The organism is Vibrio sp. 1249-1, from assembly GCF_033340495.1.
On sequence record NZ_JAWOWJ010000006.1, the window covers coordinates 57,672 to 265,994 of the forward strand.

Annotated in this window: 186 protein-coding genes, 2 tRNA genes and 1 riboswitch (1 of these 189 cut by a window edge); of the genes, 109 read left to right on the forward strand and 79 right to left on the reverse strand. The window is 44.7% G+C overall.

Annotation, left to right across the window (positions count from 1 at the left end):
* Positions 1–146: the 3' end of a phosphohistidine phosphatase SixA gene (gene sixA, locus R7Z50_RS12725; RefSeq protein WP_005380537.1), read on the forward strand. It extends 319 nt beyond the left edge of the window; the window shows 146 of its 465 coding nt (coding positions 320–465); its start codon lies off the left edge, out of view; its stop codon occupies positions 144–146.
* 96 nt (positions 147–242) lie between these two features.
* On the opposite strand, the gene smrB is transcribed toward sixA, so the two are convergent.
* A complete protein-coding gene (gene smrB, locus R7Z50_RS12730; protein WP_005380539.1) occupies positions 243–773 on the reverse strand; it encodes an endonuclease SmrB in 531 nt (176 codons plus the stop codon).
* Positions 774–835: 62 nt separating this feature from the next.
* Between smrB and prmB the strand changes: the two genes are divergently transcribed.
* Entirely contained in the window at positions 836–1,768 is a 933-nt protein-coding gene (gene prmB / locus R7Z50_RS12735; RefSeq protein WP_005380541.1) for a 50S ribosomal protein L3 N(5)-glutamine methyltransferase, read from the forward strand.
* A 180-nt stretch (positions 1,769–1,948) separates the two neighbouring features.
* Positions 1,949–3,034: a chorismate synthase gene (gene aroC / locus R7Z50_RS12740; RefSeq protein WP_206970957.1), complete on the forward strand. Its 1,086-nt coding sequence runs from the start codon at positions 1,949–1,951 to the stop codon at positions 3,032–3,034.
* Positions 3,035–3,257: 223 nt separating this feature from the next.
* Here aroC and R7Z50_RS12745 read toward each other — a convergent pair whose 3' ends face one another.
* Positions 3,258–3,881 carry a trimeric intracellular cation channel family protein gene (locus tag R7Z50_RS12745; RefSeq protein ID WP_005380544.1) on the reverse strand — a complete coding sequence of 208 codons (624 nt, stop codon included), beginning with the start codon at positions 3,879–3,881 and terminating at the stop codon, positions 3,258–3,260.
* A 332-nt stretch (positions 3,882–4,213) separates the two neighbouring features.
* Here R7Z50_RS12745 and R7Z50_RS12750 point away from each other — a divergent pair, with 332 nt between their 5' ends.
* From R7Z50_RS12750 to R7Z50_RS12760, 3 genes are all read left to right on the forward strand, one after another.
* A complete protein-coding gene (locus R7Z50_RS12750; RefSeq protein ID WP_005380546.1) occupies positions 4,214–4,744 on the forward strand; it encodes an elongation factor P hydroxylase in 531 nt (176 codons plus the stop codon).
* 25 nt (positions 4,745–4,769) lie between these two features.
* Positions 4,770–5,033: a YfcL family protein gene (locus R7Z50_RS12755; protein ID WP_017635933.1), complete on the forward strand. Its 264-nt coding sequence runs from the start codon at positions 4,770–4,772 to the stop codon at positions 5,031–5,033.
* A gap of 146 nt (positions 5,034–5,179) precedes the next feature.
* On the forward strand, positions 5,180–5,704 hold the full coding sequence (locus R7Z50_RS12760) for an NADPH-dependent FMN reductase (RefSeq protein WP_005380552.1): 525 nt from the start codon (positions 5,180–5,182) through the stop codon (positions 5,702–5,704).
* A gap of 83 nt (positions 5,705–5,787) precedes the next feature.
* Here R7Z50_RS12760 and mnmC read toward each other — a convergent pair whose 3' ends face one another.
* Positions 5,788–7,806, reverse strand: coding sequence for a bifunctional tRNA (5-methylaminomethyl-2-thiouridine)(34)-methyltransferase MnmD/FAD-dependent 5-carboxymethylaminomethyl-2-thiouridine(34) oxidoreductase MnmC (gene mnmC / locus R7Z50_RS12765; protein ID WP_206970956.1), 2,019 nt, complete (start codon positions 7,804–7,806; stop codon positions 5,788–5,790).
* Positions 7,807–7,934: 128 nt separating this feature from the next.
* Here mnmC and fabB point away from each other — a divergent pair, with 128 nt between their 5' ends.
* The 10 genes from fabB (at position 7,935) to purF (ending at position 21,917) form a co-directional block, all read left to right on the forward strand.
* Positions 7,935–9,146: a beta-ketoacyl-ACP synthase I gene (fabB, locus tag R7Z50_RS12770; protein WP_005380557.1), complete on the forward strand. Its 1,212-nt coding sequence runs from the start codon at positions 7,935–7,937 to the stop codon at positions 9,144–9,146.
* A gap of 340 nt (positions 9,147–9,486) precedes the next feature.
* Positions 9,487–10,620, forward strand: coding sequence for a 4-phosphoerythronate dehydrogenase (locus R7Z50_RS12775; protein ID WP_132936864.1), 1,134 nt, complete (start codon positions 9,487–9,489; stop codon positions 10,618–10,620).
* On the forward strand, positions 10,617–11,630 hold the full coding sequence (locus R7Z50_RS12780) for an aspartate-semialdehyde dehydrogenase (RefSeq protein ID WP_005380562.1): 1,014 nt from the start codon (positions 10,617–10,619) through the stop codon (positions 11,628–11,630). Before R7Z50_RS12775 ends, R7Z50_RS12780 begins: the two co-directional genes overlap by 4 nt.
* Positions 11,631–11,827: 197 nt before the next feature.
* Positions 11,828–15,835, forward strand: a complete 4,008-nt coding sequence (locus R7Z50_RS12785) for a FimV/HubP family polar landmark protein (protein WP_318149115.1) — start codon at positions 11,828–11,830, stop codon at positions 15,833–15,835.
* Positions 15,836–15,977: 142 nt separating this feature from the next.
* Positions 15,978–16,772 carry a tRNA pseudouridine(38-40) synthase TruA gene (truA, locus tag R7Z50_RS12790; protein ID WP_033907367.1) on the forward strand — a complete coding sequence of 265 codons (795 nt, stop codon included), beginning with the start codon at positions 15,978–15,980 and terminating at the stop codon, positions 16,770–16,772.
* Positions 16,773–16,969: 197 nt separating this feature from the next.
* The gene (gene accD, locus R7Z50_RS12795) at positions 16,970–17,896 is read left to right on the forward strand and encodes an acetyl-CoA carboxylase, carboxyltransferase subunit beta (protein ID WP_005380583.1); all 927 of its coding nucleotides are present in this window, start codon (positions 16,970–16,972) and stop codon (positions 17,894–17,896) included.
* A 46-nt stretch (positions 17,897–17,942) separates the two neighbouring features.
* The gene (gene folC / locus R7Z50_RS12800; RefSeq protein ID WP_258474042.1) at positions 17,943–19,205 is read left to right on the forward strand and encodes a bifunctional tetrahydrofolate synthase/dihydrofolate synthase; all 1,263 of its coding nucleotides are present in this window, start codon (positions 17,943–17,945) and stop codon (positions 19,203–19,205) included.
* Positions 19,206–19,219: 14 nt separating this feature from the next.
* Positions 19,220–19,813 carry an SPOR domain-containing protein gene (locus tag R7Z50_RS12805; protein WP_005380588.1) on the forward strand — a complete coding sequence of 198 codons (594 nt, stop codon included), beginning with the start codon at positions 19,220–19,222 and terminating at the stop codon, positions 19,811–19,813.
* Positions 19,814–19,874: 61 nt separating this feature from the next.
* Positions 19,875–20,366 carry a CvpA family protein gene (locus R7Z50_RS12810; RefSeq protein ID WP_005380590.1) on the forward strand — a complete coding sequence of 164 codons (492 nt, stop codon included), beginning with the start codon at positions 19,875–19,877 and terminating at the stop codon, positions 20,364–20,366.
* A 36-nt stretch (positions 20,367–20,402) separates the two neighbouring features.
* Positions 20,403–21,917: an amidophosphoribosyltransferase gene (purF, locus tag R7Z50_RS12815; protein WP_005380592.1), complete on the forward strand. Its 1,515-nt coding sequence runs from the start codon at positions 20,403–20,405 to the stop codon at positions 21,915–21,917.
* Positions 21,918–21,983: 66 nt separating this feature from the next.
* Here the strand turns inward: purF and R7Z50_RS12820 are convergent, their stop codons facing one another.
* The gene (locus R7Z50_RS12820) at positions 21,984–22,859 is read right to left on the reverse strand and encodes a LysR family transcriptional regulator (protein ID WP_005384959.1); all 876 of its coding nucleotides are present in this window, start codon (positions 22,857–22,859) and stop codon (positions 21,984–21,986) included.
* 289 nt (positions 22,860–23,148) lie between these two features.
* Between R7Z50_RS12820 and R7Z50_RS12825 the strand changes: the two genes are divergently transcribed.
* The 7 genes from R7Z50_RS12825 to recR all read left to right on the forward strand — a co-directional run bounded on the left by R7Z50_RS12825 (position 23,149) and on the right by recR (position 28,894).
* Entirely contained in the window at positions 23,149–24,255 is a 1,107-nt protein-coding gene (locus tag R7Z50_RS12825) for a response regulator (RefSeq protein ID WP_005380606.1), read from the forward strand.
* 223 nt (positions 24,256–24,478) lie between these two features.
* Positions 24,479–24,610 carry a hypothetical protein gene (locus R7Z50_RS12830; RefSeq protein ID WP_005380608.1) on the forward strand — a complete coding sequence of 44 codons (132 nt, stop codon included), beginning with the start codon at positions 24,479–24,481 and terminating at the stop codon, positions 24,608–24,610.
* 33 nt (positions 24,611–24,643) lie between these two features.
* Complete coding sequence (locus R7Z50_RS12835; protein WP_080276930.1) at positions 24,644–25,030, forward strand: YbaN family protein; 387 nt, start codon at positions 24,644–24,646, stop codon at positions 25,028–25,030.
* A gap of 162 nt (positions 25,031–25,192) precedes the next feature.
* Positions 25,193–25,738 (forward strand): adenine phosphoribosyltransferase, encoded by a 546-nt coding sequence (gene apt / locus R7Z50_RS12840; protein WP_005380615.1) that lies wholly within the window; start codon positions 25,193–25,195, stop codon positions 25,736–25,738.
* A gap of 8 nt (positions 25,739–25,746) precedes the next feature.
* Complete coding sequence (gene dnaX, locus R7Z50_RS12845) at positions 25,747–27,852, forward strand: DNA polymerase III subunit gamma/tau (protein ID WP_318149116.1); 2,106 nt, start codon at positions 25,747–25,749, stop codon at positions 27,850–27,852.
* Positions 27,853–27,934: 82 nt separating this feature from the next.
* The gene (locus R7Z50_RS12850) at positions 27,935–28,264 is read left to right on the forward strand and encodes a YbaB/EbfC family nucleoid-associated protein (RefSeq protein WP_005380618.1); all 330 of its coding nucleotides are present in this window, start codon (positions 27,935–27,937) and stop codon (positions 28,262–28,264) included.
* 30 nt (positions 28,265–28,294) lie between these two features.
* Positions 28,295–28,894 (forward strand): recombination mediator RecR, encoded by a 600-nt coding sequence (gene recR / locus R7Z50_RS12855; RefSeq protein WP_005380619.1) that lies wholly within the window; start codon positions 28,295–28,297, stop codon positions 28,892–28,894.
* 51 nt (positions 28,895–28,945) lie between these two features.
* Here the strand turns inward: recR and aqpZ are convergent, their stop codons facing one another.
* The 3 genes from aqpZ to R7Z50_RS12870 form a co-directional block, all read right to left on the reverse strand.
* Positions 28,946–29,644 carry an aquaporin Z gene (aqpZ, locus tag R7Z50_RS12860; RefSeq protein ID WP_130545937.1) on the reverse strand — a complete coding sequence of 233 codons (699 nt, stop codon included), beginning with the start codon at positions 29,642–29,644 and terminating at the stop codon, positions 28,946–28,948.
* Between the two features lie 229 nt (positions 29,645–29,873).
* Positions 29,874–30,122 (reverse strand): YkgJ family cysteine cluster protein, encoded by a 249-nt coding sequence (locus R7Z50_RS12865; protein WP_017820793.1) that lies wholly within the window; start codon positions 30,120–30,122, stop codon positions 29,874–29,876.
* A gap of 137 nt (positions 30,123–30,259) precedes the next feature.
* Positions 30,260–30,508, reverse strand: a complete 249-nt coding sequence (locus R7Z50_RS12870; protein WP_005380625.1) for a GlsB/YeaQ/YmgE family stress response membrane protein — start codon at positions 30,506–30,508, stop codon at positions 30,260–30,262.
* A 188-nt stretch (positions 30,509–30,696) separates the two neighbouring features.
* On the opposite strand from R7Z50_RS12870, the gene R7Z50_RS12875 reads away from it, so the two are divergent.
* Positions 30,697–31,137: a YcgN family cysteine cluster protein gene (locus R7Z50_RS12875; RefSeq protein WP_005384948.1), complete on the forward strand. Its 441-nt coding sequence runs from the start codon at positions 30,697–30,699 to the stop codon at positions 31,135–31,137.
* Positions 31,138–31,328: 191 nt separating this feature from the next.
* The gene (locus R7Z50_RS12880) at positions 31,329–33,008 is read left to right on the forward strand and encodes a mechanosensitive ion channel family protein (RefSeq protein ID WP_005380681.1); all 1,680 of its coding nucleotides are present in this window, start codon (positions 31,329–31,331) and stop codon (positions 33,006–33,008) included.
* 69 nt (positions 33,009–33,077) lie between these two features.
* Here the strand turns inward: R7Z50_RS12880 and R7Z50_RS12885 are convergent, their stop codons facing one another.
* From R7Z50_RS12885 to gap, 10 genes are all read right to left on the reverse strand, one after another.
* Positions 33,078–33,362: a putative quinol monooxygenase gene (locus R7Z50_RS12885; RefSeq protein WP_042522508.1), complete on the reverse strand. Its 285-nt coding sequence runs from the start codon at positions 33,360–33,362 to the stop codon at positions 33,078–33,080.
* A gap of 17 nt (positions 33,363–33,379) precedes the next feature.
* On the reverse strand, positions 33,380–33,775 hold the full coding sequence (locus tag R7Z50_RS12890) for a VOC family protein (protein WP_005380685.1): 396 nt from the start codon (positions 33,773–33,775) through the stop codon (positions 33,380–33,382).
* A gap of 140 nt (positions 33,776–33,915) precedes the next feature.
* On the reverse strand, positions 33,916–34,215 hold the full coding sequence (locus R7Z50_RS12895; RefSeq protein WP_005380686.1) for a ribbon-helix-helix domain-containing protein: 300 nt from the start codon (positions 34,213–34,215) through the stop codon (positions 33,916–33,918).
* A 136-nt stretch (positions 34,216–34,351) separates the two neighbouring features.
* Positions 34,352–35,929, reverse strand: a complete 1,578-nt coding sequence (locus R7Z50_RS12900; RefSeq protein WP_258494092.1) for an alkaline phosphatase — start codon at positions 35,927–35,929, stop codon at positions 34,352–34,354.
* Positions 35,930–36,327: 398 nt separating this feature from the next.
* The gene (locus R7Z50_RS12905) at positions 36,328–36,687 is read right to left on the reverse strand and encodes a hypothetical protein (RefSeq protein ID WP_005380688.1); all 360 of its coding nucleotides are present in this window, start codon (positions 36,685–36,687) and stop codon (positions 36,328–36,330) included.
* Between the two features lie 251 nt (positions 36,688–36,938).
* A complete protein-coding gene (locus tag R7Z50_RS12910) occupies positions 36,939–37,886 on the reverse strand; it encodes a ChaN family lipoprotein (protein WP_053349599.1) in 948 nt (315 codons plus the stop codon).
* Between the two features lie 98 nt (positions 37,887–37,984).
* Entirely contained in the window at positions 37,985–38,812 is an 828-nt protein-coding gene (gene rlmA, locus R7Z50_RS12915; protein ID WP_132936857.1) for a 23S rRNA (guanine(745)-N(1))-methyltransferase, read from the reverse strand.
* Positions 38,813–38,908: 96 nt separating this feature from the next.
* Complete coding sequence (locus tag R7Z50_RS12920; RefSeq protein ID WP_318149117.1) at positions 38,909–40,945, reverse strand: methyl-accepting chemotaxis protein; 2,037 nt, start codon at positions 40,943–40,945, stop codon at positions 38,909–38,911.
* Between the two features lie 197 nt (positions 40,946–41,142).
* Positions 41,143–42,027: a D-hexose-6-phosphate mutarotase gene (locus tag R7Z50_RS12925; protein ID WP_064368686.1), complete on the reverse strand. Its 885-nt coding sequence runs from the start codon at positions 42,025–42,027 to the stop codon at positions 41,143–41,145.
* A gap of 156 nt (positions 42,028–42,183) precedes the next feature.
* The gene (gene gap / locus R7Z50_RS12930; protein ID WP_005380697.1) at positions 42,184–43,179 is read right to left on the reverse strand and encodes a type I glyceraldehyde-3-phosphate dehydrogenase; all 996 of its coding nucleotides are present in this window, start codon (positions 43,177–43,179) and stop codon (positions 42,184–42,186) included.
* Positions 43,180–43,516: 337 nt separating this feature from the next.
* On the opposite strand from gap, the gene msrB reads away from it, so the two are divergent.
* Complete coding sequence (gene msrB / locus R7Z50_RS12935; RefSeq protein WP_005380698.1) at positions 43,517–43,924, forward strand: peptide-methionine (R)-S-oxide reductase MsrB; 408 nt, start codon at positions 43,517–43,519, stop codon at positions 43,922–43,924.
* A 117-nt stretch (positions 43,925–44,041) separates the two neighbouring features.
* Here the strand turns inward: msrB and R7Z50_RS12940 are convergent, their stop codons facing one another.
* A complete protein-coding gene (locus R7Z50_RS12940) occupies positions 44,042–44,863 on the reverse strand; it encodes a DUF2989 domain-containing protein (protein ID WP_017821139.1) in 822 nt (273 codons plus the stop codon).
* A gap of 101 nt (positions 44,864–44,964) precedes the next feature.
* Between R7Z50_RS12940 and R7Z50_RS12945 the strand changes: the two genes are divergently transcribed.
* Positions 44,965–45,249: a YeaC family protein gene (locus tag R7Z50_RS12945; protein WP_005380700.1), complete on the forward strand. Its 285-nt coding sequence runs from the start codon at positions 44,965–44,967 to the stop codon at positions 45,247–45,249.
* Between the two features lie 95 nt (positions 45,250–45,344).
* Here R7Z50_RS12945 and ansA read toward each other — a convergent pair whose 3' ends face one another.
* Both ansA and sppA read right to left on the reverse strand, forming a co-directional pair.
* Positions 45,345–46,358 (reverse strand): asparaginase, encoded by a 1,014-nt coding sequence (ansA, locus tag R7Z50_RS12950; protein WP_017635822.1) that lies wholly within the window; start codon positions 46,356–46,358, stop codon positions 45,345–45,347.
* Positions 46,359–46,522: 164 nt separating this feature from the next.
* Positions 46,523–48,373, reverse strand: coding sequence for a signal peptide peptidase SppA (gene sppA, locus R7Z50_RS12955; protein WP_005380705.1), 1,851 nt, complete (start codon positions 48,371–48,373; stop codon positions 46,523–46,525).
* 224 nt (positions 48,374–48,597) lie between these two features.
* On the opposite strand from sppA, the gene R7Z50_RS12960 reads away from it, so the two are divergent.
* Positions 48,598–50,610, forward strand: coding sequence for an NADPH-dependent 2,4-dienoyl-CoA reductase (locus R7Z50_RS12960; RefSeq protein WP_005380708.1), 2,013 nt, complete (start codon positions 48,598–48,600; stop codon positions 50,608–50,610).
* 59 nt (positions 50,611–50,669) lie between these two features.
* Here the strand turns inward: R7Z50_RS12960 and R7Z50_RS12965 are convergent, their stop codons facing one another.
* Entirely contained in the window at positions 50,670–51,986 is a 1,317-nt protein-coding gene (locus tag R7Z50_RS12965) for an MFS transporter (protein ID WP_318149118.1), read from the reverse strand.
* 173 nt (positions 51,987–52,159) lie between these two features.
* On the opposite strand from R7Z50_RS12965, the gene R7Z50_RS12970 reads away from it, so the two are divergent.
* Positions 52,160–52,708 carry an NAD(P)H nitroreductase gene (locus R7Z50_RS12970; RefSeq protein WP_005380711.1) on the forward strand — a complete coding sequence of 183 codons (549 nt, stop codon included), beginning with the start codon at positions 52,160–52,162 and terminating at the stop codon, positions 52,706–52,708.
* A gap of 103 nt (positions 52,709–52,811) precedes the next feature.
* Positions 52,812–54,779, forward strand: a complete 1,968-nt coding sequence (locus R7Z50_RS12975) for a DNA topoisomerase III (RefSeq protein ID WP_206970952.1) — start codon at positions 52,812–52,814, stop codon at positions 54,777–54,779.
* A gap of 44 nt (positions 54,780–54,823) precedes the next feature.
* On the opposite strand, the gene R7Z50_RS12980 is transcribed toward R7Z50_RS12975, so the two are convergent.
* Positions 54,824–55,030: a hypothetical protein gene (locus R7Z50_RS12980; RefSeq protein ID WP_005380717.1), complete on the reverse strand. Its 207-nt coding sequence runs from the start codon at positions 55,028–55,030 to the stop codon at positions 54,824–54,826.
* 183 nt (positions 55,031–55,213) lie between these two features.
* Positions 55,214–55,903 carry an SDR family oxidoreductase gene (locus R7Z50_RS12985; RefSeq protein WP_054575561.1) on the reverse strand — a complete coding sequence of 230 codons (690 nt, stop codon included), beginning with the start codon at positions 55,901–55,903 and terminating at the stop codon, positions 55,214–55,216.
* Positions 55,904–56,174: 271 nt separating this feature from the next.
* On the opposite strand from R7Z50_RS12985, the gene R7Z50_RS12990 reads away from it, so the two are divergent.
* A complete protein-coding gene (locus R7Z50_RS12990; protein WP_053304185.1) occupies positions 56,175–57,098 on the forward strand; it encodes a histone deacetylase in 924 nt (307 codons plus the stop codon).
* 194 nt (positions 57,099–57,292) lie between these two features.
* On the opposite strand, the gene R7Z50_RS12995 is transcribed toward R7Z50_RS12990, so the two are convergent.
* The 3 genes from R7Z50_RS12995 to R7Z50_RS13005 all read right to left on the reverse strand — a co-directional run bounded on the left by R7Z50_RS12995 (position 57,293) and on the right by R7Z50_RS13005 (position 59,596).
* Positions 57,293–57,383, reverse strand: a tRNA-Ser gene (locus tag R7Z50_RS12995).
* 154 nt (positions 57,384–57,537) lie between these two features.
* Complete coding sequence (locus R7Z50_RS13000; RefSeq protein WP_005380721.1) at positions 57,538–59,346, reverse strand: DUF3413 domain-containing protein; 1,809 nt, start codon at positions 59,344–59,346, stop codon at positions 57,538–57,540.
* A gap of 22 nt (positions 59,347–59,368) precedes the next feature.
* Positions 59,369–59,596, reverse strand: a complete 228-nt coding sequence (locus tag R7Z50_RS13005; protein ID WP_005380722.1) for a YejL family protein — start codon at positions 59,594–59,596, stop codon at positions 59,369–59,371.
* An 85-nt stretch (positions 59,597–59,681) separates the two neighbouring features.
* Here R7Z50_RS13005 and yejK point away from each other — a divergent pair, with 85 nt between their 5' ends.
* From yejK to R7Z50_RS13020, 3 genes are all read left to right on the forward strand, one after another.
* A complete protein-coding gene (gene yejK, locus R7Z50_RS13010; RefSeq protein ID WP_005380723.1) occupies positions 59,682–60,680 on the forward strand; it encodes a nucleoid-associated protein YejK in 999 nt (332 codons plus the stop codon).
* Between the two features lie 82 nt (positions 60,681–60,762).
* Positions 60,763–62,091, forward strand: a complete 1,329-nt coding sequence (locus tag R7Z50_RS13015; protein WP_318149119.1) for an Hpt domain-containing protein — start codon at positions 60,763–60,765, stop codon at positions 62,089–62,091.
* A gap of 104 nt (positions 62,092–62,195) precedes the next feature.
* Positions 62,196–63,359, forward strand: a complete 1,164-nt coding sequence (locus tag R7Z50_RS13020; protein WP_206970949.1) for a chemotaxis protein — start codon at positions 62,196–62,198, stop codon at positions 63,357–63,359.
* A gap of 90 nt (positions 63,360–63,449) precedes the next feature.
* Here the strand turns inward: R7Z50_RS13020 and nhaC are convergent, their stop codons facing one another.
* On the reverse strand, positions 63,450–64,883 hold the full coding sequence (gene nhaC, locus R7Z50_RS13025; RefSeq protein ID WP_206970948.1) for a Na+/H+ antiporter NhaC: 1,434 nt from the start codon (positions 64,881–64,883) through the stop codon (positions 63,450–63,452).
* Between the two features lie 431 nt (positions 64,884–65,314).
* On the opposite strand from nhaC, the gene asd reads away from it, so the two are divergent.
* Positions 65,315–66,430: an aspartate-semialdehyde dehydrogenase gene (asd, locus tag R7Z50_RS13030; protein ID WP_005380727.1), complete on the forward strand. Its 1,116-nt coding sequence runs from the start codon at positions 65,315–65,317 to the stop codon at positions 66,428–66,430.
* A 56-nt stretch (positions 66,431–66,486) separates the two neighbouring features.
* Here the strand turns inward: asd and R7Z50_RS13035 are convergent, their stop codons facing one another.
* Positions 66,487–67,350, reverse strand: coding sequence for an ion transporter (locus tag R7Z50_RS13035; RefSeq protein WP_005380728.1), 864 nt, complete (start codon positions 67,348–67,350; stop codon positions 66,487–66,489).
* Positions 67,351–67,385: 35 nt separating this feature from the next.
* Positions 67,386–68,024: a YchE family NAAT transporter gene (locus tag R7Z50_RS13040; protein WP_005380729.1), complete on the reverse strand. Its 639-nt coding sequence runs from the start codon at positions 68,022–68,024 to the stop codon at positions 67,386–67,388.
* A 650-nt stretch (positions 68,025–68,674) separates the two neighbouring features.
* Between R7Z50_RS13040 and adhE the strand changes: the two genes are divergently transcribed.
* On the forward strand, positions 68,675–71,377 hold the full coding sequence (gene adhE / locus R7Z50_RS13045; RefSeq protein ID WP_005380731.1) for a bifunctional acetaldehyde-CoA/alcohol dehydrogenase: 2,703 nt from the start codon (positions 68,675–68,677) through the stop codon (positions 71,375–71,377).
* A gap of 139 nt (positions 71,378–71,516) precedes the next feature.
* Here the strand turns inward: adhE and R7Z50_RS13050 are convergent, their stop codons facing one another.
* The 3 genes from R7Z50_RS13050 to sodB form a co-directional block, all read right to left on the reverse strand.
* A complete protein-coding gene (locus R7Z50_RS13050; protein WP_005380732.1) occupies positions 71,517–72,260 on the reverse strand; it encodes an SDR family oxidoreductase in 744 nt (247 codons plus the stop codon).
* A 134-nt stretch (positions 72,261–72,394) separates the two neighbouring features.
* Positions 72,395–72,898 (reverse strand): VC2046/SO_2500 family protein, encoded by a 504-nt coding sequence (locus R7Z50_RS13055; protein WP_005380733.1) that lies wholly within the window; start codon positions 72,896–72,898, stop codon positions 72,395–72,397.
* A 154-nt stretch (positions 72,899–73,052) separates the two neighbouring features.
* Positions 73,053–73,637, reverse strand: a complete 585-nt coding sequence (sodB, locus tag R7Z50_RS13060) for a superoxide dismutase [Fe] (RefSeq protein ID WP_005396533.1) — start codon at positions 73,635–73,637, stop codon at positions 73,053–73,055.
* A gap of 285 nt (positions 73,638–73,922) precedes the next feature.
* Here sodB and R7Z50_RS13065 point away from each other — a divergent pair, with 285 nt between their 5' ends.
* Together R7Z50_RS13065 and R7Z50_RS13070 are read left to right on the forward strand one after the other, a co-directional pair.
* Positions 73,923–74,258, forward strand: a complete 336-nt coding sequence (locus R7Z50_RS13065) for a Grx4 family monothiol glutaredoxin (RefSeq protein WP_017635833.1) — start codon at positions 73,923–73,925, stop codon at positions 74,256–74,258.
* A gap of 74 nt (positions 74,259–74,332) precedes the next feature.
* Positions 74,333–74,962: a DsbA family protein gene (locus R7Z50_RS13070; protein ID WP_171344342.1), complete on the forward strand. Its 630-nt coding sequence runs from the start codon at positions 74,333–74,335 to the stop codon at positions 74,960–74,962.
* 78 nt (positions 74,963–75,040) lie between these two features.
* On the opposite strand, the gene R7Z50_RS13075 is transcribed toward R7Z50_RS13070, so the two are convergent.
* Positions 75,041–76,366 (reverse strand): Na+/H+ antiporter family protein, encoded by a 1,326-nt coding sequence (locus R7Z50_RS13075; protein ID WP_017821192.1) that lies wholly within the window; start codon positions 76,364–76,366, stop codon positions 75,041–75,043.
* 28 nt (positions 76,367–76,394) lie between these two features.
* The gene (rnt, locus tag R7Z50_RS13080) at positions 76,395–77,039 is read right to left on the reverse strand and encodes a ribonuclease T (protein WP_005384888.1); all 645 of its coding nucleotides are present in this window, start codon (positions 77,037–77,039) and stop codon (positions 76,395–76,397) included.
* A gap of 341 nt (positions 77,040–77,380) precedes the next feature.
* Here rnt and motY point away from each other — a divergent pair, with 341 nt between their 5' ends.
* Positions 77,381–78,262 carry a flagellar protein MotY gene (gene motY / locus R7Z50_RS13085; protein ID WP_005384887.1) on the forward strand — a complete coding sequence of 294 codons (882 nt, stop codon included), beginning with the start codon at positions 77,381–77,383 and terminating at the stop codon, positions 78,260–78,262.
* A 120-nt stretch (positions 78,263–78,382) separates the two neighbouring features.
* Here the strand turns inward: motY and R7Z50_RS13090 are convergent, their stop codons facing one another.
* From R7Z50_RS13090 to R7Z50_RS13140, 11 genes are all read right to left on the reverse strand, one after another.
* The gene (locus R7Z50_RS13090; protein WP_005384886.1) at positions 78,383–78,817 is read right to left on the reverse strand and encodes a DUF2753 domain-containing protein; all 435 of its coding nucleotides are present in this window, start codon (positions 78,815–78,817) and stop codon (positions 78,383–78,385) included.
* 150 nt (positions 78,818–78,967) lie between these two features.
* Positions 78,968–79,384, reverse strand: a complete 417-nt coding sequence (gene gloA, locus R7Z50_RS13095) for a lactoylglutathione lyase (protein WP_318149120.1) — start codon at positions 79,382–79,384, stop codon at positions 78,968–78,970.
* A gap of 32 nt (positions 79,385–79,416) precedes the next feature.
* A complete protein-coding gene (nth, locus tag R7Z50_RS13100) occupies positions 79,417–80,058 on the reverse strand; it encodes an endonuclease III (protein ID WP_005380743.1) in 642 nt (213 codons plus the stop codon).
* A 64-nt stretch (positions 80,059–80,122) separates the two neighbouring features.
* Positions 80,123–80,815, reverse strand: a complete 693-nt coding sequence (locus tag R7Z50_RS13105) for an electron transport complex subunit E (RefSeq protein WP_005380745.1) — start codon at positions 80,813–80,815, stop codon at positions 80,123–80,125.
* Entirely contained in the window at positions 80,815–81,447 is a 633-nt protein-coding gene (rsxG, locus tag R7Z50_RS13110) for an electron transport complex subunit RsxG (protein WP_033907338.1), read from the reverse strand. The genes R7Z50_RS13105 and rsxG overlap by 1 nt, the downstream gene beginning before the upstream one ends.
* 7 nt (positions 81,448–81,454) lie before the next feature.
* Positions 81,455–82,501, reverse strand: a complete 1,047-nt coding sequence (rsxD, locus tag R7Z50_RS13115) for an electron transport complex subunit RsxD (protein ID WP_005390256.1) — start codon at positions 82,499–82,501, stop codon at positions 81,455–81,457.
* Entirely contained in the window at positions 82,501–85,365 is a 2,865-nt protein-coding gene (gene rsxC, locus R7Z50_RS13120; RefSeq protein ID WP_318149121.1) for an electron transport complex subunit RsxC, read from the reverse strand. The genes rsxD and rsxC overlap by 1 nt, the downstream gene beginning before the upstream one ends.
* Before the next feature lie 8 nt (positions 85,366–85,373).
* Positions 85,374–85,970 (reverse strand): electron transport complex subunit RsxB, encoded by a 597-nt coding sequence (gene rsxB / locus R7Z50_RS13125; protein WP_005380760.1) that lies wholly within the window; start codon positions 85,968–85,970, stop codon positions 85,374–85,376.
* A 3-nt stretch (positions 85,971–85,973) separates the two neighbouring features.
* Positions 85,974–86,552: an electron transport complex subunit RsxA gene (gene rsxA, locus R7Z50_RS13130; protein ID WP_005380762.1), complete on the reverse strand. Its 579-nt coding sequence runs from the start codon at positions 86,550–86,552 to the stop codon at positions 85,974–85,976.
* A gap of 306 nt (positions 86,553–86,858) precedes the next feature.
* Positions 86,859–89,156 (reverse strand): formate C-acetyltransferase, encoded by a 2,298-nt coding sequence (pflB, locus tag R7Z50_RS13135; protein WP_054576231.1) that lies wholly within the window; start codon positions 89,154–89,156, stop codon positions 86,859–86,861.
* 350 nt (positions 89,157–89,506) lie between these two features.
* Positions 89,507–89,582: transfer RNA gene (locus R7Z50_RS13140), tRNA-Asn, on the reverse strand.
* A 559-nt stretch (positions 89,583–90,141) separates the two neighbouring features.
* Here R7Z50_RS13140 and uvrB point away from each other — a divergent pair.
* The 3 genes from uvrB (at position 90,142) to luxU (ending at position 94,210) form a co-directional block, all read left to right on the forward strand.
* Positions 90,142–92,172: an excinuclease ABC subunit UvrB gene (gene uvrB / locus R7Z50_RS13145; protein WP_017636056.1), complete on the forward strand. Its 2,031-nt coding sequence runs from the start codon at positions 90,142–90,144 to the stop codon at positions 92,170–92,172.
* Positions 92,173–92,462: 290 nt separating this feature from the next.
* Positions 92,463–93,869, forward strand: coding sequence for a quorum-sensing sigma-54 dependent transcriptional regulator LuxO (gene luxO / locus R7Z50_RS13150; protein ID WP_005380768.1), 1,407 nt, complete (start codon positions 92,463–92,465; stop codon positions 93,867–93,869).
* A complete protein-coding gene (gene luxU / locus R7Z50_RS13155; protein ID WP_171344339.1) occupies positions 93,866–94,210 on the forward strand; it encodes a quorum-sensing phosphorelay protein LuxU in 345 nt (114 codons plus the stop codon). The genes luxO and luxU overlap by 4 nt, the downstream gene beginning before the upstream one ends.
* A 137-nt stretch (positions 94,211–94,347) precedes the next feature.
* Here luxU and R7Z50_RS13160 read toward each other — a convergent pair whose 3' ends face one another.
* Positions 94,348–95,244 carry a YvcK family protein gene (locus tag R7Z50_RS13160; RefSeq protein ID WP_005388931.1) on the reverse strand — a complete coding sequence of 299 codons (897 nt, stop codon included), beginning with the start codon at positions 95,242–95,244 and terminating at the stop codon, positions 94,348–94,350.
* A 175-nt stretch (positions 95,245–95,419) separates the two neighbouring features.
* Positions 95,420–95,554, forward strand: a riboswitch (molybdenum cofactor riboswitch).
* Between R7Z50_RS13160 and moaA the strand changes: the two genes are divergently transcribed.
* From moaA to R7Z50_RS13215, 11 genes are all read left to right on the forward strand, one after another.
* On the forward strand, positions 95,543–96,532 hold the full coding sequence (gene moaA / locus R7Z50_RS13165; protein ID WP_171344338.1) for a GTP 3',8-cyclase MoaA: 990 nt from the start codon (positions 95,543–95,545) through the stop codon (positions 96,530–96,532). Its footprint overlaps the riboswitch before it by 12 nt.
* Before the next feature lie 101 nt (positions 96,533–96,633).
* On the forward strand, positions 96,634–97,146 hold the full coding sequence (gene moaB, locus R7Z50_RS13170) for a molybdenum cofactor biosynthesis protein B (protein WP_005388935.1): 513 nt from the start codon (positions 96,634–96,636) through the stop codon (positions 97,144–97,146).
* A gap of 26 nt (positions 97,147–97,172) precedes the next feature.
* The gene (gene moaC, locus R7Z50_RS13175) at positions 97,173–97,652 is read left to right on the forward strand and encodes a cyclic pyranopterin monophosphate synthase MoaC (RefSeq protein ID WP_171344337.1); all 480 of its coding nucleotides are present in this window, start codon (positions 97,173–97,175) and stop codon (positions 97,650–97,652) included.
* Positions 97,649–97,906 carry a molybdopterin synthase sulfur carrier subunit gene (moaD, locus tag R7Z50_RS13180; protein WP_005380780.1) on the forward strand — a complete coding sequence of 86 codons (258 nt, stop codon included), beginning with the start codon at positions 97,649–97,651 and terminating at the stop codon, positions 97,904–97,906. The genes moaC and moaD overlap by 4 nt, the downstream gene beginning before the upstream one ends.
* A gap of 1 nt (position 97,907) precedes the next feature.
* Complete coding sequence (gene moaE, locus R7Z50_RS13185) at positions 97,908–98,363, forward strand: molybdopterin synthase catalytic subunit MoaE (RefSeq protein WP_005380781.1); 456 nt, start codon at positions 97,908–97,910, stop codon at positions 98,361–98,363.
* A gap of 531 nt (positions 98,364–98,894) precedes the next feature.
* The gene (locus R7Z50_RS13190) at positions 98,895–100,571 is read left to right on the forward strand and encodes an ABC transporter substrate-binding protein (protein WP_017633862.1); all 1,677 of its coding nucleotides are present in this window, start codon (positions 98,895–98,897) and stop codon (positions 100,569–100,571) included.
* A 128-nt stretch (positions 100,572–100,699) separates the two neighbouring features.
* Entirely contained in the window at positions 100,700–101,620 is a 921-nt protein-coding gene (gene oppB, locus R7Z50_RS13195; RefSeq protein ID WP_005380786.1) for an oligopeptide ABC transporter permease OppB, read from the forward strand.
* 15 nt (positions 101,621–101,635) lie between these two features.
* The gene (gene oppC, locus R7Z50_RS13200) at positions 101,636–102,538 is read left to right on the forward strand and encodes an oligopeptide ABC transporter permease OppC (protein ID WP_176311099.1); all 903 of its coding nucleotides are present in this window, start codon (positions 101,636–101,638) and stop codon (positions 102,536–102,538) included.
* 27 nt (positions 102,539–102,565) lie between these two features.
* Positions 102,566–103,537: an ABC transporter ATP-binding protein gene (locus tag R7Z50_RS13205; protein WP_005380792.1), complete on the forward strand. Its 972-nt coding sequence runs from the start codon at positions 102,566–102,568 to the stop codon at positions 103,535–103,537.
* Positions 103,516–104,529 (forward strand): murein tripeptide/oligopeptide ABC transporter ATP binding protein OppF, encoded by a 1,014-nt coding sequence (gene oppF, locus R7Z50_RS13210; protein WP_005387265.1) that lies wholly within the window; start codon positions 103,516–103,518, stop codon positions 104,527–104,529. Before R7Z50_RS13205 ends, oppF begins: the two co-directional genes overlap by 22 nt.
* A 167-nt stretch (positions 104,530–104,696) precedes the next feature.
* Positions 104,697–105,644: a glutathione S-transferase family protein gene (locus R7Z50_RS13215; protein WP_042523110.1), complete on the forward strand. Its 948-nt coding sequence runs from the start codon at positions 104,697–104,699 to the stop codon at positions 105,642–105,644.
* A 114-nt stretch (positions 105,645–105,758) separates the two neighbouring features.
* Here R7Z50_RS13215 and R7Z50_RS13220 read toward each other — a convergent pair whose 3' ends face one another.
* The 3 genes from R7Z50_RS13220 to R7Z50_RS13230 form a co-directional block, all read right to left on the reverse strand.
* Complete coding sequence (locus tag R7Z50_RS13220; RefSeq protein ID WP_005387269.1) at positions 105,759–106,181, reverse strand: hypothetical protein; 423 nt, start codon at positions 106,179–106,181, stop codon at positions 105,759–105,761.
* A 343-nt stretch (positions 106,182–106,524) separates the two neighbouring features.
* Positions 106,525–108,669 carry a phosphate acetyltransferase gene (pta, locus tag R7Z50_RS13225; protein WP_005380805.1) on the reverse strand — a complete coding sequence of 715 codons (2,145 nt, stop codon included), beginning with the start codon at positions 108,667–108,669 and terminating at the stop codon, positions 106,525–106,527.
* Between the two features lie 136 nt (positions 108,670–108,805).
* Positions 108,806–110,002, reverse strand: a complete 1,197-nt coding sequence (locus R7Z50_RS13230) for an acetate kinase (RefSeq protein ID WP_005380807.1) — start codon at positions 110,000–110,002, stop codon at positions 108,806–108,808.
* A 346-nt stretch (positions 110,003–110,348) separates the two neighbouring features.
* Between R7Z50_RS13230 and yfbV the strand changes: the two genes are divergently transcribed.
* From yfbV to R7Z50_RS13260, 6 genes are all read left to right on the forward strand, one after another.
* Positions 110,349–110,801 (forward strand): terminus macrodomain insulation protein YfbV, encoded by a 453-nt coding sequence (yfbV, locus tag R7Z50_RS13235; protein ID WP_005380809.1) that lies wholly within the window; start codon positions 110,349–110,351, stop codon positions 110,799–110,801.
* Positions 110,802–111,131: 330 nt separating this feature from the next.
* Positions 111,132–112,097, forward strand: a complete 966-nt coding sequence (locus R7Z50_RS13240) for an ABC transporter substrate-binding protein (protein ID WP_262645874.1) — start codon at positions 111,132–111,134, stop codon at positions 112,095–112,097.
* A 174-nt stretch (positions 112,098–112,271) separates the two neighbouring features.
* A complete protein-coding gene (locus R7Z50_RS13245) occupies positions 112,272–113,207 on the forward strand; it encodes an ABC transporter permease (RefSeq protein WP_206970745.1) in 936 nt (311 codons plus the stop codon).
* On the forward strand, positions 113,204–113,998 hold the full coding sequence (locus tag R7Z50_RS13250; RefSeq protein WP_005387275.1) for an ABC transporter ATP-binding protein: 795 nt from the start codon (positions 113,204–113,206) through the stop codon (positions 113,996–113,998). The genes R7Z50_RS13245 and R7Z50_RS13250 overlap by 4 nt, the downstream gene beginning before the upstream one ends.
* 141 nt (positions 113,999–114,139) lie before the next feature.
* Positions 114,140–115,966, forward strand: a complete 1,827-nt coding sequence (malZ, locus tag R7Z50_RS13255; protein ID WP_318149122.1) for a maltodextrin glucosidase — start codon at positions 114,140–114,142, stop codon at positions 115,964–115,966.
* A 174-nt stretch (positions 115,967–116,140) separates the two neighbouring features.
* Positions 116,141–117,601 carry a sensor domain-containing diguanylate cyclase gene (locus R7Z50_RS13260; RefSeq protein WP_005380815.1) on the forward strand — a complete coding sequence of 487 codons (1,461 nt, stop codon included), beginning with the start codon at positions 116,141–116,143 and terminating at the stop codon, positions 117,599–117,601.
* Between the two features lie 51 nt (positions 117,602–117,652).
* Here R7Z50_RS13260 and dusC read toward each other — a convergent pair whose 3' ends face one another.
* A complete protein-coding gene (gene dusC, locus R7Z50_RS13265; protein ID WP_017633856.1) occupies positions 117,653–118,612 on the reverse strand; it encodes a tRNA dihydrouridine(16) synthase DusC in 960 nt (319 codons plus the stop codon).
* 170 nt (positions 118,613–118,782) lie between these two features.
* Here dusC and R7Z50_RS13270 point away from each other — a divergent pair, with 170 nt between their 5' ends.
* Positions 118,783–119,391: a YecA family protein gene (locus R7Z50_RS13270; RefSeq protein WP_017821378.1), complete on the forward strand. Its 609-nt coding sequence runs from the start codon at positions 118,783–118,785 to the stop codon at positions 119,389–119,391.
* Between the two features lie 88 nt (positions 119,392–119,479).
* On the opposite strand, the gene dsbB is transcribed toward R7Z50_RS13270, so the two are convergent.
* Both dsbB and nhaB read right to left on the reverse strand, forming a co-directional pair.
* The gene (gene dsbB, locus R7Z50_RS13275; RefSeq protein ID WP_017821379.1) at positions 119,480–120,016 is read right to left on the reverse strand and encodes a disulfide bond formation protein DsbB; all 537 of its coding nucleotides are present in this window, start codon (positions 120,014–120,016) and stop codon (positions 119,480–119,482) included.
* An 83-nt stretch (positions 120,017–120,099) separates the two neighbouring features.
* Positions 120,100–121,686, reverse strand: coding sequence for a Na(+)/H(+) antiporter NhaB (nhaB, locus tag R7Z50_RS13280; RefSeq protein WP_005380822.1), 1,587 nt, complete (start codon positions 121,684–121,686; stop codon positions 120,100–120,102).
* A 639-nt stretch (positions 121,687–122,325) separates the two neighbouring features.
* Here nhaB and fadR point away from each other — a divergent pair.
* Entirely contained in the window at positions 122,326–123,165 is an 840-nt protein-coding gene (gene fadR / locus R7Z50_RS13285; RefSeq protein WP_005380824.1) for a fatty acid metabolism transcriptional regulator FadR, read from the forward strand.
* A 110-nt stretch (positions 123,166–123,275) separates the two neighbouring features.
* Here fadR and R7Z50_RS13290 read toward each other — a convergent pair whose 3' ends face one another.
* On the reverse strand, positions 123,276–124,085 hold the full coding sequence (locus R7Z50_RS13290; protein WP_206970743.1) for a hypothetical protein: 810 nt from the start codon (positions 124,083–124,085) through the stop codon (positions 123,276–123,278).
* Positions 124,086–124,295: 210 nt separating this feature from the next.
* A complete protein-coding gene (metG, locus tag R7Z50_RS13295) occupies positions 124,296–126,371 on the reverse strand; it encodes a methionine--tRNA ligase (protein WP_005387290.1) in 2,076 nt (691 codons plus the stop codon).
* Between the two features lie 162 nt (positions 126,372–126,533).
* Between metG and apbC the strand changes: the two genes are divergently transcribed.
* From apbC to R7Z50_RS13310, 3 genes are all read left to right on the forward strand, one after another.
* On the forward strand, positions 126,534–127,610 hold the full coding sequence (apbC, locus tag R7Z50_RS13300; RefSeq protein WP_206970742.1) for an iron-sulfur cluster carrier protein ApbC: 1,077 nt from the start codon (positions 126,534–126,536) through the stop codon (positions 127,608–127,610).
* A 180-nt stretch (positions 127,611–127,790) separates the two neighbouring features.
* A complete protein-coding gene (gene udk / locus R7Z50_RS13305) occupies positions 127,791–128,432 on the forward strand; it encodes a uridine kinase (RefSeq protein WP_005380833.1) in 642 nt (213 codons plus the stop codon).
* A gap of 188 nt (positions 128,433–128,620) precedes the next feature.
* Complete coding sequence (locus tag R7Z50_RS13310) at positions 128,621–130,708, forward strand: AsmA family protein (RefSeq protein ID WP_182039713.1); 2,088 nt, start codon at positions 128,621–128,623, stop codon at positions 130,706–130,708.
* 62 nt (positions 130,709–130,770) lie between these two features.
* Here the strand turns inward: R7Z50_RS13310 and cobO are convergent, their stop codons facing one another.
* A complete protein-coding gene (gene cobO / locus R7Z50_RS13315) occupies positions 130,771–131,376 on the reverse strand; it encodes a cob(I)yrinic acid a,c-diamide adenosyltransferase (protein ID WP_213895506.1) in 606 nt (201 codons plus the stop codon).
* A 117-nt stretch (positions 131,377–131,493) separates the two neighbouring features.
* On the opposite strand from cobO, the gene R7Z50_RS13320 reads away from it, so the two are divergent.
* A complete protein-coding gene (locus R7Z50_RS13320; RefSeq protein ID WP_318149123.1) occupies positions 131,494–131,943 on the forward strand; it encodes a low molecular weight protein-tyrosine-phosphatase in 450 nt (149 codons plus the stop codon).
* Between the two features lie 60 nt (positions 131,944–132,003).
* On the opposite strand, the gene R7Z50_RS13325 is transcribed toward R7Z50_RS13320, so the two are convergent.
* Both R7Z50_RS13325 and rne read right to left on the reverse strand, forming a co-directional pair.
* A complete protein-coding gene (locus tag R7Z50_RS13325; protein ID WP_005380840.1) occupies positions 132,004–133,563 on the reverse strand; it encodes a SulP family inorganic anion transporter in 1,560 nt (519 codons plus the stop codon).
* Between the two features lie 332 nt (positions 133,564–133,895).
* On the reverse strand, positions 133,896–136,970 hold the full coding sequence (gene rne, locus R7Z50_RS13330) for a ribonuclease E (RefSeq protein WP_258500564.1): 3,075 nt from the start codon (positions 136,968–136,970) through the stop codon (positions 133,896–133,898).
* A gap of 639 nt (positions 136,971–137,609) precedes the next feature.
* Here rne and rluC point away from each other — a divergent pair.
* A complete protein-coding gene (rluC, locus tag R7Z50_RS13335; protein WP_021033985.1) occupies positions 137,610–138,554 on the forward strand; it encodes a 23S rRNA pseudouridine(955/2504/2580) synthase RluC in 945 nt (314 codons plus the stop codon).
* Positions 138,555–138,612: 58 nt separating this feature from the next.
* Here the strand turns inward: rluC and R7Z50_RS13340 are convergent, their stop codons facing one another.
* The gene (locus tag R7Z50_RS13340) at positions 138,613–139,194 is read right to left on the reverse strand and encodes a Maf family protein (RefSeq protein WP_017821384.1); all 582 of its coding nucleotides are present in this window, start codon (positions 139,192–139,194) and stop codon (positions 138,613–138,615) included.
* Between the two features lie 149 nt (positions 139,195–139,343).
* Between R7Z50_RS13340 and yceD the strand changes: the two genes are divergently transcribed.
* The 15 genes from yceD to R7Z50_RS13415 all read left to right on the forward strand — a co-directional run bounded on the left by yceD (position 139,344) and on the right by R7Z50_RS13415 (position 152,493).
* Positions 139,344–139,868 (forward strand): 23S rRNA accumulation protein YceD, encoded by a 525-nt coding sequence (gene yceD, locus R7Z50_RS13345; RefSeq protein WP_005387307.1) that lies wholly within the window; start codon positions 139,344–139,346, stop codon positions 139,866–139,868.
* Positions 139,869–139,927: 59 nt separating this feature from the next.
* The gene (gene rpmF / locus R7Z50_RS13350; RefSeq protein ID WP_005396978.1) at positions 139,928–140,098 is read left to right on the forward strand and encodes a 50S ribosomal protein L32; all 171 of its coding nucleotides are present in this window, start codon (positions 139,928–139,930) and stop codon (positions 140,096–140,098) included.
* Positions 140,099–140,108: 10 nt separating this feature from the next.
* Positions 140,109–141,134, forward strand: a complete 1,026-nt coding sequence (gene plsX / locus R7Z50_RS13355) for a phosphate acyltransferase PlsX (RefSeq protein WP_017633846.1) — start codon at positions 140,109–140,111, stop codon at positions 141,132–141,134.
* Positions 141,135–141,139: 5 nt separating this feature from the next.
* Positions 141,140–142,090: a beta-ketoacyl-ACP synthase III gene (locus R7Z50_RS13360; RefSeq protein WP_017821385.1), complete on the forward strand. Its 951-nt coding sequence runs from the start codon at positions 141,140–141,142 to the stop codon at positions 142,088–142,090.
* A gap of 75 nt (positions 142,091–142,165) precedes the next feature.
* On the forward strand, positions 142,166–143,089 hold the full coding sequence (gene fabD / locus R7Z50_RS13365; protein WP_005387313.1) for an ACP S-malonyltransferase: 924 nt from the start codon (positions 142,166–142,168) through the stop codon (positions 143,087–143,089).
* A 45-nt stretch (positions 143,090–143,134) separates the two neighbouring features.
* On the forward strand, positions 143,135–143,869 hold the full coding sequence (gene fabG / locus R7Z50_RS13370) for a 3-oxoacyl-ACP reductase FabG (RefSeq protein ID WP_031781117.1): 735 nt from the start codon (positions 143,135–143,137) through the stop codon (positions 143,867–143,869).
* A 246-nt stretch (positions 143,870–144,115) separates the two neighbouring features.
* Positions 144,116–144,349: an acyl carrier protein gene (acpP, locus tag R7Z50_RS13375; protein WP_004406112.1), complete on the forward strand. Its 234-nt coding sequence runs from the start codon at positions 144,116–144,118 to the stop codon at positions 144,347–144,349.
* A gap of 93 nt (positions 144,350–144,442) precedes the next feature.
* Positions 144,443–145,693 (forward strand): beta-ketoacyl-ACP synthase II, encoded by a 1,251-nt coding sequence (gene fabF, locus R7Z50_RS13380; protein ID WP_005372948.1) that lies wholly within the window; start codon positions 144,443–144,445, stop codon positions 145,691–145,693.
* 107 nt (positions 145,694–145,800) lie between these two features.
* Complete coding sequence (pabC, locus tag R7Z50_RS13385; protein WP_104975488.1) at positions 145,801–146,616, forward strand: aminodeoxychorismate lyase; 816 nt, start codon at positions 145,801–145,803, stop codon at positions 146,614–146,616.
* Positions 146,613–147,629: an endolytic transglycosylase MltG gene (mltG, locus tag R7Z50_RS13390; protein ID WP_005372950.1), complete on the forward strand. Its 1,017-nt coding sequence runs from the start codon at positions 146,613–146,615 to the stop codon at positions 147,627–147,629. The genes pabC and mltG overlap by 4 nt, the downstream gene beginning before the upstream one ends.
* Positions 147,626–148,258 carry a dTMP kinase gene (gene tmk, locus R7Z50_RS13395; protein WP_206970741.1) on the forward strand — a complete coding sequence of 211 codons (633 nt, stop codon included), beginning with the start codon at positions 147,626–147,628 and terminating at the stop codon, positions 148,256–148,258. Before mltG ends, tmk begins: the two co-directional genes overlap by 4 nt.
* Before the next feature lie 24 nt (positions 148,259–148,282).
* Complete coding sequence (locus R7Z50_RS13400) at positions 148,283–149,245, forward strand: DNA polymerase III subunit delta' (protein ID WP_206970740.1); 963 nt, start codon at positions 148,283–148,285, stop codon at positions 149,243–149,245.
* The gene (locus R7Z50_RS13405) at positions 149,236–150,003 is read left to right on the forward strand and encodes a TatD family hydrolase (protein WP_005372957.1); all 768 of its coding nucleotides are present in this window, start codon (positions 149,236–149,238) and stop codon (positions 150,001–150,003) included. Before R7Z50_RS13400 ends, R7Z50_RS13405 begins: the two co-directional genes overlap by 10 nt.
* Positions 150,004–150,447: 444 nt before the next feature.
* Positions 150,448–151,878 carry a PTS glucose transporter subunit IIBC gene (ptsG, locus tag R7Z50_RS13410; protein ID WP_005372959.1) on the forward strand — a complete coding sequence of 477 codons (1,431 nt, stop codon included), beginning with the start codon at positions 150,448–150,450 and terminating at the stop codon, positions 151,876–151,878.
* Positions 151,879–152,091: 213 nt separating this feature from the next.
* A complete protein-coding gene (locus tag R7Z50_RS13415) occupies positions 152,092–152,493 on the forward strand; it encodes a hypothetical protein (RefSeq protein ID WP_053349624.1) in 402 nt (133 codons plus the stop codon).
* A gap of 68 nt (positions 152,494–152,561) precedes the next feature.
* Here R7Z50_RS13415 and R7Z50_RS13420 read toward each other — a convergent pair whose 3' ends face one another.
* From R7Z50_RS13420 to R7Z50_RS13430, 3 genes are all read right to left on the reverse strand, one after another.
* Complete coding sequence (locus tag R7Z50_RS13420; RefSeq protein ID WP_005372963.1) at positions 152,562–152,657, reverse strand: MetS family NSS transporter small subunit; 96 nt, start codon at positions 152,655–152,657, stop codon at positions 152,562–152,564.
* Entirely contained in the window at positions 152,654–154,120 is a 1,467-nt protein-coding gene (locus R7Z50_RS13425) for a sodium-dependent transporter (RefSeq protein WP_054574792.1), read from the reverse strand. Before R7Z50_RS13425 ends, R7Z50_RS13420 begins: the two co-directional genes overlap by 4 nt.
* 569 nt (positions 154,121–154,689) lie before the next feature.
* On the reverse strand, positions 154,690–155,280 hold the full coding sequence (locus tag R7Z50_RS13430; protein WP_206970738.1) for an outer membrane protein: 591 nt from the start codon (positions 155,278–155,280) through the stop codon (positions 154,690–154,692).
* 127 nt (positions 155,281–155,407) lie between these two features.
* Between R7Z50_RS13430 and R7Z50_RS13435 the strand changes: the two genes are divergently transcribed.
* Together R7Z50_RS13435 and R7Z50_RS13440 are read left to right on the forward strand one after the other, a co-directional pair.
* A complete protein-coding gene (locus tag R7Z50_RS13435) occupies positions 155,408–155,500 on the forward strand; it encodes a YnhF family membrane protein (protein WP_005372970.1) in 93 nt (30 codons plus the stop codon).
* Between the two features lie 44 nt (positions 155,501–155,544).
* On the forward strand, positions 155,545–156,696 hold the full coding sequence (locus tag R7Z50_RS13440) for a patatin family protein (RefSeq protein ID WP_005372971.1): 1,152 nt from the start codon (positions 155,545–155,547) through the stop codon (positions 156,694–156,696).
* Between the two features lie 108 nt (positions 156,697–156,804).
* Here the strand turns inward: R7Z50_RS13440 and pyk are convergent, their stop codons facing one another.
* The gene (gene pyk, locus R7Z50_RS13445) at positions 156,805–158,247 is read right to left on the reverse strand and encodes a pyruvate kinase (RefSeq protein ID WP_005372972.1); all 1,443 of its coding nucleotides are present in this window, start codon (positions 158,245–158,247) and stop codon (positions 156,805–156,807) included.
* 407 nt (positions 158,248–158,654) lie between these two features.
* Between pyk and R7Z50_RS13450 the strand changes: the two genes are divergently transcribed.
* Complete coding sequence (locus R7Z50_RS13450; RefSeq protein ID WP_005372973.1) at positions 158,655–159,872, forward strand: ROK family protein; 1,218 nt, start codon at positions 158,655–158,657, stop codon at positions 159,870–159,872.
* Positions 159,873–160,235: 363 nt separating this feature from the next.
* Positions 160,236–161,189: a chemotaxis protein CheV gene (locus R7Z50_RS13455; protein WP_005372976.1), complete on the forward strand. Its 954-nt coding sequence runs from the start codon at positions 160,236–160,238 to the stop codon at positions 161,187–161,189.
* A 72-nt stretch (positions 161,190–161,261) separates the two neighbouring features.
* Here the strand turns inward: R7Z50_RS13455 and R7Z50_RS13460 are convergent, their stop codons facing one another.
* The 4 genes from R7Z50_RS13460 to R7Z50_RS13475 form a co-directional block, all read right to left on the reverse strand.
* The gene (locus R7Z50_RS13460) at positions 161,262–164,336 is read right to left on the reverse strand and encodes an error-prone DNA polymerase (protein ID WP_206970737.1); all 3,075 of its coding nucleotides are present in this window, start codon (positions 164,334–164,336) and stop codon (positions 161,262–161,264) included.
* A 27-nt stretch (positions 164,337–164,363) separates the two neighbouring features.
* A complete protein-coding gene (locus R7Z50_RS13465) occupies positions 164,364–165,767 on the reverse strand; it encodes a Y-family DNA polymerase (RefSeq protein ID WP_206970736.1) in 1,404 nt (467 codons plus the stop codon).
* A 4-nt stretch (positions 165,768–165,771) separates the two neighbouring features.
* Positions 165,772–166,464 carry a translesion DNA synthesis-associated protein ImuA gene (gene imuA, locus R7Z50_RS13470; protein ID WP_054577653.1) on the reverse strand — a complete coding sequence of 231 codons (693 nt, stop codon included), beginning with the start codon at positions 166,462–166,464 and terminating at the stop codon, positions 165,772–165,774.
* A gap of 129 nt (positions 166,465–166,593) precedes the next feature.
* Complete coding sequence (locus R7Z50_RS13475) at positions 166,594–167,340, reverse strand: YciK family oxidoreductase (protein WP_005372980.1); 747 nt, start codon at positions 167,338–167,340, stop codon at positions 166,594–166,596.
* 254 nt (positions 167,341–167,594) lie between these two features.
* On the opposite strand from R7Z50_RS13475, the gene sohB reads away from it, so the two are divergent.
* From sohB to R7Z50_RS13515, 8 genes are all read left to right on the forward strand, one after another.
* Complete coding sequence (gene sohB, locus R7Z50_RS13480; RefSeq protein WP_005385819.1) at positions 167,595–168,656, forward strand: protease SohB; 1,062 nt, start codon at positions 167,595–167,597, stop codon at positions 168,654–168,656.
* Positions 168,657–168,864: 208 nt separating this feature from the next.
* Positions 168,865–169,545 carry a (d)CMP kinase gene (cmk, locus tag R7Z50_RS13485; protein ID WP_021033981.1) on the forward strand — a complete coding sequence of 227 codons (681 nt, stop codon included), beginning with the start codon at positions 168,865–168,867 and terminating at the stop codon, positions 169,543–169,545.
* A gap of 110 nt (positions 169,546–169,655) precedes the next feature.
* Complete coding sequence (gene rpsA, locus R7Z50_RS13490) at positions 169,656–171,326, forward strand: 30S ribosomal protein S1 (RefSeq protein WP_005385817.1); 1,671 nt, start codon at positions 169,656–169,658, stop codon at positions 171,324–171,326.
* Positions 171,327–171,539: 213 nt separating this feature from the next.
* Positions 171,540–171,821, forward strand: a complete 282-nt coding sequence (gene ihfB / locus R7Z50_RS13495; protein ID WP_005385816.1) for an integration host factor subunit beta — start codon at positions 171,540–171,542, stop codon at positions 171,819–171,821.
* A gap of 269 nt (positions 171,822–172,090) precedes the next feature.
* Positions 172,091–172,387, forward strand: a complete 297-nt coding sequence (locus tag R7Z50_RS13500; RefSeq protein ID WP_053304243.1) for a LapA family protein — start codon at positions 172,091–172,093, stop codon at positions 172,385–172,387.
* A gap of 18 nt (positions 172,388–172,405) precedes the next feature.
* Positions 172,406–173,581, forward strand: coding sequence for a lipopolysaccharide assembly protein LapB (gene lapB, locus R7Z50_RS13505; RefSeq protein WP_005376665.1), 1,176 nt, complete (start codon positions 172,406–172,408; stop codon positions 173,579–173,581).
* An 84-nt stretch (positions 173,582–173,665) separates the two neighbouring features.
* Positions 173,666–174,367, forward strand: a complete 702-nt coding sequence (pyrF, locus tag R7Z50_RS13510; protein ID WP_017821659.1) for an orotidine-5'-phosphate decarboxylase — start codon at positions 173,666–173,668, stop codon at positions 174,365–174,367.
* A gap of 499 nt (positions 174,368–174,866) precedes the next feature.
* Positions 174,867–176,705, forward strand: coding sequence for an extracellular solute-binding protein (locus tag R7Z50_RS13515; RefSeq protein WP_005376669.1), 1,839 nt, complete (start codon positions 174,867–174,869; stop codon positions 176,703–176,705).
* Positions 176,706–176,766: 61 nt separating this feature from the next.
* Here R7Z50_RS13515 and R7Z50_RS13520 read toward each other — a convergent pair whose 3' ends face one another.
* The 10 genes from R7Z50_RS13520 to dsrO all read right to left on the reverse strand — a co-directional run bounded on the left by R7Z50_RS13520 (position 176,767) and on the right by dsrO (position 188,855).
* A complete protein-coding gene (locus tag R7Z50_RS13520) occupies positions 176,767–177,006 on the reverse strand; it encodes a hypothetical protein (protein ID WP_005385812.1) in 240 nt (79 codons plus the stop codon).
* Between the two features lie 206 nt (positions 177,007–177,212).
* Complete coding sequence (locus R7Z50_RS13525) at positions 177,213–177,986, reverse strand: hypothetical protein (protein WP_031778929.1); 774 nt, start codon at positions 177,984–177,986, stop codon at positions 177,213–177,215.
* A 110-nt stretch (positions 177,987–178,096) separates the two neighbouring features.
* A complete protein-coding gene (locus tag R7Z50_RS13530) occupies positions 178,097–178,675 on the reverse strand; it encodes a membrane integrity-associated transporter subunit PqiC (RefSeq protein ID WP_042523078.1) in 579 nt (192 codons plus the stop codon).
* Positions 178,675–180,321, reverse strand: a complete 1,647-nt coding sequence (pqiB, locus tag R7Z50_RS13535; RefSeq protein ID WP_005376682.1) for an intermembrane transport protein PqiB — start codon at positions 180,319–180,321, stop codon at positions 178,675–178,677. Before pqiB ends, R7Z50_RS13530 begins: the two co-directional genes overlap by 1 nt.
* Entirely contained in the window at positions 180,314–181,645 is a 1,332-nt protein-coding gene (locus tag R7Z50_RS13540; protein ID WP_318149124.1) for a paraquat-inducible protein A, read from the reverse strand. The genes pqiB and R7Z50_RS13540 overlap by 8 nt, the downstream gene beginning before the upstream one ends.
* 303 nt (positions 181,646–181,948) lie before the next feature.
* Positions 181,949–183,001 carry a c-type cytochrome gene (locus tag R7Z50_RS13545; RefSeq protein ID WP_005376684.1) on the reverse strand — a complete coding sequence of 351 codons (1,053 nt, stop codon included), beginning with the start codon at positions 182,999–183,001 and terminating at the stop codon, positions 181,949–181,951.
* Positions 183,002–183,009: 8 nt separating this feature from the next.
* Positions 183,010–183,573, reverse strand: a complete 564-nt coding sequence (locus R7Z50_RS13550) for a c-type cytochrome (protein WP_372059261.1) — start codon at positions 183,571–183,573, stop codon at positions 183,010–183,012.
* 277 nt (positions 183,574–183,850) lie between these two features.
* Positions 183,851–186,943 carry a tetrathionate reductase subunit A gene (locus R7Z50_RS13555; RefSeq protein ID WP_318149125.1) on the reverse strand — a complete coding sequence of 1,031 codons (3,093 nt, stop codon included), beginning with the start codon at positions 186,941–186,943 and terminating at the stop codon, positions 183,851–183,853.
* Positions 186,944–186,960: 17 nt separating this feature from the next.
* Entirely contained in the window at positions 186,961–188,091 is a 1,131-nt protein-coding gene (gene nrfD, locus R7Z50_RS13560) for an NrfD/PsrC family molybdoenzyme membrane anchor subunit (RefSeq protein WP_318149126.1), read from the reverse strand.
* Complete coding sequence (gene dsrO / locus R7Z50_RS13565; protein WP_176311085.1) at positions 188,088–188,855, reverse strand: sulfate reduction electron transfer complex DsrMKJOP subunit DsrO; 768 nt, start codon at positions 188,853–188,855, stop codon at positions 188,088–188,090. The genes nrfD and dsrO overlap by 4 nt, the downstream gene beginning before the upstream one ends.
* Before the next feature lie 180 nt (positions 188,856–189,035).
* Here dsrO and R7Z50_RS13570 point away from each other — a divergent pair, with 180 nt between their 5' ends.
* The 14 genes from R7Z50_RS13570 to R7Z50_RS13635 all read left to right on the forward strand — a co-directional run bounded on the left by R7Z50_RS13570 (position 189,036) and on the right by R7Z50_RS13635 (position 203,121).
* Positions 189,036–190,871 carry a sensor histidine kinase gene (locus R7Z50_RS13570; RefSeq protein WP_170897268.1) on the forward strand — a complete coding sequence of 612 codons (1,836 nt, stop codon included), beginning with the start codon at positions 189,036–189,038 and terminating at the stop codon, positions 190,869–190,871.
* A 25-nt stretch (positions 190,872–190,896) separates the two neighbouring features.
* A complete protein-coding gene (locus R7Z50_RS13575; RefSeq protein ID WP_318149127.1) occupies positions 190,897–191,499 on the forward strand; it encodes a response regulator transcription factor in 603 nt (200 codons plus the stop codon).
* 102 nt (positions 191,500–191,601) lie between these two features.
* Complete coding sequence (locus R7Z50_RS13580; RefSeq protein WP_206970733.1) at positions 191,602–192,000, forward strand: hypothetical protein; 399 nt, start codon at positions 191,602–191,604, stop codon at positions 191,998–192,000.
* A 64-nt stretch (positions 192,001–192,064) separates the two neighbouring features.
* A complete protein-coding gene (locus R7Z50_RS13585) occupies positions 192,065–194,176 on the forward strand; it encodes a protein-disulfide reductase DsbD family protein (protein ID WP_206970732.1) in 2,112 nt (703 codons plus the stop codon).
* Positions 194,173–194,688, forward strand: coding sequence for a protein disulfide oxidoreductase (locus R7Z50_RS13590; protein WP_213892491.1), 516 nt, complete (start codon positions 194,173–194,175; stop codon positions 194,686–194,688). The genes R7Z50_RS13585 and R7Z50_RS13590 overlap by 4 nt, the downstream gene beginning before the upstream one ends.
* Positions 194,689–194,848: 160 nt before the next feature.
* Positions 194,849–195,481 (forward strand): class I SAM-dependent DNA methyltransferase, encoded by a 633-nt coding sequence (locus R7Z50_RS13595; RefSeq protein ID WP_213892489.1) that lies wholly within the window; start codon positions 194,849–194,851, stop codon positions 195,479–195,481.
* A gap of 25 nt (positions 195,482–195,506) precedes the next feature.
* Complete coding sequence (locus R7Z50_RS13600) at positions 195,507–196,262, forward strand: class I SAM-dependent methyltransferase (RefSeq protein WP_054866271.1); 756 nt, start codon at positions 195,507–195,509, stop codon at positions 196,260–196,262.
* Positions 196,263–196,281: 19 nt separating this feature from the next.
* A complete protein-coding gene (locus tag R7Z50_RS13605; protein ID WP_053349639.1) occupies positions 196,282–196,707 on the forward strand; it encodes a GNAT family N-acetyltransferase in 426 nt (141 codons plus the stop codon).
* 3 nt (positions 196,708–196,710) lie between these two features.
* Positions 196,711–197,277 carry a GNAT family N-acetyltransferase gene (locus tag R7Z50_RS13610; RefSeq protein ID WP_213892487.1) on the forward strand — a complete coding sequence of 189 codons (567 nt, stop codon included), beginning with the start codon at positions 196,711–196,713 and terminating at the stop codon, positions 197,275–197,277.
* Positions 197,278–197,499: 222 nt separating this feature from the next.
* A complete protein-coding gene (locus R7Z50_RS13615) occupies positions 197,500–198,633 on the forward strand; it encodes an efflux RND transporter periplasmic adaptor subunit (RefSeq protein ID WP_005385784.1) in 1,134 nt (377 codons plus the stop codon).
* Positions 198,626–199,897, forward strand: coding sequence for a TolC family protein (locus tag R7Z50_RS13620; RefSeq protein WP_054730519.1), 1,272 nt, complete (start codon positions 198,626–198,628; stop codon positions 199,895–199,897). The genes R7Z50_RS13615 and R7Z50_RS13620 overlap by 8 nt, the downstream gene beginning before the upstream one ends.
* Positions 199,894–201,108, forward strand: a complete 1,215-nt coding sequence (locus R7Z50_RS13625) for an ABC transporter permease (protein ID WP_222133037.1) — start codon at positions 199,894–199,896, stop codon at positions 201,106–201,108. Before R7Z50_RS13620 ends, R7Z50_RS13625 begins: the two co-directional genes overlap by 4 nt.
* Before the next feature lie 2 nt (positions 201,109–201,110).
* Positions 201,111–202,394, forward strand: coding sequence for an ABC transporter permease (locus R7Z50_RS13630; protein ID WP_222133036.1), 1,284 nt, complete (start codon positions 201,111–201,113; stop codon positions 202,392–202,394).
* A gap of 22 nt (positions 202,395–202,416) precedes the next feature.
* Complete coding sequence (locus R7Z50_RS13635; protein ID WP_170890532.1) at positions 202,417–203,121, forward strand: ABC transporter ATP-binding protein; 705 nt, start codon at positions 202,417–202,419, stop codon at positions 203,119–203,121.
* 65 nt (positions 203,122–203,186) lie between these two features.
* Here the strand turns inward: R7Z50_RS13635 and R7Z50_RS13640 are convergent, their stop codons facing one another.
* On the reverse strand, positions 203,187–203,870 hold the full coding sequence (locus R7Z50_RS13640) for a hypothetical protein (protein WP_053808877.1): 684 nt from the start codon (positions 203,868–203,870) through the stop codon (positions 203,187–203,189).
* A gap of 75 nt (positions 203,871–203,945) precedes the next feature.
* Positions 203,946–204,863, reverse strand: a complete 918-nt coding sequence (locus tag R7Z50_RS13645) for a leukocidin family pore-forming toxin (protein WP_005376731.1) — start codon at positions 204,861–204,863, stop codon at positions 203,946–203,948.
* Positions 204,864–205,962: 1,099 nt separating this feature from the next.
* On the opposite strand from R7Z50_RS13645, the gene R7Z50_RS13650 reads away from it, so the two are divergent.
* Positions 205,963–206,937, forward strand: coding sequence for a DUF1852 domain-containing protein (locus R7Z50_RS13650; protein ID WP_005376733.1), 975 nt, complete (start codon positions 205,963–205,965; stop codon positions 206,935–206,937).
* A gap of 30 nt (positions 206,938–206,967) precedes the next feature.
* Entirely contained in the window at positions 206,968–207,996 is a 1,029-nt protein-coding gene (locus R7Z50_RS13655) for a methionine synthase (RefSeq protein WP_047103352.1), read from the forward strand.
* Between the two features lie 141 nt (positions 207,997–208,137).
* On the opposite strand, the gene R7Z50_RS13660 is transcribed toward R7Z50_RS13655, so the two are convergent.
* On the reverse strand, positions 208,138–208,323 hold a 186-nt coding region (locus R7Z50_RS13660), incomplete at its 5' end, for a hypothetical protein (protein ID WP_318149128.1).

Consider the following 208,323-nt stretch of genomic DNA (forward strand, 5'->3'; position numbering starts at 1 on the left):
TATCGCATTTGCCTTTGGTCGGTTATCTGACTTCAGAGTTTGTAAAAGACATGACACCACCGATGTTTCCTACATCAGGGCTAGTGTGCATTGAATATGATTTACAAACACAAAATGGTGAAGTGCTTTGGCATATTACGCCATAAGTGTCTAAACCAAAATAAGCGTTTGCAAATTAGAGACAGAATAAGAAAGGCAGGAGATCCCTGCCTTTTCGTTTCGTCGTGTCTACAGCAAGCCTGTTACTTTTCAGGAATAGAAAGCAACACTAACAACGCACCATCACCACCAAATTCTAGTGGCGCTTGGTGAAAAGCCATAACGTCAGGATGCTGTGCTAACCAAAGTGGGGCTTTCTGTTTCAGGATGTGTTTCCCAATACCATGTTGCACACACGCACAATGAATCTCGTTTTTGATGCAATAGGCTATCATCGCACCAAGCTCGCGTTTTGCTTCTTGCTGTGTCATGCCGTGCATATCGAGGAACACGTCCGGTACATACACGCCACGACGTAGACGTTTGACTTCATAAGTGGAGACGTCGTCACGTGCATAACGAGTTGGACCTTCATCGTTTAATAGAGGGACAAACTCGTCTGAAAAGTAAAATTCAGAGTCACTCGCTTCACGGTTGGAGCGCTTGATTTCTTTTTGCTTAGTATTTTTTTTTGGTTGCTGGATTATGGTATCCTGTCGCAACTTTTTTACGCCCTGTACTGCTTCCTGAAACAAGGCGAAATCGTCATCGTTCTCGGTGTCTTTTTTGCTCATTAGGTAAACAATTTCATTAATAAACTTTATTGGCAGTATTGTAGCGCTTTTCGGAGGCAATTTTGGATAAGATTTTTGTAGAAGAAGCGGTATCGGAACTGCATACCCTTCAAGATATGATTCGTTGGACGGTAAGCCGCTTTAATGCAGCGAACCTGTTTTACGGTCATGGTACTGATAATGCGTGGGATGAAGCTGTTCAGCTTATCCTGCCAACCTTATACTTGCCGATTGATGTGCCTCCGCACGTATTGAACTCTCGCCTAACGACAAGCGAGCGTCTGCGTATTGTTGAGCGCGTAGTAAAACGCATCAACGAGCGTACGCCAACAGCATACCTAACAAACAAAGCATGGTTCTGCGGTCTTGAGTTCTTCGTTGATGAGCGTGTACTTGTGCCACGTTCTCCTATCGGCGAATTGATTCAAGCGGAATTCCAACCTTGGTTGGTGGAAGAGCCTACGCGCATCATGGACCTATGTACGGGTTCTGGTTGTATCGCGATTGCTTGTGCGCACGCTTTCCCTGAAGCAGAAGTGGATGCGATCGACATCTCTACAGATGCTCTACAAGTGGCTGAGCAAAACGTACAAGATCACGGCATGGAGCAGCAAGTGTTCCCAATTCGCTCTGATTTGTTCCGTGATCTTCCAAAAGAGAAATACAATCTAATCGTGTCCAACCCACCATATGTGGATGAAGAAGACATGAACAGCCTGCCAGATGAGTTCACGCATGAGCCTGAGCTTGGGCTAGCTGCGGGTACGGATGGTCTAAAACTAGTGCGTCGTATTCTTGCTAACGCGCCAGATTATCTAACAGATAACGGCATTCTTATTTGTGAAGTCGGAAACTCAATGATTCATATGATGGAACAGTACCCAGAGATTCCATTTACTTGGATTGAGTTCGAGAACGGCGGTCATGGCGTATTTATGCTAACGCGTGACCAGCTGGTTGAGTGTGCAGAAGAGTTTAAACTGTACAAAGACTAATAGAGTCTTGCACTAAACATCAAAACACCGAGCTTTATGCTCGGTGTTTTTTTATGCATACCTCGCCGATATTAACTCTTTACATCAAAACGTAATAAAGCCACTATGAATCCACGAAGAATTGGAAAGCAGCTATGCTCTGTTTTGAGAGAGCGTGGCGATAAAAAACTTGAGGAAGTAATGGCAGGAAACAGTATCGGACAACATTTCCGAGTGACGACATTCGGGGAAAGTCACGGTATCGCACTGGGATGTATCGTAGACGGATGTCCTCCGGGGTTGGAAATTACAGAAGCAGATCTACAAATCGATCTCGACCGCCGTCGTCCAGGCACATCACGTTACACCACACAACGTCGTGAACCGGATGAAGTTAAAATTCTTTCTGGCGTTTTTGAAGGCAAAACCACGGGCACATCGATCGGTTTGCTAATTGAAAACACCGATCAGCGCTCAAAAGACTACTCTGACATCAAAGATAAGTTCAGACCGGGTCATGCTGATTACACTTACCACCAAAAATATGGCGTCCGCGACTATCGCGGTGGCGGCCGTTCTTCAGCTCGTGAAACCGCAATGCGTGTGGCTGCTGGTGCAATCGCGAAGAAATACTTAAAAGATGAGTTTGGTGTTGAGATTCGTGCTTACTTGTCACAAATGGGTGATGTATCTATCGACAAGGTAGATTGGAACGAAATCGAGAACAATGCATTCTTCTGCCCTGATGCTGACAAAGTAGAAGCATTTGACCAACTTATCCGTGACCTGAAAAAAGAAGGCGACTCTATTGGCGCAAAAATCCAGGTTGTGGCAACTAACGTGCCTGTTGGTCTTGGGGAACCCGTATTTGACCGTTTGGATGCAGACATCGCGCACGCACTAATGAGCATAAACGCGGTGAAAGGCGTGGAAATCGGAGACGGTTTCGAGGTGGTAAACCAAAAAGGCAGTCAACACCGTGATACGCTTGCTCCTGAAGGTTTTGGTAGTAATCATGCGGGTGGCATTCTTGGCGGTATCTCGACTGGTCAAGACATTGTCGCTAACATTGCGCTTAAGCCAACATCAAGTATCACTGTGCCGGGTGAGACCATCACAAAAGAAGGTGAACCAACTCAGTTGATCACCAAAGGTCGTCATGACCCATGTGTGGGTATTCGTGCTGTGCCTATCGCAGAAGCGATGCTGGCAATTGTGGTGATGGATCATTTACTACGCCACCGTGGTCAAAACCATGGCGTACAAACCGAGACTCCAAAGATTTAAGAGCTTTGTGTCATTCCAGCGAGCTATAGCGAGACTAGGAATCTAATTTCAGCACGATGAAAAGAGAAAGAAACATCTCTGACAACAGAGTGCTCGGATAATAGATCCTGAATCATGCTCCTTCGTCGCTGTTCAGGATGACTGAATATAAAATTATGCCACTCACTGAATCGCGGGTGGCACAATTTTATCAGGCAAACTTTTTTGTTTAAGTAGTTTTTGCTTAATGAATCGAGCCTTCGGTTTCCAAATGGAAAGAAGGCAGACGCCACTTAAAGCGCACTGCAGCCATACGCAGCATGTAACCAGTAACCAGTGTAATGATCGTGGCAGTGACATCGGGAACATTGAATTCTAATAGCGCTAAGTACATTCCTGATGCGATAAGAGCGACAGAAGCGTAAAGCTCTTCATGCAGTACCAATGGTGTTTGGCGACAGATTAAGTCACGAAGTAGCCCACCGAATACACCCGTTACTAACGCTGAAACCATACAAATACCAGGGTGCAAGCCCATGCCCATCGCAATTTTTGTTCCGATGATACTAAACACGATTAAACCTAATGCATCGAGGCGAATGAACAGACCTTTCAGCTTAATCACCCATTTCGCTAAACCTGTTGTTAGCACACCTGCAACACACGTAATTGCAAGGAACTCTGGGTTTTTTACCCAACCAAGAGGGTAGTGGCCTAATAGAATGTCACGTACGGTGCCACCACCAATGGCCGTTGCGCTGGCCACCAACATAACACCAAACCAGTCCATCTTTCTTCTACCAGCACTTAACGCACCTGTCATGGCTTCAGCCGTGATACCAATGATATACAACACACTTAGCAACATAGGGAAACACTCAACGTAAAAAGTCACTACGTTCTACGAGAATCAGCGTAGGCGAAGTAACAACACTTACAAACGGTTCTATCTCTCTTAAAAAGTGATTAAAACCAGCAACATGCTTGTAATCAAACGGCTTAAAAATAGCGGTTTGAACGGCATCAAAATAAGGCGAGAGTGTAGTGGTAAATAAGTACGCTGACGAATGAGAAATTGTATGGAGAAAGCGACCTTCAGATAAATTCAACTAATAACCAAAAATGTGGGGTTGCCTTTACCTCATAGCTAAAAACAGCGACAATATGCAGCGCATGTCAAACTGAAGTACAAACTCGACGATGACCCACGAATACCAAGACTTAATCACCATTTTTAATGACACCTTTTTAGAACAATTTAATACGAAATTAGAGTTAGGTGGTGATGAGCCTATTTATCTTCCTGCTGATGATGAACACCCTCATCATCGGATTATTTTTGCTCGGGGTTTTTACGCCTCTGCTTTACACGAGATTTCGCATTGGTGTGTGGCTGGTCCAGAGCGTCGTTTGCTGGAAGATTTTGGTTATTGGTATGAACCCGATGGGCGAACAGCAGAAGTTCAAGCGGAGTTTGAGAAAGTTGAAGTGCGACCTCAAGCTTATGAATGGATTCTGGCACAAAGCGCTGGCTTCCCTTTTACGGTGAGTTGTGACAATCTACACGGCGATTTTGAACCAGATAGGCTCGGCTTTATGAAAAAAGTGCATAAAGAAGTGCTGGGTATTTTGGACGTTGGCTTGCCTTTGCGAGTGAAAATGCTTTCTGATGCCCTGCGCGCATTTTATCAAACTAAGCCACTGGAAGCGTCGGACTTTTGCGTTAAATAACCACTAATAACCTCAGAGATACACCATGATTATTGAATTTGAAGAAAAACTACTGGAACTGATTGATGCTCGAATTGAAACAGCATCTGACGATGAATTGTTTGCTGGTGGTTATTTACGTGGTCACATCTCTTTATCCGCGGCGTCTTGTGAAGAAGAAGGGATTAGCGATATTACTGAGCTGAAGTCACGCATTGAGAGCAGCTTAGAAAATGCGCGTACCGAGTTAAGCCCGGCCGATCGCGTAATTGTCAGTGATTTGTGGCAAGAGCTCCAGGCTCAGGCTTAATCCCTAAGCAGCGTTCTCCCTTCATTTAATCCTAGTCATTTACTACTTCGAAAAATTCGAACCTCTCCATAAAATTTTTGTGGTTGTAGCGAAACTGTTCAACTTTTATTCTGATCAGCATAAAACGTGAACAAAGGATTACAACCATGAAAATTGTCGCATTTGGTGCATCTACCAGCTCTACCTCAATCAACAAACTACTTGCTACATACGCAGCAAATCAAGTCGAAGGCGCTCAAGTGAATGTTCTAGACTTAAACGATTATCAAGCGCCAATGTTTAGCGAGGACAAAGAGAAAGAAATAGGTCAAGCTGAAGGGGCTGTCGCGTTTTTACGTGACTTGGCGGAGGCTGACGCTCTCGTTGTTTCCTTCGCAGAGCATAACGGTTCGTACCCAGCGGCCTATAAAAACTTGTTCGATTGGGCGACGCGCATTGAGCGTAATGTATTTCAAAACAAACCTGTCGTTTATTTAGCAACTTCCCCAGGTCCCGGTGGTGCACAAAGTGTTCTTGCGGCGGCGACAGGTTCTGCTCAATTTTTTGGCGCGGATGTAAAGGCATCGTTATCTGTGCCGAGCTTCTACGAAAATTTTGACGTGGAATCGGGTAAGGTTGTAAACCCAGAAGTGGCAGAGCAAGTGAAACAGGCAGTTGCACTGCTGAAGTAATCTCAGTACGAGCAACTTAGTGAGTTAGCGATTCCCGACACGTATCACGTATCTGTGTCGGGAATTAAAACGAGAGAATACTCTTACAGCTCGGTAATGGCTTTGCCTTTTCTTAGTTTACGAACCCACATTCGACTTGGGTGAAGTTCGGTCAATACATCAACCGGTAATGGCAGCGGGTCCCCACAGATCTGGGAGGCCAACACTTCAGCTAATAATGGTGCAGAGCTCAGTCCACGAGATCCTAAACCTAAGAAGCAGAATAGGTTAGGGTACTGATGAATGGTTTCTACCTCTTCTGCTTTTTGATTTTGTAAGTTGGCGTATTGCGTTTTGATCGTCTCAAAGTCACCCACATTCCCGACAAATGGTAAGTGATCTCGGCTAACACAACGAATACCTTGGCGAGATTGATTATCAGTGATATCTACCTCTTTTGCCCATGTTTGATTCGGTACACATTTCACTAGCTTTTCCGCATTATCTTTTTGGGCGTTTTCATCAAATTCGTAGTCAAGGTGACTGCGGTCGTAGCTTGCACCGATACACAAGTGTTGATTACTTGGGTTAACAGGTGTCATGTAACCGTCGTAACACAACACCGTTTTCAGCTGACTCAGCGTTTCGGTTGCTGGCGCATGACTGACTTGTCCTTTCACTTGTCCCATTGGTAGGGAAGCGGTTTGACTCAATGTCTGGAACTCATGGCCGTTCGCAATTACAACCGTTGAGTGCTCAAATGTTTGACCACTCGCCGTTAGTAGCCAGAGCTGACGCTTTTCATCCCAATCTAATGCCTCAACAAGATGTTCAAACTTCGTTGAGAGTAACGACGTCTTCTCCAATTGTTTAATTAACCCACGCGTTAACTCGGCAGGGCACAGCCACCCTCCCATTGGGTAGTGCACAGACGCCATATCAATAGGTAACCCGATAGTGTTCGCAGTTTCCTCGGCGGACAGCTTTTGAATGAGCTCTGGAGTGAAGTTACCCGCAAGCATTTTCTCCAGTTTGTCTGTGGATTTGTCATCCCACATCAACTGAGTTACGCCACACCAGTCATGATCAAAATCGATCTCTTGTGCTGCTTGTTCAACAAACTGACGTGCGAACAAAAATGCAGGAGCAAACACACGCGAAACGCCAGTATGGGGACCGTTCAACAATGGATACACGGCCCCTTGACGATTACCCGACGCTCCTTTGGCTGGTTGTTTGTCTTTACAGTAAAGGGTGACGTTTTGGCCACGACGAACTAACGTTTTCGCTAACGCCGCGCTGGCTATACCACCACCAATGATGGCAATCGAATCAAGATTGCTAGATGCTGTGCGATTGAACCAAGGGAGATGGTTCGACTGCTTTTCACCTTGCTCCATAGAGCCGGCGATCATTTCTCGCTTAGTGCCGAAACCTTTCACCTTTTTCATTGTAAAGCCAGCTTCGTTCAAACCACGACGTACAAAGCCTGCTGCGGTAAACGTGGCAACTGTACAATCTTGCTTGGCTAGCTTTGCCATGTTGTTGAACAGGCCTTGGTTCCACATCTCTGGGTTTTTGCTTGGCGCGAATCCATCTAAGAACCAAGCATCAATCAAACCTTGTTCGTTGTATGGGACTTGCGGCATGCAGTCTTTAATGTCACCAAACCAAAGGTCGAGTGTGATTGCGCCGTCTTCTAAAACAATGCGATGACACTCCGGCACAGCGGCAGGGTAGTGCTTTTGTAACTTTTCCGCGTATTCAGCTAGCTCAGGCCAAGCTTCATGCGCCTTCTTTAAATCGGCTTTGCTTAATGGGTATTTTTCAAAGCTAATAAAATGCAGCTCTTTCAATGTTGCGTCCGGATGCTGACGACGAAACTCACTAAACCACTGGCATACTGCTAAGAAGTTTAATCCCGTGCCAAATCCGGTTTCACCAATGACAAAACGTCTTTGGTCAAATTCCTGCCATCTTTCTGGGAGATGATTTTGTTTTAAGAAAACGTAGCGTGTCTCTTCAAGACCGTTTACGTTAGAGAAGTAAACATCATCAAATTGGTCTGAAACCGGAGTACCAGCTTCGTTCCAACCAAGTTCTGCGTTTTTTATTGAAGTCATAATGGTGCAAATTTGTGATTTGGCGCGGTAAGAATGGGGCGATTGTACGAATTTATGGGAAAGCTGACCACTTTTGTTGACTATCTTAGTTATCATCTAGCGGATTTTTGAATTATAGGAATGTCATAATGAAACGAGTCGTAATCACCGGTATGGGTATTGTTTCAAGTATCGGTAACAACGTCGAAGAAGTTCTAGCGTCTCTTAAAGCGGGCAAATCTGGCATCACTGCATCTGAGCAGTTCAAAGAACACGGTCTTCGTTCGCAAGTATGGGGTGACCTAAAAATCAACCCGGCGGAACACATCGACCGTAAGCAGATGCGCTTTATGGGTGATGCGGCTGCTTATGCATACCTATCAATGGAGCAGGCAATCGCAGACGCTGGTCTTACAGAAGAGCAGGTTTCAAACGATCGTACCGGTATCGTTGCAGGTTCTGGCGGTGCTTCTGCATACAATCAAACGGTAGCGACAGACACGATGCGCGCCAAAGGCGTAAAGCGAGTTGGTCCTTACATGGTTCCTCGTACTATGTCTTCTACTGTTTCTGCTTGTCTTGCTACGCCATTTAAGATTCGTGGCGTGAACTACTCAATGAGCTCTGCATGTGCAACATCTGCACACTGTATCGGCCATGCTATGGAGCTTATTCAACTAGGCAAACAAGATATTGTTTTTGCTGGTGGCGGCGAAGAGCTAGATTGGTCTCAAACTATGATGTTTGATGCGATGGGCGCACTGTCAACCAAATACAATGACACGCCAGACAAAGCATCTCGTACATACGATGCAGACCGTGACGGTTTTGTTATCTCGGGCGGCGGCGGCATGCTGGTTATTGAAGAACTAGAGCACGCACTGGCACGTGGTGCGAAAATCTACGGTGAAATCGTAGGTTACGGTGCGACATCAGATGGCTACGACATGGTAGCGCCATCAGGTGAAGGCGCAATTCGTTGTATGAAGATGGCGATGCAAGACGTTGATGGTGTGGATTACATCAACACGCACGGCACATCGACACCAGTTGGTGACGTGAAAGAGCTTGGTGCTATCCAACAATTGTTTGGTGAGAACAGCCCTGCAATCTCTGCAACAAAAGCAATGACTGGCCACGCACTCGGCGCAGCGGGCGTGCACGAAGCAATTTACTCAACACTTATGCTAGACAAAAACTTCATTGCTCCAAGCATCAATATTTCAAACTTGGACGAAGCAGCACAAGGTCTGGACATCGTGACAGAAGCACGTGATGCAGAGCTAACGACCGTAATGTCAAACAGCTTTGGCTTTGGCGGCACAAACGCAACTTTGGTTATTAAAAAGTACCAAGGTTAACTGAATTTGTTGGCGCCTTGCGAGAGTACTGTAAACGCCAACAATCCAGTTTCCAGAGCTTGATCAGTCACACTGATCGAACAGACGCAGACTCTATCCCATGGAGAGCGGGATAGGATCCTTTTGTTCTGGAACTTTGCCCGGCTATTTAGCCGGGCTTTTTCTTTTCTCTGTTTCTGCTTTTCTCTAGGCTTCCCGTCAATCGATTCTATAGGAGTTACCTCCTTGAGGTTTATTGGTGTTATATCTTGAGATTTTTCGGGAAAAGGGCACAATCGCTTTAGTTTCGCATCTTGCGAATAAACGAACTCTTACAAATGGATGTTAGAACGCTGGCGCTATGAAAATTATTGTTGATGAAAATATGCCGTATGCTGAAGAACTATTCAGCCAACTCGGTAACGTAATTCTAAAACCAGGTCGTACACTGACCGCCGATGATTTAGTGGATGTTGATGCCCTAATGATTCGCTCAGTCACCAAAGTGAATGCTGACCTGATCAGCAAAGCAAACAAGCTGAAGTTTGTTGGTACGGCCACGGCAGGCATGGATCATGTTGACCAAGCACTCTTAAAAGAGAAAGGCATTTTCTTCACTGCGGCGCCAGGGTGTAACAAAGTGGGTGTGGCGGAATACGCGTTCAGCGTGATGATGGTGCTCGCTCAGCAACAAGGTTTCTCGGTATTTGACAAGACGGTAGGTATTATTGGTGCAGGCCAAGTAGGTAGCTACCTAGAGAAATGTTTGAAAGGCATGGGTATTAAAGTTCTCATCAATGACCCATTCAAACAAGAGGCTGGTGATCCTCGTAGCTTTACTCCGTTGACAGAACTGATTGAAAGCTCAGACATCATTACACTACATACGCCAATCACCAAAGATGGCCCATACCCAACGCATCATTTGATTGATGAGAAGGTATTAAATGGTCTCCGCAGCGATCAAATTTTGATTAACGCGGCTCGAGGTCCCATCGTTGACAACGCTGCTTTGAAGCAACGTCTTTTGAAAAATGATGGCTTTACAGCGGCACTCGACGTATTTGAATTTGAACCAGAGGTTGATATGGAGCTTCTGCCTCTGCTAGCATTCGCAACCCCTCACGTTGCAGGCTACGGCTTGGAAGGGAAAGCTCGCGGTACAACGATGATTTTCAACAGCTACTGTGAGTTCTTAAATAACGAATTACGTGCGCATGCCAGCGATTTACTGCCAACCGCGCCTGTTCCTACTATGGTATTGGACAGAGCTTGGGACGAAGCAACACTGCATAACATCACGCAGTTAATCTATGATGTGCGTAGAGATGACGCTCTTTTCCGCCGCGAAATCAGTAAGCCAGGCTCTTTTGACCTGATGCGTAAAAACTACTGGGATCGCCGTGAATACAGCGCTGTCACGCTAGTGGGTAACAAAACATGTAACCTTGCTCCATTAGCAGAACTAGGTTTTCAGATTGAGGTAAGTCAATGAGCCAGCAATATAATGTTGCCATTTTAGGTGCGACCGGTGCGGTCGGTGAAACAATTTTGGATGTGCTTCAAGAGCGCAAATTCCCAGTAGGCGAAATCTTCCTACTCGCGAGTGAGCGCAGCGAAGGCAAGACTTATCGCTTCAATGGTAAAACGGTACGCGTTCAAAACGTAGAAGAGTTCGATTGGTCTCAAGCGCATATCGCACTGTTTTCTGCTGGTGGTGAGCTATCAGCCAAGTGGGCTCCAATTGCCGCTGATGAAGGCGTGATTGTTATCGACAATACATCACACTTCCGTTACGAGTACGACATTCCTCTTGTTGTGCCAGAAGTAAACCCAGAAGCGATTGCAGAGTTTCGTAACCGTAACATCATTGCGAACCCGAACTGTTCAACCATCCAAATGTTGGTTGCACTAAAACCAATTCACGATGCGGTGGGCATTGAGCGTATTAACGTATCAACTTACCAATCGGTATCTGGTGCAGGCAAAGCGGGTATCGATGAGCTAGCAGGTCAAACGGCGAAGCTGCTAAACGGTCTGCCTGCAGACAAGAAGCAATTCTCTCAACAGATCGCGTTTAACTGTATTCCACAAATCGATCAAATGATGGAAAACGGCTACACCAAAGAAGAAATGAAAATGGTGTGGGAAACACAGAAGATCTTTAACGATCCATCAATCACAGTCAATCCAACGTGTGTACGTGTTCCTGTATTCTACGGTCACGCAGAAGCACTTCACATTGAGACTCGTTCACCTATCGATGCACAAGAAGTCGTTAACTTGCTTGAGCAAACTGACGGTATCGAAGTGTTCCACGGTGAAGACTTCCCTACACAAGTTCGCGATGCGGGCGGTAAGGACCATGTAATGGTTGGTCGTATCCGTAACGATATCAGCCATCATAGCGGCGTAAACCTGTGGGTTGTTGCTGATAACGTGCGTAAAGGCGCGGCAACTAACGCGGTGCAAATCGCAGAAGTTCTGATCCGCGATTACTACTAAGTCGCTTACAGTTCATTTCAAAGCCTCGCACAGTGCGAGGCTTTTTTGTACGAACGAAACAAAATAGTGTGAGATTAGTACGAATATGGCGAGAGCCACACATTTTTTATTCTCAACGCTATAGTTTTGCATGCGATATCCGATATATTTAACCGATCACCATTTCAAATTGTATCTAGCACAAAACTGAGCCTTCTATGCGTCAAAATTATAAGCGTTTGTTAGCAGCCCTTGTGTTGATGAGCGCGACTCAGACATCATCAGTGGTTCAAGCCGAAGGAATTCGTCTTGTTGGACCGTCTGGTGAAGTGCAATCATCTCCGAGCTATGCTGAAGATATTGAGCGAGCATTACCTGCTCCTCCTGCGAATACTCAACCGTCACGTTTCTTTGGTCCGACTGGTGAAAATCAAACACTATGGTCGATCGCTTCAGAATTACGACCTTCACGCGGTGTTACCGTTCAACAAACGCTTCTTGCCATTTACCGAATTAACCCTCAAGCGTTTGAGAACCAAAACATTCATGAATTGATCCCAGGGAGTCGGCTACGAGTACCTTCTTTAGAGCAAGTGCAAAGCGCGACCACAGCGCAAGCTGTTGCGATTATGAAGGCGCATGAAGCTAAGTTAAAACAGCCGAAGCCGACAAATAGAGCGACGCCAGCACAACGAGTCACCGAGCAACCAAAGCCACAAATTAAAGTAGAACCCAAGTCTGCGACTAAGCCAGAGACAGTGGCAGCAACGGAGCCAAAACCAACTCCGAAAACAATACCGGTCATCCCTGCGCCACCAGTAACCACCTCTCCGCAGGGTGAAAAGCAGGTCAGTGCGCTAAAGGACAAACTTCAAGGCTCACAAAGTGAATTAGAGTCATTAGAAGAGAAGAACCATCGTCTTCGATTGATGCTGTCAGAAGTGCAAAGCGAAGTCGAAACTTTGAAAAGCGAGTTGAATGACGAAGAACGCATTCGCTCAGAAGTCGAGAAGCTGCTTGCTGAAGAGCGCCAACGCCTTGCTGAACAACAGCGCATGCAACCAAGCACCATGGACAAAATTTTGTCTAATGGTTGGCTCGTTGGTCTTGCGGCATTAATTCCTGGTGCTTTGATTGCGTTGCTAGTTGTTATGCTTCTTGGCCGACGCTCTAAAGCGAAAGAGGAAGAAGCGGCTGCGCAGGAACAGCAAAACGTTGATCCTCTTGCGGCGCCAATCGGTTTAGCGGCGGCGGATGAGCTGGATGAAGAGCTCACGCTTGATGATGAATTGTTTGCAGATGAAGATATCAACGCACAGTCTTTACAAGAAGAGAAGTCAGATTTAGAAGAAGACGTCTTTGCTAACCTCGACGATGAAGAACTTGATTTCAATCTGGAAGGGGACGATGACCCATTTGCAGATATTGGCGATGACGGTGACCTAGATGTTGGTCTGGATGAGTTTGAGTCATCGAACAATGGTATCCAAGTCAACGGCGAAGAAAAGGCGCTTGGTTTAGAAGAAATGGAGCGAGCCTTAGATGAGGTTGCTCCAGAACTAGAAGTGCTCGATGACGATGAGTCTGGCTTCGATCTTTCGGATGATGCGAATGAGAAATCAGACTCGCTTTCAGACGACGCATTTGCCGAGTTACTTGCAGCCGATGAGCCGTCAGAAGAGTTACCAAGTGACACTGTCGACCAGGATATGCTTGATGACTTGTTTGCTGAACTTGGCAACGATGACTTCGATTTAGATACTGATGAGCCTGAGTTAAAACACCCCGTTTCGGATGATGACTTTAGTGTAGTAGAGGCATCTGACGACGATATCGATAAGCTATTGGCCCAGTATGAACAACCGGCTAGTGAATCGGAAGTTCGAGAAGCTGACGCCAATGAAGGTCCTGTTCTAGATGAAAACAGTACAGAGCTACTCGATGAACTCATTGATTTTGATGAAGATGACACAGACGAGTTTGATCCACTAAACGAGCTAGAAGCAATCTCTGGTTTTGAAGGTGATGACTCGATCGAAGAGTTAGACGCAGATAGCACAGACTTACTGGACGAACTCATTGATGATGTTACCTCTGAACTTGATGAAGAGACTGAAGCTGATTTAGATCCGTTTGATGATCTGATTCGAGAGGACGAGAGCCCAGAGCAGAATAAATCGGAAGAGGAAGAGTTACTAAAATCACTTGGTTTTGGTGAGCCAGACGCCGACGAAAAGCCATCTCCCGTAGTTGGGTCAGAACAAACTCATGAAGATCAGGACATTGAGTCTGGGTTGGACATCGACGCTTTATTAAGTGAAAGCCAGCCAGACACGCAACAAGCTGTAGAAGATCAACCATTAACCGAGCCAGAGGCTGCCTCAGAGCCATTTAGCAGCGATGAATTTCTTGGTGATTTAGAGGACCTCTCACCAGAGAATGATCCTTTAATGAGCGAGCTAGACGACCTATTTGAGTCAGACAGTGAAGAACTTCTGCCAACAGAACAAGAAAAAGCGGATTTTTCTGCTGAACTTGACGCTCTATTTGATAGTGAAGACGATTTACCGCAGCAAGTTGAAAAAACACAAACGGAGATAGAGGAAGCTTCATCACTACAACAAGAGGCTACCGATACTGATTCAACACAAGAACCATCCGTGGAGTCCGATGCTGAGGTACAGCCTCACGTTGAGCAAGAGGAAGACATTCCAGCCTTCACGCCGACACCAAATACAATAGAAAATGAATTCGGTGTTCCACAAGAAGAAGATTGGCTACTGGATGAACCTGAATTGGAGCCGGAAACTGAGTCGACCAACGATTCAGAAGATGAATTCAATTTTGACGAGCTAGATCTTCCAGAATTCAGCGAAGAAGATGCTCTAGCATCTATGGCTGGCGAACCTGCGTTAGAAACGTCCGAGTCCGTTGAGTCAGAACAAGTTGAAGCAGGCTTACCAACTGAATCAGAAGAAGAATTCAATTTTGACGAGCTGGATCTTCCTGAGTTTAGTGAAGAAGACGCATTGGCGTCTATGGCGGATGAGCCGGAGTTAGAAACGTCCGAGTCCGTTGAGCCAGAACAGGTTGAAGCCGACTTGCCAGCTGAATCAGAAGATGAATTCAATTTTGATGAGCTGGATCTTCCTGAGTTTAGTGAAGAAGACGCATTGGCGTCTATGGTGGATGATCCGGAGTTAGAAACGTCCGAGTCCATTGAACTAGAACAAGTTGAAGCCGACTTGCCAACTGAGTCCGAAGAAGAGTTCAATTTTGATGAGCTCGATTTGCCAGAGTTCAGCGAAGAAGATGCCTTGGCGTCGATGGAAGAAGAGCCAGAATTACCGAGCTCTGAGACTGCAGATATAGAACCAATCTCCGGTGAGGATGATGAGTTAAGTTTTGACGACGAAGATCTTCCAGAGTTCAATGAGGAAGATGTTCTCGCGTCAATGAACGAGGGTGCGTCAGAGAGCCCTAAGGTTGAAGCAGAGACATCGAGACCAGCTATTCAAGCCGATAACGATCATGATGCTTTGTTTGAAGTATTTGCGCAGCAAAACGGCTTTGATACTGACCCAGAAGTGCAGCCAACAGCGACAGAGGGTGAGCCGCTCAGTAATTTGGATGATGAATCATCAATGGCTAACCTTCTTGCGGAAGACGCAAACTCAGAAGTATTTGAAGGTAAACTAGACAGTGACACCATCGCAAGTGCAGGTATGGATTTTGAAACCATGCTTGATGTTGGAGATGATTGGGATGGCTTTAAACCCGCTGCTGATAACGTAAGTTCTACTGAAGAAGTGCCTGAGGACCAGCGTGATGTTTGGAATTCGAGTGATGCACTAAGTCAGCCAGAGATCGCGCAAGAAAACTGGGCAGAGCAAAGCGACTTGGATGACTTCGACCCGAAGAAAAATCAATTTATGACGATTGATGAATTGATGGCTCAGGTCGACAGAGAAGGTGGTGAGTTCGAAGAAGAAGACCTTAAGCTCGATGTCGGATTGAACGAGTTTCCAGATGTTATCGGCGAGATCGGCGATATTGACGTAGATAACAATGCTGAAGCGGCTGGGAAACTGGATTTGGCTAAAATCTATCTCGAGATGAACGATTCTCAAGGGGCGATTAAACTACTAGAAGAGGCGATTGTTTACGGTGAGGATGATATTCGCCGCGAAGCAAAAAGCCTGATTGACGCTATTAATGGCCGATAAACCGAAACAAAAGGGTAGCGTTTGCTACCCTTTTTGTGTCCCGTTAGTAGGATGCTACCTTTATGTCACCCTTGGTGAAACTGGCAACTTGAGGTGACTTGAGTATATACTTCCCGCCCCATTTTAGAGTTCGAAGGTTAAGATGAGAATCGCATTAGGTATCGAGTACAACGGTACAAACTACTTTGGTTGGCAGCGCCAAAGAGAAGTGAAAAGTGTCCAAGAAGAGCTAGAGAAAGCATTGTCCGTCGTCGCTAATCACCCAGTTGAAGTTCAGTGTGCTGGTCGGACAGACGCAGGCGTGCATGGCACGGGACAAGTTGTGCACTTTGATACCAACGTTACTCGAAAAATGGTAGCTTGGACCATGGGCGCAAACGCGAACATGCCGAGCGATATAGCGGTTCGTTGGGCTCAAGAAGTTTCAGATGATTTCCATGCAAGATTCTCAGCGACAGCGCGCCGTTATCGTTACATTATTTTCAATCATGCTTTACGTCCAGGCATCTTAAACTCGGGGGTTAGTCACTATCATGGTGAGCTCGACGAGAAAAAAATGCATGAAGCAGGGCAGTTCCTACTCGGCGAAAATGATTTTACGTCGTTTCGCGCGGCGCATTGTCAGTCTCGCAGTCCATTTCGAAACTTGATGCATCTGAACGTTACGCGCCATGGGAACTATGTGGTTATTGATATTAAAGCCAATGCGTTCGTGCATCATATGGTTCGTAATATCACGGGTAGCTTGATAAAAGTTGGACGTGGCGAAGAGAGTCCTGAATGGATCAAGTGGTTATTAGACGCCAAAGATCGCAAACTAGCGGGTGCGACAGCGAAAGCGGAAGGTCTGTACCTGGTAGATGTAGACTACCCAGAAGAGTTTGGGTTACCTGAAGTGCCGATCGGTCCACTGTTTTTACCAGATAATTTGAACTAATTTTACAAACTTATTTCAAAATATCGGTAGTGTTTACATTGAATGTGAACGGAAAACATACGCTATTTACGATATCAAAAATAGGTACAACCAGTTTTTTATCTACAGTAGCTGCAAGATATGGTTTAATCCGTCGGTATTATGTCGAATTTATATCTTTCGCAATGAAGCGGAAGAGTTGAGAGAAAAGGTCTTCCATGAGTTGGCTTGAAAAGATTTTAGAGAAAAGTAATCTAGTAAGTTCACGCAAAGCTTCTATCCCAGAAGGTGTGTGGACTAAATGTACCTCTTGTGAACAGGTTTTATACCATGCTGAACTAGAGCGTAACTTAGAAGTTTGTCCAAAGTGTAACCATCACATGCGTATGAAAGCGCGTCGTCGTTTGGAAACATTTTTAGATGAAGGTAATCGAGTTGAATTAGGTTCTGAACTTGAGCCACAGGATAAACTGAAATTTAAAGATTCTAAGCGATACAAAGAGCGTATCTCTGCTGCACAAAAAAACAGCGGCGAGAAAGATGCGCTAGTTGTTATGCAGGGTGAATTGCTTGGTCTGCCGCTTGTGGCGTGTGCGTTTGAATTCTCCTTTATGGGTGGTTCAATGGGTTCAGTCGTTGGTGCTCGCTTTGTGAAAGCCGTGGATGCAGCCATTGAAAATAACTGTGCGCTTGTTTGTTTCTCAGCAAGTGGTGGTGCTCGTATGCAAGAGGCATTAATGTCTCTTATGCAAATGGCAAAAACCAGTGCTGCGCTTGAGCGTTTATCAGAAAAAGGTCTGCCGTTTATTTCGGTTCTAACTGACCCTACAATGGGTGGTGTATCAGCAAGTTTGGCTATGTTGGGTGATATCAACATCGGTGAACCTAAGGCTCTGATTGGCTTTGCTGGTCGTCGTGTAATCGAGCAAACAGTGCGTGAAGATCTTCCTGAAGGTTTCCAGCGTAGTGAGTTCCTACTTGATCACGGTGCTATTGATATGATCGTTGACCGTCGTGAAATGCGTCAGCGTGTGGGTGGTCTTATCGCTAAGATGACTAACCACAAGTCTCCTTTGGTGGTTTCGGTTAACGAATCTCCAAATGAAGAGCCATATTCTGTACCAGAAGCGGACGAAAAAGGGTAAAGTATCAACTAACATAAAAACCAAAGAATTTAATGGTTAAAGTTAGATGACCCAAAACCCAATTCCTCAAGCCACATCTTCATTAGAGATGTGGCTTGATTATTTAGCAAATATTCATTCCTCAGCAATTGATCTAGGCTTAGACCGTGTCCAAGCGGTAGCAAACAAAGCCAATCTTACCAAACCAGCTCCAACCGTAATCACCGTTGCCGGAACCAATGGCAAAGGCTCAACGTGTGCGTTAATGGAAGCCATTTTACTTGATGCTGGCTATTCAGTCGGTGTTTATAGTTCTCCGCACCTGATTCGTTACAACGAGCGTGTACGCATTAATGGCGTTGACGTTGTAGATGCCAAGCACTGTGAAGCATTCGATTATGTAGAAAAGCAGCGTGGTGATGTTAGCCTTAGCCTCTTTGAATTCGGTACGCTTGCTGCGCTACGTATTTTCCAAGTAGAGAAAGTTGACGTTGTCTTACTTGAAGTAGGACTTGGCGGCCGTCTAGACGCCACTAACGTTGTTGACCATGATGTTTCTGTTATTACGAGCTTAGCGATCGATCATGTGGATTGGCTTGGTGATGACATCAATGTTATTGGTTTTGAAAAAGCGGGCATTTACCGTTCAGGGAAGCCAGCAATTTGTGGTCAACCGACGCCACCAGCGACCGTGGCGGCTCATGCTGACGATATTGGTTCTGAGTTCTTCCAAGTAGGTATTCAGTACGATTACCAACTAACTGATAATGGTTGGAAATGGAGCAGTGGGGCATTTGAGTTAGAGGATTTACCAATCCCATCGCTACCATTACAAAATGCAGCCACTGCACTGATGGCACTAGGGGCTTCGGAATTGCAAATCACTGACATAAATATTGTCAATGGCTTGAATAATGCTCGTTTGGCGGGGCGTATGCAAGTACTGCATCACGAACCTGAAATAGTCCTTGATGTCGCTCATAACCCGCACTCTGCTGAGTATTTGGTAGAAAGAGTGAAGCAACAATATCTGGGTAAGAATATCCATATTGTGGTTGCAATGCTGCATGACAAGGACATTAAAGCAACCATTGAAGCGCTAACTCCAGTTGCAACACAATGGTATCCAGCGTCGCTTACTGGACCGAGAGCGGCGACCGCTGATGAATTGTGCCAATACTTACCTGATGGGCAAGTTCATTTTGAAAACCCTGTTGGCGCCTTCGAGAGTGCGAGAAGCCACGCAAAGGCAGGAGACGTTATTCTGGTGGTTGGCTCATTCCATACCGTCGGAGAGGTATTGGAACATTGGCAATCAAATAATAAATAAGCAAAGGTATTTTGATGGCAAGTAAATTCCAAAGTCGTTTAGTCGGCACCATCATTCTAGTCGCAGTCGGAGTCATTGTTCTTCCCGATGTGCTAGATGGTAAGAAACTGCACTACAAAGAAGAATTTGCCAGTATTCCTATCAAACCAGAACTTGATAGTGATGTGGAAAACTTCGAAATATTAGAGCCAGTGGAAGACGACATTACGTTACCGGATTCTCCGGTTGAAGCTGTAGTGCAAGAACGTGAGGATGCTCAAGTAGCCGTTTCTGAGCCCGAGCCAGTGCCAACATCTAAACCTGAGGTCATCAAACAACCAGAGCAAGTTGAGGTCGTCACTCGTCCTGTTCAAGAGAAAAATCAATATGAAGATTCAGCTTGGATCATTCAGTTGATGGCACTTAAGAATCACGAAAATGCTGTCGCGCTTGTCGCGGATTTGCAAAAGCGTGGTTATCAAGCTCACACAAAGAAAGAAAACGAGTTTACGAGAGTGATTGTTGGCCCTGATGTGTCAAAAAGTAAACTTGAACGACAAGTTCAAGAATTACAAAAAATTACAGGTTCAAAAGGTCAATTGCTTAAATTTAAGCCATTAAATCCATAAGAAAACGTTTGCGTCAGCATTTTTTCTGTTAAAATGCGCGCCAACTTAAGATGAAGAAAAGATGAATTGGATAGATTTTATCATTTTAGGTGTGATCGGATTTTCAGCTCTGATCAGTTTAGTTCGCGGTTTTGCTAAAGAAGCTTTGTCTTTGGTGATTTGGTTCGGAGCGTTTTTTATCTCCAGTAATTACTATGCCAAATTGGCGGTGTACTTCACCAACATCGAAGATGATATGTTTCGTAACGGAGCGGCGATTGCGGCGTTATTTGTCGCAACCTTGGTAGTTGGTGCAGTGGTGAATTACGTCATTGGTCAACTGGTACAAAAAACAGGGCTATCAGGTACGGACCGAATTCTCGGGATTGTATTTGGTGGTCTACGCGGAGTCTTAATTGTTTCTGCGGTGCTGTTTTTTATGGATGCGTTTACTGCATTCCCAAGCTCGGATTGGTGGAAAGATTCACAGTTGATCCCTGAGTTCAGCCGTATCATCGCCCCATTCTTCGAGCATTTACAAGCAACATCAAGTTTTCTGTCTGGCACTATCTAGTAGTGCCAGCTACTGTCGCAAATCGAGGATTAGGACATGTGTGGTATTGTTGGAATCGTGGGCACAACGCCTGTAAACCAGTCTATTTATGACGCGTTAACGGTGTTACAGCATCGTGGCCAAGATGCCGCTGGTATTTGTACCATAGAAAGCAATCGTTTTCGTCTGCGTAAGGCGAACGGTTTAGTCAAGGATGTATTTGAAGCAAGACACATGCAGCGCCTGCAAGGCGAGGTCGGAATTGGTCATGTTCGTTACCCTACAGCAGGCAGTTCAAGTGCTTCAGAAGCTCAACCTTTCTACGTAAACTCTCCTTTCGGTATTACACTTGCCCACAACGGTAACTTGACTAACGCTAACGAAGTTCGTCAGAAGCTGTTTGAAAAAGATCGCCGTCATATCAATACCACTTCAGACTCTGAAGTATTACTAAATGTACTGGCGCACGAAATTGACTCAGTAAAAGGAAATGTCACGACCGAAGACGTATTCCGCGCAGTCACCAATGTTCATCGCACAATTCGCGGTGCTTATGCTGTGACCGCCATGATCATTGGTCATGGTATGATTGCATTTCGTGACCCACACGGTATTCGCCCGCTGTGTTTAGGTAAGCGTGAAGTTAACGGCAGAGCAGAGTACATGGTTGCGTCTGAATCGGTGGCATTGGATGCGGTCGGTTTTGATTTCGTCCGTGATGTTGCACCTGGTGAAGCGATTTACGCAACGTTTGACGGTGAGCTTTACACGAAGCAGTGTGCAGATAATCCTAAGCTTAACCCTTGTATTTTCGAGTTCGTATACTTTGCTCGTCCGGATTCGTTCATCGATAAAATTTCGGTATACAGCGCTCGCGTTGAAATGGGTAAAAAGCTGGGCGAACGTATTCGTGAAGATTACGCAAACCTTGATATCGATGTTGTCATTCCTATCCCTGAAACGTCTTGCGACATTGCACTGCAAATCGCTCAAGCGATCGATATCCCTTATCGCCAAGGTTTCGTGAAAAACCGTTATGTTGGACGTACGTTTATCATGCCTGGCCAGCAACAACGTAAGAAATCAGTACGTCGCAAGTTGAATGCTATTCGTTCGGAATTCAAAGGTAAGAACGTGTTGCTGGTGGATGACTCTATTGTTCGTGGTACAACGTCAGAGCAGATTATTGAGATGGCTCGTGATTCTGGTGCCAAGAAAGTGTACATGGTCTCAGCGGCCCCTGAAGTTCGTTTCCCGAACGTATATGGCATTGATATGCCAAGTGCTACAGAGCTTATTGCCCATGGCCGTGACAACGATACAATTTGTAAGCAGATTGGTGCCGATGCGCTTATTTATCAACGTCTAGAAGATTTGGTAGAGGCAGTCGGTCTTGGAAACCAAGACATTACTCAGTTCGATACATCCGTGTTTAACGGGGAATACGTAACGGGTGATATTGACCAACAATACCTAGATTTTTTAGATGGTCTTCGTAACGATGATGCGAAAACACAACTTGAAATCCAACAGGATTTAGCAAACCTAGAGCTTCATAACGAAGGCGCATAGGGTGCGTTTTCTTAAGTCGTAAAAAAACCAGAGCTTCGGCTCTGGTTTTTTGTTTTCGCTACTTAATTAGTGAATGTTATAAGCGATCACAAAGTCAATAAAGAGGCGAACTTTCTCTGGCAGGTGGTCTTTGTGGTTGTAAAGCATATAAATGTCGCGCGGGTTTGCACTCCAATCTGGCAGTACGCGTACCAAATCGCCGCTCTCGATGTACTCTTTGATCATGACATCTGGCATTAGTGTGATGCCTAAACCTTCGGAACAAGCACTGCGCACCACATTGAGCGCGTTTGCTTGAAAACGACCACGATCAACATTCACCACAGACTCGCCTTTGCTATTAATCAAGGTCCACTTAATAAGTGGGTACCCTTTTAGCAATGAATGGTTAGAGAGCTCTTCTGCATGGTGTGGCGCAGGATTTGAGGTTAGATAGTCAGGGCTTGCAACGAGAATATCCTTCACTTCGCCAATCTTACGCGCGATGAGGCTAGAGTCGCGTTGCGGTCCCACTCGAAAAATTACATCCCATTCAGTAGGGTCAAGCTTGTCCGCATTATTCTCTGTCGTTAGCTCAATGTTGATGTCCGGGTACTGCTTCATAAAGCTGTTGAACATCGGCATCATCATTCGTTTAGTTAAGTTGTAAGGCGCGGAGATCTTAATCTTGCCGGATGCTCCTCGGCAGTCGTCAGTGATTTCCTCTGCTGCGGTTGTTAGCCTTTGTAGTAAAGGAGAGCACTCATGGTAAAAACGTTCCCCTGCTTCAGTGAGCGAAAGTTTGCGAGCATGACGGTTCAATAGTCGAAGATTGACAGAGTCTTCTAGCGCTTGAATGCGTCGGGTGATGGTCGCAACCGGGATCATGGTTTTTCGCGAAGTTGCGGTGTAGCTCCCATTTTCGACAACCAGTCGAAACAGGTTTAAGTCATCTAATTTCATATTTCCAGACACATTAAATTACCGATTACGGTTAATTTATAATTAACTTTGTGATCAAAGCTTGCTTTAAGTCAACATGTTGCATCATTTGAACACAGCAACCCTGTTTGAGTAAATACTGTTATACGCCGTAATATTTGTATTAATGCAGTTTCCGAGCTAAGTTTTATAACAAGGCAAAGCGGCCTCAGGTCTTGCTGTGACACGTTTTGCTGGAAGTAAACACAACAAAAATAATGACTTAATAATAAATCTGTTTTTTTGACTGAGCTTTGTGAGGGATAAAGGTATGTTTAAGACTCACAGTCAAACGGCAATGGTCTCGGCACAGGAAGTGATTAATCAAAAACTAATAATGTTGGTGGACGATGATCCAATATTTCGTAAAGTAACCAATGCCTATTTAGAAAGTCAGGGTTTTAAAGTAGTAGAAGCAGAAAACGGCCTAGAAGCGCTTCAACAACTCAGGGAATGCCAACCCGATCTTATCTTATGTGATTTATCGATGCCGGTCTTAGATGGTATCGAGTTCGTCGAAGAAGTTAGTCTCGAATACCCATATATGCCGCTTATCGTGGTATCAGGCACGGATGAAATGTCCGATGTCGCGAAAGCGTTGCGATTTGGTATTAAAGATTTTCTTCCTAAACCGATAGGTAATTATGAGCACCTATCTCAGGCGATAGAGAATACGCTAGAAGATACCGATAGCCACTTCTCAGAACAACGTGACTTTTCAAGTCAGTGGTTCAGGGTTGATGATGGTGGTGAAATCCCAGATGAACAAGAGCTGTATTGGCATCTGGAATATTTACAACAGAATCCGAGTGCGGCAAGAGATTTACTGCAAGCTCTATTGCCAGAAAAGGATGCTGCTCAGGGAGATTGGCGCTGCTCGTACCGTTTATTGCAATCGACGGATGTGATGCCCTTGGTTTTCGATTATCGTTGGTTAATGAATGGTCAATTTGCGTTTTATCTCGTTGATTCTGCTTCCCAAGCTAATGATGGAGTTGCGACGACATTGCTCGTTAGGGCATTGTTTGACGATTATCTCCGTAACTTGAAAAGTTTCAGTGCTGATCTCAAGGACATGGTAGGGATCATTGAAAAAGGAATTGAGTGTTCGGAGTGTGCGGGTGCAGTCAATGCTGTGTTTGGTGTCGCCGACCTCGCTTCATCCTCGGTCTCTATATTGCCTGCGGGTTTAGATAGCCATTGGTCTGACGGAAATACGAATCAACACATCGCAGCAGGTAACCGTTTAGGGGGAGGAAGTATGAAAAACTTCATCACCCGCGATTTACCGCTTAGTGTTGCAGGACAGTTGTCTATCGGGTGTTTAGGTTCTTCAAGTTTTAGTTTAAGTATTACCCGGAAATCCCGACTAGTATAATTATGACTTGCAAACCAATAAGCAGCGTCCTGACGCTGCTTATTATCTTTTTAGAACCACCAAAACAACATACGTTTAGTTCAATAACCTTACTTTTTATTGGTGTTTAGATTTGGCTGTTTAATGTATAGTCAGCGCTTAAAACAATAATGACCCATTTGTGCAACGATAATTTAACGCTGTGCCTTGGGAGAAGCAAAGTCAACTAGTGAGAAGACACATCATGGCAGACAAAGATTTTAAAGAGCCTTATAATATTTTTTACTTTTTAGGTTTTATTGCAGTTCTTTTGATCCCAACACTTCCTGCAACGCTAACCTGGCTTCGTGTAATGAATGGTTACGCAGGCTTTTAATCTAGCTATTTTGTACCGGAGTTCACCATTCGTATTAAGCGTTACTTTTTCAATACTGTTGGTGGACTCTGTATTGTGCTCGGCATAGCCGGCATAGCCCTTCCACTTTTACCCACCACACCTTTTATTTTGCTTGCTAGCGCATGTTTTATGCGTGGTAGCCCCGCATTTCATCAATGGTTACATAACCACAAAACGTTTGGACCCATTCTCGACAATTGGCATAAGCATCGGGCTGTTACTTCAAAAGTAAAAAAGCGTGGTGCGATTTTTATTGCGCTTAGTTTCATGGTTTCAATCGTTGTTGTCCCCCTCGTTTGGGTAAAAATTGGTCTTTTAGTGATGCTAATCGTTTTACTCAGCTGGTTTATGCGTCTGCCTGTGATTGAGTTAGTTGCTGACCGAGAAGAAAATCACTAAGATTGTAGAGAATAGTGTGCCCGCTCTTCGAGTGGGCGTTTGTATTTTCAGCGCCTGTGACTTTTACGAAAATAAGCACATAGTGGTGAAAACCTATTGTTCGTTGCCCTCGTGATACTGCGATTAGAGAGGGCGATGAGCCAATCTAAGTAAATCGGTATTATGACTACAGAAACAATTTCACTGATCAAATCTAGCATCAAAAGCATCCAAGACTACCCAAAGCCAGGCATTCTATTTCGTGATGTGACGAGCCTTCTTGAAGACGCGAAAGCATACCAAGCGACGATCAACTTACTTGTTGAACGTTACAAAGATATGGGCTTTACCAAGGTTGTGGGTACGGAAGCTCGTGGCTTTCTATTTGGCGCGCCTTTAGCGCTTGAGCTAGGTGTTGGTTTTGTACCAGTGCGTAAACCAGGCAAGCTACCACGCCCTACTGTTGCTCAATCTTATGAGCTTGAATACGGCGTTGATACACTAGAAATCCATACAGATGCCATCGTTGAAGGCGACAAAGTACTGGTTGTCGACGATTTATTGGCAACGGGCGGTACTATTGAAGCGACGACTAAGCTGATTCGCCAACTGGGTGGTGAAGTTGAGCACGCTGCGTTCGTTATCAACCTACCAGAAATCGGTGGCGATAAACGTTTAGAAGCACTAGGTCTAAACGTGTACAGCATCTGCGATTTTGAAGGACATTAATACATTCAATGAGTTATTTAGCTTTAGCGCGAAAATGGCGTCCTAATCAGTTTGACCAAGTTGTCGGACAAAAACATGTCCTGACGGCGTTGGAAAACGCACTGGCGCAAAACCGTTTACACCATGCTTATCTGTTCAGCGGGACTCGTGGTGTGGGTAAAACGAGTATCGGTAGGCTGTTTGCCAAAGGCTTGAACTGCGAAACCGGCATTACCGCGACACCTTGTGGTAAGTGTGATACTTGTCGTGAAATTGATGAAGGTCGCTTTGTCGATCTTCTTGAAATCGACGCAGCATCACGTACTAAAGTTGAAGACACTCGCGAACTGTTAGACAACGTTCAATACAAACCTGCTCGTGGACGTTTTAAAGTGTACCTCATTGATGAGGTGCACATGCTATCGCGTCACTCTTTCAATGCGTTGTTGAAAACCCTGGAAGAGCCGCCAGAGTATGTGAAGTTCTTACTCGCAACAACTGATCCACAAAAGCTGCCTGTCACTATATTGTCGCGTTGTCTTCAGTTTCATCTGAAACCAATCAGCGTTGATGAGATTCACCAGCAACTTGATTACATCCTAGGTCAAGAGCAAGTTTCAGCAGAGCCAAAAGCGTTGGGTATGATCTCACATGCTGCAGATGGCAGTATGCGTGATGCTCTTAGCTTGACTGATCAAGCAATTGCATTAGGTAACGGTGCGGTGCAAGCCGATATTGTCAGCCACATGTTGGGGACGATTGATACCGACCAAGCGATTCACTTACTAGAGTCAATCAGCAGCAAGAAACCTCAACAAGCCATGGATAAAATCCAACAATTAGCGGCAAATGGTGTTGAGTGGGATGGTTTGTTGCAGCAAGTCGCAACACAGTTACACAGAATTGCGATGTATCAAGCGTTGCCCGCGTCGTTAGACCGAGCACAACCAGATGCAGAGAAAATTGAGCTGTTGAGTAAAGCTCTAAGCCCGCAAGACGTTCAGCTTTACTATCAAATTGCATTGAAAGGTCGTGAAGATTTGACTCTCTCGCCAAATGGGCGAGTCGGTTTGGAAATGATTGTGCTGCGTATGATGGCGTTCCGCCCATCAAATAACAGTGGGGCAAATGTTGTTTCTAGTAACTGCGAGCCAGCGTCATCTCCGGCTCAAAGTACCAGTCAACCAAAGGCTGCGCCAGCTCAGACAGCCGCTGCTCCTCGAGCTCAGCAGCCGAGTCCAGCACAAAGCACACCACAAGTGGCGCCTCAACCTTCATCCAGTTCGCAACCTGAGTATCAAGCGAGTGGATATGAGACGGTTCCACCACAGTATGATATGGCGCCGCCGATGAGTGAAAACCCAGCGCCGCAGCATGAAACGCCACCTCAACAAATGCAAGAGAGCGCTTCAACACCAGCGCGCGGTGGTCTAAGCGGTTTACGTCACCAATTACGTTCTCAGCGTCAAGGCCTACAACAGAACACTCCTCAAAATGGTGGCTCAAAAAAGCCTAAAGCGGCATCTGCACAACCAGAATCGGTTATCGACCGAGTAGCGCAATTGCATGGCAATTCCGCGCAGGTGTCGCCAAACTCAGCTCCGAAGTCGACGGAGCCACAAGTTGAAGAAGCGTATCGCTGGCGTCCAAGCAAGCCTGTTGAGACAAAAGTAAATACAAAACTGACACCTACGCAGCTCAAGCAGGCACTTGAGCATGAGAAAACGCCTGAAATGGCACAAAAGCTCATCGATGAATCGTTAGAACATAATGAATGGGCGAAGCTAATCAGCTTAATGGAGATCCCTAAGCTAGTAGAGCAACTTGCGCTAAACTCTCATTATAGTAAGGAAGGAACAACCGTTTCGTTACTATTGAGAAGCAGCCAAGCTCATTTGAATACTGATAGAGCTCAAGCCGAATTGCTTAAAGCACTTAATACCGTGTTGGGTGAAGAGTGCCACATGAGCATCGAAATAGGGGAGAGTGGAGAAACACCACTTGAACTGAGAGATAGGCTCTACCAAGAGAAATTACAGCAAGCGCTGAACAGTTTAGAAAACGATCCAAATGTTCAATTTATTGAACGTCGTTTTGCTGCAGAGCTTGATAAAGATAGTGTGCGCCCTATCTAATAATCGAATGGAATGGGGTTGAAAACCCAAAGGTATAACCCCATTAATTGATGCAACACCTCATTAAACCAGAGAGATAAACATGTTTGGTAAAGGCGGTATGGGCAACCTAATGAAGCAAGCCCAGCAAATGCAAGATCGCATGCAAAAGCTTCAAGAAGAAATCGCGAATATGGAAGTAACTGGCGAGTCTGGTGCTGGCCTAGTTAAAGTTACTATCACTGGTAGTCACAGCGTACGTCGTGTTGACATCGATGAAAGTTTGATGGAAGACGACAAAGAAATGCTTGAAGATCTGATCGCTGCGGCGTTCAACGATGCAGCCCGTCGTGTTGAAGAAACTCAAAAAGAGAAAATGGCTTCTGTAACTGGCGGTATGCAACTACCACCAGGTATGAAAATGCCATTCTAATCTGCTGATATTTAATTAAGCGGACTTTTAATGCGTACCAGTCATATGCTGGAGCAATTGATGGAGGCCTTACGTTGTCTACCTGGGGTTGGCCCCAAGTCAGCGCAGCGTATGGCCTTTCATTTGTTACAGCGCGATAGAAAAGGCGGTTTGCAGCTTGCAGATGCGCTTAGTCAGGCAATGACAGAAATAGGTCATTGTACTGAGTGTCGAACCTTCACCGAAGAAGAAGTCTGTCACATTTGTACCAACCCAAAACGCCAAGAAAATGGTCAAATTTGTGTGGTAGAAAGCCCGGCAGACATCGCAGCCGTTGAAGCAACAGGCCAATATTCTGGTCGGTATTTTGTTCTTATGGGGCATTTGTCGCCATTAGATGGTATTGGTCCAAGTGATATTGGATTGGATGTCCTTGATTACCGCTTACGTCGCGGTGATATTACCGAAGTGATTTTGGCGACAAACCCAACAGTTGAAGGTGAAGCCACTGCCCACTACATCGCAGAGCTATGTAAAGAGCACCAAGTTGATGCCAGCCGCATCGCGCATGGTGTGCCTGTCGGTGGGGAGCTAGAGCTTGTTGATGGCACGACGTTGTCACATTCGCTATTAGGTCGACACAGAATTTAATAAAAAGCCGCTGAACTCAGCGGCTTTTTTGATCTTGGGAGTTGGGAACGATTAATCGTTCGATTCTTCACCAAGAAGGTTTTTGTAGATAACCGCACCAAGCACGCCACCCACAATAGGCGCAACCCAGAACAGCCATAGCTGAGAAACCGCCCAGTCACCCACATATACTGCGACTGCCGTGCTACGAGCAGGGTTTACTGACGTATTGGTGACAGGAATGCTGATCAGGTGAATGAGAGTCAAACACAGGCCAATTGCGATAGGTGCAAAGCCTTGTGGCGCACGTTTGTCTGTTGCACCCATAATGACAATCAGGAACATCATCGTCATGACAACTTCAGTCACAAGTGCAGCGATCATCGAGTATTGGCCTGGAGAGTGTTCACCATAACCATTGGCGGCAAAGCCAGAACCCACAACATCGAATCCTGCTTGTCCAGATGCAATAACGTAAAGCACACCACCTGCGATAAGCCCGCCGATAACCTGTGAGATGATGTAGGGAGCAACGTCTTTTGTCTCAAAACGACCGCCAGCCCAAAGGCCAACTGTCACTGCAGGGTTCAAGTGACAACCTGAAATATGACCGATAGCAAATGCCATCGTCAGAACGGTTAAACCGAATGCCAAAGAAACGCCCAACAGACCAATACCCACTTCAGGGAAACCCGCAGCCAACACCGCGCTACCACAGCCGCCTAACACTAGCCAGAACGTGCCAAAAGCCTCAGCCAAATACTTATTCATGTTCTTTCCTGATCTTTAATTAAATGACCCGCTGAACATAGTCGAGAATTGTCAATAAATTGTGAGGGAGATCGCGCGAAAACCGCAAATGGAACGCTATGTGGCAAGAGTTCTCAAGGGTGAGATAAAAAGCAGAGGGGGAAAGTGCTAAATCTTGAGTTTGCTTTGATTACTGCCTCGGAGAGAAACAACCGAGGTACTAACTTTAAACGTGTGGTCTAGAGTCGCATTACGTCAATTGTTCTAATTCAGTGATGTTGTCGAGTGCTTCTTGATTGGTGTTGCCGCATACAATCGGACACGGTTTAAAATCGTGACAGACTTTAGGGCGTTCAGGCTTACCAAATAGCTTGCACAAATTGTCGTCGTTGAGTTGCACACAACGAACACCTGCAGGTTTGCCCTTGGGCATTCCAGGTATTGGTGAAGAGATACTTGGCGCAATACAGCACGCTCCACATCCTAATCGACAATCCATAATGTAAACCTCTTAAAAATTAAGGGGGCAATTATGGTCATTTTGACGTGGATTGGAAGAGTGAAGAAAGAAAAAAATAAAAGGGCGCGCTTAACATTACGCTCCCTTTTTGGTTTTTTGCTTTTAAATCATCGTGATTATTTTAAGAAACGGTTATAAACAAACAACAGAATAAATGCGCCTAGTGTTGCGGTAATGATACTACCAATGTTGACGCCAGTGGCTCCGCCGAAACCGAGAATGCCGCCAAGGAAGCCACCTACAAATGCCCCTGCAATACCAAGTAACATTGTTGCAATCCAACCGCCCCCATCTTTTCCTGGCATGAGCCATTTAGCAAGTGCGCCGGCGATTAAGCCCAAAATAATCCAAGAAATAATACCCATGAAAACTCCTTAATGCCTTCTTGATCAATTGAGTAATGGAAACTTGTTTAAGGATAGAACAGTAAAACGAAAGTAGTTGAATATCTCCACCGTTATGTGGGAAGGATGCAAGATCTTCTCAAAACTTGAACTTTTGCGTTGAGAAGAGTATAAATCGCCCCCTAAATTCCCTTGGTGAGACCTGAAGTATGAGCACTCCATTTTGGCAAAGTAAATCGTTAGAGCAGATGACAGAAGAGGAATGGGAATCTCTCTGTGATGGTTGTGGCAAATGTTGTTTGCATAAGCTTATGGATGAAGATACCGATGAAATCTACTATACCAATGTGGCTTGTAGCTGGCTGAACAGTAAAACGTGTTCATGTAAGGATTACCCAAACCGTTTCACTTCGGGTGAAGAGTGCACCAAGCTGACCCGAGAAGACATCGACGATTTTACTTGGCTGCCACACACGTGCGCTTACCGTCTGTTGGCTGAAAAGCAGCCTTTACCAGAATGGCATCCGCTGATTACAGGCTCTAAGTCCGCAATGCATGCGGCAGGGGAAAGTGTCCGTAACAAAGTCGTTTACGAGATTGATGTGGTGGATTGGGAAGACCATATTTTAAATCATCCCAACCGTCCTTAGTCGAATACAAACAAGCCTTTCATTGATTAAATGAAAGGCTTGTTTGCTATTGGGGCTCCCAACTTTGACGTCTCGCTAACGAAATGCTGCTCAGTTTATTATTTAGTGTTGTAAACTTAGGAGTATGATTTCAACGCTTTACACTTCTATTCCTGATTGTTTTGATCAGGATTGTTTCCTATGAGGTAAACATGACGTTTCATTTCCCCCAGAAACTGCGCCTGACATCTTGGGTGACATTATTCGCACTTGCCGTCATTATGTTCTCCCCAATGGCTGTTCATGCGACTGCTACTGACGATATCCAAGAGCCTTCTGCTGCCGAAATCTCGATTGACAACTTGAACCGAGAGATTGTGGATTTATCCCAAAGCCTCTCGCAAGCGAGTGGCGACGAGCGTGATGCCCTTCAACTGCAACTATTCCAAAAGAATGAAGAATTAAGAAGCCAGTTAGCGTCAGCGATTGAACGTGAAACTATCTCTCGCGACAAGCTGATCTTGCTAGTTAAAAAACAAGAACAATACTCTGAGGACGCGACGAACTATCTATCGGAAAAAATAAAGAAAGTCGTCGAGGATTTAAATAAGGCTAAGGATGAAGAGAAGCTTGCTCTTGTTAATGATTATCGAGAGCTACAGCGTTATCTTGATGTTAGCTTCGATTCGAGCTGGCAAAATCTCGCTTGGTTGAAGGAGCTAGGGGCCCAAAACGAGCGCGCAGAAGCGGAACTAAAAGATAAAATTGATAAACGTATGCGCTTACTGTCTGCTTCAATTGAGTACTTGAGTCAGCAAAGTGAGATCATTGGCTCCCAACTTTCGTCTAGCCCAGAGTCGGAAAAAGCGTCGTTGCAACTTAGTCAGCTCATTACTAAACAAAGGCTAAATATTGCGACAGAAAGCTTACGCAACCTGATTTCAATTGGTGATAAAGTCGGTTTAGAAACGTCTGAATACAAACGCCAAATTTTTGAAGTGACGGGTAATATCACCCATGATTTACTGAATACCAAAGTTGTGTGGTCAATACTGAGTCACTGGTCCAACTCGGCACTGGATTGGTTTGCCGAGAATGCACCGCAGCATATCTTCCAGTTGTTTGTTTTTGCGCTGATTTTATTGATCGCTCGCGGACTGGCTAAGTTAACTCGCAAAGTCGTCCGTAAAGCAGTTGCATCGAAAAACTTAAAACTTTCCCACTTGATGCAGGACTTCTTTATCTCGATGTCCGGCAAATTCGTGTGGGTGATCGGTATCATGGTGGGCTTATCTCAGCTTGGTTTGAACCTAGCGCCAATCCTAACCGGTTTCGGTATTGCTGGTGTGATTATTGGTTTCGCGTTGCAAGACACGTTATCCAACTTCGCGGCGGGTATGATGCTGCTTATTTATCGCCCATTTGATGTTGGTGATTTTGTGTATGCTGGCGGTGTGGATGGCAAGGTAAGCCATATGAGTTTGGTGAACACCACAATCCGTACGTTTGATAACCAAATTATTATTGTGCCTAACAGCAAAATCTGGGGAGATGTTATTAAGAACGTCACGCATGAACGCATTCGCCGCGTGGATATGGTGTTTGGCATTGGCTATGCGGATGACCTCTTAAAAGCGGAGTCAGTATTGTCTGATATCATTACCTCTCACCCTTCGGTACTTCGCACTCCAGAGCCAATGATCAAAGTTCATACATTAAATACGTCTTCTGTAGATTTTATTGTGCGTCCTTGGGTAAAAACGGATGATTACTGGGATGTATACTGGGATGTGACAAAAGAGGTGAAACTACGCTTCGACCGAGAAGGTATTTCGATTCCTTTCCCACAACAAGATGTGCATTTGCATATGGTGGAGAAGCAAGACGCTTAATCACAGGTCCCAACTAGTGAAAGGCACTCTAGATAGAGTGCCTTTTTTGATCTTCGGTTAGCGCTATAGTTACAGTTCGTCGAAGAACACCAGTTTCGGCTCGCATTCTAACAAGTTGTCGATCTGGCTAATCAAAAGAGCAAAGTGTTCTGTTTTACCATGAAGCTCAAATGCTTGTTGGTTTTTAAATTGCTCCTGAAAAACGAAGTGGCATGTATTGTCTTTATCTTGGAACAATTGATAACGAACGCAACCTTCTTCATTGCGAGTAGGTTCAAGCGCTCGGGTAAGTACCTCTTTCAACTCTTGTTCTTTTCCCAGTTGTGCATGAAAGGTAGCCGTCAAGTGAATCATAATGTTTACTCTTTTTGTTATAGGTAACGCCCTTGGCGTTGCAGGAACTCAATTTTGTAACCATCAGGGTCGGTTACAAAAAAGAACGTTGCTAAATGCTTTTGTTGATGGTCAAAGGCTTTGATGTCACCAGTTTCAATGCCGAGAGATTTAATGCGTTTGTGGGCTTGTTCAATGTCCTCCACGCTGACGGCAAGGTGGCCGTAACCTGAGCCGTGAGTGTAGGGCTCACTTTGGTCGTGATTGTGCGTCAGTTCCAATTCAAAGCCAGTTTCTTGGTTGGCTAGATAGGTTAGAGAAAAGCCATCAAAGATGTATTGATCAGCGACTTCTAGTTCAAGTACGTCACAGTAAAATTGTAGAGAGCGGTCCAGATCACTTACTCGGATCATGGTGTGAATCATTTTTGTCATAGGTACTCCTTGATAGTCCGCACAGGTTAGCGATTTCAAAAGGAGTCTGGGTAGTACTCTAGTACGACAAATTAGAAGATGCTCAAGGGTTTATAATACGGATGCATAGCCTAGGATGGTTATTGCTCGGTTGGTTGCTATTAACTGTTAAGTTGCGCAAGTGCTTGACGAGTGGTCTCTTGAGGTTGGCGGGCGTAAGTGAGGCAAGCGCATCGAAGTAAGGAGGCAAAGTTGTTCACTTTACCATTGTATTCGAGTGCTTCTTGATAAACAGTGCTTATGAATTTAGGAACCGTCATGTTTTGAGCACTAGCGATTTCCTCAAGAATTGTCCAAAAGCTCGCTTCAAGTTTTACACTGGTCGCGTGACCATCAATACGGATAGAGCGGGTGATGAACTGATAGTTGTCTTGGGGTTGCTTAGCAAAGATTTCGCACATTTTCTTTATTCATATAATTAAAGACCCATAATTATTGTGGTGTACGATTTAAAACGTCAACTGTTTTCATGCATAAAAAAACGCTCCCTTGCGAGAGCGTTGAAACATCACGAGTTGTGAAGTAAGTGCAAGTTGATTATTTAATTTGTTGCTTCAAGTACTCGCCTAGTTGCGAGTGGTGCATGATTTTTGATACCGGAAGGATAGTTTCTGCAGGTCCCCAAGCAAATACGTTGACAGGAGTATGCGTATGAGTACCCGTCCCCCATACTGTGTTTTGCTTTGTTGCATGCTCACGCGCTAGCAAGTTGCCACGGTCGTTGTAAGGAAAGAAAGCATCAAAGTCATTGATTGTCGGAACGTTCTCTTCGCTTAAGTATTTGTGTCCAGCGAGTCGGTATGGATTTGGTTTACTTGCTAATACGCGTTCTGCTTGCTCAGGCGTAATCGAAAAATCGCTATTTGCGTTCACGACTTCCGCAAACTTCTCTGGAGTTTGCTCTTTCTTATCAAGCGCTTGGAATTCACTGATCATGCCGTAGTAACTTTTCTTTTGGTTGTATAAACCATCGAGGATCTCGAACTGACCAAAGTTGAAGTTTGGCGCGTAATCCTGATTTTTGAATGCTTCGCCGTCGCGTTTTTGTGGTTTAGGCAAGTTTGCTGATGAGTAGCTAAAGCCAAAAGAGCCGGTTTCGTGGTCAGCAGTAACAATGATCAGGGTGTCATCACGGCCTTTTGCCCACTCATAAACTGAGTTTACCGCTTCATCGAATTTAAGCATTTCATGCAGCATTGTACCTGCATCGTTACTGTGGCCAGCCCAGTCAATTTGGCCGCCTTCAACCATCAAGAAAAAACCGTCTTTGTCTTTTGAAAGAATGTCGATTGCTTTGGTGGTCATTTCTTTCAGCGATGGCTGCGTGCGTTTTGGATCGTTTTTGCTTTGACTGTAGGCAATACCATCGTTCATGCCCGAGTAAGCAAAAAGTCCAAGTAATTTGTCACCTTTAGCTTGTGTGAGCATATCGCGGCTGAAAGCCAGGTTGTAACCTTGGTCTTGCGCTTCGGCAAGCAAGTTGCGTTCGTCTTTGCGTTTCGATTTTAGGTAGACATTACCTTGAGTGAGCTTTTCAAGTTGCTCGTATGTCTCTCCCTTGTCGTTTGTCGACTTTGGAATCCAATGACGAAGTCCCCCAGACATCATCACGTCTACGCCAGTTTCGAGCATATCCGCCGCAATACTGTTTTCTAGTGAACGATGTGGTTGATGAGCGGCAAATGCTGCTGGCGTTGCGTGGGTCATGCGCGTATCAGAGACGAGCCCAGTTGCTTTACCTTTACTTTTGGCTTTTTCCAAAATAGTTTCGACATGGTTGCCTTGGCTATCAATGCCAATGACTTCAGAAGCGGTAGGGATTCCTGTCGCTAGCATCGTAGCTGAGCACGCAGAGTCGACGACAATTGCGTCTTCTGGATTGGTCAGTGATGATCCAATCACACCTTCTTGAGCGAGTTTGTATAACGCTGTGCTTTCGCCTTTGTAAACCGAGTTAGGTGCGTGTTTTGCGTAGGTCTCGAGTAAACCAACTTGTTGGGGACCCATGCCGTCGCCGATCATCAAAATGACGTTTTTGATTTCAGCTGAGAGTGCGTTGAAAGAGAGGGTAGATGCAGCCACTGCCGTAACGATTGGAGATACTAAGCGCTTCATTATATTTTCCTTGTTTATTGAAAGCGCAGGCATTAAAGCAATGATTTATGAAGGTTTTGTGTCGGTAATAAAAGTTTAACCAAATTGTCGTTTTTGTTTGGTTTTGCAGAAAAAATGAGTCGCTCTCTAACGTTCGTTAGTTTGGAAAGAAGAAAGCCCACAAACGTGGGCTTGGATTACGCTTAGGAGTTGAAAGCATGGACTAAAGTTATCCATTCAGTGCCTTCACAAGAAACCTAGTTTATGGAGCAATAAACGAGCATGTATTATCGGGCCACAAGAGCGGTCGAATTCACTTACGTTTGCATCATATCGTTCTTTGGCTTATTAAATTATGGGCTGCAGTAAGTGTTTGGTTCAAATAGGATTTGTTGTCGTGACGATTATCAGACTGGTTATCAGACTAATGCCAGTATGATGCCACCAACGGTAAGTGCCGCAGAAAGGTATTGACCCGCAGAATATGAGCCATCCTCTTCTTTCTCGATTTTATCGGGGTGATCCATGCCAAGCGCACCATGTGTGAAAGATTCGACCTTTTCACCAACAGATTTATCTTCTGCTTCTATTTTTTTGCTGTCGTGCTCGATTTGTTGCAGAGCGGCAAGTAGCGCTTTGCCTTCGGTCGAAAGCGTCACCTTATTGTGTTCGACTTTCAGCGGCGAAGCACTAGTTTCTTCTTGTGCAATACTTGCTTGTTTAGAGGCGACAGATTGTTTGGCATAGCTATTAACAGAAGTGCTTCCTACTGGATTCATCGAATACTCCTTGGAACATCGACACTCGGTCACTGAGTGCGGGTAAAAAGCAGTTATATTTTTATCGGCGGCAAAGTTTATTTCTGAAGCTATTTGGATAAAAACAGGTCTGCTTTTGCCGCTTCTAGTTTCTATTGGTGATCATTAGCAAAAAATAGACCAGCAGGAAGCAGACCGTTGTCACTCTATGAACTCGGAGCGGTGTGATGATGCAACGCAACGACAAGGTAGTAACTTAAATTGAAGACCAGCTACTTACATTGAAGATCGTTATTGCGTTTAGTTAGATGTTGATATGCCGCCATGCGGTGAGCATCTTGTACATACCGTACTGGTGGTGCGAGAACCTCTAACTGATAGTCTGTATTATCAGAAAGCACGTTATCTGTTGGGCTAATTACAACCACTTTTAAGCTCGGGTTGCGGCTTAAGATTGATGCTGCCGTACCCAACCCTTGCTCGGTGTGAAACTTGCCCGCAACATGGACAATCTGAGCGCCTGGGTTGTCGTCTAGATAGCTAACGATAGATTCCGCCATAGTTTCATCCCAAGTAACTTGAGCTGCAAACTGTTTTTCCGTCTGCTCTGGCTTACCGTGATGCATGGATGCCATGAACTTTTCTTTGTACGGACTACTACCAGTGTTGATGGCTTGTGCAATGAACATCCGCTGATCATCATCGAGCTTGTTAATGTAATCTAGCCCTTGTCGACCAATGCATCGGACAATGCTCTTTGGTGCATTTGCTGCAATGACCGGGAGATTTTTCTGCTTAGCAAACTCCACGAGAGGGCGATAGTCGCTTTCATAATTGGGCCAAGCGTTGGCTTGTTTCATTAAGTACTGTTCGCCGATCTCCCCACGTAGGTAAGCGTCAACAACAGGTTGTTTGTCGCGGGTAAATTGTTCCATAGATAACGCGAGTGAGCGGTCGTAGGACGTAAGTTGTTTGAGCATATCGGTTTGAAAGCGATGAATGCCGGCGTGTGTGTGCCATTCACCAATAAGAATGACATCTGCTTGTTGCAGCTCAATTGGCAGTTTGCTTAGAGCGATGTGCTCGCCAGAAGGGGTGTATAGTTGGTAGTCGTAAAAACTAGTGACTTCCGCTGAGGTTGCGTGAGAGTTGGTGTGCGTATATGAAGAGCAACCAGTAAGTAAGCCTGCAAAGAGCAAGCTCAAAGTAGAAAAGCGCATTGAAAAGCCTCCAAAAATGTCCGGATGATATTAATGGAGGCTGAGCAATGAATCAATATAAATGATAACTATTTGCGTTTGTTGTTTTTTTTGACTTATTAATTGAGTGTTTTTTTGCGATATACACGCAACATAAAATCAGCCTCACATTGGAAAAGTGTAGCGGATTTCAACTCTTCACGAAGAGCATCGGTTGCTTTCCATGCGAATGGCGTCATTTGCAATAAATCGATTGCGGCTCCGTTTTTCAAGTCCATAACATAGTTAAGATGCTGCTGGTGCTCTAATTCAAACCCTTCAATATGTTCTGGTTCTTCATTGTGAAGACGAACTTCTTGATAAATACGCTCACGCAGTTGGTATAAGTGGCGACTAGCAGGAGTAACCGTGACAACAACGCCGTCGTTTTTTACAACGCGCTGCAGCTCCTCAGCTTTACAAGGGGCATAAATGCGCAAAATGGCATCTAAGGATTCATTTGCGAAGGGAAGTCGGTGACTAGAAGCCACACTAAAATTGCAGTGCGTGTAACGCTTCGCCGCGTAACGAATGGCAACTTTGGAAATGTCTAAGCCATAAATCGTGGCATGGTTCGCTTGTGTTTCTATCGTCTTTTGTACTTGATCTGTGTAGTAACCTTCACCACAACCAATATCTAATAATTGATGGGTGCTCCCCTCAGTGTATGTTGCACACAGCTGCGCCACTTCTTGGCGCATTGGGTTGTAGTAATCTCCTTCAAGGAATCGACGACGAGCTTGCATCATCTCTTTGTTGTCACCAGGATCTTTAGAACGTTTGTGGTGCGCTGGCATCAAGTTAACGTAGCCTTCTTTTGCTAAGTCAAACTGATGATTGTTTTCGCACTTAAACGTTTTTTCATTTAACGCTAGAGTTTGGTGGCATAGAGGGCATTGATAGTTCATGACGATCTCGAACAGAAAGTAGGGCGGCAAATTCTATCAAAAAGCATGGTCTCAAGTGAAACAAAAAGAGCCGACTGGGTCGGCTCTTATTAAGTATTAGTGGAAGAAGTCGACTTGCTCTTTCAAGTTTCGTGCTTGTTGTTGAAGTTCAATGGCACTTTGCGAGGTTTTTGCGCTCGTGTTGCGGCTTTCTCGGTTAAGTTCACTGATAGAATGGGCATTTGCTGCAATTTCTTGTGAAACTTGAGCTTGTTCTTCTGAAGTCGCTGCAATGGCGTCGGCTTGAGAGGCTATCGACTGCACTTGTACTGCGATGGCTTCTAATGCTGTGCCCGCGTCTTGTGCTTTGTCCAAGACCTGGTTTGCACTGCGTTGGCTGTCTGTCATCATATTAACTGCATTATGAGTCGACCCTTTTAGTTTCTCGATAATTTCCACGACATCCTGAACTGAGCTTTGGGTTCGGTGCGCAAGTGTGCGCACTTCATCTGCTACAACTGCGAAGCCACGACCTTGTTCACCTGCTCGTGCTGCTTCAATGGCGGCATTCAAGGCAAGTAAATTGGTTTGCTCAGCAATTTCATCAATCATTTTAGTGACGGTTTGAATACTCTCGCTATCGCGATTTACTGGCTCGATAGCCGTTGCTGATTGATCCAATTGATCGTTAAGTTGAGCAACGTCGATACATACGCCTTCAACAATCGCGAGACCAGACTGGCTATCGGTATTTGCTGAGCGTACGTTTTCCGCAATGCTTTCGACTTGTTGTGCGACAGATTGAGCGGAAGAGGCCATTTCTTCAATCGCTGTCACAACTTGCTCGACTTCTTGTTGTTGTCGGTCGGCTTGGGTCAAATTGCTATGTGCATCGTTGGCAACGCTGGTGGAGTTGCTCTCCACTAAGTCGCTTGTTGAACGGATCTTACCGACAAGTTCATTGAGCTGACTTGCCATACTGGCGACACCCGAGCTCAGGTTCGTAATTTCATTCTTTGATGCTTTACGAGACGCTGGGATGCTCAAGCTGACTTCGCCGCCGGCTAAGCGAGTCATGTATGAGTTTAGAGTCGTGAGAGGTTGTAAGCTGCGATTCAAGAAAAGTGTCAGTACAACAAAAGTAATGATTGCCGCTACCGAAGAAATGATGGCAATGAGTGTGAGAAGCGTGTCGCTACCTTTTGTAACTTCTTTGATAAACGTACCGCCTAGCAGTTTCCAGTTCCAACCTGGAACCTCTGTGTAGACAAGATACTTTTCGCCTACGTTACCTTGGTACTCGAAAGGGTAGCGAATTAATCCACTAGATTGTTCGAAAATCTGGCCAAAAGGCTTGTGACCATTGTAGTCGGCGACTTCTAGTATTGACGAATCTGAGCCGCTTTTTGCTGGATGAAGTAGGTATTTACCAAGATTGTTTTCGTCGTTATCAACGATAATGGTGTAACCAGTGTCGCCCCATTTTATCTCTTCGAGTGCATCGAATAAGGTTTGTGTCGCTTGGTCTACTGGTAAGCCAATAAACGATAGGCCTGCTACCTTTCCTGTCGCATCTTTGATTGGGGCATAGTAGGTAATGTAGCGCTCGCCATACAATTTAATTTGAGCGTAATACGGTTGTCCTGCTTTAAGTTGCTGATAACCAGGATGGTTGATGCCTAGCGTGGTTCCGACCGCTCGCTGACCTTGTGGATCTTTTAGGGAGGTGGACACCCGAATAAAGTCGTCACCCAATGGTGCGAATAGCGTTGCTATAGCGCCGGTATCACGTGTGAAACTGTCGACCAACTTGGTGTCATTAATTAAGCTTTCACTGTATTGAGTGATGTTTGGTACTTCATGTCCCATGAAGTCAACCGTGTAATTTTCGACATAGACACCGGCAAGGTAGCCATTGCGAAAAGTAGATTCGAGGACTTTAGCGGTGTGCAGGTAAGCATCGAATTGGCCAGCAATGGTTTTTGCCATTGATTCTACTTTAGATTGGTGTTCTTTCAGTGTGCTTTCCAATAGAACATCGGAAGCGTTGCGGTAAACAAGCGCTGCAATACTGCTGAAAGCAATGAATAGACACAAAGTGATCACCAGTTTCAACTGGAATCCGACACTTTGATTTCGGTATCTCTCTAACATAGACTAATTCCTGATATTTTTATTATTTATGAGTTTTGTATCGGTATGCTATCGGTTTATATGATCAATTTTTTTGATATTTATTAATGAAACCGTCAAAAGTGACCAGTAACCAATAAGTTAGTAAAGATAGGACCATCTAAGCAGAGCTTTTATTACAAAAAAAGCCGGGTATCCCGGCCTTTATATGGTGATTCTTACTGCGCTGAAATGACAGTGACAAGTTCATGTGTCTCACCTGGTTGGAGGGTTTGACCTTGCTCAATACTTGGTGCATGAACAGTAGACTCCACACACAACATGGTTTGATAACCATCGTCAGCCATGTCACCCATGCTTTGCGCACCTTCTGCCCAAGGGTTCCATAATACTGCTGAGTTGTGGCCTTGGTTGTGTACGCTTAGCGTACGATCCAATACCGGGTCTTTTACCAAAATTTTCGCTTCTGGTTGCGTGTAAACGCGATCAATGGTGTCAGTTAGTTGTAGAACATTACCACCTTGGCATACCGCATCAGCTTTCAAGCTATCAATGTACTCGGCACCCATGCCTGTCGTTTGTGCTTGCTTAATGTCTCCAACGTTTAGGTAAGTATGTAATGCGCCAGAGAAGGTCCAAGCCTCGTCATCAATGTTCATGACTTTGAGCGTCACTTTTAGCTCATCGCCCACTTCAATCACCAAACGAGCGTCAAACATATGGGGCCAAATATCGTGGATTTCTTCTGTCGGAAACAGAGCAAGTTCAACAATCACACCGTTATGGTTCTCACGATGTTCAACCAACTCCCATTCTGCGGTGCGGGCAAAGCCGTGAGCTGGAGCAGCAATACGCCCAAACCAAGGCCAACAAACCGGAATACCACCGCGAAGAGCAGCTTTACCATCGAAGACAGCTTTTTCGCTCATCCAGATCAGATCTTCTTGACCTTCAGGCGTGAACGACACGACATGACCACCGTGTAGCGAGATGCCTGCCGTTGCTTTGTCATGAATCACGCGGACGATTTTTATCTGATCAACTTCAACGATAGTGACGTTATCAGATAGCACCGTTAGGGCTGGGAGAGTTTTTAAATCCATGTGTAGTTTCCTATCGCTGGGGGAGAGCTTTTAGACGCGCTTCGCACATTAAATGCAACATCGAGCCTGCATTCTCTCAAATTCCAGATACAAAAAAGGCGACTCTAGAGCCGCCTTTTCTTTAACGAAGTTATTCGCTAATTGCTAATTTTCTAATTACTTAGAGATGTGAGCGATTAGGTCTAGAACTTTGTTTGAGTAACCGATTTCGTTGTCGTACCAAGATACAACTTTAACGAATTTGTCAGTTAGCGCGATACCAGCTTTAGCATCGAATACTGAAGTGCAAACTTCGCCGATGAAGTCTTGAGATACAACTGCATCTTCAGTGTAGCCTAGAACGCCTTTTAGTTCGCCTTCAGAAGCTTCTTTCATCGCTTTACAGATGTCTTCGTAAGAAGCACCGTTAACTAGGTTAACAGTTAGGTCAACTACAGAAACGTTAGCAGTTGGTACGCGGAAAGCCATACCAGTTAGTTTGCCGTTTACTTCTGGAAGTACAACGCCTACAGCTTTAGCAGCACCAGTTGAAGATGGGATGATGTTTTGAGAAGCACCACGACCACCGCGCCAGTCTTTAGCAGAAGGACCATCTACAGTTTTTTGAGTTGCTGTAGTTGCGTGAACTGTAGTCATAAGACCAGATTCGATACCGAACTTGTCGTTAAGAACTTTAGCGATAGGCGCTAGACAGTTAGTAGTACAAGAAGCGTTAGAAACGATGTCTTGACCAGCGTAAGTGTCGAAGTTTACGCCGTTAACGAACATTGGAGTAGCGTCTTTAGAAGGACCAGTTAGTACAACTTTTTTCGCGCCAGCAGTGATGTGCTTACGTGCAGTCTCGTCAGTTAGGAAAAGACCAGTTGCTTCAGCTACAACGTCAACACCGATTTCGTCCCATTTTAGGTCTTCAGGGTTGCGCTCTGCAGTAACACGTACAGTTTTACCGTTAACGATTAGGTTACCGCCTTCAACTTCAACAGTACCGTTGAAACGGCCGTGAGTTGAGTCATACTTAAGCATGTATGCCATGTAATCTACATCGATAAGGTCGTTAATACCTACTACTTCGATGTCGTTGCGCTCTTGCGCTGCACGGAATACGAAACGACCGATACGGCCAAAACCGTTAATACCTACTTTGATAGTCATTATAGTTGCTCCACAACTTAATTTCTGATTAAAGATAACTGGTAGTAAAATTACAGAATCCAGTAAACATCTGCAAGTGATAATCGGACTTAACTTGTTTAAAGTCAAAAAAAAGCGACGCTTTTTTTAACAATTCTTTGCAAATGTACGTTTTTTAAACTTTTAACTGATTCTTCTGTAGCCCAGTTGGCGTAATATAACTGGTGAGATAAGTGCTCTTATCAAATTAATTACGCATGGTGTCCTGGTGAGAAAGTATGTGCTACAACTGTTAAGAGAAGCAAGTTTTTTGCTAAAAAAGTCAATACCAAGAACAGTAAATAAGGAGCCGAAAGTCGTGGAACAAAGCGGGAAAAAAGTGACGAAGTCAGATGAACAGTGGCGTGAGCAACTGTCTGATGAAGAGTTCCGTGTTTGCCGAGAGCAAGGTACAGAGCCTCCTTTCAGCGGTAAGCTACTGCATAATAAGGAAACTGGTGTTTATGCTTGTACTTGTTGTAATGCCCCTCTCTTTGTCTCTGATAACAAGTATGACTCTGGCTGCGGATGGCCAAGTTTTGATGCGCCTATCAACGATCAAGCGGTGCGTTATTTAGAAGATCTAAGTCACGGAATGGTACGTACAGAGATTCGTTGTGCAACGTGTGATAGCCATCTAGGGCACGTTTTTGAAGATGGCCCACAGACCACAGGAGAGCGTTTTTGTGTTAATTCTGTGTCGTTAATTTTCAACAAATCAGAATAATAACGACAAAATTGTGCTCGAGATTGTTTTATCCTTTCAGGATGATTCATGCTCAACAGTGATCTGAGTGTCGCTCGACTTAAATAAAAACTCCCGCTCATTGCGGGAGTTTTTCGTTTATATCTCACTGGGTATCATTGCTGGGGAATAGATACCTTTCTCTATGGCTTTCGCCACCGATTCGGCTAATTCATCCAACTGCTTATATCGCTCTGGATGACTGAAATTGAACATACGTTGGAGCTGCTTTTCATCAGCAAGCGGTACGTCGAATCTCTTCGCGACCATTGCCCATAGATACGCTTGCTCTTTGTCTCCAAGCCCCTGATGAATACTTGCCATTGACTTGAGAATGACCGGATTGATGTTGTCTTCATCAGATAAAGACAACGCGTTATTAAGAAGCTCCAGGGTTTTCTTGGTATCTCGGTTGGTATAAAAAGTGGCTAATGCATATTGCATCTCAGCATTATTTAATTGGGGAGACCCTTCCATTTGTAAAAATGCGCGCCGAGCTTGAGTATCTCCCGTTTGAGACCATAAGAAATACAAAGTAGCCGGGTCTTCTGAGCCTTTTAACTCGTTTACGATGCGCTCTAGCTCATCAATACTGTGTACCAATGCATTAAAGCGTTGTCTTTTGAGAGCACTTTGATCAATAGGGGTGATCTGGGAGGCGAGTTCTAAGCATTTCCTATATTCAGCGACCAGACCGTATTCGATGATTTGGTTGGCCTCTGATGGGTTTTTCAATTGCTCAAACCGATGCCAAACCAAATTTGTTCTTGGAATTCGACATTGGCCGTCATCCATATTGAGCTGCTCGCAACGCAGCTCTGGTGTTTTTTGGCACAACTCTTCGGTTGTCACGTTACCTTCAAAACAGCCCGATAGCGCAAAACATGCGAGGCTGAGAAGTAACCAGTTTGTTCTTTTCATGGCTTTGCTTGTGATCCGTTACACCAATTCATTTTCGTATTCTTGACTCAGTTTCTTAACCCGTTATGTTCTGTAAATAGAATGTAATAAGAAGGTACACTATGGACGCAGAACAACTATTACAAGCGATGACTCCAGAAGTTTATGATCGCTTAGTCTATGCAGTAGAAACGGGAAGATGGCCTGAGGGTACAACACTTTCTAAAGAGCAGCGAGATTCGTGTATGCAAGCTGTGATGTTGTATCAATCAAAACATAATACTGATGCGCAGCATATGACGGTTGCAGCCGGTGGTGAAATCAGTTTTAAATCAAAACAAGAGCTTAAAAAACAATTCAGCGGAGAAGAGAGCGATATTGTTCGTGTGAATCCGAACATTGATTAATCCTTACGCCTTATTTCTCAAAATTTTATTATTTTGATTTTGAAAGAAAAAAGCCCAAATTGTATTGGGCTTTTTAGATCGTAGAAAGCTTGAACTTACAGGCTCATTTCACCACGCAGTACTTGTTGCATTCTCTCTTTTACTTCTTCGTAAGAAAGGTTTTGGCTTAGAAGGTAGTGTAGTTTTGCCAGCGCCGCTTCGGGCGTCATGTCAAAGCCACTGATAACACCAGAGTCTGCGAGCGCACAACCTGTGGCATATCCGCCCATATTCACTTTACCTGCCAAACACTGAGTTAGGTTTACGACAATAACGCCGCGCTCAGAGGCTTCTTTCAGGTGACCAAGCAGCTCAGGGTTTTGAGGAGCATTACCGACACCAAAAGTCAGAAGAATCATCGCATTCACGGGCTGACGAAGCGTGTTGCGGATAACTTCGTGTGAAATACCAGGGTACATGGTGATCACACCGATTGGTTGTGGCGTGATGTTGTGAACCTTAAACTCACCTTCTGGTTGTGCACCAACGGTTACGCTGTTGCTAACTTGAATATTGATCCCAGCTTCCAATAGTGGAGGAAGGTTTGGTGAAGTAAAGGCATTAAAACCGTCTGCATGAGATTTTGTGCTGCGGTTACCACGCATCAATTGATTATTGAAGAACAAAGTTACTTCGTTGATCGGGTAGTTTGCCGCAATATGTAGCGCGTTTAATAGGTTTGCTTGGCCGTCAGAACGCAGCTCTGCGAGAGGGATTTGTGAACCCGTTACAATCACTGGCTTACCAAGGTTTTCAAGCATGAAAGACAATGCGGACGCAGTGTACGCCATGGTGTCAGTACCATGTAGGATAACGAAACCATCGTATTTGTCATAGTTGTCACGAATATCATTCGCAATCTGCTGCCAGTCAGCAGGTGTCATATCTGATGAGTCAATCAGAGGGTCGTATTCGTGGATGGTGTAATCCGGCATTTCAGGACGATGGAATTCGGGCATGCTTGCTAATTGCTTTTCCATAAAGCCAGCAACAGGCACATAGCCGTGGTCGGATTTTTGCATTCCGATGGTACCACCGGTGTAAGCGATGTAGATGTGTTTTCTAGTCATCGTTTTTTCTTTCGTGTAGGGGAACAGAGGCGGGGATTATATACCTAAATAACCTTGAGATGCGAGGCTATACGCACAGCATCAGAAAGTCATCTGAGGAGATGCAAAGCCTAATAAAAAGGGCACTTCAAGTAGAAGTGCCCTTTGTAATATTGATGGAAAAACTACTGCACTTGGCAGTTCAAACAAAATGCGTATTGACCTTTAGGATCGTTGAAGCTTTGGAGCAAGCTTGCGTCTTGTTCGAATTGTTGAGCTACGGGTTGAAGACTTTTTGGTAGCAAGCTTGTTGCATCAATACCTAGAGAGACTTTCACCTGTTTCATAAACTCTTGCAGAAATAGTTCAGTAGGTGAAAGAGGCTCTTCTACCCAGTAAATGCCGTAATCGGTTACGTTCGCTAGTTTCGCCGCTAGCTCTACAGCATCATCAAAGTCACCCATTTGATCGACAAGACCAAAGGATAGTGCATCTTGGCCAGTCCAAACTCGACCTTGAGCAACTTTGTCAACTTCCTCTAGAGACATATCGCGATTCTCGCCAACTAGAGAAATAAAGCGCTTGTAACCGTGCTCGATACCTAATTGGAACACTTGAGACGCGCCCTCAGAAAGGCCAGTGGTAATACCGTCACCTGAGAACGGCGATGTGCCAACGCCATCAGTATTAATACCTAACTTGCTAAAGCCTTTTTCAAACGTGGTGATGACACTAAATATACCAATGGAGCCCGTCAGGGTTGTTGGCTGAGCAACGATTTTGTCTGCGCTCATTGAAATCCAATAACCACCAGAAGCGGCCAAACTCGACATGGATACAACAACCGGCTTACCTGCTTGCTTCAGAGCTTCTACTTCGTTACGAATCACTTCAGAAGCAAAGGCACTGCCTCCTGGACTATCTACTCGTAATACGACCGCTTTCACTTTTTCATCATTGCGTGCTTGACGCAGCAAGCTTGCGACTGTGTCACCACCAACAGTTCCGCGAGGTTGTTGACCGTCCATAATCGCGCCACTTGCTAGAACAACGGCGATGTCGTGCTGAGGTAGTGTGTAATCGGGACGAATCGTTGCAAGGTAGTCGTAGTAACCAATCGCGTTGTAGCTGTCTTTGCCGTCGCTACCAAACTGTTTTGCGAATAGAGTGCGAATGTCTTGGCGTGTAGCAAGTTCATCCACTAGCCCCAATTTGACTGCGAGCTGAGCAATATCGCCATTTACAGACTTCATCTCGTTAATCAGTTCATCCATGGTTGGATTAAGCACTTTCGCATCAATGTTTCGGTTTGTTGTTACGTCATCAACAAAAGCACTCCACAATTGAGTAACCCAGCGTGTTGCTGACTCTTTCGCCGCATCGGACATGTCATCACGAATAAACGGTTCGATAGCGGATTTATAAGTACCTACGCGAAAAACATGAGTAGAAACGTCAAGCTTTTCAAGTAACGTTTTGTAGTACATTGAGTAAGCGCTGTAACCTTTAATCAATACACCACCATCAGGTGCCAGATAAACTTTGTCAGCGTAACTTGCCAAGTAATATTGGCTTTGGTTGTAGAAATCACCTACGGCGTAAACGGGTTTGCCTGACGCTTTAAATTCGTTCAACGCTTTCGCGATGTAACGTAGTTTCGTGAGATTTGTTTCTGGCATGTCTCGCAGTGCTAGCACTAATCCAGACACTTTAGGATCGTCTTTCGCGTAGCGAATAGTATCAACGATATCGAAAAGGACGTTTTCTTTCGGTAGCTCATTACCCAAAAGGGAACCAGCAAAAGAGTCCATTGGGTTTACATAACGTCTTTGTTCGACAATTGGGCCTGAAAGGTTCATCACCAATGCCGATTCTTTTTCGACGACAGGTTGACCGTCTCCGGTATAAGTAAAGGCAAAGTAGAAAACGGCAATCATCAGCAAGAAAATTAGGTTTGCCAGTGCGAGTCTGATGAAAGTGATACTTTTCCATATCCCTTTAAATATCAAACCAATAAATTTGAAGAGTTTTTTCATCTTGTCTCCATAACGAGATAGTTACGCCGAGTCTAACAAAGTATGGGTTCTTATCTCTAAGATCTCAAAAGATAACATTTTTTTAGCTTATCACGACCACTCTACAATTGGCATATTTTCACACGAGATTGATCGGTGTTACAAAAATGTAAACGCTTGTTTGATTTTTTGGTTGAGCAGGCTTAATCTGGTCAGACCATGATAATAACAATGGATGTTAAGTGATGTCTGCCATGTACCCAAACCTATTAAAGCCACTGGACCTCGGTTTCACACAATTACGAAACCGAGTTCTGATGGGATCAATGCACACGGGCTTAGAAGAGCACAAAGAAGGATTACAGAAGCTCGCTGCTTTTTATGAAGAACGCGCGAAAGGCGGTGTCGGACTGATTGTAACCGGAGGTTTTTCTCCTAACTTACGTGGTCGTTTACACCCGTTGAGTGCTGAATTCAGCAAGCCAAAACATGCTAAAGCCCATAAAGTTGTGACAGAAGCGGTGCACAAGCACGGTGGTAAAATTGCGTTGCAAATTCTCCATGCTGGGCGTTATGCAATGCATCCATTCTCGCAAAGTGCATCTGGCATTAAAGCGCCGATTGCAAAGTTTGCTCCGAGTGAAATGAGCGACCGCCAGATAAAGAAAACCATCGACGCGTTTGCTAATAGTGCGGAGTTAGCACAGCTTGCTGGTTATGATGGCGTCGAGTTAATGGGCTCGGAAGGTTACTTGATAAACCAATTCTTATGTAAACGTACTAATATGCGTTACGACGAATGGGGTGGCAGCTATAAAAAACGTATGCGTTTTCCGCTAGAAATTGTTAAAGCGGTACGCAAGGCGGTGGGTGACAAGTTCATCATCATCTTCCGTCTTTCTATGCTGGATCTTGTCGAGCAGGGCAGCACTTTTGAAGACGTTATCGAATTGGCGAAAGCACTTGAAGAGGCTGGCGTCACGATTATTAATACGGGTATCGGTTGGCATGAGGCTCGAATTCCGACCATTGCGACTCAAGTACCACGTGGTGCGTTTACATGGGTTACGGAAAAAGTTAAACCTCACGTTTCGGTTCCTATTATCACTTGCAACCGTATAAATACGCCAGATGAAGCAGAACGTATTTTATCTTCAGGTCATGCCGACATGGTTTCGATGGCGCGCCCATTCTTGGCCGATCCTTACTTTGTTGCTAAAGCCGAACAGGAAAAAGCGCAGCTTATTAATACGTGTATTGGTTGTAATCAGGCGTGTCTAGATAACGTGTTTAAAGGTAAGCGCGCCAGTTGCTTAGTGAACCCTCTAGCGTGCTATGAAACCGAAATTGTTGTTGAACCAGCCTTTAAAAAGAAAAACATTGCAGTTGTTGGTGCTGGACCTGCGGGCTTGGCTTGTGCGACCACACTGGCTGAACGTGGCCATAAGGTTGATTTGTTCGAAAAGAACGACCGCATCGGTGGTCAGTTCCGTCTTGCGATGCAGATCCCTGGTAAGGAAGAGTTTCGAGAGACGATACGATATTTCGCTAACCGTATTGATGAAACAGGCGTGAATCTGCACTTATCGACGGAAGCGAACTATGACTTACTCACAGAATATGATGAGATAGTGATGGCATCGGGTGTTGAGCCACGTAAAGTCAATATTGATGGAATTGATAACCCAGAGAAAGTCGTCGACTATCAAACTCTCATTCGAGACAAAACGCCAGTCGGTGAGAAAGTGGCTATCGTTGGTGCTGGTGGCATTGGCGTAGATGTCGCGACCATGCTCACAGAGCCAGTTGGACAAACGTTAGATGACTGGTTGCATGAATGGGGAATCGACAAGGAGATGTCTCAGCCGGGTGGTTTATATCCTTACCCTGATGCGGTCAGCGATAAAGAAGTCTGGGTACTTCAGCGTCGTAAAGGTCGTGTAGGTAAAGGTCCGGGTAAAACGACAGGTTGGATCCATAAACGTACCCTTGAAAAACGGGGCGTACATTTAGTCGGCGGCGTGTCTTACGATAAAATTGATGATCAAGGTTTGCACATTCATGTAGACGGAAGCGCGCAGGTACTTAATGCAGACAAAGTGATCATTTGTGCTGGACAAGAGTCTGTACGTCCGTTTGAAGATAAATGGTCTGAACTTGGAGAGAAGATTCATATCATTGGCGGAGCTGACCATGCGGGTGAACTTGATGCTGTGCGTGCGATTCGTCAAGGTGTTAAATTGGCGGTAAAACTCTAGCCTTTTAATGTGTGTTTACCATAAAAGCTGCGCTTTGAGCGCAGCTTTTTTGTATAGAACTAGTCACGGATATCTGGCAGTTGTTTGGCCATTACCACGCCAGCAAAAGTAATAAAAGAGAACACTAACACCACAGCTGAAAGGCTCAAGAAGTTCGACATAACACCAAGAGAGCTCATTAGAAGCAGCATTATTCCAACCACTGTGTTACTCACGGCTACATAGCTCGTCCGTTTGTCACCTTCTGCGATATCAACTAAATAGGTTTTTCGTCCGACTCGTATTCCGTCGTGGGCAATACAAACACAAAAGTAAAGCAGAGGAATCACGAATAGGAAGCTTTGGCTAGCGGTGACCCATGTATCGTAAACAAATAACACAACACCAAGTAGCGCGCTCATCATTGCGCCGATGACCATCACACTGCGGCTAGAGCGATCGGACATTCTTCCCCAGAAAGGACCTGACACAAAGGAGGCTAAGCCACTCGCAAACATAAAGAGAGCTAGCACCCAGAGCTGTCCACCCAGAGATTGCTGTGCCAGCACAACGTAGTACGGTGCACTCAGCGCAGAACATAAAAATAGTGTCCGCGTGATAACGAATCGACGAAAGGTCACGTCTGTCTTAAGTAACGCGAGTTGTTTAAATGCTTCGAGGACGCCATTTCGACCACCGTCTACCTCACCGGCATACTCATTAATTCGCGCATAGACTAATGCCGCGATGAGCCATATGACGCCCGCTAAGCCTAAACTCAGACCGTAAAAGCGCTCTGTCGGCTCTACGTCCCATAACCAGGCTAGTGCCAGAAGGCTCGCGAAAAGCAGCGTAACCAGGCCAGCAGCGCTTGAAGACCAGCCGTTAACTTGACCTCGTTGGTTTTTAGGGATGGTTTTGCCCAATACATCTTTTGATGCGACGGAATTTAAACCGCGTGAGAGGCTGAAGATCATAAGACATGCAATCACACCATAACCCGCAGCTGCTCCTGTTAGAGTTAATGCGACCAATCCGATTGCAAATATGGAAAGAGCCTGCAAGATGCTGCCAATTACCCAGACCCATTTTCTTACTGGAATGCGTCGGATGTAGTGCGCGATGCTAAGTTGTGGGATAAGGGATCCTGACTCACGAATAGGAACCAGCCAACCAATTAAGTAAACCGGTGCCCCGAGACTTTGTAGTATCCACGGCAACGTGACTTTAGGGTTGATTAACGCATCGCCGACCTTCGTTAAAAACTGAGCAAGAATGATTTTAAGAAAGTTGCCGGGAACTTGATGACAAGCTGATTCAGGAATCGCCTTACAGGCACGGGCATCTTCGTCATTAACGATCTTTTCGTAAATGCTGTTTTGTTTGTCCTTGTTCATCAACCTGCCTATGTTCAACTTATTCATTTCGCGAATAAATTAACATTAAATCCAGTTTGATGTTAAGTGAAGCACGTTATCAAGCCCACAGAAAACCGGTTGTTATTCGTAGGAACAGATTGTGCTAAAGTGGCGTAAACAAAATAACAACGATATTCAATAAGGATTCTTTCATGGACGCTCTCGATCTTTTGCTCAATCGCCGATCTATCGCGAAGTTATCCGCGCCTGCACCAGAAGGTAAAGCACTTGAGAACATCATTCGTGCAGGCCTTCGTGCGCCTGACCATGCGGGATTAACCCCTTGGCGTTTCGTTATCGCACAGGGCGATGGTTTGAAAAAACTGTCAGATATCTTGGTAAAAGCGGCAGAAGCTGAAAATAGTGATGAAGCGGTGGTCGAAAAGGTAAAGAATGCCCCATTTCGCGCACCAATGGTGATCACTGTTATTGCTAAAGTAACAGAACATGAGAAAGTACCAGCACTAGAGCAACACTTATCTGCGGGATGTGCTGTACAAGCGATGCAAATGGCAGCCGTAGCGCAAGGCTTTCAAGGGTTTTGGCGCTCAGGTAAGTGGATGTTCCATCCAGAAGTTCATCAAGCATTTGGTTTAGAAGGTGACGATGAGATTGTTGGTTTCTTGTACTTAGGCACGCCTGGTTGTACACCGATGAAAGTTCCTGAGCGTGATCTTTCTCAGTTTGTTGAGTTTCTATAACTGAAAACTCAAATATACTGACTGTTTATTTATACAGTTTTTCTTGATTTATTAGGGCTACATTCGATAATGTGGCCCTAATTATATTTATTTCCAAAACGTTATGTCTCGTCTGTTTATTGCTGAAAAACCAAGTTTAGGCCGTGCGATTGCCGCTGCACTGCCAAACCCTCAAAAGAAAGATCAAGGATTCATCCGCTGTGGGAACGGGGATATCGTTACTTGGTGTATCGGCCACTTACTCGAACAGGTCGAACCCGACGCTTACGATGAGCGTTACAAAAAGTGGAATATGGCAGATTTACCAATTGTTCCGCAGCAATGGCAGCTCAGACCGAGGAAAAGCGCAAGTAAGCAATTAACAGTGATTCGTAAATTGCTCAAAGAAGCTAACGAAGTCATTCATGCAGGAGACCCAGATCGAGAGGGTCAGCTGTTAGTTGATGAAGTTCTGGACTATTGCAAGTTATCTAAAACCAAGAAGGAATCCACACAGCGTTTGCTGATTTCCGACTTGAACTTACCTGCGGTGAAACGCGCACTCAGTTCTATGCGCAGTAATCGCGAGTTTATCCCACTTTCAGTTTCTGCATTGGCCCGCTCTCGGGCTGATTGGCTGTATGGTATGAACATGTCTCGTGCTTATACCTTGCTTGGTCAAAAAGCAGGGTATCAAGGTGTTCTCTCGGTAGGGCGAGTGCAAACGCCAGTTCTTGGCTTAGTGGTGCGTCGTGATGAAGAAATCGAAAACTTTGTCCCGAAGGACTATTTTACCCTACATGCTCTGATCCCATATCAAGATGCCAATGGTACTTTTGATATTCGTGCTCGTTGGAAGCCAAGTGAGGCATGTAAGCCTTGGCAGGACGAAGAAGGTCGAGTATTAAACCGTAAGTTGGTAGAAAATGTTGCAAACCGTATTGCAAATCAACCCGCAAAAGTGACAGAGTCGGAACAAAAGCAAACCAAGCAATCAGCACCATTACCTTATTCGTTATCTGCTTTACAGATCGATGCCGCGAAGCGCTATGGTATGAGTGCGCAACAAGTACTAGATACTTGTCAGGCATTGTATGAAAAGCACAAGCTGATCACTTACCCGCGTTCAGATTGTCGCTATTTACCGATGGAACACTACTCACAAGCAGGGACGGTGACAACTGCTATTGCGAATAACGCAAAAGAGTTGCAAGTTGCCGTTCAGGGAGCAGACTTAACATTAAAGTCCAAAGCCTGGAACGATAAAAAAGTGGATGCGCACCATGCGATTATCCCTACACCGAAGCAAGCTAATGTGAATGCGCTTTCCGGTAATGAGATGAAAGTGTATCAATTGATTGCGCGCCAGTACCTCATGCAGTTCTATCCGGCGGCGGTTTACGCAGAAGCGAAATTGGTTTTCGATATCGCTGGTGGTACGTTTGTCGCGAAAGGTCGTCAGTTAGTTTCGCCGGGTTGGAAAGCGCTAATGGGCAAAACTGACAAGGAAGATGAAGGTATTGATGCCGTGCCACCGCTACCCGAAGGCACCGTGTTAACTTGTCGTGAAGGGGAAATAAAAGACCGAAAAACCGAGCCACCAAAGCATTTTACCGAAGCATCGCTGTTGCAAGCGATGACCGGGATCGCCCGTTACGTTGCGGATAAAGAACTGAAAAAAATCCTTCGTGACACTGATGGGCTAGGCACGGAAGCGACTCGCGCTGGTATTTTGGACACGCTGTTCAAACGCCAACTGCTTACGCGTCAAGGTAAGTCAATTCTCAGTTCTCCTGCGGGAAGAGGTCTCATTCATGCCTTGCCAGAAGATTCAACATACCCTGATATGACGGCTCATTGGGAGCACCAGTTACAAGGTATGGCAGAGAGAAATCAAGCATATCAGCCGTTCATGCAAGCACTGGAACAACGCGTTGATAGCTTGATGGCACAAGTAAAAGCAGGGCCTATCCCTGATTCATTACGTCATCTACCCAAGGTGGAACGTCCTGCGTTTAAACGTAAAAAGCGCAGTTATTCAAAGAATGGTGGCGCGACTAAATCTCGTGCAACCAAAGGTAAGCAGGCATAGGACAAGCGCGGCGTAATTAAACTCCGCGCATGCTTGAAAATAGATTACTCGAACAGATCACCGTGGTTTTGGATCGCGCCTCTTACTTCACCTTGAGTTAACACGCGTTTGTCCAGTACCTCTTTCACCTGGTTGCCCAAGTCAACTAATGTATCTCGATTCGCTTGAGTTTGGCGTTTACCAGCACTTCTCAAGCAGTAATTTAGTTCGTGCTCTTCGCTAAAATTAACCAAATCCCTATCTGCTGCCATCGTGCTTTCTCCTTATTTGTTCTACTTTTTCCTAAGTCTGGATTGGATGTAGATAAATTCAAGTTAGATTGCGCGAATTATGCTGGTGGATCACTGATGAACATTATGTTTGCCAACCAAGTCACGATTATGAAGCCTGGCTTTGATGGTATTTGGTTTAGTGATGGTTGTGTCTTAATGCTGCTACCAAGGTAACTCAGTACCATCGTAGTTAATAAATCGACCTGAAAGCTGCGGTGTGCTCAGTTCTATCACGTTCGCTAGGCCTAGCGCGGAGGTTTGCGTATCTATCAAAGCATTTGGCCCGCCCATCGCCGTTTTTACCCAACCAGGGTGAAGCGCTAAAACGGTAAATCCTTCAGGTGTTAAATCATTACTCAAGCTTTTCACAACCGAGTTAAGCGCCGCTTTCGATGAGCGATAAATATAGCCGCCGCCGGACGTATTTTCGGTCATACTGCCGACTTTTGATGAGATACAAGCAATCTTTTTCATCTTGCCTTGTTGTAAGCGAGGGTAACAGTACTCAACCAGTTTTAACGGAGCAATGGTGTTTACTTCGAAGACTTTACGCCATGCTTCTACGTCAGTGTTTCCAAAGCCATATCCCTTGGGGCCGTAATATCCTGCATTATTGATGAGTAAGTCGATGGCAGGGAGTTTATCGGCAAGCTTAGCGACTTGTTCGTAGTGAGTGACATCCAGTTCGTGCAAAACCAGATTGCTGAATTGTGAGGCTAGAGTTTGTAGTTCTGAACTGTTCTCTAAGGAACGGCTAGTAGCATGTACTTGGTGGCCTTGCTTCAGGTACAGCTCAGTTAAGCTAAGGCCAATGCCGCGATTTGCTCCGGTAATAAAGACGGTTTGACTCATACAAACACCTATGTTTTTTTGATTTCAGTTGAAAGTCATTGTGTTAGCTAAGCACAATAAAATCAACCAACCACCACGCACCAACAACGAGAGATGAAAATAGGGACAGAGCACAAAGAGAGCCAAACAGTGCGCCGAGAATAGCAAAGAAAGTAGAATTCATATGTATATTAAATTTAATTGATATTGAAAATCATTATCAATTAAATTGCATTTTATTCAACCCATGAAGTTGATACTATTTCGTTACCATTGTTATTAAGAATTTCTCATGCTGCCATTTATCTACCACCCGATTTATTCTCAACTTGAGTTGCCAGAGGGGCATCGTTACCCAATTATGAAATACCAGTACCTCTATGAATCGGTATTGGTGCATATAGAGAAAGATAACTGGAAAGAGCACGCGCAGTTTTTCCAGCCCGAAGCATTAACTGTTGGGGAAGTAAAACGTGTTCATGACGAGGAATACGTCGAGTTACTTGTTAGTGGAAACATGCCAGCTGCGAAGATGCGCCGAATAGGTTTTCCTTGGAGTGAGTCTCTCATTACCAGAACGCTAACTTCAGCAGCGGGCACGGCTCTGACCGCAAAAAAGGCACTTGAGTACGGTGTGGCCATTCATTTGAGTGGTGGGTATCACCACGCACACAAAGAGTTTGGCAGTGGTTTTTGTTTATTTAATGACTTAGTGATCGCGGCCAGGCAAGCGCTCGAAGTCGAGCATGTCGATAAAGTATTGATCATTGACAGTGATGTTCACCATGGGGATGGAACAGCAACTTTATGTGACGATGAGCCAGATATCATCACGCTTTCTTTCCACTGTGATAAAAACTTCCCAGCGAGGAAGCCTCAGTCTGATCTCGATGTGCCTTTGGTGCGAGGAACAGGTGATGAGGACTTTTTAATGGCGTTTAAAGAAGTGGTCGATATGGCACTTAATCTTCATCGCCCTGATTTAGTTATCTACGATGCTGGTGTCGATATACATCAAGACGATGAGCTTGGATATTTTGATGTGTCGACGCAAGGGATCTTAGAACGTGATAGATTTTTAATGCAAACAGTGAAATCTCGAGGTATCCCTGTCGCAGCTGTCGTTGGAGGTGGATATCGAACGAATCATGCTGACCTCGTCCCAATCCATTTGCAGCTTATCAATGCCGCTAAAGAAGTCTTTATTGATGAGTAGATACAACTAGACGTAAATATCAAATTGATTCAACACTGGAACGAACGAAAAGGGCATTAATTTTTTGTGGGTTCTTTCTGAGTGTGGCGGAGTGCTTAGTTGCGTTCAAGAAGTGATAAGTGATTTGTACAAATCTTTTTAAGTCTGGAGATGCGAAAAAGCCCGCTAATTTCTTAGCGGGCTTTTTCTAAATGTGGCGGAGAGATAGGGATTTGAACCCTAGATACGCTATTAACGTATGCCGGTTTTCAAGACCGGTGCTTTCAACCACTCAGCCATCTCTCCGTTGTTGAGGCGCATAATATAAGGCTTTGAAAATGTTGTAAACCCCTAGTTGAACTGATTGGATGTTTACTGCGCAAATTTGTGGTTTGTGTTGTTGAAATAAACAAAAACTCCCCAAAAAGGGGAGTTTGAATAGTATATGGATTGCTAGGTATTAATCGTTTTTAGAATAAAAACGCTGTAACTCAGTTAAACCTTGCATCAAAACTGGCAACTTCGGTGCATCATCTCGAAGTCGTTTGTAGTTTTTGTCATACAGCTTGTAGTTGCCAAACTTATCGATCACTGTGGTTTGTGAGCTAGTAATTAAGGCAAGCTCGCGAGTATCGCCCGCCAAGATCCAGCGACGACGACTTTCATCGAATAGGTTGCGACCACTACTGTAATCATATGGGTTGGAAGATACGCCGAGCATATCTTGCAACAGTGTAACTGAGAGGTCCAAGTGACTTGTGCTGTGATTAAATTCGCCAGCCAGCATTCCAGGCCAATGGATCACCATCGGAACTTGTAATTGATAACGGCTGTAGTTGCTGTTTGCTCCCCAGCTGTTCGTATTGGTTTCGTTAAATTCACTACCGTGATTAGAAGTGATGATTACGATGGTGTTTGTCAGTTGTCCCGTCGTTTCCAGTTCATCAATAATACCGGCGATAGTTCTATCCGCCGACTTCACTGCATATTCATAAGCTTTTTTGAATCGCTCACTTGCAGGCATTTCTTCGTCATTATTTGAAGGAATCGATTCAAAATTATCAACGGTGGTGACTTCGATGTAACTAAACCATGGCTGACTTGCTTTCTCTGCTAACCATGTATTCCAGTTTGCGATAGATTGTTTATCGGTATGAGCTTGCGTGCCATCTAGGTCTTCCGCTAAGTTCAAGTCGCGGAAAATAATTTCTGAGTAGAGATCATCTTCAAACCCACTGCCACTGAATAAACCAAAGTTGTAGCCCTGATCTTTCAGTACATCGAGCAATACTGGGGAAGCACCTTGCGCCTTGATGCTTGATGCATAACTGGTCGGTAAGCCATAGAACAAACCAAAGGCCCCGTATGTATCATTACTTGAGCTGTAATGATTACGGAAGTTCTGATTGTTTTCAGCAAACTCATAGAGGTTAGGCATCTCTTCTTGGTTCAGCGCATCCGCTCGTAAATTGTTTATGCTGATCATCAACACATTGAGCTTATTAACTCGGCGGTTAAACTCAAGCTTTTCAAGAGGGTAGTTGACTAACTCTACGTTGCCTTCGTTTTCTGCCAAACGTTTTAGGTATTCCTCACGGTCAAGTAGACCATGTTTTTCCATAAAACTCTTCGCCGTCATCGGGTAAGACAAAGGGAAGTTTGAACGCTGGCTAGTAATTGGGTTGTAAAAATACGCATCTGCCCAAATGTAAACCAAATGGCTGGTCATAAAGCTGAGGAAAAAGACGGCCGCGAGAGGGCGTCCTACGTGCTTATGAGATAGTTTGCGCTGTTTTCGCCATACCCATTCGGATAGTGCGAGTTGAATAAGGAAGATCAGCGGCATCACAACAAATAAATGTTGTAGGTCAGTGCTGAGCGCACTTTTGTCTTCGCTGAATAGTAACTCCCAGACAACGGGAGTTAAGTGCAAATTGATCGACTGATACGCTTGGGTATCAATTAATAATATGGTTTGCCCAACGGTTGCGAAAATCACTGCCACCAAACGGAACAACTTCCGCGATGGCAGGATAAACGTCAACGGGAATAGAACAAGCAAGTAAAGTGCGAAAACTAGAAAGCCAAAGTGACCAACCCAAGAAACCGCCAGATAAAACTGACCAAGTAACGTCTCGGGCCAAGGAGACTGAACAATGTAGCGTGTGCCTATCAACATCGACGCAACGATATTGAAGAATGCAAACCAGTGACCCCAACCAACTAGTCGAGATACACGTTCGCCGTATGAGTTTCCGCTGTCTACCATGTATGTGTTCTATTGTCCGTGATTAGTGTGTTTTTGGTGTTTCTAAAGAAGACATCAGCGCCTGAGCAAATTTTTCAGCAATCGCTTTGCGTTGTGAAGCAGCAACACGTTGATTTAAGACATTGGTTGCGATATTTCCGGCAATCATTAGCGTCAACTCAGGAGAAGCAGCGTGTTTTTCAAGAACTGTTGCTACTTCAGCAAGAATTTTTTCTACTTGCTCGTCAGTATATTTAGATGTAATCGGCATAAAGACTCTAATAATGATAGTAAAAGCGGCTTATGATAACCTACAATGCCCATCAACTAAAACCTTGTAGCAAGATAAAATCACTATGAGTCTTCATCTTTCAAACGTTATTCTGCATCAACTGTGCAAAAACGATCAGGACGAGCTGGTTGTAAACTTTCGTCCAGCATCATTAGAGAACGATGCATCTACAGAAAACTTAGTCGCTGAGCTTCACCGAGTATTCCATTCTAAAGCTGGTAAAGGTTTTGGCGCTTTCCAGTCAGACAGCGAATTTCAATTTTGGCTTCAAGAAATGCGCAAAGGAGAGCGAGATTTTTACGACTTCTCACAAATTAGTGCAAATCGCTTGAAAGAAGAGTTGATTAAGTACCCATTTGCGGATGAAGGTATCTTGGTTTTCGCTGAGTATCAGAGTTTAGCAACGGACTACTTGTTCATCGGTATCTTACCAATGAATCAGAGTTTAAAAGTGACCGAAGGTTTGGACATCAGTGCGACAGATTACTTAGATATCACCAAAATGGATATTGCCGCACGCATCGACCTGTCGAGCTACGAGACCGACAAGGAATCCAATCGTTATCTGCAATACATTAAAGGACGCGTTGGCCGTAAAGTGGCGGACTTCTTCCTAGATTTTCTGCAAGCGGATATTGGCTTAGATACTAAACAACAAAACTTAGTGTTGATGCAGGCGGTGGATGATTTTTGTGCTGACTCGAAGCTAGAAAAGCAAGAAGTGAACGAGTACAAGAAACAAGTTTACGACTACTGCAATGAGCAAATTAAATCCGGTGATGAAGTTCAAATCTCAGAACTTTCCGGAGAGCTTCCTCAAAGCCAAGATGGCACGAGCTTTATGGATTTCACCAAAGAGCAAGGGTACGAACTTGAAGAGTCTTTCCCAGGTGATCGTGCGACGGTTCGCAAACTGACTAAATTTGTTGGAGCTGGTGGTGGTTTGAATATTAGCTTCGATAGTCTCTTACTTGGCGAGCGTATTTTTTATGATCCAGAGACGGATACCTTAACGATTAAAGGGACGCCTCCAAATCTAAAAGATCAGTTAAGTCGCAATTAAAATCATATCGTTAAATAAAGAGAGCAAACGGCTCTCTTTTTTTATGTGAATAAGAAACATCCATAGTATATGCTTGTAATTAATGGAGATATGTGAGGGGCAAGTGTTGCTGAAGCTAAAAGAAGGAATACGGCGGTTTGTTTGGTTCTGGTTCGTTTTGTGGTGTGTTTTAGCACTTGGCATTTGGCTGCAAGCCAAACAAACGATTCAAACGATTTCGACTGTAAATGAGTTAGGAAGTAAAGTTGAAGAAGTCAGGCACTTTTTTAACTTCGATCTGCCTTACCGTGTTAAACACGTCGACCAGATTTCACTGAAACTTCAGTTGGCTTATGCAGTTCGCTTACAGCTTGAAAGTGAGTTTTCTGAAGGGAAAATCACACCAGACATCACTCAATTACTTTATACGACCGACCGATTTTTAGAAAGTGCTCGAGCTTTTGTAAGAAGTGACAGTGAATTGGTTTCGTTAGCAGAACAGTTACGAAGCAGCCGTGCTCGAACAGAAAACTCTGAGCAAATTCAGGCAATGTACTATCGCTTAGGTGCGCTTGTTTTTGAGTCTGTCTTTAGTGACTCTGCAACGAATAGCGATACTTACCGTGACTTAGACCGACTTTTTATTGAATCAGAGACGCTCTCTCCCGAAGAGCGAAGTGCTCTTCAGCGCCTGCTTGCTCAAACCTCAAGCGCACTATCTGCTCAGGCACAGGGCAGTTATTTATCCAATCAACTGCTTAATCCAGATTTCCCGAACCAGTTAACTTCGATAAATGATCAGTTGGAACAGAAGCTAATGACTTTTATTGTTTGGTTGTCTGTAATCAGTGGTTTGCTCCTTTTCCTCATTTCATGGGGAGCCTTCTCCCCAAAAACGATTCAACCGATACCACTACCCAGAACCGATGATAAAAAGTCAGAGCAAGTTGGCGATGATGAAAATGGAGCTAACATTGTTCCCTCAGATCAGTCAGAAAATTTTCAAAACGTCCAAATGAACGAAAAAAGTTGTAATGAGGTGAATTCATCACAAGTGGAAGTAGTGGAACGTGAGCCGTACATAGATATCAATAAAATGTTAGATTCTCTGTCTGGTGACGAGGGCGCTGTGCGGATGTTACTGGAGGTCTTTATTCAGGACCACTCTGGCGATGGCACTAAAATGTATCAGCTGTTAGAAGAGGATAAAGAGCAAGCGCAAAGAGCCGCACACAGCCTTAAAGGGGTCTCAGGGAGTTTAGGTGCAATGCCATTGCACTGTATTTCGGGTGATATTGAACTGTTGATTAAACAAGGGCAAAAAGTGCCGGAAGAGAAGTTGGCATGTTTAGATGATGTCCTAAAACAAACCATACTTTTTGCTAATAATGTTCTCAATAGTGAAAAGATAACAGAAGCGCTAACAGATTGATATTGCTCTGACTTAATGTCATAAGAGTTGAGGTAATAAAGGCTCGAACTATATGACTTAGTTCGCTTTATTCCTGTTCTATACAATTTGTTAAAGGTGTTTTCATGTCCGTTCGCCGAATGTCTTCAATGATGTTGATAGGGCTGGTTATGATGCTTTCAGGGTGCTCCCTGCTCGAAGTCAAGATCGAGAGTCAAACCGTCCCTCTTACCAAACAAGAGCTCAATATGCGTCTTTTGACTCGTGAGTATGCGCAGCAGTTTTTTGCTCAGGTTGAGCAAGCAGCAGACGCACTACACGAACAATATGAGCCTCATGATGAAGTTCATCAATCTTATATTTTACTTTGGAAGATAAATGCTGAAGAAGGCATCCAAGCTTCTGCATACCAAGTGTCCCCAATGGCTGCACTGATTGATACATGGACTTTCACGCTACAAATGGAACAGTTTTTTACTACCGCTTCTGGTAATGAGCTCTTTGCGTCCGATGAGGCCAAGTTAGTTTCCGTTTATTTAGCGAAAGAGGTAGATAAACTGGCTCAATCTTTATTGAAGAAAGAAGCATACATCAAGACACAAACGTTTGTTGCAGAGTTCGCCAAGCAGCATCCCTTCGCTGATTTAAGCATGATTAGGACTCCGGCTTACCGTAGGTGGTTAGATGCAAACCAAATTAGCGAAGAGGAAGCCGTTACAACGCTAGGCACGATGCCAGAAGCACTCGGGGATGTCTCTGATCGTCTAAGTCTGGTATCAGAACAGACACCAAAAATTATGACGTGGAAAGCGCAGTTGTTGGCCTTGAATAGCTCTGCCAGTATCGAAAAAGTCAATGCGGCGCTCAATAGTTTGCAAGTTACCGCTGATTCGGTGAGGGATTTTATCGATAACAACCCAGAGTACATGCGCTATTTGGCAGAACAAATGGCGCTGGAGTTACAACCTTTGGTTGACGATATCGATCAAAGGACGGAGGCGCGTTTATCTCAGTTGGGTGAAGAACGCCAAGCTATAGAGCTGATGGTTGCCAGAGAGCGCCAAGAAATCGCACAGATCATTACCCATGAGCGCGAGAAGTTTGCTCAAGATATGGATCGAGTGTCGCAAGAGGTTGTGAATCTCGCCATGACTAAGCTGATTGAACTTGTCAAAAGTACCATCATCTACTTTATTCTGTTCATTGCCGTTATATTCTTTGCACCGCTTGGATTGGGCTATTGGTTTGGGAAGCGTGCAGCCGTGAAAACGCCAGTCAAACAAAGCTAACGATTTGTTTTGGAAATACAAAAAGAGCGCTTTAAAGCGCTCTTTTTTAGTATTGAATTCGGAAGGGAGGTTCTTCCTATCTCTGCGAAGTTAAGCGGTTTGCTGCTTTAATTCGCCTTCAGCTTCTTCAACTGCTTCTGCTGTTGGTTCGCACTTATCAACAAACCAACCCATGTAAGAAGTGAAGATCGTTACGATGATACATACAAAACTCAGCCACATGAACGGGGCATAAGACAGTGTAGCAACACCCAAAATACTGGCCATGTAGATACCGTTGTCACTCCAAGGGACCATACCTGAGGTTAGCGTGCCGCCAAATTCTGCGTTACGAGACAAATTCTTACGTTTGTAGCCTAGACGGTCATAGTTCTTCGCACAGATTTTTGGGGTCAGGATAAGTGAAACGTACATCGCTGAACCAAATACGTTGCCCATAAAGGCCGTACCAATTGTGCTTGTTGCCAATGAACCTGCACTTTGAACGCGTTTTTCAAACAGCTTCGCGATAGTCTCTAGCACGCCTACTTTATCTAGTAGACCGCCAAAACCAAGGCCGAATACGATAACCGCTACCGACCCAAGCATTGAAGACATGCCGCCACGGTTAAGGATTGAGTCAATGAAATCTACGCCAGATGAGATTGCAAACGGAGCCCAAGCCGTGTTGAACGCGGTTAGGAAATCGACATCTTGGAGCATCACTGCCCAAATAATACCTAGCAGAGAACCAAAACTGATCACTGGGAATGAAGGCATACGCATCGCTAGAAGTGACAATACGATGATCACAGGAACAAATGAGTAAGGGGTGATGTAGAACTGCTGTTCCATCGCTTTAATGACAGAGTCTACCTGGCTCATGTCAACTTGACCTGCGTAGTGGAAGCCAAATGCAGTAAACATAATGCCTGTAATAATGTAGCTAATGAGTGCTATCGGCAACATGCCTTTAATATGTTCCATCACTTCAACGTTAGACATAGATGAAGCAAGGATTACTGAATCCGATAGAGGCGACATTTTGTCACCAAAGTAACAGCCTGAAAGTACGGCACCTGCAGTGATTGGCGCAGGAACACCAAGACCTTGACCGATACCCATCATTGCAATACCTGCCGTGCCAGCCGCACCCCAAGATGTGCCAGTCGCTAGCGCAGTCAATGAACAGATGATCATGGTCGCGAGCAAAAAGATAGAAGGGTGGATTGCTTTAAGGCCGTAGTAAATAATGGTTGGAACAATACCACCAGAGATCCAAGTACCTACAAGCGCGCCAACGGCCAAAAGGATTAAAACGGCTCCAAGTCCATTGGAAATGCCATTTAGTGCTGCTTTTTCCAGATCTTTATACTGATGGCCAAGCTTTATGCCCAATATCATGACAATGAACCAACCGATGTATAGCGCTAGCTGAATCGGTAGGTCTAGCTTGGCTGTGAACGAAAATGCCAGCAGGAGAAATAAACCGAGCGAGATAAATACCTGTATCAAGCTTGGTAGGCGTGGTGTAACTTGCTTCATATGTGCCTCTGTCAATCTTGGAGCAATAGAGGAAGGCGCTCCTTGTTGTAATCGCGCATAACATACATTAACAAAAATTATATTTCGAACATTTGGTGTTTTATCTTGATGTTCGTCGGTAAAAACGTTTGCTTGTGAAATTAACTGTTAGTTTGTTTTAACTTTTTTGGTTTTAAATGTTGTGTAATGTGAAATTATTGTGCTTCATGTGTTATTTTCTCATTGAGTGGTAAGACCAATTAGGGGACTAAAGTGCTTTCCCTACTTGAAAAATGGTTAAAACCGCAAACCAAACACTAAAAAATCTCGTGTAACCCGGTTTTTCAGAGGAAAAGGTTAAAAAACGCGCTTATTTACAAAATAGGGGTTGAGATTTTGCTGTGAAAAATTAACTATGGGGTAGGTTTTTTAATACATGGAGAGTTAATACGATGAGAGTTGGTTTAGTTGGTTGGCGCGGTATGGTTGGTTCAGTCCTTATGCAGCGTATGGTTGAAGAGAAAGACTTCGACCTAATCGAACCAGTATTCTACAGTACTTCTCAAGTTGGTATTCCTGCTCCTAACTTAGGAAAAGACGCAGGCTTACTGCAAGACGCATATGATATTGAAAGCTTAAAACAGCTTGATGCGGTAATCACCTGTCAAGGTGGTAGCTACACAGAAAAAGTTTTCCCTGCACTTCGTCAGGCTGGTTGGAAAGGCTACTGGATTGACGCGGCCTCTACGCTACGTATGGCTGAAGATTCGATCATCACACTTGATCCAGTGAACTTAAAGCAAATCCAACAAGGCATCCACGGTGGCACGAACACATTTGTCGGTGGTAACTGTACGGTTAGTTTAATGCTAATGGGGCTAGGTGGTCTATTTGAGAAAGGCCTTGTTGAGTGGACAAGCGCAATGACTTACCAAGCCGCATCTGGTGCTGGTGCGCAAAATATGCGTGAATTGATCTCGCAAATGGGCGTTATCAATGACTCTGTTAGCTCTGAACTTGCAAACCCATCAAGCTCTATCCTAGATATCGATAAGAAAGTCGCGGATACAATGCGCAGCGGCTCTTTCCCTACCGATAAATTCGGTGTGCCACTAGCTGGTTCGTTGATCCCATGGATCGATGTGAAGCGCGATAATGGTCAGAGTAAAGAAGAGTGGAAAGCGGGCGCTGAGGCGAATAAAATTTTGGGTTCTCAAAGTTCACCTGTTCCAATTGACGGTACTTGTGTGCGTATTGGCGCGATGCGTTGTCACTCTCAAGCACTTACTATCAAGCTTAAACAAAATGTACCAATGGACGAAATCGAAGAAATCATCGCCACTCATAACGATTGGGTGAAAGTGATTCCTAACGACCGTGACATCACTGCTCAAGAGCTAACACCGGCAAAAGTTACGGGCACAATGTCTGTACCAGTGGGTCGTCTACGTAAGATGGCAATGGGTGATGATTTCCTAAATGCTTTCACTGTTGGTGACCAACTGCTTTGGGGTGCTGCGGAGCCGTTGCGTCGTACTCTGCGAATTATTCTGTCTGAGAAAGCATAATCACATCATCCTTTATTTGATGACAAAATAGAAGAGCTCCTTAGGGAGCTCTTTTTTCATGCGTCGTCTTCCGTTCGAACGACTCTTTTGTCTGGATCGGCTAGTTCACTACCACAATGTTTACAGTAAATTGCGTCAGAGTCGTGCCCTGCGTGGGAGCAGTTTGGGCATTTCACCAATACTTTGTGCGATTGCATCTCTTGGTGCAGTTCGGCAGTGAAAATACCTGTAGGTACCGCCAAAATGGAATAACCCAGTAACATGGTGAGTGATGCAAGCCCTTTACCTAGGTCTGTTTGAGGGACCAAGTCACCATACCCAACCGTTGTGATGGTCACGATCGCCCAATAAATACTCTTAGGAATGCTAGTAAATCCGTTTTCAGGTCCTTCAATGATAAAAATCAACGAGCCGAAAATCGTTACCATAATGGCGACGGAACTAAAGAAGATAAAAATCTTTCTGCGCGCCATAAGCAGTGAACGTAAGAGGATATTGGACTCTTGGAGGTATCGGACTAACTTGAGTATGCGGAATATTCGCATCACTCGCAGCGCCCTGATCACACCCATAAACGAAGCGGATGGGAAGAAGAGTGCTAAATAAGTGGGCAAAATCGCAAGTAAATCGACGACACCATAAAAACTCTTTGCGTAGGCGGCAGGTTTAGGAGAGCAATAAAGCCTTAGAAGGTATTCAATCGTGAATAGGCCAGTAAATGTGTATTCAATAAACTTCAGCTCTTTTTCCCACTCGGCCCGAACGGAGGGTATCGAATCTAACACCAGTACGATTAACGAGCTGATGATCGCGATAATGAGAGCAATATCGAACGTTTTACCAGCTTTGGTATGAGTACCAAAAATGGTGACATATAGAGTATGTTTAAGAGAGTCAGTCGTCATGACAAAGCGATCCATTGTTGAATCGCTCTATCATACAATTTTATAGAAACTCAGGCTAATCCTGGAAATAAGTTGCGTAAGCCATTCGCAATAAACTCTATGCCAAGCGCGCCCAATATCAAACCCATGATACGAGTAATGACGTTGATTCCAGTTTGACCTAAAAATCGTACGATCAATGGGGCAGAGCGGAACAATAGCCATGAACAAAGGCAGAACAAACCAATCGTAATACTAATGCCCACGGTATCGAACATGCTTGGGTAGCGTGCACCATAAACAATAGTCGAACTGATTGCACCAGGACCTGCCATTAAAGGCATTGCAAGAGGGACCACACCAATCTGTTCACGACTGACGTATTCCGTTTTCTCTTGTTTGTTCTGCTTATCTTCCCCCAGTTTACCGCTCATCATCGAGAATGCGATGCTAAGTAATAGCAACCCGCCAGCGACACGAAACGAATCCAGAGAAATACTGAACATGTCTAACAGTAACTGACCAGCAAAAAGCGAAATGATCAGGATGATCGCAACAGCCACATTTGCTGTTGTTGCCGTATTGCGCTTTTCGTCTGGTGTCATATGCCCGGTTAGTGACACAAACACAGGCATGATACCAACAGGGTTTACTGCGGCGACCAAACCGAGAAAAAACTGCAAGAAGATAGCAAGTTCAAAAGTTTGCATGTTGCGTACTCATCAAAGTTCACATTAGTGAAAAGGAGAAGGGGTAATTTGGGCGTAATGTAAGGCAAAAGTTAGGTTGTAAGAAATGAAAAAAACTAACGCATTCCCTGCCATTTAAGTGAGAAAAACTAATTCTTTAATAAACTGTATCTAATCTGGAAAGGAAATGTTACGTATAAAGTTGCTGATAAATTGCACTGTTTTACATAAACGTTAACATTCGCACATTTTTGATAAAAACCAAGGTGGTTTGTAGAGAGATGTATTCGGTTCGATATACTCTCAGTAGCACAAAGAATTGGTCCTACATGTAATTTCGTTGGTCAAAAATGAAACTTTTTTACAGGTTGTTGTAGTTTCTTTTATTTATTTGTCCATTTGCTTCTTTTTTACTCAATAAAAAATGAAAGTTAATTTATTTGTTTATCAATTATTTATGTCATTTTGGTGTGATGAGGCACCACTTTGGTAGTATTTAGGTGGTGAGAACTGATCCAAGTCAATTTTTTTCACACTCTGAAATATTATACTCAGTCCTGAAAGCAATTTACTAAGACGTTTGTTTTCTAAGTGACTGATAAACAGTAAAAACGATAAGTAATAGCCTTAGTAAAAAGTTTTTAATATTTGTTAATTTTAGGAGATTCCCTATGCCTGTAACTAATATGGCTGAACTAGATGCAATGGTTGCTCGCGTTAAGAAAGCGCAAGAAGAGTTCGCTACTTACTCTCAAGAGCAAGTAGATAAAATCTTTCGTGCAGCATCGCTTGCAGCTAACCAGGCCCGTATCCCGCTAGCTCAACAAGCGGTAGAAGAATCTGGTATGGGTATTGTTGAAGATAAAGTAATCAAGAACCACTTCGCTTCTGAGTTTATCTACAACAAATACAAAGACGAACAAACGTGTGGCATCTTAGAAGAAGATGACAACCTAGGTACTATGACTATCGCTGAGCCTGTAGGCATCATCTGCGGTATCGTACCAACGACTAACCCAACTTCTACAGCGATCTTCAAATCTCTAATCTCTTTGAAGACTCGTAACGGTATCATCTTCTCACCACATCCACGTGCGAAAAACTCAACTAACGATGCAGCTAAACTCGTTCTAGATGCAGCAGTAGCAGCAGGCGCACCAAAAGACATCATCGGTTGGATCGACCAGCCTTCTGTTGAGCTTTCAAACGCTCTAATGAAACACGATGACATCGCGCTTATCCTTGCAACTGGTGGTCCAGGCATGGTTAAAGCAGCATACTCTTCTGGTAAGCCAGCAATCGGTGTAGGTGCAGGTAACGTGCCGGTTGTTATCGATGAAACAGCAGACATCAAACGTGCTGTTGCTTCTATCCTTATGTCTAAGACTTTCGACAACGGGGTAGTATGTGCTTCTGAGCAAGCTGCAATCGTAGTTGATGAAGTATACGACGAAGTGAAAGAGCGTTTTGCTTCTCACAAAGCTTATGTCCTAAGCAAAGCAGAAGCTGATAAAGTTCGTAAAGTGCTTCTTATCGATGGCGCGCTAAACGCGAAAATCGTAGGTCAGCCAGCAGCAGCAATCGCTGAAATGGCAGGCGTTAAAGTTCCAGCAGACACTAAAGTTCTTGTTGGTGAAGGTCTGGGCAAAGTATCTCACGATGACGCATTCGCTCACGAGAAACTATCTCCAACTCTAGGTCTATTCCGTGCTGACAACTTCGAAGACGCGGTTGCTCAAGCGGTAACTATGGTTGAGATTGGTGGTATCGGCCACACATCTGGTCTTTACACTAACCAAGATACTAACGCTGACCGTATCCGTTACTTCGGTGACAAGATGAAGACAGCTCGTATCCTAATCAACATCCCGACTACTCACGGCGGTATCGGTGACTTGTACAACTTCAACGTTGCGCCATCTCTAACGCTAGGTTGTGGTTCTTGGGGTGGTAACTCTATCTCTGAGAACGTAGGTCCTAAACACCTAATCAACAAGAAAACTGTAGCGAAGCGAGCTGAAAACATGTTGTGGCATAAACTACCTAAGTCAATCTACTTCCGTCGTGGTAGCCTTCCAATCGCACTGGGCGACCTAGAAGGTAAGAAACGTGCATTCCTAGTAACTGACCGTTTCCTATTCAACAACGGTTACGCAGATGACGTAGTAAGCCTACTAAAAGCTCAAGGCATGGAAGTTCAAACATTCTTCGATGTTGAAGCTGACCCAACACTGTCTGTAGTAGAAAAAGGTGCGGCTCAAATGGCTAGCTACCAACCTGACGTTATCCTAGCGCTAGGCGGTGGTTCACCAATGGATGCAGCGAAAATCATGTGGGTAATGTACGAGCACCCAGAAACTCACTTTGAAGAACTAGCAATGCGCTTTATGGACATCCGTAAACGTATCTACAAGTTCCCTAAAATGGGTAAAAAAGCTGAGCTTGTATGTATCACTACAACTTCAGGTACTGGTTCAGAAGTCACTCCATTCGCGGTTGTTACTGACGACAAGACTGGTGCTAAATACCCACTAGCTGACTACGAAATCACGCCAAACATGGCAATCGTTGATGCGAACCTAGTAATGAACATGCCAAAGTCTCTAACAGCATTTGGTGGTTACGATGCAGTAACTCACGCTCTAGAAGCTTACGTTTCTGTTCTTGCTAACGAATACTCAGATGGCCAAGCTCTTCAAGCACTTAAGATGCTAAAAGAGTACCTACCATCAAGCTATGCGAACGGTGCAAATGACCCAATCGCTCGCGAGAAAGTACACAACGCAGCTACTATCGCTGGTGTTGCATTTGCGAACGCATTCCTAGGTGTTTGTCACTCAATGGCTCACAAACTGGGTGCTGAGTTCCACTTGCCACACGGCCTAGCTAACGCACTACTTATCTCTAACGTGGTACGTTACAACGCGAACGACAATCCAACTAAACAAACTGCGTTCTCTCAATACGACCGTCCACAAGCACGTCGTCGTTACGCTGAAGTTGCTGACCACCTAGGCCTAAGCCAAGAAGGTGACCGTACTGCTCAGAAGATTGAACGTCTACTAGCATGGTTGGATGAACTAAAAGTTAACCTAGACATCCCAATGTCTATCCAAGCGGCAGGTGTTGCTGAATCAGATTTCGTAGCGAAACTGGATGAGCTAGCGGTAGAAGCGTTCGATGACCAATGTACTGGTGCGAACCCACGTTACCCTCTAATCAGCGAACTTAAAGATGTGTTGATGGCTTCTTACTACGGTAAAGCATTTGTTGAAGGCGAAACTTTCGAAGGTACAACTGTTATCAAGAAGAAAGCAGACCAAGAAGCAGCAAAAGCAGCACCTAAAGCAAAGAAAGAAAAAGCTGACGCGTAATTAAAAAATCGAGTGAGCAAGGTTTTCGCTAGCACGGAACCTTAGGAAAAGGTTAAAGCCCCAGTCAAATGACTGGGGCTTTTTTTATTTTGGTGCAGGAGTTACATCTGGCTTGGGAAAACAGAGTTGCTGTGTATGCTTACACTTCGGTCGCAACTACTCGGCCACTGAAGTATTCATTCGCGACGATGTATGCTGTGTTGCGGACTAGTTCGTCTTGGATCTCAGCCCAGTGCCTCTCGTTGAGCTCTTCTTTTGTATGATTTACCGAGGGAATAACGCCGCCCACTCGAATGTTGAATGGTGTGAGTTCTTTTGCCCAGCTGTGAGTAAAACCTGACACCAACGCCGCCATGCTTTCAACTCCCGTAAAGTCTTCATGGTTGTCATGAGAAATGACGTTAACAATGACGCCTTTCTTGTTTCTGGCTCGAAAGCGCTCTGCTCCTACTTGGCCGTAGGTATAAAGGAAGCGTGCCGCAGACGACAAGTGATCAATGTAAGTACTCATTGGTTCTGGCGCCATTAAGCCAGGCATAGGGGAGCTGGTCCAGCAATTAACAATCACATCTGGTGTCGCACGTAGCTGTGATTCTATCTGGTCAAACAATAAGTTAATGGACGTTGTGTTATCACTACACACATTCATCGCATACACTTTGTCAGTGAAAGCGCTGATTTGCTCATAGCTCGCTCTCAAAGCGCTAGAATTTTGGTCACAAAGAATCAACGTTGCTCCAAGGTGAGCAAAGTGATTTGCACAGGTTCTTCCTATAACCGAACCTGCAGACGTGACGAGAATAATTGATTCTTTGATATCCATAGCACCTTCACTGTATCCATATGTGAAAAACAATACACCAGTGGTTTGTGCTAATAGCATGGTTGAAATTCGTTGGGTTCAGTGTGAAAGGCTTCAAACTAACGCTTTCGAGTGAGGACTATTGTGCGGTAATTTGTAAGATGTCACATTTCTGACGTGTAGGTATTGCAAGCTATTGGATAAAAAGCGGATCTCTATGCTTTAGCTTGAATTTGATGCTGACGTTGAGCCGTCACTAGCTGATTATATAGCCCAGCATCTGGGATCAGTTGTTTGTTGCGTTCGCCCAATCTGCGTCGCTCATGACCAGATAGGTTGTGATAAACCTCCTCTGGTAGGTTGAATGTGTCTTCAGGCAGGTAAGTCAGCGCATCTGGTTTTAGGTAATGGCTCAGCTTTGCGGAAGGCAATCCTGCATCGTGAAACTGTTTCGCTTGTTCAGCTGCGAGTTCATAGCTGCTGCTATCAGAACGAAGAGCTTGAGGTTGCGATAAACCCAATTGTTGGCGAAGAATACTGTCACTGGTGATGACTTCCTGGACCTCTTCAACCGGGACTACATCGCGAACATCATTAGAGAACATAGACAGAATCAGCGAGAAATCCGCACGACGACCGTCGTGTACGGCATGGTTAATACCATTACCGAACTGAAGTTCGTTGATAATTGCAGCTTTGTCTAAAGTATGAATTTGCATGATGTTCCTCGCTCGATGCTCTTTTAACGGCGTGGATAAGAAGAACTTTAGTAAAAGAGGGAATTATTTAAAGGTGCTAGGGAAGGCGAAACAAAAAAGCCCGCTAAATAGCGAGCTTTTGAATAAGACTAAATTGAACTTAGGGGGAAGTATATTACTTCGCTAGGTTCTCAGCTACGAAGTCCCAGTTTACTAGAGCCCAGAAGCCGTTCATGTAATCAGGACGTACGTTACGGTAATCGATGTAGTACGCGTGTTCCCATAGGTCAACAGTTAGAAGTGGTGTTGTACCTTCTTCTGTTAGAGGAGTAGCAGCGTTAGAAGTGTTAACGATCTCTAGAGAGCCATCAGCTTTCTTAACAAGCCAAGTCCATGAAGAACCGAAGTTGTTGATTGCTGAATCAGTAAACTTCGCTTTGAATTCTTCAAAAGAACCGAATGCTGCGTTGATTGCGTCTGCAACTGCGCCAGTTGGCTCGCCGCCCGCATTTGGAGCAAGACAGTGCCAGTAGAACGTGTGGTTCCAGATTTGCGCTGCGTTGTTGAATACGCCACCAGTAGAAGTCTTGATGATCTCTTCTAGAGTTTTGCCTTCGAACTCAGTACCAGGGATAAGACCGTTAAGCTTAACAACGTAAGTGTTGTGGTGCTTACCGTGGTGGTAGTCTAGAGTCTCTGCTGAGATGTGTGGTTCTAGTGCGTCTTTCGCGTAAGGAAGAGCTGGTAGTTCAAATGCCATTACTCGATTCTCCATTGATTTGAAAGGATGACCTTTCGATTGCTTCCAGTGTTTTTTTATAGCTATGTCGCCTTTAAGGCTGACTTGCTAAGTATTTTAGCAAGTTTTTACTTTATTAAAACCCCGATATGAAAATATTTTAAGAGGTTAGCAGTGGTGAAGTGCTGCATTGCTCGCCAATGAGCAACCTAAAATTAAGCCTTATTAATTATATGGTTTTTATTCTGTCGTTATTGAGTAGAATGTGGCAAATAAATAAAGTTCAAACCCATGAATGAGGAAGCGATGGAAACTATCGACAAAATCAAACAGCAGATCTCTGAAAACTCAATCCTGCTGTACATGAAAGGATCACCGAAACTACCTAGCTGTGGTTTCTCTTCTCAAGCGTCACAGGCACTAATGGCATGTGGTGAGAAGTTCGCTTACGTAGACATTCTGCAAAACCCAGATATCCGTGCTGAGTTACCAAAGTACGCGCAATGGCCAACTTTCCCTCAACTATGGGTTGAAGGTGAGCTTATCGGCGGTTGTGACATTATTCTAGAAATGTTCCAAAAAGGTGAACTGCAGCCTCTAATCAAAGAAGCAGCAGCGCGCGCTGAAGATCAAGCTGAGTAATTCGTAAATACTCACATTTAGCGATAGAATACGAAGGAGCCGTACTGGCTCCTTTTTCTTTTTAGGTTAGTGGAATGAACATAAAGCTTTACTACGTGCATGACCCAATGTGCAGTTGGTGTTGGGGTTACAAACCAACGCTGGATAAACTAAAACAGCAACTGCCAGGTGTGATTCAGTTTGAGTATGTGGTTGGTGGTCTTGCGCCAGATACTAGTTTACCGATGCCGCCCGAGATGCAACAAAAACTCGAAGGTATTTGGAAGCAGATTGAGCGCCAGTTAGGCACTAAGTTTAACTACGATTTCTGGAAGCTTTGTACGCCAGTTAGAAGCACTTACCAATCTTGTCGTGCGGTTATTGCAGCGGGCTTTCAAGACTCTTATGAGCAGATGCTAGAAGCGATTCAGCATGCGTATTACTTACGTGCGATGCCTCCTCATGAAGAAGCCACTCACTTGCAACTAGCGAGAGAAATTGGCTTGAATGTTCAGCAATTCAAGAATGACATGGATGGCTCTTTCTTAGAAGGTGTGTTCGAAGATCAATTGAGCCTTGCAAAGAGCCTAGGTGTGAGCTCTTACCCTAGCTTGGTTCTTAAAATTAACGACGCTTATTTTCCGATTGCCATCGATTACCTGTCGACAGAACCAACCTTGAAGCTGATTCGTGAGCGTATTATTGACAATATACCAGCGCAATAACCACAGTTATGAATAACAAAAAGCCGCTCATTGAGCGGCTTTTTCGTAACTAAATGTATATCCATCCAAGCAATAGTATTAAAGCACCATTGCTGCAATCCAACCAAAGATGATTAGAGGGATATTGTAATGGATAAAGGTTGGAACGACTGTTTCCCAAATGTGCTCATGTTGACCGTCGGCATTTAGACCAGATGTAGGGCCTAATGTAGAGTCAGAAGCTGGAGAGCCTGCATCACCTAACGCAGCCGCAGTACCTACCAGTGCAATCGTTGCCATCGGCGAGAAGCCGAATGCTAGCGCAAGAGGCACATAGATAGTTGCAAGGATTGGAATCGTAGAGAACGATGAACCAATGCCCATTGTTACCAACAGACCAACGATCAGCATCAGTAGTGCAGCTAAAGGCTTATTGTCACCGATGCTGGTTGATAGCGATTGTACTAGTGTTTCAACACCGCCAGTTTGCTTCATTACTGCTGCAAAACCTGCCGCTGCAATCATGATGAAGCCAATCATTGCCATCATGTGTACACCTTTAGTGAACACGTCGTGCGTCTCTTTCCATGCAATAACGCCGCCGAAAGTAAACACCATAAAGCCAGCTAGAGCACCGATAATCATTGAACCCGTGTAAAGCTGAACACCCAATGCAGCGACAATACCAAGTGCCGCAACTAAGATGTGCTTTTTATTGATGACATGATCGGTTTCGTCAACGACAGTCAACTCAGTTTCTTTGTAGACACGCGGTTTACGATAGCTAACAAAGATAGCCAGTAATAGACCAAACAGCATGCCTGCACCTGGCAGTAACATGGCGGTTGGGACTTGGCTTGCAACCACATTCTCCAAACCGTTGTCATGTAGGTTCTTTAACAGAATGTTGTTTAAGAAAATACCGCCGAAACCAACAGGCAAGATCATGTAAGGTGTGATCAAACCGAAGGTAAGAACACACGCGACCAAACGTCGATCGAGCTTAAGTTTCGCAAATACGCCCAAAAGAGGTGGAATCAAAATCGGAATAAAGGCGATATGGACCGGAATTACGTTCTGAGATGACATAGTGACAAGAACGAGCGCGACTAACACCGCGTACTTTAACCCGGTAGTTGACGCCGAGTTTTCTTTACCATTTAAGCGCTTGATAACACTTTTGGCCAGTAGATCCGTGATGCCTGATTTCGAGATGGCAACAGCGAAAGTACCTAACATGGCGTAGCTTAGCGCAATAGTTGCACCGCCACCTAGACCACTTTCAAATGCGGCAACCGTATCCCCAAGGCTCATGCCTGCGACTAGGCCGCCTACGATGGCACTAAACGTGAGGGCAACCACCACGTTTACGCGCATCAATGCTAACACGAGCATGACGCACACTGATATAACGACAGGATTCATACTTTTCCTAATATGTTGTGTTTACTTATTATTCTTCGTCGACAAGCGGCCAACCGCCGAGGGCCTTCCATTTGTTGACAATACCGCAGAATAATTCTGCTGTTTTTTGTGTATCGTAAAGCGCAGAGTGTGCTTCACGGTTATCAAATTCCATCCCGGCTGTTTTGCATGCTTTAGCGAGAACTGTTTGGCCATAAGCAAGGCCACTTAATGTAGCCGTATCAAAAGTAGCAAAGGGATGAAAAGGGACTCTTTTTAGTTTACAGCGTTCATTTGCTGCATTTACAAAACCCAAGTCGAATGCTGCGTTATGAGCAACCATAATTGCACGTGAGCAATCTGCGGCTTTTTGTTCTTTGCGAATAAGCTTATAAATTTCCTTTAGCGCCTCTTGCTCAGAAACAGCACCTCGAAGAGGGCTGAAAGGGTCACGAATACCATTGAATTCAAGCGCTTCTTTTTCTAAGTTAGCGCCTTCAAATGGTTCCACATGAAAATGAATGGTGGAGGCCGGATGCAACACGCCATGTTCGTCCATTTTCAACGTAACGGCACAGATTTCTAAAAGTGCATCAGTTTGAGCATTGAAACCAGCGGTCTCAACGTCTACTACCACAGGGAAATAACCACGAAAGCGTTTTTTCAAGGTTAGAGCTTCATTTTCTAGTGTCATGTTGGCTTATTTTTGTGTGACGAAGGCTGCATTATTGCAGATTATACCGATGAGAAAAACCGCAATTTAAGAGAAAACCGGAATTCTATTTTGCATCCAATCAATAAGTTTGTATTGCATATTATGTAGACGTTTATTCGCCATACTTTGCATCATGTAAACCGATAAAACATGAGGAAGTAAAACGCTAAGTGGCGGTTAAGGTGATTGGAACACGGTGGCTCACATTAATGGCAGTGTGACAGATAACCCTATATTGGCGAGATTTTTGCATGCCGGTTGAAGTGGTTTTATTGATGCAAATTGACGGCAACAGACTGCCGTTTAAGAGACAGTATTAGATGAAGAAATGGCTGATTACCAGTGGTGTTGTATTTTCGTTGTTTAGCACAAGCAGCTTCGCTTTGATGGGCAAACGTTATGCTGCAACTCCACAGCAATCTCAATGGGAAATGGTGGTCAATACACCATTAGAATGTCAGCTTGTACACCCCATTCCAAGCTTTGGAGATGCGGTATTTTCATCTCGTGCGAATAAAAAAATCAATTTAGACTTTGAGTTAAAAATGCGTCGCCCGATGGGAGAAACACGTAACGTCAGTCTCATTTCTATGCCGCCACCTTGGCGACCAGGTGAACACGCCGATCGAATTACAAACCTAAAGTTTTTTAAACAGTTTGATGGTTATGTCGGAGGGCAAACAGCATGGGGCATTTTGTCTGAGCTGGAAAAAGGCCGTTATCCGACTTTTAGTTACCAAGATTGGCAGAGCCGAGATCAGAGAATTGAAGTCGCATTGTCATCAGTACTATTTCAAAACAAGTACAACGCGTTTAGCGACTGTATTTCCAACTTATTGAAATACAGTTTCGAGGACATTGCTTTTACGATTTTGCACTACGAAAGACAAGGTGATCAGTTAACCAAGGCTTCTAAAAAGCGTTTATCACAAATTGCAGATTATATCCGACATAATCAAGATATCGATCTCGTGCTGGTGGCGACGTACACAGATTCAACCGATGGTAAAAGTGCGAGTCAAAGTTTATCAGAGCGACGTGCAGAGTCACTTCGTGATTACTTTCAGTCTCTAGGGCTACCGGAAGATCGAATTCAAGTGCAAGGGTACGGCAAGCGTCGTCCTATTGCAGATAACGGTTCGCCAATAGGAAAAGACAAAAACCGCCGAGTCGTGATATCTCTAGGGCGAACCCAAGTGTGATGCATATAAAAACGCCGAAGCTGAAAGCTTCGGCGTTTTTGATTTACTGACGTTGTTAATAATATTTTAGTGGTATTTTGCCAAGCACCTTTCGGTGATTCTTGCTGTATAATTTGAATGTTAGTTTAAGCGGAATTTGGCAATGACTTCGCAATTGGTTGCGGTATCTATTTTTTCAACCTGTTTGGCAATAGCCGGATTAGGGTGACGCTTCATAAAGTCTATCAACGCCTTAGTACAGCATCCTATCGAGTCGATAAAGCTTGCACACTCTTTATTTGGGCATTGTGGGATAAGTGTTAAGACTTTCTCAGAGGCCAGTTGAAGGTATTTGAGTTCATAGTCAGTATCTCCAGCCCAACGCCAGAACTGAGCTAAGTTATGACAAGAAATCACAGAAATTAATAATCGCTCGTCCGCCTCAATTTCCACACATTCGCTGATATCTTCACTCAGGCTTAGGGCTTGCTGGTAATGAAGAATGCTGCGAACAGGGTCATCTAGTTGAAGTGCCGTATCGGCTAGAAGTGTGTGTTTTTCCCATTCACTGATCATTATCGTAATCCCGCATATCGAAGTTGCGGATAAATCTAAACGATAACTATTATCAAGTAAAGAGTTTTGTTTATAAAAGGACAGGCAGATCGCAGACCTGCCTGTAATCGGAGTTCAACTTGCAGTACAAGTGATTATTAGAAGTGCCGCTTAGCCTTCAAGACCTGCTGAAGCTTTCTTGTTTTGAATAAGCTCAATCATGTAACCATCTGGGTCTTTTACGAATGCAATGTGCGTGCTTCCGCCTTTTACTGGACCTGGCTCACGAGTCACATTACCGCCCGCCGCTTTGATAGCGTCGCAAGTTGTGTAGATATCATCAACACCAATGGCGATATGACCAAAAGCGGTACCTAAGTCATACTCAGTTTTACCCCAGTTGTAAGTCAGTTCGATCACTGCACCTTGGGATTCGTCACCATAACCAAGAAACGCTAGCGTGTATTCGTACTCTTTATTTTCGTTAGTACGAAGCAGCTGCATGCCCATAACTTCAGTGTAAAACTTGATGGATTTGTCTAGATCACCTACGCGAAGCATAGTGTGGAGAATTCGACCGTTTGACATTTTTTGCTCCTAGCTTTGATTTACAAATAGCGTTAGCTATCTGGGTATACTTTCTCTTTATATTCGCACAAATCTTCGATAATGCAGCTACCGCAGCGAGGCTTTCTTGCTACGCACGTATAACGACCATGAAGAATGAGCCAGTGGTGCACATCGAGTTTGAACTCTTTTGGCACAACTTTTAATAGCTTCTGCTCGACATCATCAACCGTTTTTCCCATCGCAAATTTAGTGCGATTCGACACGCGATAAATGTGTGTATCGACGGCAATAGTTGGCCAACCAAAAGCGGTGTTGAGCACGACGTTTGCGGTCTTGCGACCTACGCCTGGCAGCGCTTCTAACGCTGCACGATCTTCAGGAACTTCACCATTGTGTTTTTCCAACAAGATCTTACAAGTCTTGATTGTGTTTTCTGCCTTTGAGTTAAACAAACCGATGGTCTTTATGTATTCTTTTAAGCCATCGACTCCCAAATCAAGAATGCTTTGAGGTGTATTCGCTACAGGGAAAAGCTTGTCGGTGGCTTTATTGACGCTTACATCGGTTGCTTGAGCTGATAGTAATACAGCGATTAGCAGCTCAAAAGGGGAGCTCCAGTTAAGCTCAGTTTGAGGATTCGGATTGTTTTCTCGTAATCGCTCAAGAATTTCGATTCTTTTTATTTTGTTCATTGTTGACTTCCAATACCGTCTCTGCGGTTTATGAAAAAGGCTCCTATGACAGAGCCTTATCTTGTTATGCGTTAGTGACGCGAGCACGTTCTATGGTTGGTTTTTCTTCTTTTGGTTGACGTGCCTGAATTGAATTATCTATGACATTTTTGAGCGCTATCAACAGCCCAACACCAATAAATGCACCAGGTGGGAGAAGCGCTAACAGGAAGCTATTGTCAAATTGGAAAACTTGAATCCGTAGAGCTGAAGCCCAGTCTCCTAGGAGAAGGTCTGCTCCGTCGAATAGTGTGCCATTACCAATCAATTCGCGCATGGCACCTAAAACAACCAAGACGCTCGTCATACCAAGGCCCATCCACAAACCATCTAGCGCAGCGGGTGCAACATCATTTTTTGACGCGTAAGCTTCTGCTCGGCCAATAATAATGCAGTTCGTTACAATCAGAGGAATAAAGATACCTAGAGACAGGTACAAACCGTACGCATAGGCATTCATTAACAACTGAACGCAGGTAACGAGTGAGGCAATGATCATAACGAATACAGGTATACGGATCTCTTTTGGCACATAGTTACGAATAAGAGAAACTGTTACGTTGGATCCAACTAGCACGAGTAAGGTTGCAATACCAAGACCTAATGCATTGGTTATCGTGGAAGAAACCGCTAGCAGTGGACATAAGCCCAGCAGTTGTACGAGAGCGGGGTTGTTACTCCACATACCGTTTTTCATCAGTAATTTATTCTCATTCATTACTGCTCTCCTTCACAGCCCAAAGGCTGGCTAAGAATGTCTTCACGAGATTGGTTTACGTAGTTAACGGTATTTCGCACCACTTTTACGACGGCTCTAGGCGTGATCGTTGCACCAGTAAATTGATCGAAATCACCACCATCTTTACGAACTTTCCATGAGTTCCAGTTACTTTCCGTGACTTGTTTGCCCGTAAAGCTCAGGATCCAGTCGGTGACACGAAGATCGATTTTATCGCCCAGACCAGGGGTTTCTTGGTGGTTTAGGACGCGTGTCCCCAAAATATTGCCCTGATTATCAATCCCAGTAATCACTTTTATCTCACCATTGTAGCCATCTGGCGCGATAGATTCTATTGCGATTGCTGTTGGTTCACCATTCTTCGTGGCGAGGTAGGCTGGCATCGCACGTAATGTCCCCAGATCTGGAGACGTGACCATTGTACAAGCTTGCGTGAGTGCGTTGTCATGCATGTTTTCTGGAATGACTTGATTCAAAACAGAAAGTAATTGTTTTTGCTCTTGTACCTTGATTTGGTCTTTTGTTAGGTACTGAGTAAGGGCGACTAATCCGGTTGTTGCACATGCAAATATCGCGAGTGTCAGACCATTTTTTCTAATAGCGGTTAACATGTTTACCTCAGTGACCGTAAGTTCTAGGTTTGGTGTAGTAATCGATCAGTGGCACACACATATTTGCAAGCAACACTGCAAATGCAACACCATCTGGGAAACCGCCCCAACTGCGAATGATAAAGACCAAAGCACCAATAAGCGCACCGAAGATTAAACGTCCTTTGACGGTGGTAGACGCCGAAACGGGATCGGTTGCAATAAAGAATGCGCCAAGCATGGTTGCACCAGATAACAAGTGTAAAACTGGCGACGCAGTTTCCCCTGGCGTCAGCAACGTGAACACTAGGCTAAACAGAGTCAGACTCGCAAGGAAACCTGCTGGAATATACCATTGGATGATACGCTTTTTGATCATGACTATGCCGCCAAGAAGGTAAGCAAGGTTTACCCATTGCCAACCAATACCACCTAAGCCATCAAATATTGGCTGCGACATTACTTCGCTTGGAGTGGCACCTGTAAGAATGCCAGTCTTAAATGCATCAAGTGGTGTCGCCATTGTCACGCCGTCAACTCCTGAGCGAACTTGCTGAAGTGATAAGCCGTCGTAATCATAGCCCGTAAAAATTAAAGAGAGTGTATCTGCAAAATTTACATGATCAGGTATGAGTGATGTCGGTGCACTCCAACTCGTCATTTGTACTGGGAAAGAGATCAACAAGACCACATAAGCGACCATTGCAGGGTTGAATAAGTTTTGTCCAAGGCCACCATAGAGGTGTTTAGCGATTACTATCGCAAAAATAAGCCCGATCACCATAATCCACCACGGAGACCATGGTGGTATAGCAACGGCTAACAACCAAGCGGTAACTATTGCACTGTTATCACGTAGCGCTCTCATTGGTGAGCGTTTACGACAGATCATGACTAAGGCTTCAAGGGATACAGCGACTGCAATGGCAAAAATCAGTTGAATAAGCGTACCCCAGCCAAAGAAGTAGGTTTGAGCTACTAAACCTGGAAGTGCGCAAAGTGCCACCCATTTCATTAAGTCTGGCGTACTACGACGACTGTGGGTATGCGGTGAACTGGCAATAAAAAACGACACTACTCGTTCTCCTCAGTATTATTTTTATTAGCTTCTTGTTGCGCTTTGCGTGCCTTCGCGCGCGCAATTGCTGCGGCAACCGCGGCTTTCTTCGGATCCTCTTCTGGTTCTTCGGAAGCTGCTTCTTCAACAGGCTCTGTTTGCGTTTCTTGCTTCGCTTTGCGCGCTTTGGCACGTGCAATGGCAGCTGCCACGGCGGCTTTTTTCGGATCTTCGGTTTGCTCGGCAGGTGCTTCAGCTCCTTCCGCTTCAGTTGAGTCTGCTTGTTTCGCTTTACGAGCCTTCGCGCGTGCAATTGCTGCGGCAACCGCGGCTTTTTTCGGATCCACTTCTGGTTCTTCAGAAGTTGCGTCTTCAACAGGCTCAGTTTGCGTTTCTTGCTTCGCTTTGCGCGCTTTGGCTCGAGCGATGGCAGCAGCCACGGCGGCTTTCTTCGGATCGTCGGTTTGCTCAGCAGGTGCGTCAGCTTCTTCCGCTTCAGTTGAGTCTGCTTGTTTCGCTTTACGCGCTTTGGCACGTGCAATGGCAGCAGCCACTGCGGCTTTCTTCGGATCGTCGGTTTGCTCAGCAGGTGCTTTAGCTTCTTCCGCTTCAGTTGAGTCTGCTTGTTTCGCTTTACGTGCTTTGGCACGTGCAATCGCGGCAGCCACGGCGGCTTTTTTCGGATCTTCGGTTTGCTCGGCAGGTGCTTCGGCTTCTTCCGCTTCAATTGAGTCTGCTTGCTTCGCTTTTCGTGCTTTGGCACGTGCAATCGCAGCAGCCACGGCGGCTTTTTTCGGATCTTCGGTTTGCTCGGCAGGTGCGTCAGCTTCTTCCGCTTCGGTTGAGTCTGCTTGCTTAGCTTTGCGCGCTTTGGCTCGAGCAATTGCAGCGGCAACTGCGGCTTTTTTCGGATCGTCGGTTTGCTCAGCAGGTGCGTCAGCTTCTTCCGCTTCAGTTGAGTCTGCTTGCTTCGCTTTACGTGCTTTGGCACGTGCAATGGCAGCAGCAACCGCGGCTTTCTTCGGATCGCTGTCTTGCTGTGTAGACGTTTCCGATTCTACAGATTCAGTTGAATCTTCTTGTTGTGCTTTTTTCGCTTTAGCTCGGGCGATGGCGGCCGCAACTGCCGACTTTTTATCATCAGCGTTATTGTCTGGCGTTTCGCCTTGTTCTTTTTGCGCTTTCCGTTCGCGAGCAAGACGTTTGCGTTCTTCGCGCAGTTTTGCCATTTCTGAGTTATCAGGTTCACTAGAGCCTGCTTTAGCTGCTGCCGCTTGTTTCGCCTTCGCTTTGGCAATGGCTGCCGCTACGGCTGGTTTTACTGCTGGCTCTGTTTTTTCTGTGGTTTCTGTCTTTTGAGCTTTCACTCGTGCGATTGCTGCTGCTATCGCATCATCGCCGCCAGAAGACTTCATCTCTTTACGGCGCTGATCGGCAGCTTTCTTGAAGCGATTTTCACGTTCTGCTTTTTCGCGCTCCATACGCGCTTTTTTCTCTTCAAAACGCAGTTTTGCTCGCTCTGCAGCTTCCGCTTCTTGTGTTCTAGTTCTAATTTCTGCTTTCGCTTGGCGGTAGTACTGTACGAGCGGAATTTCACTTGGACATACAAACGCACAAGCGCCGCACTCGATACAATCCTTTAAGTTTAATTCTTCGAGTTTGTCATACTCTTCAGCTTTTGCATGCCATTGCAGTTGTTGAGGCAGCAGCGAAGCAGGGCACGCTTCTGCACATTGGCTACAGCGAATACATTCCATCTCATACTGGTGCGGAGAGATCTCACGACGAGTCGGAGCAAGGATACAGTTTGCTGTCTTGGTAATCGGCACTTGGGAGTGAGGAAGGGTAAAGCCCATCATTGGCCCACCCATAATTAAACGCTGTAACTTCTTATCTGCTTTATAGCCAAACTCATCCAACAGTGCTTGTACTGGTGTCCCTAACAATGCCCAAACGTTGCGTGGTTGTTTGAAGGTTTTACCAGTGAGAGTCACGATGCGCTTTATCATCGGTTCACCGTCGATGACTGCGCGTTTTATAGCGTAAAGAGAACCAACATTCTGAACCAAAATACCAATATCGGCTGGAATCGCGCCACTTGGTACTTCTTTATTGGTTAAAATTTTGATCAGCTGTTTTTCACCGCCAGAAGGGTATTTAGTCGGGATAACGCGAATAACGATATCTTTGTTTATAGCCGCAGCTTCTAGCGCTTTGATTGCTTCTGGCTTGTTGTCTTCAATGCCAATAATCGTGAGCTTTGGTGTCAGGATATGTTCGACAATTTCGATACCTTGAATAAGCTCTTCGGCATGTTCTTGCATGAGCTTGTCATCAGACGTGATGTATGGCTCGCACTCTGCTGCATTAACGATAAGAATCTCGGTACGAGCAAAACCTGATTGGATTTTTTTTGCAGTAGGGAAGCCTGCGCCACCCATACCAGAAATACCAGCGAGACGAATAATATCAATCAGTGCGTCAGGGGTTTCTTGTTGGTAATCTGCGACGGGGTTTCTTTCACACCATGCATCTTTCCCATCAGGCGTGATGACTGCGCACAACTCACTTAACCCAGAAGGGTGCGCGACAGTTCGTGGCTCAATCGCGGTGAGCGTACCTGATGTTGGAGCATGCACTGGAACCGTAAAGCCGGTCTCCGATTGCGTTAATGGCTGACCTTTTAATACGTAGTCACCTTCGGCAACCAGTAGGTTACCCGCTTTACCAATGTGCTGTTTTAGCGGCAATACAATTTCTGACGGGATAGCCGCATGAGCGAGTTCAGTTTTGTTGGACTGCTTTTTATTTTCTGCCGGATGCACACCACCTGGGAAATCCCAAAGCGCGCCTGTACGAATTTGTTCAATCAAAGACAACATGTGAAACCTTACTTAATTGAATCTTTCACGTTCGCTGCATTGTCGGCAGCATCCGTAATGTTAAGTACCGGAATGGAGTGAAGTTGCCACTTCCAGCTTTCTGTGGTCGTTGCCACAGGAATCATTTCAATACAATCAGTCGGACATGGGGCAACACACAAGTCACAGCCCGTACATTCGTCTTTGATTACGGTATGGACCGCCTTTGTTCCGCCTACAATTGCATCCACCGGACACGCCTGAATACACTTAGTGCAGCCAATACACATGTCTTCATGAATAAACGCAACGGTTGGAATTTTGCTGTCGAGATCGTGCGCAGATTCTTCTGGCTCAACACCCATTAAGTCGGCGAGCTTTTCGATTGTTGCCTGACCACCAGGGGGACATTTGTTGATGTGGTCGCCATTTGCAATTGCTTCAGCATAAGGGCGGCAACCAGGGTAGCCACATTGACCGCATTGAGTTTGCGGTAAAATGGCGTCGATTTGATCCACAATAGGGTCCGCTTCAACTTTAAAGCGAATAGAAGCAAAACCAAGTATCGCGCCGAAAATCGCAGCCAGAACCGCTAACGCGATAATCGCAATTAAAATCGTACTCATCGCTTACTTCACCAAACCTGTAAAGCCCATAAAGGCGAGTGACATTAAACCTGCTGTAATCATTGCTATTGATGCACCTTTAAAAGGTACAGGAACGTCGGCGGCGGCTATGCGCTCTCGCATGGATGCAAAAAGTATCAACACCAATGAGAAACCAACAGCGGCGCCGAAGCCGTAGATGATCGATTCAATAAAGTTATGGTTTTCATTAATGTTAAGAAGTGCCACGCCCAATACTGCGCAGTTTGTTGTGATCAGCGGTAAGAAAATGCCAAGCAAGCGATAAAGCGTCGGGCTGGTTTTGTGCACAACCATTTCGGTGAACTGCACCACAACGGCTATCACCAAAATAAAACTCATGGTTCGAAGGTACTCAATACCCAGTGGACGAAGGATGTAGCTTTCCACTAAATACGCACACACTGACGCGAGCGTTAGCACAAAAGTTGTCGCTAAGCCCATACCTATTGCTGTTTCCAGTTTTTTGGACACACCCATAAAAGGACATAGGCCCAAAAACTTCACCAGTACAAAGTTGTTCACCAGCACAGTGCCGACCAACAACAAAACATATTCGGTCATAGTTATTACGTTCTTAAAATCCGATCTTGATATTATCGTGTTTTGTGACACCAATAACAACCAGTGAACGATGTGGTTTTACATACACGATGGAAAAATAGTCGTCTAATTGATGTATTTTGATGAATCAATAAGAAATTGAATCGTTTGCTGAATGTATTGTTAGCGAAAGGATACTACCTATTAATTTTCATCTAATGTGTGATTTTAAAAAAAAGCCCGCCTCTCCCAGGTAGAAAAGAGAGGCGGGCAATGCATATTTACAAGCTAATTATTTAAACTTTCTGAGTGCTTGATGGACTGTGTTTATATCTTACTCGTGAAGGTACGAGTGATGACGTCTTGCTGTTGCTCTGTCGTTAGAGAGTTAAAACGTACCGCATAACCAGACACTCGAATCGTCAACTGAGGGTATTTCTCTGGATGTTCAACCGCATCCAATAACATCTCTCGGTCTAGAACGTTGACGTTAAGGTGTTGACCACCTTCAATCGCAATGCCCTCGTTGCTTGCTTCGTGATGGAAGTAACCATCCATTAGCGCAGCTAGGTTTTTCTTCTGACTTAATTCATCTTTACCCAGTGCGTTAGGCACAATTGAGAAGGTGTAAGAAATACCATCTTTCGCGTAAGCAAACGGCAGTTTAGATACCGATGCCAAAGACGCAACCGCCCCTTTTTCATCACGACCGTGCATTGGGTTTGCACCCGGGCCAAAAGGCATACCTGCGCGACGGCCATCTGGTGTATTACCCGTTTTTTTGCCGTAAACCACGTTAGATGTGATCGTTAGGATCGATTGAGTTGGCACTGCTTCGCGGTAGGTGTGCATCTTCTGAATTTTCTTCATGAAGCGCTCAACCAGATCACAAGCGATGTCATCAACACGGGCATCATTGTTACCAAATTTTGGATAATCACCTTCGATTTCAAAATCAACGGCGATGCCATCTTCATCACGAACAGGTTTCACGGTCGCGTATTTAATTGCTGCCAAAGAGTCTGCGACAACAGACAGACCTGCAATACCACACGCCATCGTGCGGTGCACGTCGCGATCCATCAGTGCCATCAGTGACGCTTCGTAGCTGTAACGGTCATGTGAGTAATGGATGATGTTCAACGCTGTGACGTATTGCGTTGCTAACCATTCCAACATGTTGTCGAAACGAGGCATCAAAGCGTCAAAGTCGAGAATTTCATCTTGAACTTTGTCCACTACCGGACCAACTTGCGCTTTCGATTTTTCATCGATACCACCATTGATGGTGTAAAGCAGTGCTTTTGCAAGGTTGGCACGTGCACCAAAAAATTGCATGTGCTGACCAACAATCTGCGGGCTCACACAACAGGCAATCGCGTAGTCGTCATTGTTGAAATCAGGACGCATTAGATCGTCGTTTTCGTATTGAACCGAAGAGGTATCAATCGACACTTTTGCAGCATATTGTTTGAACGCTTCAGGCAATTGCTCTGACCAAAGAATCGTCATGTTTGGCTCAGGAGCAGGGCCCATAGTATGTAGCGTATGTAAGTATCGGAATGTCGTTTTAGATACTAGCGTACGGCCATCAACACCCATACCTGCCATGGCTTCTGTTGCCCAGATTGGGTCGCCAGAGAACAATGAATCGTATTCTGGTGTGCGTAGGAAGCGAACCATCCGTAGCTTCATGATGAAGTGGTCAATCATTTCTTGCGCTTGTGATTCATCAATCAAACCGTTTGCGATATCGCGTTCTAGATAGACGTCTAGGAAAGTCGAAGTACGGCCCAGTGACATTGCTGCGCCGTTTTGCGATTTAACCGCCGCTAGGTAGCCAAAGTAGGTAAATTGGATCGCTTCTTGTGCTGTTTTTGCAGGTAGCGACATATCAATGCCGTATTTCAGACCCATTTGACGAATGTCTTCAAGTGCTTGAACTTGATCGGCTATTTCTTCGCGAAGACGAAGTGTTTTCTCAAGATCGTTGCCTTGTTCTAAGAACGTTTGTGTTGAATTGTATTGTTCTTTTTTGTCTGCTTTTAAGAAGTCGATACCGTATAGGGCGAGACGGCGATAGTCACCAATGATACGACCACGGCCATAGGCATCAGGAAGACCCGTAATGATGCCGGATTTACGACACGCTAGGATTTCTTTGGTGTAAAGGTCGAAACACGCTTTGTTGTGAGTTTTACGGTACTCAGTGAAGATTTTTTCAACCGTTGGATCCAGCTCGCGGCCATAAACTTCGCAAGAGTTTTTGACCATGCGAATCCCGCCATTGGCGATGATTGCACGTTTTAGCGGTTGATCAGTTTGTAAGCCAACGATCTTTTCCAGATCTTTGTTGATGTAGCCTGCATCGTGGGAAGTGATTGTTGAGGGCAAGTCTGTGTCAAAATCAATAGGGGCGTGTGTGCGGCTTTCTTGTTTTATGCCTTCAAGCACTTGGTTCCATAATGCTGAAGTGGATTCGCTAACTTCAGCTAAGAAAGTCTCGTCTCCCTCATAGGGTGTATAGTTTTTTTGGATGAAGTCACGAGTGTTGACAGAGTTTTGCCATTCACCAGCAGTAAATCCAGCCCATGCATCTAGCATGTCAGTTGTCGGAATAGTCATAAGTAAATCCCTAAGTTATTGATAATTAGAATGGAGGCGACGAGTAGGACGGAACCATTCTTAACCATTTTAATCGTATGGATTTATTTGTTATGAGTAAAATGAATGCTTTTCATTTTTTTAATGATTAAATTGCATTAATAATAGATTCAACTATTTACGATTGTGTTTTGCTAGAAAAGAGACAGAATTAAATGTGTGGTGCTGTGAGAACACTATCTATGACAATGTTATGAGTTCTGTAATTTGAACTTATTTCGGTGTGATTTTATGGCGCCTAGATTGGCTTAGATTTCATGGCGATTAAGATACAAAAAAGCCGTGTCTTGCGACACGGCTTTTCTATAATCTGGCTCCTCCTGCTGGGCTCGAACCAGCGACCTGCGGATTAACAGTCCGTCGCTCTACCAACTGAGCTAAGGAGGAATTGCTTTGCTTGAAAGCGGGAAGAATCTTACCGAGCACTCAAACTACTGTCAACAGTAAAAAAATACATTTTTAGCAAAAAATATTGAGTTAAGGGCTTTACTTTTCTGTATGGCTTGCCAGTAAAGGCTCGAGGTTAGTTATCCACTAAATTTGTGGATAAGTATGTTGATGAGATATGGGTAAAGAAAATTGATATGCAACTAGGTTTTTATTTAATGAATTTTTAGTCGGAATTATGCGTAAAATAAGCAAATAAAACAGAGATTTATCGATGTTAATCAAAAGGTATTCAAAGTGGATAAAAATCAATCTTTTGGGGATAAGAAAGTTTTAAGCTAATTTTTGGGGAAAAGTTGTGGAAACTATAATGTGAAGAATGTGTGTAGCTCTTCAACTAGGGCGAAGTACTATATCAGAGTCACTTTTGTATGGCTATAGCATTCTAGACAAACAAGAAAATTTATTAACAATGATGGGTAAATTCTCGATAGACGTAGATTTCATTAGCTAAGGTGTATATATATACAGCCTTAGCGCAGTAAAATTGAGGAAGGGTATGAGTAAAGTCTATGAATTGGTCTCCGATTATCAGCCGTCGGGCGATCAACCAGGAGCGATCAATCAGTTGCTTGAGGGGCTCGATGCTGGGCTAGCACATCAAACATTGTTGGGGGTCACAGGCTCAGGTAAAACCTTCACACTAGCGAATGTGATTGCTCAAGCCCAACGACCTGCAATATTACTTGCGCCAAACAAAACGCTTGCTGCTCAGTTATATGGTGAGATGAAGTCATTCTTTCCTAATAATGCGGTTGAGTATTTTGTTTCTTACTACGATTACTACCAACCTGAAGCATACGTTCCCACAACAGATACTTTCATTGAAAAGGACGCTTCGGTTAACGCCCACATTGAGCAAATGCGACTGTCTGCCACTAAAGCTTTATTGGAACGGAAAGACGCTATTATCGTTGCTTCGGTTTCAGCTATCTATGGTTTGGGTGATCCGGAATCCTACTTACAAATGATGCTTCATTTGCGACGTGGAGATGTGATTGATCAGCGTGATATGCTTCGTCGCCTAGCGGAGCTCCAATACTCGCGCAATGATGTTGCTTTTGAGCGAGGGCAGTTCCGTGTCCGTGGCGAGGTGATTGATATATTCCCTGCTGAATCAGACCAAGACGCTGTGCGCGTTGAGATGTTTGACGATGAGGTGGATTGCATCAGTGTGTTCGACCCATTGACAGGCGTGGTCAAACAACGAGACTTGCCGCGCTATACCATCTATCCCAAGACGCACTATGTGACGCCAAGAGATCGCATTCTTGAAGCGATTGAAAATATTAAAGTCGAACTAGAAGTGCGCAAAAAGCAGCTTCTAGATAACAACAAGCTACTGGAAGAGCAGCGAATTAGCCAGCGCACTCAATTCGATATCGAAATGATGAATGAGTTGGGCTTTTGCTCCGGTATCGAAAACTATTCTCGTTATCTCAGTGGACGCTCGGAAGGTGAGCCGCCACCAACCCTGTTTGACTACTTACCTCATGATGGCTTGTTGATCATCGATGAATCTCACGTGACAGTACCGCAGATAGGTGCCATGTATAAAGGCGACCGTTCGCGTAAAGAAACGCTGGTGGAGTTTGGTTTCCGGTTACCTTCAGCTTTGGATAATCGTCCACTGAAGTTTGAGGAGTTTGAAGCACTAGCGCCACAAACGATTTTCGTCTCTGCTACTCCTGGAAATTATGAACTAGAAAAATCGGCGGGTGATGTAGCGGATCAAGTCGTTCGTCCTACAGGCTTGCTTGACCCTGAGTTGGAAGTTCGCCCAGTAGCGACCCAAGTCGACGACCTATTGTCTGAGATCCGTATTCGCGCTGCTAAAGATGAACGAGTTCTAGTTACAACACTGACCAAACGAATGGCTGAAGATCTCACCGAATACCTTCACGAACATGATGTTAAGGTACGTTATTTACACTCAGACATTGATACTGTTGAGCGTGTGGAAATTATCCGTGACCTTCGTCTTGGGGAATTTGACGTGCTGGTGGGAATAAACTTATTGAGAGAGGGCCTGGATATGCCAGAGGTCTCGTTAGTTGCAATTTTGGATGCGGATAAAGAGGGCTTCTTGCGGTCTGAACGCTCACTCATTCAGACCATTGGTCGTGCTGCACGAAACATCGAAGGTAAGGCGATTTTATACGCTGACCGAATCACCAACTCAATGAAAAAGGCGATGGATGAAACTAACCGTCGTCGCGAGAAGCAGGAAGCGTACAACGAAGAAATGGGTATTTCGCCACAAGCGCTCAAACGAAATATCAAAGACATCATGGAACTTGGCGATATCACTAAGTCTAAACGCCAGCGTAACACTAAACAGGTACCATTATCGAAAGTGGCGGAGCCTTCGCAAACTTACGAGGCACTGTCCCCTCAGCAGCTAGAAAAAGAAATCAGTCGACTGGAGGCAGCGATGTATCAGCATGCGCAAGATTTAGAATTTGAGTTAGCGGCACAAAAGCGTGACGAGATTGAAAAACTACGAGCGCAGTTCATCGCAAATAGTTGAACAAACTTACCGATTTAACTATCCAAGCATTTTAGGTCGCTTGTAAAAAAAGAAGCCAATAGGCAGTCGGGTCTATTGGCTTGTTTTGTGAACATATCGTTCACTAACAACGTCAGTTGGCTAGGTGACCCGAGGGGTCACTATCGTTACAGCATGGTTTGTGCCACTTTTTAAATAATTGATATTATTTTTGAATTTTTTCCTTTGCCCATAATTTAGCTAATGTTATTTGCAAAATGCAAAGCGTAATGCGATTATTGTTTAAAACACAACAAAATAATAGCTAGGTTATGCAACAAAAACCCGAAGGCCCAAAGTCTCGTTACCTTTTAATGGTCGAGGACACCGCATCTGTTGCGGCTCTGTACCGCTCATACCTGACACCGCTTGGCATAGATATCAATATTGTCGGCACAGGTAGGGATGCCATTGAGAGCCTAAATCATCGAATTCCAGATCTTATTTTACTCGATCTCCGTCTGCCAGATATGACGGGGATGGACGTTTTACATGCCGTTAAAAAGAGTCATCCCGACGTACCTATAATTTTTATGACCGCTCACGGTTCTATCGATACCGCTGTCGAGGCCATGCGTCATGGCTCACAAGACTTTCTAATTAAACCGTGTGAAGCAGACCGTTTACGTGTCACGGTTAACAATGCAATTCGTAAAGCGACCAAGCTAAAAAATGAAGCCGATAATCCAGGCAATCAGAGCTATCAGGGGTTTATCGGCAGTAGCCAAACCATGCAGCAGGTTTACCGTACGATAGATTCAGCGGCGAGCAGTAAAGCGAGTATTTTTATCACAGGTGAAAGTGGAACTGGTAAAGAGGTATGTGCCGAGGCTATTCACGCAGCAAGTAAACGTGGTGACAAACCTTTTATTGCAATTAACTGTGCTGCAATTCCAAAAGATTTGATTGAGAGTGAACTGTTTGGTCACGTAAAAGGGGCCTTTACTGGCGCTGCGAATGATCGTCAAGGGGCAGCTGAGTTAGCGGATGGCGGCACACTTTTTCTAGATGAGCTTTGTGAGATGGACTTGGATTTACAAACCAAGTTGCTACGATTTATTCAAACGGGCACATTCCAAAAAGTGGGTTCCTCAAAAATGAAGAGCGTGGATGTGCGCTTTGTTTGTGCCACTAACCGTGATCCCTGGAAAGAGGTACAAGAAGGTCGATTCCGTGAAGATTTGTACTATCGTTTGTATGTCATTCCTTTGCATTTACCGCCTTTACGCGAACGAGGCGAAGATGTTATTGAAATTGCATACTCACTGTTAGGTTACATGTCACACGAAGAAGGAAAAAGCTTCATACGTTTTGCGCCTGATGTCATCGAGCGATTCAACAGCTATGAGTGGCCGGGTAACGTTCGTCAGTTACAAAACGTGCTACGCAATATCGTTGTTCTAAACAACGGTAAAGAGATTACGTTGGACATGTTACCGCCCCCGTTGAATCAACCGCTTGACCGTCCGTCGTCTGTGGCTAAATTAATTGAGCCGAAAGCGATGACCGCATCTGAGATTATGCCATTATGGATGACGGAAAAAATGGCAATCGAGCAAGCGATTGAAGCATGTGATGGCAATATTCCTCGAGCGGCGGGATATCTTGATGTCAGTCCGTCGACGATTTACCGCAAGTTACAGGCATGGAACGGCAAGGAAGAGCGGCAAAAAGTATGAGTGTAAATGTATTAAATCAGCAAAAAATAGATGAACTGTCGATGGAAATTGGCAGTGACAACGTACCTGTACTGTTCGATATCTTCCTAGGAGAAATGGATACCTATATCGAGAACTTATCCCAACTGCAGGGGGCAGAGCGATTAGCTTACTCAAAAGAAATCAGCCACGCGTTGAAAAGTAGTGCTGCGAGCTTTGGGGCAGATCGCCTTTGTGAACTGGCTATGTCCATAGACAAAAAAGCGAAAGTCGGTGAGTTGACTGCGGAGTCTGAGGAGTTAGAGGCTATATTCGATCTTTTGCACGAAACTCGAGATGCTTATCGCTCTTGGCGACAGTAGCTATTTATTCCTATTAACCATTTTTCTTAGTAAACATCTGTTCTTACTGGATGCCTGAACTAAAACCCTTCGATGACAGAAGGGTTTTCATTATCAATAAACAACTTAAAAGAGGGCGCTAGTCAGGAAACGTGCTCCTAGATAGAAAGTTGTAGCTGATTTTCAATCGCTAGTTTGAGCTTGTTTCTATCGTGACGCCAGTCTCGGTTAGAGGAGGCGAGTGACTCCGTCACTACATTCCATTGACTTAAGACGTCTTGCTCGGTTTTCTCTGCTAGAACCACGTCTATTTTTCTTCCTTGGCAGGCACGTTCACACCATTCTAATTTTTGAGCCATCGTCATTCGTCCTGCTGGGCCGTATTCTGGACTCAGGTTAGCAACAAAAATGACTTTTGCTTTTGTGTTTGCTGCAATCGCTTTGCCGAGTTCAGGCAGCAATAAAGGAGGCATGATACTAGTTAAAAAACTGCCAGGGCCAAGAATAATCGCGTCCGCTTCCGCCAAAGCTGTGATGGCTTCTTTGGTGGCAGGCACTTCTGGTGAAAGGTCCAAACGTCGCAGGTCTGCTTTCATTTCGTCGACATTTGTTTCTCCCGTAACCCACTTCCCATCTACGGATAACGCGGAAAGATCCGAAGGGTGTTCGGACATAGGAAGGATGTTAACGTCGACTTTTAACATATTGCGAATCAGATTAATGGCATCTAAAGGCCTGACCGATAAGTTATCGAGTGCAGTAAGCATCAAATTACCAAGATTATGACCATCAAGTTCGCCAGTGCCTTTGAAGCGATATTCAAACATCATCGAACTGATTGAAGGCTCTGTAATGAGCTGATTAATACAGTTACGTGTGTCTCCCCAAGCGATTCCTCCTTGGCAGTGACGAATTCTTCCTGTTGAACCACCATTGTCAGTCGTGGCAACAATCCCAGTTGCATTGCTGCCAAAATCTCGTAATGCGGCCAGCATTCGACCTAAGCCATGACCACCGCCAACAGCGACCACTTTTTTATCTGTGTAGATATTCATTATGTTCTTCTAATAATCTAATAAAAAACGGCTACAATTTATCTTAAGGAGTGTCTTAAAGGTACTCACTTAGCGGTAAATTGTGTCTCTAGAGAGTTTTTTATCACTCAAGTCTGGATTCCATTACAAATATTAAGTATTTTACACCGCAAAGCTATCAGAGATTTCATATCTCTGGTTGCCATAACTCCGAGCTCACTATTGCTAAGTCCTTGGATAGGCGTTTTGAGCCAGTGGCATACTGTCACAAGGGCATGATTGGAAATGGCCATGCCTCCCGTGTTTGGAAAGGTGTTCCGTGGCGCAACAATTCGAAGACAAATTTCATCGTAAGTTTTATTACTTGCGTCTGTCTGTGACCGACGTATGTAATTTCAAATGTACCTATTGCCTTCCTGATGGCTATAAGCCTTCGGGCAATAAAAACTCGTCTTTTTTATCTCTCCCTGAAATCAAACGGGTCGTAAAAGCATTCGCTGATTGTGGCACGTCAAAAGTGCGCATCACTGGTGGTGAGCCTAGCTTACGCAAAGATTTTACCGACATTATCCATTCAGTAGCGGCGACGCCTGGCATTCAAAAAGTTGCAACGACAACCAATGGCTACCGCATGGCAAAACAAGTCGCAGAATGGCGTGAAGCGGGTTTAACCCACATTAATGTCAGTGTGGATAGCCTTGACCCGCGTATGTTTCATCAAATCACAGGTGAAAATAAGTTTACTGAAGTCATGAATGGTATCGAACGTGCGTTCGAGGTCGGTTATGAGCAAGTAAAAGTTAATGTGGTGTTGATGAAAGATCTGAACCATCACGAGCTGCCAGCGTTTCTTAACTGGATAAAAGATCGTCCAATCCAACTGCGTTTCATTGAGTTGATGCAAACGGGTGAGATGGATGAGCTATTTAATAAGCACCATGTATCCGGAGTGGCAATCCGTAACCAGCTAATTGCAAATGGTTGGTTGCTGAAAGTGCGCTCGCATAATGATGGTCCTGCGCAAGTATTTGTTCATCCTGATTACAAGGGTGAAATAGGTCTTATCATGCCTTATGAAAAAGACTTTTGTGAAAGCTGCAACCGACTGCGCGTTTCTGCGATGGGTAAGCTGCACCTATGTCTGTTTGGAGACCACGGTGTAGAATTGCGTGATCTTTTGGAACGTGATGAGCAAGAGAGTGAGCTTATTGAACGTATCCAGGCGCAGTTACAAACCAAGTCGGTAAGCCATTTCTTGCATGATGGCAATACTGGTATGACGCCACACCTCGCGTCTATCGGCGGCTAACTTCATTCAATTTTTAGAGCGAGTTCACTGATAAGCTGGCTCTAACTTTTTCCGAATCGATACCAAGCGTATCAAAGCTAATTAAGAGAATAGGTGAACAAATGGGTCACGCTGAAAGCAAATTCCAACCTGCAAATATTGCCGTTCTAACGGTATCTGACACTCGTACTGAAGAAAACGATACCTCTGGTCGTTACCTAGCTGAGCATGCTCAAGAAGCGGGTCACAACGTAGTAGACAAGCAAATTGTTATTGATGACATGTACAAGATCCGCGCGATTGTTTCTCAATGGATTGCTGATGAAAGCGTACAAGCGATCATGATTACTGGCGGTACAGGTTTCACCTCACGTGATAGCACGCCAGAAGCACTTAAGCCTCTATTTGATAAAGAAGTTGAAGGTTTTGGTGAGTTGTTCCGTATGGTGTCGTACGAAGAGATCGGTACGTCTACGATTCAGTCTCGTGCGATTGCTGGTTTTGCTAACCACACCGTGATCTTCGCAATGCCTGGTTCAACTGGTGCGTGCCGCACAGGCTGGACAAAAATTATTAAACAGCAGTTGGATGCAAGTCATCGCCCTTGTAACTTCATGCCACACCTATCTGTATAACCTTTCCTAAAAGCGAAGGAAAAACAATGACCCAATTTACACATATCAATGCTTCTGGCGAAGCAAACATGGTTGACGTGTCAGCAAAAACGGAGACGGTTCGTGAAGCTCATGCTGAAGCATTTGTTCACATGGCCCCAGAAACACTTCAACTGATTGTCTCTGGCCAGCACCACAAAGGTGATGTATTTGCGACGGCTCGTATTGCTGGTATTCAAGCTGCGAAGAAAACCTGGGATTTGATTCCACTTTGTCATCCGCTACTACTCTCTAAAGTTGAAGTTCAACTGGAAGCTATCGAAGCAGAAAACAAAGTTCGCATCGAATCAGTATGTAAACTTGCGGGTAAAACTGGTGTGGAAATGGAAGCGCTCACGGCAGCTTCCGTTGCTGCTCTAACGATTTACGATATGTGTAAAGCAGTACAAAAAGACATGGTCATTGGTCAAGTTCGTCTATTAGAGAAAACGGGTGGTAAATCTGGTCACTTTAAGGTGGAATCATGATTAAAGTACTTTTCTTTGCTCAAACTCGCGAGCTGATTGGCATCGACAGTGTTGAGTTAGACGGGCCGTTTGAAACGGTTGAATCAATTCGTGCACATCTAGTGGAAGAAGGCACTGAGAAAGATGGCAAGTGGGATTTAGCACTCGAGTCAGGAAAGCTACTTGCTGCAGTGAACCAATCTATCGTCCCTCTGGATACACAAGTAAAAGCAGGTGATGAAGTTGCGTTTTTCCCGCCGGTAACTGGGGGTTAAGATGGATTCTCGTGTTTCTGTACAAATTGAAGACTTTTCGGTTGAGCAAGAATATCAACGTCTATCTGAAGGGACGGCTGCCGGCGCTGTCGTTACATTCGTTGGTAAAGTTCGAGATATGAACCTTGGGGATAATGTGATTGGTTTACATCTAGAGCACTATCCGGGGATGACAGAGAAGAGCTTGAGCGACATTTGCGATCAAGCTGAGTCTCGCTGGCCACTATTAGGTGTACGCGTGATTCATCGTGTCGGAGACATGGATAGCGGTGATCAAATTGTATTTGTGGGCGTTTCTAGTGCGCACCGCGGCGCGGCATTTGATGCGTGCGAGTTCATCATGGATTATCTGAAGACCCAAGCACCATTTTGGAAAAAAGAGCGTACGACGAATGAAGATCGTTGGATTGAGTCGCGCGACACCGATCATCAAGCTGCACAGCGTTGGGAAAAATAGAACTAACCCGCATTCTAGTGAAAAAAGCTAAGTGCTAATGGCACTTAGCTTTTTTTGTATTTATCTTCATTGTATTGCTCACTTTGTTTCAATATTTCCTATCTTTTGTCTGGTGATATTCTTCACAATAAAAGCTTTTTGCCCAATATATAAACAATTATTTGTTAGACTTGATTTGTCATAAATGTTAAATGATGTGTAAATATCTAGCATAAGATGCTAGTAAATGGTTTAAACTCAGATTAATCGAAAGTTTCGCCTGTTAAATGTCGCTTCTGGTCTTTATTTGGCTGGTGAATGCTTTGGAGTTAGAGTTTACTGCTAGATATGTGTGGTTTGGTCAGCATTATTGGTTTTTTTGCTACATTTTTATGGCAAATTACTTCAATGATTGCTAATGTGTGCCGCAGTCTTTGTAAGGTTTTAGACTTTTGTGCTCAGAAAGTGCACTAAAAAAATCTAAAACTCTGACCGTTCCAGGCCCTTACAAAGAAGTCATGGATGCTAACGAAAAAATTTGGAGTTTTACGCATGTATAAGAATAAAATCACGCGCGCTTTATTTATTGGTGCTGGTCTTTCTCTCGCTCTAGCTGGTTGTGGTGAAAAGCCTGCGGAGAAACAAGCTGCTGAGCCTGCTCCGGCTCCAGCCCCTGAAGCTAAATCTGATTCTAAAGAGCCAAAACTTGCTGCTGTTCAAGAATTGGTGCGTGGTAACGGTACAGAAGTTGCGACAATAGACCCTCATAAATCTCAAGGTGTTCCAGAATCCCACGTGATTCGCGATCTTCTTGAAGGCCTTGTAAACCAAGATGCGGACGGTAACACTATCCCTGGTGTTGCAGAATCTTGGGAAACTGAAGACAACAAAACATACACTTTCCACTTACGTGAAGACGCAAAATGGTCAAACGGTGATCCTGTCACTGCAGGTGATTTCGTTTACAGCTTCCAACGCGCAGTCGATCCAGCAACCGCCTCTCCATATGCTTGGTACATGGAATACACCAAGATGAAGAACGCAAAAGACATTGTTGCGGGTAAAAAAGATAAGAGCGAGTTAGGTGTTAAAGCGGTTGACGATCACACGTTAGTGGTTGAGTTAGATACTGCAGTACCATATTTTGTAATGATGATGGGCCACACGACAGTGAAACCTGTTCATCAAGCAACTGTTGAAAAGTTCGGCGATCAATGGACGAAGCCAGAGAACTTTGTAGGTAACGGTGCTTATGTTGTTGACAACTGGGTTGTAAACGAGCGTTTGGTTCTAAAACGTAACGAACAGTACTGGGACAACGAAAACACGACGCTTGACCAAGTTACTTTCCTACCAATCGAGAACCAAGTAGCGGAAATGAACCGCTTCCTAGCGGGTGAAATCGACTTCACGAACGAGCTGCCTACAGAGCACTTCAAGCGTCTGAAGAAAGAGCACCCACAAGAAGTGTCTGTAACCGGTAACTTATGTACTTACTACTACATCTTCAATACGAAGAAAAAGCCGTTTGATGATGTTCGTGTGCGTAAAGCGATTTCTTATGCGATTGACCGTAACATTGTGACTGATGCGATTTTAGGTCAAGGTCAAAAGCCAGCTTACTTCCTAACACCTGAAATTACGGCAGGTTTCAACCCAGAAATTCCTGCATACGGCAAAATGACGCAAGAAGAGCGTAACGCAGAAGCTGCGCGTCTATTGGAAGAAGCGGGTTACGGCGCAGACAACCCTCTTGAATTTAACCTTCTATACAATACATCAGAGAACCACAAGAAACTTGCGGTTGCACTGGGTTCAATGTGGAAGAAGACGCTTGGTCTAGACGTTACGCTAGAAAACCAAGAGTGGAAAACTTACCTATCTACCAAAGATTCTGGCAACTTTGAGGTTGCTCGTGCAGGTTGGTGTGGCGACTACAACGAAGCTTCATCTTTCCTAACGCTGATGATGAGTAATAACACTACTGGTGGTATTCACTACGACAGCAAAGAGTACGATGCGATCATGAACAAAGCATTTGCTTCAACTTCTGACGAAGAGCGCCAAGCACTTTACCTAGAAGCAGAGAAGTTGATGGCCAAAGATATGCCAATCGCACCTATCTACCAGTACGTGAAATCACGTCTACTATCACCGAAAGTTGGTGGCTTCCCAGTAAATAACGCGGAAGACAAGATTTACTCTAAAGATCTCTACATCACAGAGTAATTCGTAACTCGATAGAACTATAAAAATGAGGCCCTACATGTGAGAAATTGCATGTAGCGCCTATCTTTAGTCCAAAAGAATTGGACGACTTCTTTAATTTAACTGTCACAGACTGAAAGAGTGAGTTTATGCTTAAATTCATCGCAAAAAGGATATTTGAGGCGATCCCAACAATGTTGGTTTTGATCACCGTATCTTTCTTTCTTATGCGCTTTGCACCGGGAAACCCTTTCTCGACAGAGCGTCCATTGCCACCCGAAGTAATGGCAAATATCGAAGCTAAATATGGCTTGGATAAACCTGTATTTGAACAATACACCACGTATTTGACCAATGTTATCCAAGGTGATTTCGGACCGTCATTTAAATACCTTGATTACTCAGTAAACGAGCTGATCGCGGTTGCCTTACCTGTTTCGGCTAAAGTGGGCTTCATCGCCTTTATCTTTACTTTGATAATGGGGGTTACCGTCGGTACCATTGCTGCGCTCAAGCAAAATACTTGGATTGATTACACCATTATGTCGACTGCGATGCTTGGTGTCGTAATGCCATCCTTTGTATTAGCGCCTGCGCTTATCTACATATTCTCGCTTCATTGGAATATCTTCCCTGCGGGCGGTTGGCAAGATGGTAGCTGGCAGTATTTAGTGCTTCCTGTTATTGGTATGTCGCTACTGTATGTTGCTACCTTTGCTCGTATCACGCGTGGTTCGATGATCGAAACCCTAAACAGTAACTTTATTCGTACGGCACGTGCTAAAGGTCTAAGTTACCGTTATATCATTATCAAACACGCTCTTAAGCCGGCACTTCTCCCTGTTGTTTCTTACATGGGCCCAGCTTTCGTAGGTATCATCACCGGTTCCGTTGTTATCGAAACCATTTTTGGTCTGCCTGGTATTGGTAAACTATTCGTTAACGCTGCGTTTAACCGTGACTACTCGCTAGTAATGGGGGTAACCATTCTGATTGGTTTCCTATTCATTCTATTCAACGCGATTGTAGATATTTTACTTGCAATGATTGACCCGAAAATTCGCTACTAACAGGGACGTTTGGTTATGTTAACGAAAAAAGAAAACCTAGAAGCGATTGAGAAATTCTCCGAAAACTTGGAGATTGAAGGTCGCAGTCTTTGGCAAGATGCTCGTATCCGTTTCATGCGCAACAAAGCGGCGATGGTGAGCTTATTCCTTCTTGTTCTAATGACGTTGGCGGTTATTATCCTGCCAATGATCGCACCGTACACATTTGATGATACTGACTGGTACGCGATGCACGTTGCACCGAATGCTGACCATTGGTTTGGTACTGACAGCTTAGGCCGTGATTTATACGTGCGTACGCTAATTGGAGGTCGTATTTCGTTGATGGTAGGTGTTATGGGTGCATTTGTAGCGGTACTGATTGGTACGCTCTACGGCGCAGCATCTGGTTTCATCGGCGGTAAAGTTGACCGCGTAATGATGCGTATTCTAGAAATTTTATACGCGGTACCGTTTATGTTCCTGGTGATTGTACTGGTAACATTCTTCGGTCGTAACATCATGCTGATCTTCGTTGCGATTGGTGCTATCGCATGGCTAGATATGGCGCGTATCGTACGTGGTCAGACTCTTAGTCTACGTAGCAAGGAGTTTATCGAAGCGGCACATGTGTGTGGTGTAAGCAACTGGAAAATCATTACTCGTCATATCGTACCGAACGTACTGGGTATTGTAGCGGTATACTCTACGCTGCTTATCCCAAATATGATTCTAACGGAATCATTCCTATCATTCCTTGGTCTTGGTGTTCAGGAACCAATGACAAGTTGGGGCGCTCTTCTACAAGAAGGTGCACAGACAATGGAAGTAGCAATCTGGCAGCTGGCATTCCCAGCAGTGTTCATGGTTGTGACGCTATTCTGCTTCAACTACGTTGGTGACGGCCTGCGCGATGCGCTGGATCCAAAAGACAGATAATTAAAAGATAAGATTAAGGAAGCAATGATGAGCTTATTAGATGTCAAAGATCTGCGCGTCGAATTCACCACGCAAGATGGTATCGTAACCGCAGTAAACGATTTGAACTTCTCTCTCAACCAAGGCGAAACCTTAGGTATCGTTGGAGAGTCGGGATCAGGTAAATCTCAAACCGTATTCGCAATCATGGGCCTTTTGGCTAAGAACGGTATTATTTCTGGTAGCGCAAAGTTTGAAGGCAAAGAAATCCTAAACTTACCGGAAAAAGAACTGAACAAAGTGCGTGCGGAACAGATCGCAATGATCTTCCAAGACCCAATGACATCACTGAACCCTTACATGAAAGTGAGTGATCAGTTGATGGAAGTGCTTATGCTGCACAAAGGCATGGGCAAAGCGGAAGCATTTGAAGAATCAGTACGCATGCTGGAAGCGGTAAAAATCCCTGAAGCGCGTAAGCGTATCACGATGTACCCGCATGAGTTTTCAGGCGGTATGCGTCAGCGTGTAATGATCGCGATGGCGTTGTTATGTCGTCCTAAACTGCTTATTGCCGATGAGCCAACAACAGCACTTGATGTGACGGTACAAGCACAGATCATGGACTTGTTGAATGAGCTGAAATCTGAGTTCAACACAGCGATCATCATGATCACGCACGACCTTGGTGTGGTTGCAGGTTCGTGTGACAAGGTGCTGGTGATGTATGCAGGCCGTACTATGGAGTACGGCAACGTAAACGAAATTTTCTACAATCCAAGCCATCCTTATGCGGAGGGGCTGCTGAAGGCGATTCCTCGCCTCGATACTGAGGGTGAAATTCTGCCGACCATTCCTGGTAATCCACCAAACTTGCTTCGTCTACCGCCGGGCTGCCCTTATCAAGAGCGCTGTCACCGTGTGATGGATCGTTGTAAGCGCGAGGCGCCAATTCTGACACCATTTGGTGATGGTCGTCAGCGTGCATGTTTTTCTGAATGGGAGGCTTGGAACAAATGAACGCAGTAGACAAAAAACTAATTCTGGACATTTCTGAGCTGAAAGTTCACTTCAGCATTGCCTCAAAGTCGGCATGGCCGTGGTCAAAGCCTTCGAGCCTGAAAGCGGTAGATGGCGTGAACGTTCGACTATACGAAGGGGAAACGCTTGGTGTAGTAGGTGAGTCAGGTTGTGGTAAATCGACGTTTGCTCGTGCCATCATTGGTCTGGTTGAAGCTACTGACGGCCAAGTAGTTTGGTTGGGTCAAGACCTTACTAAAATGAAAAGCGTTCAGCGCCGTGAGACGCGTAAAGAAATTCAGATGATTTTCCAAGACCCATTGGCATCGCTGAATCCGCGTATGACTGTTGGTGATATCATTGCTGAACCTCTTGAGACATTCTATCCAGAACTGTCTAAGCAGGAAGTGAAAGATCGCGTTAAAGAGATGATGGCGAAAGTTGGCCTATTACCTAACGTGATTAACCGTTACCCACACGAGTTCTCGGGTGGTCAGTGTCAGCGTATCGGGATAGCGCGTGCGCTTATCCTTAAGCCTAAGATGATCATTTGTGACGAGCCAGTATCGGCGCTTGATGTATCTATTCAAGCTCAGGTGGTTAACCTACTTAAAGAGATTCAAAAAGAGTTAGGGCTTTCTCTGGTATTCATTGCGCATGACTTGTCTGTCGTTAAACACATTTCAGATCGCGTTTTAGTTATGTATTTAGGTAATGCCGTGGAACTTGGCGAGGCCGAGGCTCTGTTTGCTGATCCTAAGCACCCATATACGCGTGCGCTGATGTCTGCGGTTCCGATCCCGGACCCGGATATTGAGCGCAATAAGAAAATCCAAATGCTAGAGGGTGATCTTCCTTCACCTATCAACCCACCGTCGGGTTGTGTATTCCGCACTCGTTGCCCACAAGCAACCGAAGAGTGTGCGAAGACGAAGCCAACCATTTTAGGTAATGACGTTCACGCGGTATCTTGTTTACACGTTAGTGTATAAATTCAGCCTGTGACGGGCTTAAGCGCGACACCTTCATCGGGTCGCGCTTTTTTTATGTGTCTGATTTATACATTCGAATTTCTTGAACATGATGTCCTAAGTTCGATGATTCTCTGTTTGATAGGAAACGCTAATATAGACACAAACAGAACGAGAGGAGAGCAATCATGGGTAAGTTGGTTGAAGGTGTTTGGCAAGATGTCTGGTATGACACAAAATCAAATGGTGGCAAATTTGTGCGCGAAGATGCCGGATTCCGTAACTGGGTTAAAAACGACCCTGATGCGGAGTTTACGCCAGAGTCCGGTCGATACCATTTGTATGTCTCTCTTGCTTGTCCTTGGGCACATCGAACCCTCATTTTCCGCAAGCTGAAAGGTTTAGAACCACATATTGATGTCACGGTCGTTTGCCCTGATATGCTCAGCCAAGGTTGGCAAATGGGGCTTCCTGAGCCATTGTTTGGTCACACGCGCATGTATCAAATTTACACGCAGGCCAAACCCGATTACACGGGCCGCGTAACCGTGCCTGTACTTTGGGATAAAAAGACCAATACTATTGTGTCGAACGAGTCGTCAGAGATCATTCGTATGTTTAACTCGGAGTTCAATGCGTTAACAGGGAATCACGACGACTACTATCCAGAACATCTAAAACACGTTATTGATGAGTGGAACGATTTTGTTTATCCGAATGTCAACAACGGAGTGTATCGTTGTGGCTTCGCGACTACGCAAGAGGCGTATGAAGAAGCGTTTGATTCTTTGTTTAATGCGTTAGATAAAATCGATGCTCACCTAGCGACGCATCGTTACTTAGCAGGGAACACAATTACTGAGGCGGATTGGCGTTTGTTTACGACTCTTATTCGTTTTGATGCGGTGTATGTGGGGCATTTCAAGTGTAACAAGCAGCGCATCGCAGACTACGAAAATATACAAGGCTACTTAAAAGAGTTGTATCAAGTTGAAGGCGTCGAAGACACGACGGATTTCTATCACATTAAACGCCACTACTACTTCAGCCACACAGGGATTAATCCGACGCAAGTTGTACCAAAAGGGCCTGATTTAGACCTAAATACTCCTCATGGAAGAGAAAGGATTGGCTAGTTTGCTGCTTCCATCGCAAATGAAAAAGTACTTAACGGTTAGCAATGCCGTTAAGTACTTTTGTGTCATCTAAATACCGGGAGTAGGAAGTTTACTTTTTCATTCATCGTCACCTTACTTAGCGCGTACGATGTCCATCACTAGCTTTCCGTCCACTTTTACAGGACCGTCCTCTTTAGCGCCGAGCGTATACTCAAACACACCAGTCTTCATGCCACCTTTCTCTCCGTGGACCATTAACATCAGCATATCGCCTGATTCTACTGGTTCCATCAAAATTGCATTTACGTTTTCATTCTTTCCCATTTTTAACGGAGCGTAGCCGATAACAGGGCCAGGCTTCATTGATTCGTCTGTTCGGTGGACAACCATCCACCCATTGTCATCAGCATGAGCCATTTCAGCGGTCACCGTTCCTCCGGACATATCTTGATCGACGCCTTTAATACTCGAGGCGGAAAAGCTGAATGAAGAAAAACTAATCAGAAACGCAGCTAAACCAAACTTTATCAGTGATGTATTGATGAAATCCTTCATATATATTCCTTAGCAGTCAATGAGTTTGTGCATTGCAGTAGCTTTTACGTATTTCCTAGCAAAAAAGTTTAGCTAAAACGTAAATAATGCCGATAAATTGAACAGGGGCCGTGCTGCCTTGGAGCCAATGTATTTTGGGGAATGGGTCAATCGGTGTAAGAACAAGCGCGAGCATTGTCGATTAGGTGTGGTGGGGCGATAGGGAGAAAAGCTTTGCGCACCAGTAATTATAGGTTGTGCAGTGATTGGTATAAAAAACAAATAAGTGTTCTGGCCAGCAATAGAAAAAGCCCTCGATGAATCGAGGGCTTTGTATCTATATCCAACTAGATGTCAGAAGCGATTATTTAGCTTCTTGGTCTGCTTGGATAGCTGTTAGAGCGATGGTGTACACGATGTCGTCTACTAGCGCGCCACGAGACAAGTCGTTTACAGGCTTACGCATACCTTGCAGCATTGGACCGATAGATACTAGGTCAGCTGAACGTTGTACCGCTTTATAAGTTGTGTTACCCGTGTTTAGGTCTGGGAATACAAATACTGTCGCTTTACCTGCAACTGGAGAGTTTGGTGCTTTAGAAGCAGCAACGTTTTCCATAATAGCAGCGTCGTACTGTAGAGGACCGTCAATGATAAGATCAGGACGTTTCTCTTGAGCCAGTTTTGTTGCTTCACGTACTTTATCAACGTCTGCACCCTTACCAGATTCACCAGTAGAGTAAGAGATCATTGCAACGCGTGGTTCGATACCGAATGCTGCTGCAGAGTCAGCAGATTGGATAGCGATTTCAGCAAGCTGTTCAGCAGTTGGATCTGGGTTGATTGCACAGTCACCGTAAACCAGTACTTGATCAGGCAGAAGCATGAAGAATACTGAAGATACGATAGACGCATTTGGTGCCGTCTTGATGATTTGGAACGGAGGAACGATAGTGTTCGCCGTAGTGTGAACAGCACCAGAAACTAGGCCGTCAACTTCGTCGTTCTCAAGCATCATTGTGCCAAGGAATACTGAATCTTGTAGCTTCTCACGAGCCACAACTTCAGTCATGCCTTTCGCACCGCGCAACTCAACTAGGCGAGCAACGTAGTTTTCACGAACAGCATCTGCATCGATGATGGTTACACCAGTACCTAGCTCAACGCCTTGTTGAGCCGCTACGCGACGGATTTCATCTGGGTTACCTAGAAGTACACAGTCTGCAATGCCGCGTTCAGCACAGATTGCTGCTGCTTTAACTGTGCGTGGTTCGTCACCTTCTGGAAGAACGATACGCTTACCTGCTTTACGAGCAAGTTCAGTTAGCTGGTAACGGAACGCTGGTGGGCTTAGACGACGAGACTTCTGAGTGCCTTCAGTCATAGACTCGATCCAGTTACCGTCGATGTGGCCAGCAACGTGTTCGTTGATGAACTCGATACGTTCTTTATCGTCTGCAGGTACTTCGATGCTGAAGCTCTGTAGGTTTAGAGACGTTTGCCAAGTGTTACCTTGTGCTTTGAAGATAGGTAGACCAGTGTCGAATGCTGGTTTACATAGGCCTTCGATTTCGCTAGGGATATCGTAACCGCCAGTTAGCAGTACTGCACCAATATCCACACCGTTCATTGCAGCAAGAGAAGCAGCAACGATAACATCAGGACGGTCTGCAGAAGTAACAAGTAGAGAACCCGGTTTGAAGTGCTCAATCATGTTTGGCAGAGAACGTGCACAGAACGTGATGCTCTTGATGCGACGAGTGTTGATGTCACCTTCGTTGATGATATCTGCTTTCAGGTGCTTAGCCATGTCGATTGCACGAGTCGCAATCAGATCAATGCTCCATGGCACACAACCTAGTACACGAATTGGAGAAGTGTTGAAAATTTCCATCACTTTCAATTCGTTTTGTTTCGCGCTGTCTGCATCGTCAAAGATTTCAGATAGGTCAGGGCGAGTACGGCCAGCTTCGTCAACAGGAGCGTTTAGCTTGTTGATGATAACACCAGAGATGTTTTTGTTTTTAGTGCCGCCGAAGTTAGAACATGCTACTTCGATACGCTCTTTCAGTTGCGCAGGGTTATCAGTACCTGGAGTCGCAACTAGCACGATTTCTGCACCAAGTGTTGCCGCGATTTCCGCGTTTACTTGGTTTGCAAATGGGTGCTTACGAGTTGGTACAAGACCTTCGATTAGCGTAACGTCTGCGTCTTTGTTGATTTGGTTGTAACGTTCAACAACGGTTTCTAGCAGCTCGTCCATGTTGTCGTTACCGATTAGGCTTTCAGCAACAGACATCGCCATTGGTTCACCGATCTTCATATCGCTGTTACGACCAACGATAGTTGAAGTCAGATCTGGCTGATCACCACCTGAACGTGGCTGACAGATTGGCTTGTAGAAAGAAACTTTAACGCCTTTACGCTCCATAGCGCGAAGAACACCCATGCTAACGCTTGTTAGGCCAACGCCTGCGCTAGTAGGGATAAGCATAATAGTACGAGACATTCGTAGAGTACCTTTAGCTATTTGGGGGATAAAAGCTCAACTCTTATTCCATGAAGCTCGAAGAATAGGAGTTGAGCCCCTAAGAAATTCGTTTGAATGAAAATCTGGCTAGCCGAGTGGCTAGCCAGGAATTCAATTAAAGACCTGTCAGGCGAGCAGTGTCTTCAGCGATGACTAGCTCTTCGTTAGTAGAGATAACCATTGCAGGGATACGGCTGTTTTCAGTCGTGATAACGCCTTCGCCGCCGAAGCGAGCTTTAAGGTTAGCTTCGCTATCTACTTCGATACCGAAGATGCCAAGACGGTTTAGAACCATTTCACGGATAGGGCCAGAGTTCTCGCCGATACCGCCAGTGAAAGTGATTGCGTCTAGACGGCCTTCCATTGAAGCAGTGTAGCCAGCAACGTATTTAGCTAGACGGTGGCAGAACACGTCCATTGCGCGTGTTGCTTCTTCTTTTTGACCGTAGTTGTCTTCAACGAAACGACAGTCAGAAGTCACTTCGGTTAGACCTTGAAGACCAGACTCTTTAGTTAGCATCGTGTTGATTTGATCAACAGAGTAACCTAGAGCGTCGTGTAGGTGGAAGACGATAGCAGGGTCGATGTCGCCACAGCGAGTACCCATTACCAGACCTTCAAGTGGAGTAAGACCCATAGACGTGTCTACAGATTGACCGTTCTTGATCGCACATACAGATGCGCCGTTACCTAGGTGACAGTTGATGATGTTTACTTCTTCAACTGGTTTGTTTAGTAGGCCTGCAACTTCACGAGTGATGAACAAGTGAGAAGTACCGTGCATGCCGTAACGACGGATACCGTGTTCTTTGTATAGGTTGTATGGAAGAGCGTATAGGTAAGACTCTTCAGGCATAGTTTGGTGGAACGCAGTGTCAAATACAGCAACGTTTTTCAGCTCTGGGAAGTTTTTCTTAGCCGCTTCGATACCGATGATGTGAGCAGGGTTATGAAGAGGTGCAAATGTTGCAGCGTCTTGAATACCTTTTAGAACTTCATCAGTAATTAGTGCAGATTGAGTGAACTGCTCGCCGCCGTGAACGATACGGTGACCGATTGCGCCTAGGTTAGCTTTAAGCTCTGGCTTAGAAGCAAGAATAGTTTCTACCATAAACGCTAGTGCTTCTTCGTGAGCTGCACCATTGCCTAGTTGAGCTTCGTGCTTGCCATCAAGTTTCCACTTGATGCGAGCTTCAGGAAGGTGAAGACACTCAGCAAGACCTGACAAGTGCTCGTCGCCGTTCTCGGCATCAACAACGGCAAATTTAAGAGAAGAACTACCGCAGTTTAAAACTAAAACTAGCTTAGACATGTATGACTACCTGTTATTCGTCTGATAAAAAATCAGTTAAAGAATGAAAAATTAATCACAAGAATAGCCGATACCCAGAAGGCTGCGTACTAATCCTGGTCAAAAATTGTTCTAATTCCATATAAAGAAATAGTGATGAACCCTTCCATCACTATGATGCGATCCGTGCAGATAGATATCTCGGAGTTGCTTAAATTGTAAATAACAGCAACAATGAGATTGAGGGTCTGCAAAGGATAGCGATAATAAGCAATGATAACAAAAAAAATTTGAAAGAATATTAACTTTCATCAATTTTTTGTACCTTCAGTTGAAATGTTCAACTATTTTTTAGTGAGAGAGCGGTATGAGTAATAAAGTCGGATTGATCCATAGCCTGAAAGATGGCCAGAATTACATGGAGATCTGGCCGGTTCGTAAAGAGCTAAGCGCCATATTTCCGGAACAGCGTATCATTAAGGCGACTCGCTTTGGCATTAAAGTCATGCCGGCCGTTGCTGCGATCAGCGTACTCACTCAAATGGCATTCAACAATTACCACGCGTTACCTCAATCCATTGTTGTCGCCTTGTTTGCGATTAGCTTGCCACTTCAAGGCATTTGGTGGCTTGGTGCTCGATCCAACACGAAATTGCCGCCTTCTTTGGCCTCTTGGTATCGGGAGTTGCATCAAAAAATTGTGGAAACAGGTTTTGCATTAGAGCCTGTCAAAGCTCGCCCTCGTTACAAAGAGCTTGCGATAATACTGAACCGAGCGTTTCGCCAGCTCGATAAATCGTCATTAGAGCGTTGGTTCTAATTTAAATTGTTTGAAATGGAGTGTGCACTGGCCGCTCCATTTTTGATCCTGCCTCTATTACCTACTTTGACGGTCGTTGATGAAGCGAGCGAAGCTTTGTTTACCAAAGATTCTTTCCGGATGAAGAAGTCCCCCCGATCACAAATGTTGCTTTAGTGTTAAATCTTTCTTTTCTTTACTAAGACTTAGTAGTAATAATAAAAACAAGATGCGCAAGAAGTGCACAGTTATACGAACACAACAATACCGCCTTCAAACATTTGAATTCACGAGTCGATACACATATTGAAAGCTCGTGAAACAAGGACGAAGTCACATCAAGGAGTTATGATGAAAACGAAACGTTTATTAGCCACCGCCGTTCTATCTGCTACTGCTATTTTCTCTTCTACCAATGTACTGGCCGCCACTGCAACTGTCGCAGTTTCACAGATTGTCGAACACCCGGCGTTAGACGCGACGCGCCAAGGATTACTTGATGGTTTGAAAGCGAAAGGCTACGAAGAAGGCAAAAATCTAGAATTTGATTATAAGACCGCACAGGGTAATCCAGCGATTGCGGTGCAAATTGCCCGTCAGTACGTCGGCGAAAACCCTGATGTGTTAGTTGGCATCGCGACACCTTCGGCACAAGCCTTGGTGTCGGCTACTCGCTCTATTCCTGTTGTCTTTACTGCGGTAACAGATCCGGTTGGTGCGAAATTGGTTAAGTCGATGGAACAACCAGGCAAAAACGTAACTGGCCTGTCTGATCTTTCACCCGTTGCTCAGCATGTCGATCTCATCCAAGAAATTCTTCCTCAGGTGAAAAGCATCGGGGTTGTATTTAATCCCGGTGAAGCTAATGCCGTGACTTTAGTTGAATTACTAAAAGAAAGCGCAAAAGCAAAAGGCATACAAGTGGTTGAAGCGACCGCACTAAAAAGTGCTGATGTTCAGTCTGCGACTCAAGCGATTGCAGCGAAATCAGACATTCTTTACGCCCCAACAGACAATACAGTTGCAAGTGCGATTGAAGGGATGATTGTTGCAGCGAATCAAGCGAAGAAACCTGTATTTGGTGGCGCGACGTCGTATGTGGAAAAGGGTGCAATTGCAGGCTTAGGTTTTGACTACTACCAGGTTGGTGTACAAACCGCGGATTACGTGGCGGCGATTCTTGATGGTCAAGAACCAGGCAAGCTGGATGTAAAAGTCGCGACGGGCTCTGACCTTGTAATTAATGAAAGCGCAGCATCTCAGCTCGGTATCAAGCTGCCAAGTTCTGTGATTGAACGTGCGACAAGCATGCAATAAGTAACGCTTTTTGGGGTTAAGCCTGTCACGTTGGTTGATAGAGGCTTGCCCCAAAATTGATACTCGCCAGATTTCTCGTGTAAAGCATTCTGCTAGAGAAGAAGGGGAGTATACGTTAGAAGTCTTAAGTTCAGGTTGGTATTAGCCAGCCTGAGCATGCAGAAAGGAGCAGTTATGTCTGCATTTGCTTTTTTTGGTGCACTCGAAATTGGCTTGATTTATGGCCTAGTCGCTCTGGGTGTGTATCTTACGTTCCGTGTTCTCGATTTCCCCGATTTGAGTGTGGATGGCAGCTTTCCAATGGGAGCGGCGGTGGCTGCAACGGCGATTGTCGCAGGTATTAATCCTTGGCTTGCGACAATAATGGCGATGATAGCTGGTAGTATGACGGGGTGGGTAACCGCTTTTCTGGCTGTTCGGTGTGGTATTTTACACCTGTTAGCTTCCATTCTTACCATGATCGCTGCATTCTCAATTAATATTCGTATTATGGGCAAACCTAATATGGCGTTGCTTGGAGAGGATACGATTCTCACTCCGTTTGAAGCATTGGGCGATGCGATGTTTATTCGCCCTCTGGTTGTTGGGGCCTTAGTTCTTCTGTCCGCTTTCTTTGTCATTCGCCTGCTGAACAGCGACTTTGGTCTTGGTTTACGAGCCACGGGTGTGAATGCGCGTATGGTTTCTGCGCAAGGGGCGAGCACTGGCTTTTATACCTACTTTGGCTTGGCTTTATCCAACGGGTTTGTGGGATTCGCAGGCGCGTTGTTTGCACAAACGAACAGCTTTGCGGATGTGACCTCTGGCGTGGGCACCATTGTCGTTGGTTTGGCAGCTGTGATTTTGGGGCAGACCCTTGTTCCCGGGCGCAAGATTTGGGTTGCGGTATTTGCGGTCATCATCGGTTCGGTACTTTATCGTCTTGCAGTGGCTTTCGCTTTGAGCTCTGGCATGTTTGGTTTACAAGCTTCAGACCTCAACCTGGTTACCGCAGTATTGGTGGCTGTGGCGCTTATTGCTCCAAAGCTAAAACAGAGCATGAGAGCGAAACAACGCGTTACTGATGCTAAACAAGCGGCATCAAAAAATGGTTCTGGGGAGGCATTATGATCGAACTAAATAACATTCAGGTCACGTTCAACCCAGGGACGATTTTGGAAAATCGTGCATTGAAAGGCGTCTCTTTAGAGGTTCCAGAGCATCAATTTCTTACCGTGATTGGTTCTAATGGCGCAGGAAAATCGACGTTGCTTGGTGCGGTGACAGGTGAGACGCCGATGATAGGTGGTCAGGTGATCATTGATGGTAAAGACGTCACCAAGCAGACGGTAGCCCAACGTGCGACGCAATGTGCCCGAGTGTTTCAAGATCCATTGGCCGGGACTTGTGGTGAACTGACGATAGAAGAGAACATGGCTCTAGCGCACATGCGTGGTAAAAAACGCAGCTGGGGGTTGGCGCTCTCTACTAAACGTCGCAAGCTGTTCCAAGAGCGAATTAGCATCCTCGGTCTTGGTTTAGAAGACCGCTTGGGCGATAGCATTGGGTTGCTGTCTGGTGGACAACGACAAGCCGTTAGCCTTGTGATGGCGACGTTATCGGAGAGTAAGTTGTTATTGCTTGATGAACACACGGCTGCGCTTGATCCTCGTATGGCGGCGTTTGTTATCGACTTAACTAAACGTATTGTCGATGAGTTCGATTTAACCGTGATGATGGTGACGCATTCGATGAAAGACGCATTAGCATGTGGCGATAGGACCGTAATGCTTCACCAAGGTGAAATTGTGCTTGATGTGGCTGGAGAGCAGCGCGCTAACATGCAAGTACCAGACTTGTTGGATATGTTCTCCAAAGTGCGTGGTGAAGAGCTGGCAGATGACAGTCTTTTGTTGAACTAAGCGGTATCCGACAAGTCACTACGCCTACTAAGTGTGATCCTCCTTGCGAAAATTGGCTGATATGTCAACTCGCAGGGAGGATTTCTTGTCTCTAATTCTTCAATAACATAGTGGCATATCCGATGACGAGGAGTGCCCATAATGAACCTGCCATTTATTTTTCATAGTCAAACTATTGATGGTTTAGCTTTTAATGACGAGCAAGTTACAGTCAGGCTGAAAACCGAGACATTGGATTTTGATTCCGTCTATGTGCGTATTGAGCCGGACAATGAAGAATATCTGGTCGACATGGCTCAAATTGGAACAGCTGGGGAATTGTTACTATGGGAGGCATCGTTTCGACCAAATCGAGATCGAGATGTCACACATTATGTGTTTAAGATCCTCAAAGACGGACAACAATACTGGCTCGATGCACGGGGTGCGCAAAAGCGTATTCCACCCAAAGAGTTCCACTTTAAGTTGAATGTAAACCATCAACCACCAAGCTGGGTCCAAGAGCAAGTTTTCTATCAAATCTTTCCTGACCGTTTTTCTGCTAGTAAAAGTGAGTCTGATATTCGCCACGCTTATGCGCAGTATGATTCTGCATCGATCGTCAAGGCGTGGGGAGACGCGGTAGGCTCTCACCAAAATACCGGGGCGCGTGAATTCTTTGGCGGCGACCTCAAAGGTGTAGAACAAAAGTTGGACTATCTTGAACAGCTCGGCGTTACTGCGCTTTATTTCAACCCGATCTTTTCTTCACCAAGTAATCATAAATATGACACCACCGATTACTTCACTGTTGACCCTATGCTCGGGACCAACGATCAGTTTGCTGAACTGTGTGAGAAAATCCGTGGTAAGAATATGAAGATTGTCTTAGACGCGGTGTTTAACCACACGTCAGTGCATCATCCTTGGTTTGATATCCAACAAAAAGGAGAAGGAGCGTATGGCAATCCGCAGTCAAAGTTCCGTGATTACTACTTTTTCGAAGGTGAAACCAATCACTACATTGGTTGGAAAGGCATTGGTAACTTACCGGTTCTGAACTTTGAAAATGAACAGGTGCGCGACTACATCTACCAAAGTGAAGATTCTGTCATCAAGTATTGGCTGAAGCCACCGTACTTGGTTGATGGCTGGCGGTTTGATGTAATCCATATGCTTGGCGAAGGGGACGGCGCGAAAAACAATGCTCATTATGTGGCAGCGTTTCGTAATGCGACTAAGTCAGTAAACCCGAATGCTTATGTGTTAGGTGAGCACTTTTTTGAAGCAACGCAGTGGTTGCAAGGTGATCAAGAGGATGGGGCGATGAACTACTACGGTTTTGCTCATCCAGTCCGAGCTTTTATCGCACGACAAGATATTATGTACGATCCAATCAACATTGATGGTTTGGAGTTTAAAGCATGGTTGGACGAAGCCAGAGCAAAAATCCCATTTTCTAATCAGCTATCGCAGCTAAATCAACTCCATAGTCACGATACTGCTCGGTTTATCACATTGGTTGATGGTGATAAGCGTAAAATGAACATCGCGCTAGCAATGCTTATGACTTACGTTGGCACGCCTTGTATTTACTATGGGAGTGAAGTCGGTCTAGAAGGAGGGCTAGACCCGGATAATCGTCGTTGTTTTCCTTGGAATGAAATTGAAAGTTCACAATGGCTATCGCTTTACCAACAATGGATCAAGATACGTAAACAATGTAAGCCTTTACAGTCGGGCTGTATTCAATGGCTTCATTGTACTAACAACCAGTTGGCGTACGCACGTGTACTGGGTCGTGAAGCAGTCGTTGTAATGATTAATCTCAGTGGTAATGAATGTTCAATCGATTTACCTATGTGGCAACTGGGCTTGGAGGTTAGCCAAGTTATATCGTTGTTAGATGACACAGAACAGGTTGATTATAAAGGTCATATCTCTGTCAATATGTCGGCACAGAGCTGCAAATTATGGCGACTAAAGTGACACCACACTCTATATTGATTAAACTCCTTTAATATATAAACGGTCTCAAACAGCGCGCACACATTTGTTTGGTCTCTTGTTATCTGGTGCTGCATTGCATGCGTCACCAGATAACGAGTATCAATTTAATAGCAGTCATAAGAGACTATTGACCTTTCATATGCATGGTACTCAATGGTAAACCAAAGGCGATTTAGCCTCTCATTTGTCATCTTTTTTCCTCTGGCACTATTTGTAGTGGTTTTACTCGTTACAACGAAAAATTACTATGATGCGGTTAACCGCTATATCGATTCAGAGTACTCGCGTATCGAGCGTGCAATGTCTCGCGGTATCAAAGTGCTCACGGCTTTAGATTACAGCTTCACCAACTATACCAATTACGCTAACCCACTGTTTGAAGAACATAATTCTTTAGTCAAAGAAGGGCTTTGTTATCTTTGGCCTATAGATGTGTTATTACTCGAAAGTGTTTACAGTGAAGGGTTACCTGCGGTTGACCTTGATTATATGATCGTAGGGGACGAAAGCTTATGCCAGCAAGGTTCAACGATTAACCAGTTAGCTGAACAAAAGGCGGGTTTTGCGCCGTCCTTGTCATTTCTGCACGATATTGAATCGCACATTGTTGGAATCCATTACATTGACAAGCGCGGTTACGTTATCTCCTCACCCGATACCTACGCAAAAAATTTCACGAGAGAGCTTTTGTCAACGCTAAAAGCCCGACCTTTTTGGCAAAAAACCGCGCAAGATAAAGTGAACATTACCTTGGCTGGACCAGGGCCTGTGTTGGACTCGATGGAAGGTCAAGTCATTAGTATGACGGTACCCGTCTATGAGAAAGGAGAACATCAAGGTGTTTTGTCTATTGATTTCGACATCAATACGCTCATGGCTTCGTCGCTAGGTCTTGTTGGTCAGTTTCATTTGGTTTCCAATTTACAATCCATTCCTTCAAACAGTACACGAATCAAACCAGTCGAATTAGAGCGATTGAGTGCGAATCACAGCATGTACTACGAGTACAACCTTTGGGATGAAGCTAAGAACCTAGCGGTTTTTGAAAAATACAGCCTTATTGTCGCACTATTTATTTACGTGTTGAGTACCGTCGTCTTGTTCTATGTGAATATGCATAGCGAGCGACGCTACTTTAAAGAACTGGCAGCAAGAGACCCAATGACCAGCTTATTGAATCGTCGAGGTATGCAAACCGTGTGGCGTAATAAGATGACAAAAAAACAGGTTGCTTTAGCAGTGTTCGATATTGATAACTTCAAGAAGATCAACGACACCTATGGTCATGATGTCGGTGATTCTGCAATTCAGCTTGTTGCAAAATGTATACGTGAAAATATTCGCCATACCGATGTTGCCTCAAGGTTTGGTGGCGAAGAGTTCGTTTTAGCGATTTATGACGAAGATTCAGAGGGCATTAAACTCATTTTAGACAGAGTAAAAAAGGCCATAGATGAGCGCTCGACACGCGTAACGAAAGAAGGCTTTACGATCTCTGGCGGTGTGGTGTTTAGTAAAGAGAGCCGAGTAGAAAACTTTGATGAATTGTTTAAAGCGGCGGATGAAAAGTTATATCAAGCCAAAAGTACCGGCAAAAATAAGATCTGTTACTAGGATTTAGGTACAAAAAAGGACGAGATATTCGTCCTTTTTTGTGTTCGGGAGTTATGCAACCTGAGAGTTTAAGTCATCGCGGTAGCGTTGAATATGCTCAACAATTGGTGCGGCTTTGTTGAACGTTCTGATTTCTCTAAATAGGTCTTTTGCTTCAGGATAAGCCTGACGTAAGTAAGAGAACCATTGTTTTACGCGGTTTGGGTAATACAAGCCTTTATCGCCTTTCATCTCAAACTTGGAGTAATAGATGAGCAACTCAACCACCTCGGGCCATGACATTGGCTGGTGGTTATGTTTTACCATATTGCCTAAGTTAGGGATATTGAAAGCGCCTCGGCACACCATCAAAGAGTTAACGCCAGTCGTTTCAATGCAACGTTGACCGTCTTCATAATTCCAAATTTCGCCATTCGCAATCAGTGGGATATCAAAACGTTCGCGAATTTGGTTGATGTAATCCCATTTTATCTCAGAAGCTTTATAACCACCTTGTTTAGTACGTGCGTGTACGGTCAGTTCATTTGCGCCAGCAGACTGAATGGCATCGACAATTTCAAAGCAATCTTCAGGGTTCTCCCAGCCAAGACGAATTTTTGCAGTTACGGGAATGGCTTCTGGAACGGCTTCTCGACAAGCTTTAACCACACGGTGAATGAGCTCTGGATGTTGGAGTAGCGCTGCTCCACCTTTACTTTTGTTGACCATTTTGGCTGGGCAACCAAAGTTTATATCAATACCTCTGGCGCCAAGATTTGCCGCTTTAATTGCGTTCTCAGCCATCCAGTTTGGTTCTTGTCCCAACAATTGCACATGTACTGGCACACCAGATGCAGTCTGAGAACCTTGCAACAGCTCCGGGCATAAACGGTGAAATACATGATCGGGTAATAGCTGGTCGATTACGCGAACAAACTCCGTAACACACAGGTCATAGTCGTTTATCTCGGTCAGGATTTGGCGCATCAAATGATCTAAAACGCCTTCCATTGGGCCTAGTACAACTCGCATAGCTTGCCTAATACAGTTTGGTGGTAAAAAGGAGGGCGATTGTAGCGATGTAAGTTAAGTTTGTCATTAAAAGAGTCGAAGCGCCCAATGTAGTCAAACACACAACGTTAGGTTACGTGCTTTTGAGCTCTGAGGTATAATGCCGCCAAATTTATGGGAAACCAGATGTCATGCAATACACATTGATTGAAAAAGGTGAAGTTCACGTCGATGAATCTTGCCTATTTATCGAAGGCGCAGTGTTAGCTGCGAATCTGACGACAAAACCACTCGCTCCTGAAAAGTGGTTAGAGCCGCTATTAGGTGAGGGATTCAAAGCGATTCAACCAGCTGTGGAAGAGCAAATTCACAAGCAGCATAACCGAATTCAACGAAACGAATATTCCGTGCTAGAGCTAACAGGCAAAGAACCTGAACAACTTGCTGATTTTGCCGAAGGCTTTATGTCTGTTTGGCCAATGATTGAAGAACAGTGGCAAGACGTTGAGCTCAATGATGGATTACAGCGTATGCTGCAAGCATTACTGACCACTTTGATGCTGGCGATCGATGAGCCAGCAACGCAGCAACAGATGCGCGACGCAGGTATTGAAACGCCACCGGCCCTGACAGATTTAGTCGACCAGCTTGATTTAATGGTCGGTGAAGTCGCGCTGGGCGCGGATGAGTTGATGGTAGGCAATAAAGCTCAAAGCCTAAACCCATTCAAAGGTATCGGGCGCAATGATCTCTGTCCTTGTGAGAGCGGAAAAAAATTCAAGCAGTGCTGTGGTCAATAACGCGGCTAAAGCGAATCGCCGCGCTATCCACTTAACAAAAAGCCGACCAGATGGTCGGCTTTTTGTTAATTTTTACGCGTCAGTAGGATTAACGAATTGGATTAACGCGTTTTGCAGGGAAGAATTGTGCAATTACAATTAATGCCAAAGCGATTAAATTGCCTGCAAAAATTACGACTAACCATTGTGGCATTGATAAATCAAGGAACTGCCATACAACCTTAGAGCAATCACCATATGCTTCAAACATCCAAGGAACCCACTGATTGAGCGGAGCCCAGCTAGGGAATGTGACGAATAAATCGCAAGTCGCGAATGGTGATGGATTAAACTGGTAGTCAACGTGCTGCATCGCAAGTAACAAACCCTTGTAAGCACTTAATCCCCAGCCTATCAAACCTAGCCAGCGGAAAATTGGGTTCTTGGGTGCCAATATACCAACCATTGCAGCGACGCCCACTCCCATCATCGCGACTCTTTCATAAATACACATGACACATGGTGCAAGCATCATGACGTGCTGAAAATAGAGGGCACATGCTTCAAAGAAAACGACGAATAGCAGAAGCAGTAGCCACGATAAACGTCCCTTTGAAAACTGGTTAAGTGAATTTAAAATAGTCACGTTTTTGTTCCTGTCTGAAATAGAAAAAGCTCTGAATACTCAGAGCTTTTTATCGTGGATAAGTTTCCTAATCAACTCAAATTTTAGTGACCACCGGATACTACGGGAGTCAGATCACCACTATGAGGTAAAATCCAACCAGCTTCGTAGAAAGAAGCTGTTGCAGGCTCTAGGAAGAACATGATTCCCATCAGACCGACAATCGCAAGAACGACGGTGTAAGGCAGCGCCATGATAACCATTCGACCGTAAGACAGACGAATTAATGGAGCGAGAGCCGATGTGAGTAAGAATAGGAATGCCGCTTGACCGTTTGGCGTTGCAACAGAAGGCAGGTTAGTACCAGTATTGATTGCCACCGCCAGTAAGTCGAACTGATCACGAGTAATGAGGCCCTCAATGAGTGCAGTTTTTACTTCATTGATGTAAACCGTACCAACGAACACGTTATCCGACACCATAGATAATAAGCCATTCGCCACATAGAACAGAGCTAGCTGAGTACCTTTATCTTCAACGGCAAGCACCGCATCGATGACTGGTTTAAACAGCTCTTGGTCAATGATTACAGCAACGATCGAGAAAAATACTGCAAGCAGTGCAGTGAAGGGCAGGGCCTCTTCAAACGCTTTCCCCATGGAGTGCTCTTCAATGACACCAGTAAATGCGGTCGCTAAAATGATCACAGAAAGGCCAATTAAGCCGACAGCAGCTAAGTGCAAAGCGAGTGCAACGATCAACCAAACCGCAATAAGACCTTGAACCCAGAGTTTTGCGACATCTTGATTTGTTCGCGTTTTACGCTCTTCACGGTCAAAATCGACGAGGATCTGACGAACGTTATTAGGAAGCTTCGCGCCGTAGCCAAACACTTTAAGCTTTTCAACTAAAGCACAAGTGATGAGACCACAGAAAAATACAGGGAGTGTCACTGGAGACATACGGATTAGGAATTCACCAAATAACCAACCCGCTTGGTCTGCAATAATTAAGTTTTGAGGTTCACCAACCATCGTGGTTACGCCACCTAAGGCAGTACCTACACCAGCATGCATCAACAAAGAGCGCAAAAAGGCACGATAGTTTTCTAGGTCATCACGCGTTAGTTCAGTGATCGTGTCATCTTGTGTATGGTCATGGTCACCGATAGGGTTACCAGACGCCACTTTGTGATAGATAGAGTAAAAGCCGATCGCCACGCTGATAACAACGGCGATAACCGTCAAGGCATCCAAAAACGCAGACAAAAATGCCGCAGCAAAGCAGAACGCGAGTGATAGTAGGGTTTTAGAGCGAATGCCAAGTAAAATTTTGGTAAAAATGAACAGCAATAGCTGCTTCATGAAGTAGATGCCCGCAACCATAAATACCAGAAGTAGCAGTACTTCGATATTTGCTACTAATTCGTGCTTAACTTGCGCAGGGCTAGTCATGCCGATAGCAATGGCTTCAATAGCAAGTAAACCGCCAGGTTGTAATGGGTAGCATTTTAATGCCATTGCTAGCGTGAAAATAAATTCAGCGACCAACAACCATCCAGCTACAAATGGGTTTATTAGGAAGAATACAATCGGGTTAATTATTAAGAAGGCTATAATGGCAACTTTGTACCAATCAGGCGCTTTACCAAGGAAGTTCTTGATAAAAGCGTTTCCGAGCGATATCGGCATGATAATTCTCTTTATAACAAAATTATGAATAGACACTACAATAGTGCTTAAGTATCTGTTTGTTAGACTTATTAACTAGTCTTTAAAAACAATAACTTAGTAAAACAACAATCCTTTGTTTATTGTAGTCTTGCCAAGTTACTTCCCCTGAACTCAAGCACCGCTCACTTTCGACCGCAAACTCTACACTCAGGCATTTATTAGTCAATAACAAAACGTGATGCTACCGACTAAAATGACTTTTTAAATGTAATAACGCGATCAAAACAGCGTTACTATACCATGAAAGTCTTAAAAAAATCCTCTTGGATTTTAAATGACGGTCAGTGACGAGAAAAGGCAAATTAAGAAAGAATATTAACTGTGATATACAAAGTAATTTTTCATATTTTGAATATAAAAATGTGACACGGTTGTCTTTATTTCTCCGAGATTTGTGAGCTGTTTAATTAAATGAAAATTCATATTTTACTGCTTTCGCTCGCATGTTAGAGCCTCTTAAATTGACACAACATATAGAGTATTAACTCTATGTTATGTAGTCGTTTCCACTATTGATCGTAAATTTTCTCAAACCGCTAAGTAGTGGTATGATGAGTAGTATCGACCCTCAGAAATCAATATTGGATAAAAAGTAGAATGGTCATAAAGGCGAAAAGCCCTGCGGGATTCGCAGAAAAATATATTATCGAGAGCATTTGGAACGGCCGTTTTCCTCCAGGCTCAATTTTACCTGCTGAGCGCGAGCTGTCCGAACTGATTGGTGTTACTCGAACGACTTTAAGAGAGGTTCTTCAACGACTAGCCCGTGATGGATGGCTGACTATCCAGCACGGCAAACCTACGAAAGTTAACCAATTTATGGAGACCTCTGGTCTGCATATTTTGGATACTTTAATGACGCTAGACGTTGATAATGCGACAAACATTGTAGAAGATCTGCTTGCGGCACGTACCAACATCAGTCCTATCTTTATGCGCTATGCATTTAAAGCGAACAAAGAGAGCTCTGAGCGTACAATTAAGAACGTAATCGAATCTTGTGAAGCTTTAATGAATGCGGCTTCCTGGGACGAATTCATCGCTTCTTCGCCGTATGCTGAAAAAGTTCTGCAGAATGTGAAAGAAGATAACGAGAAAGATGAAGCGAAGCGTCAAGAAATCTTGATTGCTAAAACGTTCAACTTTTACGATTATATGCTTTTCCAGCGCCTAGCATTCCATTCAGGAAATCAAATTTACGGTTTGATCTTTAATGGTTTGAAGAAGCTCTACGATCGTGTCGGTAGCTACTACTTCTCAAATCCAGCTTCTCGTGAGCTAGCTCTGAAGTTTTACCATCAATTGCTCGAAACTTGTGAAAGTGGCCAGCGTGAGCAACTACCAGTAGTGATTCGTCATTATGGTATGGAAAGTGCGTTGATCTGGAACGAAATGAAAAAGCAATTACCAACGAACTTCACGGAAGACGACAGCTAAGCGCTGACAAGTTGAATAAACGAAAACCGCAGTGCCTTAGGCCTGCGGTTTTTTTGTTTTTATTTATAAGTCGGCGACGGACCTAGCACCAATAATAAGGCATGGAACGTTTATCCTGCTAGCGAGAGTCTGGGTAACGGTAGATATAATGACTCTACGACATCTGAAAGGACATGGTCGTAAGTATTGAAGATGGTCAATGACAAGTCCGATGTGACGCTATAAAGCTCTGCTTCTGTTAAGTCGACATGACTCCCTGTCACGTATTCATTTAGCGTCTGTATTGAGCGCGTGGAAGCAGGAGAGGTAATGCTAAGTGGAGCGATAACCGCTAGTTGGTTTAGCTTACGCATCATGACCGATGCATAGTTTTTGAAACGCTCATTTCCGCCTTGTTCTCCTAAATCTTGAATGCTGATTCGTAACTGAGTCAGGGTCTCCAAGCTATCCATAATGTTTTGCCAGTTCATGTGATACTCATTATGCAAGTCATCTCTTTGCTCAACCGCTAGCCATGCGATGGTTACTTCATCCATCAAAAACAAGCAATGACGAATCAACTTACCATGCTCCATCTGGTTTCTTGCAACACTATGGTCATCCCATTGTTCAAGTAGTTTCCCTACTTTAATCTGTAATACGCGATACATGGGTTTGTTTTCAAACCGTGAGGTTTCGACTAAAAGATGAAGCTTGTTAGTCAGAGCATCATTAAGAGCGTCCAATTTTTGTTGATCGTTTTGTTGGAATTGAAGCGAGTAGTGAGTAGCAGCTCGGTGGTATCTCAGAAGGTGAACAACATCTCGCAACAATGTTAACAGCTGATATTTGCGCGCATGTTGCTGCTCTCGTTTAGAAGATAAGTGATATATTCCAGCTAAAATAGCGATGGACAATAGTGTGGAAATCAAAACAAACATAACCAACTCCTTGTTAGTGTTTGGACCTAACAAGGAAGATTGCAGTTTTGATGCCACTAATTAAATTCTATTAAAACAGTAATTTAGGATTGTGATGGGAGAGGTGCTGTACAAGTTTGGTGCACAAATTCCCCAAAAGTGTGAATTCAGTCAAAAAAAGTCCCCGCTGAACTGGCGAGGACTTTTTAAATTTGATTGTAAAGCTACAACTTACATTACGCGCATGCCAGGTTGAGCGCCTTCGTGTGGCTCAAGGATCCACAGGTCGCTACCACCAGGGCCTGCCGCAAGGATCATACCTTCAGACATACCAAACTTCATCTTACGAGGTTTTAGGTTTGCTACCATTACCGTTAGCTTGCCTTCTAGCTCTTCAGGTTTGTAAGCTGACTTGATGCCAGAGAATACCTGACGAGTTTCACCACCGATGTCCAATTGGAACTTAAGCAGTTTGTTGGCTTTTGGTACTTCTTCACAAGAGATGATACGAGCGATACGCATATCTACTGCAGCAAAAGCGTCGAACTCAATCTCTTCAGCGATTGGTTCTTTGTCTAGCTCGGTTTGGCTAGCCTTGTTCTTTTCCGCTTCAGCTTTCTCTTTCGCCGCCATTTCTGCCGCCGCATCTTCTTTAGACGCTTCGATCATCGCTTCAACATTCTTCGGATCGATACGGTTGAACAGTGCTTTGAACTTAGTGATCTCGTGGCCTGTTAGTGGAGCAGCGATGTTTTCCCAAGTTAGCTCTTGGTTTAGGAACGCTTCAGTACGCGCAGCTAGCGATGGCATTACTGGTTTCAGGTAAGTCATCAGTACGCGGAACAGGTTGATACCGACAGAACAGATGTCTTGTAGTTCCTGATCTTTGCCTTCTTCTTTTGCTACAACCCACGGTGCTTTTTCATCAACGTATTGGTTAGCTTTGTCTGCCAATGCCGTGATTTCACGGATTGCACGACCAAACTCACGCGTTTCGTAAAGCTCAGCGATACGGTCAGCAGCAGCAACAAATTCGTTGTAAAGTTCAGGCTCTGCAAAGTTGTCAGACAGTTTGCCTTCAAAACGTTTCGCGATGAAACCTGCGTTACGAGATGCCAGGTTAACGATCTTGTTAACAACGTCAGCGTTTACGCGCTGAGTGAAGTCTTCAAGGTTAAGATCTAGATCGTCGATACGGCTGTTTAGCTTCGCAGCGTAGTAGTAACGTAGACACTCAGGGTCTAGGTGCTCTAGGTAAGTGCTTGCTTTTACGAACGTACCTTTAGACTTCGACATTTTCGCGCCGTTTACGGTTACGTAACCGTGTACGAATACGTTGTTAGGCTTGCGGAAGCCAGAACCTTCTAGCATTGCTGGCCAAAATAGGCTGTGGAAGTAAACGATGTCTTTACCGATGAAGTGGTACAGCTCTGCTGAGCTGTCTTTTTTCCAATACTCGTCGAAATCTAGGTCGTCGCGCTTGTCACATAGATTTTTGAAAGAGCCCATGTAGCCGATAGGCGCGTCTAGCCATACGTAGAAGAATTTGTTCTTCTCACCAGGGATCTCGAAGCCAAAGTATGGTGCATCACGTGAGATATCCCATTGCTGCAAACCAGACTCGAACCATTCTTGCATTTTGTTCGCTGTTTCAGCTTGTAGCGAGCCAGAGCGAGTCCACTCTTTTAGCATGCTTTCAAACTGAGGCAGGTCGAAGAAGAAGTGCTCTGAATCTTTCATTACTGGCGTCGCACCAGAAACCGCAGATTTAGGATTGATCAGTTCTGTTGGGCTGTAAGTCTCACCACAGTTGTCACAGTTGTCACCGTACTGGTCTTCAGACTTACATTTTGGACAGGTACCTTTTACGAAACGGTCCGGTAAGAACATCTCTTTTTCTGGATCGAACAGCTGAGAGATAGTGCGGCTAGAGATAAAGCCATTTTTCTTCAACTCAAGATAAATGTGTGACGCTAGCTCACGGTTCTCATCTGAGTGTGTGCTGTGGTAGTTATCAAAGCTGATATCAAATCCAGCGAAGTCTTTTTGGTGCTCTTCGCTAACTGCGGCAATCATTTCTTCAGGAGTAATACCCATCTGTTGCGCTTTAAGCATGATTGGCGTGCCGTGAGCATCGTCAGCACAGATGAAGTTTACAGTGTTGCCGCGTAGGCGTTGGTAACGAACCCAAATGTCCGCTTGGATATGCTCAAGCATATGACCAAGGTGGATCGAACCGTTAGCGTACGGAAGGGCACAAGTTACCAGCATTTTCCTTGACGGAAAGTTTTTTGGATCGTTTGCCATACTTAATATTCGCTTTTCTTGATAGGTATAAATAAATTTTGATGGATAATACTACCCCATGAACTGACTAACTCCAAGGTGTCAAACTGCGGAATGCCTTAGTTTTTTTGGGGTTCTGGTTGAGCCTGGACGGTGGTAGCATGACATCTAAAAGGAGGGCTTATGCATCAGTTCACTTCAAAACAAGATTTTTGTCACTGGTTTAACCAATTCCAACATCCACAGTTGGTGGAAAACTGGGCAGATATTCATGGCGCAATTTCGATTACGACACAGGGTTCTATTGATATAACGTTGCCATTCGCAAGTAATGAGCTTCAAACCGTACTGCATGACTGGATTAAACAGCAGCAAGCCTCGGGTAAAGTGGCTGAATTCCCATTTAATATTCGCCTTGGAGTTAAAGCTTTAGAAACTCAAGTGGCTAACTCGGTTAAGGGTGTTAAGAACATCGTTGCCGTCAGTTCTGCGAAAGGTGGCGTTGGTAAATCTACTACCGCAGTTAACTTAGCGTTGGCGATTGCTCAATCTGGGGCGAAAGTGGGATTGTTGGATGCAGATATCTATGGTCCGTCTGTACCTATGATGTTGGGGCAAGAAGATGCTAAACCAGAAGTTCGTGATGGCAAGTGGATGGAACCCATTTTTGCTCACGGCATCTATACTCATTCTATCGGTTATTTGGTGGATAAATCAGAAGCGGCGATATGGCGCGGTCCAATGGCTTCAAAAGCGTTGTCGCAGTTATTAACTGAAACAGATTGGCCAGATTTGGATTATTTGGTGATTGATATGCCGCCAGGTACGGGGGATATTCAATTGACTCTGTCACAACAAATTCCGGTAACAGGTAGCGTGCTAGTCACAACACCGCAAGATTTAGCCCTTGCCGATGCAAGGAAGGGAGCGGCAATGTTTAACAAAGTCCATGTCCCGGTTATTGGTGTTGTGGAAAACATGAGTTATCACATTTGTAGTCAATGTGGCGCGAAAGAGCATATTTTTGGTATGGGCGGAGCTGAAAAAATGTCGCAAGAATTTGGCTTAGCATTGTTAGGACAAGTTCCGCTTCATATCTCTATGCGAGAAGATATTGACGCTGGCGTGCCAACGGTAGCAAGACGCCCAGAAAGTGAGCATGCAGGGTATTATAAGCAACTTGCCGATCGCGTATGTAGCACGATGTTTTGGCAAGGCAAAGCAAAACCAGATGCGATTAGCTTTACAATGGTGAACTAAGTTTACTATGCCTGTTGGTTGATAATTGCACATTTTAACGTTTGCTCGGAGGTTAATCCTCTGAGCAGGCAGAAACTTATGACTAAACCCTAATTCCAACTAGTAACTATGGGGTGAACTCCCTATAATCAGGCAGTTTATCTTTTTATGTGACTAGAAATCATCATCGGGTGCAAACTAATGTCTGATAATAATCAATGCGTCATCGTAGGTATTGCTGGCGCTTCTGCTTCTGGAAAAAGTCTGATCGCGAGCACTATTTATAATGAGCTTCGCGCGAAAGTAGGCGATCATCAAATCGGTGTCATCACGGAAGATTGTTACTACAACGACCAAAGCCACCTAAGCATGGAAGAGCGAGTAAAGACGAACTACGATCACCCGAGTGCGTTGGACCACGACCTACTGTGTGAGCACCTAGAAAAATTGGTACGTGGTGAAGCAGTAGAAGTGCCTGAGTACAGCTACACTGAGCACACAAGAACAATTAACACCACCACAATGACACCTAAAAAGGTGATCATTCTAGAAGGTATCCTTCTTCTTACAGACCCTCGTCTTCGTGATTTGATGCATGCGACAGTATTTATGGACACACCGTTAGATATTTGCTTGCTTCGCCGTGTTAAGCGTGATGTGGAAGAACGAGGCCGAACTATGGAGTCTGTTCTTAAGCAATACCAACAAACAGTACGTCCGATGTTCATGCAGTTTATCGAACCTTCTAAGCAATATGCGGACATTATTGTTCCTCGCGGTGGTAAAAACCGTATCGCAATTGATGTATTAAAAGCTCACATTGCAAGACTTTTGAAAGCTTAAGCCTATAGACGGCTATATCGCTTTATTTTTAAGAGAAGAAGTGGCACCTTAAGTGCCACTTCTTTTTTTGTTTTTAAATTAGTCAGTTGCAGGTTAAAACCAGACATTTTTCACGCTTTTGTGGAACTGTCAGCGGTAAATGGAGTCTGCGCTTATAATTGTAAAAACACTCGAGCAAGGAAAAACAAATGAAGAAACTGCTCTTAATTCTAGCAATACCGATTGTGGTCATTTTGGTCGCAATTTTAGCGTTAACCATCTTCGTCAATCCGAATCAGTTTAAACCCCTTATTGTTGAGCAAGCGCAAAAGCAAACGGGATTAGAGTTGGTGATTGAAGGGGATATCAGTTGGCAATTTTTCCCATCGATTGGCTTTGAGTTGGGACATACAGAGTTGCGAAACCCACAAGGCTTTAGTAAACCCAATTTATTCAAAGTTGATACCGTTGGTGTAGACATCTCTGTTATGCCACTTTTTAGTCAACAGCTTGAAATTGGAAACGTCACGCTTGATGGTGCTGAGTTCTACATTGAAACCAAGAAAGATGGCAGCAAGAATATTGATGCATTGACGAAAGCCCAAACACAACAAGCAGAACAAGAGAACAATGCTGCGCCTACGCAAAATGGTGAAACGCAAACTTCTGGTTCTGATTGGAGTATTAATCTTGCTGGCGTTACGGTTTCTAACGGTTCATTAGAAATGCAGGATAAGCAAGCCGGTAGTTACACCAAACTTTATGATATTTCATTAAACCTTTCCGAATTCGCTTTTGACAACTGGACAACGGCTGATTTTGGCGTGAAGGGCGAAATGAACGACCAAAAGTTCACCGCGAAAGGTCAGGCAGACTTTAAGCTAGAAAAAGGTTTGGCAAACTACGCGCTAAAGAACATCAACTTTGATGCGACATACTCTGACCCTGCCAATAAAATTGAATCGGCAACGATCGGTTTAGACACGTTTGAATTCGATAAAGTAAATAACCTGACTTATGCCATTAAGGGTGACGCTGGTGGTATGAAGTTAGATATGCAGGGTGCTGGTCAACTTAGCGTGGACAAGGCTATCAGCAAAGTACAGTTGGATAAGTTAACTCTTAAATCGACTTTTGAGGGTGATGCTTTACCTCAGTCCCCGATGAAAGTCGACATGGTGTCTGATCTGTCTTTCGACCTAACGAAAAACCATCTGAGTTTTGTTCTAGAGAAGTTAACAGCGAATGCTATCGCCTTAGATGGTAAGGCTGATGTGGCACTCGGTGATATTCCTAAAGTACGCTTTGCTCTCCATAGCCCCAATATCGATCTTGATGAGTTCTTAGGGTTAGATAAGCAAGCTGCCGAAGGTAATAAGCCTGCTTCTGGTGGCGAGAGTGCTCCTGCCGGACCTGAGGTTGAGCCTGATTTGTCTGCGTTGAAAACGTTAGATGTAAAGGGTGACATTACCATCGACAAATTCAAAGCGGCAAATGCGAAGATGGAAGCGGTAAAAACGAGCTTCACTGTGAATCGTGGCGTGTTTGAGCTTACATCATTTAGTTCGAAGTTGTACCAAGGCTCAATCTCAGCGACAGCGAAGTTAGATGCACGCCAATCACCAGCGACTTACAGTGTTAAAAAGTCAATCAAAGGCGTGAAAGTTCAACCGCTACTTATAGACGTTGCTGAAAACGACAAACTTGAAGGGACAGGTAACATTGATGTGAATGTTACAGGTAAGAGTCTCACGCCTACCGGTATCAAGAAGAATCTATCTGGTACGGTTGTTATCAATTTTGCTGACGGTGCGGTGAATGGCATCAACGTTGCTCAGTTGATTCGTGAAAACTATGCGAAATTTAAAGGGCAAAAAGTTGAAGGCACCAATGAAGCTAAGAAAACAGACTTCAGTGCGATGACGGCGACATTGAAACTCAACAAAGGTGTAGTATCAACGGATAATATGCAAGCTCAGTCTCCATTGTTACGTGTTCGTGGTAAAGGTACCGCAAACTACATCAATGAAACAGTCGACTTTACTATCAGCACGTCAGTTGTAGGCAGCCTAGAAGGCCAGGGCGGTAAAGATATAGATGAGCTGAAAGACATCACGATTCCAATCAATGTGTCTGGTAAGTGGGCAGAACCTAAGTTTAAGCTCGTATTCGATGATGTTCTGAAGCAGAAAGCTCAGAAAGAAATCGATCGTGGCGTAGAGAAGCTAACTGACAAAATCAAAGACGAGAAAACCAAAGATGCGGTCGATGGTTTATTGAAGAATCTTTTCAACTAACCGTGCGTGAAAATCAAAAGGGTTGGCATTTTGCCAACCCTTTTTAAATTACTCTGCGAGTGTTACCAATCGACGCCTTTGAGGGCTTTTACGCCAGATTCAAATGCGTGCTTTACATTTTTCACTTCAGAAACGGTATCGGCCATTTCAATCAGGGTTCGATGTGCGCCACGCCCAGTAATAATAACCGACTGCATTTTAGGTCTGTTGCTCAGTGCTTCGACCACTTCGTCTAAGTCGATGTAGCCGTAGCTCACCATATAAGTTAGCTCGTCAAACAAGATGACATCGATAAAGTCGTCTTGCAGCATGCGCTTACATTCTTGCCATACGCCTTGCGCTGCTTCGGTATCAGCGGCTTTGTTTTGAGTTTCCCATGTAAAGCCGGTTGCCATTACTTGGAATTCAACGCCGAGTTTCTCAAGTAGGTTGCGCTCACCGTTGTCCCAAGTACCTTTAATAAACTGCGCGACAGCACAACTCAAACCATGACCCACTGCGCGTGCGATCGTACCGAATCCTGATGTCGATTTACCTTTACCATTTCCGGTAATGATCAGTAGCAGACCTTTTTCCTCTTGAGCAGCAGCGATTTTTGCGTCTACCTGTTCTTTGACTTTTTGTTGGCGAGCTTTATGGCGTGCTTCTTTATTTTCTTCGATAGACATAATACTTCCTCAATTCCTTTTCGTGCTGTGCCCAAGCTAATTTGGGTTCATTGATTTATCTCGCTATGATAGACCAACATATCGTGAAGAAAAACCACCGATAATTCAGGGAATAAAATGAAGAAAATACTTGTTGTTTGTATGGGAAACATTTGTCGGTCACCAACTGGAGAGGCAGTGTTAAGAGTGAAAGCTCAAAAGCTAGGCGTTGAAGTAGAGGTTGAGTCGGCAGGTACAATTGGCTACCACGCAGGAAACCGACCGGATTCAAGAGCGATGGCAGCAGGAAAGCAGCGAGGTTATTCTTTTAAAGGAATGCAAGCGCGCCAAGTCACCATTGATGACTTTGAAAAGTTTGACCTTATATTAGCCGCAGATAAAGCAAATTTGGCCGATTTATTGGATATTTGTCCGTTGAAGTATCGACACAAAGTATCGTTATTTTTAAGTCATTCTGAGTCAGGTTACGACGAAGTCCCGGACCCATATTATGGTGGGGAAGATGGCTTTGAACTGGTGCTTGATTTAATCGAAGAGGCATCAGACGCAATTTTGAAGAAGCTATAATCGCCGTGCTTGAAGACAATAGAAAAAGGGATGAGCTCAGCTCATCCCTTTTTATTCGTGTTAACCCGCTAGTATGTCGGTTGCGACTTTGTAGCTTGGGTCTTCCTTCACGTTAATTTCAACCAAGCTGCCAGCTTTGTCCAAAAGTTTACGACAATCTGGGCTTAGGTGACGAAGGTGCAGCGTTTTACCTTGAGCATTGTAACGCTCAGCCAGTGTTTCAATGGCTTCAATTGCAGAGTGATCTGTCACGCGAGAGTCTGCAAAATCGACAATCACATCTTTTGGATCTTCAGGCGCGTTAAACAACTCCAGGAAGTTAGCCGCAGAGCCAAAGAAAATAGGGCCGTGAATCTTGTACTCTTTTGAACCTTCCTCGTTTAAGCACGTGTCGGCATAGATGTGCTTAGCGTGTTGCCATGCAAACATTAATGCAGAAACGATAACACCAACCGCTACGGCAACAGCAAGGTCAGTAAGAACAGTAACAACGGTCACAAGAACAATAACGAAGAAGTCTTGCTTCGGTACGCGGCGTGCTAGCTTAAATGTTGCCCATTCGAATGTACCAATGACAACCATGAACATCACACCAACCAGAGCAGCGAGTGGGATCATTTCAATTAGCGAAGAAGCGAATAAGATAAACATCAATAGAGCGATAGCCGCAACGATACCAGATAGACGGCCGCGACCACCTGAGTTTACGTTGATCATCGACTGACCAATCATCGCACAACCACCCATTGCGCCAAACACAGAACACGTCATGTTTGCCATACCTTGACCGATACATTCGCGGTTAGATTGACCACGAGTATTCGTCATCTCATCTAAAACTGTCAGTGTTAGTAGAGATTCAATTAGACCAATGGCCGCTAGAATGATCGCGTATGGAAGAATGATTTGTAGAGTTTCTAGCGTAAATGGCACCGCCGGAATAGAGAAGGTCGGCAGTGAACCTGCGAGTGTTGCCGCTTCATCACCAGACATTGTACGCAGGAAGTCAACAACAGTACGAGTTTCCAGATCCAAACCAACCACTAAAGCAGTCACCGTTACGATTGCAACAAGTGAAGAGGGTACAGCCGTTGTGATTTTTGGTAGAAAGTGAATGATTGCCATAGTTAGCGCAACCAAACCAAGCATTAGTAGCATTTGGTCTTGTGGTAGCCAAGTAAGCATGCCGTTGATATCTGGCGCTTTAAACTGACCCAACTGAGCTAGGAAGATAACAATAGCCAGACCGTTCACAAAACCAATCATCACAGGGTGAGGCACGATACGGATGAACTTACCCAATTTAAACATACCAGCGGCAATTTGAAGTATACCAGCGAGCATGATGGCTGCGAATAAGTACTGGACACCGTGAGTCGCGACAAGCGAAACCATTACGACTGCCATGGCACCTGTTGCACCAGAGATCATGCCGGGACGACCACCGAAAATGGAAGTAATAAGACCAACGATGAATGCAGCGTAAAGACCGACCATCGGATCTACGCCTGCGACGAACGCAAATGCGACAGCTTCAGGAACCAATGCTAGCGCAACGGTTAAGCCTGATAGCACATCATTTTTTACGGAGTGCTTAGAAAATTGGGGAAATTCGAACATGTTTGTTTTTAAGTTCTCTTTGCAATGAGTTAAACCCGACACATATTCGTATTTGCACAAGCCACTGAGTGGTTGATTTCTAATCAAACATTGCAGTGTAAACCGTAGTATTAAAAGAGCAGCATCAGAATGGTGTCGAAAACTTGAGTCGGCGCATGCTACCGAAAAGTGTGATTAAGTTCAAGAATGATACGAATAATGGCGTACAAATGTGATCACGAATTGGTATTTATATGAACAATTTATTGGGCAAATATGAAGATAAAAAAGGCTACCAGATGGTAGCCTTTAATTTATTTATGCCGTTAAGCAGTTGAACGTAATGATTTAGCCTAGTTAAAGTTAGGCTTTGTCATCTCTGCTGATGCGCGGTTTTTAGCCACTTGGCTACCCGCACCTTTAGCTTGGTAACGTTCGGTTTTGAACGGTGCTGCTGCAACCGTGATTTCGCGTAGCTCTTGAGGGCCAGGTGCTTTCGTCATCGGTGCGCTAGCGTTTAGCTTAGCAGCAACTTTAATGGCTTCGACTTTAGGCTCTGGTTTATCTACTGGCGCTTCGGCTACAATCTCTTTTGCTGCTTCAACGATAGGCTCTTCAGTAGGTGCCGTTTCTACAATGGCATCAACCGGTTCAGCATGTTCAGTTACAGGAGTTTCAACGATAGGCTCTACCGATGCTGTTTCTACTACTGCCGATTCAGCTTTTTCTGCGATTACTGTTTCAACAACAGGTGCTTCTACTACTGGAGCTTCCACTTTCGCTTCAACGGTTTCTTGAACCTTGTGTTCAACAACTGGCGCATCTGTTACGACAGGTTGCTCGCGACGAATAATCACTTTACCCATTGCCATTTCTGGACACGCAAAGCCACCTTGGATTGTAGGTACTGCTGCTACAGCTTCTTCCTTAACTCGCTCTTCCTTCTTAGGTGCTGGTTTCGGAATGTAACGTGGCATTACTTTACCCATAGCCATTTCAGGAGAAGCGACACCTCCCTTACGTAGGCGGAACGGGTTAGGGCGGCGATCACGGCCACGGCGACGACGCTGGCCGCTTGCACGCAGGTGACGTGGCGAACGACGATTACGACGTTGCTTAGACTCTGCTTGCTTGTTGTCTTGCTGTGCCTCTACCGCTGCTTCTGTTGGCTTTTCAACTTTAGCTTCAACCGTTTCTTGAGTCTTAACCGTTGTTTCTTCGGCTTTCTTCTCAATAGCTTCTTGGTCCTTAACGCGTACAGACTTGTTCAATTTGCGACGTTGGCGGCGCTCTTTCACTTTTTCTGCTTTCGCATTTTGCTGCTTCGGTTTGCTCTCTTCTGGTTTTGTTTCAGTACGAGCTTCCGCTGCTAGCTGCAGACCTTTTTCCGCTACTTTTGCGTTTGCTTTCTGCTCTTGGGCTTTATCTGCCTGTTGAGCTTTAGGTTTACGCTTTTGGTTACGGTTTTGCGGTTTATTTGTTTGTTGTTGAGCTTCGTTTTGCTCATTAGCCTGCTCATCACGAGGCTTACGACGACGTCGGTTATCGCGATTGTCGCGGTTATCACGATTATCGCGCTGGTTGTTATTGCGACGACGATCGTTGCGATCACGTTTGTTACGTCGATTATCGCGATTTGGTTTTTTCTCTTCCTGAGGTTTCTGTTCTTCTTTTGTTTCTTCAGAACCACCGAATAGGAAGCTACCAAGTGCTTTAAACAGACGGCTGAACAATCCAGGTTTCTCTTCTTGTTCAACGTTTTGTTCTTTCTTCTTCGCCTCAGGAGCTGGTTTAGCTGCTGGTGCAGGTGCGGTTTGAGACGGAGCCGCAAAGCCTTTAAGAACTGGCTCTTCAATTCGTTTTGGTTTTACGTCAACTTCCGCTGGCTCTTTACCTTCTGCTTCTTTCATTGCTTCCAGTTTCTTAGGAAGTAAGTAAGAAATCAGATCGAACTCTTCGCCTTCACGAACACGGATAACTTCAAAGTGCGGTGTTTCCATATCAGAGTTAGGAACAACCGTAATTTTCACTTCTTGAATGCGTTCGATATGGTTTACTGAACGACGTTTTTCGTTCAATAAGTAAGAGGCGATTGGCACAGGTACGACTGCAAGTACTTGTGCTGTGTTGTCTTTTAGCGCTTCCTCTTCAATTAAACGAAGTACAGAAAGTGCTAGAGATTCGTTGTCGCGAACGACACCAGTTCCGCTACAGCGAGGACAGATGTGATGGCTTGCTTCTGCAAGAGAAGGGCTCAAGCGCTGGCGTGACATCTCCAACAAACCAAAGCGAGAAATACGACCGATTTGTACACGAGCGCGATCAAGACGAACGGCTTCACGTAGACGGTTTTCTACTTCTCGTTGGTGACGAACTGGGGTCATATCGATAAAGTCGATAACCACTAAGCCACCCAAGTCACGTAGACGTAATTGGCGAGCAATTTCGTCGGCTGCTTCTAGGTTCGTGTTTAGAGCTGTTTCTTCAATATCGCCGCCCTTGGTTGCACGAGCAGAGTTGATATCGATAGACGTTAGTGCTTCAGTCGGGTCAATAACAATAGAACCACCAGATGGCAGACGCACTTCACGTTGGAAAGCCGATTCAATTTGGCTTTCGATTTGGTAGTGGCTGAATAGTGGAACTTCGCCTTCATATTTCTTAACGCGGTTAAGGAAATCAGGGCGCACCAATTGAATGTGCTCTTTTGCACGTTCGTAGATGGTGTTGCTATCAATTAAGATTTCGCCAATATCACGACGCAAATAGTCACGGATTGCACGAACGATAACGTTACTTTCTTGGTGGATTAAGAATGGAGCAGGGTTAGAGTCCGCTGCACCTTTGATTGCACCCCAGTGGTTAAGTAGTACATTCAAATCCCACTCAAGCTCTTCAGCACTCTTGCCAACGCCAGCAGTACGTACGATTAGGCCCATGCCCTGAGGCAGTTCCAAAGTACTTAATGCGGCTTTTAGTTGAGTACGCTCGTCACCTTCGATTCGACGAGAAATACCGCCAGCACGAGGGTTGTTAGGCATCAGAACAAGGTAACTACCAGCAAGAGAAATGAAAGTAGTAAGAGCTGCGCCCTTGCTTCCACGTTCTTCTTTTTCCACTTGAACGATAACTTCTTGGCCTTCCGTTAGCACTTCTTTGATGCTTGGACGACCTTGGTAGGTGTAACCTTCAGGGAAATATTCGCGGGCAATTTCTTTGAGAGGGAGGAAACCGTGACGCTCGGCGCCGTAATCAACAAATGCGGCTTCTAAGCTTGGTTCGATACGTGTGATACGTCCTTTGTAGATATTCGCTTTTTTAGATTCATGACCTGGACTCTCGATATCAAGATCGAAAAGTCGCTGGCCATCAACCAGAGCGACACGCAACTCTTCTTTTTGAGTTGCGTTAATTAACATTCTTTTCATTGAAAATTCTCGTTGTCTTTTCTTTTATATCTTTCTTGTCGACTTGCCACTGTTTTTTCGCTCTTTCACGGTGCCTGATCCCATGGCTTGTATTTTGCAGCCTCCCGGCTGGAAGGGGATGCTCTCGGGCACTTCAGTCATCACAAGCCTCTTGTGGTTTCTGTTGGAAACGTAGACTTGTGACCCGCTATTTGGGCGGTAGGTACTCAACGTGAATATGCGAGGAGTAGGGTGGCAAGAGTGTTGAATTCGATGTGTCTCACGCCAATGCTGCACTCGACCTTCAACGATCTACTCACATTGCTTGAGGATAAATGATTGGTAATGAATAAAATGTAACCAAACCTTCCTTAGCAGCTGTGAACTATAGCAGTGCGCGTGGCTATCAGCAATCTGCTTTCACGCAAACGATAGAAAATTTGCCGCTAAACTCAAAATTTCTATTTTATAACTGGCTGTTTCATAAGCAATTGAGATGTGCAAACTGTTCAAGACAGAAAACAAATTGAGAACTTGATTGAGAGTTTTAATAATTTAAACAAAAGCTTGGCGAAATTTAGACCAGTATGTGCCACCGAGTGTTTCTTTTACGACAAGAATAATGTGAAGTCGCACGAAATTGAGTTTACAATACCGCCCATGAACGAAATAAGAACAAAAGTCCAGTTCGTCGACATCGACGAAGATATGGCGGGTCAGCGCATTGATAATTTTTTGCGCAACCAATTAAAAGACATTCCTAAAAGCATGATTTACCGAATTGTGCGTAAGGGCGAAGTGCGCGTAAATAAAAAGCGTATAAAAGCAGAGTACAAGTTAAAAGCAGGCGATCTCGTTCGTATTCCACCGGTGACCGTCGAGAAAAAAGATGACGATGTCGCACCAAGTACGAAACTTAACAAAGTCGCTGAGTTGGAAAATATGATTATCTTCGAAGATGACCATATGTTGATTCTAAACAAACCATCTGGCACCGCTGTGCATGGTGGCAGTGGTTTAAAGTTTGGTGCGATTGAAGCGCTTAGGGCTCTGCGTCCTCAAGCTCGCTTTCTTGAACTTGTGCATCGTATTGACCGTGATACTTCAGGGATTTTGCTGGTTGCTAAAAAGCGTTCTGCACTTCGTCACTTGCAAGCCCAGTTTCGTGAAAAGACAGTAAAGAAGTTTTACTTAGCTCTTGTCATGGGGCAATGGAAAAGCAGTTGTAAGGTTGTGAACGCGCCACTGCTCAAAAACGAAGTGAACAGTATTGTTCGTGTTAACCCTAATGGTAAGCCGTCAGAAACGCGTTTTAAGATTTTGGAAAAGTTCGAACAAGCTACATTGATTCAGGCGAGTCCGATTACTGGTCGAACTCACCAAATACGAGTTCATACGCAATACACTGGTCACCCAATCGCTTGGGATGATCGCTACGGTGATCGTCGCTTTGATGCTTACACAGGTCAAGTTGGTTTAGATCGTTTGTTCCTACACGCGGCAAACATCAAGTTCCAACACCCATCAAATGATGAGTGGATGGAAATCAACGCACCGATGGAACCGAAACTAGAAAAAGTGTTGGCGGGTTTAAGAAACGCGTAACCATGTTTTCCTCGCGGATGCAAAAGGGAGCCCGTGGCTCCCTTTTATCGTATTTGGGTTAAAGGACATCGAGTCCTTGAACATTCAACATATCAATCAAATCAATCAATGGTAGTCCGACAAGTGTGTTCGGGTCTTTACCGACTAATTTCGTAAACAAGCAAATTCCCATGCCTTCGCTTTTAAAGCTGCCTGCGCAGTAAAAAGGTTCTTCCCTGTCGACGTAGCGTTCGATTTGTTCAAGCGTTAAATCTCTAAAGTGCACCTCGAAAGAATCAAAGCCGACTTCTGTATGGTTTGTCACGGTGTTATGTACCGCAAGACCAGTATAGAAAGTGATGACTTTTCCACTTTGAGCCAAAAGTTGATTTATCGCGTTATCTCTATTTAAAGGCTTGCCAACGATTTCACCATTAATGACACAAACTTGGTCACTGCCGATAACTAAACTTGCTTTATCCGTCTGGCAAGATATTGCTTTCTCTTGGGCCAGTCTCTGCACAAGTTCAGTTGGCGTTTCTTGGTCAAAAGGTGTTTCATCGCAATCAGGTGGTAAACAAACGAATGGTAGTGAGAGCTTTTCAAGCAGTTGTTTACGAAAAGGGGAAGTTGAGGCTAAAACCAGTTGGTAATTTTTCATTTTGAATTACAATTTGTGGGAGCATTTCCAATAGGATAATCGATCAAAAATGATTCTGGCTAATGCTCTGTATGTTAAGCGTAAAAAAGTACAACTTTTTTGCCTTTTTCTTTGACTAATTTTGATTTGGAAGATAATATTCGCGCCCTATGCAAAAGGTAAAAATACCGCGAACGGTTGACCCAGCTAAAGCTGCACAGAAACGATTGGATTACGATGGCATCATCCAAGCTAGTCTTTTCAAGCGCTTAGTGGAAACAACTGAAGGCGTAAAACGCGACGCAGAAGTCTCATTGTCATTTGGGATGGATGAACAGCGACTCGTTGTTATCTCTGGTAAAGCTAACATCGAAGTCGATTTAGAGTGTCAGCGTTGTAATGAGGTATTCGCACATGAGTGCGAAGTTGAATTCCTTTCTACTCCTTACTACGGTGAGAAAACAGAACAGGAAGCACCAGAAATTTATGATTTGGTAGATCTAAATGAATATGGTGAATTAGACCTCATACAACTTGTTGAAGACGAGTTCATCTTAGCATTACCTCAAATTGCGATGCACGATGAAGCGGATTGTAGCGTTGATTCAAATAACATGGTTTTTGGTGAGATTCCTGAAGAAATTGAGGAAGAAAAACCGAATCCATTCGACGTTTTGAAAAGTCTGAAAAAGTAATAGGTGTGGTAGCCGATTCTTCTTCAGGTTTTTAACCCAATAGTATAGGAGTAGGGTCAATGGCCGTACAGAAAAACCGTAAAACTCGTTCTAAGCGCGGTATGCGTCGTTCACACGATGCGCTAACTACAGCTGCTCTATCTGTAGACGCGACTTCTGGTGAAACTCACCTACGCCACAATGTAACTGCTGAAGGTTACTACCGTGGTCAAAAGGTTATCAACAAGTAAGGTTGAACCTTTGCAAAGTATTACCGTTGCACTTGATGCAATGGGCGGGGATTTCGGTCCACGCGTAACAGTGCCTGCCGCCGTGCAGGCACTGTCTCATTTCCCAGAGCTAAAAGTGATTCTTATTGGTGATCAATCTCTGATCACGTCTCAATTATCTCAACTCGGTACCTCGACCAGTTCCCGCTTGACTATTCTTCACAGCGAGAAAGTTATCTCGAACTCAGAAAAACCTTCATTGGCGTTACGTAATAGCCAAAATAGTTCTATGCGTATGGCTATCGATTTGGTTTCTGAGCAGAAAGCGGATGCTTGTGTTAGTGGTGGCAACACCGGTGCATTAATGGCACTATCGCGTTTCATTCTTAAGTTACTTCCTGGCATTGAACGTCCTGCTTTAGTTTCCGCTTTACCGACGATTACCGGAAAGCGCACTTGGATGCTAGATCTGGGGGCGAATGTATCGTGCGATGCTGATAGCTTGTTCCAATTTGCTGTAATGGGCAGTGCATTAGCTGAAGAACACTTGGGTCGTCCTCCTCGCGTTGCTGTACTCAATATTGGCGCAGAAGAGATTAAAGGTAACGATTTAGTCAAACGTTGCGCAGAAATGCTTTCTCAGACCGATGCGATTAACTTTGTCGGTTATATTGAAGGTAATCAAATTTTGCATGATGTTGCGGACGTCATTGTTTGTGATGGATTTGTCGGCAACGTATGCTTAAAAGCCAGTGAGGGAACAGCTCAACTTTTTATCGAAAAAATTAAAACCAGCATAATGGCATCAACGATAAAGGGTTGGATAGCTAGAAAGTTGTTTTCTAGGCTGTTTAATGAACTAAAAACACTGAACCCCGACCAGTATAACGGCGCAAGTTTGCTAGGATTGCGCGGCATTGTCATAAAAAGCCATGGAAGTGCGGATGTATCTGCGATTGTCAATGCACTTGGCGAGGCAGTACACGAGGTCAAACGACAAGTACCAAGCCGTATTAGCGATCGTTTGGAAGCGGTTTTACTCGAGAGGCATTATTAGTCTTCATGTATAGCAAAATTTTAGGTACTGGCAGCTACCTGCCATCTCAGGTGCGTACAAACGCAGATCTAGAGAAAATGGTAGATACAAGTGATGAGTGGATCGTTGCTCGCACGGGTATTAAAGAGCGTCGAATTGCTGCAGAAAACGAAACTGTAGCAGACATGGCATTCTACGCAGCTGAAAACGCTATCGATATGGCGGGTATTGATAAAAACGATATCGACCTGATTATCGTAGCCACAACGAGCAGTAGCCATACTTTCCCTTCATCTGCGTGTCAGGTGCAGGCAAAGCTTGGCATTAAAGGTTGTCCAGCTTTTGACTTAGCCGCTGCTTGTTCTGGTTTTGTGTACGCATTATCTGTTGCAGACCAACATATCAAATCTGGTATGTGCAAAAACGTACTTGTGATTGGTTCAGATGCTTTGTCTAAAACGTGTGATCCGACAGACCGTTCAACCATCATCCTATTTGGTGATGGTGCCGGAGCCGTTGTCGTAGGCGCTAGCCAAGAGCCTGGCATTATCTCTACCCACATATACTCGGATGGTCAATTCGGAGAGCTTCTAAGCCTACCTGTACCTGTGCGGGGGCAAGATGCGGATAAATGGCTTCATATGGCTGGGAACGAAGTATTCAAAGTCGCTGTAACTCAGCTATCGAAACTAGTAAAAGATACGCTTGAAGCCAACAACATGCATAAGTCTGAACTAGACTGGCTAGTGCCGCACCAAGCGAACTACCGCATTATTTCAGCGACAGCGAAGAAACTTTCGATGTCACTAGACCAAGTCGTGATTACACTTGATAAACACGGCAACACATCAGCTGCAACTGTGCCAACAGCACTAGATGAAGCGGTACGTGATGGTCGTATTAAACGCGGTCAAACTCTGCTTCTTGAAGCGTTTGGCGGCGGATTCACTTGGGGCTCGGCCCTTGTGAAGTTCTAAGTTTCACAAGAATTCAAAATTTAAGGTGCACTTGGTGCATCTTATTTCTTTTTACTTTGCTTAAAGGAAAACAACATGAGCAAGTTTGCTATCGTATTTCCAGGTCAAGGTTCTCAAGCTGTAGGTATGCTTGCAGAACTAGGCGAACAATATGACGTGGTAAAACAAACATTTGCAGAAGCATCTGACGCACTAGGTTACGATCTATGGGCGCTTGTTCAAAATGGACCTGCAGAAGATTTAAACGAGACTTTCCGTACTCAACCAGCTTTGCTAGCTTCATCTGTTGCAATCTGGCGTGTATGGCAGGAACTTGGCTTAGAGCAACCAGCAAACCTAGCCGGTCACAGCCTAGGTGAGTACTCAGCACTTGTATGTGCGGGTGTTATCGACTTTAAAGAAGCCATCAAGCTGGTTGAATTACGTGGTCAACTTATGCAAGAAGCAGTACCAGCTGGTACTGGCGCAATGTACGCGATTATCGGTTTGGCTGATGATGCGATTGCAAAAGCGTGTGAAGACGCAGCGCAAGGCGAAGTGGTCTCTCCAGTAAACTTTAACTCGCCTGGTCAAGTCGTTATCGCTGGTAGCAAAGACGCAGTAGAGCGAGCTGGTGCGCTATGTAAAGAAGCTGGTGCGAAGCGTGCGCTTCCTCTTCCTGTTTCAGTACCTTCACACTGTGCACTTATGAAGCCAGCAGCGGAAAAACTTGCTGTAGCTCTTGAGTCTATCGAATTTAACTCACCACAGCTGCCAGTTATCAACAACGTTGATGTGGTTGCTGAGACAGATCCTGCAAAAATCAAAGATGCGCTTGTTCGTCAGCTACATAGCCCAGTTCGTTGGACTGAAACAGTTGAACTGATGCACGAACAAGGCGTAGAAAATCTTCTTGAGCTTGGTCCTGGTAAAGTTTTAACAGGTCTAACAAAACGTATCGTGAAAACGCTAACTGCAGCAGCAGTGAATGATATCGCATCGCTAGACGCTGCGAAGTAATCCATAAAGCGATAAATTTGCGATAAGAAAAGGAAACACAACATGATGAATCTAGAAGGTAAGATCGCGCTAGTTACCGGCGCAAGCCGTGGTATTGGCCGCGCGATCGCGGAACTTCTTGTCGAGCGAGGTGCTACGGTTATCGGTACTGCTACTTCTGAAAGTGGTGCGGCTGCTATCAGCGAGTATCTTGGTGATAACGGTAAAGGCTTAGCGCTTAACGTGACTGATGTCGAGTCTATCGAAGCGACATTAAAAACGATCAACGAAGAATTTGGTGTGATCGATATTCTGGTGAATAACGCTGGTATTACTCGTGACAACCTATTGATGCGCATGAAAGATGATGAGTGGAACGACATCATCGATACCAACCTAACGCCAATCTACCGCATGTCTAAAGCGGTTTTACGCGGTATGATGAAAAAACGTGCGGGTCGTATCATCAACGTAGGCTCTGTTGTTGGTACCATGGGTAATGCTGGTCAAACTAACTACGCAGCAGCGAAAGCGGGCGTGATTGGTTTTACTAAATCAATGGCTCGTGAAGTTGCGTCTCGTGGTGTAACAGTGAACACTGTTGCTCCTGGTTTCATCGAAACTGACATGACTAAGGCACTAAATGATGACCAACGTGCGGCAACATTGTCGAACGTGCCAGCAGGTCGTTTAGGTGACCCACGTGAAATTGCATCAGCAGTAGTTTTCCTTGCTTCTCCTGAAGCAGCGTACATTACTGGTGAAACTTTGCATGTAAATGGTGGCATGTACATGGTTTAATGCGACAGTTTATGCAAAATAAGCTATTTTACATTGTGAAAAATAGCCTATAGTTGCAGTTAACTGTCATGAACTTGTCATGCTTATGCGCAAGATTTGTGCATGATTTAAGTCAAAAATGTATTGAAATTCGGTTAAATTCGCTAATTTTGTGGTTTGACCAGCAAGGACCCCCTTGCAACTTTCAATAGTTCGAATAAACTACGGAATCATCGCATTAGGCGAAATCTGTAAAGGAAAAGAAAAATGAGCAACATCGAAGAACGCGTAAAGAAAATCATTGTTGAACAGCTAGGTGTAGACGAAGCAGAAGTTAAAAACGAAGCTTCTTTCGTTGACGATCTAGGTGCTGATTCTCTAGACACTGTAGAACTAGTTATGGCTCTAGAAGAGGAATTCGACACTGAGATTCCTGACGAAGAAGCTGAGAAGATCACTACTGTTCAAGCTGCAATCGACTACGTAAACAGCGCTCAGTAATTAGCTCTCCCAGGCGGTCTCCTAGACCGCCTGTGTTCTTTCTAACTTCTTCTATCCTCTCATAGAAATATTCAATTCCCGGAGAATTATATCGTGTCCAAGCGTCGTGTAGTTGTCACTGGCATGGGTATGTTGTCACCGGTAGGCAACACAGTAGAATCATCTTGGAAAGCCCTGCTAGAAGGTCAAAGTGGTATCGTAAATATCGAGCACTTTGATACTACGAACTTCTCAACTCGTTTTGCAGGTCTTGTTAAAGATTTCGATTGCACAGAGTACATGTCTAAAAAAGATGCTCGTAAGATGGACCTTTTCATCCAGTACGGCATTGCAGCGGGTATTCAAGCTCTTGATAACTCTGGCTTACAAATTACCGAAGAAAATGCGGCTCGAGTTGGTGTTGCTATCGGCTCAGGCATTGGCGGTCTTGACCTTATCGAAACTGGCCATACTGCATTAGTAGACAAAGGCCCTCGCAAAGTTAGCCCATTTTTTGTTCCTTCGACCATTGTAAACATGGTTGCAGGTAACCTATCTATCATGCGTGGTCTTCGTGGTCCAAATATCGCGATTTCTACCGCATGTACTACTGGCCTGCATAATATCGGCCATGCAGCACGTATGATTGCCTACGGCGATGCAGATGCGATGGTTGCTGGTGGTGCAGAAAAAGCTTCTACGCCTCTTGGCATGGCTGGCTTCGGTGCAGCTAAAGCGCTATCTACTCGTAATGAAGAGCCTCAAAAAGCGTCTCGCCCATGGGATAAAGGCCGTGATGGTTTTGTTCTAGGTGATGGTGCTGGCATGATGGTGCTTGAAGAGTACGAACACGCAAAAGCACGTGGCGCGAAGATTTACGCAGAACTGGTTGGTTTTGGTATGTCTGGTGATGCTTACCACATGACATCTCCAAGCGAAGACGGCTCTGGTGGTGCACTTGCGATGGAAGCGGCGATGCGTGACGCTAACATCACAGGTACTCAAGTAGGTTATGTGAATGCTCACGGTACTTCTACTCCTGCTGGTGATGTTGCAGAAATCAAGGGCGTGAAACGTGCTCTTGGTGAAGAAGGTGCGAAGCAAGTTCTTGTGTCTTCAACTAAGTCGATGACGGGTCACCTATTAGGTGCTGCTGGCTCTGTTGAAGCAATTATCACGGTTATGTCTTTGGTTGACCAAATTGTTCCGCCAACCATTAACCTTGATGATCCAGAAGAAGGTCTAGACATCGACCTTGTGCCGCATACAGCGCGCAAAGTTGAAGGTATGGAGTACGCTATCTGTAACTCGTTTGGCTTTGGTGGTACAAACGGTTCTTTGATCTTCAAGAAGTTCGCTGAGTAACACTATCTAACCTAATTTAGATAAGCGAAACTTGTATTCTAACGGCTCGATGCTTAGCATTGAGCCGTTTTGTTTTATTTGTTGTCTGCTAATTTGAAGGTATGTGAATGTTTTGGGTAAATGGAGTTCCGCAAACGCATGTAGAGCTAGGTGATCGCTCATTCCAATACGGTGATGGAGGCTTTACCACCATCCTGACCCAAAATGGAGAGTTGGTTTACTGGCAGGAACATACTGAGCGCATGAGTGCTTGCCTTGACGCTTTGAAGATCTCTTCACCTGACTGGAAAGTTGTGCATGATTGGGCAAGCAAAGCGGTTTTATCTGACGCACGAGCGGGGGTGAAGATTCACGTTAGCCGCGGTATTGGCGGGCGAGGGTATAGCCCTAATGGGATTGAAGGCCCTATCGTGACGATTTCCAATTTTGCGTTTCCTTCTCATTATTCATCTTGGCAAGAACAAGGTGTGGACTTGGGCGTTTGCAATACTCGTCTAGGGATTCAACCTTTACTTGCGGGACATAAGCACAACAACCGTTTAGAGCAGATTCTAGCCAAGGCTGAAATCGACAATACAGAGTTTGCAGATGCAATAACGTTAAATGTGCAAAACCATGTCATTGAAACTACAATGGCCAACCTTTTTTGGGTTAAAGGTAATAAAGTATTTACGCCGGAGCTGACCTTATCAGGCGTTACGGGCGTAATGCGTCGTAAGGTGCTTGAGTTACTTAAAGTAAGTCATATTGAAGTCATCGAGGGGCGTTTTATACTTCCAGATTTGCTTAGTGCTGACGAGGCTTTCATGTGTAACTCAATATTAGGTGTCGCACCTATTCGCAGCATAGTGACATCGAACTCTAAGACTATATTTCCTATAGGAAAATTGACTCAACGACTGCAAGGGAATTTAACTACGTGATTAAAAAACTGTTGGCTTTTGTTGTGCTGATCGCAGTGATAGGCGCAGCAGCTGTTTTTTATATAATTTCACAGGCTAAACAATACGTTGAAAAGCCTATTCTATTGGAACAACCTCAGCTGTTTACTGTAGAAAGTGGTACAAGCTTTCATCATGTCATGCGCGCCTTAGTTGAAGATGAGGTGATTGAAACATCGGAGTACATCCGTTTAATTCCTCACTTATATCCAGAATTGTTGCAAGTGCGAGCGGGTACTTACCAACTTGAGCCTGGTATGTCACTTTCGCAAACATTGGAGCATCTGAATACTGGAAAAGAATACCAGTTTGCGATCACTTTTGTTGAAGGCAGCCGCTTTTCTGAATGGGTAGATCAACTAAAAAGTGCTCCTTATTTAAAGCATGATTTAACCGATCTTTCAGAAAAAGAAATGGCTGCGAAGCTCGGAATTGAGAGAGAAAAGCTAGAAGGGTTGTTTTTAGCAGAAACCTACCATTACACAGCGGGTGCGAGTGAAAGCCAGTTATTAAAACGAGCGCATCGAAAACTCAATAAAATACTGGACGCTAGCTGGGAAGCTCGTCAAGAAAAGCTGCCATTACAGGATAAATATGAAGCCTTGATTCTCGCGTCTATCATCGAGAAAGAGACGGCTATTGATTCTGAGCGTGAGCGCGTCGCTTCTGTGTTTATCAACCGATTGAACAAACGTATGCGGTTACAAACTGATCCGACAGTTATTTATGGTATGGGTGACGCCTACGATGGCAACATTCGTAAGAAAGATTTGCGTACGCCGACACCATATAACACCTATACCATCAATGGTTTGCCACCAACACCGATTGCGATGGCTGGTGAAGCTTCTATTGAAGCGGCTTTGAATCCAGAAAGCAGCAACTATTTATATTTTGTAGCAAGTGGAAAGGGCGGACATGTATTCTCGAAATCCCTTGCTGAGCACAACCGTGCTGTTCGTGCCTATTTAAGAGAACTAAGAAAGAACAAATGATGAAAGCAAACTTTATTGTCGTTGAAGGCCTAGAAGGCGCGGGTAAAAGCACTGCGATTAAAACCGTTTTAGATACGCTAAAAGCGGCCGGTATTGAGGATATCGTAAATACCCGTGAGCCAGGAGGCACACCGCTAGCAGAAAAAATGCGCGCTCTGGTGAAAGAAGAGCACGAAGGCGAAGAACTTAAGGACATGACGGAGTTGCTTCTTCTGTACGCTGCACGTGTTCAGTTGGTTGAGAACGTGATCAAACCAGCTTTGGAAAACGGTCAGTGGGTGGTTGGTGACCGACACGATATGTCGTCGCAAGCTTATCAAGGTGGTGGCCGTCAGATTGACGCATCGTTAATGAAAAATCTCCGGGATACAACGCTTGGTGATTTTAAACCTGCTCTCACTCTCTATATGGATATTGACCCTCGTGTTGGGCTTGAGCGTGCACGTGGGCGTGGTGAGTTAGATCGTATAGAGAAGATGGATATTAGTTTCTTCGAGCGTACACGTGAGCGTTATTTGGAGATTGCTCATGCCGATCCTTCCATCGTTATCATTAACGCAGAACAGACGATTGAAGGCGTGTCGCGTGATATTCGGGACGCTCTAAACGAGTGGCTAGATCGTCAATAAGTGAAACGTAAATTTAGGTGACTCATGTTAAATGATTATCCATGGCTACAGCCAATATGGGATAACCTCAAAGTAGGGTTAGAGTCGGACAGAATACCAGGTGCGCTTTTATTACAAAGCGAGCAGGGCTTGGGCATCGAAAAACTTATCGAGTTTTTTAGCCAAGCACTTCTTTGCCAAAATTACGCGAGTGAAGCATGCGGTTTTTGTCATAGCTGCCAGCTAAATCAATCTCAAAACCACCCTGATTTACACTGGATCAAGCCAGAGAAAGAAGGAAAGGCGATAACGGTGGACCAAATTCGCGCTTGTAACCGTCTTGCTCAGGAATCATCTCAGCTTAATGGTTACCGCCTATTTGTAATAGAACCGGCGGACTCTATGAACGAGTCGGCATCGAATGCGCTGTTAAAGACGCTAGAAGAGCCTGGGGCAAAGTGCTTGTTTTTGCTCGTTACCCACAATCAGGAGCGTCTGCTCCCAACGATTCGTAGCCGTTGCCAACACTGGGTTGTTGCGCCTCCGTCAGCGGAACAAGCGATGCAATGGATGCACGAACAAGGGGCGAAGCAAGTTCCTACTTATGCCTTAAAACTGAATATGGGCTCTCCAATAAAAACATTGGATGCGTTAAATAATGGCGATCTCGAAGCTTACTTGGCTTTTGAACGCAGTTTTATTAAGGCAATGTCTTCGCCTGTTTCAGACGTTTCTGAGTGTGCTTCTTTAATCGCTAAACACTCAGAGCAATCACTAGACTGGGCATGGTATTTACTGACAGATGCTCAGAAAGCGCAGTTTGGTGTATCAGAAGCTCAAATGCTTCCGGGCGCGACAAAGTTTCAACCGGACAACTATAACGGTTTGTACTCATCAGCGAAGGCGCTGATGAACCTGAAAGCTCAGGTGCAAGCCTTTCCTGGCCTGAACCTTGAGCTACTATCAATGAATTGGTTAATTGAATCACGAGAGGCATTATGTTCGTAGATTCTCATTGTCATTTAGACAAATTGAATTACGACGATCTCCACATCAATGTGGAAGACGTTATTAACAAAGCTAAACAAGCAAACGTAACTGAACTACTTTCTGTTGGAGTAACGCTGGATTCTTTCCCGAAAATGATGGAAATGATCGAGCCTTATGACAATGTTTATGCTTCGTGCGGTGTGCACCCACTTGATGTTGAAAGCGACTTTTCGATGGACGTATTGCGCCACCATGCGTCGAATGCAAAAGTCGTCGCTATTGGCGAAACGGGTTTAGATTATCATTACAAGCCCGAAACGGCCGCGTTACAGAAAGAGCGCTTTGAGCAACACGTTGATCTTGCAGTGGAGCTCAACAAACCTTTAATTATCCATACCAGAAACGCACGTGCGGATACTCTAGATATTTTGCGTAAGGGTGGGGCAGAGAAATGTGGTGGTGTTATCCACTGTTTTACAGAAGATCTTCCATTTGCTGAAGCTGCACTGGAGCTGGGGTTTTATATTTCTATCTCGGGGATTGTTACTTTCCGTCAAGCTACAGAGTTAAAAGAAGTGGTGAAGACTCTACCTTTAGAGAAGCTTCTTATTGAGACAGATTCTCCTTACTTGGCTCCTGTCCCTCATCGTGGCAAAGAGAATCAACCCGCTTACGTTGTCGAAGTCGCTTCTTATATTGCGCAACTCAAATCGTGCTCTCTTTCTGAAGTGGCACAAAAAACCACCGAAAACTTCCGAAATCTTTTTTTGCGATAAAAAAATAATAAGAGCATAAAAAAGGAGCTTAGGCTCCTTTTTTGTTGATAAAAACAACAGATACGCTCACGAGTTTAATGTTTACTAAAAATGTTGATTTAATAACATTCAAAAATCACAAATGTAATTTTGTTACTAAAAATAACATTGAGGCGTATTTTATTTACGCCTTAAAATTAATTATATAAATAATTAATTCTTTATGAAACAGCAACATAAGTGCAATGCAAACCTTTTCATCGGCTGTTTTTGGGTGTGATCCAAGACTTGTTTTGAAACTAAATTTCGTAACTGTGTGGAAAGTTTGAGGGTCATCAATATATATTTAGAGCCGGAAAATATAATGCAGTTGTGGTTACATTTTCATTGGGTGCTAACCTTTAGGCTACGGGGGTGTGCCGTTAGTGCCCAAATAATACTTATAAATTTATCAGGAGCATAAACATGTTTAAGAACCTTTTTGCTAACCTGCAAAAAGTTGGTAAGGCTCTGATGCTTCCAGTATCAGTTTTACCAGTTGCAGGTATTTTATTAGGTGTGGGTGCTGCCCATCTAAGCTTTATTCCAGAGATCGTTTCTAATCTTATGGAACAAGCTGGTGGTTCAGTATTCGGCCAAATGGCACTTCTATTTGCAGTAGGTGTAGCTCTAGGCTTCACTAACAACGACGGTGTTGCAGGTCTTGCAGCTATCGTTGGTTACGGCATCATGACGGCAACGCTAGGTGTAATGGCGGGCGTTATGGGTGTTGAGAAAATCGATACAGGTGTACTAGGTGGTATCCTTGTCGGTGGTGTGGCTGCTTGGGCATTCAACCGTTTCTTCAAAATCCAACTTCCAGAGTACCTTGGCTTCTTCGCTGGTAAGCGCGCAGTGCCAATCATCACTGGTTTTGCTGCGATCATCCTAGGTGTTATCCTTTCTGTTATCTGGCCACCAATTGGCGGTGCAATTTCTGCATTCTCTGATTGGGCTGCACACCAAAACCCACAGCTAGCATTCGGTATCTACGGTGTTGTTGAGCGTTCTCTAATCCCATTCGGTCTACACCACGTATGGAACGTACCGTTCTTCTTCGAAGCAGGTTCTTGTGTTAACGCTGCCGGTGAAGCTCAAAATGGTGTACTAACTTGTTACCTAGTTGCTGATGAAGCATCTCGTGCTGCTGGTAATGGCTTCGGTCAGCTAGCGGGTGGTTACATGTTCAAGATGTTCGGTCTACCAGCTGCAGCAATCGCAATTGCTCATTGTGCTAAACCAGAAAACCGTGCAAAAGTAATGGGTATCATGGCGTCAGCTGCACTGACTTCATTCCTAACTGGTATTACTGAGCCAATCGAATTCTCATTCCTATTCGTTGCTCCACTACTATACGGTATCCACGCTCTACTAGCTGGTTCTGCATACATCGTTTCGAACACTCTAGGCTTTGTACACGGTACTTCTTTCTCTCACGGTCTGATCGACTTCCTAGTTCTATCTGGTAACGCTCAGAAGATGGTGCTAATGATTGCCGTTGGTCTAGTTTACGCAGTAATTTACTACGTAGTGTTCCGTGGTGTAATCACAGCGCTTGACCTAAAAACACCTGGCCGTGAAGATGAAACGGAAAGTGCAGCTGTAACTTCTGGCTCTGATATGGGCGGTGAACTGGTTGCAGCGTTTGGCGGTAAAGCTAACATTACTGGTCTAGATGCATGTATCACACGTCTACGTGTAGCAGTTGCAGATACAGCTGCTGTTGACCAAGACAAGCTAAAACAACTAGGCGCTGCTGGTGTTGTAGTTGTAGCTGGTGGTGTACAGGCTATCTTCGGTACTAAGTCTGATAACCTAAAAACTGAAATGGATGAGTGGATTCGTAACCACGGTTAATCGCAGTCATTCATAGTAATGCATAAAAGGAGGCTTCGGCCTCCTTTTTTAGTTCCTATTTTATTAACTGACAGTTCCTTTTTTAGTGTGATCCTAAACTCATCTTTACTTTTGTCAGCTTTTTCATACATCGAGCTTACCCATCGTTGACATATTGATATGCCATTATGTTTGAATAGCGAATAATGTTTTTTTGAATAATTGATAACGTGTATGAAGAACAAATTCATTTTATTTTTGGGACTAGTTTCTAGTACGGCAATGGCGGCAAGCGAACCAACGGATCTATCAGTTGGTATGGCTGTCGATCAACAATTAAGTGTTGTTGTAGAGTTAGATAACAAATATCGTGGCATTATCGGAAACGATGGTATGGCGTTTGATTACATCGCTAAGCGTGGAACATTCGATCAAAACATGCCTGTGACTTGGTATGTCGGCGTTGGTGGCTGGTATGAATGGGATGACGAGTTTGGTGTGAGAGTACCACTTGGCGTGAACTGGGATTTATCACGCGGCTGGGACCTTTATGGTCAAATACACCCAGAGCTAGATCTTTACAAAGGTGCTGACTTGCAACTTGGCGGCGCCGTTGGCATCAAGTACAGTTTCTAGAATTGAACTAATGTATGTATAAAAAAACGCCGGTAACTACCGGCGTTTTTTATGTGGAACTTAACGTTCTATTGTTTATCCATGGCTCGCTTGATGCAAACGGCAGCGCCGCCCCAAGTGATACCTAAACCAATAACCATCATAATAATTGCGCTGATTGTCATTTTGCTGTCTCCTTGCGGTTCACTGCGTTGATCACTAGACCAAAGATAAAGAGTGCGGCGATAAGTGCCCAGCCTAAAGTTAGATCATAGCCACCGTAGCCTTCAGTGGTTAGGGCGTATAGCTTGGTCGCTAAGATAATGGCGAGCATGATTGGTGTAACGAAGCGTAAGCAGATCTCGAACCATTGACCAACAGAGAAATCAGAGCGCTCGTTAACGTAATTACGTACTTCTGGCACGCGCTTCAATAGCCACGCCATCAAGACAATCTCAACCAGACCACCAACCATGATGCCAACGTTGTTTGCAAAGTGGTCTACTAGATCGAGTAGCAGCAGACCGCCATTGGTAGCAAACGCCATAGAGACAACGAAGCCAATACCAATCACAACATTTGCAGCTTTTTTACGGCTCCACTTCAGCTTGTCGATAATGGCTGAAGTTACGGCTTCCATAATTGAAATATGCGAACTTAGACCAGCAACCACCAGTGCAAAGAAGAACAGTGGACCAAGAATATATGGGGCAGGTAGTAGGTTAATTGCCGCAGGTAAAGTAACAAAAGCCAAGCCAACGCCTGCAGATACCACCTCTGTTAACGGCTTACCTTGCTCTTGAGCCATGTAACCCAATACTGAGAAGATCATGATGCCGGCTAGGATCGAGAAGCCACAGTTGATCAACACGGTCATAAACGCGTTATTCGTTATGTCTGACTTTTCTGGTAGGTAGCTAGAGTAAGCTAGCATGATGGCGAAGCCGATACTTAGCGTAAAGAAGATCTGACCATATGCCGCTGCCCATACTTTCACATCCCAAATTTTGCTGAAATCGGGTTCGAACATGTAGTTCACGCCATCTAGAGCTCCTGGCAAGAAAATCATACGTCCGATTAAGAAAATCACCATCAAGAATAGGATTGGCATCATAATTTTAGATGCTCTTTCAATTCCTGATTTCACGCCTTTGGCAATAGCGGTGTAAGTAATTGCCCAAGCAATCACCATGGATAAAGCAATCTTCCATTGAATACTGCCTAAGTCTGTTGGTGAGTTGTCACCTAGCTTTAGGTATTCACTAAAGAAAAATGCGTTGGTATCGGTTCCCCAACCTTGAGTAAACGACAACCCAAAGTAAGAAATCGACCAACCGATAACAGCCACATAGTAAACGGCAATAACTGCAGCCACACCAACTTGGAACCAGCCAAGCCATTCAAATTTAGAATGAATTTTCGCAAGTGTTTTTGGGGCCGAGCCTCGGTATTTTTGTCCCATACTGAACTCAAGGATCATAAATGGAATACCGGCAGTGATCATGGCAAAAATGTAAGGAATAAAAAATGCGCCGCCACCGTTTTCATAGGCCATGTATGGGAAACGCCAAATGTTTCCCAAACCGATAGCAGACCCAACTGCTGCTAAGATGAATCCCGCCCGGGATCCCCATTGTTCTCGCTTCATATTTGACTCCTATAAGACTCCCTGAGGAATGAAGCTCTCTACGTAACACAGTAATAATTGCGCAAACAGTTGGAAGAAAGGACCGCTGTTATCCATCAGCTTTTCTATCCTTAATTCTAACTTCTTATAATTTTATAGAGCTATATTCTGTCTACTGTAAGAGAAAGTAGATTATTAATCTTAAAATTTTAATGTGTGTTTGATAAAACTGAAATATTTATCTGTTTTCACTGATCAGACTAACTTCTAATAATACTTAGCGCAATAGAATCTAAATGTTAATTCAGATGCGTTGTATGGTTTTAATCTTGTTAAATTTGAGTTTGATTGTGGTTTTGTGTGGTTGGGTGGTTGTTTGTCTGGAATAAATGACTGGGATCTAATAATTGCTTTGGTGTTTAAGACTATTTTGATTAATTAGGGCGTACGGCTATCTTTTGTGCACCTATCTAGATGATGCTTCGTTACTTTGCCAAACAATGGTGTTTAGACGATATCCTTTATCGGCTCTGTGCAGGACTCGTTCAGCGTTCTTTGTGACGAGTCCTACAAAGGAACATGCATAAAAATTAGAAGCGGAAACTAAAACCGACATTTGATTGGAATTGGTTCATCCAATCAGTATCGAACTTAATGATACAGCTTGAGCCGTCATTAGGTAGAGTACAGGCGCCAGATGTATCGTTATCAACGACCGTACCTAACCATCTCAGTTGGGCTGTTAATGCAAAGTTCTTTGAAAATTCATATTCCAGCCCTGCAAAAGCGCTAGCCGAAAATCCGTATTTTTTGTCTACCCAATCCACATCGGCATAAGAAGCGCCCAAACCTACACCGATATAGGTTTGCCAATTTTCTGCGACAGGATAGTACATGCTGCTTTGGAAGTGCAGATAATGTATATCTGCTGAGTTGGACAGCTTTTCAAGTTCCGTCGATTGATTGGAGTAAAACAATCCGATCCTTCCTTTTTCTAAGGGAGTCTCGACTGAAAGAGCGTAGTTCACTGCGGGGTCGAGATCGTATGTATTACCACTTTCATCCTCTACTTGGCCGCCTCCTGTATAGCCTATGTATGGTGTAACGATGATATTCGCTTGTGCATTGATAGCAGTACTCATCATCATGATTCCTACTAGCCAGCTGAGTTTTTGGTTCATGCCCTATCTCCTTATTATGACTAAGCTAATTGTGATGGGTTAGTCAAAATTGCGCGACTAAATTAAGCAAATCTTGAACATATTTCACACCGGTGTTATTAATTTGTTACATATTAAGGAGGTGTCTATGGAACACGATCTAAAATCCGCATTAATCATTGTGGTGACTGTTTTTGCAGTGCTTTTGTCATTTGGCATCATTGCTATTACAACAGCTTAAGATAACCACTTTTACCAAACGTTTTAACAAAATGGCGTGAGCCTATGATACGTAACAGCGGTATAATCACAGAAAGCCATGCAGAGCTTGATGTAAAAGTTTATGAGCACTTTAGGCATGGTAAAACTGCTTTAGTCACGCAAGGTGGAGGGCAGAGAGGGATTTTTACCGCTGGCGTTTTAGACGCCTTTTTACTTTCCAACTTCGATCCTTTCGATGAATTCTATGGCACCTCTGCCGGAGCACTTAACTTATGTTCTTACTTGTGTCGTCAACATGGCATGGGCAAAGCTTTTATTACCGAGCTGACAACGTCTCCTGAATTTTTTAATCTGTTTCGCTATATCCGAAAGCAGCAGTACTTAGGTTTAGAGTGGGCATTAGAACGGATTCAAGATTTCCCATACAAGCTTGACCTTGATTTAGGTCGTAGTGCATTGGGAAAACGAGGAGCGTTTGCTGCGGTAACGAATATAGAGACGCTATCAGATCAATATCTACCAATCTTGGATGACTCGTGGTTTAACACTATGCTAGCGACATGTGCGATTCCCAAGTTGTACCACGGACCTGTCGACGTAAATGGCAATAAGTTTGTTGATGGCGGCGTGTCTGCCTCTATCCCTGTTCAAGAAGCGTGGCGTCAGAATGCTCGCAACATTATTGTCATTCGCACAGAGCCGTTTTCAGAGATTGAAGCGAGAGCCCAAAGTGAAGTGGGGGATGTGCCTGTCGAATGGTATCGAGAGTCTATCAACTCAGTACAGCAATCATGGCAGCAAAAAGTGAATCAGTGGAAGCTGGATTGGGCGTCGTTCTTCCAACAAAAAATTAATGCAGCACATCAATCGAAGCTTGCAGGGAAAATGCTGTTAAATGGAGGTCGTTGGTTGTTCGGTGCCGATAACTTGTATCGTTTAAGTCATCTGATTGGTGAGAATTTTGATTCAGGTTTAGCCGACATGCTGATGATTCATTATCAAACATTTGAGCTCACTCAGGCCTTTATATCTGCTCCACCTGACGACACTTTTATTTTACAAGTTGCGCCTAAAGAGGGACTTCGTTCTTCTTCTTTGTTAAGTGACCAAGAGTCACTAGAGCATGACTATCAACTTGGGCTTCAAGCTGGGTTTAACCTAGTTCAACTCTATGACCAGCTGGATGTTGAAATTGATGGTAGAGAGAGTGCATAAACCTTCTTACGTTCACGATGTGCGCAATATACAAAGCATATAAATAAGGCTCCATTTTCGGAGCCTTATTTGCGGGTTCTTGTGGTTAACTCCGGTTAAGTATAACTACTACGCTTGTAGAATGCGCATGCAGTTGGTTGAGCCAACAACATCCATTACATCGCCTTGAGTAATAATGACTAAATCACCTTTGTGCAAGAACCCTTGCTCTTTAAGGCTAGTAATAGCTGCTTGAGCCGTTGGTAAACCCGCATCACTTTTTGACTCGAAATATACAGGTGTCACGCCTCGGTATAATGCTGCTCGATTTAGTGTCGATTCATTCCGTGATAAGGCAAATATTGGCAAGCCAGAGCTTAAGCGAGACATCATCAACGCAGTCCTGCCGGACTCAGTTAACGAGATCATCGCTTTAATTCCTTCCATGTGATTCGCAGAGTACATGGTTGCCATTGCGATGGTTTCTTCAGCGGTTTCGAAGGTTCTATCTAAGCGATAGGTTGATAGACTTGCCTCCGACATTTTTTCTGCCCCCACACATACTTCGGCCATGGATTTGACCGTTTCTACAGGATATTTACCTGCAGCGGTCTCTCCAGAAAGCATCACCGCGTCAGTGCCGTCTAGAACCGCATTGGCCACATCCATCACTTCAGCACGCGTTGGCATTGGGCTAGTAATCATGGACTCCATCATTTGTGTCGCAGTAATCACGATACGGTTTAAACTGCGTGCGCGGCGAATCAGTTTTTTCTGGACACCTATGAGCTCAGGGTCACCGATTTCTACACCAAGGTCACCACGTGCAACCATCACTACATCGGATGCGAGAATAATGTCGTCAATAGACTCATTGGTCGCGACGGTTTCTGCTCGTTCGACTTTAGCCACTAACATGGCTTCAAGGCCTGCATCTCTGGCTAAGCGTCGAGCGTAATGCATGTCTTCGCCGTTACGCGGGAATGAAATAGCAAGGTAGTCTACTTGAATTGCTGCGGCGGTAAGAATGTCGGCTTTATCTTTCTCTGTGAGCGCATCGGCTGACAATCCGCCGCCTTTTTTGTTGATCCCTTTATTGTTGGACAGTGGACCACCGACAATCACACGGGTATGAACTTTATTACCCTCTACTTTGGTAACTTGCAGCTGAACGCGTCCATCATCGAGTAATAAAATGTCATTTGGTGAAACATCTTGCGGTAGTTCTTTATAATCTAACCCTACAGATTCTTGATTGCCTTCACCTTTTGGTAAATCACTATCTAATGTGAATTTATCGCCCACATTCAAAATGACTTGGCCGTCTTTAAACGTTGATACACGGATTTTAGGGCCTTGTAAATCACCAAGAATTGCAACCTGACGCCCAAGTCTTGCTGCAATGGTACGGACTTTGTTCGCACGTTGAATGTGGTCTTCACTGGTTCCATGTGAAAAATTCATACGGACAACGTTTGCACCGGCTTTGATGATCTCCTCAAGTATATTGTCCTTATCCGTTGAAGGACCCAGCGTAGTGACAATTTTTGTTCGTCTTAATTTGGAAGTCATAGATTCTCCGATGAATGTGTGTGTAAAGGTAACTTGAACTCTATCCTTACTTTACGCAATCGCTCTCAAGGTTAGCCTCGCTTAGCCCACACCTTAAAGCTACTTGAATATAAGTATATGCACAGAATGTTTACATTAAGAGTAACCCCGGTAAAACAGACAGATATTCGACAGGCAATGGCCTTATTGATAAAAATACGCTGCTTTAAAGGCATTACTTCATAATTTAGTGAATAAAAATAAGTTATTTTTCAAACAATTTAACAGGAGTAGATTCTTCGTTATTTGATTGAATACACAAACAAACAGGTTTATACGTGATGCTTGTCACGGGGATTTATTAATTCACTTCACAATTAGTTCGCAAAGTAAAAAAATTGTCCCGTTATAGAATTTCGGAGTGCAAGATGTACATGGCTCAACCGGGCCATATTGATCATATCAAACAGGTCAATGCTGGTCGTGTATATAAACTAATTGACCTAAAAGGTCCTATTTCTCGAATTGATTTGTCCAAGCAGAGTGAGCTTGCTCCTGCTAGTATCACCAAAATCACTCGAGAATTAATTGAAGCGCACTTGATTCATGAAACGACAGTACAAGAAGCGACGAGTCGTGGTCGACCTGCTGTCGGTTTGCAGGTCAATAATGAAGGTTGGCAATTTTTGTCAATGCGTTTGGGGCGAGGTTATTTAACCATTGCTTTGCATGAGTTAGGCGGTGATGTACTGATCGATACTAAAATCGAGATACACGAGCTTGATCAAGACGATGTGCTTGAGCGCCTGCTTTACGAAATTGATGAATTCTTTCAGACTTACGCGGATCAACTTGATCGTGTTACCAGTATTGCCCTTACGCTGCCTGGTCTCGTGAACTCAGAGCAAGGTGTCGTTTTGCAGATGCCTCATTACAATGTCGAAAATCTTGCTCTTGGACCAGAGATATACAAAGCAACAGGCTTGCCAGTTTTCATTGCCAATGACACGCGAGCTTGGGCATTAGCAGAAAAGCTTTTCGGCCATTCTCAAGATAATGACAACTCCGTTCTTATCTCTATCCACCACGGTTTAGGTGCGGGCATCATTCTGGATGGGCGCGTTTTGCAAGGCCGTCACGGTAACATTGGTGAACTCGGGCATATTCAAATTGACCCAAATGGAAAACGTTGTCATTGCGGCAATATTGGCTGTTTGGAAACCGTTGCCAGTTCTCAGGCAATTCGTGAAGAAGTCGTAAGACGAATCGCTGATGGCGAAGACTCTATTCTTGCTAAACAAGAAGAAATGAGTATTGAGAGCATTTGTGAAGCCGCTGCAAACGGTGATCCTTTGGCCGTCGATGTGATTGAAAAACTTGGAGGCTACTTAGGCTCTGCAATTGCTATTGTGATCAACTTATTTAACCCTGAGAAAATCTTGATCGGTGGTGTGATTAACCAAGCAAAAGATGTGCTTTATCCTGCGGTTCGTCGCTGTATCGAAGAGCAGAGTTTACCTGTTTATCACCAAGATCTTGAGCTGGTGGAATCTCGTTTCTATAAGCAAGCCACAATGCCTGGTGCCGCGTTGATTAAGCAAGCGTTGTACGATGGTCAACTATTGATGAAGGTTGTGGAAGGTTAAGTACTTTTTAACATGATGATGTGCCTGGCTGTTGAGACTGCATTTGTAGGTGATTTAGGGTGAGACTTAACGGCTCACCCTTTTTGATCGCCTATTACTAGAAAGGGAATTTGAGTTATGTTGCATTGCTATATCTGCGCCATTCATGTAATTTCCTAAAAAGCTCAAGTAAATAAACAAAATGGCTTTCAATGTGCTGCGTGACTTTGCGTCTGATGCAAAGAGAAGTAATACGCTAAAACTGTTGTACTTTAAAGCTGTGCTCGAAAAGCCAAATATTTTAAGGTTATTTGGTTATATAACCTTGCTGTGTCTGTAATGATTTCGAGTAAAATAAGAATTATCCATAATTTAGGTAGTAGTATGTCCGGAGTGTTAAATACGGTTGACCAGCGTACAAACTTGGTTGGTGAAAATCGACTAGAGCTTCTGCTGTTCACTTTAAATAGTCGCCAATTATTTGCGATTAATGTGTTCAAAGTGAAAGAGGTCATCAAGCTTCCACCGTTAACCAAGCTCCCTGGATCGCACTACAATATTCGTGGGGTTGCTTCTCTACGAGGTGAAGCGGTACCAGTGATTGATTTACGAGGCGCAATTGGTTTTCCTGCTTTACGTGGTGAAGCGGAAGAAGAAAATTTGATCGTGACAGAGTACAACCGCACGGTGCAGGGCTTCTTAGTCGGTCCGGTTAAAAACATTATTAATACGGCATGGACTGAAATTCAGCCGCCTCCTTCCACGTCTGGTCGCTCGAATTACCTCACGGCTATCACGCAAATCAAAGAGGGGGATGCCTCTCAAATTGTCGAAATTATTGACGTTGAAAAAGTTTTAGCAGAGATCGTACATTACGACGTGACTATCTCGGAGGACATTCTCGATCAAGAATTGGCCCAAGCAATGGTCGGGCGTAATGTTCTGATTGTGGATGATTCCTCTACAGCTCGTAATCAAGTTCGCGATACGCTTTCTCAATTGGGTATGAATATCATCGAGTGCCGTGACGGGCTAGAAGCGTTAACGGTTTTAAAACGTTGGTGTGATGAAGGTAAAGATGTAGAAAAAGAGCTGTTGATGATGATTACGGATGCTGAAATGCCTGAAATGGACGGTTATAAACTGACCCATGAAGTGCGCCAAGATCCACGTATGTCTAAGTTGTTTATCACATTGAACACTTCTCTGAGCGGTAGTTTTAATGAAGCCATGGTACAAAAAGTAGGCTGTGATCGCTTTATATCTAAATTCCAACCGGATCTGCTGGTTGAAGTTGCTCAAGACCGATTACGCCAGATGCTTTCTAAAAGTGCATGATTAGATCTAGTGAAATCAGAGGGAGCGCACCTCTCTCTGATTTTTAACATTTCTCTCCTTAATTCCTCTGTACTAATGGAAATCCCGAGATTTACTTTGTAGATTGTTCAAGTAGTGCGTGCAATCCATCAACTTGCCAGCAATAACGTGTGTGACTTCTCCCTCTTTTTCAAGAATGCCTTTCACCATTAATACTTTAGCGCCTAAATACGCTTGCTTTTGGGCTCGTGCTGTCGCTTGCCAAACGACCACATTAATGTTGCCCGTGTCATCTTCTAACGTAAAAAATGTCACGCCAGCGGCGGTGCCTGGAGATTGTCTTCCTGTTACCACACCTACCACTGTGACCAGTGACTTATGCGGTTTCTCTGTCAGTTGCCTCATGCGGGTAAAGTGAGGGAGTTTGCCCGTTTCTTCTAATAATTTAATTGGATGGCGGCTAAGAGATAGTCCCGTGCTTGCGTAATCCTCAATTAAATTTTCATATTCAGAGGGTTGAGTCTGGTAGCTAACATTGGGTTCTTCGACCTTGTGAAACAATGGTAGGTCAGATAAGGAATCCATTGCTGCCCAGCGAGCGTTATAACGATTTCCCGATAAGGCCTGAAATGCATTGGCTGAAGCCAATAATTCAATGTCACTTCGGCTTCTTAATATCTGCTTTACTTCTTGAATCGATCGGTAACCATTAAGTGGTTTGCGCTCAATAAGCCTTTGTGCGCTTTCTGCGTTAAAGCCTTTCACCAAGCGAAAACCAAGTTGCACGCCGAGCCTGCCATTCGGACGTGAGACGAGATGATGTTGATATTTTGAATGATTGACGCACACCGGCAATACTTCGACGCCATGTCTGCGAGCATCTTGTACTAATTGCGATGGGCTATAAAATCCCATTGGTTGGCTGTTCAATAATGCAGTGTAAAATTCGGCTGGGTAATAATATTTTAACCATGCAGAACAATATGCCAGCACTGCGAAAGACGCTGAATGACTTTCAGGGAAGCCGTACTCACCAAAGCCGCAAATCTGATCGAAAATGCGCTCAGCAAACGCTAAGTCATAACCTCTCTCTTGCATACCATTGATCAGTTTTGGTCTGAATTTAGCGAGATCGCCATTCTTTTTCCATGATGCCATCGCTCGACGGAGTTGATCGGCCTCGCCGCCGCTAAACCCTGCGGCTACCATGGCTAGCTTGATGACTTGCTCTTGGAAAATAGGGACGCCCATAGTCCGCTCAAGAACGCTTTTTACTTCTTCCGATGGATAACTGACAGGCTCTTTGTGATCTCGTCGTTTTAAAAAAGGATGCACCATATCACCCTGAATAGGGCCTGGACGAACAATTGCAATTTGAATCACTAAGTCGTAATAACAAGCAGGCTTTAGGTGAGGAAGCATGCTCATTTGTGCACGAGATTCTATTTGGAATACGCCTATCGTGTCGGCTTTTTGGATCATGCGATACACGTGTGGATCATCTTGTCGGCGAGTGATCTCGGAAATCGAGAGGGATCGCTGGTGATGTTTCTCGACCAGTTGAAAGCACTTTTTGATGGCGTTTAACATGCCGAGTGCGAGTACATCGACTTTTAGTAGCTTCAAGCTTTCTAAATCGTCTTTATCCCATTGAATGATAGTGCGATCTTCCATCGAGGCATTTTCAACAGGTACCAACTCATATAAAGGGCCAGATGAAATTACAAAGCCACCTACGTGCTGAGATAAATGGCGTGGGAAGCCAATGATCTCGTTGACCAATTGGATAAACTGCTGCCCTTTGAGAGATTCTGGTTGTAAGCCAAGTTCAATAATTTGAGCTTGCCAGCCTTGGCTGCGATCTCGGCGATTAACGTTCTTAATGAAAAAATCTAATTGGGTCTCTTCAATCCCTAGTGCTTTACCGACTTCACGCACGGCACTTTTAAAGCGATAGCTGATCACTGTTGCAGCAAGTGCTGCACGCTCACGACCATATTTTTTGTAAATATACTGGATAACTTCTTCACGGCGCTCGTGTTCAAAGTCCACATCAATATCCGGCGGTTCCTTACGTTCTTTACTGATAAATCGTTCGAATAAGACAGCGATTTGTCGAGGATCGACGGCGGTAATTTCCAGGCAATAACACACTACAGAGTTTGCAGCGGAACCTCGCCCTTGGTAAAGAATACCTTGCTGTTTCGCAAACATTACGATGTCGTGAATAGTAAGGAAGTAGTAGTGGTATTTAAGCTCTTGAATAAGCGCCAGTTCATTCTCGATGGTTTGATTGACTTCTGCGGGCACGCCTTCAGGAAAACGCAGCTTTTTACCACGTTCGACCAACATACGTAAGTAAGAGTCGGGTGTATAACCATCTGGGATCAGCTCGGTAGGATATTCGTATTTTAAATCGGAGAGCTTAAACTCGCATAAATCGGCGATGTAAGTACTTTCTTCCAGCCATTCTGGTTTGTAAATCCGAATCAACTTTTTAAAAGGACGAAGCGCTCGCTCAGTATTCGAAATACGGTCAAAACCGAGTTTATCGACGCTACACCCATGTTTTATAGCAGTAAGTACATGCTGTAATGGCAAGCGTTCAACGTCATGCATGAGAACGCCTCCGCAGGCAGTTATAGGTAATTGAAATTCATGTGCTAACTGCTCGCAGTGCGCAATGTACTCAGTATCGTTGTTACTCAAATGGCGCTGAATCGCTACCCACAAACGATTAGCGTGGTGTTGATTGAGCCAGCGCCCCCAATAGTGATCACTCTCTTGATGTGTGGGCAGCCACAATACCAAACAATGTCGAACCGACATCAAATCCCATTCGAACAGTTGATAGTTGCCTTTTTCACTGCGTCTTCTTGCGTTTGTGATGATACGACACAACTCGGCATAAGCCTTGCGACAAGGGCAAAGCAGTACGATTTGGCATTCATCATTTAACCAAAACATACTTCCAACGATTTGTTTGATATCGAGTTTATGTTGTTCGATGGTCGCATGGGCTTTGACAACGCCCGCGACTGAACATTCATCCGTTATAGCTAGAGCTTGATAGCGATAGAAAGCAGCTTGGAGTACCAGCTCTTCTGCATGAGAAGCTCCAGTCAAAAAAGAGAAGTTAGACTGACAAAATAGTTCCGCGTAACTCATAATGACCCAACAAAAATAACTGTCGATTTAACAAAAATAGCCATGAAGAAACCAGTGCTTGTGCTGATCACGAAATATCCATAACCAGCGGCCTTGCTTGGTGTGTGCAATGTAGTAATCACGCATGATCTCATCACCATCCCACCACCCAGAAACTATTCGCTCAGGTCCGTGGACCAAAGAAACTTGCTCTTGCAATACAATGGGAGTCGGTAATTGCATTGCTGGGCGTAGTATGGATGGTATGGCGTGCCCCTTTTCATCCGTAGCATCAGCAGGGCGATACTGACTGGCCTTTTCTGGTCTAGGATCGCAAGCAATATTGGGTTTTAAAACGGCACTTTTCCCCAATTTAGCTTGCAGTAAAGAAAGCAACTCTAAAGCATTCATGTTTCCTTTCTGCCCAGCAAAGAGATCGCGTGATGCACTAAGAGGCTCACCTTGACGGATGACTTTTAACGTTAGCCCTGTGACTGGGCCATTAAGCGAGAGTGACTCTAAGCTCAAACTCGCTAACTGTTGCCAACGCTGACATAGGTAATCACCTTGCGCAGAAGTGAGTTGAAGGTGTTGCTCTTGTTTCTCACGCTGGTGGAGTGTTAAACACAGTTCAAAAGCGACCTTATCTCTTAATTTAAGAAAGATTTCGAGTTGACGAAGTAATTTGGCCAACGGCTTTTCAATCCACTGAACGTTTTCGATCTCAAACAACAGCTCTAAATAAACTTGGAAGGATTCGGTAGGGTGATAAAAGTCGACAGGGTGTTTAAACTGCCCAGTCAGTCGACCAACGTAGTTCACCAAATCGATATCAAAGCGTCGTGCGATGTCTTGCAATGGCAGTTCAAGCAGGTTTTGCAATGTGGTGACACCTACACGTTGTAACTTCTCTACGGTAGCGTTTGATAAATCTGTCAGTTTTAACGGTAGTGGTGATAAAGCTTTTTGTATGGCAGATTTGTCTTCACTGATGACGTTCGCTCCTGATATTGCCATCAATTTGGCAGCAAAAGGAGAAAAACCACATCCGAATTGAAAACTCAGTTTCAGCTCCGATAAGTGAGCTCTGACTTTATTCCAATAGTTTTCAAGCCCTTCATACAGAGCGAGCATTGGAGTAGCACGCAGTAAAATACCTTGGTTTGGCATCAACACAACGTCAGATGTGATCAAATACAACCACTGAGCTACCTCTTGTAATTTATTTAATTCGGTTTGTGGATGATAAGGATGCACTTGTAAATCTCGACACAAGGACGCAGCACTGCCTAGGCCCATACCTGGCTTAATGCCTTGTTGTTCGGCAATCTCGTTGTATTGAATAATCTGGCAACGTTGGCTTTCGACAATCACCACGGGTTGTTCTTGGTTATCACCAAAGAGTGCGTCTAGCTGTAGGCGAGGGAAGTGCAAGTAAATCCACAGAGCCATATCACTAACCTTGGTTCGCCAGTGGGAAATTGACCACAGTCGAGTGCACAGTTTCAGATGATGGTTTCACCAGTTGCGGGTAATGGTGTTGGAAGCCGATACTAACGCTACCTCTATTCCAGCCTCCTTTCCTTTTCAGCACTTCAACATTAATCCCTTGCTCGTCGCCTTTCAGTTTTAAACTGAGTGACACAGGCAAAGACAAGCGGTTGATAGTATCTGTTTTAAGCATAAAGAGCGGGCAACTCCCTTGTTCACTTGCTACCTGTAAGCGTTTCACTTGATGTATTTCAAGCTCTTCTTGCCATAACAAAACATTACTGCATACCCCACTTTTCAGACATTGCTCTGCAGCCCAAAGAGCATCTTTGGGATGAGCTGGATTAACAACCCACACTTGGTTTATATCCAACCCGATGTAGTGTAAAAACAGAGAATTCACTAGCGCAGGTGGTTGAATAAATGCGGTTATACCATTGGTCTGAGTGGCTTTTAAATAGGGAGCGAGCAAACGCAATTCACCAATACTACCAATAGATTCCATCTCCACTACGCCATGAGGTGGAAAGCCTCCGCCGAGCAAATCATCTAATTCAGAAAAACCGGAACTAGTCTGCAACTGCTGAGGATCTGCTTTCGTTAAATTTGCTTGCCAAACAAGGTGTTGGCTTTTTAAGTTCTGAATAATATCTTGCATAATAAACACCTGTATATATGTACAGTATATTTCTGTGGGAGAAAGTCGCAAGATTTTTATGAAGAGAGAAATGAAAAAAGGCAGCGTTTGCTGCCTTTTCAATCGATTATGTGAGGTAACCTGAATGAGTTATTTACGCTTCGGTTGAGCGTCGATGCACTGACCGTTCACATCGGTAACCGCAGGATCCATTAAGTGCAAATATAGCGGCATGATATCCAGTGGCGTTTTGAGAGTATTCGCATCTTCACCCGGATATGCTTTTTCACGCATGCGAGTACGAGTGGCACCAGGGTTAATTGCGTTAACGCGGATCGGTGTATCACTCAGCTCGTCAGCCAAAACTTGCATCATGCCTTCTACGGCAAATTTAGAGATAGCGTATGGCCCCCAGAATGCGCGGCCAGAGTGGCCGACGGTTGAAGAGGTAAAGATAATACGCCCAGCTTCTGATTTACGCATCACAGGCAGTAGTGCTTGAGTCATTAGCACTTCGGCTTTCACGTTGATCTGCATGATATCGTCGAAGTCTTCCTCTTTGATTTGATCAAATGGACACAGCGAACTCAAGACACCTGCGTTGTGTAATAGACCATCCAAGCGACCAAACTGTCCTTCGATTGTCTCTGCCATATCAATGTAATTCTGCTGAGTTGCGCCCTTGAGATCCAATGGAATGATAGCTGCTTGTGGATAGCCAGCAGCTTCAATCTCATCATAGATAGATTCAAGGTTTTGCACATTTCTACCCAAGAGAATAACAGTTGCACCGTGCTCGGCATAAGAAAGCGCGGCTTGACGGCCGATGCCATTACCAGCGCCAGTAACAAGAATGACTTTACCTTTTAGAGCATCAGCTGAAACGGAGTAGTTCACGGCGATAAATCCTTATTATTGTAAGAGGGTCCATGATAGTTAATTGACGCTAAAAAACGCCTGTTTCTCAATGGAAAATCTTGGTAATCGTGACAAGATGGTTACAATACACCAATTCATGTGTTATACCAATTCCAGAACTTTCGTTAGGTATGCTATCAATCAGAACAAGTGGTTACAAACCGCGCTGCCTTCTCGCTGATGTTTCTGCGTAACATACTAACGTCATCTGAAATGAGATAAAGGAGCTCTCGTTGGAATTTTTATTAGATTATGGTCTGTTTCTGGCCAAAATTATCACGGTGGTTGCTGCGATAATTGTTCTGCTCATTATTGCAAAATCGGCTGGTGGCAAATCGGGTGCGGCGAAAGGGGAGTTAGAGATTACCAACCTTTCAGAGCAACACAAACAATCTGTTGAGCAGTTAGAGCATCATTTGCATGACGATGCTTTCATCAAGGCTCGAGATAAAGCCGTCAAGAAAGAAGAAAAAGAGAAGAACAAATCTCGCGAGAAAGAAATCAAACAAGCGAGCAAAGACGGTTCATTAGATAGCAAGCGTGAACCACACCTATTTGTTCTTGATTTCAACGGTAGCATAGACGCAAAAGAAGTCGCGTCTCTACGTGAAGAAATCACCGCTATTTTGGCTGTCGCACGTGAAGGTGATGAAGTGTTACTTCGCTTAGAGTCTGGCGGTGGTATGGTTCATGGTTACGGCCTTGCCTCTTCTCAACTGGACCGAATCAAAGCTGCGGGTCTTCCTCTGACCATCTCTGTTGACAAAGTTGCGGCAAGTGGTGGTTACATGATGGCATGTGTAGCAGATAAGATTGTTTCTGCACCATTTGCAATTGTGGGGTCTATTGGCGTTATCGCACAAATTCCTAACTTCAACAAACTGTTGAAGAAACATGACATTGAGTACGAACAACTAACAGCGGGTGAATATAAACGCACGCTAACGATGTTCGGTGAGAATACCGATAAAGCGCGCGATAAGTTTAAGCAAGAACTTGAAGAAACACATGTCTTGTTTAAAGACTTCATCCGTGAGCGTCGTCCTAGTTTGGACCTAGACAAAGTAGCCACTGGTGAGCACTGGTTCGGTACACAAGCGAAAGAGCTTGGTTTGGTGGATGACATTAGTACATCTGATGATATCGTTGTTGCAGCATGCAAAGATAAAACTGTACTTTCTGTGCATTATGTACAAAAGAAAAAACTGGCCGACAAGCTAGCAGGTGTGGCGGGTAAAGTCGCTGATAGTGTGATTTTAAAGTTAGCTGAGCGTGGTCAAAAGCCGATTGTTTAATCGAGCTTAAGTTCATGGCATTTAAAACGGCGAGGGCAGAAGCTCTCGCCGTTTTTGTTGAACTTTATGTTTATTGATGAATCCAATTACGCATTAGGTGTAATGCTTTACACGACATTTTTCCTCGCTCCAAAGACTGATTACCCGTATAATGTGCGCCTCGAAAACCGAGCAAATTGCTGAAAAGAAACTATTGGTGGAGAAGAACATGTCCTCTCAAACTCCGGTTGTAACCGTAGATGGACCTAGTGGTGCAGGTAAAGGCACTTTATGTATGTTGCTGGCGAAAAAGTTGGGTTTCCAACTCTTAGATTCTGGCGCAATTTATCGTGTACTTGCACTCGCTGCGATTCACCACGGTGTCGACACCGAGTCAGAAGATGCTCTTGTCCCACTAGCAACACACCTAGACGTTCAATTTATCGCGGAAGGTGACTTAGTTAAGGTCATTCTAGAAGGCGAAGATGTGTCAGGGGAGCTTCGTAAAGAAGAAACGGGTATGGCAGCATCTAAAGTTGCGGCTTTGCCACGTGTTCGTGAAGCATTACTACGTCGTCAGCGTGCATTTGAGACCGCTCCGGGTCTGGTTGCTGATGGTCGTGATATGGGCACAATTGTATTCCCGAGTGCGCAAGCAAAAATCTTCCTTGATGCGAGTGCTGAAGAGCGTGCAAATCGACGCCTTAAACAGTTGCAAGAGAAAGGGTTAGATGTTAGATTTGCTGACCTTTTAAGCGAGATCCAAGAGCGTGACGACCGAGATCGTAACCGCCCAGTGGCGCCATTACGCCCTGCTGAGGATGCGCTTGTGCTAGATTCTACGTCGATGACTATCGACGAAGTAGTAGAAAAGGCACTACAATATATCGAATCGAAGCTAGCTGAGTAATAATACTCGACTAGGCTAAGAGCGTTGGTCGCAAGGATGATGACTGGCGAATTTAATAACCCCATGCGGTAGGATACCCGTGGAAGTTTAATTTATTGAAGATTAATTAAATGACTGAATCTTTTGCTCAACTCTTTGAAGAGTTTCTAAACGAAACAGAATTCCAACAAGGCAGCATCGTTAAAGGTACTGTAGTAGCTATCGAGAACGGTTTCGTTCTTGTTGACGCTGGTCTTAAGTCTGAATCTGCTATCCCTGCTGAACAGTTCAAGAACGCTGCTGGCGAACTTGAAGTTGAAGTTGGCGCTGAAGTAGACGTAGCTCTAGACGCTGTTGAAGATGGTTTCGGTGAAACTCAACTTTCTCGTGAGAAAGCTAAGCGTCACGAAGCTTGGATCGTACTTGAGAAAGCTTACGAAGAAGCTGAAACTGTTGTTGGTATCATCAACGGTAAAGTTAAAGGCGGTTTCACTGTTGAACTAAACGGTATCCGTGCTTTCCTTCCTGGCTCTCTAGTAGACGTACGTCCAATCCGCGACACTGCTCACCTAGAAAACAAAGAGCTAGAGTTCAAAGTTATCAAACTTGACCAAAAACGTAACAACGTAGTTGTTTCACGTCGTGCAGTTATCGAATCAGAGAACAGCGTTGAGCGTGACGAGCTTCTAGAAACTCTACAAGAAGGTTCTGAAGTTAAAGGTATCGTTAAGAACCTTACTGACTACGGTGCGTTCGTTGACCTAGGTGGCGTTGACGGTCTTCTACATATCACTGATATGGCTTGGAAGCGCGTTAAGCACCCATCTGAAATCGTTAACGTTGGTGACGAGATCCAAGTTAAAGTTCTTAAGTTCGACCGTGAGCGTACTCGCGTATCACTAGGTCTTAAGCAACTAGGCGAAGATCCATGGGTAGCAATCGCTAAGCGTTACCCAGAAGGTCACAAACTAACTGGTCGCGTAACTAACCTAACTGACTACGGCTGCTTCGTTGAAATCGAAGAAGGCGTTGAAGGTCTAGTTCACGTTTCAGAAATGGATTGGACTAACAAGAACATCCACCCTTCTAAAGTTGTTAATGTTGGCGACGAAGTTGAGGTTATGGTTCTTGAAATCGACGAAGAACGTCGTCGTATCTCTCTAGGTCTGAAACAGTGTAAAGCTAACCCATGGCAGTCATTCGCTGAAGCACAAGCTAAAGGCGACAAAGTTACTGGTAAGATCAAGTCTATCACTGACTTCGGTATCTTCATCGGTCTAGAAGGCGGCATCGACGGTCTAGTTCACCTATCTGACATTTCTTGGAATGTTGCTGGCGAAGAAGCTGTACGTGAGTACAAGAAAGGCGACGAGATCTCTGCAGTTGTTCTAGCAGTAGACGCTGAGCGTGAGCGCATCTCTCTAGGCATCAAGCAAATGGAAAATGACCCATTCAATGCTTACGTTGCTGACAACAAGAAAGGTGTTCTAGTTAACGCTACTGTAACTGCTGTTGACGCTAAAGGCGCTACTGTTGAAATCGCAGAAGGCGTTGAAGGTTACATCCGTGCTTCTGAAGTATCACGCGATCGCGTAGAAGATGCTTCTCTAATCCTAAGCGCTGGTGATGTTGTTGAAGCGAAGTTCACAGGTGTAGACCGTAAGAACCGCGTAATCAACCTATCTATCAAAGCTAAAGACGAAGCTGACGAGCAAGAAGCAATGGCATCTATCAACAAGCAAGATGACAATGCATTCGGTAACGCAATGGCTGACGCTTTCAAAGCTGCTAAAGGCGAATAATATACTCGCTTAAGCAAAAAAGGAGCCGCAAGGCTCCTTTTTTATATTTGGTCATATTTAAGTAGTAATACTAATGACAGTAAACTATCTTAATAAAAGGCATTTCTTCATTGCGCATTTTGCATAAAATTTGCCTAGAATTGTCAGCAAGTGTTTGTTGGAATTAGTATTACTTACTATAATAAGTGATAAAGATACTCAAAGAGGGCAACTATGACTAAGTCTGAACTGATTGAAAGACTCTGCGCTGAGCAAACACACTTATCAGCGAAAGAGGTAGAGGATGCTGTAAAAGATATTTTAGAGCACATGGCCTCTACACTAGAGAGCGGTGACCGTATCGAGATCCGTGGCTTTGGTAGTTTTTCTCTTCATTACCGCGAGCCTCGCGTAGGTCGTAACCCTAAAACGGGCGATAAAGTGGAATTGGAAGGTAAATACGTTCCACATTTCAAACCTGGTAAAGAACTTCGTGAGCGTGTAAATATTGGTTAATGCACTCTTATTAGTTTGAAAAAAGCGGCATACGTTTGTGTATGCCGCTTTTTTGTAATGTATCCAAGTTAGTCATACATCCAAGATCGTTTACTAATCTAATTGTGGATTCAGCTGTTTTCTATACCCAAATAACTTTAACTTCTAAGCATGTCTACAAACTAAGCATCTTGAGGTTACTTGGGTATAGATTATTGCTAATATACGTAGTCTGAAGAAGCATTTTCCTGCATAATCTTACCGACTTACTCCTAGAAGGGTGATGTAACATGAAAATTATAAAAATCGTTGCTGTTTTAGCTCTCTTTTTAATTGCATTGGCGTTAGGTTCCCAAAACCAAGAGCTCGTGACTTTTAACTATCTTCTAGCAAAAGGAGAGTTCCACTTATCTACGCTATTAGGTGTAGTATTTGTGGTTGGCTTTGCTTTAGCGTGGGTTACCTTTGGTAGCATCCAACTGAAAACTCAGCTACAGGTCCGTCGTTTAAAGAAAAAACTGAAAAAGTACGAACCAACTGAATCAAACAACGCTGCTGATAAGCCAGCCATTGAAAAACAGGCATAAGGATAAGGCTTAACTTTAATGCTTGAACTACTCTTCTTGTTGTTGCCTATAGCTGCTGCGTATGGCTGGTATATGGGGCATCGCAGCGCTCAGCAAGACAAGCAGAAGCAATCTCATCAAATCTCTCGTCAGTATATGACGGGTCTTAATCTGTTGCTCTCTGACCAATCAGATAAGGCTGTCGATCACTTTATTGAATTGCTCCAAGTTGATAACGAGACCATCGATACTCACCTTGCGTTGGGTAACCTGTTCCGGTCTCGTGGTGAAGTCGACCGCGCAATCAGAATTCACCAAAATCTTATTTCTCGTTCAGGCTTAACACTGGACCAAAAGAACCTCGCCCTTCAACAGTTAGCGAAAGACTACATGGTCTCAGGTTTTCTTGATCGTGCAGAGAAAATCTTCGAACAGTTAGTCGAAGAGCCAGATTACAAAGAGGCGGCTCTTCAACAATTAGTGACCATTTATCAGCAAACACGAGAATGGGAAAAGGCGATTTATTACGCGAACCAATTGGCTAAGTTAGGTAATAAACGCTCAAGGATGCGTGCAAATATTGCCCATTTTTGGTGTGAAATAGCCATGCTCGACCAAGCTGATGGGAATACTAATAAGGCAATACAGCATTTTAAAAAAGCGTTAGCGGAAGACCCGAAGTGTGTTCGAGCAAGTATTGCTTTGGGACGAATTTATCTAGAGTCTGAAGACTATAAGCACACCATCAAATATCTGACAGGGGTACTTGAGCAAGATAAAGACTTTATCAGTGATGTCTTGCCAACTATTGCAGAATGCTATCATCATCTGGGTCAGGAAGATGAACTTGTCGAGTTTCTGCGAGCTTGTATTGATAAGAAAGCTGGCGTATCAGCCGAGTTGATGTTGGCTCAATTAGTTGCTCATCACGAGAACGTTGGGGCTGCTCAAGAGTTACTGACGAAACAATTGCTGAAAAACCCAACCATGAAGGGCTTCTACCGTTTAATTGACTACCACATTGCAGAAGCAGAAGATGGTCGAGCGAAAGACAGCCTATCAACACTACAAGCGATGGTGGGTGAACAGTTAAAAGTGAAACCACATTACCGATGCCGGAAGTGTGGATTTTCTACCCATTCCCTTTATTGGCATTGTCCGTCCTGTAAAGGATGGGGGACGATCAAGCCAATCCGCGGATTGGATGGTGAATAATTCTTAATGCAGCTGGCAGAGTTTCTGTCCGCTGCATTTTTTTAACTTTTTATTTAATAAGAACCAAAACAGTTAGGAGATGAAATGATCGACCAAAAAGTTATTGTCGCACTGGATTATGATAACCAAGCAGATGCACTTGCGTTTGTAGATAGAATTGATCCTGCGTCATGCCGACTAAAAGTTGGCAAGGAGATGTTTACGCTATTTGGTCCTGATTTTGTACGTGAACTCCATAAACGTGGTTTCTCGGTATTCCTAGATTTAAAATTTCACGATATTCCAAACACCTGTTCGAAAGCAGTTCGCGCTGCGGCTGAAATGGGTGTATGGATGGTGAACGTACACGCGAGCGGTGGTGAGCGTATGATGACGGCATCACGTGAAATTCTTGAGCCATATGGTAAAGATCGTCCACTTCTTATCGGTGTAACGGTACTAACCAGTATGGAACAAAGTGATTTAGCTGGTATTGGTTTGAATGTTGCGCCTCAGGAGCAAGTGATTCGTCTAGCAACCTTGACCAAAAACGCGGGCTTAGATGGTGTCGTATGTTCAGCGCAAGAGTCCTCACTACTGAAGAGCGAACTAGGCCAAGAATTTAAATTAGTGACCCCTGGTATTCGACCTGCTGGTTCAGAACAAGGTGACCAACGCCGTATCATGACGCCAGTAGACGCTATCCAATCAGGTTCAGATTATCTTGTGATTGGTCGCCCTATCACTCAAGCGTCAAATCCTGCAGAAGTGCTGAAGTCGATCAATGAGAGCTTATCTAAAATGTAAGCACTGTCTCGATTGTATGGAGAAAAGTGAGGCTAAGATGCCTCACTTTTTATATCGAATGAAAATACTGATCGCGGTAAACAACCATTCCTTTTAACCAGCTATGTCTGATCATTTACTCGCTGTAACTGGTATATCGGGGCCAATTGAGATAAAGGTTCTGCGGTTTATTCTGAGTAAAGTAGGGCTTGGTACTATGCTGATCACACTTTTGTAACATAACTCACTGTGATGCCTCGAAAATGCAATCATGTGTTATTGATGGCTTGCGTTACAAATATCTAAAGAATACTATGGCGAAGATGCATTCACTGCGTTGTAAGGTCTAGGATGACCTAGTGAAACTCTTTGAAATTAATATAGAAGCTGGCAGGACGTCACTTCATATTACGTTCCTATTATTTCCTATCTGCGTATTTTAAATCGCAGCTTTCTGTGAGCTTTCACACGCTGTCTTCCTTGTTACGACCTTAGTGCGCAAACACAACAAGGAAGAAACATGACTAAAAAACTGCCATTTTCAGTACTAGCAACACTGACCGCTGCCAGTTTTCAACTGAGTGCGGCAGAATTGCCAGCTGATATCGAATGGATTTCAAACAACAACGAACCTCTATTTGCCTCTGAAGAAGCGGTACGAGGTGGCACCTATCGCACTTACATTCAGAGCTTTCCGCAAACATTACGAAGTGTTGGTCCAGATGCGAACTCAGGTTTGCGCCAATACTTAATGGATGGTTCACCAAAACTGGCTCAGCGTCATCCAAATACTGGCAAATGGATCCCTCAACTTGCTAAGTCATGGGCATTTGGAGAGGACAACAAAACCGTATTCTTTAAACTCGACGAAACGGCCGAGTGGTCAGATGGTGAAAAAATTACAGCAGATGATTACGTCTTTATGATGAAGTACTACACGTCAAAAGACATTATCGACCCGTGGTATAACGACTTCTTCACAAACAGTATTGTGAGTGTTGAAAAAATTGATGACTACACGATCAAAGTCAATCTTGCTGTAGCTCAAAGTCATGACTCACTTATGGTTATGATTAACATGCCAAGTAATGGTTTTCAGCCTCGTCCTGAACACTTCTTTGAAGGAGAAAAGGACGCAAATAACGATGGCATGCCTGATAACTTCGTCAGAAAGTTTAACTTTAAATCTGAGCCAACCGCAGCGCCTTACTACATTGATCAAGTGAAGAAAGGTAAGAGCGTGACATTCAAACATGTCGGTGAAGATTGGTGGGGATACAACAACCGCTACTATAAAAACCGTTATAACGTTGAAAAGGTTCGCATTAAGGTGATTCGCGATCCTGATATTGCCATGAAGCACTTTGAGAAAGGCAACTTAGACTACTTTGAGATGGTGCTACCAAGCTTTTGGCATGACAAAACCAATAGTGATGTGTACAAAAAAGGCTATATCCAAAAGTACTGGGGCTTTAACGAAGCACCGCAAGGAGCAGGTGGTCTTTGGATGAACACAGCGATGCCGATGTTGGATAACCTAGAAGTGCGTAAAGGTGTTATGGCAGCCACTGACTATGACGGCATGATTGAAAACATCATGCGTGGAGATTATTCACGTAAACCGCATGGACTCGGCTTTGGTCATGGCGAATACGATGATCCTAACAATACACCGCCAAAGTTTGATGCTGATGCGGCGGTTAAACACTTCGAAAAAGCGGGCTTTGACAAAGTGGGCGCAGATGGTATTCGTATTAACGACAAGGGCCAACGCTTGAGCTTTGCTATCACCTATGGATACAACTCTTGGACACCGCGTATTGCATACCTGAAAGAGCAAGCGAAACTTGCTGGTCTTGAGTTCACGTTAAACTTGGTGGATGGCTCATCTGCGTTTAAATACATTCTTGAGAAAAAGCATCAGCTAGCGTTTTTGAATATGGGCTCTGGTGAGATCCCTGCGTATTGGGAATACCTACACTCGGATAATGCAAATCGACCACAAACGAATGCTCACACCAACTACAGCAGCCCTGAGCTAGACAAGTTAATTGAAGCGTATGATTCTGAGTTTGATCAGGAGAAGCGTTACGACTTGTCGCATCAAATCCAAAACTATGTCAGCAAAGCGAACATCATCGTTCCTGGCTACATGGTGCCTTATTCTCGAGTTGCTCATTGGCGCTGGGTTAAAATTCCTAAAAACGGCATGACAAAAGCGACAGAATGGGTGCTTCATCCAATGGATATCGGTAATTTCTGGATTGATAACCAAGTAAAAGAAGAGACAGAGGAAGCGATGGACGAGGGTAAAACCTTCCCAGAATTAACGGTAATTGATGATCGTTACAAATTGTAAATCAGTAGTTTAGATAGAAAATGATAGCCCCGGTAATGAATTTTATCGGGGCTTTCTTTTTTTACTTAATAAGGTAAGACACTTCTAAAAGGTAGGTTTTTGCATCACCAAGCAAAGAGAAAGCTTTATCGATGGTTTTAAATCGATCATCAAGCGAGTCGCTTGATATCAGCTGGCTGAATGTTTGTAACGAGAAAGCTTCGTTTGCTTTGAAGAACTGATGTACGTTTTCAAGCTGCACTTTATGAATATGCTCCACCTTATTTAGGGCGGTGGTTAAATCGGAAATGTTAATCGACATTGCTACTCGGGAACCTTATCAACAAGACCTATATGAGGTCATAGAGTGGGGTTTTATATTTTGCGACAGAGAGTAACACCGAAGAGCAATTTATAGTCTGATGAAGATCAATTTGCCTTATTTAAGCATCTGTAACGTGGCACTAGACGTGTACCTAGAGTTGGTACAAGTTACAACGCTTGAATATAGGCTAGGGTTCAACCTAATCAAAAGTAAAAGCCAAGTCCGACTAAAAGCCCTTGAGAAGCCGTATCATATTCAAATACCTCTTCATTTTTGTAATCGACCCAGGTCGACTTGTAAGCTAAGTTGAGATCAGACCACTCGTTAAAGCTATAACGAACACCAGTTTGAATGGCATAAGTGAAGTGAGTATCGTTGCCAAGTCCGGCGTCGATGCTGGCATGAAATCGCCAGTTTTCGCTCAATTCATCAATGAGTCGCAAGCCAACTAAAAAATCGACCCAATCTTCTTGTAATGACAGTCTATCTTCTAGTACCCGGTTGTCATTACGATACAGCTTGCCGGTGATGTCATTGTCCCACCAACGTAATCCAAACATATAATCCAGTTTACCAAATGAATATTGTTCGCGTTGGAATGCCTTTGCTTCTAGAACACCTTGCCGTATTTCGATGTCCGCACGATAACGAGCGTTAGGCAGAGCGCCCTTGATATTATTAACATCACCACTTAAGTTCATGAAACTATAATCTATGTAGTAGCCCCACTTACTTTGGTAAATACTCTCGAATCGCAACATCGCCCCAATATCGAGGTGGTCTACGATGAACTTAGGATCGACATCCACCTCTGATGAAAAGCGACCAATACTGGTATCCCCGTGGATATTCAGTCCTAGCATGTACACTTCTATGCTATTTCGCCAACGAGATTCTTGTGTCTCGGCTGAGAGCGCTACTGATGTAGGTAATACAAGAATGAGTGAGGAGAGTGATAGCAGGTTACATGGTTTCATCCAATTTCCTTTTCGGCTTTTCGGCTTTTCGTCAGCTTTCAGCTTAGTAGAAGTCGCTACACTCTGCATAAAAAAGGGAAGCAACTTGCTTCCCTGTAATTAACATTGACTTAGAGTTGTTTGGCAATGTCTGAGGTTAGGCTTTCTAAGCCTATGGATAAAGCGTTGACGAGCGCTTCATAGCCTTCATCTTGAAGCGGCTGTGAGATTTGTATTGGCGCACTGTTTTCGACCTTACCTTCGGCATTAATGAGTAACCATTCTCCCTCAATTTCGATATTACCTTTGTAGCTGCCATTAAATTTATTTAACGTAAGCTGTAGTTTGGCTTCACCGCTTTGATCCAACAGATTATTCATTTCAGTCGGCCAGTAATGACTTTGCTTTTGACGTAGTTCCGCGACAACTCTCTGAGTGATTTGCTCAGAAATACTGTGCGCCCATTGATTGTGTTTTGCCTGAATAACTTGGGTCTCAGAGGTTCGATAAACAATGCCATTATCATTCAAATAACTCGCCAATGTCACTGGACGAACAACTAAAGTTGGGCGCTGAGCGATATCAGAAGAGCTCAGCGTCACTGGTTCCGCCTTAGGTAGAAGGTACATAGCTCCTTTAGTTTGCGGAGCGCTACTGCAACCCGTTAGACCGACAAATAGCGCGATAGACAGAAAGAATACTCGTTTCATTAGTTTTGGCCTTTAACTGGTATTGGGTCACTGATTTCATCTTCTCCAAACACGAGAGAGTTTGGCTTTTCGTTTAGCTGTTTAAGTACGGGTTTAAACTCTGTCATCACGCTTTCTAATTCTTTTAGCGTGGCTTCCATTTCGCTGTACATGGTTGAGTTGGGCCCATAACCATCGAGTGTTTTTTGTAATTGCTGTAAGCTTTGGCGAATATCTGTTGGGATCTCTTGCGTCTCTTTTTGATTCAAAAGTTTATCAATACTGTCCGCCACGCGTTCTGCTGAAGCTAACGTTTTTTCAGACGTTTTTAACGTTGAATTGAGAGAATCTAGCGTTTCTTCCATCGGTAAGTTATTAATCTTATTTAGGAAGTCGTTCACTTGGCGCTGAACCTGCGCAAAACCACCACGCATGGTTGGGAAAACATCTAAATCAGCAAACTTACTCGGTACGTAAGGCTCGTCATTTGGATAGAAGTCGGCGTCAACATACAGTGCGCCTGTTAATAAGTTACCTGTTTTTAAAGTACCACGTAGGCCTTTAGCAAACTCACTCTTCAATTTATCTTTTAACATTGGTAAAGATTGGGATTGGAAATCGCCATAAACACGGCCGAGCTCGATACGTACCAATACAGGGATTTTTTTCGCAGAAAAGTTCTCTTCTGGGGTTGGAAGTCGCATTGGTACACGCATCACAGTACCAATTCTCAAGCCTCGATATTCGACAGGTGCCTTACGTTTAAGTCCTCGTACCGATTCATCAAAAAGCATAACGAATTCAATATAATCATCGTACATGCCTTCTCGAAGTTGTTTAATATCATCGTACAAGCGGAAGTTGACCATATTTTCAGTGAGCTGTTCACCGGATTCAAGACCTGGAACGGTATCGAAGGTAACACCACCCGTTAGCATGCTCTCTAATGAGCCAAACTTGACTTCGAACCCTTCAGCGTTGAGCTGTAAATCTACGCCAGAATTCAGCCAGAACTTGGTACGAGTGCGCACTAAGCTGTCATAAGGCTTGAAAATAAAGAGTTGGTATAACGCTTTGCGAGTGTCAACATCAAAGCTGGTTTTCTCTACACGACCAACCGTAAAGCCTTTATAAATGACGGGGTCACCAACGCCTAGCTTACCAGCCTCGCGGTGTGTTAACACAAGGCGTAACCCCTCTGCATCAGGAGAGGCGACTGGGGGAACATCTAAGACCGTAAAGCGCTCTTTCTCTATCTTAGATTTACCCGGCTGAAGTTGGATATAAGCGCCAGAGAGCAAGGTCTCTAAACCTGAAACGCCATCACGGCCAATACGAGGCTTCACAACCCAAAACATGGTGTCATCTCGCAGCATGCGTTCTGCATCCTTGTTCATTTGTGCCTTAGCGATGATGTGATCGTAATTTTCACTGAGAGTGACTTCAGTAATCAGTCCGACTTTTACATTCAATGCTCGGATTTCGGTTTTGCCAACCTCAATCCCATCTGCGGTTGGCAGTTGGAGAGTAATTTGTGGGCCTGTACTGTTGATATATTGGAACAGCATCCACGCTCCCATGGCTAGCGCAAGGATCGGGACAATCCATATCGCAGAAATCTGCTTTTGCGGTTTTATTTGAGCGGTTACGTTGTTCTCATCACTCATATTTGGCTTTCTCGTTTAAGTTGTCAGAAATCGGCTCCTGCACTTCGTTTTGTGGCAATTGCCACAACAAACGTGAGTCAAATATCATTGCAGAAAGCATAGTAAAAATGACCACTGCCGCGAAAGAGAGCGCAGCAGGACCTGGATAAATCGCCATTAAGTTTTGCAGCTGAACCAGTGCAACTAAGATCGCGACGACGAAGATATCGATCATGGACCAACGGCCAATAAACTCAGTTATGCGGTAGATCTTTAAGCGTGAAATACTCTCTTCGTGCGGAAGATATCGCGCTTTTTTCGCATTGTAATACAGCCACGCGAGTGCCAGCATTTTCGCCATTGGAATAAATACGCTAGCAAAGAAAATTACCATCGCAATAGGGTAAGAACCTAAATGCCAAAGCAATATTACCCCCTCCATGATAGTCGAACCTTCTGCATGTCCAAGGCTTACGGTGTACATCATAGGGTAGAGGTTCGCAGGGATATAGAAAATGATTGAAGCAAACAAAAGCGCCCAAGCTTTTTGTAAATTGTCTGCGGGGTTGTATTTGTGAATAGGGCTTTTACAACGAATGCAGTGTTGGTGTTTTTTAGCTTCAATAGGGTTGAGCTGGTGGCACGTATGACAACCAATATGGTTGTGGTTATGGTGCGTATCACCCTCTTTTACATCAGGTAGCTCGATAGCTGGAATAAAGTGCCCCCAGAGCCAGCTTTTGTCGACCATTGATATGCATTTGACTACCAGAACGGTATATACACAAAACGCCCAGAATGAAGTGCCCATTCCTATGTCTGCGAGGGAAGCGATTTTAATTAAGCTGACCAACACGCCAATCAAAAATACATCCACCATTAACCAAGGTTCGACTCGAAACAGAAGACGGCATAAAACTTTTGCCATTCGTTGCTGCTTTTTAGAGGGGGTATGTTTACGTGCTTTTAATGCTTCAAGGTGAAGAAAGAGAATGAGACCAACATAGATTGCAGGCAAAACGATAACTGTTGCGAGTAGCAGCACACCCAAAAGCACATTTTGAAACTCAGCCAGCATTTTGGCAGCGTGCAACAAGGTGATTTCTTGCGACAACCCTTGCACGCTGAACGACATAAAAGGGAAAGAAATGCTTAGCACTAACATGATCAAACATGCCGATGATATGGCGATCACGCTTTGGTAAGGCTTGGCATTCACTTTAGTCAGCGAATGCGAACATCGAGGACATTGTGCTTTTTGCCCCTGTTCGATATCGGGAATGCGAACAACAAGGCCGCACTCTTCGCATGAAATTAACTGACGGGAATTAGGTTGAATACTCATCGGGTAGGTTTTAGATTCATTTGCTTTAAGAATACTCTTTTTTCACTAGGCACGCTTGTTTTGATTCAGGAGTTTACGAGTTTCTTACTTTTGGCATTAGAGGATATGGGAGATCTAAGACATAAACGAAGTCGCGTTTGGTACAAGATTTTACGGCGAAGATGAGTATGTTGGAAGTCGAAAATAATGTGATATTGCTTGTCTGTGGAGGGGGGTAATTACTTGTTTTTAAGGGTAAGTAACCCTGCCCAGATAATCAGAGCAGGGAAAAAGAGCATTTTATTTAAGGTACTTAGTTGTACTTTACTTGACCGTTCCGCTCTTAAAGGCATTGGAGCCGACTTGCGTACCGTTGAGCGTTTTGCCGTAATAGCCTTGGTGCTGGTGATATTTCTCCGCGTTTGCGGTGACATTGCCTTTGAATCGAGGATCTTGTGGACGCTCATGGCTGTTGACGTATGCTGCGACATCCCAAGCTTCTTGCTCTGTCAGCTGCACACTTTTCCCAAGCGGCATGTTTTCGTAAATAAAATAGGCCGCTGTGTTAATCCGGTGCATACCTGCGCCCCAGTTATACGCATATTCGCCCCAAAGTGGTGGAATGTATGAATGGTCGTTGGTGTCTTTGATGCCTGAACCGTCGGCGCGATGGCAAGTTTCACAGTTCTTTTCGTAGACCAATGCGCCTCGCTCTATTGATGGTTCTTGCTCAGGGGCGGCGATTTTTGGGTAGCCACGCCCAGAGAGATTACCCCGCTTTTCAATTGGTAATGCTTGTGCGATGGCTTCGGGCAACGGGAAGTCTTTTGCTTTTCCACCAATTTGCAACGTTTTTGCGTCTAGTTCTGGAATGGGTTCATCCGCCATACCATGTTTGTCAAGCAAGCCGCCCATCGCTAACCAGTAGGCGTAAGCACTAAGGGCAACAATTTCTGTCGAATCGTAAGCGGGCGCTTTACCGTTCATGGAATACTCGAAACAACCTTGGATACGGTCAGCATAGCTGTTTACGCGATCGTTTTTCTTACGATATGCCGGGTATGCCATGTAAGCTGCCCACAGTGGCGCAGCGTTTGCTTTTCGTCCTGCCTCCATATGGCAGTTCACACAGTTTTGTTCGTTGCCAACGTATTTTCCGCGCATTTGTTGTGAGTTAACAAAGAGCGAGTAACCGCGTTTTACTTGCTCACCAAATGCGGTGTTTGGGATTGTGCTGAGATCACGCGGTTTTAAGTATTCACCGTGCTTTTCTTTTTCTATCGCAGGTAGCTCTTTCTGGCGGTCCGGTAATGGAGCGTTAGCTAGTACGAGCGTAGAAATGAAAGGCAGTGCGAACAAAGAATAGAAACGTTTCATGACTGCTCCTAGTAACGTAATGAGGCAAAGTAGTAAGCAAGATTTTCGATCTCTTTGTCAGTGAGATTTTTTGCGATGGTCCCCATCATATTGAGCGGGTCGCCACTGCGAGTGCCGTTTTTCCATGCCATCAATTGCGTTTTTAAGTAATCAGCATGTTGGCTTGCGAGGCGAGGGAACTTGTCGACGCCCATACCGCTGGCTCCATGACAAGTTGCGCAAGCTGGAATATTTCTATCCCAATCGCCTTGGAAAATTAACTTACGATACGGGTTACGAATATCAGCTTGGTCGCCGCGTTGTTCTGGATTCGTGAACTCATAGCTCGGGAGGTTAGCAAAGTACTCCATAACTTCCTTACGGCCTGCGGGATCGCTGAGTTCCTTCGCCATGCCTTGCATGACCACATTTTGGCGTTCGCCACTAAGGAATAGTTCGATTTGAGTGTTGAGATAATTCGCGTTTAAACCAGCGATCATCGGCGCGATATTTGGCTGTCCCATGCCATCTTGGCCGTGACAACCGCTACATACGCTGGCTTTTTCCGGAATAGACGAGGCGCTTGCGCCCATAGTGGTTGCTAACAAACAGGCCACCACCACTGGAAGAATTTTTGACATGCTGACTCACTTTAATTTTTATTAATATGTCTAAGTGCTACTTGGTAGTCACTCGGACGATATTGTCGGCCTTGTCAATAATGAAAGGTATTGTGGATTTCCACATATTTAATAAGTGTAAATGGCCGTATTTGTTTTTATTGGTTGTTCTATAAGCTATAAAAACAAAGTGGTGAAGAGCTGCACAAATCGGCAGCTCTAAGTGGTAGAGACGTCTTAACGTGCGGCGTTACGCTTTGCGGATTTTGGCCGGCAAGGACTGACGTGCCGCCGCGCCCACTACCCAATCCAACAATACACCTTTACCTTCTCGGGTAGGATCAATTAAGCCAATGTCGTTAATGTTGACGCCATCTTGGCTGCGCGTTTTTACGGGTTGTTGTTTATCGCCGATCCAGTGCGAGCGTTGTCCTAGCTCGGTATGACCAAACCCATGTTCAAATCCGAGTGTGCCAGGGCGAATCCCGTTGACTATCATCGCAAGTGCTTTGGTGCTTGCAGATGGTGTCTCGATAACAAACTCATCACCCGTTTTAATGCCTGCGCGCTCGGCATCGATTGGATGGATGTACACTGGGTTTACGCCTTTAATCGAGTTCAACCTTGGCGATAGGTTGGATACCGCACTGTGAATGTTGGATTTAAAGTTCGTTAGGCTGAAAGGCCATTCTGAGCTTGGGAACTGGTCTTCCATTGGTGTGCCATCGGCCAGTTTTTGTGGATGCCATGTTGGGCAACCCGTGTAGAAATCACCGGTCATGGTGTTTCTTGCGCTGCCGACACGTTCATTCCATATCGCGACAGGTCGTGTCCATTTGTGCTTCATTTGCTCACCTTGATACGCTTCGGTTGCATTTTCAAAACGTCCACCGCGAGCAAAAATAAACGCCACACGTTTCATCTCATCCGCTGTCAGCGTCTTCTGCATGGCTGGCATTAAACGCTCTAGGCCGGACCACGCAATGTCTTCTGCCGAAACTTCAGGCACCCCGCCTTTCACATAAGCCAAGTTTGCCGCGGAACGTAAGTAGAAATCTTCAGCGCTGTGGAGAGCGTGCCAATTCCCTTGCGCATCTTGAATCGCGTTGTCACCAAAGCCGCCTAGTTGCATTTTCTTGGCGACATCAATCAAAAAGTTTTCTAAGCAAATTGAACGACCATCGGCGGTTTTCTCTGTTCGCGCTCCCACAATCGGCCAGCGAGCGGTGACGGTTTTCACCGGAACGTCGTGCCAAGGCGTTGCCATACCCCAGCTTTCGTAGGTGACCGTGTCCGGCACAATATAGTCCGACAATGCGGTGGTTTCGTTAATGAACGCATCAACAGACACAATCAAACCGAGTTGTTTTGGATCTTTAAGCTTGTCTTCCAGCAGCGCTTTCAAACCGGGTACACCATACATTGGGTTCGCCATGTGATTGATCCACGCTTTAACGCGGTATGGATAACCATCAATAGCCGCAGATAGGTGCTCTGTCAGCAGTGGCGCTGCAAACGGATACCAAGGTGCGCGAGTTGGGTAAGGGGATTTTCCTGCCTCAACGCGACGCTTGTATTCGCTGGTTTTGTGGTAGGGGAATTTACTGCGCGATAGAAAGACGCCTTTCGGGCCGACCTTACCCGCAAATTTGGTGAAGTCGTAACGAGGACCCGCAGCGGAAGTTGGGTAGCCACCCGCTTTGGCCATCGCGCCGCCTTTCATGTTGATATTACCAATCAATGCATTGAGCATCATGATGGTAAACGAGTTATAGAACCCATTGGTGTGCATGTTGCCACCGTGGGTATCGACCACCGCTTTTGTGCCGTAGCTGGTGAAGCGTTTCGCTAGTTCTGCGATTTGCTCAACAGGGATCTCACATTGTTTGCTGTAGAACGCAAGGCTGTATTTGAACGCCTCTTCTTTGAGCCTTTGTAGAGACGATTTTACTCGTACTTCGCCTGATGCAAGCGAAACCGTTTTATCGACAAACAGTGCCGCTTCTTCTGTCTGGGTATGCACACCAAATTCGCCGCTTTGATCATCCACGATGACGTACGGGTCGGAGTCAGACAACGCTTCGCCCTCGAATGGCAGATTCAAGTCCGACGCGCGTAAAAACGTGCCGTTTCTCGGGTGCTGATTATCGCTTATCACAAGATGCGTAGCATTACACCAGTGCGCGGTGCCGGCTCGTTTCATCGCGTTTGCCCCCGGCTGCGCCAAGAAGGTTTTGTTGTAGCGTTGGTTTTCGATGATCCACTGGATCATGCCAAGCACGAGGGCAGAGTCGGTGCCCGGTTTGATTGGTATCCAGCGGTTGTTGTCACCGGCGGCCAAGCTCGATGAACCCGCCGGCAAACTTGGCGTGATGATGGTGTATTCCAAGCTGCCTTCTGTTCGCGCATTGGCGAGTTGGCGCGCCTGACGCTTAAAAGGGTTACCCGCTTGAGCTGGCGACATACCGATGAAGATGATGTATTCCGCATTATCAAAATCTGGCTTTAAGTGTGCGTTCTTATCTAAGTCGTTCATAAATGCGCCGCTGCCAGCACGAAATGCATAGCCGCAGTAAGAGCCATGATGCCCAAAGTTACGTGTACCATAGCTGTTGAACGCGAAGCGTTTGAATATGTCGTCTCGGCCTTCGTTACCGGCGTTGGTCATTAACAATTGGTTGGCTTTCGGTCCATATTCTGGGTTTTCAGGATCTACGGGCGTTGTTAAATCGCGGATGTCGCGTAAGCCATCAACATGGCCTTCACCAAATAAATCACCACCTTCTACGATTTCTTCTATCAATTGCTCGTAGCTGATCGGAATCCATTTTCCTTCGCCGCGTTTGCCAACTCGTTTCAGCGGTTGAGTGATGCGGTACGGACTGTTGCGAATTTCTAGCATCCCGTTTCCACGTGCGCATGCTGTTGAACGACCGTCAAGGCCCGCTTCTCCTGCCAAACTTAAATAAGCATCTTTGACTGGCGTTTCGAACGGAATGTGTTGCTGATGAGAGAGTGGGTGATATGGGTTGCCAGTAATACGCAAAATATCGTCGCTGCGGTTATCAATGCGTACACGCAATCCGCACAGTGACCAACAACCAAAGCACATCGATGGCGCAACGCGCTGATTTGGATTAGGGATTAGGTTGCCTTTGCTGTTGACCGTGTACTCTGGTTCAAGCGAGTTACCGTGGTGAATATCACGCGTTTTTTCTCCCGCAGTGCCTTCGAGCGCACCTTCGACCATATGTTTGGTGGTGGTGGCGTAACCCGCAGCGAATGCGCCAAGCCCACCCACTGCAATGCCTGATTTCAAAAACTGACGGCGTTTGTTATCCATGATGAAATCCTCTTTGATTAGCGTTCAGTTAAGGTGAGTGATGAAGCTTTTACTTCGATATTTTGTTTTGGCTGAACCAGCTCCGAACCGAGCAGTGCCAGTGCAAGCCATAATCCGAGCATGCCGATAATGCCTATCCAGCCATTTCCATCCATAGTGAGTTGGTATGGATACAGCCCTGCATCGAACTTGGCGATGGTTTGCACTTCCATGATGGTAAACCAGCGAATCAGCCATGCACTTGCCAGTGCGGCAGCAGACACAAAACTGAGCCCTATGACGTGACGAAATCTGGCTGATGCGGACTTTTTGGTATCGCGCAAGAAGATGAAAGCGAGCAAAACACAACCTAAAACGACAAAAGTGAGCAGGGCAATGTTGTGCATCCATTGTTCGCTAGAATAGAGCGAAAATGCGGAATTGTTGGATGCCCAAATCGGTAGCAGTATCAGCGTTAATACACCGCTGGTAACCACTGATTTTTTAAGTAAATTAGTATCGCCAGATGTCAGTGTCTTTGACTGACTAGGCAGCAAGAGCCAAATCAACAGAGAAAATCCGACCGCGCTCATAAATGCAGTGACAAACCAAAGAACCGGCGACGCGGGTTGGTGCCATAAAGAGCGCGATTTAACGACTGCAATTTCAGCGCCTGTGTAGACTGCAATGGTGATGCCTGATAGCACCGTGATAACAGATACCATAAGCATGACTCTACGAGAGAGCGCCCAGTCACCCAGTGACAGCTTTGAGATTAGAGGCAGTACTTTCCCTGGCTGATTACGTAAGTTGATCAGATCCTCGCGGAGATACAGCCATGCAGTCACTACCGCTAAACCTGAGAAAACAGGCAAGAAAAGCGACCCTAAAGACATCCATGACCACGGAGTGATGTGTGCGTAAAAATGCCATGCTCGTCCCGGTTGGTGTAAATCACCAGTTAACGCTAATGGTCCCACGATGGCGCCTATGGCCAGCGTCAGAACAAGCGCAGCGCGCAGTCTGTGACTGGTGTGTTTTTCAAATAATAGGGCGATTAGGAACAAAACAGCAGCCGCATAAGCCGAACCGATGTAGAAGAAATACTGCACCGCCCACGGGAGCCAAGCCATCGCTTGAGGCTGGACTAACACTTCGGTGATGTTCATGCGCGATCTCCTTGTGGGTCGTAAATAGCAGGTTGTCCGTCGATGTGGCTGGTGAAGCGTTCATCCATGCCGATGTAAAACACGTGAGGCTTGGTGCCTTCATTGGGTTTTAGCACTTTGATATCGTCTTGGTGCTTCGCAATTAAGCGGCGAACTTCACTTGATGGATCATTCAAATCACCAATTACACGTGCTCCGCCAACACAGGTTTCCACGCAGGCAGGCAATAGACCTTTTTCTAGACGGTGAGCACAGAAGGTACATTTATCTGCGGTGAGGGTGTCTTCATTGATAAAGCGAGCATCGTAAGGGCAAGCTTGTACACAATACGCACACGCTACGCAGCGACTGTTATCCACCATGACGATGCCATCTTCGCGCTGAAAGGTTGCTTGAACCGGACACACTGCCACGCAAGGTGGGTTGTCGCAGTGGTTACAAAGGCGCGGTAGCATAAAGGCTTTTGCTTCTCGCGTGGCTGTAGAGCCATCATCTAACGTAACTTCGTATTGCTTTACGGTGGTTCGGAATTGACCGATAGGCACTTGGTTCTCGATGCTGCAACCCACAGTGCAAGCCTGGCATCCGACACATTTACGCAAATCTATCACCATGGCATAACGCTTCCCGACTTGTCCTTTTCGGTCAGCGGACTGGTTATTTCGAATAATGTTTCCCGCAGTTGCCGTGCCAATGCCAGCGACTGGAATTAACGCGGCTCCGGCTGTGACCGCGCTGAGAAAGCGACGTTTGGTGGAATCCATAACTCACCTGCTTTTTTTGTTGTATTTGAATTGACTGATTCCATTGTGAGAAATGCACTGCGAGGCTTATATTGTGGATTTCCACATACCCAGATCAAACTTGATCTAAAACAAATGTGGTTTACCAAGGGTAGCTGTTATTCTTGCTCCATTACTTTCGAAGGAACGATTCTACTCATCATGAACAAAACGCCACGGTTGCTTCAGTTTTGGGTTCTTTGCTTAGTTGCCTTTGCATCTTTGGCTCAGGGCGCAGTTTCTGAACAAGCAGATCTGCAAGGAATGCAAGAGCAAAAAGCAGAGCAGCCACAGGTCAAGAAAAAAGTCGAAGTGGGCGTGTTAGCGATACGTGGTCATCTTTATGCCGAGCAGAGATGGCAACCGACCATTGATTGGCTCAATCAGCAAATTTCCGATGTGCATTTTGTCCTTCATCCCCTTAACTTGGATGAAATGGGCGAAGCGGTGAAGTTTCAGACCATGGATTTCATCTTAACCAACCCAGGTCAGGCAGTGCGGTTGGGCAGGCAATACGCGCTGTCGTGGATGGCAACGCTAACCAGCAGAGCACCACAAAACTCGAATTACGGCATTGGTTCGGCGCTTGTGGTTCGAGCCAATTCAAGTTATCAAACGGTGCAAGATGTCTCTGGACGTCCCGTTGCGGCGGTATCAGAAAAAGCGTTTGGTGGTTATCTAACGATGCGCTATCAAATAGTCAAAATGGGGCTTAATCCAAACGATTTCTTTTCTGATGTCCGCTATCTTGGTTTTCCTATTGATGCCAACCTGTATCAATTACGTGATGGCAATGTGGAAGCGGCCGTTGTCCCTGCTTGTTTATTGGAACAGATGCTAAGTGAAGGGCTTTTACAACCGAGTAATTATCGAGTTTTAAATCAACAGCCGAACGAGCGCTCGTTATGCGCTGTTTCCACACCGCTTTATCCTAACTGGTCATTTGCCAAAACAGAGCGCGGCTCAGCTCAGATCGCCAAACAGATTGCGCAAGTATTGTTAGCGATGCCACCTGAACACCCTGCGGTTATTGCGGCAGGCGCGTCAGGTTGGACGTCCCCCGTCAGCTTGCTGAGCATCGACAAACTTTATCAGGCGTTGGATCTCCATCCGTTGCAACAACCTTGGTGGAGTGAGGCTCTACGCTGGCTGCGTAGTCATCAAGAATGGGCATGGGCGCTGTTCATGTTTGTGATTGTGTTGAACGCGTACCACTTTTGGCTTGAGTATCGATTTAGCAAGAGTAAGCAAGCGTTGGAGCAGACATCGTTACGATTAAAAGAGAAAAGTGAACAGTTAGAACATTCACAAAGGGTCGCGATTGTCGGAGAAATCGGCACTAGTCTTGCTCATGAACTCAATCAGCCACTGGCAGCCATTCGCAACTATAGTGAAGGCGGTTTACTTCGCTTGGCCAAAAAGCGCCCTCATGAAGATATTGTCCCTGTACTTGAGAAAATACAGGGCCAAGTTGAAAGAGCCGATGCAATTATTCAGCGATTAAGAACGTTGATTCGTAAGCGCAGTGTCGACAAAACGTCGTGCGATCTTCAAGTACTCATTGATGACACGATTGAGTTACTCCATTTTCGAATGCAGAAGCAAAACATTTCTATTGTGGCCAGTACAGAAGGGAACATTCGTCCATTACTTGTCGATGCAGTTGGCGTACAACAGGTTTTAGTTAATGTGATCAGCAACGCGATTGATGCGTGTACTTTGTTCCAAGAGAAATATCACTCATCAGGTTATCAAGGTAAAATTGCCCTGCATTGCGATTACCAAATCAGTCAACTCTCTATTCGAGTGTTAGACAATGGTACAGGGTTGCAGCAAGAGAATCCGACTCAAGCGTTTGTGAGTAGCAAAGAAGAAGGGCTTGGGCTGGGGTTAGCCATTTGTCGCGATGTGATGGAAATGCATGGTGGCGAGTTTGTCATCAGCTCGATAGCACCACATGGTTGTTTGGTTGAGCTTGTGTTTCCATATCAAAACTAATCTGAACTAGGCATAGGAGCACTCAATGAGCAGCGGTGAAAAGCAGCTACCTGTTTTTGTAGTCGATGATGATGAATCGGTGCGTGACTCGCTCGCTTTTATGTTGGAAGAGCATGACTTCAACGTGACGACTTTTGCTGATGGGCAATCTTTTCTCGATAAAGTGAACATTCATCAGGCCGGATGCGTGATCCTTGATAGTCGAATGCCCAACCTTCGTGGTCAGCAAGTGCACCAAATTTTAAATCAAGCCAACAGCCCGTTGGCCGCTATTTATCTGACAGGGCATGGTGATGTCCCGATGGCGGTCGATGCATTACAAGCTGGGGCGGTCAATTTCTTCCAAAAACCAGTCAAAGGCGATGAACTGGCACGAGCCATTTTGCAGGGACAGGCGCAGTCTGCCACAAACCTCGATATGGCAGCAGCAAAATCGGCTTATGAATCGCTCACACCTAGAGAAAAAGACATTTTACGTTTGATCATTGAAGGAAAGCGCAACATTCGTATTGCTGACGAACTTTGCATAGCAATGCGAACGGTTGAAGTACACCGAGCTAATCTATTGAAGAAGTTCTCGGCAAAAACCGTTGCAGAGTTGGCATATATTTATGGCAAGCTAGATTAAAGCTTACCGAGTGAAGCCTCTTAAGGCTATTTAGAGGATACAACTTGAGCTTTATGACGACTCGCGTATTATCTTCTTCGTTCTTACTTTATCTGAATTCTTATGAGTTTGTTGACTAAACGACATCACACGCCACATAAGCGGGCAAAATGGCTACTAGCGATTATTGGCTGGGTGGTGGTTGTGTGTCTGATGCAAAATTCAGGTTTTGCATCGTCATGCTCTATGAAATATGAGACGGAATCGCCCGCGGTTTCATTTGCTGATGAGCGTTCGAGCGTCAAGTCGATTGATACTAAAGAAACCAGCAAGTGCGAATTGTCTGAAAAGTTAATTCAGTTTTCTCAACATCAACTCGATGTATTTATTGTTGTTCTGTTTGTCGGTCTTTTTGCTTCGGCAATTTGGTTGTGCAGTGCCTATATTGGTGCGCAACATTGGACGGAACCGATAGGCCGTAAGTATCGAGTCCATCTGACTTTCTGTGTGTTCCGAGAATAAAAGCGTGCTTTCTGACCACTAGCGTCAGTTATTTAGCACCTTTGTCTTTTAACTAGGAATCACTATGAATCAAATTACTAAACTGACTCAGTTTGCGTTCATGTTTTTTATGACGCTTGCTTTGAGTTTGCTCTCTCTGAGTATTTCAGCTCAAACTACTGATACAGGTTGGCTAACCAACCCACAACATCCTCCAGTGCAAACGCGCTTTGTGCTCACTGGTCAACAAGATCCGCAAGCCAAAACACTTACAGGTTATTTGGATGTCAAGTTAACCGGAGACTGGAAAACTTACTGGCGTTCACCTGGTGAGGGCGGCGTAGCACCATCTATTGATTGGCAAAATTCACAAAATTTATCCAAAGTGGATTGGCAATGGCCGCACCCACAAAAATTCGAACTATTAGGTATCGAGACTCTTGGGTATAAAGGCGATACTTTGTTCCCCATGACGCTGCACGTCGAAGACATGTCCAGACCTGTCACGATTGATGCGGTACTGACACTTTCTTCTTGTACGACGATTTGTGTGCTGACCGACTATCAAATTCAATTGACGTTCTTGCCTTCTGATCTAACAGTCGATGAAGGCGTGATGTTCAGTTACGCTCAAGCAGTGAGTAACGTGCCGCAGCCATCGCCGTTTATTGATGTTACTCAGGCGAGTTGGGATGCGAACCAATCGAAACTACAAATCAAGCTACAGAACAGTCAGGGTTGGCAACAACCACAAGTGCTGGTGGATGGTGTCGATGAAGCAACGCGAGACTATAGCTTCAAGCTTGAAGGAATGCATCAAGAAGGAAACATCGTCACCGCGAGCTATATCGTTGATACTTGGCTGGGCGATGTGGAGTTAGATGGTCAGTCGCTGTTTGTGACCATCAAAGACACCAATTTACTAGCAGAAGAAACCACTCAAGCAACTGCTGAGGCAATAGTTGAACCGTTGCCGAGCACGTCTCTAACGAGTGTTTTTCTATTCGCGTTGCTCGGCGGTTTAATTCTTAACATTATGCCTTGCGTTCTTCCGGTTTTGGGGATGAAGCTAAGTAGTATTGTTGCCGCTCAAGGTATCGAGCGTCGTCAAATTCGCGCTCAGTTTGTTGCCTCGTCACTTGGTATATTAACGTCGTTCTGGATTCTCGCTAATTTTATTTTGGTGCTTAAGCTAACAGGTAATGCCATTGGCTGGGGCGTGCAATTTCAAAGCCCTTGGTTCTTAGGTTTGATGGTGTTGGTCACCACTTTGTTTGGGGCCAATATGCTGGGGCTGTTTGAAGTCCGTCTATCATCGGGTACCAATACATGGCTGGCCTCGAAAGGTGATAACTCCCTAGTTGGTCACTATGTTCAAGGTATGTTTGCCACATTGCTTGCGACGCCTTGCTCCGCGCCTTTTCTAGGAACGGCCGTGGCGTTTGCCTTGGGTGCCGATGTGGTTACGCTGTTTGCTATTTTCACCGCCTTAGCGTTGGGGATGGCGTTGCCTTGGATTATGGTGGCAATTTTCCCAAGTATTGCGCTTAAATTGCCGAAGCCGGGTCAGTGGATGAACGTGGTCAAAAACGTATTTGGTGTGATGATGTTGGCCACCAGCGTTTGGCTACTGTCTTTGATGGCCAATCACCTCCCAGTGTTTTGGGTCATTTTCGCCGGTTTAGTCGCGTTTATTGTTCTGATGATTCGCGTTAAACGTGTTCATGGCGATAAAGCACTCGTGCTATCCGGCTCTGCATCGCTTATCTTAATTGCTGGTGGCCTGTTACTTGGTAGTGTCACTGCCGACCAATGGGCGACACCGCTTCCTGAGGACTTAGCGTGGCAGAAGCTTTCTAACTCGGCGATTGAAGATCACGTCAATAATGGGCGAGTGGTGTTTGTGGATGTCACTGCGGATTGGTGTGTCACGTGTAAAGCGAACAAGATCGGTGTGCTCTGGCAAGATCCTGTCTACTCATTGCTGCAAAGCCCTAATGTAGCGACGTTAAAAGGGGATTGGACACATCCGGACGGCTCGGTAACTGACTTTTTACGAGCTCATGGGCGTTACGGTGTGCCGTTTAACATCGTCTATGGCCCGGCAGCGCGACAAGGTATCCCGTTACCTGTGATTCTGACTGATGATGTTGTTTTAAGCGCGGTGAAACAAGCGAGTGGAGGATCCATTCAATGAGTTCGACAAAGCAGCGTAGAACATTCCGATATTGGCTCGTTCAAATCGTACAGATGGTGCTCATTGTCACCGTCATTTCCATCGCGATGGATTGGTATCGCACCAAAGATATTCCTAAACAGGAGGCACCACCATTGAGCTCCGTATTGAGCGATGGTGAATATTTCGATGCAATCGCGCAAAGTTATGAACAACCTGTCGTTGTTTATTTTTGGGCGACTTGGTGTCCCGCTTGTAAATTTGTAAGCCCAAGCGTGAGCTGGCTGAGTGATGACTACACCGTAGTTGGCGTTTCTGGCTCGTCGGGACCGAATGAGCGTGTGGCGCAGTTTATGAGGGCAAAAGAATATCGTTTCGAAAACATAAACGATCCTTCAAGCGATATTATGCGCGAATGGAAAATTAGCGTGACCCCAACCATTTATGTTTTAAGAAATGGTGAAATTTCCTCCGTCACAACTGGCGTTACTACTCCGATAGGAATATTAACGAGAATTTGGTTAGCTCGATAACGCAATAAAAATCCGATATTCAAAATATAGAGTATCGGATTTTTTTGTTGTCCTAAACAACCAGTCGGTCACATTCCATAAAGGACTAGTTAACCAATAAGTGTCTAGATGCTTATTGCGTGTTACATTCGAGCATCGTTCTGGTTATCAGGAGGAAACGATGAACGTAGCAAAAATGTATGATGATGTGTCGGATCGCTATCAAAAGTTGGTGGATGGCAGTCACTACGTCGGTCCACGTTGGATTTCTGAGAAGTTAAAAACCTTTCCCATCGAGCAAGGCTCGGTTCTCGACCTAGCCTGTGCGACTGGCAGTATCGGCCATGTCGTAAAAAGTCACTATCCAGAACTCGCCATCCATGGCTTAGACATCTCGTCCAAAATGGTTAATAAAGCGCGCCAAACTAACCTCTATCACAGCGTCGCGGTTCATAACCTCGATGAGCCATTTTCCCCTTTGTTTGAGCAAACCTTCGACCTTATCACCGCACTTGGTTTTACTGAGTTTCTAGCAGAGCCTCAACAACTTTTGGAGTGTATTTCGCATAAGCTAACTGCGAATGGACGATGTTTTATCAGCTTTCAATACCACGATCCGGATGGACAAGATTTGCCTCGAAATACTTATAGTGGATCGGTCGTGCATAAGGCATATACCGAAAGTGAAGTTGAGCAACTCTGTCAGCAAGCGGGGTTGGAAGTGGTTTCACTAGAAAACGTGATTGGTTACGTATCTGGTGTTGGTTATGTGTGTCGATACTTGATGCTAGAGCTGAAAAAGTCACACCGCTGAAATAAGTAACAAACAAGGATTGTTTTTGAAAACACAAGATTTAACCGAGTTCGGGTCTGGAATTGAATACGATGCTCAATACGACCAGCATTACCATCACGACATTGCTTTCATCACAAGGTTAATCGAAGAAACCAATGCTCGAAGTGTATTGGATGTTTGTTGTGGTTCCGGTATTGTCACGATTCCAGTCTCTGAGCAACTCAACGAAGCCATTGGCATTGATATTTCTGAAGGGATGCTCAAACACGCAAAGGACAAAGCCAAAAGCAGGAGTAACTTGCGTTTTCTTCATCTCGACGCAACCCAGTTTTCGTTAGGTAAGAAGTTTGACCTAGCCATAATGACAGGGAATGCATTCCAAGCCTTTTTAAGTGACGAGATGCTAGCAGGTGCACTGAGCTCAATATCAAGACACCTCGAAAAAGGTGGGCGATTTGTTTTCGATACGCGGTTACCAACGCCAGAAAATCTAGAATTGGATCATGAGATGGCGCTGTGGCAAACCTATGTTTCTCCAACCTATGGTGAAGTGAATTATTTCGGTATGAAGGCCGAGTATGACTTGCAAACGTCCATCATGTATTTGAACAAAGAGCGCCATTTTGAAAGTGGAACGATTGAGCATTCCAGCATTGATTTAAAATATCGTCCGCTAGAAGACATAGAGGGTTTCCTTGAACAAGCGGGATTCAGAATCATAGAGAAGTACCAATCTTGGTCAGCGCAAGTATTTGAGGCGAATGCCAACTCGCTTGTCTGTGTGGCTGAGAAAATATAAATCAATGTTGAGGGATACAATGCAAGGATTTCGAATTACTATGTCGTTAGATGACATGGATTTAGACGTTATCTACCAGTTCATTTCAAACAGTTATTGGGGAAAGGGTATTCCAAGAGAACGCTTTGAGAAGTCATTGCGCCATTCGTTCTGTTTCGCGGTTTTGGATGATGAAAATCAACTCGTTGCTTTTGCTCGGTTAATTACCGATCGTACCACGTTTGCGTACCTTGCCGATGTGTTTGTTGTGGAGGTACACCGTGGTAAAGGCATCAGTAAGTTGTTGATATCAGAAATTGTTGCTCATCCAGAACTACAAGGCTTACGCCGTATGATGCTTGCAACCCGCGATGCTCATGGGTTGTACGAACAGTTTGGGTTCACTCCTATTGCTCCAGTAGAAAACTTCATGCAAATCTGGAAACCGAATGTTTATCAGAGCTAAATCATGATGAGAGTTGAATCTCAACAAGTGGCAATCAGATACCTCAAAACAACAGACGCTGCTCCCCTGTTTGAAAACTATTTAGGCGATGAGAAAGCATGCCGCTTCCTCAATCGCCAAGTCCACCAAAATGTTAATCAAACCCTTGAAGCTATCGAAAGATGGCGTGCTCAATATGATCAAAAGTCTCCCAATCTATTAGTCTTCGCTATTGAAGAACTCACTTCTCAAACTCCTGTTGGTTGTCTGGTGCTGATACCTGAGCAAGACAGCAGTGAAATCCATTTTGGTATTTCTGCTCGCTATCGGGGAAAAGGCTATGCAACCCAAGCCTGCAAACTTGGCGTTGTCTACCTGCAAAGCTTGGGTATAACGCGCATTCGCACCGCCCCGCATATTGGCAACCACGCGAGTATCCGTGTGTTGGAGAAATGCGGCTTTATCAGCCAAGGCATTTTAAAAGCGCATGCAGTTTTTCCTGCTCTAGGACGTGAGGCGCAAGACTGTATGGATATGCGATTGGAGGATATCGAACAGCGCCATTTTGCACATTGTTCAGAATTAAATTGATAGCGGTTGAAACGAGCGGTTACAGAGCTTGTCAGTAGCCATCGTAGACAGCGCCTTTGCTGAATGATTCCTCGAGATTTTTTTAGTCTTTGATTGTCAGAGGCGACTGACAAAACCATACCAACTGTGACAACCATACCGCTATTAAAGCAGGATATTATTCCTTCAACTTTGTGTTTTAGGAGTAGTCATTAGACTACCCAATAATTGTTGGAATAAATAATGACGAAACGTTGGCTTGTCTCCGCTGTGAGCATTGCGCTGCTCGGCGGTGGTACGTATTTCTATCTCCAATCTGCCGCTCAACCAGAATTGCTGCCTACATTGATTGTGGAAAAAGGCACGATTGAAAAACAAGCGGTGGCTGTTGGTAAAATTGTCCCTGCACACTCCGTGTCTATCAAGTCACAAATCGACGGTATCGTTGGTGAAATTTATGCGAAAGTTGGTGAAAAGGTGAAGCAAGGCCAGCCGCTGATCAAAGTGCGTCCAAACCCAACCCCCCAAGCATTAACGGATGCATCGGCAGAACTCATGCGTAGTGAAGCCGATCTGGAATCCGCCAAACAAAAACTGTCCAACTTAGAAAGCTTGGTCAAGCAGGACATTATTCCAAGTAACTACGACGAATACGTAAGTGCGCGCTCGGCAGTCAAATCTGCGCAAGCGGACGTATTGCAAAAGCGCCAGAATCTCGAACTCATCCGCAGTGGTGAGGCGTCTATCGGTGATGCGCGTTTAACGTCGACGATCTACGCGCCAATTGATGGCACGGTACTCAACCAGAAAGTTGAGGTCGGAGAGCCGATCATCTCGACTCAATCAAGCCAAGCCGCGACTGAAATGATGTCATTGGCCGACATGAACAGTCTGATTTTTAAAGGTAGCGTCAGTGAGCATGATGCTGCGCAGTTGTCTCCGGGAATGCCCGTTATGTTGACGGTTGCGCCTTATCCTGATGTGGCGATTTCTGGTGTGCTAACCAAAGTGGCGATTCAATCTGAGAACCTTAACTCACCAGAAGGCAACGCTTCGGCTAAAAGTTTTGATAACGGTTTTGAGGTTGAAGTGGGAGAACTCAAGATCCCACAAGATGTGTTGCTTCGTTCTGGTTTTTCATCGACGGCTCAAATCATTCTGAAGACTTCTGAAAACGTGCTCACGCTACCGGAGCGCGCTCTGCAATTTGATGGTGACGCACCGAATGTTCTGATCCCCGACAGCTCAGAACAAGGGTTTCATAAACAACCTGTGAAACTCGGTCTGTCAGATGGCATCAATGTCGAAGTGCTTGACGGCGTGGAGCTTGATGAAGAGGTTATCGACAACAGTATGATGGGAGCGGCGCATGGTTAAGCTGCAACGATCAACAATCGCCTTTGCATTGTTGGCTGCCACGCTCAGTTTGCCGACCTACGCAATTTCTATTGAACAAGCTTGGCAACAAGCAAAGCAGAACGATCCAAATTACGAAAAAGCGAAAATCGGCGTCCAGCTTGGCGAGGTTGGCGTACAGAGTAGCCGCAGTGCGTTATTGCCGGGTTTAAGTGCCAGTGCGTCAGCGGATTGGAATGAGTCCTCAAGCCATTCCAACAGTTACGGCGCTACCTTATCTCAAACTATTTGGGATAGCAGCTTGTGGTCGGAACTGGATCAAGCGAATGCCAATTATCTTAAAGCACAGTTAGAGCTATCTCAATCACATAACGAGCTTGCGCAGAAGTTGCTCACCGCTTACCTAGATGTGGCAAGCGCACAGGGCGACCTCAAATTGGCACAGTCCAAGCTGGAGGAGGGGAAAGAACTTCTCAACATCATTGAGAAACGCTATCGAGCAGGCAAAGTGAAGTCGGTTGATGTTGAAGAGATGCGAGCGAATCAAGTCTCTGAGCAAGCAAGTATCCTCAATGCAAAAGCCGATCTCGAAGTGAAAAAAGCAGAGCTTGCGGCGTTAATCAATCAAATGCCGGAGAGTGTCGACCAAATTCGAACGGATTCTCTAATTCAGCCGCCGATGCTGGTGGACTCTCTGGATCAATGGCTAAAGCTGGCGAAAGACAGCAGTCCAGAGCTGTTGGTAGCGGCGCAGATGGTGAAAGCGAGCGAGTTCGCGAAAGATTCAGCTAAAGGTGGATACTACCCGACCGTCAAAGGCAGTGTGGGCTACAGCGATGGTGACAATCGTTCAAACGGCGAGTTTAACGCTGGGATTAGTTTGAGTTTGCCGATTGACCTCAATGGTGCAGTGCGAGCGAGAGTGGACGAAGCATCGTTGAACATTTTAAACGCCAAGCAAGATATGCGTAGAGTGGAAATTGATATTCAGAAACGAGTTATTCAGCAGTTTACGCAGGTCGATATCAACTGGAATCAAGTTTTGATAGCGAACGAGCTGGTTGAGTCGCGCGCCAGAGTGTTGCAAAGCAAAGAGAAACTTTACGACGCTGGTCTGCTTGAAGTGTCGGAAGTTATCAGTGCACACAACAGCTTGTTTGAGGCGAAAAACAGTCTGCAAACCAACTTGTACAGCTATTGGCGTAAGAGAATCGGCTTACTGCAAACCGCAGGGAAACTCGATGACGATACCATGGCGTTGATCTCTCGGGCTTTTCATTCATGAGCAGCCTGTTGCAGCAAACTTGGCAAACGTTGATGGCGCACCGCATGAAAAGCGTGCTAGCCATTATCGCGATTGCTTGGGGCGTGATCTCTGTGGTGGTGTTAATCGCACTTGGCGAAGGCTTTTATCGCCATCAGACCCAGTCGTTTTCATTTATGATTAACAATGTGCAAGTGGTGTTTCCGTCGAGTACCAGTAAACCGTGGCAAGGGTTACCTTCAAGACGCCAAATTGATATACCACAAGAAAAAGTCGACATGATCAAACAGTCGGGCTTCGTGCAACAGGCGTCGAGCGTTTACGCCAAATGGGATGCGAATATCACCAGTCTCAAAGGACAGAACTTATCGAGTACGGTCAGCGGTATTGATATGTCTTACTTTCCTTTAATGCAACGCAAGCTGCAATCCGGTTCGAGAAACCTGTCACCAAGTGATATGGACAACCACACTCGCGTGGCGGTGTTAGGCGACCAAATTGCGCAAATGGGCGGAATCCAAATCGGGGATAGGCTCAAAGTTAACGGCATTCCGTTTTTGGTGATTGGGATAACCGTCGGTGAGGACACTGGCATTTCATTCGGCGATAGCCGCACGGTTTTCATTCCTCAAACAACGTACCGCGATTTGTGGGATGCGAAACCTTGGATGGTATTGATGAAGCCGAGAGACGGGATGGATGCACCGTCGTTTCGACAAAATATCGTGAACTTTTTCGCCAAGCAGCTTCATTTTGACCCAAGTGATAAAGATGCGGTCGAATTACCCGATTTTAGTGAAGGTGCGGCGGTCATCAGTGGAATTTTGCGTGGCATTCAGATTTTTCTCGGAGCGAGTGGCGCGATGACCATGGCGGTCGGTGCGCTTGGCGTTGCCAACATCATGTTTTTATCTGTCACGGAGCGCACGCGTGAAATCGGTGTGCGTTTGGCGATCGGGGCGACTCAAAAATCCATACTCAGTCAGTTTATTCTTGAAGGGCTTATTTTGGTAGCTGTGGGCACGGCATTAGGTCTGATGTTTTCGTATGCCGTGGTGTCTGTCCTAAGCAGCATGGCATTACCGGAATGGATTGGTTTACCTGTGATCACGCCAGATTCCATTGCTTGGTCTTTACTTGTGACGCTTATCTTGGCATTGATGGCATCGTATTTCCCAGCAAGGCGAGCATCGCGTCTCACGCCAGTCATTGCTTTGAGTGCGAGGGCCTAGTCATGTTGTTACCGATGAGACAAATTTTCCAAGAAATGGCCGCAGAAAAGCTGAGATTGGGTTTGACCATTCTGGCTGTAGCGTGGGCGACCCTCTGTATCGCTGCTATGTTGGCGGTAGGTGAGGGCATTCGTCAGGGGGTATTGAAAACCGCACAAAATGGTAACGGCAACTTGATTTATTTGACCGGAGGGATGGCCACCGTCGACCACGGTGCTTTTCACCAAGGTAAGTTTCTGACGTTAAAAATGGACGATTCAGAGATCGTTCGAGCATTACCCGATGTAAAAAGCGTTGCGCCAACTGCGAAGTGGAAAGAGCGCATCACCGTTGGTGACAGAAGCTCATGGCAAGAGCCGTTAGCAGTCACGAGCGAGTTTCAATCCATGACCAATTTGGTGCCGATGGCGGGGGGACGATGGTTAAATCCACTCGATCAAAAAGAGACGCGCAAAGTCGTTGTACTGGGTTATGAACTGGCAGCCGACTTATTCAACCCGAATGAGGACTTTAGTTGGTTTGCGACAGTCACATTGCAAGTCAACCCTGTGGGGCAAAAGGTAAAAATCGGCAATGAGCAGTTCACCGTTGTGGGCGTATTGGAGAAAAACAGCGCCCAAATAGAACTGGGGGATCTTATCAACTATTCCAGCTTTGTGCCGTTAGCGACGTGGAAGCGATTTCATGTCAACGGTGAAATTGGTGGCATCAATGTGCAACCACAAGCCGATGTAGACCGAGAAGCCTTAGCAAAGACGATCAGGCAAGTGATTGCCCGTAAGCACGGGGCAAGTGTCAGTGATGAACAGGTCGTCCAAGTCGATGATATGTTCCTTAAACAAAAGAGTATGCAGCAGTTTCTGATAGGTTTGCAGAGTTTTCTTGGCATTATCGGCTTCGTGACGTTAGCTGTTGCTGGCGTTGGCATCGCCAATGTGATGTATGCCACCGTAAAGCGATCTACGCGTGATATCGGCGTGCGCATGGCGGTCGGTGCAACCCCAACGGCCATTCGCATGCACTATTTAGTGCAGTCTTTATTGACAATGATGATGGGGGGCGCGCTTGGCTTAGGCGTGACGTACGCGCTGGTGTCTGCCATCAGTTCCATTCCTTTAGAGGGCAATGCCTTTTATGAACAACTGGGTAAACCTGTCCCTGAGTTGTCGTGGGTCGTTGTCGCGATTGTCATCCTCACCTTAGTGATAATTGGTGTGGCATCTGCATGGTTACCTGCAAACCGAGCCGCAAAAGTCAGCCCATTGGAGGCGCTACAAAGTGAATAACAACAATAACTCTGGAGAGAACATGTCGAACCAGCCGCTTGTTGAGCTAACCAACATCTGCAAATACTACTCAAGCGGAGAGGCGGAAGTACGTGCGCTCGACGGCGTAGACTTAACCATCAATCAAGGTGAGTTTCTTTCTATTCTTGGCCCGTCTGGCTCGGGTAAATCAACGCTAATGAACATGCTCGGCTGTTTAGATAAGCCCACCGATGGCGAGTACCAACTTGGCGGCCAAAACGTAGCAAGTTTAAGTGCGAATGAGTTGGCTGGCATTCGTAACCAAAAGATCGGGTTTGTCTTCCAAAGCTTTAACTTATTGGAATACGCGACGGCGCTTGATAACGTGGCACTGCCGTTGGTTTACTCTGGCATCAAAGCCAAAGAACGTCGCCAGCGCGCAGCTAAATTGCTAGAGCAAGTCGGGCTAGGGGATCGTTTAGACCATAAACCAAACCAGCTTTCTGGTGGTCAAAAGCAGAGAGTTGCTATCGCCAGAGCCTTGGTCAACGATCCGCAAATCATCTTAGCAGATGAACCAACGGGTGCATTGGATTCAAAATCCGGCGCAGAGATTGAAGCCTTGTTCAACCAACTCCACGCCGAAGGTAGAACGCTGATCATCGTGACGCACGATAACGCTCTGGCAGAGCGCACTAAACGCATCATCACCATCAAAGACGGCAAGGTGATTTCGGATAGGGTGCCGGTAAGTAGGGAGAAATGAGCTTTTCTTAATTGAGAACTGAGTTTTAAGGGAAATAGCGATACAGAGGCTATCTCCCTTTACTTTTATTCGCGATGTTCGTTTTGTCTCTCTTTTATCAAGTCATGCTTTTGTTCTTTAAGTAGAGTGATTGCGAGCTTAGTGTCCTCAATCAATTTACTGTTATCGTTGAGATCTTTGCTCTTCAAAGGCAAAACTAGATAATGAATGCTGCCATCTGCATTCTGTACTCCGGTAGCGATGATGACATCACCTTCAGACGCCGTACCAAAATACTCTGATACGACTTTGGTTTCGCTGACACCGTAGCTATCCAAATAGGATGACTCCGTATTGTCAAACAAGATAGGAACCCCTTGCTTAGCTAATGTTCGCAATTGTTTTTGCTTTTGCTCGTCGAATGGATAGTCGGTCGTACTGATGTAACTTACCTGTTCAGCTTCAATAAAATCGTACAGTTCATTGCTCAGTTCATTTAATGGGGCAGATATCCAAGGTGTAGCTGGAATGACGTCGGAAGTATCATCATTGCCACTTTGTGGTGTTGGAGTGGTAACCACCTTTTGAGCAGCATCGCTCTCAGGAGGCGTTACACTTATTGTAGCAGCGTCTTCTGTCTTGATTTGCTCGTCAAGGCTTGCAACAGGTTCGGTCTGGGCATTCTTGTTATTTGAATTAATCAGAAATATGGCGAGTACTGCACCAAGTGCTAGCACCGATCCAGTCAAGAGTTTTTTGTTACTTGTCATGTGTCATGTCTTACCGTTTATTTCATTAGTAAATACGGCGGCCACTTATTTATTCCGTGGCCGCAGGCTAATAAGTTAGTGGTAGAGATCGTCATTCCAAGAGATAGTTACGGCTCGGCTAGTCTCTGTCCATTGACTGCTATCACGATTTTTCTTCCAGGTATTTTCTGGAGTGGTATACCAGCTACACCAGTCGCGACCAAAGTAGTAATTGGTTTTTCGCCAACCAGCAACCAGCTTGACCTCTGATGTATCTAGGCCATCTTGAATGTCATTTTTTCTATATACGACGCCGACTTGTGGTTTAAAATCTGAACGCATAACGACAGGTAACTCATTGTAATCAATCAAATTACCCATGTCACAACTGGTCCAACGATACAATAACCAGTCTTTAGCTGGCGTATTATGGCGGATAGTCTTGTTTTCAATTAACCAATTAATGCTTTCGTTAGCTTGGTTAAAATCGGCAACCGTTTGAAACTCTGGCTGGTCGTACGTTACACGGTTGCTCCAGGAGATTCCCCCACTAATATTTGGAGAAGTAGAAGCACTGAATCCAAGGTTAAAATCTAGCGACTCACTGACAGATGCCGTTGCAATGGTGTTTTCTGGAGCATGGCTCATGTGGCGTAAAGGGGCGCCATTTAAATAGCTCAGTGCCAGCTTAAAAGCCGTTGGAACGGTGTAACGGTAATCTCCCCCAGTGGCAAAACCATAGATTTGTTCTTTGTTTGGAACATTAGTCATGTCGAAGCCAGAACCGCCATTTAGGATCAACTTGGCTTCTTTAGCGCCATTTGGTAGCAAAGATTGGTTCCAGACATTTTCTAAAGAATAAATTAAGCGGATTTTTTTCGAGCGTGCATCACCATCATCAAGCTGAAGCAATGTCGAAGTGTAAGATTTCAATGTATCTTCAGCATGTGCTGGTGCTAAAGAACCAAGTAAAGCGAGTGCGATAATACTCGCGGAAAGATGCTGTTTTTCCATTATTTTTTCCTATTAGTCAGCCCATAAAGACTTTTGTTTTAAACCATCTTGATGGGCACTTTATAATTATGGACAGGTTATAAATTCAAGCTCAATAAATGAGCGGTGAAATAGTGCATCTTGTTTTTTATTAAAAAAAGAAAAAGGATAGATTCGTGGGATTAATGTCTCATAGTTTTTAAATTCACCACTCAACTATAATAAATAAGAATTTGGTTATTAAGTCTTGTCTTTTTAAGTTATTGCTTAATTTTAATTTTCTAATGTTTTGTTGAGATTTTCTATTGATAAAAGTGAATTTTATAAATGTTAGCCATGTTATTTTTAGGTTTTTTGTTATACCAAATTAAGTAAAGTATCGTTATGTGGTTATCTCGGGTTTATGGGTTTAATTCAAATTAAAACAGTGGTTTATGTTTTTTGTTATTATTTTTTTAGAGCTTAATGTAATAGTTTAGTGATAAAGTCCGTCAATGAAGTTGCCATGTTCGTGTATGAAGTTATATGTGCTTTTACAGCAGGAAATTAAACTTTACGTTTAAGATGGTAAAGATAGAAAAAGAAATAAATAAGATTATTAAATAATCATGTTTCGAGAATATAAAATGTAACGTACTTCTAATTAAACGAATGCTTGAATAAACGATGGAGTGTGAAAAGTGCTATTTAAGTTACGCTGTCCTATATTCCAGTTGGTGCCTTGTTCATACAATGCGTTTTCTCGGCTTAAACTGGTTTACGTACTGCTAATCTCTTATCCGTTTCTTAATTACACATATTGGCAATATGCTCGCCAAGTTACGTGTATTGGTGTCAATGAAAAACAGTATCTACGATAGCTCTCTCAGGGTTGGAACTGCCACTATGAATTTCCTTCATGTTCAATGTGAAACAATACCAATATTACTCAACTCGTGAAGCAAGTATAAAAAAAGGACTGCTCTGGTGTTAGGCACTGCGACGGTCGTTTTTTGTACGAACCGTTCGTCGTAAGTGCTGTGCAACCTAACGATTGGGAAAACCAAAAAACAAAAAATGTCCCCATGCACAGAGTTAGGAAAAGTCTGCTTTATCTAAGGAAATAGGATACCAACTCACGATGAATAACGATTTCACATTTGCTATCAAAAGCATTCGCTTTGATGAGAATTACCAACCATCAGACAACACGCGAATCACTACCAACTTTGCTAATCTGGCTCGCGGAAACTACCGCCGAGAGAATCTGCGCAATGCGCTCCGAATGATCGATAATCGTTTTAATGCGTTGGCATATTGGGATAACGCGCAAGGTGACCGCTACTCAGTTGAACTTGAAATCATCTCTGTTGATATGGATATCCAAGGTAGTGGAGAAGCATTCCCATCGATTGAAGTGCTCAAAACTAACATTGTTGATCACAACACTAACGAGCGCATCGAAGGCATTGTGGGCAATAACTTCTCTTCATACGTTCGTGATTACGACTTTAGCGTTTTGCTGTTGGACCACAACAAAAACCAGCCACAGTTCAGCATCCCAGCGAACTTCGGTGACTTGCATGGCAAACTGTTCAAAGCTTTCGTTAATTCTGAGTCTTACAAACAGCATTTCAAAAAGCTGCCAGTGATTTGTCTGAGCGTATCGGACAACAAGGTATATCGACGCACCGAAAACCAACATCCTGTTTTGGGCTTTGAATATCAGCCGAACGAATCTTCGTTGACGGAGCAGTACTTCAAAAAGATGGGCTTACAGGTGCGCTACTTTATGCCGCCAAACAGTGTTGCACCATTGGCATTCTACTTCTTCGGTGACTTGTTGAACGATTATTCAAACCTAGAGCTTATCAGTACGATTAGCACGATGGAGACATTCCAGAAGATTTACCGACCTGAGATTTACAATGCCAACGCGGTTGCCGGTAATTGCTACCAGCCAAACTTAAAAAACCTAGACCACTCGCTAACTCAAATCGTTTACGACCGAGAAGAGCGCAGCCAACTGGCGATTGAACAAGGGAAATTTGCCGAGGAGCATTTCATCAAACCTTATCAATCTGTGCTTGAACAATGGTCTGCAAGCTGCGCGTAATCGATAACGAGAATCTAGAAAGGAATGACGATGAAAACACTATTACCGACTTCAACGGCTGGCAGCTTACCGAAACCTTCTTGGTTGGCCGAACCAGAAAAACTTTGGTCACCGTGGAAACTGCAAGGTGAAGAACTGATTGATGGCAAACGCGATGCGCTACGTGTCGCTTTGCAAGAACAAGAACTGGCAGGCGTTGATATCGTCAGTGATGGCGAGCAAACTCGGCAACATTTTGTGACGACCTTTATTGAGCATTTAAGCGGCGTAGATTTTGAAAACCGCAAAACGGTGACCATTCGCAACCGTTATGAAGCAAGTGTTCCGACTGTGGTTGGCCCAGTAAGCCGCACAAAGCCCGTGTTTGTTGAAGATGCCAAGTTCTTGCGTCAGCAAACTAAGCAACCTATCAAGTGGGCGCTGCCAGGCCCTATGACGATGATCGACACACTTTATGATGATCATTACGGTAGCCGTGAAAAGCTGGCTTGGGAATTTGCAAAGATCCTCAACCAAGAAGCGAAAGAGCTTGAAGCGGCAGGTGTCGATATCATTCAATTCGATGAACCTGCGTTCAATGTGTTCTTCGATGATGTGAACGAGTGGGGCATTGCATGTTTAGAGCGTGCGATTGAAGGGCTGAAATGTGAAACGGCGGTGCATATCTGCTATGGCTACGGCATCAAAGCGAACACAGATTGGAAGCAAACGCTAGGCACTGAATGGCGACAATATGAAGAAGTATTCCCTAAATTGCAGCAGTCAAATATCGATATTATCTCGCTTGAGTGTCATAACTCACGAGTGCCTATTGAGTTACTTGAGTTGATTCGCGGTAAGAAGGTGATGGTTGGTGCGATTGACGTCGCTACCAACGAAATTGAAACGCCACAAGAAGTAGCGAACACATTGCGAGAGGCGTTGAAGTACGTTGATGCCGACAAGCTTTACCCATGTACCAACTGCGGTATGGCGCCTTTGTCTCGTGAAGTATCGACCGCTAAGCTCAATGCGTTAAGTGCGGGTGCGGAGATCATTCGTAAAGAGTTGGTGGGTTGATATTAATACTTAGGCTCCGCACCATGAACTAAAGTTAGAGTCATTCTAGCGAGTTTAAATGAGACTAGGAATCGGTTTACTGCTCGCTAGGAAATAGCGATAACTTCCGCACTTCAAAGCTCTCGGTGGGGAGCTCCTGAATCACGCTCGTCCCTCGCTGTTCAGGATGACGGATGTTGGAAGATATATTGCTCGCCACAACCCTAGGTATTGGAGCAGCTTCAAGATAGGGTCTTTCCGGCGAGTTAAAACGAGACTAGGAATCGGGTTACAGCTCGCTAGGAAATGACGATAACTTTCGCACTTCAAAGCACTCGGTGGGTAGAT

Excerpts from the sequence above, each read along its gene's own strand:
- R7Z50_RS13460 (WP_206970737.1), bottom strand. The coding sequence starts at position 164,336 with ATGAGTTACGCGGAACTATTTTGTCAGTCTAACTTCTCTTTTTTGACT.
- R7Z50_RS13220 (WP_005387269.1), bottom strand. The coding sequence starts at position 106,181 with ATGAAGGATTTCATCAATACATCACTGATAAAGTTTGGTTTAGCTGCG.
- rlmA (WP_132936857.1), bottom strand. The coding sequence starts at position 38,812 with ATGAACTATCAATGCCCTCTATGCCACCAAACTCTAGCGTTAAATGAA.
- udk (WP_005380833.1), top strand. The coding sequence starts at position 127,791 with ATGTCTGATAATAATCAATGCGTCATCGTAGGTATTGCTGGCGCTTCT.
- R7Z50_RS13625 (WP_222133037.1), top strand. The coding sequence starts at position 199,894 with ATGAGCAGCCTGTTGCAGCAAACTTGGCAAACGTTGATGGCGCACCGC.
- dusC (WP_017633856.1), bottom strand. The coding sequence starts at position 118,612 with ATGCGAGTTGTACTAGGCCCAATGGAAGGCGTTTTAGATCATTTGATG.
- R7Z50_RS13075 (WP_017821192.1), bottom strand. The coding sequence starts at position 76,366 with ATGAATCCTGTCGTTATATCAGTGTGCGTCATGCTCGTGTTAGCATTG.
- R7Z50_RS13550 (WP_372059261.1), bottom strand. The coding sequence starts at position 183,573 with ATGGGCGCAAGCGCCTCGTCTATTCCGGAAAAAGCCAGCGTATGTAGC.
- R7Z50_RS13050 (WP_005380732.1), bottom strand. The coding sequence starts at position 72,260 with ATGCTATTAGCACAAACCACTGGTGTATTGTTTTTCACATATGGATAC.
- yejK (WP_005380723.1), top strand. The coding sequence starts at position 59,682 with ATGAGTCTTCATCTTTCAAACGTTATTCTGCATCAACTGTGCAAAAAC.
- R7Z50_RS13240 (WP_262645874.1), top strand. The coding sequence starts at position 111,132 with ATGAAAACGAAACGTTTATTAGCCACCGCCGTTCTATCTGCTACTGCT.
- uvrB (WP_017636056.1), top strand. The coding sequence starts at position 90,142 with ATGAGTAAAGTCTATGAATTGGTCTCCGATTATCAGCCGTCGGGCGAT.
- sppA (WP_005380705.1), bottom strand. The coding sequence starts at position 48,373 with ATGAAAAAACTCTTCAAATTTATTGGTTTGATATTTAAAGGGATATGG.
- R7Z50_RS13215 (WP_042523110.1), top strand. The coding sequence starts at position 104,697 with ATGGGTAAGTTGGTTGAAGGTGTTTGGCAAGATGTCTGGTATGACACA.
- R7Z50_RS13545 (WP_005376684.1), bottom strand. The coding sequence starts at position 183,001 with ATGAAACGTTTCTATTCTTTGTTCGCACTGCCTTTCATTTCTACGCTC.
- R7Z50_RS12960 (WP_005380708.1), top strand. The coding sequence starts at position 48,598 with ATGTCTGCCATGTACCCAAACCTATTAAAGCCACTGGACCTCGGTTTC.
- fabB (WP_005380557.1), top strand. The coding sequence starts at position 7,935 with ATGAAACGAGTCGTAATCACCGGTATGGGTATTGTTTCAAGTATCGGT.
- yceD (WP_005387307.1), top strand. The coding sequence starts at position 139,344 with ATGCAAAAGGTAAAAATACCGCGAACGGTTGACCCAGCTAAAGCTGCA.
- R7Z50_RS13540 (WP_318149124.1), bottom strand. The coding sequence starts at position 181,645 with ATGAGTATTCAACCTAATTCCCGTCAGTTAATTTCATGCGAAGAGTGC.
- R7Z50_RS13605 (WP_053349639.1), top strand. The coding sequence starts at position 196,282 with ATGCAAGGATTTCGAATTACTATGTCGTTAGATGACATGGATTTAGAC.
- R7Z50_RS13105 (WP_005380745.1), bottom strand. The coding sequence starts at position 80,815 with ATGAATGAGAATAAATTACTGATGAAAAACGGTATGTGGAGTAACAAC.
- R7Z50_RS13040 (WP_005380729.1), bottom strand. The coding sequence starts at position 68,024 with ATGCAAACTTTTGAACTTGCTATCTTCTTGCAGTTTTTTCTCGGTTTG.
- oppC (WP_176311099.1), top strand. The coding sequence starts at position 101,636 with ATGTTAACGAAAAAAGAAAACCTAGAAGCGATTGAGAAATTCTCCGAA.
- R7Z50_RS13420 (WP_005372963.1), bottom strand. The coding sequence starts at position 152,657 with ATGACAATCAGCGCAATTATTATGATGGTTATTGGTTTAGGTATCACT.
- pflB (WP_054576231.1), bottom strand. The coding sequence starts at position 89,156 with ATGACTATTCCGACAACTGACATGCTAGATGCATGGGCTGGATTTACT.
- R7Z50_RS13205 (WP_005380792.1), top strand. The coding sequence starts at position 102,566 with ATGAGCTTATTAGATGTCAAAGATCTGCGCGTCGAATTCACCACGCAA.
- R7Z50_RS13455 (WP_005372976.1), top strand. The coding sequence starts at position 160,236 with ATGTCCGGAGTGTTAAATACGGTTGACCAGCGTACAAACTTGGTTGGT.
- R7Z50_RS12870 (WP_005380625.1), bottom strand. The coding sequence starts at position 30,508 with ATGGGTATTATTTCTTGGATTATTTTGGGCTTAATCGCCGGCGCACTT.
- R7Z50_RS13615 (WP_005385784.1), top strand. The coding sequence starts at position 197,500 with ATGACGAAACGTTGGCTTGTCTCCGCTGTGAGCATTGCGCTGCTCGGC.
- R7Z50_RS12830 (WP_005380608.1), top strand. The coding sequence starts at position 24,479 with ATGGCAGACAAAGATTTTAAAGAGCCTTATAATATTTTTTACTTTTTA.
- truA (WP_033907367.1), top strand. The coding sequence starts at position 15,978 with ATGAGAATCGCATTAGGTATCGAGTACAACGGTACAAACTACTTTGGT.
- moaD (WP_005380780.1), top strand. The coding sequence starts at position 97,649 with ATGATTAAAGTACTTTTCTTTGCTCAAACTCGCGAGCTGATTGGCATC.
- R7Z50_RS13415 (WP_053349624.1), top strand. The coding sequence starts at position 152,092 with ATGAAGAACAAATTCATTTTATTTTTGGGACTAGTTTCTAGTACGGCA.
- R7Z50_RS12920 (WP_318149117.1), bottom strand. The coding sequence starts at position 40,945 with ATGTTAGAGAGATACCGAAATCAAAGTGTCGGATTCCAGTTGAAACTG.
- R7Z50_RS12970 (WP_005380711.1), top strand. The coding sequence starts at position 52,160 with ATGGACGCTCTCGATCTTTTGCTCAATCGCCGATCTATCGCGAAGTTA.
- purF (WP_005380592.1), top strand. The coding sequence starts at position 20,403 with ATGTGTGGTATTGTTGGAATCGTGGGCACAACGCCTGTAAACCAGTCT.
- rnt (WP_005384888.1), bottom strand. The coding sequence starts at position 77,039 with ATGACACTAGAAAATGAAGCTCTAACCTTGAAAAAACGCTTTCGTGGT.
- sodB (WP_005396533.1), bottom strand. The coding sequence starts at position 73,637 with ATGGCATTTGAACTACCAGCTCTTCCTTACGCGAAAGACGCACTAGAA.
- R7Z50_RS13570 (WP_170897268.1), top strand. The coding sequence starts at position 189,036 with ATGAACAAAACGCCACGGTTGCTTCAGTTTTGGGTTCTTTGCTTAGTT.
- oppF (WP_005387265.1), top strand. The coding sequence starts at position 103,516 with ATGGGAGGCTTGGAACAAATGAACGCAGTAGACAAAAAACTAATTCTG.
- R7Z50_RS13650 (WP_005376733.1), top strand. The coding sequence starts at position 205,963 with ATGAATAACGATTTCACATTTGCTATCAAAAGCATTCGCTTTGATGAG.
- R7Z50_RS13405 (WP_005372957.1), top strand. The coding sequence starts at position 149,236 with ATGTTCGTAGATTCTCATTGTCATTTAGACAAATTGAATTACGACGAT.
- R7Z50_RS12780 (WP_005380562.1), top strand. The coding sequence starts at position 10,617 with ATGAGCCAGCAATATAATGTTGCCATTTTAGGTGCGACCGGTGCGGTC.
- R7Z50_RS13015 (WP_318149119.1), top strand. The coding sequence starts at position 60,763 with ATGGAGATATGTGAGGGGCAAGTGTTGCTGAAGCTAAAAGAAGGAATA.
- R7Z50_RS12890 (WP_005380685.1), bottom strand. The coding sequence starts at position 33,775 with ATGACAAAAATGATTCACACCATGATCCGAGTAAGTGATCTGGACCGC.
- R7Z50_RS13005 (WP_005380722.1), bottom strand. The coding sequence starts at position 59,596 with ATGCCGATTACATCTAAATATACTGACGAGCAAGTAGAAAAAATTCTT.
- rluC (WP_021033985.1), top strand. The coding sequence starts at position 137,610 with ATGAACGAAATAAGAACAAAAGTCCAGTTCGTCGACATCGACGAAGAT.
- R7Z50_RS13610 (WP_213892487.1), top strand. The coding sequence starts at position 196,711 with ATGATGAGAGTTGAATCTCAACAAGTGGCAATCAGATACCTCAAAACA.
- R7Z50_RS12785 (WP_318149115.1), top strand. The coding sequence starts at position 11,828 with ATGCGTCAAAATTATAAGCGTTTGTTAGCAGCCCTTGTGTTGATGAGC.
- R7Z50_RS13525 (WP_031778929.1), bottom strand. The coding sequence starts at position 177,986 with ATGAAACCATGTAACCTGCTATCACTCTCCTCACTCATTCTTGTATTA.
- tmk (WP_206970741.1), top strand. The coding sequence starts at position 147,626 with ATGATGAAAGCAAACTTTATTGTCGTTGAAGGCCTAGAAGGCGCGGGT.
- R7Z50_RS13555 (WP_318149125.1), bottom strand. The coding sequence starts at position 186,943 with ATGGATAACAAACGCCGTCAGTTTTTGAAATCAGGCATTGCAGTGGGT.
- moaC (WP_171344337.1), top strand. The coding sequence starts at position 97,173 with ATGACCCAATTTACACATATCAATGCTTCTGGCGAAGCAAACATGGTT.
- R7Z50_RS13400 (WP_206970740.1), top strand. The coding sequence starts at position 148,283 with ATGTTAAATGATTATCCATGGCTACAGCCAATATGGGATAACCTCAAA.
- R7Z50_RS12985 (WP_054575561.1), bottom strand. The coding sequence starts at position 55,903 with ATGAGTCAAACCGTCTTTATTACCGGAGCAAATCGCGGCATTGGCCTT.
- R7Z50_RS13090 (WP_005384886.1), bottom strand. The coding sequence starts at position 78,817 with ATGATCAGTGAATGGGAAAAACACACACTTCTAGCCGATACGGCACTT.
- luxU (WP_171344339.1), top strand. The coding sequence starts at position 93,866 with ATGAGTGTAAATGTATTAAATCAGCAAAAAATAGATGAACTGTCGATG.
- R7Z50_RS13340 (WP_017821384.1), bottom strand. The coding sequence starts at position 139,194 with ATGAAAAATTACCAACTGGTTTTAGCCTCAACTTCCCCTTTTCGTAAA.
- rsxA (WP_005380762.1), bottom strand. The coding sequence starts at position 86,552 with ATGACCGAATATGTTTTGTTGTTGGTCGGCACTGTGCTGGTGAACAAC.
- moaE (WP_005380781.1), top strand. The coding sequence starts at position 97,908 with ATGGATTCTCGTGTTTCTGTACAAATTGAAGACTTTTCGGTTGAGCAA.
- R7Z50_RS13440 (WP_005372971.1), top strand. The coding sequence starts at position 155,545 with ATGATACGTAACAGCGGTATAATCACAGAAAGCCATGCAGAGCTTGAT.
- R7Z50_RS13530 (WP_042523078.1), bottom strand. The coding sequence starts at position 178,675 with ATGAAACGAGTATTCTTTCTGTCTATCGCGCTATTTGTCGGTCTAACG.
- R7Z50_RS13595 (WP_213892489.1), top strand. The coding sequence starts at position 194,849 with ATGAACGTAGCAAAAATGTATGATGATGTGTCGGATCGCTATCAAAAG.
- R7Z50_RS13590 (WP_213892491.1), top strand. The coding sequence starts at position 194,173 with ATGAGTTCGACAAAGCAGCGTAGAACATTCCGATATTGGCTCGTTCAA.
- aqpZ (WP_130545937.1), bottom strand. The coding sequence starts at position 29,644 with ATGAATAAGTATTTGGCTGAGGCTTTTGGCACGTTCTGGCTAGTGTTA.
- R7Z50_RS13575 (WP_318149127.1), top strand. The coding sequence starts at position 190,897 with ATGAGCAGCGGTGAAAAGCAGCTACCTGTTTTTGTAGTCGATGATGAT.
- R7Z50_RS12850 (WP_005380618.1), top strand. The coding sequence starts at position 27,935 with ATGTTTGGTAAAGGCGGTATGGGCAACCTAATGAAGCAAGCCCAGCAA.
- aroC (WP_206970957.1), top strand. The coding sequence starts at position 1,949 with ATGGCAGGAAACAGTATCGGACAACATTTCCGAGTGACGACATTCGGG.
- R7Z50_RS13070 (WP_171344342.1), top strand. The coding sequence starts at position 74,333 with ATGAACATAAAGCTTTACTACGTGCATGACCCAATGTGCAGTTGGTGT.
- recR (WP_005380619.1), top strand. The coding sequence starts at position 28,295 with ATGCGTACCAGTCATATGCTGGAGCAATTGATGGAGGCCTTACGTTGT.
- rsxB (WP_005380760.1), bottom strand. The coding sequence starts at position 85,970 with ATGAGTACGATTTTAATTGCGATTATCGCGTTAGCGGTTCTGGCTGCG.
- asd (WP_005380727.1), top strand. The coding sequence starts at position 65,315 with ATGAGAGTTGGTTTAGTTGGTTGGCGCGGTATGGTTGGTTCAGTCCTT.
- nrfD (WP_318149126.1), bottom strand. The coding sequence starts at position 188,091 with ATGAACATCACCGAAGTGTTAGTCCAGCCTCAAGCGATGGCTTGGCTC.
- R7Z50_RS12975 (WP_206970952.1), top strand. The coding sequence starts at position 52,812 with ATGTCTCGTCTGTTTATTGCTGAAAAACCAAGTTTAGGCCGTGCGATT.
- fadR (WP_005380824.1), top strand. The coding sequence starts at position 122,326 with ATGGTCATAAAGGCGAAAAGCCCTGCGGGATTCGCAGAAAAATATATT.
- R7Z50_RS12755 (WP_017635933.1), top strand. The coding sequence starts at position 4,770 with ATGATTATTGAATTTGAAGAAAAACTACTGGAACTGATTGATGCTCGA.
- fabD (WP_005387313.1), top strand. The coding sequence starts at position 142,166 with ATGAGCAAGTTTGCTATCGTATTTCCAGGTCAAGGTTCTCAAGCTGTA.
- R7Z50_RS13230 (WP_005380807.1), bottom strand. The coding sequence starts at position 110,002 with ATGTCTAAGCTAGTTTTAGTTTTAAACTGCGGTAGTTCTTCTCTTAAA.
- R7Z50_RS13320 (WP_318149123.1), top strand. The coding sequence starts at position 131,494 with ATGAAGAAAATACTTGTTGTTTGTATGGGAAACATTTGTCGGTCACCA.
- luxO (WP_005380768.1), top strand. The coding sequence starts at position 92,463 with ATGCAACAAAAACCCGAAGGCCCAAAGTCTCGTTACCTTTTAATGGTC.
- R7Z50_RS13640 (WP_053808877.1), bottom strand. The coding sequence starts at position 203,870 with ATGACAAGTAACAAAAAACTCTTGACTGGATCGGTGCTAGCACTTGGT.
- R7Z50_RS12980 (WP_005380717.1), bottom strand. The coding sequence starts at position 55,030 with ATGGCAGCAGATAGGGATTTGGTTAATTTTAGCGAAGAGCACGAACTA.
- R7Z50_RS13290 (WP_206970743.1), bottom strand. The coding sequence starts at position 124,085 with ATGTTTGTTTTGATTTCCACACTATTGTCCATCGCTATTTTAGCTGGA.
- R7Z50_RS12940 (WP_017821139.1), bottom strand. The coding sequence starts at position 44,863 with ATGAAAAGAACAAACTGGTTACTTCTCAGCCTCGCATGTTTTGCGCTA.
- pta (WP_005380805.1), bottom strand. The coding sequence starts at position 108,669 with ATGTCTCGTACTATTATGCTTATCCCTACTAGCGCAGGCGTTGGCCTA.
- pyk (WP_005372972.1), bottom strand. The coding sequence starts at position 158,247 with ATGACTTCCAAATTAAGACGAACAAAAATTGTCACTACGCTGGGTCCT.
- gloA (WP_318149120.1), bottom strand. The coding sequence starts at position 79,384 with ATGTCAAACGGTCGAATTCTCCACACTATGCTTCGCGTAGGTGATCTA.
- ihfB (WP_005385816.1), top strand. The coding sequence starts at position 171,540 with ATGACTAAGTCTGAACTGATTGAAAGACTCTGCGCTGAGCAAACACAC.
- apt (WP_005380615.1), top strand. The coding sequence starts at position 25,193 with ATGACTACAGAAACAATTTCACTGATCAAATCTAGCATCAAAAGCATC.
- cmk (WP_021033981.1), top strand. The coding sequence starts at position 168,865 with ATGTCCTCTCAAACTCCGGTTGTAACCGTAGATGGACCTAGTGGTGCA.
- R7Z50_RS12875 (WP_005384948.1), top strand. The coding sequence starts at position 30,697 with ATGAGCACTCCATTTTGGCAAAGTAAATCGTTAGAGCAGATGACAGAA.
- folC (WP_258474042.1), top strand. The coding sequence starts at position 17,943 with ATGACCCAAAACCCAATTCCTCAAGCCACATCTTCATTAGAGATGTGG.
- yfbV (WP_005380809.1), top strand. The coding sequence starts at position 110,349 with ATGAGTAATAAAGTCGGATTGATCCATAGCCTGAAAGATGGCCAGAAT.
- R7Z50_RS13520 (WP_005385812.1), bottom strand. The coding sequence starts at position 177,006 with ATGTCGATTAACATTTCCGATTTAACCACCGCCCTAAATAAGGTGGAG.
- R7Z50_RS12910 (WP_053349599.1), bottom strand. The coding sequence starts at position 37,886 with ATGCGCTTTTCTACTTTGAGCTTGCTCTTTGCAGGCTTACTTACTGGT.
- moaB (WP_005388935.1), top strand. The coding sequence starts at position 96,634 with ATGGGTCACGCTGAAAGCAAATTCCAACCTGCAAATATTGCCGTTCTA.
- R7Z50_RS12760 (WP_005380552.1), top strand. The coding sequence starts at position 5,180 with ATGAAAATTGTCGCATTTGGTGCATCTACCAGCTCTACCTCAATCAAC.
- gap (WP_005380697.1), bottom strand. The coding sequence starts at position 43,179 with ATGACTATCAAAGTAGGTATTAACGGTTTTGGCCGTATCGGTCGTTTC.
- R7Z50_RS12945 (WP_005380700.1), top strand. The coding sequence starts at position 44,965 with ATGGACGCAGAACAACTATTACAAGCGATGACTCCAGAAGTTTATGAT.
- R7Z50_RS12775 (WP_132936864.1), top strand. The coding sequence starts at position 9,487 with ATGAAAATTATTGTTGATGAAAATATGCCGTATGCTGAAGAACTATTC.
- ptsG (WP_005372959.1), top strand. The coding sequence starts at position 150,448 with ATGTTTAAGAACCTTTTTGCTAACCTGCAAAAAGTTGGTAAGGCTCTG.
- R7Z50_RS13190 (WP_017633862.1), top strand. The coding sequence starts at position 98,895 with ATGTATAAGAATAAAATCACGCGCGCTTTATTTATTGGTGCTGGTCTT.
- mnmC (WP_206970956.1), bottom strand. The coding sequence starts at position 7,806 with ATGACTTCAATAAAAAACGCAGAACTTGGTTGGAACGAAGCTGGTACT.
- dnaX (WP_318149116.1), top strand. The coding sequence starts at position 25,747 with ATGAGTTATTTAGCTTTAGCGCGAAAATGGCGTCCTAATCAGTTTGAC.
- R7Z50_RS13260 (WP_005380815.1), top strand. The coding sequence starts at position 116,141 with ATGGTAAACCAAAGGCGATTTAGCCTCTCATTTGTCATCTTTTTTCCT.
- rpsA (WP_005385817.1), top strand. The coding sequence starts at position 169,656 with ATGACTGAATCTTTTGCTCAACTCTTTGAAGAGTTTCTAAACGAAACA.
- R7Z50_RS12905 (WP_005380688.1), bottom strand. The coding sequence starts at position 36,687 with ATGAATCCAGTAGGAAGCACTTCTGTTAATAGCTATGCCAAACAATCT.
- R7Z50_RS12925 (WP_064368686.1), bottom strand. The coding sequence starts at position 42,027 with ATGGATTTAAAAACTCTCCCAGCCCTAACGGTGCTATCTGATAACGTC.
- R7Z50_RS12750 (WP_005380546.1), top strand. The coding sequence starts at position 4,214 with ATGACCCACGAATACCAAGACTTAATCACCATTTTTAATGACACCTTT.
- R7Z50_RS13580 (WP_206970733.1), top strand. The coding sequence starts at position 191,602 with ATGAGTTTGTTGACTAAACGACATCACACGCCACATAAGCGGGCAAAA.
- nhaB (WP_005380822.1), bottom strand. The coding sequence starts at position 121,686 with ATGCCGATATCGCTCGGAAACGCTTTTATCAAGAACTTCCTTGGTAAA.
- R7Z50_RS12990 (WP_053304185.1), top strand. The coding sequence starts at position 56,175 with ATGCTGCCATTTATCTACCACCCGATTTATTCTCAACTTGAGTTGCCA.
- R7Z50_RS13035 (WP_005380728.1), bottom strand. The coding sequence starts at position 67,350 with ATGGATCGCTTTGTCATGACGACTGACTCTCTTAAACATACTCTATAT.
- R7Z50_RS13245 (WP_206970745.1), top strand. The coding sequence starts at position 112,272 with ATGTCTGCATTTGCTTTTTTTGGTGCACTCGAAATTGGCTTGATTTAT.
- R7Z50_RS13425 (WP_054574792.1), bottom strand. The coding sequence starts at position 154,120 with ATGAAGCGAGAACAATGGGGATCCCGGGCGGGATTCATCTTAGCAGCA.
- ansA (WP_017635822.1), bottom strand. The coding sequence starts at position 46,358 with ATGACTAGAAAACACATCTACATCGCTTACACCGGTGGTACCATCGGA.
- R7Z50_RS13310 (WP_182039713.1), top strand. The coding sequence starts at position 128,621 with ATGAAGAAACTGCTCTTAATTCTAGCAATACCGATTGTGGTCATTTTG.
- R7Z50_RS13270 (WP_017821378.1), top strand. The coding sequence starts at position 118,783 with ATGCAATACACATTGATTGAAAAAGGTGAAGTTCACGTCGATGAATCT.
- motY (WP_005384887.1), top strand. The coding sequence starts at position 77,381 with ATGAAGAAATGGCTGATTACCAGTGGTGTTGTATTTTCGTTGTTTAGC.
- R7Z50_RS13360 (WP_017821385.1), top strand. The coding sequence starts at position 141,140 with ATGTATAGCAAAATTTTAGGTACTGGCAGCTACCTGCCATCTCAGGTG.
- R7Z50_RS13020 (WP_206970949.1), top strand. The coding sequence starts at position 62,196 with ATGTCCGTTCGCCGAATGTCTTCAATGATGTTGATAGGGCTGGTTATG.
- malZ (WP_318149122.1), top strand. The coding sequence starts at position 114,140 with ATGAACCTGCCATTTATTTTTCATAGTCAAACTATTGATGGTTTAGCT.
- R7Z50_RS13325 (WP_005380840.1), bottom strand. The coding sequence starts at position 133,563 with ATGTTCGAATTTCCCCAATTTTCTAAGCACTCCGTAAAAAATGATGTG.
- fabG (WP_031781117.1), top strand. The coding sequence starts at position 143,135 with ATGAATCTAGAAGGTAAGATCGCGCTAGTTACCGGCGCAAGCCGTGGT.
- R7Z50_RS13250 (WP_005387275.1), top strand. The coding sequence starts at position 113,204 with ATGATCGAACTAAATAACATTCAGGTCACGTTCAACCCAGGGACGATT.
- R7Z50_RS12805 (WP_005380588.1), top strand. The coding sequence starts at position 19,220 with ATGGCAAGTAAATTCCAAAGTCGTTTAGTCGGCACCATCATTCTAGTC.
- R7Z50_RS13430 (WP_206970738.1), bottom strand. The coding sequence starts at position 155,280 with ATGAACCAAAAACTCAGCTGGCTAGTAGGAATCATGATGATGAGTACT.
- R7Z50_RS13515 (WP_005376669.1), top strand. The coding sequence starts at position 174,867 with ATGACTAAAAAACTGCCATTTTCAGTACTAGCAACACTGACCGCTGCC.
- smrB (WP_005380539.1), bottom strand. The coding sequence starts at position 773 with ATGAGCAAAAAAGACACCGAGAACGATGACGATTTCGCCTTGTTTCAG.
- R7Z50_RS12885 (WP_042522508.1), bottom strand. The coding sequence starts at position 33,362 with ATGATTCACTTGACGGCTACCTTTCATGCACAACTGGGAAAAGAACAA.
- R7Z50_RS13645 (WP_005376731.1), bottom strand. The coding sequence starts at position 204,863 with ATGGAAAAACAGCATCTTTCCGCGAGTATTATCGCACTCGCTTTACTT.
- R7Z50_RS12965 (WP_318149118.1), bottom strand. The coding sequence starts at position 51,986 with ATGAACAAGGACAAACAAAACAGCATTTACGAAAAGATCGTTAATGAC.
- pqiB (WP_005376682.1), bottom strand. The coding sequence starts at position 180,321 with ATGAGTGATGAGAACAACGTAACCGCTCAAATAAAACCGCAAAAGCAG.
- cobO (WP_213895506.1), bottom strand. The coding sequence starts at position 131,376 with ATGTCTATCGAAGAAAATAAAGAAGCACGCCATAAAGCTCGCCAACAA.
- R7Z50_RS13055 (WP_005380733.1), bottom strand. The coding sequence starts at position 72,898 with ATGCAAATTCATACTTTAGACAAAGCTGCAATTATCAACGAACTTCAG.
- metG (WP_005387290.1), bottom strand. The coding sequence starts at position 126,371 with ATGGCAAACGATCCAAAAAACTTTCCGTCAAGGAAAATGCTGGTAACT.
- R7Z50_RS13635 (WP_170890532.1), top strand. The coding sequence starts at position 202,417 with ATGTCGAACCAGCCGCTTGTTGAGCTAACCAACATCTGCAAATACTAC.
- R7Z50_RS12820 (WP_005384959.1), bottom strand. The coding sequence starts at position 22,859 with ATGAAATTAGATGACTTAAACCTGTTTCGACTGGTTGTCGAAAATGGG.
- pabC (WP_104975488.1), top strand. The coding sequence starts at position 145,801 with ATGTTTTGGGTAAATGGAGTTCCGCAAACGCATGTAGAGCTAGGTGAT.
- rne (WP_258500564.1), bottom strand. The coding sequence starts at position 136,970 with ATGAAAAGAATGTTAATTAACGCAACTCAAAAAGAAGAGTTGCGTGTC.
- R7Z50_RS13000 (WP_005380721.1), bottom strand. The coding sequence starts at position 59,346 with ATGGTAGACAGCGGAAACTCATACGGCGAACGTGTATCTCGACTAGTT.
- dsrO (WP_176311085.1), bottom strand. The coding sequence starts at position 188,855 with ATGGATTCCACCAAACGTCGCTTTCTCAGCGCGGTCACAGCCGGAGCC.
- R7Z50_RS13450 (WP_005372973.1), top strand. The coding sequence starts at position 158,655 with ATGTACATGGCTCAACCGGGCCATATTGATCATATCAAACAGGTCAAT.
- rpmF (WP_005396978.1), top strand. The coding sequence starts at position 139,928 with ATGGCCGTACAGAAAAACCGTAAAACTCGTTCTAAGCGCGGTATGCGT.
- imuA (WP_054577653.1), bottom strand. The coding sequence starts at position 166,464 with ATGCAAGATATTATTCAGAACTTAAAAAGCCAACACCTTGTTTGGCAA.
- R7Z50_RS12895 (WP_005380686.1), bottom strand. The coding sequence starts at position 34,215 with ATGTGCGAAATCTTTGCTAAGCAACCCCAAGACAACTATCAGTTCATC.
- rsxC (WP_318149121.1), bottom strand. The coding sequence starts at position 85,365 with ATGTTGTCTTTGATTGAACAAATTCGTACAGGCGCGCTTTGGGATTTC.
- pyrF (WP_017821659.1), top strand. The coding sequence starts at position 173,666 with ATGATCGACCAAAAAGTTATTGTCGCACTGGATTATGATAACCAAGCA.
- oppB (WP_005380786.1), top strand. The coding sequence starts at position 100,700 with ATGCTTAAATTCATCGCAAAAAGGATATTTGAGGCGATCCCAACAATG.
- rsxG (WP_033907338.1), bottom strand. The coding sequence starts at position 81,447 with ATGTTAACCGCTATTAGAAAAAATGGTCTGACACTCGCGATATTTGCA.
- R7Z50_RS13465 (WP_206970736.1), bottom strand. The coding sequence starts at position 165,767 with ATGGCTCTGTGGATTTACTTGCACTTCCCTCGCCTACAGCTAGACGCA.
- R7Z50_RS12825 (WP_005380606.1), top strand. The coding sequence starts at position 23,149 with ATGTTTAAGACTCACAGTCAAACGGCAATGGTCTCGGCACAGGAAGTG.
- R7Z50_RS13655 (WP_047103352.1), top strand. The coding sequence starts at position 206,968 with ATGAAAACACTATTACCGACTTCAACGGCTGGCAGCTTACCGAAACCT.
- R7Z50_RS13435 (WP_005372970.1), top strand. The coding sequence starts at position 155,408 with ATGGAACACGATCTAAAATCCGCATTAATCATTGTGGTGACTGTTTTT.
- R7Z50_RS12865 (WP_017820793.1), bottom strand. The coding sequence starts at position 30,122 with ATGGATTGTCGATTAGGATGTGGAGCGTGCTGTATTGCGCCAAGTATC.
- accD (WP_005380583.1), top strand. The coding sequence starts at position 16,970 with ATGAGTTGGCTTGAAAAGATTTTAGAGAAAAGTAATCTAGTAAGTTCA.
- lapB (WP_005376665.1), top strand. The coding sequence starts at position 172,406 with ATGCTTGAACTACTCTTCTTGTTGTTGCCTATAGCTGCTGCGTATGGC.
- adhE (WP_005380731.1), top strand. The coding sequence starts at position 68,675 with ATGCCTGTAACTAATATGGCTGAACTAGATGCAATGGTTGCTCGCGTT.
- R7Z50_RS13160 (WP_005388931.1), bottom strand. The coding sequence starts at position 95,244 with ATGAATATCTACACAGATAAAAAAGTGGTCGCTGTTGGCGGTGGTCAT.
- R7Z50_RS13065 (WP_017635833.1), top strand. The coding sequence starts at position 73,923 with ATGGAAACTATCGACAAAATCAAACAGCAGATCTCTGAAAACTCAATC.
- acpP (WP_004406112.1), top strand. The coding sequence starts at position 144,116 with ATGAGCAACATCGAAGAACGCGTAAAGAAAATCATTGTTGAACAGCTA.
- R7Z50_RS13500 (WP_053304243.1), top strand. The coding sequence starts at position 172,091 with ATGAAAATTATAAAAATCGTTGCTGTTTTAGCTCTCTTTTTAATTGCA.
- nth (WP_005380743.1), bottom strand. The coding sequence starts at position 80,058 with ATGAACAAAATAAAAAGAATCGAAATTCTTGAGCGATTACGAGAAAAC.
- R7Z50_RS12810 (WP_005380590.1), top strand. The coding sequence starts at position 19,875 with ATGAATTGGATAGATTTTATCATTTTAGGTGTGATCGGATTTTCAGCT.
- R7Z50_RS12880 (WP_005380681.1), top strand. The coding sequence starts at position 31,329 with ATGACGTTTCATTTCCCCCAGAAACTGCGCCTGACATCTTGGGTGACA.
- R7Z50_RS13630 (WP_222133036.1), top strand. The coding sequence starts at position 201,111 with ATGTTGTTACCGATGAGACAAATTTTCCAAGAAATGGCCGCAGAAAAG.
- nhaC (WP_206970948.1), bottom strand. The coding sequence starts at position 64,883 with ATGAAGCAAGTTACACCACGCCTACCAAGCTTGATACAGGTATTTATC.
- R7Z50_RS12745 (WP_005380544.1), bottom strand. The coding sequence starts at position 3,881 with ATGTTGCTAAGTGTGTTGTATATCATTGGTATCACGGCTGAAGCCATG.
- R7Z50_RS13620 (WP_054730519.1), top strand. The coding sequence starts at position 198,626 with ATGGTTAAGCTGCAACGATCAACAATCGCCTTTGCATTGTTGGCTGCC.
- R7Z50_RS12900 (WP_258494092.1), bottom strand. The coding sequence starts at position 35,929 with ATGAAGCGCTTAGTATCTCCAATCGTTACGGCAGTGGCTGCATCTACC.
- apbC (WP_206970742.1), top strand. The coding sequence starts at position 126,534 with ATGCATCAGTTCACTTCAAAACAAGATTTTTGTCACTGGTTTAACCAA.
- R7Z50_RS13585 (WP_206970732.1), top strand. The coding sequence starts at position 192,065 with ATGAATCAAATTACTAAACTGACTCAGTTTGCGTTCATGTTTTTTATG.